The following is a 220,296-nucleotide window of genomic DNA, read 5'->3' as shown; positions in this document are numbered from 1 at the left end:
ATCAGGTAGCCACCCGACTTCAGCGTCACCTGCGGCTGCAGCATCCGGTCGAGCTGGGCTTCGATGCCGGAGCGCGAGTAGATCGGGTGAATGTCGCGGTAAGGCTGGACCACCTTGGCGTGGCTCGGCATCAGCATCTTCATGAAGTCTTTCGCTTCACGATAGCCTTCCTCGCCGGAGACGATGATCTCGCCGATATCCTTGTTGTAGAGGTCGCGGATCGAACGCTTGATGAGCGAACCTTCCTCGTAGACGAGGCAAGGCGCGGTCGATGCGAGCGTCAGCGTACGGACGTTTTCCCAAAGACGCATCAGGTATTCGAAGTCGCGCTTGACCTCGACCTTGGTGCGGTTGGCGCCGGCGGTGCGCAAGATGACGCCCATGCCCTGCGGCACTTCGAGCATCTTGGCAATTTCCTTCAAGCGCTTGCGGTCCTGAGGGCTGGTGATCTTGCGGGAGATGCCACCGCCACGTGCGGTGTTCGGCATCAGAACCGAATAACGGCCGGCAAGCGACAGGTAGGTGGTGAGGGCGGCGCCCTTGTTGCCACGTTCTTCCTTGGCGACCTGAACGAGCAGGATCTGGCGACGCTTGATGACTTCCTGGATGCGATACTGCTTGCGCGGCTTGCGCTGCACACGGTCAGGAACCTCTTCCATGGCGTCTTCGGCGCCGACGTTCTCGATCACTTCTTCTTCGTGATCATGATCGTCGTCGTCCTCGTCGTCACTGCGGCGGCGCGCATCGACGTCTTCGGAAATCGTGTCGGTCTCGACCATGGCGGCCATCTCGCCGCCGGTGGAGCCGTCGTCGTCGGACGATGCCGCCGAGTCAGCTTCAACCGTCGCTTCGTCAGCGGCGGGAACGACCTTCTTGCGGCTCCGGCGGGGCTTGGCTGCCTTCTTTACAGGCGCTTCCTCGACGGCTTCGACAACCTCTGCAGTCTCGACGGTCTCTGCTACCTCTACAGCGGCTTCGACAGGCGCTTCAGGTTCGTCCTTGGCAACGATGCCGACATCGGGTTGCTCCTGGGTCGCGGGGTCGATCCGTGCCGTATCAACATGCTCGACGTCGTCGTCGCGGCGATGCTCTTCGGCTTCGGCGCGCAACAGGGCCTGACGGTCGGCAAGCGGGATCTGGTAATAATCGGGATGGATTTCGGCGAAGGCCAGGAAGCCGTGCCGGTTGCCGCCGTAATCGACGAAAGCAGCCTGCAGCGAAGGCTCGACCCTCGTTACCTTTGCGAGGTAGATGTTGCCGCGAATTTGCTTCTTGTGTTCCGACTCGAAGTCAAATTCTTCTATGCGGTTTCCGCGAACGACAACGACGCGCGTCTCTTCCTCGTGAGACGCGTCGATAAGCATTTTGTCTGCCATGTAAGCTGAGCTCCTCGGCGCGGTCGATCGTCGGCAGTCTCCGCAGTCGATAAGACAAGGGGAGTGCGGACCGTCATAGCAGCGCCGGATAGTGAAAGTCGCGATTGGTTCGGTGTGGAAGGCAGCAGCCAGACAGCAGCGGGGAAACTCTTCTCCCGGGGTCTGTAGACTTTAGATAAAACCTGCTGCGACACCATAAAAGACCAAGCGAGATCGACAAAACAAAGACCTTATTCAGGCCCGATGAGTTTGCTCTCTCTTTAAAGAGCGGTTGGTGGCAATCCACCGATGAAGTTTCCGCATACTCCGGAAAAATCAGGATCCATTGTCGAGTGGAAGCATGTAAGACGGCGGACGATTGCCGGTTGTGGCGCCAGGTCCTTTGCGGTTGGCTGCCTTGTCGGCGACTCTATCCCGTCAGTGCTTCTACCCTAAAATTGCTTGTATGTTTTCTCCGTCACAATAGCAAGGGAAAAGCCAAATGTGCCATAATATTGATGGATTTGCAGCATCATAAAAAATAGCGGTGGACGAGGTGATTCCGGCGCGGCGACAGTGACAATTGTTCTCGGTCGCAATCGCGTGTATCGCGGGATCCGGCATTGATGACAATTGGGGCATGACAGTCGGTTGTATAGCGAGACGCGGCGCGCAACGGTGAAATCCGGCTTGCGGACGAAAAACTTCAGGGCTTGGCTGGTTGCCGCGGTGATGGCCGTGACCGTTCCGTTGGTCGGTCATTCGGTGGCGACCGCGGCGGGCGAAGAGCGTCTGCTGGCCTATGGCGCGCGCATCGTCGGCGACGATGCCAGGACCCGCATCGTCATCGATTTCGATCGCCCCCCGAGCTTCTCCATCCACTACATCGCCAATCCGGAACGCGTCGTCGTCGATCTTCCGGCGACCGCTTTCGGTTTTCCTGCCAAGGATCTCGAGGCGAGGGGCCTTTTCAAGGATATCCGCTACGGCACGATGGATGGCGACAGCGCGCGCATCGTGTTGACGGCGACAAAGCCCGTTCGCATCGGCATGGCGAGGGTTCAAGCCGATGAGAACGGCAAGGGCCAGCGGCTCGTTCTCGAAGCCGAGATGACCGATAAGTCGACCTTCGCCGAACTGGTGAAAGCCCAATCCTGGAACGAGCCCGAGGCCGGGCAAACGACCAGCGCCATACCAGCGCCCGAAAAGGCTGAGCCCGGCGACTTCATCGTCGCTGTCGACGCCGGCCACGGCGGCATCGATACCGGTGCGATCGGCGTCGACACGAAGACCCAGGAGAAGGATGTGACGCTGGCATTCGCCAAGACGCTCGCGGACCGGTTGAACCGCGAGCCCGGCATCAAGGCTTTCCTGACCCGCAAGGATGATTCGTTCCTGTCGCTGTCCGAGCGCGTACAGATCGCGCGGCAGAACCATGCCGCACTCTTCGTCTCCATGCATGCCGACACGTTGCGCCAGAAGGATATTCGTGGCGCCACCGTCTACACCATCTCCGACAAGGCGTCAGACAAGCTCGCCGCCGATCTCGCTGATCGCGAAAACCTGTCCGACCAGATCGCCGGCAAGGCGGCTGCGACCGAACCGCCCGAAGTGGCCGACATCCTGCTCGACCTGACGCGCCGCGAGACGCAGGCGTTTTCGATCTCGATGGCCGAAAGCGTGCTGGCCTCCTTCAAGGATCAGGTCGGCACGATCAACAACCCGCACCGCCACGCCGGTTTCCGCGTTCTGCAAGCGCCCGATGTTCCCTCCATCCTGCTGGAACTCGGTTTTCTTTCGAACAAGGAAGACGAGAAACTGCTGCTCGACGACACCTGGCGCGCGAAGATCGGCGACCTTTTGACTGAGGCGGTGAAACATTATCACGCATCCATGGTCGCCAATGGCGGCTGACGCACCGCCGTTGCTCAGATGTGACACTTGCGTGGGTAAACATGTATGCGTGTGGAATTGCAGGCAAAAGCCCTACTTTCCTCACATTCAGGCCATTACTCACGGCTATGTTTCCGTGTGCAAAACGGAATTGGCTTGTGGCCGCATCCGGCATGGAGTAATTCGCGCAGCGTGCAAAGTGCCGCGGTTCATGCGATTGTTATGCGCGCGCCGATCGACAATTGAGATACCGGTAGCTTAGATATGATCAGACTTCTTGGATATTTCTTCGGAGCGGCTTGCGTCCTGTTCCTGGGCGTAGCGGCGGCCGTTGCCGTTTATTTGGCGACGGTGACGAAGGATCTTCCTGATTACGCGGTGCTGAGCAGCTACGAGCCGCCGGTGACGACGCGCGTGCATGCCGGCAACGGCGCGCTGATGGCCGAGTATGCCAAGGAGCGCCGCCTGTTCCTGCCGATCCAGGCCGTTCCCGATCGCGTCAAGGCCGCGTTCCTCTCCGCCGAAGACAAGAATTTCTACCAGCATCCCGGTATCGACGTCACCGGCTTCGGCCGCGCCGTGGTCGCTTATCTGACCGGCGGCCCCACGCAGGGTGGTTCCACGATCACGCAGCAGGTCGCCAAGAACTTCCTGCTGTCGAGCGAACAGACCATGGAGCGCAAGGCCAAGGAAGCCATTCTCTCCTTCCGCATCGAGCAGGCCTACAGCAAGGACAAGATCCTCGAGCTCTATCTCAACGAGATCTTCTTCGGCCTGAACTCCTACGGTATCGCCAGCGCGGCACTCACCTATTTCAACAAGTCGGTCAACGAACTGACCATCGCCGATGCCGCCTATCTGGCGTCGCTGCCGAAGGGCCCGGCGAACTACCATCCGTTCCGTCATCCTGAGGCCGCGGTCACGCGCCGCAACTGGGTCATCGACCGCATGGTCGAGAATGGCTATGTCAGCCAGTCGGATGGCGCCGAAGCCAAGAAGCAGCCGCTCGGCGTCACCGGCCGCACCAGCGGTCCGTCGCTCTTCGCATCCGGCTACTTCGCCGAAGCCGTCCGCCGCCAGCTGATCGACCAGTATGGCGAGAAGATGCTCTATGAGGGTGGCCTCTCGGTTCGCACCTCGTTCGATCCGCAATTGCAGGTCTTCGCGCGCAAGGCGCTGCAGGATGGCCTAATCAACTACGATGAGCGTCGTGGCTTCCACGGCCCGATCAAGCAGATCGACACGACGTCGGATTGGGGCAAGGCGCTCGCCGATATCCCGGCGCTCTCCGACGTTCCGGAATGGGACCTCGCCGTCGTGCTCGCCGTTGCCAGCGACAGCGTCGACATCGGCCTGCAGCCGCAGAAGGATGGCGCGGGCAAGATCGGCTCTGACCGCCAGCGCGGCACCATTGAAGCCAAGAACATGCAGTGGGCCTTCCGTTCGGCCACCGGCGGCAAGACGTCCAAGTCGCCGCAGGGCGTACTGCAGCCGGGCGACGTCGTCTTCGTCGAACGCCTTGGCGGCGACAGCTCAACTTCCTACCGTCTGCGCCAGCCGCCCAAGGTCGGTGGTGGTTTCGTCGCCATGGATCCGAAGACCGGCCGCGTGCTGGCCATGGTCGGCGGCTTCTCCTATGCGCAGTCGGAATTCAACCGCGCGACGCAGGCGATGCGCCAGCCTGGTTCGTCCTTCAAGCCCTTCGTTTACGCAGCAGCGATGGACAATGGATACACGCCGGCCTCGGTCGTCAGCGACGATCCGCTCGAAATCCAGGTCGGCAACGGCCAGGTATGGGCGCCTGATAACTACGAAGGCGAGGGCGGTGGCGCCAACACGCTGCGCTTCGCGATCGAGCATTCGCGCAACCGCATGACGGTGCGTCTGGCCAACGACCTCGGCATGAACGTCGTTGCCGAATATGCCAACCGCTTCGGCATCTACGACAAGATGATGCCGGTATTGGCCATGTCGCTCGGCTCCGGCGAAACGACCGTGCTGCGCATGGTGTCGGCCTATTCGGTCATCGCCAACGGCGGCAAGCAGATCAAGCCGACGCTCATCGACCGTATCCAGGACCGCTACGGCAAGACCATCTTCAAGCATGAGGAGCGTGTCTGCGAGGCCTGCAACGCCAGCGACTGGCAGAACCAGGAAGAGCCGAACGTGGTCGATAACCGCGAAACCGTTCTCGACCCGATGACCTCCTACCAGATCACCTCGATGATGCAGGGCGTTATCCAGCGCGGCACGGCCGCCGGCAAGGTCCAGCTCGGCGAACGCGACGTCGCCGGCAAGACCGGCACGACCAACGATGAAAAGGACGCCTGGTTCGTTGGCTTCACGCCGGATCTGGTTGCCGGTCTTTATATCGGCTTCGATTCGCCATCGACACTGGGCCGCGGCGGCACCGGCAGCTCGCTGTCCGCACCCGTCTTCAACGAGTTCATGCAGGCGGCCGTGAAGGATACGCCGGTATCGAAGTTCGTCATTCCTGCCGGCATGAACCTGATCCCGATCGACCGCAAGACCGGCATGGCCGCGACGCAGGGCGATCCGAACACCATCATCGAAGCCTTCAAGCCCGGCACCGGCCCGGCTGACAGCTACTCCGTTATCGGCATGGACAACACCATGGCGCCGGAGGAAATCCTGAAGACCTCGCCGCAGGCCAACCAGGCGGTTCAATCCGGCGCCGGCGGTCTATACTGACATTTTCGACTGATAGCGTGGCGGTCGCGGCTCTTTACATCCGCGGCCGCCACAACTATTTGACGGACGACTTTTGAAGACAACGCAAAAGAAGCGGGACAATGCGAGCGGAAATCCAGAACGTAGTCGATGAAACCAAGCAGGCTATCACCCTGCTGAGGAGGCATCTTTGACTGGGACCAGGCGATAAGACGACTGGACTGGTTGAACAACAAGGCAGAGGACCCGAACCTCTGGAACGATGCCACCGAAGCACAGAAGCTGATGCGCGAGCGCCAGCAGCTCGATGACGGCATCAGCGGCGTACGCCGCTTCGAACAGCAGATCAAAGACAACATCGAGCTCATCGAGATGGGCGAGGACGAGGGCGATGAAGCCATCGTCAAGGAAGCCGAAGACGCGCTGAAGGCACTCAAGGCCGAAGCCGCGCGCCAGCAGGTCGAAGCGATGTTGTCTGGCGAAGCCGACAGCAACGACACCTATCTCGAACTGCACTCCGGCGCCGGCGGCACGGAAAGCCAGGACTGGGCGAACATGCTTTTGCGCATGTATACCCGCTGGGCCGAACGCTCGAAGTTCAAGGTTGAACTGCTCGAAGTGCATGACGGCGAAGAAGCCGGCATCAAGTCCGCGACGCTGCTCGTCAAGGGCCACAACGCCTATGGCTGGCTGAAGACCGAATCGGGCGTTCACCGCCTGGTCCGCATCTCGCCCTATGACAGCAACGCGCGTCGCCACACCTCGTTCTCGTCCATCTGGGTCTATCCGGTCGTCGACGACTCGATCCAGATCGACATCAACGAAAGCGATTGCCGCATCGACACCTACCGCTCGTCCGGCGCCGGTGGTCAGCACGTCAACACGACCGACTCCGCTGTCCGCATCACCCACATGCCCTCAGGCATCGTGGTGCAGTGCCAGCAGGAACGCTCGCAGCACAAGAACCGCGCCAAGGCCTGGGACATGCTGCGCGCACGTCTCTACGAAGCGGAACTGAAGAAGCGCGAAGACGCGGCCAACGCCGAAGCGGCCTCCAAGTCCGATATCGGCTGGGGCCACCAGATCCGCTCCTACGTCCTGCAGCCCTACCAGATGGTCAAGGACCTGCGCACCGGCGTTACCAGCACCGCGCCCGACGACGTTCTGGATGGCGAACTCGACGAGTTCATGGAAGCAGCGCTCGCGCACCGCATCAGCGGCAAGGCGGATGCCGTGGTCGACGACGTCGACTGATCGATCTGGTCAAGATGATATCGAAAAGGCCCCATGCGGGGCCTTTTCTGATTCTGGCGGTGCGTCTTTCGAAGCGCGACGGACTTTAATGTCCCGACTTCTCGACGCTGATATCGCCGAACTCGTCGATAATGACGGTCCAGCTGTCGGCATCTCCATCCGGATCCGTCTTCAGATAGACCATGGCGAACAGCCCCGGTTCGTTCAGCCGCCCGGTCGAATTTTCAGGGCGAATATCCGTCACATAGGGATTGAGGTCGTTCAGCTCCTGAACCTCGACCGTCGAGACGATCTCAGGGCCTGCATCGGTCTGCGCGATCTGCTGCAGATAGACCTTCGCGGTGCGATCGGCCTGACGAACCGCAAACAGCTTGTAATAGCCGTGGCGGGGTTGGCTTGGCGCGGCGGGCGTCGCCGTCGCTGAGGCTGGCGCATTCGGCGTGCTCGCGGCTGGCGGACGGGTGACCGCCGGCGCATTGCCGTCGTCGGCCCAGTAACCCGTGCTCGTCGCGAATGTGATGCTCGCAGGCAAGATTGGATCGGTGGCATCCGTCGTCTGCGCGGCAAGCGGAACCGCGGCGATCAGCAGCGCGCAGGCTGTCAGTCCGAAACGCTTCATCGCCTCAATCCTCGAATTGCTCGGATAGAATACGGTCGGACCAGGAGCGGTCGGGGTCTGAGAGAATGCGAGCCGTCATGTGCTCGGATTGAGCGATGCGCACATGCAGCACCGACTTGACCTCGGAGTTATCCGCAACCGCATTCACCGGGCGCTTTTCCGATTCGAGAATATGAATGTCCACCGTCACCTTGTTCGGCAGCAGCGCCCCTCGCCAGCGGCGGGGGCGGAACGCGCTCACCGGCGTCATGGCCAAAAGCGGCGCGTCCAGAGGCAAGATCGGACCGTGCGCAGAGAGATTGTAGGCCGTCGACCCGGCCGGCGTCGCCACCATCAGGCCGTCGCAGATCAGTTCTTCAAGCCGCACGACGCCATCGACTTCGACCTTGAGCTTGGCGGCCTGGTAGGATTGGCGAAACAGCGAGACCTCGTTGATGGCAAGCGCGGTATCGCTCGTTCCATCCGCATTCGTGGTCGTCATTCTCAGCGGCCGAAACGTGTTCTCGACGGCCGCATTGATCCGCTCGCGCAACGCGTCGGTGCGGTACTCGTTCATCAGAAAGCCGACGGAGCCCCGGTTCATTCCATAGACGAGCCTGCCGGAGTTCATCGTGCTGTGCAGCGTCTGCAGCATGAAGCCGTCGCCACCGAGTGCCACAATCACATCGGCGTCCTTGGCGGGCACATCCCCGTAAACGCGAATCAACTCGTCTCGCGCCGCCAGCGCCTCGGCGGTGGGGGAAGCCAGAAAACAGAGGGTTTGAAAGGATACGCTCATGCAATGCCCTTTGATAAAGTCCGCCTAGCTAAATGATAATGGGCTGGCACGACAAGGCATTTTAAGGTCGCAGCTGTTCGCCGGGACTTCTCTCTGCATAGGTGAGGAGAGTGCAGTAGGGCGCCAATTTTATGGCGCCCCCTGTTTGTAATCGGCTTCGAGCGGGTCTTGGTCGACTCGCGTCCGTGGCCCGTCGGGTCAGCGACAGCGCCTTACTTGTTCTGAAGCAGCCAGATCTTTCCGCCCATGGTGATGCCATAGGTATCGGTGGTGCCATCGTCGGTGAGATTGCGGCGCTCCACGAAGCCGTGCTCGCAGAGGTCAACAAGCGTCTTCGCGGTGACCGTCTTGATCTTCTGCGGGCGCTCTTTCCAGCGGTCCGTTTTCGCATAAGTCACGGTTGCGTTCTCATGCGTCCACTTGCCGGCCGCCTGCGGATAGAGATCGCCATCACGGGCGAGTTTAAGTCCCGCGATCTGCGCCGGGGTGAGTTCAGCCATTTCAATAACCTCTTGGCATGTTGCACGGATCAGCCGTGAATGCAGGGGAACCCTGGGAAACCAAGGGCAATAGGAACCAAATGTTGCAACGCGAGCATCTCGTCTACCGAGGCCCGTCGGTGTGGCAACAATCGATTCCTTCGAAGAATTGTGGTGCCCCCGGCAGGGTTCGAACCCGCGACCCCCTGATTACAAATCAGGTGCTCTACCAACTGAGCTACAAGGGCAACGCCCGCCAATTAGCAGATTTTGCTGCTCTGTAAAGGAAAATCGGCCAGGATTTGATTTCGCATAGTGATTTCAACAGGCCGTATTCAGGCACCGGTTTCGCGCGGCTAGTTTGGAGTGGTCTGCCGAACGGTCGATTGCAGGTGGCCGCCATTTTCGCCCATGCCATCGCCGGAAGACGGCATGGCAGCGATGCTGAGAACCGAAACAACCATGAGAGCGATGACAGCGATCATTATTCGCACGCGATTTCTCCTTTTGAACGAGGAAGAAACGCAAATGCGGCAATTGGGTTCCGGAGCGGGCGTGGCGGCTATTGCGCCGGCGGCGGTGCCGTCGTCGTTGGATTGGCGCCAGGGGCAGCCGGGGCGAGCGGGTCGGGTTGATGCACGGGCTGGGTCTTGTCGATCCAGCCGATGCTGAGAATGATGGCGACGAGAATGCCGATGAAGAGAATGCCGATGATGAGGGGACGAACTGCCATGTCGGATGCTTCTCCTTGTTGGTCGGAGCATTGCTGAATGATAACTGCTGCTGACGTCAAAACCGAGGCGGTCGAACGTCAGCAGCGGCATCTTTCGGCATGGTGGCTTGTCCGCGAGCCTGTCAGCCCTTCAGATGAATGCGCGCCGCGTAAAGCGCGATCGCCGCTGCGTTGGACACGTTGAGCGACTTGATCTCACCGGGCATATCGAGCCGCGCCAGCGCATTCACCGTCTCGCGCGTCTTCTGGCGCAATCCCTTGCCCTCGGCGCCAAGCACCAGCGCGACCTTGTCGCCGGAGAAGGTGCCCTCGAGAGGAGCCGGGCCTTCCGAATCGAGGCCGATGGTGACGAAGCCGAGCTTGTGCAGTTCGCCAAGCGCATCGGCGAGATTGGTGATCTGTATATAAGGGATGAGCTCCAGCGCGCCGGAGGCGGATTTGGCAAGCACGCCCGATTCGGTCGGGCTGTGGCGCTGCGTCGTGATCAGCGCGCCGGCATTGAAGGCTACGGCCGAACGCATGATGGCGCCGACATTGTGCGGATCGGTGACCTGGTCGAGCACGAGGATCAGCGGGCTGTCCTTCAGCGCTTCGAGGCGGCGCACGGGCAGGGGACGCGTTTCCAGCATCACGCCCTGGTGGATGGCATCGGGGCCAAGCACCTTGTCGAGATCCTGCGGCGAAACCATCTCGACCGGTATGCCGAGTTTCTCGACATCGATCTCAAGGCGGGCCAGCGCGTTCGGCGTCACCGACAGCTTGATCTTCTTGCGATCTTTATTCTCGAGCGCGGCGCGCACCGTGTGCAGGCCATAGAGATGGACCTGGTCGGGCGCCAGCGCCGGCGGCTTCCAGTCATCGCCGCCACGCTTGCGCTTCTGGAAGCCGGGAGTTGGAATTTCGCCGCGTTCGCGCTTGTTGTCGCGATGCGCACGACGCAGGTTAGCGTAGTGCGTATCCTTGGCGGATTTTTCGTCGGAGGACGTGCCCCCGGATTTGTTGTCTTTGCTCATGCCGCTTTATAGCGGTGGCATTTCTTTCCGCATAGGATTTCTTTGTCCACAGGGGCTTTCCATCGCCGATGACATTTTTCGCATATTTTCCATCGTCATCGTGTTGACATAGGCAACTCGGCCCGTCATATACGCGGCGCAGACCGAGGGGCGGCAACGCTTCGAAAGTCTAGCAGACTTGGTCTAACGATCCGGACGAAAAACTGGAGAGATGCCCGAGTGGTTAAAGGGGACGGACTGTAAATCCGTTGGCTCAGCCTACGTTGGTTCAAATCCAACTCTCTCCACCATTCGTCCTCGGATCGGACCAAACCCCGCGGGTATAGCTCAATGGTAGAGCAGCAGCCTTCCAAGCTGAATACGCGGGTTCGATTCCCGCTACCCGCTCCACTTTCCAGATCGAAGCCCGACATTATCTACAGCGCGCAAGCGCCTGTTCGCGTTTGCGTATCGCACTGACGCGGCGCCCCATCTCAGCCCCAGAGCAAAACGAAGGGGGAGGCGAGCGCGATGATGCCGGCCGCCATCCAGCGCGTACGCCCATCCATCGTGAATTCGTCACGCGACAACCATTTGCGCACGGCGACATAGCCGATGGCGATGACGGCGCTATAGATGAGCGCCCGCAACAGGATCGACCACCCACCGCCGAAGAGCCCGATCGCGATGCCGAATCCTGTCAGCGCGCCGAGGATGCCGTAGCCGACATCGAACATCAGTGTCGTCGTGGTCGATAGCGGCCTGAGCACTCTTGGAAACGCGATGGCGACGGCCGCCGTCAGCAACCAGATGGCGACGATCGCCTGCAGCGTCGACGAACTGACGATGGAGGCTGCCAGCGCCGGCAGCCGCTCGGGCGTCGAGAGCCGCACGACCTGCGCGATCCAGTCGATCGCCGCCGCCAATATCCACAATATGAATGCGCAGCCGGCAAAGATCAGAAAATTGCCGGCCGATCGTTTCGCGATGTCCTTCGGTTCCATGCCATGCTCCCCCCGCGCGATCGCCGGCGTGGCTCCGGCAAGGCAAGTAATATCACAGCATCAATCGCTTGTGGCGGTCTATGGTGAAAACGCGGACGCTTCGTTTTGCACAATTCCGCCGAACGCTTAGCCGCGCTTAGGATCAAGTCTTAGAGCTTCGATCTCCTGCCATGCCTTGTCCACATACGTTGCGGCATCCGCTCCGCGGTAGATGAGTGACACCTCATGGCGCTGGTAGTCGCTTTCGCGGTCTCGAAGAGCGGACAGCCAGTTGAACGACCCTTCCGCGATCCAGCTTTGATCCACGGCGAGCGTTTTGTTGTGAGCCCCGTTGAGGGGCCAAAGTTCGACACCGGCGGTCGTCAGAGCTTGGATAGCCGAAGCCGCACCTGGCTGCAGGCGGCGATCCCGTCCCGTGTTCAGAAATTGATCATAGGCGACGACGACCTTGAGATTGTTGCGCCGCTGGTTGAGCAGCGGAGCGAGGCCGTCGGCCTCGATGGCGTTCCCTGTGAGATAAGGGGAGACGATCAGCAATCGCTCATTTGCGTCCTCGATGGATCTACGCAGTGTTTCCCGATGCCCTTCGAGGCTGCTGATTCTCTCAACATCCGACGGCACCTCCAGGGCGATCCGGCTGATTGGGTCGATGTCGGTGATTTCGTTTTCCGGCTTCGAGAAAAGGTAGACGCCAAGCAGTCCCGACGGCAGTGATGGTTGCTCCGGTCGGAACAAGCCAATGTCGCCAAACACGAGGAAGCTCTCCCGTGCGCGCGATACCGCCACGTTGAGCATGGATACACCCCGGTCGACAAACAGGCCGGTGGATTGCCCTGCGGTATTGACCGACGAGAACATCACGATGGCCTTTTCCGCGCCCTGCAAGGTGTGAACCGTGCCCACCGTTATGTTTTCTCCGGCCAGCCCCGCACTTTGCAGTGCCGCGTTGAGGACCTCGATCTGCGCTCGGAAAGGCGTGACGATTGCCACGATCTCGCCCAACGTTCTGGCGCCATGATGCTCGCTGAGTTGCCGCTTTCTGCGACCCAGCCATTTTGCCATCACGACAGCTTCCTCGGCATTCGTCCAACTTGTTCCCGCGCGAACCGCACGGCCCGGCACGTGAGCATATCCCAAGGGCGGCAAGGGATGTGCACTGTCCGGGCGCATCGGCTTGAGGGCGCCGCGATAGGCCAGTTCGTTGCTATAGGCGATGACCGGCGCACGGCACCGCCAGTGCTCCTAGAGAAACAATCCGCGATGCGGTGGCATGGCAAACGCGGTCGCGGCCTGAGCCATCGCCATCACCGATCCCTCGGATGCCATCATGCCATTGGCTTGAAGCAGCTCCCTTTGGTCGGCCATTTGGAAGTGATCCAGATTTGCGAGATCGGTGCCGGTATCAATTCCCCAAACAGGCTCCAGCTGCTGCGTATCTCCGACGATCAGTGCTTTGCGCCAGCGCAAAGAGCGCGCTGCCGACTTGGGGCGGGACCTGGCCGGCTTCGTCGACGATCAACAGGTCGATGAAATCGGCCAGCAGCTCCGTGGAGCCCTTGTAGTAATCAAACAAGCGAGGGGCGGTATAGGCTGTCGATACCATGCAGGGCGTAAGCTTCGCGAAGCGCCGCCACCGGCGTTCGCACGCGTCACGATCGCGGCCGGTGAACGTCTTATCCCTGCTGCGTGTCGCGGCATCAACCTCGATCAGCCAGCGGCCTTCCCAATACCTCGCGGCGAGATGGAAGAGCTCGGGGCGAACCAGGGTATCCAGCCGCTCGTCCAGAATGTCGGGTTTCGCCGCGATCTCTTTCTGGACGTCCTCAGCCAGAATTGGTTGCAAAGCGTGTAGCCAGTTGCTCCAGTTTGCTACCGCCTCTTTCTTCCGATCAAGCGCGCGCTCATGCTTGGCGATGAGATCATCCAGCCAAGCCCGAAGTGTCGCCGATCCGAGGAAGGTCTTCCACGTCCAGGCGGGATCGGCCAGGTTCTGAGCATCCAGGTAGGAATGCACGCGTGACCAGAGGCGTCGTTTGACCGCGGGTACCCACGAGAAGATGGCTTCGAGCAGCGATCCGTGGGAAAGTTCAAGAGCAGTACGAGCGCATTCGCGCAGTGTTTGCGATCGGCTCTCGTCCTGGTCGATCACTGCGCGCAGACGCGCGATGTCCGAGGCGGTTGGAAAGCGACCGTCGAATAAAAGCGCGGTCGTGTCCTTGAGGGTAAGAGCCGCCTTCATGGCAGAGGCTTTCAACTGCAGCAGTTCCCGCAGTGTTTCGGTCGCTTCCTTGAGGTCGGTCGCGTCTTGCCCCGCCCAGTCTCGAAAACGACTGATCCAAAAGTCCTTCGCGCCTTGAAGGTAGCTGTCGTTCTCCATGCTGCCTGGCAGGCCGCCCCATGGCTGGCCATACTGATGGCACCACGCGGCGGCGTGCTCCGGTCTTATGCCTTTCTCGACCTCTCGTTTCGAGGGAAGATACAATCCGTATTGCGTAACTTCGGGCAGCCAGCGCTCGATCAGTGGAGAGGCTGAAAGCGGGTGCTGCGTCGGTAATGATGCGCGCGCAAAGGTGTCGAGGATATTGGTTATGGCTTTGTTGTTCGTGGAGCTCGCCAGAATAACCGGTGGTTCTCCGCCTTCCACCAATGCGCGTTCAACCCATAGCGACGCGACCACGCTTTGAATGAATGTCGTCTTGCCGGTCCCGGGTGGCCCGTTGACCGCGACGATCTCGCCGTCGGCCACTGCCGTCACGGCATTCAGGGATTGGCGTTGGCTGCGATTGAGTGGAAAGTCGCCGCTCATCTGTCCGAGATGACGACCCTTCAGAGCCGCATTCTCGGCTATTCCAGTCACATCCTTGGCTTCTTGCGGATTGATGAGGCGCTGCAGAAGCGGTGCTGGAACATCATCTTGGTCGATCAAGGTGTCGTACACCTTGCGAATTGCCTTGCTTGCATCGGCGGGACGCGTGCCGCAGGCAATATAAGCACCGAGATTGACATGATGTCGGGGTGCGAACCGGTCAGCAGGCTCTCCAAACAGGCTCGTGAACATTTGGTCGGCGTAGCGCCAAAATGTAGGCCAGTCGGAACCGTCTGCGGGCGGCGGATTGCTTCCGCTGTAGTCATCCACTTCGGTGATCTGCGAAAACGTCTGCACGCCGGAAGCGGGTGCGAGGACTGCACGGTCGACAATGATCTGATCGCCGGGATTGCCGCTGACGAGCAATTTGCCCTCCCGTGTCACCTGAAGGCAGAGCCACATCGGTACTCGCATCCGATCCATGGTCGCGGAGATTGCCGAGTGACGATATTCGGGCTGCAGAAGCTGAAACGCGACGATCAGATTGATGGCGCTCATGCGCTCGCGTTCTCGACGAGAGAGGCCCGTCTCGGCCTCCGCCCACAAGGTTGCGGTTAGTCGACGTTCAAGTTGACCGTTTCTCAAATTGCCAAAGGCGAGCGGGTGAAGTGACAGCGAGTCGGGATCAATATGCCGCTTGCTATCGAGGAGCGCTGCGCGCCAATAGTTGAGCAAGCCAGATAGGGAGAGGGTCATGACCAATTCATCCGGTTAATCAATCGGCTTCATCAGTCGCCGCCGACTTGATACTACTCAGGCGCGCATTAACGAAATGTATCTCCACCCCGCCGCATGCTGGGTGTCCGCAGGTTCTCTAATGCGAACTTCCATTGCAAATTCATGCCCTTGTACTCTGCCGCCGACGATGTAGCTGCGTCATCTGTCGCAACGGAGGTTGCCGATCGAATGCTTCGTTCCCATATGCGGCGGCAGCGCGGAATAGCGTCCGCAATTAAGTCTTGCGCAATTCCGCCGAAAGCCTTAAACGGCGGCACTAAACCGGTTCGCCGGGGTCATCCATTTCGTTCACAGGAAGCATTCAAATGGCAAAGAGTAAGTTTGAGCGCAACAAGCCGCACGTTAACATCGGCACGATCGGCCACGTTGACCACGGCAAGACGTCTCTGACGGCGGCGATCACCAAGTACTTCGGCGAGTTCAAGGCGTACGACCAGATCGACGCTGCACCGGAAGAAAAGGCACGCGGCATCACCATCTCGACGGCACACGTCGAATACGAGACGGCCAACCGTCACTATGCCCACGTTGATTGCCCCGGCCACGCCGACTACGTCAAGAACATGATCACCGGTGCCGCACAGATGGACGGCGCGATCCTGGTTTGCTCTGCTGCTGACGGCCCGATGCCGCAGACCCGCGAGCACATCCTGCTCGCTCGTCAGGTTGGCGTTCCGGCTCTGGTCGTGTTCCTCAACAAGGTCGACCAGGTCGACGACGCGGAACTGCTCGAACTCGTCGAGATGGAAGTTCGCGAACTTCTGTCGTCCTACGACTTCCCGGGCGACGACGTTCCTGTCGTCAAGGGTTCGGCTCTTGCCGCTCTCAACGATTCGGACAAGAAGATCGGCGAAGACGCCGTTCGCGAACTGATGGCCGCTGTCGACGCCTACATTCCGACGCCTGAGCGTCCGATCGACCAGCCGTTCCTGATGCCGATCGAAGACGTGTTCTCGATCTCGGGTCGTGGTACGGTTGTGACCGGTCGCGTCGAGCGCGGCATCGTCAAGGTTGGTGAAGAAGTCGAAATCGTCGGCATCCGCGCCACCTCGAAGACGACGGTTACCGGCGTTGAAATGTTCCGCAAGCTGCTCGATCAGGGCCAGGCTGGCGACAACATCGGCGCTCTGGTTCGCGGCGTTAACCGTGACGGCGTTGAGCGTGGTCAGATCCTGTGCAAGCCGGGCTCTGTCAAGCCGCACAAGAAGTTCATGGCTGAAGCCTACATCCTGACGAAGGAAGAAGGCGGCCGTCATACGCCGTTCTTCACGAACTACCGTCCGCAGTTCTACTTCCGCACGACGGACGTAACCGGCATCGTTTCGCTGCCGGAAGGCACGGAAATGGTTATGCCTGGCGACAACGTCACGGTTGCTGTTGAACTGATCGTTCCGATCGCGATGGAAGAAAAGCTGCGCTTCGCTATCCGCGAAGGCGGCCGTACCGTCGGCGCTGGCATCGTTGCCTCGATCATCGAGTAATCTTAGGATTGCTTTGAGTTAGGAAAGGCCTCGCTGGAAACAGCGGGGCCTTTTCTTTTGGCCGATCGAGGTCTTGTCACCGCAGACGTATCATCATATGATACGCACCACGTCGGAGGCACGCTTGATCAGGTCGTTCAAGGATAAGCTCACGCAGTCAGTGGCCGACGGCTCGGTGCGGAAGGGATTCCCTTCAGAGTTGGTGCGGCGCGCGCAGTTGCTCTTAACGGTCTTGGATGCTGCAGCCAGCATAGGCGATCTCCGCTCACCGCCCGGCAATCGGCTGGAGAGATTGTCCGGCGACCGGAATGGCCAGCATTCGATCCGCATCAACAAGCAATGGCGGATTTGCTTCGTCTGGACGGATGCCGGCCCCGAACAGGTCGAAATCACCGATTATCATTGATTGCAGGCATGGAGTTTCTGATCATGAGCACAAACAAGCTGCCAGCCATCCACCCGGGAGAAGTCCTGCGAGAACTCTATCTCGCGCCGCTTGATTTGAAGCCTTATTCATTGGCCAAGAAGCTGGGCATTCCGAGAACACGGATAGAGCGGATCGTCGCCGAGAAGGTGGGCATCACGACCGACACGGCGCTGCGCCTTGCCAAGTTCTTTAACACCACGCCTGAGTTTTGGATGAACCTGCAGGTCGCTTACGAGATCAAGGTTCAGAGCGCGGCTCTTGAGACTGCGTTGGCGGCCATCCCGGAACTCGACGCGGCGTAGCCGAACCGGCATCGGGCAGCGTGGCCTTGCGTTGCCGACGCGACACTTTATCTATGCCTTCCATGGTGAGGAATGGGAGGACATTTCATGAAGAAGCGCATTCTGTTTACGGGTGGCTCCGGCAAGGCGGGGCGTCATGCCGTGCCGTGGTTGGTCAATGCCGGCTACGAGGTTCACAATATCGATCTCGTGCCGCTCGACAGTCCTGGTGTCACCAATCTGATCGTCGATATCACCGATAGCGGTCAGGTCTATAATGCGCTCTCGATGCACCGCGACTTTCCGGACCTCGAAGCGGGCAGGGGTGTTCTTCCCTATGATGCCGTGGTGCACTTCGCCGCCATCCCGCGCATCCTGATCAAACCCGACAACGAAACCTTCCGCATTAACACGATGGGCACCTATAATGTCATCGAGGCTGCGGTGAAGCTCGGTGTGCGCAAGATCATCGTTGCCTCAAGCGAAACCACCTATGGCGTCTGCTTTGCCGAAGGGCATCGGGATTTCCATCAGTTCCCGCTGGATGAGGACTACGACGTCAACCCGATGGATTCGTATGGCCTGTCGAAGGTACTGAACGAGAAGACGGCGCGCGCGTTCGCCGAGCGCTCCGGCGCCGATATCTATGCGCTACGAATCGGCAACGTCATCGAGCCGCACGAATACGAGAATTTCCCGACCTACTTCGCCAATCCCGAAATGCGCAAGCGAATCGCCTGGAGCTATATCGACGCGCGCGATCTCGGCCAGATCTGCCATCGCTGCATCGAGAAAGATGGCCTCGGTTTCCAGGTGTTCAACGCCGCAAACGATACCGTCTCGGCCAATACGCCGACGCGGGAGCTTGCCGCGCGCTATTATCCGAACGTCAAGTTCACCCGCGAGATCGGCGAATTCGAGGGTCTGCTGTCGAACCGCAAGATCAAGGAAGTGCTGGGCTTTCGCGAGGAGCACGACTGGCGCCGGTACGTTAAGCTCTGAACGTGTTTCGATGCACTCGGGAGGAATGGGAAAAAGTGAAAAACGCACTTGCCAATCTCCTCTCGGCGTCTTAAAGGGTGCGCCATGCTTCTCGACAATGCGTCGCGGCTTTCGCCAACAGGCTGATCGGGAAGCGTAAAGGGGTATAGCTCAGTTGGTAGAGCGGCGGTCTCCAAAACCGCAGGCCGTGGGTTCGAGCCCCTCTGCCCCTGCCATTTCCTTGAACGAACAGCGCGGACAACCTGCAGCATTTCGCAAGAGGCTTGTACATGGCTAATTTCGTTAAACTTTGGTTCCCCTCTTGTCTAATGGGGAATCGGTGTTTATGTAGGGGTTCAACAGACACGCGGTGCGTGGGGCTGATCTGATCAGCTTTACGCGCCGTAATTGCGTGGGCAGTCGATGGCATCCAAATCAAATCCGCTTACGTTTCTGCAGCAGGTTCGCACGGAAACGTTGAAAGTTACTTGGCCGTCGCGCCGTGAAACGATGATCTCGACGATCATGGTACTTGTGATGGTTGTCTTTGCCGCGCTGTTCTTTTTTGCTGCGGACCAGTTGATCGGCTGGTTGCTGGGCTTCGTGCTCAATATCGGCAACTGATCGGGCGGAGATATAAGATGGCGGCACGTTGGTATATCGTCCACGCGTATTCGAATTTTGAAAAGAAGGTCGCGGAAGACATCGAGAACAAGGCTCGTCAGAAGGGTCTTGAGCATCTCTTCGAGAAGATTCTCGTCCCGACTGAAAAGGTGGTTGAAGTGCGTCGCGGCCGTAAGGTCGATAGCGAGCGCAAGTTCTTCCCCGGTTATGTGATGGTTCGCGCCAACCTGACCGATGAAGCCTACCACCTGATCAAGAACACGCCGAAGGTGACCGGCTTCCTGGGTTCCGACAATCGGCCCGTTCCGATTCCTGACTCCGAAGCCGATCGCATTCTCGGTCAGGTTCAGGAAGGTGTCGAGCGTCCGAAGTCTTCGGTCAGCTTCGAGATCGGCGAGCAGGTCCGCGTTTCCGACGGTCCGTTCGCATCGTTCAACGGCACGGTTCAGGATGTGGACGAAGAACGTTCGCGCCTGAAGGTGGAAGTGTCGATCTTCGGCCGCGCAACGCCGGTCGAACTGGAATACGCTCAGGTCGAGAAGGTCTGAGCTCGGATGTAAGTCGGCAACGGCTTATGTCCCTGCGGCGAAAGCCGCAAAGCGCGTGGAAGGTGAGGGCACCTTAGCCGGGTCCTAAAATCCGAACCACGCAACCGCAGCCGCCGGAGCGATCCGGCATTATTGGTCGGGCAACCGGCCGTCAGTGAAAGGCAGAGAGTTATGGCTAAGAAAGTTGCAGGCCAGCTCAAGCTTCAGGTCAAGGCAGGATCGGCTAACCCGTCCCCGCCAATCGGCCCGGCGCTTGGTCAGCGTGGCATTAACATCATGGAATTCTGCAAGGCGTTCAACGCCGCCACGCAGGAAATGGAAAAGGGTATGCCGATCCCGGTCGTCATCACCTATTACCAGGACAAGTCCTTCACCTTCGTCATGAAGCAGCCTCCGGTCAGCTACTGGCTGAAGAAGGAAGCGAAGATCACGTCCGGTTCCAAGACGCCTGGCAAGGGCGCCACCGCAGGCAAGCTCACCAAGGCTCAGATCAAGACGATCGCTGAAGCCAAGATGAAGGACCTGAACGCAGCTGATATCGAAGGTGCAATGGCGATGATTGAGGGCTCTGCCCGCGCCATGGGCCTGGAAGTGGTAGGATAAGACCATGGCAGGCAAGCGCACCAAGAAGATCAACGAAGGTGTTGATCCCACGAAGCTCTACGCTCTCGACCTCGCTATCAGCATGGTCAAGGAACGGGCTGTCGCCAAGTTCGACGAAACCGTCGAAGTATCGATGAACCTCGGTGTTGACCCGCGTCACGCTGACCAGATGGTCCGCGGCGTTGTCAACCTGCCGAACGGCACGGGCCGTGACGTTCGCGTCGCCGTCTTCGCACGTGGCGCCAAGGCTGACGAAGCCAAGGCCGCTGGTGCTGACGTTGTCGGCGCTGAAGATCTCGTCGAGATCGTTCAGGGCGGCAAGATCGACTTCGATCGCTGCATCGCGACCCCGGACATGATGCCGCTCGTCGGTCGCCTCGGTAAGGTTCTCGGCCCGCGTGGCATGATGCCGAACCCGAAGGTTGGCACCGTCACCATGGACGTCGCTGGCGCCGTCAAGGCTTCCAAGGGCGGCGCTGTCGAATTCCGCGTCGAAAAGGCTGGTATCGTCCACGCCGGCATCGGCAAGGCTTCGTTCGACGCCAAGGCTCTTGAAGAAAACATCAAGGCTTTCGCTGACGCCGTCATCAAGGCAAAGCCGGCTGGCGCAAAGGGTAACTACGTCAAGCGCGTAGCGATCTCTTCGACCATGGGCCCGGGCGTCAAGATCGAAGTCGCTTCGGTCACGGCCGCTTAATAAAGTTTCGCCGGGCTTCGGTCCGGCTCATCAGATTCCGGCCTCGCAAGAGGCCGGGATATTCCGGAGAAATCCGGAATCCTGTCCGAGATTGCAGGTGGTTTTCCCTTAATCACTTGGCCTGCATGAGACGGGTAAGGCCCGAATTTTTGAAGCTGTGCTTCATCGATTTGGTTCGAACCTTGGATGCCTTGTGCCTCTTAGCCTTTCTGGCGCGGAGCGCGAGGGGACAGGATCCTCAAGCGTCGCTTGGGATCATTCGTGATCTCAGGAGGCAAAGGCAACCCGATGGGGCCGGTCACGGTCTCATCTACTGGAGATAGGCAGTGGAAAGAGCGGAAAAACGCGAATTCGTCACGGAACTGAACGAAGTCTTCAAGGCTTCGGGCTCGGTTGTCGTGGCCCACTATGCTGGTGCTACAGTCGCGCAGATGAACGACTTCCGTTCCAAGATGCGCGCAGCTGGCGGTACCGTCAAAGTCGCGAAGAACCGCCTGGCCAAAATCGCCCTTCAGGGTACGGAAGCGGAAGGGATCTCTGGTCTCTTCAACGGTCAGACGCTCATTGCATACAGCAATGACCCGATCACCGCTCCGAAAGTCGTCGTGGATTTCGCCAAGACCAACGATAAGATCGTTGTTTTGGGCGGCGCCATGGGGACAACGACGCTCAACGCAGATGCAGTCAAGTCGCTCGCGACCCTGCCTTCGTTGGACGAACTGCGCGCGAAGCTGCTGGGCATGATCCAGACTCCGGCTACCCGCATCGCAGGCGTTGTTCAGGCACCGGCAAGCCAGCTTGCTCGCGTGTTCTCGGCTTACGCCAAGAAGGACGAAGCCGCATAAGGCGGTTTTTTGCTGTTTATAAACAACCGGTTCGAACCGAACATAAGGAATTGATACAATGGCTGATCTCGCAAAGATCGTAGACGACCTCTCCTCGCTGACCGTTCTGGAAGCTGCAGAACTGTCCAAGCTTCTCGAAGAAAAGTGGGGCGTTTCCGCTGCTGCTCCGGTAGCAGTTGCTGCTGCTGGCGGTGGCGCTGCTCCGGCTGCTGCTGAAGAAGAAAAGACCGAGTTCGACGTTATCCTGGCTGACGCCGGCGCTAACAAGATCAACGTCATCAAGGAAGTTCGCGCTATCACGGGCCTCGGCCTGAAGGAAGCTAAGGACCTCGTTGAAGCCGCTCCGAAGGCTGTCAAGGAAGCTGTTTCCAAGGCTGAAGCTGCCGACATCAAGAAGAAGCTTGAAGACGCCGGCGCTAAGGTCGACGTTAAGTAATCTTGAACTGCATCTGGGAGGCTGGATTTCCGGCCTCCCATTTGCCGTTTCCCGGAACGAATTACCCAAAAGCCGCGTGAAAACGGCTTTTGGGTAATGGGTTCTTCAAGAGGATGGTCTCGAACCGAGACGCGCAGGCAATCCGGCCTCGTGATTTCGGGAAGTGAGACGAGTTTGAAGCACACATTGCTTGACGGGGTCGACTGGCCATCGGTTCCCGTCCGTTGCAGGCCCGGATGCAATTTTGAAGGAGCGACGATGGCTCAGACCCTTTCGTTCAATGGTCGTAGGCGCGTACGCAAGTTTTTCGGTAAGATCCCAGAAGTCACGGAAATGCCGAACCTCATCGAGGTTCAGAAGGCGTCCTATGACCAATTTTTGATGGTTGAAGAGCCCGAGGGCGGTCGCCCTGACGAGGGCCTTCAGTCGGTTTTCAAGTCCGTATTCCCGATCACGGATTTCTCCGGCGCTTCCATGCTGGAATTCGTGTCCTACGAGTTCGAACCGCCGAAGTTCGACGTCGATGAATGCCGCCAGCGCGACCTGACCTACGCCGCGCCGCTGAAGGTTACTCTCCGTCTGATCGTGTTCGATATCGATGAAGATACGGGCGCGAAGTCGATCAAGGACATCAAGGAACAGTCGGTTTACATGGGCGATATGCCGCTCATGACCAATAACGGTACGTTCATCGTCAACGGCACCGAGCGCGTCATCGTGTCTCAGATGCACCGTTCGCCGGGCGTGTTCTTCGACCACGACAAGGGCAAGAGCCACTCGTCCGGCAAGCTGCTGTTTGCTGCTCGCGTCATCCCGTATCGCGGTTCCTGGCTCGACATCGAATTCGACGCCAAGGACATCGTCTACGCCCGCATCGACCGTCGCCGCAAGCTGCCGGTAACGTCGCTGCTGATGGCGCTCGGCATGGACGGCGAAGAGATCCTGTCGACCTTCTACACCAAGTCCGACTATGTTCGTGACGGCAAGGGCTGGCGCATTCCGTTTACCCCTGAGACCCTCAAGGGTGCGAAGACGATCAGCGACATGATCGACGCCGACACCGGCGAAGTCGTCGTCGAAGGCGGCAAGAAGCTGACCCCGCGTCTGCTCCGTCAGCTGTCCGAAAAGGGCCTCAAGGCTCTGCAGGCGACCGACGAAGACCTGTACGGCAACTTCCTCGCCGAAGACATCGTCAACTACTCCACGGGTGAAATCTACCTCGAGGCAGGCGACGAAATCGACGAGAAGTCGCTCGCCGTCATCCTGTCGCACGGTTTCGAAGAGATCCCGGTTCTCGGCATCGACCACATCAATGTCGGCGCCTACATCCGCAACACGCTGAACGCCGACAAGAACGAGAACCGTCAGGACGCTCTGTTCGACATCTATCGCGTCATGCGTCCGGGTGAACCGCCGACCATGGAATCGGCCGAAGCGATGTTCAACTCGCTGTTCTTCGACGCCGAGCGCTACGACCTGTCGGCTGTTGGTCGCGTCAAGATGAACATGCGTCTCGACCTCGAAGTCGAAGACACCGTCCGTGTCCTGCGCAAGGACGACATCCTGGCCGTGGTCAAGATGCTCGTCGAACTGCGCGACGGCAAGGGCGAGATCGACGACATCGACAACCTCGGCAACCGTCGCGTTCGCTCCGTCGGCGAACTGATGGAAAACCAGTACCGCCTCGGCCTGCTCCGCATGGAGCGCGCGATCAAGGAACGCATGTCCTCGATCGAAATCGACACGGTCATGCCGCAGGACCTGATCAACGCCAAGCCGGCAGCAGCTGCCGTCCGCGAATTCTTCGGCTCCTCGCAGCTGTCGCAGTTCATGGACCAGGTGAACCCGCTTTCGGAAATCACCCACAAGCGTCGTCTCTCGGCTCTTGGCCCGGGTGGTCTGACCCGCGAGCGCGCAGGCTTCGAAGTCCGCGACGTTCACCCGACCCACTACGGCCGTATTTGCCCGATCGAAACGCCGGAAGGTCCGAACATCGGTCTGATCAACTCGCTGGCTACCTTCGCACGCGTCAACAAGTACGGCTTCATTGAATCGCCGTACCGCCGCATCGTTGACGGCAAGGTCACGAACGACGTTCTTTACCTCTCCGCAATGGAAGAGGCGAAGTACTACGTCGCTCAGGCCAACGCCGAACTCGGTTCCGATGGTTCGTTCGTTGACGAATTCGTTGTTTGCCGTCACGCTGGCGAAGTTATGCTCGCTCCGCGCGATAGCATGAACCTGATGGACGTTTCGCCGAAGCAGGTCGTTTCGGTCGCAGCCGCTCTCATCCCGTTCCTGGAAAACGACGACGCCAACCGCGCTCTCATGGGCTCGAACATGCAGCGTCAGGCCGTGCCTCTGCTGCGCGCCGAAGCTCCGTTCGTCGGCACCGGCATGGAGCCGATCGTTGCCCGCGACTCCGGCGCTGCTATCGGCGCTCGCCGTGGCGGTGTGGTCGACCAGGTCGACGCGACGCGTATCGTTATCCGCGCGACGGAAGACCTCGATGCCGGCAAGTCCGGTGTTGACATCTACCGTCTGCAGAAGTTCCAGCGTTCCAACCAGAACACCTGCGTCAACCAGCGTCCGCTGGTCACCGTTGGTGACGTCATCAACCGCGGCGACATTCTCGCTGACGGCCCGTCGACGGACCTGGGCGACCTGGCACTCGGCCGCAACGCGCTCGTCGCGTTCATGCCGTGGAACGGTTACAACTACGAAGACTCGATCCTGATGTCGGAACGCATCGTCGCTGACGACGTGTTCACCTCCATCCACATCGAAGAATTCGAAGTGATGGCCCGCGACACCAAGCTTGGTCCGGAAGAAATCACGCGCGACATTCCGAACGTTTCGGAAGAAGCGCTGAAGAACCTCGACGAAGCCGGTATCGTCTACATCGGTGCTGAAGTTCAGCCGGGCGACATCCTCGTCGGCAAGATCACGCCGAAGGGCGAAAGCCCGATGACGCCGGAAGAAAAGCTGCTGCGCGCCATCTTCGGTGAAAAGGCGTCCGACGTTCGCGACACCTCCATGCGCATGCCTCCGGGCACCTACGGCACGATCGTCGAAGTTCGCGTTTTCAACCGCCACGGCGTTGAAAAGGACGAGCGCGCGATGGCTATCGAGCGCGAAGAGATCGAGCGTCTTGCAAAGGACCGCGACGACGAGCAGGCGATCCTCGACCGTAACGTCTACGGCCGTCTGATCGACATGCTGCGTGGCCAGGTTGCCATCGCAGGCCCGAAGGGCTTCAAGAAGGGCACCGAGCTGGCAAACGCCGTCGTCTCCGAATATCCCCGCTCGCAGTGGTGGATGTTCGCCGTCGAAGACGAGAAGGTTCAGTCCGAGCTCGAAGCTCTGCGTGGCCAGTACGACGAATCCAAGTCGCGCCTTGAACAGCGCTTCATGGACAAGGTCGAGAAGGTCCAGCGCGGCGATGAAATGCCTCCTGGCGTCATGAAGATGGTCAAGGTCTTCGTTGCTGTGAAGCGCAAGATCCAGCCGGGCGACAAGATGGCCGGCCGTCACGGTAACAAGGGCGTTGTCTCGCGTATCGTGCCTGTCGAAGACATGCCGTTCCTCGAAGACGGCACGCATGTCGACATCTGCTTGAACCCGCTGGGCGTGCCTTCGCGCATGAACGTTGGCCAGATCCTCGAAACCCACCTTGCCTGGGCTTGCGCCGGCATGGGTAAGAAGATCGGCGAGCTGCTCGACGAATACCGCAAGACGATGGACATCACCGACCTGAAGACGGAGCTGACGGATGTCTACGCTTCGCAGGCCAAGGATGAAGTCGCCCACTTCGACGACGACGCGCTGGTCAAGCTGGCCGAACAGTCCCGCCGTGGTGTCTCCATCGCAACGCCGGTCTTCGACGGTGCGCATGAGCCTGACGTTGCCTCGATGCTGAAGAAGGCAGGTCTGCACGAAAGTGGTCAGTCGGTTCTGTACGACGGCCGCACGGGCGAGCCCTTCGACCGCAAGGTCACCGTCGGCTACATGTACATGATCAAGCTCAACCACCTGGTTGACGACAAGATCCACGCTCGTTCGATCGGTCCTTACTCGCTCGTTACCCAGCAGCCGCTGGGCGGCAAGGCGCAGTTCGGCGGTCAGCGCTTCGGGGAAATGGAAGTCTGGGCTCTGGAAGCATACGGTGCGGCTTACACGCTGCAGGAAATGCTCACGGTCAAGTCCGACGACGTCGCCGGCCGTACCAAGGTCTACGAAGCCATCGTCCGTGGCGACGACACGTTCGAAGCGGGTATTCCCGAAAGCTTCAACGTTCTCGTCAAGGAAATGCGCTCTCTGGGTCTTTCCGTCGAGCTCGAGAACTCGAAGGTTGACGAGCAGCAGACCGGCCAGTTGCCGGACGCCGCCGAGTAACCACCTGATAGGGTGCGCGCTGCCATGTAGCGCGCACCGTCCCAGCTCTGGCCCCGTAACGTGTTGGCCGGGAAGGGACGATTTCGCCGCATTCTGCGGTTATTGTCGTTTTTTCGCGATGGCGCGGCGCCCGGGATTTGCCGCTGATCATCGCAGTTTGAGGGCTTTCAGCCCATGAAGGAGACAGGCATGAACCAAGAGGTCATGAATCTTTTCAATCCGCAGGTGCCTGCGCAGAATTTCGATTCCATCCGGATCTCGATTGCGTCTCCGGAGAAGATTCTCTCCTGGTCTTATGGTGAGATCAAGAAGCCGGAAACGATCAACTATCGTACGTTCAAGCCTGAACGCGATGGTCTGTTCTGCGCCCGCATCTTCGGACCGATCAAGGACTACGAATGCTTGTGCGGCAAGTACAAGCGCATGAAGTACAAGGGCATCATCTGCGAAAAGTGCGGCGTCGAAGTCACGCTGTCGCGCGTTCGCCGTGAGCGTATGGGCCACATCGAGCTCGCCGCTCCCGTCGCCCACATCTGGTTCCTGAAGTCGCTTCCTTCGCGCATCTCGACGTTGCTCGACATGACGCTGAAGGATGTGGAGCGCGTTCTCTACTTCGAACACTACATCGTCACCGAGCCGGGCCTCACCGCGCTCAAGGAGCACCAGCTCCTGACGGAAGAAGAATACATGCTTGCCGTCGATGAGTACGGCGAAGATCAGTTCACCGCCATGATCGGCGCTGAAGCCATCTTCGAAATGCTGGCATCGATGAACCTTGAGAAGATCGCGGGCGACCTGCGCTCGGATCTGGCCGACACCACGTCGGATCTCAAGCAGAAGAAGCTGATGAAGCGCCTGAAGATCGTCGAGAACTTCATGGAGTCGGGCAACCGTCCGGAATGGATGATCATGAAGGTCGTCCCGGTTATCCCGCCGGACCTGCGTCCGCTGGTTCCGCTCGATGGCGGCCGTTTCGCGACGTCCGACTTGAACGACCTGTACCGCCGCGTCATCAACCGTAACAACCGTCTGAAGCGCCTGATCGAACTGCGCGCTCCGGGCATCATCATCCGTAACGAAAAGCGCATGCTGCAGGAATCTGTGGACGCGCTGTTCGACAACGGCCGCCGTGGCCGCGTCATCACCGGCGCCAACAAGCGTCCGCTGAAGTCGCTGTCCGACATGCTCAAGGGCAAGCAGGGCCGCTTCCGTCAGAACCTGCTCGGCAAGCGCGTCGACTATTCCGGCCGTTCGGTCATCGTGACCGGTCCGGAACTGAAGCTGCACCAGTGCGGCCTGCCGAAGAAGATGGCGCTCGAGCTGTTCAAGCCGTTCATCTACGCCCGCCTCGACGCCAAGGGTTACTCCTCGACCGTCAAGCAGGCCAAGAAGCTGGTTGAAAAGGAAAAGCCGGAAGTCTGGGATATCCTCGACGAGGTCATCCGCGAGCATCCGGTTCTCCTGAACCGCGCACCGACGCTGCACCGCCTGGGCATCCAGGCCTTCGAACCGATCCTGGTCGAAGGCAAGGCCATCCAGCTGCATCCGCTCGTCTGCACGGCTTTCAACGCCGACTTCGATGGTGACCAGATGGCCGTTCACGTGCCGCTGTCGCTCGAAGCGCAGCTCGAAGCCCGCGTCCTGATGATGTCGACGAACAACATCCTGCACCCTGCAAACGGTGCACCGATCATCGTTCCGTCGCAGGACATGGTTCTCGGCCTGTACTACCTCGCGATCATGAACCAGAACGAGCCGGGCGAAGGCATGGCTTTCTCCGATCTGGGCGAACTGCATCACGCGCTTGAAAACAAGGTCGTGACGCTGCACTCCAAGATCCGCGGCCGCTTCAAGTCGATCGACGAGGATGGCAAGCCCTACTCGAAGATCTATGAAACGACCCCCGGCCGTCTGCTCATCGGCGAACTTCTGCCGAAGAACGGCAAGGTGACCTTCGACATCTGCAACCAGGAAATGACCAAGAAGAACATCTCCAAGATGATCGACACGGTCTATCGTCATTGCGGCCAGAAGGACACGGTCATTTTCTGCGACCGCATCATGCAGCTCGGCTTCACCCACGCCTGCCGCGCCGGCATTTCGTTCGGCAAGGACGACATGGTTATCCCGGACTCGAAGGCGAAGATCGTCGGCGACACCGAAAACCTGGTCAAGGAATACGAGCAGCAGTACAACGACGGCCTGATCACTCAGGGCGAGAAGTACAACAAGGTCGTTGACGCTTGGGGTAAGGCAACCGAAAAGGTCGCCGAGGACATGATGGCCCGCATTAAGGCCGTCGAGTTCGATCCGGAAACGGGTCGCCAGAAGCAGATGAACGCCATCTACATGATGTCGCACTCGGGTGCCCGTGGTTCTCCGAACCAGATGCGCCAGCTGGGCGGCATGCGCGGCCTGATGGCCAAGCCGTCGGGTGAAATCATCGAGACGCCGATCACGTCGAACTTCAAGGAAGGTCTGACCGTTAACGAGTACTTCAACTCGACCCACGGTGCCCGTAAGGGTCTCGCAGACACCGCTCTGAAGACGGCGAACTCCGGTTACCTGACCCGTCGTCTCGTCGACGTCGCGCAGGATTGCATCGTCAACCTCGTGGATTGCGGCACCGACAAGGGCCTCACCATGACCGCCATCGTCGATGCCGGTCAGGTCGTTGCTTCGCTCGGCGTTCGTATCCTCGGCCGTACGGCTCTGGATGATATCGATCATCCGGTCACCGGCGAGCGTCTCGTCGACGCTGGCAAGATGATCCTCGAGCCCGATGTCATCGAGATCGAAAAGGCTGGTATCCAGTCGATCCGTATCCGCTCCGCACTGACCTGCGAAGTCCAGACGGGCGTCTGCTCGGTCTGCTACGGTCGTGACCTTGCCCGCGGTACTCCAGTCAACATGGGTGAAGCGGTCGGCGTCATCGCTGCTCAGTCGATCGGCGAGCCGGGCACGCAGCTCACCATGCGTACGTTCCACCTTGGTGGCACGGCAAACGTGGTCGACCAGTCGTTCCTGGAAGCATCGTATGAAGGTACGATCCAGATCAAGAACCGCAACGTTCTGCGCAACTCGGAGAACGTCCTCGTCGCTATGGGCCGCAACATGGCGGTCACCATTCTCGACGAGCGTGGCGTCGAGCGCTCTTCGCAGCGCGTCGCCTACGGTTCGAAGCTGCACGTCGATGATGGCGACAAGGTCAAGCGCGGTCAGCGTCTGGCCGAGTGGGATCCGTACACCCGTCCGATGATGACGGAAGTCTCGGGTACCGTTCAGTTCGAAGACGTCGTCGATGGTCTCTCCGTTCTCGAAGCGACCGACGAATCCACGGGTATCACCAAGCGTCAGGTTATCGACTGGCGTTCGACCCCGCGCGGTTCTGACCTCAAGCCGTCGATCGTCATCATGGACGCCAGCGGCAACGTCATGAAGCTGCCGCGCGGTGCTGATGCCCGCTTCCAGCTGTCGGTTGACGCGATCCTGTCGGTCGAGCCTGGTCAGAAGGTTTCCCAGGGTGACGTGCTTGCACGTTCGCCGCTGGAAAGCGCCAAGACCAAGGACATCACCGGTGGTCTGCCGCGTGTTGCCGAACTGTTCGAAGCTCGTCGTCCGAAGGACCACGCCATCATCGCTGAGATCGATGGTACGATCCGCCTCGGCCGCGACTACAAGAACAAGCGTCGCGTCATCATCGAGCCGGCGGAAGACGGTGTCGAGCCGGTCGAGTATCTGATCCCGAAGGGCAAGCCGTTCCATCTGATGGAAGGTGACTATATCGAAAAGGGTGACTACATCCTCGACGGTAACCCCGCGCCGCACGACATCCTGGCGATCAAGGGCGTCGAAGCTCTGGCTTCGTACCTGGTCAACGAAATCCAGGAAGTCTATCGTCTGCAGGGCGTTGTCATCAACGACAAGCACATCGAAGTGATTGTCCGTCAGATGCTGCAGAAGGTGGAAATCACCGATGCAGGCGACTCGACCTATATCGTCGGCGACAACGTAGACCGTATCGAGCTCGAAGACGTCAACGACAGCCTGATCGAACAGGGCAAGAAGCCTGCCTATGGCGAGCCGGTTCTGCTCGGCATCACCAAGGCATCGCTGCAGACGCCGTCCTTCATCTCCGCCGCATCCTTCCAGGAAACGACGAAGGTGCTGACGGAAGCTGCGATCGCCGGCAAGACCGACGGCCTGCAGGGTCTGAAGGAAAACGTCATCGTCGGCCGCCTCATCCCGGCTGGTACCGGTGGCACCATGACCCAGATCCGCCGTATCGCGACCTCGCGCGACGAGCTGATCCTCGAAGAACGCCGCAAGGGCACGGGCGCGGATGTCGCGACCCCGATGCTTCAGGATCTGGCTGGCGAAAGCGCACCGGCCGCCGAGTAATCGGCGCCCGGGTCGCAAGACCGGATAACAAGAATTGAAAACCGCCCGGAGCGATCCGGGCGGTTTTTTCGTTTGAGGATATGAAAGTGGGGAGCGGGGAGGGCGCGGCGTCAGCCGATCAGTAAGCCCACGGTGAAGGCCGTCTTGCGATGACGGCCTGCTGACTGCCAGTCCTAGTGGTAACACTAGGAGTAGTCATATGACGAAGCATCCAATTGAGGTGATCACGTCTGTGGAGCGCCGTCGGCGTTGGTCACGCGAAGATAAAGAGCGGCTCGTCGCTGCGTGCTTTGAGCCAGACGCGGTCATCTCCGAGATTGCCCGCGCGGCCGGCATCCATGTCAGCCAGTTGTTCCGTTGGCGCAAAGAGCTTTGTCGGATCGAGGAGCCAAGATCTGACACTGCGGCTTTGGTGCCGGTGATCGTGTCCGAGGCCGCTTCGACAGTCTCCCCCGCTCAGCCGGAACCACCCACCAAATTCCATCCTCGTCGGAAGCGCAGTGATGTAACAATCGAACTTGGTCGGGGCCGACGCGTCCGCGTGGATAGCGACATCGACACGGAAGCGCTTGGCCGGATACTCGATTGCGTGCTGGGGCTGCGATGATCCCGGTTCCGAGTGGAGTGAAGGTCTGGTTGGCGACGGGCCACACCGATATGCGCAAAGGCTTCCCCGGTCTGTCGTTGATGGTGCAGGAGGCGCTAAAGCGCGACCCGATGTGCGGTCACCTGTTCGTATTCCGCGGCCGAGGCGGTGGCTTGATCAAGGTGATCTGGCATGACGGCCAGGGAGCTTGCCTGTTCACGAAGAAGCTCGAGCGAGGACGCTTCATCTGGCCTTCAGCGGCCGATGGTACGGTAGTGATCACGCCTGCGCAGCTCGGTTATCTGCTGGAGGGCATCGACTGGCGGATGCCGCAAAAGACCTGGCGGCCAACGTCGGCCGGATAAGCAAAAACACTGGAATGATGGGGTCGAATATGATTCCATCCTGTCATGAGCAATGCGACCGAAGAGCTTCCGGACGACCTTGCCAGTGCCCTCGCACTGCTGGCCCAGGAACGTGCGCGCCGTGTCGCAGCCGAAGCAGAAGCGGCGGCCGCCAAGGCAGAAGCCGCCAGCGCCAAGGCACTCGTATCGCATTCCGAGGCGCTGATCGCACGGCTGAAGCTGGAGATCGACAAGGTTCGACGTGAACTCTACGGCAGCCGATCCGAGCGTAAGGCGCGGCTCCTTGAGCAGATGGAACTGCAGCTCGAGGAGCTCGAAGCGGATGCCGGTGAAGATGAATTGGTCGCGGAAATCGCCGCCAAAGCTTCAACCGTCAAAGCCTTCGAGCGCAGGCGTCCGTCACGTAAGTCATTCCCCGAACACCTGCCACGCGAACGCGTCGTTATCGCCGCTCCCGCCAATTGCGCCTGCTGCGGATCGGCTAAGTTGTCGAAGCTTGGCGAGGACATCACCGAGACCCTGGAGGTCGTACCGCGTCAGTGGAAGGTCATCCAGACGGTGCGGGAGAAGTTTACCTGCCGCGAGTGTGAGAAGATCACGCAGCCGCCGGCACCATTCCACGTAACGCCCCGCGGTTTTGCAGGGCCGAACCTGCTGGCGATGATCCTGTTCGAGAAGTTCGCCCAGCACCAGCCACTCAATCGCCAGAGCGAACGCTATGCCCGCGAGGGCGTCGACCTCAGCTTGTCGACGCTGGCCGATCAGGTTGGAGCATGTGCAGCGGCGCTGAAGCCCATCCACTCCCTGATCGAGACGCATGTCCTTGCCGCCGAGCGACTGCATGGCGACGACACGACCGTCCCGATCCTCGCAAAGGGAAAGACCGATACGGGCCGCATCTGGACTTATGTCCGGGATGATCGGCCGTTCGGAGGCCTCTCACCGCCGGCAGCCCTTTACTATGCCTCGCGCGATCGGCGGCAGGAACATCCGGAGCGCCACCTGAAGACCTTCACCGGTATTCTGCAGGCGGACGCCTATGGTGGCTACAATCCGCTGTTCAAGGATGATCGCGATCCAAATCCGCTAAGTCAGGCGTTTTGCTGGGCGCACTCGCGGCGCAAGTTCTTCGTGCTCGCCGACATTGCCGCAAACGCCAAGCGTGGAAAGAACGCCACGCCGATCTCGCCTATGGCGCTTGAGGCCGTCAAACGGATCGACAGCCTGTTCGATATCGAGCGCGAGATCAACGGGCTCACCGCCGATCAACGCCTGGAGAGTCGCCACAAGGAAAGCCTGCCGCTCGTCAATGATCTGCAGGCTTGGCTTCAAACCGAGCGGTTAAAGCTGTCACGCAGTTCTCCGGTCGCGGAGGCCATTGATTATATGCTCAAGCGATGGGACGGCTTCACGTCATTCCTGGAGGATGGCCGGATTTGCCTCACGAACAACGCCGCGGAGCGAGCCCTGCGAGGCTTCGCACTCGGTAGGAAGTCCTGGCTCTTCGCCGGATCAGACCGCGGCGCGGATCGTGCAGCCTTCATGGCAACGTTGATCATGACGGCAAAGCTCAACGACATCGATCCGCAGGCGTGGCTGGCCGACGTTCTTGCCCGCATAGCTGACACGCCGATTATCAGGCTGGAGCAGTTGCTTCCGTGGAATTGGACGCCGCCGACCGTCAACGCTCAAGCTGCCTGACCTGTGGTCTTCACCGGAGGCTTACGCCGATCATCGGCAGGCAGTGTTCCATGCCATAGCCCAGCCGGGCTTTCGCTTGCGCAAGATCGATCCAGAAGAAGCGAAACTGGATCGGGTCGCCGCCGCCGAATGGCGTCAGCTCATGGTGCAGCCATGTCTCTGGGTGGCGACCGTCGAGTTCGACATGAAAATAGTGCCGGCGGTGCCAGGCGATACCACCGATCTTCAGCGAAAACCGGTAGTCGTGCATGTCAAGCGGGGTGAGGGGAGCTGATGGCGCTAGGCCGGTTTCCTCGGAGAATTCCCGCAACGCCGCCTCGGCGATTTCTTCGCCGGTCTCGACCGTTCCGCCCGGCACCTGCCAGAGCACGTCGGGAAAGTCCGGCTCGTCGAAAACGAGAAGCCGGTCGCGCCAAGTGGCATAGATCAGCACTTTCAGCGCATCCGGCTCCATCATGTCGGCTCAGCTGAAGCGAATGATCGCGACTTCGCCTTCGACCGCGCCCTTGTAGGCGGACGCGTGCGGCTCTTCTTCCGGAATGTCGGTCAGCATGCCGATCTGGTCGAGGTCGGCCTCGATGAAACCTTCCTCGGACAACGCGTTCAACGCTTCGCGAACCGCGCTGTCGTCGTCGGCCGCCTTCAGCATGATGTGCAGATCGACACCTTCGCTGCCATCGGTCTCATAACCCTTGCCGATGATGATGAAGACCATCGGGCCTTCGTTGTTGTTGTCGTTGTCCGGGCTGGTAATCATTCTTCGTCCTTCGATTCGAGATTTGAATCTCATTTCAGGCACTTGGCCTCTGCAATCTCTGATTCCTTAGCCGCTTTCGCTGCAATGCCCAAGTTTATCTTGGCCACCGCACGCGATTTTGTCTAAAAGGTCCGGACGGCGGCCAAAAGGCCGCGTTTCAAGGCCTTCTCGGGAAGATTATTTGTTAACAGCCTTGACGAGACGACGGGAAACCAGTAGTACCCGCGCCATCGGAACCCATGTGAGGCATGGCCATCTGGGGCGACACGCCCTCGATATCACCTCAAACAAGGTTCGAAACGCACGTTGAAGATATGTTGCCTGCACGCATGACGCATTTCTTTTGCGTCCTCTGCTCTTTGTGGTCCATCTGCGAAAACAGATCGGGCCACGTTTTGCGCATTGAGACAGGCGTGTGATCTTGCCGGAGACGGCGTGAGTTACGCCCGCAAGGGTTTGAGATTTAAACGTAAGGGATGGTTGAATGCCTACCGTAAACCAGCTGATCCGCAAGCCGCGCCAGCCAAACGTAAAGCGTAACAAGGTTCCTGCTCTGCAGGAAAACCCGCAGAAGCGTGGTGTTTGCACCCGCGTCTACACCACGACCCCGAAGAAGCCGAACTCGGCTCTCCGTAAGGTTGCCAAGATCCGTCTGACCAATGGCTTCGAAGTCATCGGCTACATTCCTGGCGAAGGTCACAACCTGCAGGAACACTCTGTCGTCATGATCCGTGGCGGCCGCGTGAAGGACTTGCCGGGTGTTCGTTACCACATCATCCGCGGCGTTCTCGATACCCAGGGTGTCAAGAACCGCAAGCAGCGCCGCTCCAAGTACGGTGCGAAGCGTCCGAAGTAATTCGGACTTTTTGTAAATTCGGCGCTGCGTGAGGTCCTCCGCGTGATAAAGCGCCTTAACGGTTAAGAGACGAGAAGTATGTCCAGACGTCACAGAGCAGAAAAGCGCGAGATCAACCCGGACCCCAAGTTCGGCGATCTCATCGTCACCAAGTTCATGAATGCAATCATGCTTGACGGCAAGAAGTCCGTCGCTGAAAGCATTGTTTACGGCGCATTTGACTCCGTGCAGAACAAGTCGAAGCAGGAGCCGCTGGTTGTTTTCCACGCCGCCCTCGACAACATTGCTCCGCACGTAGAAGTCCGTTCGCGCCGCGTTGGTGGTGCTACGTACCAGGTTCCGGTCGATGTTCGCCCCGAGCGTCGCCAGGCCCTCGCAATTCGCTGGCTGATCACTGCCGCTCGCAAGCGCAATGAGACGACGATGGTCGATCGCCTTTCCGGCGAACTTCTCGATGCATCCAACAACCGTGGTAGCGCCGTCAAGAAGCGCGAAGACACGCACAAGATGGCTGATGCCAACCGTGCGTTCTCGCATTATCGCTGGTAATCCCGAACGGTTCCCGAAAGGCAGTCCATTATGGCTCGCGAATATAAAATCGAAGACTACCGTAATTTCGGTATCATGGCGCACATCGACGCCGGCAAGACGACGACGACCGAGCGTATCCTTTACTACACCGGCAAGTCGCACAAGATCGGCGAAGTGCACGATGGCGCCGCCACGATGGACTGGATGGAGCAGGAGCAGGAGCGTGGCATCACGATCACGTCCGCTGCGACCACGACCTTCTGGAAGGGTCGCGACGGCAAGATGCGTCGCTTCAACATCATCGACACCCCCGGCCACGTCGACTTCACCATCGAAGTCGAACGTTCGCTGCGCGTTCTCGACGGTGCCGTTGCCCTTCTCGATGCCAACGCAGGCGTAGAGCCGCAGACGGAAACCGTCTGGCGTCAGGCTGAGAAGTACAACGTTCCGCGTATGATCTTCTGCAACAAGATGGACAAGACCGGTGCTGACTTCTACCGCTCGGTAGAAATGATCAAGACCCGTCTCGGCGCCACCGCAGTCGTCATGCAGCTCCCGATCGGCGCAGAGTCCGACTTCAAGGGCGTTGTCGACCTGATCGAGATGAACGCTCTCATCTGGCGCGACGAGTCGCTCGGCGCTCAGTGGGACGTTGTCGAAATCCCCGACGACCTGAAGGAAAAGGCTGCTGAATATCGCGAAAAGCTGATCGAGACCGTTGTCGAGATCGACGAAGCCGCGATGGAAGCCTACCTCGAAGGCACCATGCCCGACAACGACCAGATCCGCGCGCTCGTTCGTCGCGGCACGATCGACGTCAAGTTCCACCCGATGTTCTGCGGCACCGCCTTCAAGAACAAGGGCGTTCAGCCGCTGCTCGACGCTGTTGTCGACTACCTGCCGTCGCCGCTCGATATTCCGGCGATCAAGGGCATCGACTTCAAGACCGAAGCCGAAATCGAACGTCATGCTGACGACGCCGAGCCGCTTTCCATGCTCGCGTTCAAGATCATGAACGACCCCTTCGTCGGTTCGCTGACCTTCGCTCGCATCTACTCCGGCAAGCTCGAAAAGGGCGCGTCGGTCATGAACACGGTCAAGGACAAGCGCGAGCGCGTCGGCCGCATGCTGCAGATGCACTCGAACTCGCGTGAAGACATCGAAGAAGCCTTCGCAGGCGACATCGTTGCTCTCGCCGGTCTCAAGGAAACCACCACTGGCGATACGCTCTGCGATCCGCTGAAGCCGGTTATCCTTGAGCGCATGGAATTCCCCGAGCCGGTCATCCAGATCGCGATCGAGCCGAAGACCAAGGGCGACCAGGAAAAGATGGGCCTCGCGCTCAACCGTCTGGCTGCTGAAGACCCGTCCTTCCGCGTGAAGACTGACCAGGAATCCGGTCAGACGATCATCGCCGGCATGGGCGAACTTCACCTCGACATTCTCGTCGACCGCATGCGTCGCGAATTCAAGGTTGAAGCAACCGTCGGTGCTCCGCAGGTTGCCTATCGCGAAACCATCACGCGTCAGCACGAAGAAGACTACACGCACAAGAAGCAGTCCGGTGGTACCGGTCAGTTCGCGCGCGTCAAGATCATCTTCGAACCGAACCCAGAAGGCGACGACTTCAAGTTCGAATCCAAGATCGTCGGCGGTGCTGTTCCGAAGGAATACATCCCGGGCGTTCAGAAGGGTATCGAAAGCGTTCTGTCTTCCGGTCCGCTGGCTGGCTTCCCGATGCTCGGCGTCAAGGCGACGCTCGTTGACGGTGCCTTCCACGACGTTGACTCGTCCGTTCTCGCGTTCGAAATCGCTTCGCGTGCTTGCTTCCGTGAAGCAGCCAAGAAGGCCGGCGCTCAGCTCCTCGAGCCGATGATGAAGGTTGAAGTCGTAACGCCGGAAGATTACGTCGGTGACGTCATCGGTGACCTGAACTCCCGCCGTGGTCAGATCCAGGGTCAGGAACAGCGCGGCATCGCGATCGTCATCAACGCCAACGTTCCGCTGGCGAACATGTTCAAGTACGTCGACAACCTGCGCTCCATGTCGCAGGGCCGCGCACAGTACACGATGACCTTCGATCACTACTCGCCGGTCCCGTCGAACGTCGCAACCGAGATCCAGGCAAAGTATTCCGGTCAGAAGTGACCGGAATACCAATTGACCGATAACAAGAATTAAGTCCCTCGCGGACTTGCAAGAATGGAGAGCCTAAATGGCAAAGAGCAAATTTGAGCGCAACAAGCCGCACGTTAACATCGGCACGATCGGCCACGTTGACCACGGCAAGACGTCTCTGACGGCAGCGATCACGAAGTATTTCGGCGAGTTCAAGGCGTACGACCAGATCGACGCTGCTCCGGAAGAAAAGGCACGCGGCATCACCATCTCGACGGCACACGTCGAGTACGAGACGGCCAACCGTCACTATGCCCACGTTGATTGCCCCGGCCACGCCGACTACGTCAAGAACATGATCACCGGTGCCGCACAGATGGACGGCGCGATCCTGGTTTGCTCTGCTGCTGACGGCCCGATGCCGCAGACCCGCGAGCACATCCTGCTCGCTCGTCAGGTTGGCGTTCCGGCTCTGGTCGTGTTCCTCAACAAGGTCGACCAGGTCGACGACGCGGAACTGCTCGAACTCGTCGAGATGGAAGTTCGCGAACTTCTGTCGTCCTACGACTTCCCGGGCGACGACGTTCCTGTCGTCAAGGGTTCGGCTCTTGCCGCTCTCAACGATTCGGACAAGAAGATCGGCGAAGACGCCGTTCGCGAACTGATGGCCGCTGTCGACGCCTACATTCCGACGCCTGAGCGTCCGATCGACCAGCCGTTCCTGATGCCGATCGAAGACGTGTTCTCGATCTCGGGTCGTGGTACGGTTGTGACCGGTCGCGTCGAGCGCGGCATCGTCAAGGTTGGTGAAGAAGTCGAAATCGTCGGCATCCGCGCCACCTCGAAGACGACGGTTACCGGCGTTGAAATGTTCCGCAAGCTGCTCGATCAGGGCCAGGCTGGCGACAACATCGGCGCTCTGGTTCGCGGCGTTAACCGTGACGGCGTTGAGCGTGGTCAGATCCTGTGCAAGCCGGGCTCTGTCAAGCCGCACAAGAAGTTCATGGCTGAAGCCTACATCCTGACGAAGGAAGAAGGCGGCCGTCATACGCCGTTCTTCACGAACTACCGTCCGCAGTTCTACTTCCGCACGACGGACGTAACCGGCATCGTTTCGCTGCCGGAAGGCACGGAAATGGTTATGCCTGGCGACAACGTCACGGTTGCCGTTGAGCTGATCGTTCCGATCGCGATGGAAGAAAAGCTGCGCTTCGCTATCCGCGAAGGCGGCCGTACCGTCGGCGCAGGCATCGTTGCCTCGATCATCGAGTAATCATTGAGATCGGCCGTCTCGGAAGAGACGGCCGCTTCGATGACATTATTATGAAGCAAGTGGCTTTAGCCGCTTGCTTATTACAAAGAAATACGGCACATGGCGCGCAAGCGCTGTTTGCGCGCTGCTTCGTCGTTTCGAAGCGGCAGACTGAAGCTAACATAAAGGTGGCCGAAAGGCCTGAAGACTGGATAGGGATGCCGGTTTCCGACGTCCCTCTCGATCTTTGAAACCGGTGGTCCGCCTTTAGGGAAGAAAACAACCCGTGCCTTGAACAAGGGCGCGTAAGTAACAAACACAAGGATAACGTCGAATGAACGGCCAAAATATCCGCATTCGCCTGAAGGCGTTCGATCACCGCATTCTCGACGCTTCGACGCGCGAGATCGTGTCGACGGCGAAGCGCACCGGCGCAAGCGTCCGGGGCCCCGTTCCGCTTCCGACTCGCATCGAGAAGTTTACGGTAAACCGGTCCCCACACATCGACAAGAAGAGCCGCGAGCAGTTCGAGATGCGCACGCATAAGCGCCTCCTCGACATCGTTGACCCGACACCGCAGACGGTAGACGCGCTGATGAAGCTCGATCTCGCCGCTGGTGTCGATGTTGAGATCAAGCTCTGAGCCTAGCTCGAGCTGAGTTGGAAGGATTGAACCGATGCGTTCAGGTGTGATTGCACAGAAGATCGGCATGACCCGCGTCTATAACGACGCCGGCGAACATGTTCCGGTAACAGTATTGCGTATGGAAGGCTGCCAGGTCGTAGCCCAGCGCACAGTAGAAAAGAACGGCTACGCCGCAGTTCAGCTTGGTGCTGGCACGGCGAAGGTCAAGAACACGTCCAAGGCGATGCGCGGCAATTTCGCTATTGCCAACGTCGAGCCGAAGGCCAAGCTCGCTGAATTCCGTGTTTCGGAAGACAACCTGCTTGACGTCGGCACCGAGCTCAAGGCTGGCCACTTCGCCACCGGTCAGCTCGTCGATGTCACCGGCACGACGATTGGTAAGGGCTTTGCCGGCGCCATGAAGCGTCACGGCTTCGGCGGTCTGCGCGCCACGCACGGTGTGTCGGTTTCGCACCGCTCGCACGGTTCGACCGGCTCGCGCCAGGACCCGGGCAAGGTTTTCAAGAACAAGAAGATGGCTGGTCACATGGGCCAGACGCGCGTAACGACTCAGAACCTTGAAGTGGTTTCGACCGACGAAGATCGTGGTCTGATCCTGATCAAGGGTGCAGTACCCGGTTCCAAGGGTGCCTGGATCATCGTGCGCGACGCCGTCAAGTCGGCCGCGAAGTAAGGGAGCCAGACCAATGGAATTCAACGTCAAGACCCTCGAGGGAAAAGACGCAGGGAAGGTTTCTCTTTCTGACGCGATTTTCGGTCTCGAGCCCCGCGAAGACATTCTCGCCCGCGTAATCCGCTGGCAGCTTGCCAAGAAGCAGCAGGGCACTCACCAGGCTAAGGGCCGTGCCGACGTATGGCGCACCGGCGCCAAGATGTACAAGCAGAAGGGTACGGGCCGCGCTCGTCACCATTCGGCTCGTGCTCCGCAGTTCCGCGGCGGTGGTAAGGCTCACGGCCCGGTTGCTCGCAGCCACGAACACGACCTTCCGAAGAAGGTTCGCGCTCTCGGCCTGCGTCTGGCTCTGTCGGCAAAGCTGAAGTCCGATGATGTCATCATCATCGACAACCTGGTTGCTGCTGAAGCAAAGACCAAGGCTCTGGCTTCGACCTTCGCAACGCTCGGCCTGACCAACGCTCTCTTCATCGGCGGCGCCGAACTTGATGGCAACTTCAAGCTCGCAGCCAAGAACATCCCGAACATCGATGTTCTGCCGATCCAGGGCATCAACGTTTATGACATCGTGCGCCGTGGCAAGCTCGTGCTTTCCAAGGCTGCCGTTGAAGCTCTAGAGGAGCGTTTCAAGTGACCGATCTTCGCCACTATGATGTGATCGTCTCGCCGTCGATCACCGAAAAGTCCACTCTGGTATCGGAAAACAACCAGGTTGTTTTCAACGTCGCTAAGACGGCGTCGAAGCCGGAAATCAAGGCTGCAGTCGAGGCGCTCTTCGGCGTCAAGGTCACGGCCGTCAACACTCTGCTCCGCAAGGGCAAGACCCGTCGTTTCCGCGGTTTTGTCGGCAAGCAGAAGGACGTGAAGAAGGCAATCGTGACTTTGGCTGAAGGCCAGACGATCGACGTCTCCACCGGTCTCTGAGGAATAAAAACATGGCATTGAAAACATTCAATCCTACGACCCCGAGCCAGCGTCAGCTGGTCATCGTCGACCGCTCTTCGCTCTACAAGGGCAAGCCGGTCAAGGCGCTGACGCAGGGTCTGACCAAGAGCGGCGGTCGTAACAACCTCGGTCGCATCACGGCTCGCTTCATCGGCGGCGGTCACAAGCGTACGTATCGTCTGATCGACTTCAAGCGTCGCAAGTTCGAAGTTGAAGGCACGGTCGAGCGTATCGAATACGACCCGAACCGTACCGCGTTCATCGCGCTCATCTCCTACGCCGACGGCGAACAGGCCTACATCATCGCTCCGCAGCGCCTTGCTGCCGGCGATAAGGTCATCGCCTCTGAAAAGGCTGTGGACGTAAAGCCGGGCAACACCATGCCCCTGCAGTACATCCCGGTTGGCTCCATCATCCACAACGTGGAAATGAAGCCGGGCAAGGGCGGTCAGATCGCTCGCTCCGCTGGTTCCTACGCACAGCTCGTAGGCCGCGATGCGGGTCTCGCGATCCTTCGTCTGAACTCTGGCGAACAGCGCCTCGTGCCGGGCTCCTGCCTTGCTTCGATCGGTGCGGTTTCGAACCCTGACCACGCCAACATCAACGACGGCAAGGCCGGTCGTACCGTATGGCGCGGCAAGCGTCCGCATAACCGCGGTGTTGTCATGAACCCTGTCGACCACCCGCACGGTGGTGGTGAAGGCCGCACTTCCGGTGGTCGTCACCCGGTTACCCCTTGGGGTAAGCCGACCAAGGGCAAGCGCACCCGGTCGAACAAGTCGACCGACAAGATGATCATGCGCTCGCGTCATCAGCGTAAGAAGTAAGAGAGGAAGTCTCCAATGGCTCGTTCAGTATGGAAAGGTCCGTTCGTTGACGGCTATCTTCTCAAGAAGGCTGAGAAGGTTCGTGAAGGCGGACGTGCAGAAGTAATCAAGATCTGGAGCCGTCGCTCCACGATCCTGCCCCAGTTCGTCGGTCTCACCTTCGGCGTCTACAACGGCAGCAAGCATATTCCGGTCAACGTCAATGAAGACATGGTCGGTCACAAATTCGGTGAATTCTCTCCGACCCGGACCTACTACGGTCACGGTGCGGACAAGAAGGCAAAGAGGAAGTAACGATGGGCAAGGCAAAAGCCGAACGCCGGCTGAAGGACAACGAGGCGCAAGCAGTCGCCCGCACGCTCCGCGTCAGCCCACAGAAGCTCAACCTGGTTGCCGCGGCTATCCGCGGCAAGAAGGTCGAGCGCGCACTCGCTGAGCTGGAATTCTCCCGCAAGCGCATCGCAGGCGCCGTCAAGAAGACGCTCGAATCTGCGATCGCAAACGCCGAGAACAACCATGATCTCGACGTTGACTCGCTGGTCGTAGCGGAAGCTTACGTTGGCAAGTCGATCGTCATGAAGCGTTTCCACGCTCGTGGCCGTGGTCGTGCATCGCGCATCGAAAAGCCCTTTGCGCACCTCACGATCGTTGTTCGCGAAGTTGAAGCCGCCACCGAGGAGGCCGCATAATGGGTCAGAAAATCAATCCAATTGGTTTCCGTCTTGGCATCAACCGTACCTGGGATAGCCGCTGGTTCGCGGACAATGCCGAATACGGTCAGCTGCTGCACGAAGACCTGAAGATGCGCAAGTTCGTCATGAGCGAACTGAAGCAGGCTGGTATCTCCAAAGTGGTTATCGAGCGTCCGCACAAGAAGTGCCGCGTCACGATCCACTCGGCTCGTCCGGGCCTGATCATCGGCAAGAAGGGCGCAGACATCGACAAGCTCCGCAAGAAGCTGTCGGACATGACGAACTCCGAAACGCACCTCAACATCGTTGAAGTTCGCAAGCCGGAAGTCGACGCTGTACTGGTCGCTCAGTCGATCGCTCAGCAGCTCGAGCGTCGTGTTGCTTTCCGTCGCGCCATGAAGCGCGCCGTTCAGTCCGCAATGCGTCTTGGCGCCGAAGGCATCAAGATCACCTGCGCGGGCCGTCTCGGCGGTGCTGAAATCGCTCGTACGGAATGGTACCGCGAAGGTCGCGTGCCGCTGCATACGCTGCGCGCTGACATCGACTACGGCACAGCCGAAGCGGAAACCGCTTTCGGTATCTGCGGCATCAAGGTTTGGATCTTCAAGGGCGAAATCCTTGAGCACGATCCGATGGCCTCCGAGCGCCGCGCACTCGAGGGTGATGCTCAGGGTCCGGCTAGCCGTGACCGCGATCGTCGCCGCGACAACGCTTAATAGCGTTGGTGGCAGATAAGTTCGGAGAATAAGAAAATGTTGCAGCCAAAGCGTACCAAGTACCGCAAGCAATTTAAGGGCCGCATCAAGGGCGTCGCCAAGGGTGGTTCCGACCTCGCCTTCGGTGAATTCGGCCTTAAGGCTCAGGAGCCAAACCGCGTAAATGCACGCGAGATCGAAGCGGCCCGCCGCGCGATCACGCGCTACATGAAGCGTGCTGGCCGTGTATGGATCCGCGTGTTCCCGGATGTTCCGGTAACCGCAAAGCCGACCGAAGTCCGTATGGGTAAGGGTAAGGGCTCTGTTGAATATTGGGCATGCAAGGTCAAGCCAGGCCGCATGATGTTCGAGATCGACGGCGTCAGCGAAGAAATCGCTCGCGAAGCGCTTCGCCTCGGCTCTGCCAAGCTCTCGGTCAAGACGCGCTTCGTACAGCGCATTGCAGAGTAAGGAGCAAGGCACATGAAAGCCGAAGAAGTTCGCGGCCTGACGGCCGATCAGCTCAAGGACAAGCTCGCCGACCTGAAGAAGGAGCAGTTCAACCTGCGCTTCCAGAAGGCCACCGGTCAGCTCGAAAAGTCCTCCCGCGTCAACGAAGTTCGCAAGGACATCGCCCGCGTGAAAACCATTGCCCGCCAGAAGGCGGCAGAAGCAAAGGCCTAAGAATATGCCGAAGCGCATCCTGCAGGGCGTCGTCGTTGGCGACAAGAACGAGAAGACTGTAGTTGTCCGCGTTGAGCGTCGTTTCGCTCATCCGCTGATGCAGAAGACCGTTCGTCGTTCCAAGAAGTACAAGGCCCACGACGAAAACAATCAGTACAAGATTGGCGATACCGTATCCATCGAGGAATGCGCGCCGATCTCCAAGGACAAGTGCTGGACGGTCATTTCCGGCCAGGCAAAGTAAGAATTTCTCGCGAGGCCTTGCGTCTCGCGGAAATTTCTGTATGAAGCAGCGTCAGAACGCTCGTTCGTCGAGCGTTCTTTTGCTTTGAGCGCACGGAAGGTCCCGTTTGGGAAACCACCCTGGCACGATCGATCCCGCGCTAGTCAAGCTAATGCCGTGTTTTCGCCTGCTCTCGTGGCAAGCGGCCGGCTGACAATTTTCATATGCCGGGGTAGGGGGCGACAGCCCAACCATTCCGGTAAACACAAGAAGGCGACCTGATATGATTCAGATGCAAACAAACCTCGACGTGGCGGATAATTCCGGCGCACGTCGTGTCATGTGCATCAAGGTGCTGGGCGGTTCTAAGCGCAAGTATGCCTCGATCGGCGACGTTATCGTCGTTTCGATCAAGGAAGCTATTCCGCGCGGCCGCGTGAAGAAGGGTGACGTGATGAAGGCGGTTGTCGTTCGCACCGCCAAGGAAATCCGTCGCGTAGATGGTTCCATCATCCGCTTCGACACCAATGCAGCAGTCCTCATCGACAACAAGAAAGAGCCGATCGGCACCCGTATCTTCGGACCGGTTCCGCGCGAACTTCGCGCCAAGAACCACATGAAGATCATCTCGCTCGCTCCAGAAGTACTGTAAGGAGCACGAACGATGCAAAAGATTCGTAAGGGCGACACGGTCGTCATGCTCGCAGGCAAGGACAAGGGCCGTACCGGCGAAGTCCTTCAGGTTCTGCCCAAGGAAGATCGCGCCGTAGTCCGTGGCGTCAACGTCGTGAAGCGCCACCAGCGCCAGACGCAGACCCAGGAAGCCGGCATCATCAGCAAGGAAGCCTCGGTTCACTTGTCCAACGTCTCGATCATCGACAAGGACGGCAAGCCGACCCGCGTTGGTTTCAAGGTTGTTGACGGCAAGAAGGTCCGTGTGGCCAAGCGTTCCGGTGAGGTGATCTGATGGCTCAGGCAAAGTACGAGCCGCGGCTCAAGAAGGAATATGTCGAGCGCATCCGCGCGGCGATGCAGGAGAAGTTCTCCTACGCCAACGAGATGATGATTCCGAAGCTCGACAAGATCGTAATCAACATGGGTGTTGGTGAAGCAACGGCTGATTCGAAGAAGCCGACTGTTGCTGCAGCTGACCTGGCCGCTATCGCAGGTCAGAAGCCGGTCATCACCCGTGCACGCAACTCCATCGCTGGCTTCAAGGTCCGCGAAGATATGCCGATCGGCGCAAAGGTTACCCTGCGCGGCGCTCGCATGTACGAGTTCCTGGACCGTCTCGTGAACATCGCGCTTCCGCGCGTTCGCGACTTCCGCGGCCTGAACCCGAAGAGCTTTGACGGCCGTGGCAACTTCGCCATGGGCATCAAGGAGCACATTGTGTTCCCTGAGATCAACTACGATAAGGTTGATCAGATGTGGGGCATGGACATCATCGTTTGCACGACGGCCACCAAGGACGACGAAGCACGGGCTCTGCTCACAGAGTTCAACTTCCCGTTCCGTCAGTAACCGTAACGACGAGCGTAGAAAAGGAACCACACATGGCGAAGACCAGCGCAGTTGAAAAGAACAAGCGCCGCCGTATTACGGTCGCCAACCAGGCCGCTAAGCGCGCCGAGTTGAAGGCGATCATCATGAACCAGGCTCTTCCGATCGAAGACCGGTTCAAGGCCTCGATCAAGCTGGCATCCCTGCCGCGCGATGGATCGAAGACCCGTATTCGCAACCGTTGTGAAGTATCGGGCCGTCCGCGCGCATACTACCGCAAACTGCGCATGTCGCGTATCGCGCTGCGTGAACTCGGCAATCTCGGCAAGGTGCCGGGCATCGTCAAGTCCAGCTGGTAAGGAGCAGGTTAGATGACAATGACTGATCCGTTGGGCGATATGCTCACCCGCATCCGTAACGGCGCTTCCCGCCGCAAGTCGTCGGTCTCGACGCCTGCTTCGAAGCTCCGTGCACGTGTTCTCGATGTTCTCCAGGCTGAAGGCTACATCCGTGGCTACGCTCTTGTCGATTTCGGCAATGGCAAGTCTGAAATCAACATCGAGCTGAAGTACTACGAAGGCGCATCGGTGATCCGTGAGATCGGCCGTGTGTCCAAGCCGGGCCGCCGGGTTTATGTCTCGGTCAAGTCCATTCCGCAGGTCGCGAACGGTCTCGGCATCACCATCCTTTCGACTCCGAAGGGTGTGATGGCTGATCACCAGGCTCGCGAACAGAACGTTGGTGGCGAGGTTCTTTGCTCGGTATTCTAATACCGAGCATCGATCTCCATAGCGAACAGACAGGATATAAAAATGTCTCGTATCGGTAAGAAGCCCGTTCAGATTCCTGCTGGGATTACGGCTACGGTCGAAGGCCAGAAGGTTACTGCAAAGGGCCCGAAGGGCGAGCTGTTCTTCGTCGCAAACGACGAAGTCGGCGTTAAGCTCGAAAATAATGCGGTTGTCGTGACGCCGCTCACGCAGTCGAAGGATGCTCGTTCGAAGTGGGGCATGTCCCGCACGATGATCGAGAACATCTTCACGGGTGTTAAGGACGGCTACGAGCGCAAGCTCGAAATCAACGGCGTTGGTTACCGCGCGTCGCTTCAGGGCAAGAACCTGCAGCTCGCTCTCGGTTTCAGCCACGACGTGGTTTATGAGCCGCCGGTCGGCATCACGATCGCTGTGCCGAAGCCTACTGAAATTGTTGTCACTGGCATCAATAAGCAGCAGGTCGGCCAGGTCGCCGCTGAAATCCGCGAATACCGCGGTCCTGAGCCTTACAAGGGCAAGGGCGTCAAGTATGCCGGCGAACGTATCGTTCGCAAAGAAGGCAAGAAGAAGTAAGGATCACGCGAAATGGCTAGCAGGAAAGAAGCACTTGCACGTCGTGCCAACCGCGTGCGCCGTCATCTCAAGTCGGTGGCCAATGGCCGTCCGCGCCTGTCGGTTCATCGCTCCTCGAAGAACATCTACGTTCAGGTTATCGACGATGTTGCCGGCAAGACCCTCGCGGCTGCCTCGACGCTCGATAAGGACCTGCGCGGTTCTCTGAAGACCGGTGCTGACACCGCGGCAGCTGCCGCCGTTGGCAAGCTCGTCGCCGAGCGCGCCTCCAAGGCTGGTGTCAAGGAAGTCGTATTCGACCGTGGCGCCTTCATCTATCACGGCCGTATCAAGGCCCTGGCAGATGCAGCCCGCGAAGGCGGTCTGACCTTCTAATGAATTTCCGGCCGGCGCTCAGCGCTCCGGCCGGATTTTAACCGGACCGCAAACGCTCCTCGATAGGGGAGGCTGCTGCGGTCCTCGTGTTGTCTGCCGTTCCACCCGCAAAAGAAAAAGGAAAAGGACAATGGCACAGGAAAGAAAAGGTTCGCGCGACGATCGCCAGAACCGCGAAGAGCGCGATAGCGAATTCGTCGACAAGCTGGTCGCGATCAACCGCGTCGCCAAGGTCGTCAAGGGCGGCCGTCGTTTCGGTTTCGCAGCCCTCGTCGTCGTCGGTGACCAGAAGGGCCGCGTTGGCTTTGGTCACGGCAAGGCACGTGAAGTGCCGGAAGCAATCCGCAAGGCAACTGAAGCTGCCAAGCGCGAACTGATCTTCGTACCGCTGCGTGACGGCCGTACGCTGCATCACGACGTTCACGGCCGCCACGGCGCCGGCAAGGTTCTGCTTCGTTCGGCCAAGGTCGGTACCGGTATCATCGCCGGTGGTCCGATGCGCGCTGTTTTCGAAACGCTCGGCGTTCACGACGTCGTCGCCAAGTCGACCGGTTCCTCGAACCCATACAACATGGTTCGCGCTACCTTCGACGCTCTGAAGCACCAGGTTCACCCGAAGGACATCGCAGCACAGCGCGGCATCAAGTATGCAACGCTCCAGGCTCGCCGTGCCGCTTCCGGTAACGCTTCTGAAGAATAAGAGGAGCTGATCCATGGCCAAGGCTACAAAGAAGACCGAAGCAAAGACGGTTACCGTCGAGCAGATCGGCAGCCCGATTCGCCGTCCGGATGTCCAGCAGCGCACGCTGATCGGTCTCGGGCTGAACAAGATGCACCGTCGTCGCACGCTGGAAGATACCCCTTCCGTTCGTGGCATGATCCGTGCTGTCCAGCATCTCGTTCGCATCGTCGACGAGAAGTAAGCAGGGAGTATTCGCTATGAAACTCAATGAAATCAAAGACAACGAAGGTTCGACCCATAGCCGCAAGCGCCTCGGCCGCGGTATCGGTTCGGGCTCCGGCAAGACCGGTGGTCGCGGTGTCAAGGGTCAGAAGTCCCGTTCGGGCGTAGCCATCAACGGCTTCGAAGGCGGTCAGATGCCAATCTACCGTCGCCTGCCGAAGCGCGGCTTCAACAACATCTTCAAGGCCGACTTCGTTGTCGTGTCCCTGGAGCGTGTTCAGGCTGCTATCGACGCTGGCAAGCTCGACGCCAAGTCCACGGTTGATGCAGCAGCTCTCAAGGCTGCCGGCGTTATCCGTCGCGTCAAGGACGGCGTTCGCGTTCTCGCCGACGGCGAGCTGAAGGCAAAGGTCAAGTTCGAAGTTGCTGGCGCTTCCAAGCCGGCAGTCGAAAAGATCGAAAAGGCTGGCGGTTCCGTCACGCTTCTTTCTGCCGCAGCTGCAGAGTAATTTAATCTATGATAAACCGCCCGGGGTGCTTCACACCGGGCGGTTTTGCTCCCATATGTGAGCCTCACAAAAACCGGTCGGATGCACGTGCGTCAGGACAGGTTAGACGAACAACAGGGTGAGGCATAGGTTGCGCCCGCAATCCGTCCGAAGCCCGCTTTTGAATAATTCAGAAATGCCGATCCGGCGTTCTGCCTTTCGCTTGGTCAGAGCCCGAAACCGGTAGCGCGGAGATACGCATGGCGTCTGCAGCGGAACAGTTGGCTTCCAACCTCAATTTCTCGACCTTCGCCAAAGCCGAGGATCTCAAGAAGCGCCTGTGGTTTACACTGGCAGCTCTCCTCGTCTATCGGTTGGGAACGCACATTCCGCTTCCCGGCCTCAACCCGCAGGCCTACGCACAGGCCTTCCAGGGTCAGGCAGGCGGCATTCTCGGCCTCTTCAACATGTTCTCGGGCGGCGCCGTACAGCGTATGGCGATCTTCGCCCTCGGCATCATGCCCTACATTTCCGCTTCGATTATCGTGCAGCTGATGACCTCGGTCGTGCCTGCGCTCGAAAACCTGAAGAAGGAAGGCGAGCAGGGTCGCAAGATCATCAACCAGTACACCCGCTACGGCACCGTCCTTCTCGGCACGCTGCAGGCTTATGGCATTGCCATTGGTCTTGAGAGCGGGCAGGGGCTCGTTGTCGATCCGGGCATCTTCTTCCGCGTCTCCACGGTCATCACGCTGCTCGGCGGCACGATGTTCCTGATGTGGCTCGGCGAGCAGATTACCTCGCGCGGTATCGGTAACGGCATCTCGCTCATTATCTTCGCCGGCATCGCCGCTGGCCTGCCTTCGGCTCTTGCCGGTACGCTCGAACTCGGCCGCACAGGCGCGCTGTCGACGAGCCTTATCCTGCTGGTCATCGTCGTTGCGATCGCCGTCATCGCGATCATCGTCTTCGTCGAACGCGCCCAGCGCCGCCTTCTGATCCAGTATCCGAAGCGCCAGGTGGGCAACCGCATGTTCCAGGGCGATACCTCGCACCTGCCGCTGAAGCTCAACACCTCGGGCGTTATCCCGGCGATCTTTTCGTCCTCGCTGCTGCTCCTACCGGCAACGATCGCGGGCTTCGCCAGCACCACCAACATGCCGACCTGGGTGACCTCGATTGTCGCGGCTCTTGGCCATGGCCAGCCGCTCTACATGCTCCTCTACGGTCTGCTGATCGCCTTCTTCGCCTTCTTCTATACGGCCATCGTCTTCAATCCGAAGGACACGGCCGACAATCTGAAGAAGCATGGCGGCTTCATCCCGGGCATCCGTCCCGGCGAGCGCACCGCCGAGTACATCGATTACGTGCTGACCCGCATCACGGTCATCGGCGCGATCTACCTCGTATTCGTCTGCATTCTTCCAGAAATCCTCGTGTCGCAGACAGGGATTCCATTATCCCTTGGTGGCACTTCGCTTTTGATTGTCGTTAGCGTAACTCTTGATACGGTCGCGCAGATTCAGGGTCACCTGATCGCGCAGCAGTACGAAGGCCTGATCAAGAAATCGAAGTTGCGTGGAGGAAAGAGGGGTCGATGAGACTTATACTTTTGGGGCCGCCGGGCGCGGGTAAGGGGACTCAAGCTCAGCGGATCGTGGAAAAGTACGGCATTCCGCAACTTTCCACGGGTGACATGCTTCGCGCCGCCGTTCAGGCCGGTACCGAAGTTGGCAAGCGCGCCAAGGCCGTCATGGATGCTGGCAAGCTGGTCTCTGACGACATCGTCATCGCAATCGTGTCGGAACGTATCGACCAGCCAGATTGCGAGAATGGCTTCATCCTCGACGGTTTCCCGCGTACGCTGGTTCAGGCCGATGCGACGGAAGCCATGCTCAAGGGCAAGGGTCTCGAACTGTCGAAGGTTGTCGAGATCCAGGTGGACGACAAGATTCTGGCGGACCGCGTTTCGGGCCGCTACACCTGCGCGAATTGTGGTGCCGGCTATCACGACACCAATGTCAAGCCGAAGGTGGAAGGGGTCTGCGACCGCTGTGGTTCGACTCACTTCAAGCGTCGTCCCGATGACAACCGTGAAACCGTGGTGACGCGTCTCGGCGCTTACTACAAGGAAACATCGCCGCTGATCGGCTACTACTATGCCAAGGGCAAGTTGCAGTCGGTGGATGGCATGGCAGACATCGATCACCTCACCGGCGAGATCGAGGGCATACTTTCGAAGCTGTAAGGCTTTGGAAATAAAACTTGGCGGGAGCGGTTGCTTTTCAGCACTGATTCCGTTAAACACCGCGCCAACTCGCGATATCTGATGCGATCGGCGCGGACTTCCGATAGGAATTCCGGGTTCGATCGTTTTGACTTGTTGAGAACCTGAATTGTAATTGCGGCCTTTCAAGGCCGTGTAACGAGACACCACTTGCCGGATGGCAACTGGAACGCAAGGAGAATAGGCGTGGCACGTATCGCTGGCGTCAACATCCCGACCGCAAAGCGCGTTGTAATCGCGCTGACGTACATTCACGGGATCGGTCCGAAATTCGCACAGGAAATCATCGAGAAGGTCGGCATTCCTGCTGATCGTCGCGTGAATCAGCTCACCGACGCTGAAGTCCTGCAGATCCGCGAAACCATCGACCGCGATTACCAGGTCGAAGGTGACCTGCGTCGCGAGACCTCGATGAACATCAAGCGTCTGATGGACCTCGGCTGCTACCGCGGCCTGCGTCATCGCCGTGGCCTTCCGGTCCGCGGTCAGCGCACGCACACCAATGCTCGTACCCGCAAGGGCCCGGCAAAGGCTATCGCTGGTAAGAAGAAGTAATTTCCGGGAAACCGGAGGTGAGGGGGCTGGCGGTCTGCGCCGGCCTCTTTTGAGTTTGGGGCAGGGCCGCAAGGTCTCGTTCCGGTGTAGCCGCTGGTATTACGGCGGTGCAGAGATCCAAGAAAGGGATTAAAATGGCCAAGGAAGCCGTACGCGTTCGCCGTCGCGAACGTAAAAACATTTCGTCGGGCGTCGCTCACGTCAACTCGACCTTCAACAACACGATGATCACGATCACCGACGCACAGGGCAACGCCATTGCCTGGTCGTCTGCTGGCGCCAAGGGCTTCAAGGGCTCGCGCAAGTCGACCCCGTTCGCTGCTCAGATCGCTGCTGAAGACTGCGCCAAGAAGGCTCAGGAACACGGCATGAAGTCGCTGGAAGTTGAAGTTTGCGGTCCGGGTTCGGGTCGTGAATCCGCTCTGCGCGCCCTCCAGGCTGCTGGTTTCATGATCACGTCCATCCGCGACGTGACCCCGATCCCGCACAATGGTTGCCGCCCGCGCAAGAAGCGTCGCGTCTGATCATCGCCATTCACAACATCGGTGAGCGGATCCTCGCTCCCGATGCTTCTCAAGCTCGGTTGTCACGATTGGATGGTGGCAACGAACGGAAGGCAAAAATATGATTCAGAAAAACTGGCAGGAATTGATCAAGCCGAACAAGGTCGAGTTCTCTTCGAGCTCGCGCACCAAGGCGACGCTCGTAGCAGAGCCGCTGGAGCGCGGTTTCGGCCTCACCCTCGGCAACGCGCTTCGCCGCGTTCTGCTCTCCTCGCTGCGCGGTGCCGCAGTGACGGCCGTGCAGATCGATGGCGTGCTGCATGAATTCTCGTCGATCCCTGGCGTTCGTGAAGATGTCACCGACATCGTTCTGAACATCAAGGAAATCGCCATCAAGATGGATGGCGACGACGCAAAGCGCATGGTCGTGCGTAAGCAGGGTCCTGGCGTTGTAACGGCTGGCGACATCCAGACGGTCGGCGATATCGAAATCCTCAACCCCGAGCATGTGATCTGCACGCTCGACGAGGGCGCCGAAATCCGCATGGAATTCACCGTCAACAACGGCAAGGGCTATGTTCCGGCCGATCGCAATCGTGCGGAAGATGCTCCGATCGGTCTCATCCCGGTCGACAGCCTCTATTCGCCGGTCAAGAAGGTGTCCTACAAGGTTGAAAATACCCGCGAAGGACAGGTTCTCGACTACGACAAGCTGAACATGACCATCGAAACCGATGGTTCGATCTCCGGCGAAGATGCCGTCGCTTTCGCGGCTCGCATCCTGCAGGATCAGCTTGGCGTGTTCGTCAACTTCGACGAGCCGCAGAAGGAAACCGAAGAAGAAGCAGTCACCGAACTCGCTTTCAACCCGGCTCTCCTCAAGAAGGTGGACGAACTCGAACTGTCTGTTCGCTCGGCAAACTGCCTGAAGAACGACAACATCGTCTACATCGGCGACCTCATTCAGAAGACCGAAGCAGAAATGCTCCGCACGCCGAATTTTGGTCGCAAGTCGCTGAACGAAATCAAGGAAGTTCTCGCTTCCATGGGCCTGCACCTCGGCATGGAAGTGCCGGCATGGCCGCCTGAGAACATCGAAGATCTCGCCAAGCGTTACGAAGACCAATACTAACCATCAAACGGCGGGCGAGATGCCTGCATGTGAAGGAGAATAGCAATGCGCCACGGTAAAGCCGGCCGCAAGCTGAATAGAACCGCTAGCCACCGCAAGGCAATGTTTGCCAACATGGCGGCTTCGCTCATCACCCATGAGCAGATCGTGACCACCCTGCCGAAGGCAAAGGAAATCCGTCCGATCGTTGAAAAGCTCGTAACCCTCGGCAAGCGCGGCGACCTGCACGCTCGTCGTCAGGCGATCTCGCAGATCCGCGACGCCGCTGTTGTTTCGAAGCTCTTCGACACGATCGCTTCGCGCTACGCAACCCGCAACGGCGGTTACCTGCGTATCATGAAGGCTGGCTTCCGCCAGGGCGACAACGCCGCTCTCGCCGTCATCGAATTCGTTGACCGCGACACCTTCGCCAAGGGCGCAGCCGACAAGGCTCGCGTTGAAGCCGAAGCAGCTGCTGCTGAAGCCGCTTAATATTTTCCGGTTCGCCGGAAGCAAAGCAGCCGGGCTGAAAAGCCCGGCTGTTTTCGTTTGAGGCGTTGATTTGTCATCGCGTGCGGTTCGGCCGCTCGCCAGTCTTGCTGAAATGCTGAAGCCGCGCCGGTGGCGGGCCGTCTATGGCCTCGACATCACCCTGCGCCTCTAGCGCCGCCTTGAAACGCGCAGCATTGCGCTTTCCCCATATCCCGAGAAAACGGGCCCCGGTCAGGTCTTCCTTGAAGACGATCGCGCCACCAAAGGCCGCACTTAAGCCAGCCTCGCCAACGAGCCCGCCGCCGCCATAGACGTCTACGACGACGTCGAGCGGCGCCGCGGCAACGACTGTGTCCCCGGCCGGGGCGAAATGCGGGTCACGGTAGGTGTATAGTGGCGACGCTGCTTCCATGAGGGCAGTCTGTCAGCCCTCATGGTTTCTAACAAGAGCTCAGCCGGCAGCCTGGGCTGGACGCGTTCTGCCGCCTTGCCCGTTTCGGCTACGCTTCCTGCTCCGCGCAATTGGCCGCCATGACCGGTAGAGGATCATCAGGATGATCAGGCCGACATAGACATATTGCTCGAGATCCAGAAGCTTCGTAGACAGCGCAAAATGCACCGCGCCACAGGCGGCGATGATGTAGATTAGCTTGTGCAGCCAGATCCATTTCGATCCGAGCTTCCTGATCGACAGGTTGTTGGAGGTGACAGCCAGCGGCACGAGTAGCACAAGGCCGGCCATGCCGAACATGATGAAGGGACGCTTCATCACATCGTCGAGGACGGCGGAGACGTCGAGCGCCTGATCGAGCAGCATATAGACCGCGAAGTGCATGGCCACGTAGTAAAAAGCGAGAAGCCCCAGCGCGCGGCGATAGCGCAGATAGTTCCAGCCGAGGAGATCGCGGGCAGGGGAGACGGCGAGCGTCAGCACCAGGAAGCGGATCGCCCAGAGGCCCAGGAACAGCTCGAAGGTCTTGACCGGATCGGCGCCCAGCTGGTCGGTGGCGCCGAGATAGAAGGTCCAGGCGGCAGGCGCCAACCCGACGACATAGAGCAGCCAGACGGAGGCCGAATGCCATCGCTTCGGCAGGCTGAACGAGAGCGTTGCCATCAAAAGTTCGCCTTCAGGTCCATGCCCGCATAGAGGCTCGCCACCTCATCGCCATAGCCGTTGAACGGCAGCGTCGGATGGCGGCTGGCGCCGAAGAAGCCGCTCTCGCCGATCCGCCGCTCGGTCGCCTGGCTCCAGCGCGGATGATCGACGGCGGGGTTCACATTGGCATAGAAGCCGTATTCCTGCGAATTGGTGACCTGCCAGGTGTTCTTCGGCTCCTTGTCCGTCAGCGTGATCCTCACGATCGACTTGATGCCCTTGAAGCCATATTTCCAGGGAACGACCAGCCGGATCGGCGCGCCGTTCTGGTTCGGCAGCGTCTCGCCATATAGGCCGACGGCAAGCAGCGTCAGGGGGTGGTTGGCCTCGTCGAGCCGCAGCCCCTCCACATAGGGCCAGTTAAGCGACTGGAAGATCCCCTTCTGCCCCGGCATCTCCTCAGGGCGTACCACCGTCTCGAAGGCGACATACTTGGCGCTCCCGAGCGGCTCGACCTTGCTGAGCAGCGAAGCCAGCGGAAAGCCATCCCACGGGATCACCATCGACCAGGCTTCGACGCAGCGCATGCGATAGGTGCGGCTCTCGATCGGAAATTCCTTCATCAGCGCATCGAGATCGAAGGTGCCCGGCTTGTTGACCATGCCGTCGACCTTGATCGTCCAGGGCGCGGGCTTGAAGTCGCCGGACAGCGCCACCGGATCACCCTTGTCGAGACCGAACTCGTAGAAGTTATTGTAGGTCGTCACATCCTTGATCGGCGTCAGCTTCTCATCGACCTTGTACTTGCTATCGACCGCCGAGAGCGCGGCCGCGCTGGCCGTACCGGCACCCAATAGGCCGACGGCGCCGATGGCGGCGGCCCCAAGAAACTGGCGGCGATCGAGATAGGTCTGGCGCGGCGTGATCTCCGAAGAGGCGATCCTGGGTGGACGGTAGACGGGCATGATATCCTCCTGAGCAACCTAGCTCGGCATTGAACCTTCAACGCATTCAAGCTCGCTTCGGATCACTGTTTACGCCTTGAAGCGGCCGGCCGGGAAGCCAACTTATCGTGTAGCGAAAACGTAGCTTCTGCCTGTAACAAACCACGTTCCACCCACGTATATGATCGATGGACGCCTGAGGCGTACCGAGGAGTACCGCTTTTGCCTTTCCCGGTAGTGACAGCATATACTCTTTGGATTAGGACAATTCCAAAAAGCAGCGATAGTAGGAGCGTGTCGTCAAGATCCGCCCGGTATCGCGCAAGACTTCCGATGTTGTGAGGAAACACCAATGCCAGCTTATCGTTCGAGAACCACGACCCACGGCCGCAATATGGCGGGCGCACGCGGCCTTTGGCGCGCCACGGGCATGAAGGATTCGGATTTCGGCAAGCCGATTATCGCGGTGGTCAACTCCTTCACCCAGTTCGTGCCGGGCCACGTCCACCTGAAGGACCTCGGCCAGCTCGTCGCGCGCGAGATCGAAGCGGCCGGCGGTGTCGCCAAGGAGTTCAACACGATCGCTGTCGACGACGGTATCGCGATGGGCCATGACGGCATGCTTTATTCGCTGCCTTCGCGCGAACTGATCGCCGACAGCGTCGAATACATGGTCAACGCCCACTGCGCCGACGCCATGGTCTGCATCTCCAACTGCGACAAGATCACCCCCGGTATGCTGATGGCCTCGCTGCGCCTCAACATCCCGACGGTCTTCGTCTCCGGCGGCCCGATGGAAGCCGGCAAGGTCGTGCTGAACGGCAAGAAGGTCGCGCTCGACCTCGTCGACGCCATGGTCGCAGCCGCCGACGACAAGATCAGCGATGAAGACGTCGCCGTCATCGAGCGCTCTGCTTGCCCGACCTGCGGCTCCTGCTCCGGCATGTTCACGGCGAACTCGATGAACTGTCTGACGGAAGCGCTCGGCCTGTCATTACCCGGAAACGGCTCGACACTCGCCACCCATTCCGACCGCAAGGAACTCTTCCTTGAAGCCGGTCGTCGCGTCGTCGAGCTCGCCCGCCGTTATTACGAACAGGACGATCTGACCGCCCTGCCGCGCACTATCGCCAGCAAGGGCGCGTTCGAAAACGCCATGGCGCTCGATATTGCCATGGGCGGCTCGACCAATACCGTCCTGCACATTCTCGCGGCCGCGCATGAAGGCGAGATCGATTTCACGATGGACGATATCGATCGCCTGTCGCGTCGCGTTCCCTGCCTGTCGAAGGTCGCGCCCGCCAAGGCCGACGTTCACATGGAAGACGTTCACCGCGCTGGCGGCATCATGGCCATTCTCGGCGAACTCGACCGTGCCGGCCTGCTGAATGTCGATCTTCCGACGGTCCACTCTCCGACCATGCGTGAAGCGCTGGCGCAGTGGGATGTCGCGGTCACCGACAACAAGGCCGCCTTCGATCTCTTCAGCGCCGCCCCCGGCGGTGTTCCGACGCAGGTCGCCTTCAGCCAGAGCTCGCGCTGGGAAGAACTCGACCTCGACCGCGAAACCGGCGTCATCCGCGATGCCCAGCATCCCTTCTCCAAGGATGGCGGTCTGGCCGTCCTGAAGGGCAACCTCGCGCTCGACGGCTGCATCGTGAAGACCGCTGGCGTCGACGAATCGATCCTGAAGTTCTCCGGCCCGGCCAAGGTTTATGAAAGCCAGGACGCGGCCGTAAAGGCGATCCTGTCCAACGAAGTCGTCGCCGGCGATGTTGTGGTCATCCGCTACGAAGGTCCGAAGGGTGGTCCGGGCATGCAGGAAATGCTCTATCCGACGAGCTACCTGAAGTCGAAGGGCCTTGGAAAGGCCTGCGCTCTGATCACCGACGGCCGCTTCTCCGGCGGCACCTCGGGTCTGTCCATCGGCCACGCCTCTCCGGAAGCGGCCAATGGCGGCACCATCGGCCTCGTTCGCGAGGGCGACATGATCGATATCGACATCCCGAACCGCACGATCAGCCTGCGTGTCGACGACCAGGAACTGGCAACCCGCCGCGCCGAACAGGATGCCAAGGGCTGGCAGCCGGCCGAAAAGCGCAAGCGCAACGTCACGACCGCGCTGAAGGCTTATGCCGCCTTCGCAACCAGCGCCGACCGTGGCGCCGTTCGCGATCTCGGCGATCGCTGAACCTACTGATTGAAAGTCAGTTGCTCTATTAAACCGGTCGCCTCAAAGCGGCCGGTTTATGTTTTTGTAGGTTTCTGCCAGCTGCTTCAGCCGCTCGTCATAGGCGGCCTGGATGCAGGCGACGTCGGCGACGCAATCCTGGCGCTTCTTCAGCCACGCCGTCTGCTCGTCCTGCATCGTGCCGCGCGAGCCCATGGCAAGCAGGCCCGACAACAGCTCGAAGGTCGTCACCATCTTCACGTCGGCGTCGTTGAGCGAGCGGTTGTCGCAGATCGCTCTCTCGTCCGCCTTCAGCTCCTTTGCCTCGCAATCGAAGCTTGCCGCGCGGCCTGTCCCGGCGCAGCAAAGCAGCAGGGCGGCGGCGGTGAAGAGGAGGAGCTGGCGATATCGCGTCATGCACTGGTTCCTGTCTGTCTATCTGGCTCTCAAGAATGCCATGCCGACGAAGATGATGCAGCAAAGCCAGATGGCAAGGATGACGATCAGCCCGGCGCGACTTGTGGGCCGCTCCAGACGCGCGGCGGCGTCGGCACGCAGCTCCGCCATCACATCGGAAGGGATGAGCCTGACGGCGAGCATGATGCCCAAGGGCACGATGAGGAGATCGTCGAGATAGCCAAGCACGGGAATGAAATCGGGGATCAGGTCGATTGGCGACAACGCGTAGGCGGCAACTCCTCCCGCGGCCGCCTTGGCATACCAGGGCACGCGCGTGTCGCGTGCGGCGAGCCACAGGGCCACGACGTCACGCTTCAGTGACTTTGCCCAGAGTTTGGCCTTTGATATCAGTTGCATGCCTGTCGTTCCTGATTCAGTTTGGCAAGTATGTCGCGCATCGGTTCACCCGCCCTGTTCTTCCATGCTTCCGCCCTCTTTCCTTTCTAGCGTCCGGCACTACAACGTTCTCTCAAGACGATTTCAAGAAGGGATTATTATGCACGACCTGTTGAAGCGCGCCTATCTGCCGCTGCTTGCTCTGGTGCTTGCACTGCCGATCAATGCTCATGCCCAAACGGCCAATAGCGAGACGGGCAAGACCGTGCCGCAGAGCCGGATGGAGATGCAGCTGTCCTTCGCGCCGCTCGTCAAGCAGACGGCGGGCGCGGTGGTGAATGTTTATGCCGAAAAGACCGTGCGCCGCCAGTCGCCGTTTGCCGGCGATCCCTTCTTCGAGCAGTTCTTCGGCCAGCAGATGCCGAACCGTACGCAGAAGCAGTCTTCGCTCGGCTCGGGCGTCATCGTCGAGGCGAACGGCACGATCGTGACCAACAACCACGTCATCGAAGGTGCCGACGAAATCAAGATCGCGCTCTCGGATGGTCGTGAGTTTCCCTGCAAGGTCATTCTGAAGGACGATCGTCTGGACCTCGCCGTGCTCAAGGTCGATACCAAGGCGACGTTCCCGGCGCTTCCGATCGGCAATTCCGACGCCGTTGAGGTTGGCGATCTCGTACTTGCCATCGGCAACCCGTTCGGTGTCGGTCAGACGGTCACGTCAGGCATCGTCTCGGCGCTCGCGCGCAACCAGGTCGTCAAGGACGAGTTCGGCTTCTTCATCCAGACGGACGCCTCGATCAACCCCGGCAATTCCGGTGGCGCGCTGATGAACATGAAGGGCGAGCTGATCGGCATCAACACGGCCATCTTCTCGCGCGGCGGCGGGTCCAACGGCATCGGCTTCGCCATCCCCGCCAACCTCGTGAAAGTCTTCGTCGCTTCCGCTGACGCGGGCGTGAAGACCTTCGAGCGCCCCTATGTCGGCGCGACCTTCGATGCGGTCACCTCAGACGTTGCCGATGCGCTCGGCCTCGAAAAGGCGCGTGGCGCCATCGTCGTCAAGGTCACCGAAGGCGGCCCGGCCGCAAAGGCTGGCCTGAAGGCGGGCGAAGTCATCACCGCCGTCGATGGCATCTCGGTGGAGCATCCCGATGCGCTCTATTACCGCCTGACCACGGCCGGTCTCGGCAAGCCTGTCGATCTCGCCATCATCGACAACGGCAAGGAAGAGCACGTGAGGATGACGCTCGGCCAGGCGCCCGAGACGACGCCGCGCGACCAGCGCACGATCGGCGGCCGCTCGCCGTTTACAGGCACCGTCGTCGAGAACCTGTCGCCGCGCGTGGCCGATGAGCTGCGCATGGCAAGCGAGAGCACGGGCGTCGTCGTTTCGGAAGTGAAGGATGGCTCCGTTGCCCAGCAGCTCGGTTTCGAGCCGAAGGACATCATCGTCTCCGTCAACAGCGCCGATGTGAAGACCACGAAGGATCTTGCTACGTTGGCCGCGCAGAACCCGAGCTTCTGGCGCGTCGAGATCGAGCGCAATGGCCAGCGCATCCGGCAGTTCTTCCGATGAGCAATGATCTCTTCGCGCCGCGCATTCCGCCGGAGGTCGCCAACAGGCGGCCGCTCGCGGATCGGCTTCGCCCGCAGACCATCGCCGACGTTACCGGTCAGGATCACCTGACCGGCGAGGACGGTGTTCTCAGGCGGATGATCGAAAGCGGCTCGTTGGGATCGATGATCTTCTGGGGACCACCCGGAACCGGCAAGACCACCGTCGCGCGCCTGCTGTCGGGCGAGGCGGGTCTTGCCTTCGAACAGATTTCGGCGATCTTCTCAGGCGTCGCCGATCTCAAGAAGGTGTTCGAGGCCGCCCGCCTGCGCCGCATGGACGGGCGCCAGACGCTGCTCTTCGTCGACGAAATCCACCGCTTCAACCGTGCCCAGCAGGATAGCTTCCTGCCAGTGATGGAAGACGGCACCGTCATCCTCGTCGGCGCCACCACCGAGAACCCGTCCTTCGAACTCAACGCCGCTCTTTTGTCACGCGCCCGCGTGCTGACCTTCAAGTCGCATGACGATCAGAGCCTGGCCGAGCTCCTGAACCGCGCCGAGGCGATCGAGGGCAGGGAGCTGCCGCTGACGCCGGAAGCCCGCGTCAGCCTGCTGCGCATGGCCGATGGCGATGGCCGCGCCGTGCTGACGCTCGCTGAGGAAGTCTGGCGCGCTGCCCGCCGCGACGAAATCTTCGATACCGAGGGACTGACCAAGATCGTCCAGCGCCGCGCGCCAGTCTACGACAAGGCCCAGGACGGCCACTACAATCTGATCTCCGCGTTGCACAAGTCCGTGCGCGGCTCCGATCCCGATGCAGCGCTCTATTATCTGGCGCGCATGTTCGACGCCGGCGAGGATCCACTCTATCTCGGCCGCCGGCTGGTGCGCATGGCGGTCGAGGATATCGGCCTTGCCGATCCCCAGGCGCTTGTCATCTGTAACGCCGCCAAGGACGCCTACGATTATCTCGGCTCGCCCGAGGGGGAACTGGCGCTGGCACAGGCCTGCGTCTACCTCGCCACCGCGCCGAAATCCAACGCCGTCTACACCGCCTTCAAGGCCGCCACCATGGCCGCCAAGCAGAACGGCTCGCTATTGCCGCCCAAGCACATCCTGAACGCGCCGACCAAGCTGATGAAGGATGAGGGCTACAACGAAGGCTATCGCTACGACCACGACGAGCCGGACGCCTTTTCGGGCCAGGATTACTTCCCGGAGAAGATGGGTCGCCAGACTTTCTACGATCCGCCCGAGCGCGGCTTCGAGCGCGACATCCGCAAGCGGCTTGAATGGTGGTCGAAACTCAGGAAAGAGCGCAATCAGCGCTGATCAAGACGCACGCTTCTGGCCTGTGGGAGCGGTGATGATCTTGACGGATGATTCCGCAAGGCCGTGATGGCCTTCCATGTCGACCACGAGATGCCAGTGGCCGCTGTCGGGGATCGGCACCCGGATCGGAGATTTGCGCGCAACGCCGCCCACATATTTGAAGTCGAGCACTTCGGTAAAGCGCTGGTAGTTCGGCGATGTCATGAGCCGAACATTGGCGACTGCGTTCAAGGTCACCTCGATCACCGTTCCGGCGCGCTGCTCCTTGAGATCGTAATGAGTGAAGCGGAAATTCGGCTTGTTCGACATCGTGTCTGCTCGGTGTGGGGTAGGGGCCGATGATACGAAACGGCGGTTAAGGAAGCGTTCGCCAACGCCTGCGGGAACGCCGTTGTGCGCTCCCGCGGAGGTGGATCATGTCTCGTCAGTGCACATGTTCGCTGCCGCCGGGCCTATCGAAGGGTAGCAGCGTACGGGTGCGGGTGATCGCGATCTGCGTGGCATCGTGATCGCATTCGTCGGAGGCGAAATGCAATGCGGCGCTCTCGCTGATAAACAGACCACCGACGCGCCCCTCGCGATCCTGAACCACCCATCCGCCGCCCTTGCTCCGACCGATGGTAAAGCGCGGCAGGGGGCTGGGCTGGTTGGTCGCGGCGAGGGCACGCGCGTTGGAGGAGGGCATGATCTTTCCTTTCAGGTTGGATGATCGAGGCTGTGGTGGGAGTTGTCAGCTAAACCGCGCGCGCTTGGCGACGGCTCTCGGCGAGCCCCGTCAGCGCGGCGAAGACCGCCGCCTTCTCGGCGGCATCGAGGCCGGCCATCGGCAGGCGGACGTCATGGGAGGTGCCAAGCAGCACATGCAGTGCGTATTTGACGCGAGCTGGCGAGCCATTTTCGGCAAGCGCCCGAATGAGCGGTTGCAAACGGTCATGCAGCGCAATGGCCGCCGCCACGTTGCCCGCCTTCGCTGAGCGATGAAGCGAAGCAAACAGGCGCGGCTCGACATTCGCGCCCGACGACAGCATGCCGTCTCCGCCGCAAGCGAGAAACGAAAGCGCGCTGCCGTCATCGGATGACAGGGAGACGAAGCGCTGTCGCAGACGTGGCGTAAGGCGGGCCGCTGAACCGGTGGAATGGACGACGCCGAGGATGCTCTCAACGGGCGTCAGCGCCTCGAGGCTTTCAGGTGCCAGGCTGCTGGCGCAGCGCGAGGGGTTGTCATCGATGATGACAGGCAGATCGCTTGCCGCCGCCACCTGTTCGAAATGGTGGACGATACCCTTCAGCCCCGGTTTCGAATAATAGGGCACCGTGACCAGCGCCGCGTCGGCGCCGAGCTCCCGCGCCTCCAAAGTCAGCGCGATCGTGGTCGATGTGGCATTGGTGCCGGTGGCGGCGATGACGGGCGCCCGCTCAGCCGCGACCCTCACGCAGGTATGGATGATGGCCGCTCGCTCGGCGGGCGACAATGTCGGCCCTTCGCCGGTGACTGTGCAGACGGCCAGTCCGTCGATGCCGGAATTGATCTGCCTCTCCGCCAGCCGCTCGAGCATGGCAAGGTCGGGCCGGTCGTTCCTGAATGGCGTGACCAGCGCCGTGATCACAGGTCCCAGTCGTAGTCGTGTATCCATCCGCATGGCCGTGTCAGATACTGCCCCAGATGACCTAGATCTCCACGGCGGCAAGCACGAGGCCGAAGATGATCAGTAAGTGCGCCGTGCGCTTCTCGCGCATCTGCCGCTTGGGCACGGGCGGTCGTGGACGGCCGGTCGGAGGTTGGGCAAATAGGAAGTCTCGCATGACGTCTACCTCTGAATTTCGACCAAGGCTAACGCCGCGCGGCGTATGAAATCCATTCGCGGGTCTTCGACGGGAAATAGAAATCTCATAAAGGCGGGGTCGGCTGGCGGCGGACAGCGATTGCTAAATGGAATCCGAAATCATCGACTTGCGGCGCGTTTCGGACTCGACTTGCGAAGCACTTGAATCAGAATGGCAAGGTGCGGGAAGAGATTGTGCAAGGGCATGTCGGGAGCGTGCCCAACCGTTCGTCCTTGCATCATAAGCGGCACAATCGCGCTGCGGAGCGTTTACGCACAGGGCCGCTATCGGCACAGGGAGAGAGATATGGGCAGGACAATCGCAATTCTGATCGCAAGGCTGATCTTCGCCGGGGTGTTCATCATGGCGCTGAGCTTCAAGTTCATGGATATTTCGGCCACGGCCGGCTACATCGCCGCCGCCGGCTTTCCATTCCCGCTGTTTCTCGCCTGGATCGCTGCCTTCTTCGAACTGGGGCTGGCGCTCGCTTTCCTGACCGGCATCTTCTTTTCGCCGGCAGCCCTGCTGGCGGGGATCTATGTGATCTTCCTCGCGGTGGCATTCCACGGACCCGGACGCTGGGCCGGAAATCAGGCGGAATTCGGCTTCTTCATCGATCACTTCACCTTCCTGGCCGGCCTGCTCTTCGCGGCGGTCCACGGCCCAGGCGAGGCGCTGGTCGTCAAGACCGGCCAAGCCCGCCGGTCGTCTGCCCTAGCGCAGTAGGCCGTCGAGAGCGGGCATGCCGAGGAAGGCAGATGCGCCGATCAGCCCGTAGCAGATGATCCGAAAGGTGCTCTCCTTGGCGAAGCCGAAAAGCTTGGAGCCGAGATACAGGCCGATCGTATAGCTCGGCAGGATGACCAGCGTCAGCGCGAACACCGTGTCGACGAACAGCCCGCCGGCATAATAGCTGGCGACGCTGAAGCAGGTGGAGATCGCGAAGTAGATGATGATGTTGGAGCGCACCTTGGTGAACTCGGTCTTTCCGCCCAGCCAGTAGGCGACGACGGGCGGACCGCCGAGTTGGGCGGCACCGCTGAACAATCCTGCCACCAGCCCCACCGTGGCGCTGAGATAGGAATGCGGTTCCCCATGATAGCGCCAGCCCGAGACCAATAGCGCAAGCAGGAGCAGCGCGATCGCAGTGATCGACCAGCGCAGAAGCAGCGGGTCCATCAGCGTCAGCACCGCGGTTCCGGCGGGAACGCCGAGCATCGCACCGGCGGCCATGGTGAACACCTCGCGCCGGTTCGCACGCTTCCATGCGGGCGGGATCATCCCCAGCGTCGCCAATCCGTCGATGACGAGCAGCACCGGCGAGATCAGCTTCGGTCCGATGATGGCGCCGCCAAGCGGAATGAAGATCAGCGCCGCCCCGAATCCGGAGAATCCGCGGGCGAGCCCGGCAATGCAGGCGATGGCGATCAGCGTATAAAGTCCATGATCCGGCAGCGCGGCGGAAAGCCACGCGCCGATGTCGGCCATGCTACCGGAAAACGACATGAAAGCCCGGCTTCGCTCAGGAGGCCAGCATCAGGTTCATGTTCTGCACGGCAGCGCCAGAGGCACCCTTGCCGAGATTGTCGAGCAGGGCGACAAGATTGACCTGCGAACCACCCGGCGTGCCGAAGACGAAGAGCTTCATCGTGTCCTTGCCGGCGAGCTCGACGGCATCGACGCGTGCCATCTTGCTGCTGTCGGCGAGCGGAACGACCGTGACGATGTCCTGGCCGGCATAATGGGCGGTCAGCGCCGCGTGGATGCTCTCCAGCGTCGTGCCTGCGGCCAGCATGTCGAGATGCAGCGGAACCTGCACGATCATGCCCTGCGCGAACTTGCCGACCGACGGCGCGAAGATCGGCGCGCGGTCGAGCAGGCCGTGGATCTTCATCTCGGGCACATGCTTGTGCGTCAGCGTGAGGCCGTAGAGGAAGTGCGGCGCGCTGATCGCGTCGTCACGGCTCTGGTCTTCCATCTGCGCGATCATCTGCTTGCCGCCGCCGGTATAGCCGGAGACCGCGTTAACGGTGACGGGATAGCCATCTGAAAGAATGCCTGCGGCACGCAACGGCCGCATCAGGCCGATGGCGCCGGTCGGATAGCAGCCGGGATTGGCGACGAAGCGCGCCGAACTGATCTTGGCCGCCTGATCCTTGTCCATCTCGGCAAAGCCATAGGCCCAGGAAGGGTCGACGCGGTAGGCTGTCGAGGTGTCGATGACGCGGACATTGTTGTTGGCCGAGACCATCTGCACGGCTTCCTTCGACGCATCGTCGGGCAGGCAGAGAATGGCTATATCGGCGCTGTTGAGCATGTCCTCGCGGATCGCGGCATTGCGGCGCTCCGCTTCCGGAATGGACAGAAGCTCGACATCGCTGCGGCCGGCCATGCGCGTGCGGATCTGCAGGCCCGTCGTGCCGTGTTCGCCATCGATGAAGATCTTCGGTGCCATTGTCTTGCTCACACTTTCAATAGGTTAGAAAGAAGTCCGGAATCATTTTGGAAGATGGATGAGTCAGCCGTGTGACGCTGTCGCGCGTCGTTCGGCGTGCAGCCCCAGCATATACATCGCGACCGTCGCCCCCGCAATGGCGGTGATGTCGGCATGGTCGTAGGCGGGAGACACCTCGACGACGTCGGCGCCGCGGATATCGAGCTGATGCAGCCGCTGCAGCACGGAGAGGATCTTGGCGCTGGACGGGCCGCCGGAGACCGGCGTGCCGGTGCCGGGTGCATAGGCTGGATCCAGGCAATCGATATCGAAGGTCAGATAGCTGGGCGCACCCTTGGTGTGCGAGATGACCGTCGAGGCGATCTCGGCAGCGCTCATCTCCTCGACCTGATGGCCGTAGAGAATATTGATGCCGAAATCGTCGGGCGCATGCGTGCGGATGCCGATCTGGATCGACCGATCGGGATCGATGATGCCGTCGCGGACCGCGCGCGCCACGAAGGAGCCATGGTCGATCCGCTTGGCGTCGTCGAACCACGTATCCTGATGCGCGTCGAACTGCACCAGCGCCAGCGGGCCATGCTTGGCCGCATGCGCCTTGAGGATCGGCCACGTCACGTAATGGTCGCCGCCCAGCGTCAGCATGAAGGCGCCCGCATCGACGATCGTGTTCGCCTGCCGCTCGATTGCCGCTGGCGTCTCCTGGTGGTTGCCGTAGTCGAGCAGGCAATCGCCATAGTCGATGACGGCCATCTCGGCGAAGAGATCGCGATTGAAGGGGTATTGCGGATCATTGTCGAAGATCGCCGAAGCCCGCCGGATCGCCTGCGGCCCGAAACGCGTGCCCGGCCGGTTGGACGTCGCTGCATCGAACGGAACGCCCCATACCACCACATCGGCGCCGGTCAGATCCTTGGTGAAACGCCGGCGCATGAAGGACAGCGCACCCGCAAACGTCGGGTCAGTTGCCGCCGAGGTGAGGCTCGTTGCCGTGAAAGCATGATCGATCGACTTGTTGGCCAAGTGAATACTCCTTCTCGCCTGTTCGAAGAGGTATGCGATTTGAATATCGATTCAACAATTGCCAAAACGAAAAAAAGGCCGGGTTTGCACCCGACCTTTCCACATTCCGAAGTCTGAAGCGATTAACGCTTGGAGAACTGGAACGAACGGCGGGCCTTGGCCTTACCGTACTTCTTACGCTCGACGACGCGGCTGTCGCGGGTCAGGAAGCCACCCTTCTTCAGGACCGAGCGCAGGCCCGGTTCGAAGTAGGTGAGAGCCTTGGAAACGCCGTGACGAACGGCACCGGCCTGGCCGGAAAGACCGCCGCCGGCAACCGTTGCGATGATGTCGAACTGGCCGTCACGGGCAGCAGCGACGATCGGCTGACGCAGAATCATCTGCAGAACCGGACGCGCGAAGTATTCCGTGAATTCCTTGCCGTTGATGACGATCTTGCCGGAGCCCGGCTTGACCCATACACGAGCAACAGCGTTCTTGCGCTTGCCGGTCGCGTAGGAGCGGCCAAGCGAATCGACCTTACGGACGTGTGCCGGAGCCGAAGCTTCGGTAGCCGTGCCGAGATCCTTCAGGGAGGAGAGGTCAGCCATTCTTAGGCGCTCCTTACGTTCTTCTTGTTCAGCGAGGCGACGTCGAGAGCGACAGGCTGCTGAGCTTCATGAGGATGGTTGGAACCAGCGTAAACGCGCAGGTTCTTCATCTGGCGACGACCGAGCGGGCCACGCGGAACCATGCGCTCGACTGCCTTTTCAAGAACGCGCTCCGGGAAGCGGCCTTCCATGATCTGGCGAGCGGTACGCTCCTTGATGCCGCCGGCGAAACCCGTGTGCCAGTAGTAAACCTTGTCGGAATACTTCTTGCCGGTGAATACGACCTTGTCGGCATTGATGACGATGACATTGTCGCCGTCGTCAACGTGCGGAGTGAAGGTAGCCTTGTGCTTGCCGCGCAGACGCATGGCGATAACAGAAGCGAGACGACCAACGACAAGCCCTTCGGCGTCGATGATGACCCACTTCTTCTCTACCTCTGCAGGCTTCTGGGAGAAGGTTGCCATAGTAGTTACTCTCTTTTGATCCCTTGGCCCGAAGGCGAAAGGGCGTTTCTTGTTGCTTGATTTGGGAGCCCTGGGGCGCACCAAAAAGAAAGCAGCCGGGAAAGGCTGCGTTCTGGCGGTGTGTATAGAGGTTGAGGTCGGCAGCGTCAATATTGTCGCGGGCTGCAGTCGTAAAAACAAGTCAATGAAATCAATGCGTTAAGTATGTGGTATTTTGATACCTCAATTTTCGGCGTCTCGATGTGAGCGCTTTGGCGCCAGCGGCATCGCTTCTCCTCGAAAAGACTGGCCTTTTGTGGCAGGACTGATAGCACCAAATCGACATGCAGGGAGTTTTATCATGGCCGAAGTCCTATCGTTCCGCACCGATGCCAGCAAAGCCAGCGGTTCGCTCGTGCTGCGCCAGCTTTCCGATGGCGTGCTGCGGCTGACCCTGAATAATCCTCCCGCCAATCACCTGTCGCTCGCCATGATGGAGACGTTGATGGGTGAGCTGCAGAATGCGGCTGAGGACGACGACGTGCGCGTGGTGATCATCGCATCGACCGGCGATGTCTTCTCGGCCGGCCATGATCTCAAGGAGTTGACCGAGCATCGCGCCGACGCGGATGACGGCGAAGCCTTCTTCGAGGAGACCTTCGCGCTCGCGGCCGACGTGATGCTGGAAATCACCAAGCTCCCCAAGCCCGTCATCGCCGAGATCGACGGCCTTGCGACCGCCGCCGGATGCCAGCTCGTCGCTTCCTGCGATCTCGCGATCTGCACCGATACCGCGACATTCTGCACGCCGGGCGTCAACATCGGGCTTTTCTGCGCGACGCCGATGGTGGCGCTGACGCGCTCCGCCCATCGCAAGCAGGCGATGGAGATGCTGCTGACGGGCGAAACGATCGACGCGTCGACTGCCAAGGACTTCGGCCTGGTCAACCGCATCGTGCCGAAACAATATCTGCAGCAGGTCGTCACCAAATACGCGTCGGTGATTGCAAGCAAATCGCCCATGGCGCTCCAGATCGGCAAGGAAGCCTTCTATCGTCAGGTAGAAATGCCGATCGAGGAGGCCTATGGCTATGCCGCGGAAGTCATGGTGGACAGTATGATGACGGAAGATGCGGAAGAGGGGATCGGGGCATTCCTGGAGAACAGGATGCCGGATTGGACGAGGGACTGAACCCGGCGGAGCTCGGAGCCTTCTATGCCAGCTTCAGCAACAGCCCGCCGAGCGCGATGATCGCGCCGGCGAGATAGCGCCATGGGCTGGCTTTCTCCTCCAGGAAGACAACGGAGATGATGAGCGCGAAGAGGATAGATGTCTCGCGCAGCGCGGCGACGGTAGCCACCGGCGCCTTGGTCATGGCCCAGAGCGCCAGCCCATAGGATGCGATGGATCCGGTGCCGCCGATCAGGCCGCGCCACCAGTTCACCTTCACATGCATGGCAACCGCATAGGCGCCGCGCCGCGAGATCGCCCAGCTGAGCAGCAACACCGGCGGCAACAGCGACATCCACAGCGTATAGGAGATCGCATTGCCGGATATCCGCGCCCCGATGCCGTCGACATAAGTGTAGGTAGCGATGACCACGGCATTGGCGAGCGCCAGACGAATGGCGTGGCCGCTGCCGCGCTTGGCCTCGAAGGCGAGCGTCAGGATGCCGGCGCAGATGGTGATCGTGCCGATGAGCGCGCCGCCAGACAGGCTCTCTCCAAGTACGAAGCCGCTCGTTGCCGCCACCAAGAGCGGCGCGCAACCGCGCATCAGAGGATAGACGAGGCCGATATCGCCGGCTCGGTAGGCGCCTGCGACCAGCTGGAAATAGGCGAACTGCAAAATCGCCGAGGCGCCGATATAGGGCAGGGCCTCGATAGCGGGAAACGGCAGGAACGGGAGGAACGGCAAAGCCGCGATCGCTCCGCCCGCCGAGATCAGGCTGGCATCGAGCGCCTTGTCCGTCCCGGCCTTGATCAAGGCGTTCCAGGTCGCGTGAAGAAGCGCGCCGAACAGGACCAGCAGGATGACGGTGAGGGACAAAAGAACTACCTGATGGTGTGGCGAAAAGACGGGACAAAGCTTGTTACGCCGTCATCAGGAAAATGCAACAGCGGCCATTGAGACGAAGCTATGCAGCGCCGACCCTGCTTAATCGATTATGCAACCTTCGGACGATCATATCGCCAAGCGGTCGTTGCGATACGTACGCCAGAAGTTTCAAACATTTTTTCCTCATTCAACTATGAGGTGTTTCTAAAATGGCCGTGAACAGATGGGGACATAAACGGGATATACAATGAACATTTGCTAAGGCGAGTGCATTAACCCGACTGGGTGATGCAAATAGATCACAAAAAACCAAGCGAGGGCGAGATCGGCCTGTCAAAATTGGTGGGTTTTATGCCCGTCTGATGGGCAGCCGCTCAACCGGAATTTCAGGTCTCAGAGCGAATTATCCGGAATGAACAGCATCCCGTCCAGGTTGTCGATATTCTGACAGTTCAGAACCCGGCATTTCGCGTTGTCCTTGGTCGGAACCGTGGTCCATTCGGCATATTCGTTGGCGTCGCACATGCGGCTGTTGCGCACATATCTGTCGTAGAGCGTCATGCCGCGAACGCGGGTGGAGGGGTAGCGCAAGATAACCGCTCCCTCGTTATGGATGGCGGCGCGTGCCCGGTCGCAGCTGATCGTCTGCGAATTGTAGCGCGATATGGCGAGCGCCGGCGTGGCGGCGAGCAGCGCGGCGGCGAACACAAGCACTTTTCTCACGGCGATCTCCTCCTTCGGCGTCTGGCGTACCTATTATATATAGGAAACGCTTTAGCGCTGTCATTGAGTTGGAGACAAGGAAAGATGGATCACGATCACTATAGCGACGAATACATCCTCGATATTCTCCGGTCGGTGAAGACGATAGCGCTCACCGGCGCGTCGCCCAATCCCGCAAGGCCGAGCAATGGAGTCATGGGCTATCTTCTGTCGCGCGGCTATGAGGTCGTACCCGTCAATCCCGGCCAGGTCGGCAAGTGCATCCAGGGGCAGGAGGTCTTCGGTCACCTCGCTGAGGTGCCCGTGCCGGTCGACATGGTCGATGTCTTCCGCGCCTCGAATTATCTGTCGGAGGTAGTGGACGAGGCGCTGGCGATGAACCCGCGACCGAAAGTAATCTGGGCGCAGCTCGGCGTGCGCGACGATGCCGCTGCCGCCAAAGCCGAGGCGGCCGGCATCAAGGTTGTCATGGACCGCTGCCCGGCAATCGAGTACCCGCGCCTCATCGGCTGAGAAGGGCAAATTTTTCGCCAAACGCGTTTCGGTTGAAACGGATGGCGATTAACTTTTGCCGATCGTCCGCTATGCTCCGCCCAGCGAAGTTAAAGCAGCAAAGTCAAATCAGAACGGGAGGACTTCATGACCGCGAATGATCCGGGTTTCAATACGTTGGCCGTGCATGCGGGCGCAAAGCCCGATCCGGCGACCGGCGCCCGCGCCACGCCGATCTACCAGACGACGGCTTACGTCTTCAACGATGCCGATCACGCGGCGGCACTCTTCGGCCTGCAGGAATTCGGCAATATTTACACCCGCATCATGAACCCCACCCAGGCTGTGCTCGAAGAGCGTGTCGCAGCGCTTGAGGGCGGCACGGCGGCACTCGCCGTCGCCTCCGGCCATGCCGCTCAGATGATCGTCTTCCACACGCTGCTGCGCCCAGGCGAAAACTTCGTCGCAGCCAAGCGGCTCTATGGCGGCTCCATCAATCAGTTCGGCCATGCTTTCGATAATTTCGGCTGGCAGGTGCGCTGGGGTGATTCCGCCGATCCGGCGAGCTTCGAAAGCCAGATCGACGAGAACACCCGCGCCATCTTCATCGAAAGCCTCGCCAATCCCGGCGGGACCTTCGTCGATATCGCCGCGATCGCCGATGTCGCCCACAAGCACGGCCTGCCGCTGATCGTCGACAACACCATGGCGAGCCCCTATCTGATCCGCCCGATCGAGCACGGCGCCGATATCGTCGTGCATTCGCTGACCAAGTTCCTCGGCGGCCACGGCAATTCCATGGGCGGCATCATCGTCGACGGCGGCACCTTCGACTGGTCGAAGTCGGGCAACTACCCGATGCTCTCGAGCACGCGGCCGGAATATAACGGCGTGGTCCTGCATTCGACCTTCGGCAACTTCGCCTTCGCCATCGCCTGCCGCGTTCTCGGCCTGCGCGATCTCGGCCCGGCCATCTCGCCCTTCAATGCCTTCCTGATCCTAACCGGCATCGAGACGCTGCCGCTGCGCATGCAGCGCCATAGCGAAAACGCCGCGACGGTCGCCAAGTGGCTGAAAGCGCACAGCAAGATCGCTTGGGTCAATTACGCCGGCCTTGAGGACGATCCGAACCACGCGCTGCAGCAGCGCTATTCGCCAAAGGGAGCGGGCTCCGTCTTCACCTTCGGCGTCAAGGGCGGCTACGAGGCCGGCAAGTCGCTGGTCGAAGGCCTTCAGCTCTTCTCGCACCTCGCCAATATCGGCGACACCCGCTCCCTGGTCATCCACCCGGCCTCGACGACCCACCGCCAGCTGACCGACGAGCAAAAAACCGCTGCCGGCGCCGGCCCGGATGTCGTTCGCCTCTCGATCGGCATCGAGGACGTCAAGGACATCATCGCCGATCTCGAACAGTCGCTGGCGAAGGTGTAAGGCGCAATGGCAAAGCAGCTAAAGCTCGATATCGCGGGCGTCGAACCTGAAGTCGGCGCCCCGGCGGAGGATCGGTTGATCGCTGGCGATCCGCAGTTCCGGACATGGAACCTAGAAGAGGCTGATGGCGGTCTCTATGCGGGCATCTGGGAGGCGACGCCGGGCAAGTGGCGCATCGTCTATGACGAATGGGAGTACTTCAACGTTCTCTCTGGCCACTCGATCGTCACCGAAGACGATGGCGAGCCCTTCCACCTGCGCGCCGGCGACCGGATGATCCTGAGACCTGGCTTCAAGGGAACGTGGGAAGTCATTGAAACGACTCGCAAGGATTACGTCATCAGGCTCTGATGACGTAGTCCCCGTGCGGGGACAATGTTGCTGCGCTCTTCAATCCTGATCCTGTCGGGCGCCGGAAAAGGCCGCGGCAAAGCCCGGCGATGCTATGAGATCCATGGTCCGCCGCAGGCTTTCGGAGGCTTCCTTTCCGAAAGCCGCGTCGAAACGTGCCTGTGCCTCGCGCCACAGGTCGTTCGTCTCATTCCACAGCCGGTCGCCCTTCTGTGTCAGCCGCACGCGCTTGACGCGGCGGTCATGCTCGTCGGCAACCAGTTCCACGAGACCATCGCGCTGCAGCGGCTTCAGTGTGTGGCCGAGCGCGGAGAGATCCATCACCATCGCCTCGGCCAGCATTTTCAGCGGCGTTTCGCCGCCAAGCTTGATCTGGGTCAGCAGCGTGTACTGCGTGATCTTCAAGCCGCTCGGCGCCAGCACGTCTTCATAAAGCTGGCCCAATTGCCGTGAGGCGCGCTTGAGCGCGCTGTTGCTGCAATAATTCCATGCCCCGTCAGGGGTGTTGCTCTCTGCCATCGCATGTTCTCCATCGGTGATGTCTTCCGATTGGTGGCGATCCGTCAACCGCTAAACCACACATCTTTTTCATCGCCTCTTGCGCGCACCAATCCATGGCTTAAATATAGTGGCATATACCAGTAAATTCCAACGAGCCCCGCCAAATCGGGCAGGGTGAGTTTAAACAAGGAAGGAATGCCGCAATGTCCACCGCATCTCTGGGAACCGCACTCGTCACCGGCGCCTCGTCCGGCATCGGTGCCACCTACGCCGATCGCCTTGCCAAGCGCGGCCATGATCTCGTTCTCGTCGCCCGCGATGCCGCGCGTCTGCAGGCGCTGGCAGACAGGTTGGCCAAAGAGACCGGTGTGACGGTGAGTGTCCTTCCGGCCGACCTTACCGATCGCGCCGACGTCAGGATTGTCGAGAAGCGCCTGCGGGAAGACGCGGATATCAGCCTGCTCGTCAACAATGCCGGCATCGGCCCCAAGGGCACGCTGGTGGAGGATGACATCGATTATCTCGAAACGATGATCGAGCTGAACGTGGTTGCCGCCAACCGGCTTGCCGTTGCCGCCGCGCAGGCGTTTGCGGCGCGGGGCAGGGGCGCCATCGTCAACATCGCGTCGGTGGTTGCCTATATTCCGGAGCGTTTCAACGGCACCTACAGCGCCACCAAGGCTTTCGTCCTCAACCTCACCCAGGCCATCCATTCGGAAGTCGCGGAAAAGGGCGTCAAGGTTCAGGCGGTCATGCCCGGCCTGACCCGCACGGAAATCTTCGAGCGCGCCGGCCGCTCCTTCGACCAGATGCCGCCCTCGATGGTCATGGACGTGAACGACATGGTGGACGCAGCCCTTGCGGGCTTCGATCAAGGCGAACTGGTCACCATCCCGTCCTTACCCGATAGCGCCGATCTCGATGCCGCAACGGCAGCACGCCTGACGCTTGGGCCCAACCTCTCGCACAACAAGCCGGCAGCGCGCTATGGCGTAACGGCGGGCTAGTTCCGCTCATCGCTCGGCGCGAAGTCGGCACGCACGATGCCGTGGCGCTGCAGCTTGTCGTAGAAGGTCTTTCGCGGGATGCCGAGTTCCGCGATCGTCCTGCGCACATCGCCGTCATTGGCGTCGAGCACGTCGCGGATGATGCTCGCCTCGTAGCGATCCAGCCGATCGGGCAGGGGCAGACCCTCGCCGAGATCAGCGGGCTTCGCCTCGGACGCGCTGCCGGCGAACTGCTCAACGCCAAGCACAAAACGCTCGGCGAAATGGGAGAGTTCGCGCACGTTGCCGGGCCAGTCGTGTCCCTGCAAATGCCGGTGCACGGCGGAAGACGCGACCGGTATGTCCCGCTTGAAGCGCTTTGCCGCGCGCTCGGCGAAATAGCCGAAAAGCAGCGGAATGTCGTCGCGTCGTTCCCTGAGCGGCGGGATCGAGATCGTCACCACGTTCAGCCGGTAATAAAGATCCTCGCGAAAATCACCGCGCTGTCTCGGGTCGCCGAGATCGACCTTGGCGGCCGCGACTACGCGCAGGTCGACCGGTCTCACCTCGTTGGTCCCGAGCGGCGTCACCTCGCGCATTTCAAGCACGCGCAGCATCTGCACCTGTGTCGATGGCGCCATGCTCTCGATTTCGTCGAGAAACAGCGTACCGCCGCTGGCGTGCTCGATGCGCCCGACACGCTTCTTCTGCGCGCCGGTGAAGGCGCCTGGCTCGTGGCCGAACAGCTCGCTCTCGATGACGGTCTCCGGAAGGGCGCCGCAATTGAGCGCGACGAAGTTCCCGGCCTTGCGCCGCCCCCATTGGTGCAGCAGGCTGGCCACGACTTCCTTGCCGCTGCCGGTCTCGCCCGTCACCAGCACGTCGACATCGGTATCGGCGATCTGCCGCAGCGTATGGCGCAGCCGCTCCATCGCCGGGGTCTGGCCGATCAGCGGCAGGTCGTCGCGCACCTGCTCGCTCGCCTTGCGCAGGGCCCGGTTCTCCAGCACCAGACGCCGCTTCTCCACAGCCCGGCGCACGCTCTGCACCAGCCGGTCGGCGGGGAAGGGCTTGCTGATAAAGTCATACACACCCTGCTGGATCGCCTTCACCGCCATCGGAATATCGCCGTGACCGGTGACCAGGATGACGGGAAGATCCTCGTCCTGTCGCTGCACGCGGTCGAACAGTTGCAGGCCGTCGATCTGCGGCATGCGGATATCGGAGACAATGATGCCAGGAAAATCCGGCGTCAGCGCCGCAAGCGCATCGACCGCCGAGGAGAAGGCGGAAACGGAAAAGCCCGCCAGTTCCAGCGTCTGCTTGGTGGCACGCCGAAGGTCCTTGTCGTCGTCGACCAGGAAGATGGATGAGGCGTCTGTCATGGCTTTGCTCTCACGAGATGCACGATGAAACTCGTTCCCTGGTCGCTGCTGGAGACCTCGATGCGTCCGCCGTAATCGGCGACGATGTCCTTCGAGATCACCAGGCCAAGGCCGAGACCTTTCTCCTTGGAGGTGTTGAAGGGCGTAAACAGCGAGGCGAGGATGGCGGCGGGTATCCCCGGGCCGTTATCGGCGACGATCACCTCGACATCCTCATCCGTCGCGACCGCCAAGATTTCCACCCGCGCATCGCTGCGCCCCTCCAGCGCTTCCAGCGCGTTCTGAAACAGGTTGATCAGGATTTGCTCAAGCCGCACGCGATTGCCGAGAACCTGCAGCCCCGGCGGCGGCAGCTTGATGCTGAGCGCCTGCAACTGTCCGGCAAAGCGGCTCTTGAGCAGCACCACGGCACCCTCGATCACGTCGCGCAACTCCACCGGCTCCGGCGCCGTCCGGCCCTTGCGCGCAAAGGCCTTCAGCTCCTCGGTGATCGAGCCGATCCGCTCGGTCAGCGCAGCGATGGCGCCGAGGTTTTCCTTCACCGGCTCGGCCTGTTCGCGGTCGAGGAAGACGCGCGCATTATCAGCATAGGCGCGGATGGTCGCGACCGGTTGGTTGATCTCATGCGCAACACCGGCCGCGACCTGGCCGAGAATGGCAAGCCGGTTTGCCTGGACAAGCTCCTGCTGCACGACCTGCAGTCTGGATTCGGTATTCCTGTGATCGGCGATCTCTTCCTGCAGGCGGTCGCGCGCGCGGCTGAGGTCCTCGGTGCGGGCGGCGACCCGTCGCTCGAGTTCCTCTCGCATCGACAATTCGACCGCAATCCGCATGGCCGCACTCTGCCTGCGCCGGAGCAGGAATGCCGCAACCGCTAGGATCGGCACCAGCACGGCAAGCGACAGCAACCGCATCTCCCGCACAGAGGAGGCGACGGCGGCCTCCGTCGGCACCAGATACTCCAGCCGCCAGGGCGTCGTCGGCACCGTAGCGTAGAGGCGCAGGTATTCCGCGGCACTGCTGCCGGGAAGGATCGCGGAAACCAGCGACGTCTTGGGGTCGATGATATCGGGCCTGACGAGCGGCAGCGGCGTCAGCGGCGCGTCGCCGAATTGTAGGCTCTCGCGGATGGCGGCAAGCTCCTGCTGCGGGACCGGCACCGCCGTCATGAAGCGCCAGGAGGGGATGCTGGTGATCAGCACGACGCCGTGCTCGTCGGTCACGTAGACCGGCCGGCGCGTGTCGCGCCAATCGGTCTCGAGCTGGTCGAATTCCAGCTTCACCACCACGACGCCAAGCGGCGCATCGGCGCTGCCGACCCGGCGCGAGATGTAGAGGCCCGGGCGTTTGCTGACGCTGCCGAGCGCGAAATGCTCCGCCGTTCCCTGCTGCATCGCCCGCTTGAAATAGTCGCGGAATGTGTAGTCGTTGCCGACGAAACTGATCGGTTCACGCCAGTTGCTGGACGCGATGGCAAGACCATCGGTGCCGATGACATAGAGGACCGCGGCCTGCGTGCCCGTCACCAGCCGCTCCAGTTTGCGATTCAATATATCGATATCGGTGACGCTGGTGGAGGAGAGAGCATTCAAGACCTGCTGGTCCTCGGCGAGCAGCAATGGCAGCGCGCGCGGACGCTCAAGCACGGCCGTCAGCAGCGCCACCTTCAGGCTGGCATCGGTCTGGCTCTGGGTCGCGAGCGCGTTGATCGACGAACTGCGCCCGTAAAGCGCCGCACCGATCAGGGCTGCGACAAGCAAGGCGGCGGAGAGGGCGACAAACAGGATCCAGCCGCGCCGCGTCCTGCGATCGACGTCATCAATGGTCTCAAACCCCGGAATGCTCGGCGTATTTGGCATGGTGTTCAATGTGCGGATTTTCGCACATTCGTCAAATGAAATTGTGCGATAATGCGCGCAATCAAGCTCCGGCGACGTTTCAGTTGAAAAGAAAACTGTTTTGAATCATGGCGATATTGCGGCGCGCGGAAACTGGCACGGTCATTGCAAAGTAGCTGCGAATAGCCGGAAGGCTGTTGATTGAAACGCAGTTGCCCCGGGAGGCCGGTCAGGTTTGGGGGCTTTATGGAGGACACTATGGGTGTTGCAATTCCAGCCGCCGAGCCGCGGACAAAGATGCCGTTCTACCGGCATCTCTATTTCCAGGTCGTCGTCGCCATCATCGCCGGCATGCTGATCGGCCATTTCTGGCCGGACTTCGGCGCCAGCCTGAAGCCGCTAGGCGATGCCTTTATCCGCCTCGTCAAGATGATCATCGCACCGGTTATCTTCCTCACGGTCGCCACCGGCATCGCCGGCATGTCCGACCTGAAGAAGGTCGGCCGCGTCGCCGGCAAGGCGATGCTTTATTTCATCGTCTTCTCGACGCTGGCGCTCATCGTCGGCCTCATCGTCGGCAACCTGCTGCATCCGGGCTCCGGCATGAACATCGATCCGGCCACGCTCGATGGCAAGGCTGTCTCGACCTACGCCACCAAGGCGCATGAGACGACCATCACCGGCTTCCTGATGAACATCATCCCGGAAACCATCGTTGGTGCATTTGCCCAGGGCGACATCCTGCAGGTGCTGTTCTTCTCTGTCCTGTTCGGCATCGCGCTCGGCATGGTCGGCGAGAAGGGCAAGCCGGTCACGGATTTCCTGACCGCGCTTACCGCCCCGGTCTTCCGCCTCGTCGCCATCCTGATGAAGGCCGCCCCGATCGGTGCGTTCGGCGCCATGGCGTTCACCATCGGCAAGTACGGTATCGGCTCGGTCGCCAATCTCGCCTACCTCATCCTCACCTTCTACATCACCGCGCTTCTCTTCGTGCTGGTCGTGCTGGGTGCGGTTGCGAAGTATAACGGCTTCTCGATCCTGTCGCTGATCCGCTACATCAAGGAAGAGCTGCTGCTCGTCCTCGGCACGTCCTCGTCGGAAGCGGCTCTGCCGGGTCTGATGCAGAAGATGGAACGCGCCGGCTGCAAGCGCTCGGTCGTCGGCCTGGTCATCCCGACCGGCTATTCGTTCAATCTCGACGGCACCAACATCTACATGACGCTGGCGGCACTCTTCATCGCCCAGGCAACCGGCATCGATCTGTCGCTCGGCGACCAGATCCTGCTGCTCCTCGTTGCGATGCTGTCGTCCAAGGGTGCCGCCGGCATCACCGGCGCTGGCTTCATCACGCTGGCCGCGACCCTTTCGGTCGTGCCCTCGGTGCCGGTCGCCGGCATGGCGCTGATCCTCGGTATCGACCGCTTCATGTCGGAATGCCGCGCTCTGACCAACCTGGTCGGTAACGCTGTCGCCACCGTCGTGGTCGCTCGCTGGGAAAATGAGCTCGACCAGGAAAAGTTCGCCGCCGCCATGGCAGGCCAGCTGCCGGAAGAGCTCGATCAGCCGGTTCCGACGCTGCAGGCCGCCGAGTAAGGCAAACAAACCAAAGAACAGCCTGCCGTTAACCGGCAGCTGTGCCTCCCAAGGCGGATGGCCGCGCTCCCGAAAGGGAGCGCGGTCGTTTTATTTGGTCGTTTCTCAGCGAGAGGGCCAGCTGAGGTCGAGCCGGTCGAGCCCGTGGAAATGGTAGACGTCCTTGACCTCGGGCGTCTTGGCGAGCTTCAGGCCGGGCAGGCGCTCGAACAGGATCGGCAGGACCACGTTGAGCTCCAGCCGCGCCAGCGGCGCGCCGATGCAGAAGTGAATGCCGGCGCCGAAGGAGAGGTTGGCCGCCTCGCGGCGATCTGGCTTGAAGGTCAGCGGATCGGTGAACTTCAGCGGATCGAGATTGGCCGCGGCCAGGATCAGGCTCACCTTGTCGCCGCGTTTGAACGATATGCCGTCGATTTCGGCCGGCTCCAGCGCCCAGCGCTGGAAGATGTGAACCGGCGCGCAGATGCGCAGCGATTCCTCGACGGTCCGCTCCGTTGTTTCCTCGTCCTTGAACAGTTCTGAAGGCGCAAAGCCGCTGTCGAGGATCATCCGCACTGAGTTGCCGATCTGATGCACGGTCGCCTCATGCCCGGCATTGAGAAGCACGATCGTCGTCGAGACGAGTTCGTCCTCGGTCAGATACTGGCCCTTGTGTTCCGTGTGGATCATGTGCGTCAGAAGATCGTCGCGCGGATTGGCACGGCGCTCGGCGATCACGGTCTTCACGTAGTCGGCGAATTCCTTCGCGGCCTTTTCGGCACCGTCCTCGTCGGCGCGGGTGCGGCCGAAGAGATACATGCGGATATAGGCGTGCGACCATTTCAGGAGCTGCGGCCCCATCTCCTCGGGGATGCCGATCATCCGCGCGATCATCGTCACCGGGATGATGTCGGCGAAGGCCGAGAGCAGCTCGACCTCGCCCTTGTGCTCGAACTGGTCGATCAGCCGGTTGGCGAGCTCTTCGAGCTCCGGCTTCATCTTCTCGACATGGCGTGAAACGAAGGCGCGGTTGACGAGCGTGCGCAGGCGCGTGTGTTCCGGCGGCTCGAGCTCTAGCAGGGAATAGCGTTCGGCGAGGTCGAAATTGACGACGTGCTGGTCGGGCTCGGGAAGCCCCAGCTCCTCGCGGCTGGCGATATGCAGGATCTGCCGGCCGAAGCGGCGGTCGCGCAAAAGCGCGTTCACATGGTCATATGAGGTGAAGAACCACTGCTTCTGCTCTTCCCAGTAAAATGTGGGACAGTGGGTATGCAATGCCGCGTATGCGGCATTGGGATTGCTGTAGAACAGGGGGCTGCGCGCATCGATGGAGACGCGGCGCGTAGCTGGGTCAATGGACATGTAAGGCAATGTGATCATGTCCGAGGCTTAGCGGATTTGCCCAACCTCGGGAAGAGAGCACAACCTATTGTCAGCGTCCGAGTGAACCTACGCGACGCAGCGCATGGATCTGGTCGTCCAGCGTCGGCACGAGCTCGCCCGTCGTGTGATCCGGCTTGTCTTCCGGCGGTGGCGGCGCTGCCGCCTCGGCCTCGCCGAAGGTTACGGTGCAGTTGCGGCCCGCGGCCTTGGCGGAATAGAGCGCGCGGTCGGCTGCCGACACCAGCTTGTCCATATTGGCCTCGATGGGCGAGGCAAGGGCTACGCCGATGCTTACGGTGGCCGGAATGATGGCGTCGCCGGTGCTGACGGGAACGCGGCAGAACTCGGTGCGGATCGTCTCGGCGAGCGCCTCGGCTTCCGTCTGGTCGGTGACGCTTGCGAACGCCCCGAATTCCTCGCCACCCATGCGGCCGAACACGCCTGCAGGCGTAAACTGCTGCGCCATGCGGGCAAAGACCGTCAGTACGGCATCGCCACCCTGATGGCCGAAGCGATCGTTGATGCGCTTGAAGTTGTCGAGATCGAACAGGAGAACGGCGACCTGGCGGTTCTCGTCGAACGCTTTCGTCTGGATGCGCGTGAACTGCGCAAACAGGCCGCGGCGATTGAGGACGCCAGTCAGTGTGTCGGTGAGGCTGAGAATACGCAATTTCTGCTCCGAGCGCTCCATGATGAGACGAACCGTCAGCGCGCAGGCCAGCGTCAGCATCAGCGCCGTACCCATGGCCGCGATGCCGGCGATATTGGCTGCTTCCATATCACTCGGCGACAGTACGGCGATCGCGCCGGCGGCGATAAAACAGACGCAGGCCTGCAGGATGAACATGACCGCGAGCTTGGCGCGCGCCGATTCCCGGTTGAGGCCGGGTGAGCTGACGGCCATGGTCAGCGCCGTCGCGCCCGTTGCCGAGGCGAGGTTGTAGAGGGCGACCCGGTTCGGATAGTCGTCGTGCACCCAGGGCAGGAATACGCCGGCCAGCCAAACGACCGGCGGCAAAAGCACCCACCACTCTATCTTGCGTCGGTCGAGAGCCAGATATCCCGCCACCCAGGCGCTCTGGCCGACAAGCGCGATGGTATTGCCCGCCTCGATCGACAGATAGCTCGGAATGTGGCCGCGCAGCGCGACCAGTGCAAATCCGATGCCGCTGAGCATGAAGCCCCAGCCCCAATAAAAATAAGTCTTGTCTCGGACATTATGGCGCCAGGCAATGAACGCGACCAGCGCGAGCGTCATAGCCTCGGAGCACCAAATGGCCAGTCCTGTCGTAACATTGAACACGGCAATACCCCTTGTATGGCCGCATCCTCGCTAAATAAGCTGGCGACTTTCTTAATCGCGGAGCGGCAGCCCGCAGGCCTCGTCCGTTATCTGGCGATAGGCTTTCCACGAGGTAAATGACCGGCGTCCCATACTGGGCGAATTCAGCATTTCTTCATCTTGCTGAAGAGAAAAGCTGTGAGCCGGGAGTATGGCTCTCCGCCGTTAATGACGGTTTTGAAGAATCTCCCTACAGAGGGCCCATGAAAACAGGCATGGTTTCCCACCGTCTTAACGTTATCCCAAGGCGCGTCTTGAAGAGAAGGGTAGGGAAGTTCTATGTAGGGATAAGGCATTTTCTTTGATTCCCGGCGTCGGGCCGGAAAGACGTTGACAAAGGACGCACATGAGAAACCCAGTCGATACCGCTATGGCCCTCGTGCCGATGGTTGTGGAACAGACCAATCGCGGTGAACGCTCCTACGACATTTATTCGCGCCTGCTCAAGGAACGCATCATTTTCCTGACGGGTCCGGTCGAGGATCACATGGCGACGCTCGTCTGCGCCCAGTTGCTTTTCCTCGAAGCCGAGAACCCCAAGAAGGAAATCGCGCTTTACATCAATTCGCCGGGTGGCGTCGTCACCGCCGGCATGGCGATCTACGACACGATGCAGTTCATCAAGCCTGCTGTGTCGACGCTGTGCATCGGCCAGGCCGCATCCATGGGCTCGCTGCTCCTCGCAGCCGGCGACAAGGACATGCGCTTCGCCACGCCGAACTCGCGCATCATGGTTCACCAGCCGTCGGGCGGCTTCTCGGGCCAGGCTTCGGACATCGAACGTCACGCACGCGACATTCTCAAGATGAAGCGCCGCCTGAACGAAGTGTACGTCAAGCACACGGGCCGGACCTACGAGGAAGTTGAAAAGACGCTCGACCGTGACCATTTCATGGATGCGGCGGAAGCCAAGGACTGGGGCGTGATCGACAAGGTCCTGACGTCTCGTGTCGAGATCGAAGGCGCTGCGCCTAGTCAGAACTAGGGATGGTGTTTTCCCCGCCACAGTTCTATCTCATTTGTGATCGAACTAGGGAATAAACCGAGTGGCGGGTGAACCATTCTCAAGTATTAATGCTATGTTGAATTTTTATGACATAGCATTTGGCTTCGAAGGGGAGTTCGTTGCCGCCGGGGCCAAGACGGCCTAGTCTGGACCCGGTTCGTACCCCTTGACGGCCTTGGCCGGCTGTAGCTCCAAGTGGGGCAGGCCAATGAGTTGACCGCACTTTCACCTTGAAATGCGGCGTGCTGGAAGGAAAGTGATATGAGCAAAGTCAGCGGCAGCAACGGCGGCGACTCTAAAAACACCCTGTACTGCTCCTTCTGCGGAAAGAGCCAGCACGAAGTCCGCAAGTTGATTGCCGGACCGACAGTTTTCATCTGCGATGAATGCGTCGAATTGTGCATGGATATCATCCGCGAGGAAAACAAGTCCTCGATGGTCAAGTCCCGTGATGGCGTTCCCACGCCCCAGGACATCATCAAGGTCCTCGACGAATACGTCATCGGCCAGCGTCAGGCGAAGAAGATCCTGTCCGTTGCCGTTCACAACCATTACAAGCGTCTCGCGCACGCCACCAAGAACGGCGAAATCGAGCTTGCGAAGTCGAACATCATGCTGGTCGGCCCGACCGGTTGCGGCAAGACCTATCTTGCCCAGACGCTCGCCCGCATCATCGACGTTCCCTTCACGATGGCCGATGCCACGACGCTGACCGAAGCCGGCTATGTCGGTGAAGACGTCGAAAACATCATCCTGAAGCTTCTGCAGGCTGCCGACTACAACGTCGAGCGCGCGCAGCGCGGCATCGTCTATATCGACGAAGTCGACAAGATCTCGCGCAAGTCCGACAACCCGTCCATCACCCGCGACGTGTCGGGCGAGGGCGTGCAGCAGGCGCTTCTGAAGATCATGGAAGGCACGGTCGCTTCCGTACCGCCGCAGGGTGGCCGCAAGCATCCGCAGCAGGAATTCCTGCAGGTCGACACCACGAACATCCTGTTCATCTGCGGTGGCGCCTTTGCCGGTCTCGACAAGATCATCTCGGCCCGTGGCGAAAAGACCTCGATCGGCTTCGGCGCAAGCGTTGCCGCTCCGGATGACCGTCGCGTCGGCGAAGTGCTGCGCGAACTGGAGCCGGAAGATCTCGTCAAGTTCGGCCTGATCCCTGAGTTCATCGGTCGTCTGCCGGTTCTGGCGACGCTTGAGGACCTCGATGAGGACGCACTGATCCAGATCCTGTCGGAGCCGAAGAACGCGCTCGTCAAGCAGTACCAGCGCCTGTTCGAGATGGAAGACGTCGAGCTGACCTTCCACGAGGACGCCCTTCGCGAAATCGCCCGCAAGGCGATCACCCGCAAGACCGGTGCCCGCGGCCTTCGTTCGATCATGGAAAAAATCCTGCTCGACACGATGTTCGAACTGCCGACGCTCGAAGGCGTGCGCGAAGTCGTCATTTCCGATGAAGTCGTCCGCGGCTCCTCGCGTCCGCTCTACATCTACGCGGATCGCCAGGAAGAAAAGGCCAACGCCTCGGCCTAAGTATCAGCGCGATACGAACCGTGAATTTAAGGGGCTTGCCGTTGGCAGGCCCCTTTCTATTTGAAAAACCGTTCGCGGCACCTCCAAATGCCGATAAAACTTGCTGATGACGCCTGAAACCACGTTCGTTGCCGTTGCGAATTCATCCGCCCTTGGCAATTATGCAATGATTCCGTTGGTGTGTTTCGGCGTTGTATTTTAGCCGGTTCGGAAATGGTCAGCGCCGGTCCAGCTAGGCGCGACATAGTGAGGTGTTCCGTTGTAGCATAGCTGTCATGTCCAAGCGGACACGGGCCATGTGGCAGCTTGAAAAGCATAGTCAGAACCTCCACTTGTTAATCCAAGTGAGAGTGCGGCCGGTCCCAAACGGTCGCGCCAGAAGAGCCCGGCAACGGGACGATGGAAAGGAAATAAAATGACGAAGAAAACGTCAGTTGCGAGCACCGCTTATCCAGTATTGCCCCTGCGCGACATCGTGGTCTTTCCGCACATGATCGTACCTCTCTTCGTAGGCCGCGAGAAATCGATCCGCGCGCTCGAAGAGGTCATGGGCTCGGACAAGCAGATCATGCTCGTCACGCAGATCAATGCCAGCGACGATGATCCCGAGCCGTCCGCCATCCACAATGTCGGCACCGTCGCCAATGTTCTGCAGCTGCTGAAGCTTCCAGACGGAACCGTCAAGGTTCTCGTCGAAGGCCGCGCGCGCGCCGAGATCGATGCCTACACCGACCGCGAGGATTTCTACGAAGCGCTCGGTCACGTGCTCGAAGAGCCGCACGACGATCCGGTCGAACTGGAAGCGCTGAGCCGCTCGGTCGTGTCGGAATTCGAGAGCTACGTGAAGCTCAATAAGAAGATCTCGCCCGAGGTCGTTGGTGCCGCCAGCCAGATCGACGATTACTCGAAGCTGGCCGATACGGTTGCCTCGCACCTGTCGATCAAGATCACCGAGAAGCAGGAGATGCTGGAAACCACCAGCGTCAAGGCACGCCTCGAAAAGGCACTCGGCTTCATGGAAGGTGAGATCTCGGTCCTTCAGGTCGAGAAGCGCATCCGCTCGCGCGTCAAGCGCCAGATGGAGAAGACCCAGCGCGAATACTACCTGAATGAGCAGATGAAGGCGATCCAGAAGGAGCTCGGCGACGGCGAGGAAGGCCGCGACGAGATGGCCGAACTGGAAGAGCGCATCTCCAAGACCAAGCTCTCCAAGGAAGGTCGCGAGAAGGCCGATGCCGAGCTGAAGAAGCTGCGTCAGATGAGCCCGATGTCGGCGGAAGCCACCGTCGTGCGCAACTATCTCGATTGGCTGCTCGGTATTCCGTGGTCGAAGAAGTCGAAGATCAAGACGGATCTCAACAACGCCGAGAAGATCCTCGAAGCCGATCACTTCGGTCTCGACAAGGTCAAGGAGCGCATCGTCGAGTATCTGGCTGTCCAGGCTCGCGCGACCAAGATCAAGGGTCCGATCCTGTGCCTCGTCGGCCCTCCGGGTGTCGGCAAGACCTCGCTCGCCCAGTCGATCGCCAAGGCGACCGGCCGTGAGTATGTCCGTATGGCGCTCGGTGGCGTTCGTGACGAAGCTGAAATCCGCGGTCACCGCCGCACCTACATCGGTTCGATGCCCGGCAAGGTCATCCAGTCGATGAAGAAGGCGAAGAAGTCCAACCCACTCTTCCTGCTCGATGAAATCGACAAGATGGGCCAGGACTTCCGCGGCGATCCGTCTTCGGCTCTGCTCGAAGTGCTGGATCCGGCGCAGAACTCGACCTTCATGGATCACTATCTTGAGGTCGAATACGATCTGTCGGACGTGATGTTCATCACGACGGCGAACACGCTGAACATTCCTGCGCCTCTGATGGACCGCATGGAAGTCATCCGTATCGCCGGCTACACCGAGGACGAAAAGCGCGAGATCGCCAAGCGGCACCTGCTGCCGAAGGCCATCAAGGAACACGCTCTGCAGCCGAACGAATTCTCGGTTTCGGACGATGCCCTGATGGCGATCAGCCAGCAGTACACACGCGAAGCCGGTGTCCGTTCGTTCGAGCGCGAACTGATGAAGCTTGCCCGCAAGGCGGTCACCGAGATCATCAAGGGTAAGACGAAATCGGTCGCGGTTACCGCCGAGAACATTTCGGACTATCTGGGCGTTCCGCGCTTCCGTCACGGCGAAGCCGAGGGCGAGGATCAGGTCGGTGTCGTCACCGGTCTGGCCTGGACCGAGGTTGGTGGTGAACTGCTGACGATCGAAGGCGTCATGATGCCGGGCAAGGGTCGCATGACCGTCACCGGCAACCTGAAGGATGTCATGAAGGAATCGATTTCTGCGGCGGCGTCCTACGTCCGCTCGCGTGCTGTCGATTTCGGCATCGAGCCGCCGCGCTTCGACAAGTCGGACATTCACGTCCACGTGCCTGAAGGCGCAACGCCGAAGGACGGCCCATCGGCCGGCGTCGGCATGGCAACCGCGATCGTCTCGATCATGACCGGCATCCCTGTTCGCAAGGACGTGGCGATGACGGGCGAGATCACGCTTCGTGGTCGCGTCCTGCCGATCGGCGGATTGAAGGAAAAGCTGCTCGCCGCACTGCGCGGCGGCATCAAGACTGTTCTGATCCCGGAAGAGAACGCCAAGGATTTGGCGGAGATCCCTGATAACGTGAAGAACAATATGGAGATCATCCCTGTGTCCCGTATGGGCGAGGTGATCAAGCATGCTCTGGTCCGCAGACCGGAGGCGATCGAGTGGGATGGGACGGTGGAAACGCCTGTTATCGCAACGGTCGAAGGGCACGACGAAAGCGGCACTTCCATCGCTCATTGAGCCTTGTTTGCCACATTCGTGCCCTATTGCTTAAAAACCCTGAAAAGGCTGGCATTTTTGCCAGCCTTTTTTTGTGAAAACCGTACGGAGACGCTTGCTTTTCCTTTATTTGCAGGCTCTTTGGGGTGCGGCGGGCCTGATGCACCAACTTCCGTGCCCGGCTATAGATTTGAGTCGTTTCGAACCATTTGAAAGGGGTGGAAACATGAACAAGAATGAACTCGTGTCCGCAGTTGCCGAAAAGGCAGGACTCTCGAAGACCGATGCCGCTTCGGCCGTCGACGCTGTTTTCGAAGTTGTCCAGGCTGAGCTCAAGGGCAAGGGCGACGTTCGCCTCGCTGGTTTCGGTAGCTTCACCGTTTCCCATCGCGCTGCCACCAAGGGCCGCAATCCGTCGACCGGCGCTGAAGTCGACATTCCGGCTCGTAACGTGCCGAAGTTCACGCCCGGCAAGGGCCTGAAGGAAGCCGTCAACGGCTGATTGGATTTGCTTGGCAGTCGGACAACGAGACCGGCAGCACAAGTATTCGAAGGGTTCGGCGAAAGCCGGACCCTTTTCGCATTTGCGAGACTTGCCGCGATCGCGGCTTTCAACTACGCATGGATCATTCTCAGGGCGGGGCGCAATTCCCCACCGGCGGTAAGAGCGCAAGCTTGAGCCCGCGAGCGCCTTTTCACCTGAGGTGGGAAGGGTCAGCAGATCCGGTTGAATTCCGGAGCCGACGGTCATAGTCCGGATGAAAGAGAATGAGCAGGGTATCGCGGGGCGGCATCGTCCGCCGCGTTGTCACCCGCGTTCATGCGTCCTGATTTATGTTGGTCCTTTTGTTCGGATGAATGACATGAATCAGACTACCCCGATTTCCATATCCGCATCGCGTGCACTCGCGGGCGCAAGCTGGATGGTGCTTGCCGGCATCGCCTTTGCGGTTCTCAACGTCGTCACCCAGTGGCTGACGATGACCCTTGCCTTTCCGTCCGCTTCGGTCGCCTTCTGGCAATACGCCTTCGCGCTCGTCTTCTCGCTGCCCTTCCTGTGGAAGACCGGCTTGGCTGCGATGCGCACCCAATATCCCTGGCGCCACATTGTTCGTGTCGTGCTGGCAGCCCTTGGCGTCCAGACCTGGGTCGCCGGTCTTGCAAGCGTGCCGATCTGGCAGGCGATCGCGCTGGTCATGACCTCGCCCTTCTTCATCATTCTCGGCGCCCGCCTGTTCCTCGGTGAACGGGTAGGGGCAGTGCGCTGGGGCGCCACCGCCTGCGGCTTCGCCGGCGCGATGATCATCCTGCAGCCCTGGTCGGACAGTTTCAGCTGGGCGGCGCTTTTGCCGATCCTCTCGGCACTGCTTTGGGGCGCCTCGTCGCTGATCACAAAGAGCCTGACGGGAATCGAGAAGCCCGAGACGATCACCGTGTGGCTGCTCGTGCTCCTCACGCCCGTCAACGGCGGTCTCGCCTTTGCGGCCGGCTTTGCTATGCCGACAGGCACAGTGCTGATGCTGCTCGTCGCCGCCGGCCTGCTGACGGCGATCGCCCAGTACCTCCTGACGCTCGCCTACAGCGCCGCCGATGCCGCCTATGTCCAGCCCTTCGACGATCTGAAGCTGCCGCTCAACGTTCTCGCGGGCTGGCTGGTCTTCGGTTACGCGCCGGCGGGCTATTTGTGGCTCGGCGCCGCCCTGATTCTCTGCGCCTCGCTGTTCCTCATGCGCCACGAGATGAAGCGCGAGCGCGGAGCCGCATAACAGCGCTGCTCTGGGCGCTCACGCGATTGTCATGTGGATGATCCCGAGCGCCCGGCATATGTCACATCGCTGTAATGCAAACCCCATAGGCGGAGGGCGTTTCTTCGCAATGCCAATTGGGGGTATCTCTTATGAAGACCATTATTTCCGCGGCCGCTGCCGTTCTTCTCACGGCCGGCGTTGCCGCCGCTTCCGACTATGTTTCCTATCTCGACTATCCGCAGCCGAAGGATGACAGCAAGGAGTTCTTCACGGCGATCGAAATTCCGCAGGGAAGCTTCACCAAGTACGAAATCGACGCCAAGACCGGCCACATTGTCGTGGATCGCTTCCAGTCGATGCCGGTGATCTATCCTGCCAACTACGGTTCCATCACCAGCTCGCTCGGCGGTGACGGCGATCCGCTCGACGCGCTCGTCTACACCCGTGAGCCGATCGTTCCGGGCGCCATCATCAAGGTTCGCGCCATCGGCGTTCTGAACATGATCGACGGCGGCGAAAAGGACGACAAGATCGTTGCCGTTCCGGCCAGCGATATCGATCCGAGCTACGACAAGATCAAGGAAATCTCTGATCTTCCCGAGATCGAGCAGCAGCGCCTGCAGGCTTTCTTCCGCGTCTACAAGCAGATTCCGGAAAAGCGCAAGGTTGTCGAGCTGAACGGCTTCGAAAACGCCGAGAAGGCGCAGGCTGAAGTCGCCGCCGCCATCAAGGCTTACGCAGACAAGAAGTAATCCGGGCCAAGCCCAGATAAGGAAATGGCCGGGTCGATGCCCGGCCATTTCTGTTTGATGAAATAGTTGCAGCTGTTACCAGCGCTGGTGCACATGCGGCGCGATCAGCCGGTCGTAGATCTCGTGGCTCGCGGCCATCACCTCATGCGTCAGCGGCGCCAGGCTGGCGGCCGCCGCATTGGCTTTCGCCTGCTCGGCGTTGCGGGCGCCAGGAATGACCACCGTGACGGCATCGCTCATCAGGATCCAGCGCAGCGCAAACGCCGCCATCGTCGCGCCCTCGGGAACCAGCTTGCGAACCTCTTCCACCGCCTGCAGGCCGACCTCGAACGGAACGCCCGCGAAGGTCTCGCCGACATCGAACGCTTCGCCATGGCGGTTGAAGTTGCGATGGTCGTCGCTCGCGAACGTCGTCTCGCGGCTGATCTTGCCGGAGAGCAGGCCGCTTGCCAGCGGCACGCGGGCGATGACGGCGATGTTCTTCTGCCGCGCTTCCTGGAAGAACAGGTGGCTGGGGCGCTGGCGGAAGAGATTGTAGATGATCTGGATGCTGACCACGCCGGGAAACTCGACCGCCTTCAGCGCTTCCTCGACCTTTTCGACACTGACGCCATAGCCGCGAATCTTGCCGGCCTTCTGCAGCTCGTTCAGCCCCTCGAACACCTCAGGGCGATAAAGCACCTCCGTCGGCGGGCAGTGCAGCTGCACGAGGTCGAGGCTGTCGACCTTGAGGTTCTTCAGGCTGCGATCGATGAAACTCTCGAGATTGGCCTTGGTGTAACCATCGGCCACATGCGGGTTCAACCGCCGACCTGCCTTGGTGGCTACCATCGGGCGCTCGCCGCCACGGCTCTCGAGCACATCGGCGATGATCTTTTCCGAGCGGCCGTCGCCATAGACGTCGGCAGTGTCGATGAACGTGATCCCGGCATCGAGCGCCGCATTGAGCGCTGCGCGTCCATCAGCTTCGCTGACATCGCCCCAGGCGCCGCCGATCTGCCATGCGCCGAAACCGATATTGCTCACCGTATGGGGCAGGTGGCCGAAAGAATGCTGCTTCATTGGAATTATCCTCCTCGTTTCGCTGATGGCAGTATCAGTCCGCACAAAGGCCGACAAGCGCAGTAGAGGGAGGAGATAGGGCAGGGCGGCGCGTCCGCCCTACCGTTTTCCCTAGGAGCCTGTGCGACTCAGAGCCGCTTCAGGCAGAAGGAGAAATGCGCATGCGATTCGACCGTCAGGAATTCGAACTGCCAGCCATAATCCTTGCAGAACTTGGTGACGGCCTCGACGACGCCATAGACGATCGGCTTCACCGTATTGCCGGTGCAGAAGTCGTGGCCGGCGATGCGGCCGGTCCGCTTGACCTTGCGGTCGCAGAGCAAAAGCTCCTGCCAGGTCAGTTCGAACGAATGATCGGTGTCGATATAGGCCCAATCGAGGAAATCGTCCTCGAATTCGGCGAGTTTCTCCAGCGACGTGCCCTGCATCAGGTGCAGCTGCCCGCTTTCGATTTGCTTGCCGAACTGCGTGTGGATCTGGTCGAGGCCAGAGCTGTAGCGGTCCATGCTCCAGGGATCGATGAGATAAAGCTGAGCCGGGCGATTCTTTTCGAGAATCTCCGCCGTATACTCACCGAATGCCGCGCCAATCTCCACGCCGACGCCGCCATTGGGAATACGATAGAGCAATTCGCCGCGATCGGGCAGCAGGCGCGCGTTTTCCATGTGGTGGGCGCTGAGCTGCGTGCGCGGCATGGCTGCCCGCTGTGCCTGGCGATCTTCGCGTGTTTTCATGATTCTATCTCCGCCTGAAGCACATGAGGTGCCGTTCGATTTGGCCGGAACCTAATCGCCGGAAACGGGATTAGCAACCGCAGCAAAATCAAAGCTGCGGGCCGATCAATCACATAAAGGGGAGAGAAAATGGTGGGCGATGAGAGACTCGAACTCCCGACATCCTCGGTGTAAACGAGGCGCTCTACCAACTGAGCTAATCGCCCTCCGCGGTGCGGATCATGTCCGCCGCGTCGATGGCCGTGATCTATGCGGATCGCGGACAAACCGCAAGAGCGTTTGTGAAGATTTTTTGATTTTTTTCGATCGGCCTCCGCCAATGCCCCGGTTTCCCGGTAATTCCGTCTGTGGAAAAGAAAAATCGACGAGGGGAGGCCAAGGGGAGCGCAGTGTTAGTTCGTTCGCTGGCGGATATCTGGAGCGGCAGCGCCGCAAGGGCCCTTATATGTGGGCGATTTTTGATCTGATTTCATTCACCCACAAACAAATCGCAGGCTGTCATCGTTTTGTCTCCAAACCTGCTTGACACTCAAATGCGAACCCCGTAGTTAGCCGCTCATCGAAGCGGCAAGCTGCTTTGACACGGACGCGAAAGCATCCGGATTGCTTGAAATGAATGCGGGTGTAGCTCAGTCGGTTAGAGTGCCGGCCTGTCACGCCGGAGGTCGCGGGTTCGAGCCCCGTCACTCGCGCCATTCTTTTCCAGAATGTCTCCAGAACATAGATCACCTAGAAGGTGCGCTTGCGCCTTTCTGTCCTCGGGGCGGGTGCCGTGTGCATCGCTTGTGCGGTCCTGCGCGTTTCGCCGTGCCTTCCGTGTGGCGCCATTGCCGCCAAGAGGGCAGGCGCGGCCTTGTATGGTCTGCCAGGAGCCGCGCCATGCGCGCGACAGGCGCCTGTCCTGTGCATCTCAGTGTCCTGCCGACAAGGCGTGTCCCTGGCGCTCGATAATCCCACACGTCGCTGCCATCGCCCGGCTATCGTTGCCAATACAGAAGTGTCGGAATGCGCCTCCTCAGCGAGGCTATTTTACGCAACTTATGGCTTTAAGTAGCGTTCGCGCATGTCAGGAATCGCGGGTCCTGGGAGTGTGTCCGAAGCGCATGCCGCGCACCCGCCCGATCACCCCGCGCGGCCCGTTCCGGCGCCGGCGCGCGCGTGATATCCACTGGCCGAAATGCCCTTTATTTAGCCGTTGGGCCTGCGACATAGCGACCCGATTGGCGCTGGTTTTTGATCGAATCGCAACCGATCCTCCGACTTGTCGACAATTCACCGGCTTTAGATGAGGAAACATGCATTTAGTCGTCGCAAAGTCACCGATTTTGCCCCGCTGTCGGGTGGCTGGGCGAGGCGCGTCGCACTTGTGGCGCCGCGCTTGCGCGAAAATGATCATTGCATATCAAATACATAGACATGCAGCGGTTCGCAGTTTTTCGCGCGGGTCTGCGCGACGCTCGCAGCGGATATGCCTTAGTTCTCAAGCGCTTCGGTAGCCTGAGTTCGCCACTTGGCTTGTTCAAAACCTGCGTTTTCTACTCATGAAAGCCCTTGAGTTATGCAATATATGCTAGGCTGGCATGCAAGATCGTGTGCTGTGCGTTGATTTGTCGCAAAAACAATGTGCATGGCTAATAATGTCGCACGCGTGCAATTGGAATTGACACGCTAAAACTCTTGCGCATTGGCTGTGGCTGCGCTAACCACGGCTTGTTGCAACGCACGTTCGCTTGCCGGGCAAATGCCCAGGTGCGCCTCCCGGCGCAAATGGCAAGCAGGGATGAACCTGATGACTGGACTTCTCAGTTCCTATATTCCGATCGCCATTTTCATTGCCATCGCCCTTGTAATCGGCTTGTCGCTGCTCATTGCGCCGTTCGCCGTTGCCTACAAGGCGCCTGATGCTGAAAAGCTTTCGGCTTTCGAATGCGGCTTCAACGCGTTCGACGACGCCCGCATGAAATTCGATATCCGCTTCTATCTGGTGTCGATTCTCTTCATCATCTTCGACCTCGAAGTCGCCTTTCTGTTCCCGTGGGCCGTTTCTTTCGGCGCGATCGGCTGGTTCGGCTTCTGGTCCATGATGGTCTTCCTTCTCGTGCTGACCATCGGCTTTATTTATGAGTGGAAAAAGGGAGCCCTGGAATGGGAGTAGCCCCAAGCGACAAGGCGCTCGTCGCGCCACATCCGAAAGGCATCATCGACCCGGCAACGGGCAAGCCTGTTGGCAGCGACAGTGCGTTCTTCGGCGAGATCAATGACGAGCTGGCCGACAAGGGCTTCCTGGTCACCTCCACTCGCGATCTGATCACCTGGGCGCGTACCGGCTCGCTGATGTGGATGCAGTTCGGTCTGGCCTGCTGCGCCGTCGAAGGCCTGATGCAGGTCTCCGGTCCGCGTTACGACATGGAGCGCTTCGGCGTTGCTCCGCGCGCTTCGCCGCGCCAGTCTGATGTCATGATCGTCGCTGGTACGCTGACCAACAAGATGGCGCCGGCGCTCCGCAAGGTCTATGACCAGATGCCGGAGCCGCGTTACGTCATCTCGATGGGCTCCTGCGCAAACGGCGGTGGCTATTATCACTATTCCTACTCGGTCGTGCGTGGCTGCGATCGTGTTGTTCCTGTCGATATCTACGTGCCGGGCTGTCCCCCCACGGCAGAAGCGCTGCTCTACGGGGTCTTGCTTCTGCAGAAGAAGATACGGCGCACCGGAACGATTGAGCGCTAAGGGCGGAGGACTGTCATGAGTGAAGCCTTGAGCGAACTGTCGTCGTATCTCCGCGAGATGCGCGGCGATCTGATTGTCGATGCATCGATCAGCTATGGCGAATTGAACGTAACCACGACGCCGGAAACGATCGTCGCGCTGCTGACGTTCCTGCGCGACGATCCGCGTTGCGGCTTTGTCAGCATGATCGACATTTGCGGCGTCGACTGGCCGCAGCGCGAAAAGCGTTTCGATGTCGTCTACCATCTTCTGTCGCCGAAGCAGAACCTGCGCATCCGCGTCAAACTCGCCGTTGCCGATGGTGTATCGGTTCCGTCGGCGACGTCGGTCTACATGGGGGCCGAGTGGTTCGAGCGCGAAGCCTGGGACATGTACGGCATTCCGTTCTCCGGCCATGCCGACCTGCGCCGTCTGCTGACGGACTACGGCTTCGAAGGCCACCCGCTGCGCAAGGACTTCCCGACCACAGGTTATGTCGAGGTACGTTATGATGATGCGGCCAAGCGCGTTGTCTACGAGCCCGTCGAACTGAAGCAGGAATTCCGCAATTTCGATTTCACGTCCCCGTGGGAAGGCACCGATTACGTACTTCCGGGAGACGAGAAGGCTGCGAATTGAGATGAGGCTCGACTGTCTTGAAGCCTCTCCGTTCGCCGTCTCATGCCAATTGCCAGCGCGGAGCGCGTCGCTATGACTGAACATAACGTTCGCAACTTTACGATCAACTTCGGACCGGAGCATCCGTCCGCGCACGGCGTTCTGCGTCTGGTGCTTGAGCTCGATGGCGAAATCATCGAGCGCGTCGATCCGCATATCGGCCTCTTGCACCGCGGCACCGAAAAGCTGATCGAATCGAAGACCTATCTTCAGGCCGTTCCTTATTTCGATCGTCTCGACTACGTCGCGCCGATGAACCAGGAGCATGCTTTCGCGCTCGCCGTCGAAAAGATGCTGAAGCTGGAAATTCCGATTCGCGGTCAGCTCATCCGTGTTCTCTACTCCGAAATTGGCCGAATCTTGTCGCACATCATGAACGTGACGACGCAGGCCATGGACGTCGGCGCGATGACGCCGCCGGTATGGGGCTTCGAAGAGCGCGAAAAGCTGATGGTGTTTTACGAGCGCGCCTGTGGCGCCCGTATGCACTCGGCCTATTTCCGTCCGGGCGGCGTCCACCAGGACATCCCGCAGGAACTGGTCGAGGATATCGGCAAGTGGTGCGATCCATTCCTGAAGGTTCTCGACGATATCGAAGGCCTCCTGACCGACAACCGTATCTTCAAGCAGCGTAACGTCGATATCGGCGTCGTCTCGCTGGAAGACGCATGGTCCTGGGGCTTCTCGGGCGTCATGGTTCGCGGTTCGGGCGCTGCCTGGGACCTGCGCCGCTCGCAGCCCTACGAGTGCTACAACGATCTCGAATTCGACATCGCCATCGGCAAGAACGGCGACTGCTACGACCGCTATCTGATCCGCATGATCGAAATGCGCCAGTCCGTCCGTATCATGAAGCAGTGCGTCAACCGCCTGCTTGGCGATGCCAAGGCCGGTCCGGTCTCCTCGATCGACGGCAAGGTCGTTCCGCCGAAGCGTGGCGAGATGAAGCGTTCGATGGAAGCGCTGATCCACCACTTCAAGCTCTACACCGAAGGCTACCACGTTCCGGCCGGCGAAGTGTACGCGGCCGTCGAAGCGCCGAAGGGCGAGTTCGGCGTCTACGTCGTCGCCGACGGCAGCAACAAGCCCTATCGTTGCAAGATCCGCGCCCCGGGCTATGCCCACCTGCAGGCGATGGATTTCCTCTGCAAGGGCCACATGCTTGCCGACGTGACCGCCGTTCTCGGTTCGCTCGACATCGTCTTCGGCGAGGTCGACCGCTAATGAAGCTGCCGTCGCTCGTTACCGTCGTTCTCCTCCTGGCTTCTGGCGCTTACGCGCAGGAAGCCGGTGGACTTGGCCCCAAGCTGGGCCAGGAAGACGTAGCGCCGCCGGCAAACAAGGCGTCCATGGGCGAGCTTTTGTCCAGGGGCTATCAAATCAAGGCTGCAGTCCCCAACGGTGGAAAGTTCTTCGTTGTGTTCCTGCAGAAAGACCAGTCGGCCTACGCTTGCGAGATGAAGTCTCTGACCTCGTCGCAGTGTGGCGCCCTAAACTGACAAGGCGTGAGGAAGAATGTCCGTTCGTCGATTAGCCGAAGATCAATTCCAGCCTGCCGCGTTCGCCTTCAATGACGAGAACGCGGCCTGGGCGGATAAGACGATCCAGAAATACCCTGCGGGCCGTCAGCAATCCGCGGTCATTCCGCTGTTGATGCGAGCGCAGGAACAGGACGGCTGGGTCACGCGCGCGGCGATCGAAAAGGTCGCCAACATGCTGGACATGGCCTATATCCGCGTTCTCGAGGTCGCGACCTTCTACACGCAGTTCCAGCTCGGGCCGGTCGGCACGCGCGCCCACATCCAGGTGTGCGGCACGACGCCTTGCATGCTGCGCGGTTCGGAAGGCCTGATGTCGGTCTGCAAGAGCAAGATCCATCACCATCCGTTCGAGCGTAATGCCGAAGGTACGCTGTCCTGGGAAGAAGTCGAATGTCTCGGGGCTTGCGTCAATGCGCCCATGGTCATGATCGGCAAGGACACCTACGAAGACCTGACGCCGGAGCGCCTGGCCGAAATCATCGATACGTTTGACGCCGGCAACGGCGCAAGTGTAACACCCGGCCCGCAGATCGACCGTCACTTCTCCTCTCCGGAAGGCGGCCCGACGTCGCTGACCGACGAAGAGCCGAAGAAGAAGGCCTCCGCCAAGAAGGTCGTTGCAGACGCTACGACCGCAACGGTCGACGCCGCACCGGTTCCCCCGTCGGAAGCAGCCCGCGCCAAGAGCACGGACGCTGAAACCAACGCCGCGCTGAAGACGCCGGTGACGGCGCCGAAGGCCGCTGCAAAAAACGCCAAGGCCGTTGAAGAACAGCCGGGCGTCGCAGCACCGGTTCCGGCAACAGCAAAGCCGTCTCTCACCGACAAGAACCGTCCTGCCGGCATCGAAAAGCCTGCGACCCCTGACGATCTGAAGCTGATCTCGGGCGTTGGTCCGAAGATCGAAGGCACGCTGCACGAACTGGGCATCTTCACCTTCGCGCAGGTGGCGGGTTGGAAGAAGGCCGAGCGCGAGTGGGTTGATGGCTACCTGAATTTCAAGGGCCGCATCGATCGCGACGACTGGGTCAAGCAGGCCAAGGCGCTCGCCAAGGGCGGCGAAGCCGAATACATTAAAGTCTTCGGCAAGAAGCCGCGGTAAGAGGTGAAGCATGTTACAAGATAAAGATCGCATCTTTACCAATATCTACGGCCTCAAGGACAAGTCCCTGAAGGGCGCGATGAGCCGCGGCCACTGGGATGGCACCAAGCAGATCCTCGAAAAGGGTCGCGACTGGATCATCAACGAGATGAAGGCCTCCGGTCTTCGCGGTCGTGGCGGCGCCGGCTTTCCGACGGGTCTTAAGTGGTCCTTCATGCCGAAGGAAAGCGACGGCCGTCCGCACTATCTCGTCGTCAACGCCGACGAATCCGAGCCCGGCACCTGCAAGGACCGTGACATCATGCGTCACGATCCCCACACGCTGATCGAAGGCTGCGTCATCGCCTCGTTCGCCATGGGCGCGAACACCGCCTATATCTACGTCCGCGGCGAATACATCCGCGAACGCGAGGCGCTGCAGGCTGCGATCGACGAGTGCTACGATTTCGGTCTGCTCGGCAAGAACAACAAGCTCGGCTACCCGATGGACATCTTCGTCCACCACGGCGCCGGCGCTTACATCTGCGGTGAAGAAACCGCGCTTCTCGAAAGCCTGGAAGGCAAGAAGGGCCAGCCGCGCCTGAAGCCACCGTTCCCGGCCAACATGGGTCTCTACGGCTGCCCGACCACGGTCAACAATGTCGAGTCGATCGCTGTTGCTCCGACGATTCTCCGTCGTGGCGCCGGCTGGTTCTCGGCACTCGGCCGCCCGAACAACGTTGGCACCAAGCTGTTCATGCTCTCTGGTCACGTCAACAAGCCGTGCACCGTCGAAGAGGAAATGGGTATCACCTTCCGTGAGCTCGTAGACAAGCACGCCGGCGGTATCCGCGGCGGCTGGGACAACCTGCTCGCGGTCATTCCGGGCGGTGCATCGTGCCCGATCGTTCCCGCCAAGGACATGATCGACGTGCCGATGGACTTCGACGGTCTGCGCTCGGTCGGTTCGTCCTTCGGTACGGCCGCCTCGATCGTCATGGACAAGTCCACCGACGTCATCAAGGCGATCGCGCGTATCTCGGCCTTCTTCAAGCACGAGAGCTGCGGCCAGTGCACGCCGTGCCGCGAAGGCACCGGCTGGATGTGGCGCGTCATGGAGCGCATGGCCAAGGGCAACGCCCAGAAGCGCGAAATCGACATGCTCTTCGCCGTTACCAAGCAGATCGAAGGCCACACTATCTGTGCGCTCGGCGATGCTGCCGCATGGCCGGTGCAGGGTCTGATCCGCAACTTCCGTCATGAGATCGAAGCGCGCATCGATCAGTATACGGCAAACGCCATGGATCATGGCGCGGTTCTCGAGGCTGCTGAGTAAGACGATGGCAAATGCATCCGACAGCAAGAACAAGGAAGGGGTCGCCGATTTCTCGGCCGACTTCGGCCGTCTTGCTGCCGAGATGCTGGAAAATGCCCGTGCCTTGCCGATCGCGCCGATGATGGTCAATCCGGCAGCCGCCATGGCTGCCGCGACCGCAATCGGTTTCGGCTTCTCCACGCAGATGGCCGGCGCCTTCTTCGGCGCCCTCCAGGGCGCGATGGAAGCATCGAACAAGCTGGCGGCGGTTCTCGACGAGACGCCGCCGGAAGAGCCGAAGCCCGAGTTCGACGTGAAGCCGGAAAACATTCGCCCGGCCGCGCCGAAAAAGACGACGGCTCGCGTTAAGCTGGCTGTGGTTGCCGACAAGGCCAAGCCGGTGGCGAAGACGAAGACGAAGACTGTTGCAGCCGCTAAGCTGGCGGCGCGTGGCAAGAAGGCCGATGATCTCAAGCAGATCTCCGGCGTCGGCCCGAAGCTCGAGCAGGTGCTGAACGCTAGGGGTGTTCGCACGCTCAGCGAGATCGCTGGCTGGTCGGATGCCGATGTGGCCCGCCTTGACGCGGAGCTTGGTTTCGACGGCCGCATTGCCCGCGATGGCTGGGTGGCGCAGGCAAAGGCGCTGACGGCAAAGGGCCGGAAGCGGACGTGATGATGTCCGGTCGCGGATCGCGATCGGAGGAGAGACAAGACTGAGCGGCGCGGGGAGGGTCCCAATGCCGCGATGTCGCAGGCCGGTTCCCGGGCCTCGGGGGGCGGAGACGAAAATTTGGACGACACCAGTGTCAGCGGGATAAAAATCCGGTCTGGCAGTGGAAACGTTGCAGAATAGGTTTGTTTGCCGGCTTCCGGTGAACGGGAAACAGGACTGAGTGACGATGGCAAAACTGAAGATTGACGGTAACGAGATCGAGGTCCCGGATCATTACACCCTCATTCAGGCGTGTGAGGAAGCCGGTGCTGAAGTTCCGCGCTTCTGCTTCCACGAACGCCTTTCGGTTGCCGGCAACTGCCGCATGTGCCTCGTCGAGGTCAAGGGTGGCCCGCCGAAGCCGCAGGCATCTTGCGCCATGGGCGTGCGCGATATCCGCGGCGGCCCGAACGGCGAACTGCCTGAGGTCTTCACCAACACGCCGATGGTCAAGAAGGCCCGCGAAGGCGTGATGGAATTCCTGCTGATCAACCATCCGCTGGATTGCCCGATCTGCGACCAGGGTGGCGAGTGCGACCTGCAGGACCAGGCCATGGCCTTCGGTATCGCCGGCTCGCGCTATCAGGAAGACAAGCGCGCCGTCGAGGACAAGTACATCGGACCGCTCGTCAAGACGGTCATGAACCGCTGCATTCACTGCACGCGCTGCGTTCGCTTCACCACCGAGGTAGCAGGCATTGCCGAGCTCGGCCTGATCGGTCGTGGCGAAGACGCCGAGATCACCACCTATCTCGAGCAGGCGATGACCTCCGAGCTGCAGGGCAATGTCGTTGACCTTTGCCCGGTAGGCGCGCTGACCTCCAAGCCCTTCGCCTTCACGGCCCGTCCGTGGGAATTGAACAAGACCGAAACGATCGACGTCATGGACGCCCTCGGCTCGGCAATCCGCGTAGACACTCGTGGCCGCGAAGTCATGCGCGTCATGCCGCGCGTCAACGACCAGATCAACGAAGAGTGGATCTCCGACAAGAGCCGCTTCATCTGGGATGGTCTGAAGACGCAGCGCCTCGACAAGCCTTACGTTCGCAAGGACGGCCGCCTGCAGGTCGCAAGCTGGCCGGACGCGTTCGCAGCGATCAAGTCGGCTGTCGCCTCGACATCCGGCGACAAGATCGGCGCCATCGCCGGCGACCTCGCTTCGGTCGAAGAGATGTATGCTCTGTCCGAACTGGTGAAGTCGCTCGGTTCCGAGAACCTCGACTGTCGCCAGGATGGGACGGCACTTGATCCGTCGCTCGGCCGCGCAAGCTACCTCTTCAACCCGACGATCGAAGGCATCGAACAGGCCGACGCGCTGCTCATCATCGGCGCCAACCCGCGCTTCGAAGCAGCCGTTCTCAACGCCCGCATCCGCAAGCGCTGGCGCCGTGGCAACTTCCCGATTGGCGTGATCGGCGAAGCCGGCGAACTGCGCTACGACTACGAATATCTCGGCTCCGGCCCGGACACGCTCAAGGATCTGGTCGACGGCGCGCATAGCTTCGCCAAGGTTCTGACCGACGCCAAGAAGCCGCTGATCATCATCGGCCAGGGCGCTCTCTCGCGCGCTGATGGCGCAGGCGTTCTCGCAAGTGCTGCCAAGCTCGCCGGCACCGTCGGTGCTGTGGTTGACGGCTGGAACGGTTTTGCCGTCCTGCACACGGCTGCTGCCCGCGTCGGTGGTCTCGATCTCGGCTTCGTGCCGGGCGCCAAGGGCGTGAATGCTGCCGAGATGCTGACCTCGATGGACGTTCTCTTCCTGCTCGGCGCCGACGAAATGAACTTCGAAGCCAAGAAGGCGAAGTTCACCGTCTACATCGGTTCGCATGGCGACCAGGGCGCACAGAACGCCGACGTCATCCTGCCGGCCGCAGCCTACACGGAAAAGTCGGGCACCTGGGTCAACACCGAAGGCCGCGTTCAGATCGGCAACCGCGCAGGCTTCGCACCGGGCGATGCCCGCGAGGACTGGGCGATTATCCGCGCGCTCTCCGACGTGCTCGGCAAGAAGCTGCCGTTCGACTCGCTGAGCCAGCTGCGCGCCAAGCTTTACCAGGCGTTCCCGCACTTCGCGGCCGCCGACGAGATTGCCGAAAGCGACAGCGCCAAGATTGCTGCCGTCGCCAAGAAAGCCGGCAAGATGAACAAGGCCGGCTTCGCATCGCCGGTGAAAGACTTCTATTTGACGAACCCAATCGCGCGCGCATCGGCTGTCATGGCTGAGTGCTCGGCATTGGCCCCCAACAACTTCAAAGTCGCGGCAGAGTAAGGGCAGGGGACTATGGAATCGTTTCTTTCAACATATGTCTGGCCAGGCCTCCTCATGGTCGGTCAGTCGCTTCTCGTCCTCGTCTGCTTGCTCGTCTTCATCGCCTACATCCTGTTGGCCGACCGCAAGATCTGGGCAGCCGTACAGCTGCGTCGCGGACCGAATGTGGTGGGTCCTTTCGGCCTTTTCCAGTCCTTCGCCGACCTTTTGAAGTTCGTCTTCAAGGAGCCGATCATTCCGGCCGGCGCCGACAAGGCAGTCTTCCTTCTGGCCCCGCTGGTCACCGTGCTTCTGGCGCTGTCGACCTGGGCCGTGGTTCCCTTCGCGGATGGCTGGGTTATCGCCAACATCAATGTCGGCATCCTCTACATCTTCGCGATTTCGTCGCTTGAAGTGTATGGCGTCATCATGGGCGGCTGGGCTTCGAACTCGAAGTATCCGTTCCTCGGCGCGCTTCGCTCGGCAGCACAGATGGTGTCCTACGAAGTCTCGATCGGCTTCGTCATTGTCACCGTCCTGCTTTGCGTGGGTTCGCTGAACCTCACGGACATCGTTCACGCGCAGCAGAGCGGCATCGGTACGCGTCTCGGCATGCCGTCGTCCTTCCTGGACTGGCATTGGCTGGCCCTGTTCCCGATGTTCATCATCTTCTTCATCTCGGCACTGGCTGAAACCAACCGTCCGCCCTTCGACCTTCCGGAAGCTGAATCCGAACTCGTCGCCGGCTTCATGGTCGAGTATGGTTCGGCCCTCTACATGATGTTCATGCTCGGCGAATACGCGGCCATCGTCCTGATGTGCTCGCTGACGACGATCCTGTTCCTCGGAGGCTGGCTGCCGCCGGTCGACGTCTGGTTCCTCAACTGGGTCCCCGGCATCATCTGGTTCATGCTGAAGTCGTGCCTGGTGTTCTTCATGTTCGCGATGGTCAAGGCATTCGTGCCGCGCTACCGCTACGACCAGCTGATGCGCCTCGGCTGGAAGGTCTTCCTTCCGCTGTCGCTCGCCATGGTCATCATTGTTGCATTCGTGCTGAAGCTGACGGCAGGGGCATGATCATGCCGGCCCTGGTTTCCAGCAATATTGGAGGTTGAAGATGGCAGGCTTGTCCAACGCTGTCAGCTCGTTGTTCCTGAAGGAATTCATCAGCGCTTTCTGGCTGACGTTCCGTTACATTTTCAAGCAGAAGGCAACGGTGAACTATCCGTTCGAAAAGGGACCGGTCAGCCCGCGCTTCCGTGGCGAACATGCGCTCCGTCGTTATCCCAACGGCGAAGAGCGTTGCATCGCCTGCAAGCTGTGTGAGGCTATCTGTCCTGCTCAGGCGATCACCATCGAAGCCGGCCCGCGCCGCAACGATGGCACCCGCCGTACGGTCCGTTACGATATCGACATGGTGAAGTGCATCTATTGCGGCTTCTGCCAGGAGGCTTGCCCGGTCGATGCTATCGTCGAGGGCCCGAATTTCGAATTTGCGACGGAAACGCGCGAAGAGCTCTACTTCGACAAGCAGAAGCTCCTTGAGAACGGCGACCGTTGGGAGCGTGAAATCGCTCGCAACCTCGCACTCGACGCTCCGTACCGTTGATTGAAATTGAAATGCCGGGCGGTGCTTGAAGCGTCGCCCAGTCAACATGCACCAGAGCTTCGCGGCAACCAATGCGAAGCTTCATCGGGCGGGGGGAGTACCCGGCAGCCCGTGGGAAGATGAAGAAGGCACGAACATGGGTCTGCAGGCTCTATTTTTCTATATTTTCGCCTTTATCGCGATAGCGTCGGCGTTCATGGTCATCTGGTCGAAGAACCCGGTTCACTCGGTTCTGTTCCTGATCCTGGTTTTCTTCAACGCGGCCGGTCTCTTCCTGCTGCTCGGGGCTGAATTCCTCGCGATGATCCTGCTCGTCGTTTATGTCGGCGCCGTGGCGGTTCTCTTCCTCTTCGTGGTCATGATGCTCGACATCGACTTCACGGAGCTGCGCGCGGGCGTTCTGGAATACGCGCCGATCGGCGCGCTGATCGGGGTGATCCTCGCGGCCGAGCTGATCGTCGTGGTCGGCGGCAGCGTGATCTCGCCGGAGATCGCCAAGACGGTCGCCATGCCGATCCCCGCGATCACCGAGCGCACCAACACCGCCGCCCTCGGCGACGTGCTCTATACGAATTACGTCTACTTCTTCGAAATCGCCGCTCTCGTCCTGCTGGTCGCGATGATCGGGGCAATCGTGCTCACGCTCAAGCATCGCACGACGGTCAAGCGTCAGAACATCGCAAACCAGGTTGCCCGCAACCCGAAGACCGCCGTCGAGGTGATCTCGGTGAAGCCGGGGCAGGGGCTTTGAGGCAGGCGCGAGCTTAAGGAAACAACACAATGGTCATCGGACTTTCCCATTACCTGACGGTCAGCGCCATCCTCTTCACGCTCGGCGTCTTCGGCATCTTCCTCAACCGGAAGAACATCATCGTCATCCTGATGTCGATCGAGCTCATTTTGCTCGCCGTCAACATCAACATGGTCGCCTTCTCGTCGTTCCTGAACGACATCGTCGGCCAGGTCTTTGCATTGTTCATTCTGACCGTCGCTGCTGCTGAAGCGGCCATCGGTCTCGCAATTCTCGTCGTCTTCTACCGCAACCGCGGCTCCATCGCCGTGGAAGACGTCAATATGATGAAGGGCTGATAAGGCTATGTTTTTATATAAGGCTATCGTCTTTCTTCCCCTGATCGGCGCGATCATCGCCGGCCTTTTCGGCCGCGCGATCGGCGCCAAGGCGTCGGAATTCGTCACCACGGGTCTGATGATCATCGCGGCGGTCCTGTCGTGGTACGTCTTCATCACCGTCGGCATGGGCCATGTCGAAGGCGGCCCGATCAAGGTCGAAGTCCTGCGCTGGATCCAGTCCGGCGGCATCGACGTCTCCTGGTCGCTGCGCATCGACACGCTGACCTCGGTCATGCTGATCGTCGTCAACTCGGTTTCGACGCTCGTCCATCTCTATTCGATCGGGTACATGCACCATGACCCGCATCGCCCGCGCTTCTTCGCCTATCTGTCGCTCTTCACCTTCGCGATGTTGATGCTGATCACGTCGGACAACCTTGCCCAAATGTTCTTCGGCTGGGAAGGCGTGGGTCTGGCGTCCTACCTGCTGATCGGCTTCTGGTTCAAGAAGCCGTCGGCAAACGCCGCCGCCATGAAGGCCTTCATCGTCAACCGCGTTGGCGACTTCGGCTTCATCCTCGGTATCTCAAGCGTTTTCGTTCTCTTCGGCGCCATCAACTTCGACACCATCTTCGCCAATGCCGCGAGCTTCGCGCATGAAGGCGGCGAGGGCGGTGAAGTGGTTCTGAACCTCTTCGGCATGCACCTCGACAAGGCTCACGCGCTGACTGGCGCATGCCTGCTGCTCTTCATGGGCGCGATGGGTAAGTCGGCGCAGTTCCTGCTGCACACCTGGCTGCCTGACGCCATGGAAGGCCCGACGCCTGTGTCGGCGCTCATCCATGCCGCGACCATGGTTACCGCCGGCGTCTTCCTCGTCGCCCGCATGTCGCCGCTGTTCGAACTGTCGCCGGATGCGCTGACCGTCGTCACCATCATCGGTGCGATCACCGCCTTCTTCGCGGCAACCGTCGGCCTCGTTCAGAACGACATCAAGCGTGTCATCGCCTACTCGACCTGCTCGCAGCTCGGCTACATGTTCGTTGCTCTCGGCGTCGGCGCCTATGGCGCGGCGATCTTCCACCTGTTCACGCACGCTTTCTTCAAGGCACTGCTCTTCCTTTGCGCCGGCTCGGTCATCCATGCCGTAGATGGTGAGCAGGACATGAGAAACATGGGTGGCCTGCGTCCGCACATCAAGGTCACGTTCCTGATGATGCTGATCGGCACGCTCGCCATCACCGGCGTCGGCATCCCGTTCACGCCGTTCGGCTTCGCCGGCTTCTTCTCGAAGGACGTGATCATCGAGGCAACCTACGCATCGCATTCGCCGGTCGCTGGCTTCGCCTTCGCCATGCTGGTTATCGCGGCTCTGTTCACGAGCTTCTATTCCTGGCGCCTGATGTTCCTCACCTTCTTCAACAAGCCGCGCGCTTCGCACGAGGTCATGCACCACGTGCACGAATCGCCGCAGGTCATGCTGATCCCGCTCTATCTGCTGGCGATCGGCGCGGTCTTCGCGGGCTGGTTCTTCGAAGGACACTTCTACGGCGAGGAATATGCCGAGTTCTGGAAGGGTGCGCTCTTCACCTCGGAGCACAACGAGCTGGTCCACGAGTTCCACCACGTTCCGGCCCTCGTAGCCCTCAGCCCCTTCATCGCCATGGTGATCGGTTTCGTGACCGCCTGGTATATGTACATCAAGTCGCCGTCGACGCCGGCAGTGCTCGCACGCCAGCATCGAGTGCTCTACCAGTTCCTCTTGAACAAGTGGTACTTCGACGAGCTCTACGACTTCCTCTTCGTCCGTTCGGCAAAGGCCCTTGGCCGGTTCCTGTGGAAGAAGGGTGACGTCGGCGTCATCGACACCTACGGCCCGAACGGCATTGCCGCCCGTGTCGTCGATGTCACCAACCGCGTCGTGCGCCTGCAGAGCGGTTACCTCTATCACTACGCGTTCGCCATGCTGATCGGCGTTGCAGCGCTCGTTACCTGGATGATGCTCGGGAGTGCCCTCTGATGACCGATTGGCCTATTCTTTCCACGGTCACCTTCCTGCCGTTCGTCGGCGTGGTGCTCCTGCTTCTGATGAATGAGAACGGCCCGAACGGCCGCCGCAACGTCCTCAACATTGCCCTGTTGACGACGGTCGTGACCTTCATCCTGTCGCTCTTCATCTGGATCGGTTTCGACAACGCGAACCCGGGCTTCCAGATGATCGAGAAGCACGGCTGGCTCGGCACGGGCATCAGCTATCATCTCGGCGTCGACGGCATTTCGATGCTGTTCGTCATCCTCTCGACCTTCCTCATGCCCTTCTGCGTGCTCGCCAGCTGGTTCTCGGTGGAGAAGCGCCTGAAGGAATACATGATCGCCTTCCTGATGCTGGAAGTGATGATGGTCGGCGTCTTCGTGTCGCTCGATATCGTTCTCTTCTACGTGTTCTTCGAAGCCGGCCTGATCCCGATGTTCCTGATCATCGGTGTCTGGGGTGGCAAGGATCGCGTCTACGCCAGCTACAAGTTCTTCCTCTACACGCTGCTCGGCTCCGTGCTGATGCTGCTCGCCATCATGGCTATGTATTGGCAGGCCGGCACGACCGATATCTCGGCGCTGCTCGCCTACAAGTTCCCGCCGCATATGCAGACCTGGCTATGGCTGGCCTTCTTCGCCTCCTTCGCGGTGAAGATGCCGATGTGGCCGGTTCACACCTGGCTTCCCGACGCCCACGTTCAGGCGCCGACGGCTGGCTCCGTCATCCTGGCGGGCGTCCTCCTGAAGCTCGGCGGCTACGGCCTGATCCGCTTTTCGCTCGGCATGTTCCCTGTTGCCTCCGATTTCTTCGCGCCGATGGTCTTTGCCATGTCCGTCATCGCCATCATCTACACCTCGCTGGTGGCGCTGATGCAGGAAGACATCAAGAAGCTGATCGCCTATTCCTCGGTTGCCCACATGGGTTACGTGACGATGGGTATCTTCGCGGCCAACGCGCAGGGTCTGCAGGGCTCGATCTTCCAGATGCTGTCGCACGGTATCGTCTCGGGCGCGCTCTTCCTCTGCGTCGGCGTGGTCTACGACCGCACCCACACCCGCGAGATCGCGGCCTATGGCGGCCTCGTCAACAACATGCCGAAATATGCTGTTGCGATGATGGTCTTCACCATGGCGAACGTCGGTCTTCCCGGCACCTCGGGCTTCATCGGCGAATTCCTGACGCTGATCGGTGTCTTCCGGGTCAACAGCTGGGTTGCGCTCTTTGCCGCCACCGGCGTCATCCTCTCGGCCGCTTACGCGCTCTGGCTCTATCGCCGGGTGATCTTCGGCACGCTGGACAAGGAAAAGCTCAAGGCTCTCCTCGACCTGTCGCCGCGCGAGCAGCTGATCCTCTACCCGCTGATTGCTCTGACGATCTTCTTCGGCGTCTATCCGGCTCCGGTCTTCGATGTGACCGCTGCCTCCGTCGACCATCTGATCAACAGCTATTCGGCCGCAGTCCAGGCAGCGCATGACTTCGCGCTGTCGATGAAATGATGACGGGACTTTTGTGATATGACCTCTGAAACACTACTCGCAAGCCTGCATCTTTCGATACCGGAACTGATCCTTGCGATCGGCTCTCTGGTCCTGCTGATGATCGGCGTATTCTCAGGCGAGCGCTCCGGCCGCATGGTCAGCGTTCTCGCGATCATCCTTCTGGCAGTTGCAGCCCTCTGGCTGGTCTTCGCTCCGAGCGAAGGCCTCGCCTATGGCGGCGTCTTCCTGGCTGATGGCTTCGGCCGCTTCATGAAGGTGACGGCGCTGGTCGGCTCCATCGTGGCGCTGTTCATGTCGCTCGGCCTTGCCAAGGAAAATCAGCTCGACAAGTTCGAATTCCCGGTTCTGATCGTGCTCTGCACGCTCGGCATCCTGCTGATGATCTCGGCCAACGACCTGATCTCGCTCTACCTCGGCCTCGAGCTGCAGTCGCTGGCGATCTACGTCATTGCCGCGATCAACCGCGACAGTGTGAAGTCGACCGAAGCCGGCCTCAAGTATTTCGTGCTCGGCGCTCTCTCCTCCGGCATGCTGCTCTACGGCATGTCGCTGGTCTACGGCTTCACCGGCCACACCCACTTCGCCGATATCGCCCAGGCGCTGACGGTGGATGGTGCGCGCTCGCTCGGCCTGATCTTCGGCCTGGTCTTCATCCTGGCCGGCATCGCCTTCAAGATCTCGGCCGTTCCGTTCCACATGTGGACGCCTGACGTTTACGAGGGTGCACCGACCCCGGTCACGGCCTTCCTGGCAAGCGCGCCGAAGATCGCCGCCATGGCCATGATGACGCGTATCGTCATCACCGCCTTCCAGCCCGTTATGGCGGACTGGCAGCAGGTCGTGGTCTTCATCTCGATCGCCTCGATGCTGCTCGGCTCGTTCGCCGCGATCGGCCAGAAGAATATCAAGCGACTGATGGCCTATTCGTCGATCGGTCACATGGGCTACGCGCTGGTCGGTCTTGCCGCCGGCTCGCAGACGGGCGTCTCGGGCGTCATGCTCTACATGCTGATCTACATGGTCATGACGCTGGGCTCCTTCGCGATCATCATGTCGATGCGTCGCAAGGATGGCACCGTTGTCGAAAACGTGGCCGATCTCGCGGGCCTTTCGACCACCAATCCGATGATGGCGACGGTACTCACCATCCTGATGTTCTCGCTGGCCGGTATTCCGCCGCTGGCAGGCTTCTTCGGGAAATACTTCGTCTTCGTCGCCGCCATCGAAGCCAAGCTCTATGCGCTTGCCATCATCGGCGTCCTCGCATCGGTTGTCGGCGCTTACTACTACCTGCGCGTCATCAAGCTGATGTGGTTCGATGAAGCCACCGGCGAATTCGCCCGCGTCTCCGGCTCGCTGCGCCTCGTCTTCGGCGTCTCCGGCCTCTTCGTTCTCGCCTATGTCCTCATCGGCGGTCCGATCGGCGGTGCGGCTGAACTCGCAGCCGCGACACTGTTCTGATGAGCTTCGACCCACGGCGCCTGAAGTCGCTCGATGACTTCAGGCACGAGGCTCTGTCGGAGACATTGTCCACCAATAGCGAATGCCTTGCCCGGGCCCGGGCAGGGGATGCGGGTCGCCTCTGGGTGACTGCGGAAAGACAGACCGGCGGCCGCGGCCGCCGTGGTCGTCCCTGGGTGTCTGAACCCGGCAATCTCTACGCCTCCCTGCTTCTGATCGATCCAGCGCCGATGGAGCGCATCTCGTCCCTCCCGCTGGCGATCGCGGTTGCCGTGCACGAGGCGGTGCGGATGGTGCTGCCGCCGAGCGCAGAGCCGCTCGAAGTGAAGTGGCCGAACGACATCCTGATAGGCCGCAAGAAGACATGCGGCATCCTGATGGAAGGCGAGGCCTTGGCCGATGGCCGCTACGCCCTTGTCATCGGCATCGGCATCAACGTCGCCTTCATGCCCGACAATCCGCTCTATCCCGTGACCTGCCTGCGAGAGCAGGGAAGTTCCGCCTCTCCACAGGAACTCTTCGCGCACCTGTTCGCATCCATGGCCGATGTGCTATCAGCGTGGGACCGCGGCCGCGGTATTCGCGATATCACCGCCCGTTGGCGCGATGCCGCCTGCGGTATTGGCGAAAAGATAACCGTGAATCTGCCGGACCGTTCGATTTCCGGCCACTTCAGCGGAATTGATGATAATGGCCTGTTGCTGCTCGATACGGGGGCAGGCAGGATGATGACGATCGCCGCCGGCGACGTCTTCTTTGGATGATTGGAAAAACAAGCAGTATGGCGAAGCAGGACGAACTGGTATTTCTGCCTTTGGGCGGCGTTGGCGAGATCGGTATGAATCTCGCCCTTTACGGCTATGGCCCGTCCGCGCATCGCCAGTGGATCATGGTCGACTGCGGCGTGACCTTCCCGGGTCCAGATCTGCCGGGTGTCGATCTGGTTCTGCCCGATATCCGCTTCCTCGCCAAGGAACGCAAGAACCTGAAAGCGATCTTCATCACCCACGCGCATGAGGATCACTACGGCGCGCTGGCCGATTTGTGGCCGGGTCTCAATGTTCCCGTCTACGCATCGGGCTTCACGGCCGGGCTCCTGGAAGCCAAGCGCAACTACGAGAAGTCGACGATGGTCGAAATCCCGATCACGCCGTTCACGGCGGGAACGGTCGTCAACGTCGGCCCCTTCAGCGTCGAGGGCGTGGCCGTCAACCACTCGATCCCCGAGCCGATGTCGCTGATGATCCGCACGCCCTTGGGCAACGTCATCCACACCGGCGACTGGAAGATCGACCACGAGCCGTCGCTCGGTCCGCTGACCGATGAGGCCCGCTTCCGCCAGCTTGGCGATGAAGGCGTGCTCGCCCTGATGTGCGATTCGACCAACGCGCTGCGCGACGGCGTCTCGCCGTCGGAAAAGGACGTCTCCGAGAGCCTGCGCAAGATCATCGAGAACGCCGAAGGTCGCGTCGCGATCACCACCTTCTCCTCGAATGTCGGCCGTATCCGCACCGTGGCTGAAGCCGCTGAAGCCGCCGGACGCGAAGTCCTGTTGCTCGGCAGCTCGCTGAAGCGGGTCGTCAACGTCTCCCGCGATCTCGGCCTGCTCGATGGCATCAAGCCGTTCATCGCCGAAGAGGAATACGGTTATATTCCGCGCGAAAACGTCGTCGTCATCCTGACGGGCAGCCAGGGCGAGCCGCGCGCAGCCCTCGCCAAGCTCTCGCGTGACGAGATGCGCAACGTGGCGCTGGCTGCGGGCGATACGGTCGTCTTTTCCTCGCGCGCCATTCCGGGCAACGAGAAGGCGATCCAGGACATCAAGAACGGCCTCGTCGAGCAAGGCGTTCACATCATCACCGATAGCGAAGCGCTCGTTCACGTCTCCGGCCACCCGCGCCGCAACGAGTTGCAGAAGATGTACGAACTGACGCGGCCGACCGTTGTCGTTCCCGTGCACGGCGAAGCCACGCATCTGACCGCCCACAAGGAACTCGCCGAGCAATCCGGCATCTCCACCGTTCCGCGCGTGCGCAACGGTGATGTCCTGCGCCTGGCGCCCGGTACGGTGGAAGTGATCGACGAAGCCCCGCATGGCCGCATCTTCAAGGACGGCACGCTGATCGGCGATTTCGACGAGATGGGCATCGGCGACCGCAAGAAGCTGTCCTATGTCGGCCATGTCGCGCTGAATGTCGTGATCGACGCTCGCTTCGACATCATCGGCGAACCCGACATGGTGGCCATCGGCTTGCCTGTCTACGACGATGAAGGCGACGAGTTCGAGGATACGCTCTACGACGCCGCGCTGAGCGCCTTCGAGAGCATTCCGCGCGCCCGCCGCAAGGATCTGGACCTGCTGCAGGAATCGATGCGTCGCGCGGTTCGTTCGACGGCCAACCAGATCTGGGGCAAGAAGCCGCTGGTCACCGTCTTCGTCACCAAGGTCTGATCCTATGCTCGGCCGCGTCAACCATGTCGCCATAGCCGTTCCCGATCTCGCAGCCGCCACGGCCGCATATCGGGATACGCTGGGTGCCACGGTATCGGCGGCCGAGGCATTGCCGGAGCACGGCGTCACCGTCGTCTTCGTCGAACTGCCGAATACCAAGGTCGAACTGCTTGAACCGCTCGGCCCGCAATCCCCGATAACGGCCTTCCTGGAAAAGAACCCATCCGGCGGCATGCATCACATCTGCTATGAGGTGGCCGACATCATCGCAGCCCGCGACCAGATGTTGGGTGCCGGCGCGAGGGTGCTTGGCAATGGCGAGCCGAAGATCGGCGCCCACGGCAAGCCCGTGCTCTTCCTGCACCCCAAGGATTTCTTCGGCACGCTGATCGAGCTCGAGCAGGTCTGATGACTGCGGCAGAGTGACCCAAACGCCGCCAAGAGCGCACAAGCCTCTCAACACCGCTTTGTATCGTCGCTGTTCCGTCTTATAAGGGCGGTGGCCCGATGCGGCCGCTTGGGTGGGAGATCTTATGCTGCAGACATTTCTACAGGGCTTTGCCGTCTATTTCATCGTCTGGTGGATGACGCTCTTCGCCGTCTTGCCGATCGGCTTGCGGACGCAGGCGGAGGACGATGATATCGTGCTTGGCACCGTGCACAGCGCGCCGACACGTTTCCGGCCGCTCTTCACCTTCTCGCTGACGACGCTGGTCTCCGCCGTCATCTACACCCTCTGGTACGTCTCTTCGACCTATTTCGGCTGGGGCTTCGATGCCCTCCCGCAGATCGGCCCGTCATTTTCGAATGTTTGAGAGCGCTTAAGAGCGTTTGCTCAGCAATTGAGCAGATGCGAGAGAAGGCGCGTCATACGCGTGTCATCAAGTTGCGGCAAGGAGGTGCCGTAACGGAATGGGCAGCTTACGTTGCGGAAGATGGGCGTTTCGAGCTAGAAGCGTGGTGTCGAAAAGCCAAAAAAAAACAAGGCTAAAAGCCTTGTTTTAAGTATCGCGTGATCCTTAACCGTTACCGGGGCTGCGACAAGCGCGCCTAAGATCTGATCCTCCCAAGACTTGACCGCGAAAATGGTAGGGATTTGAACTCCCTGCCTGTTTTATGGGCTAAAGCTAGCTCAAAGATTGTGCTTTGTCATCAGATTTTTTTGCATTTTTGCTACACTCGAGTAAATTTTTTCTGTTGATAAGAGTTTCGCGCAAGTCATTATAATTTCGCCGCTTTCTTGGTTTCTTCGGTTTGCGGGCTCCAACTTGCTCTAAGAGAAGCCTGTGGAAATCCCTCGCGGGTTTCCTTCCTGCCGCGAAGCGGTTATGAACGCTGCCAACATTGTGATTGCCTTCGATTCCGCCATTTGGCGGCGTCTCAACAGCTCTGGAATTCGCCATGCGTCTGTCTCGCTACTTCATGCCCATCCTCAAGGAAAACCCCAAGGAGGCAGAAATCGTCTCCCACCGGTTGATGCTGCGCGCCGGCATGATCCGGCAGCAGTCGCAGGGGATCTACTCCTGGCTGCCGCTGGGCAAGCGCGTGCTCGACAAGGTCAACAACATCATCCGCGAGGAGCAGAACCGCTCCGGCGCCATCGAGCTGTCGATGCCGACCCTGCAGTCGGCCGAGCTCTGGCAGGAGAGCGGGCGCTACGACGCCTACGGCAAGGAGATGCTGCGCATCAAGGACCGCCAGGACCGTCCGATGCTGTACGGCCCGACCAACGAAGAAATGGTCACCGATATTTTCCGGTCTTCCGTCAAGTCTTACAAGGACTTGCCGCTGAACCTCTATCACATCCAGCTGAAGTTCCGCGACGAGATCCGTCCGCGCTTCGGCACCATGCGCTCGCGCGAATTCATGATGAAGGACGCCTATTCCTTCGACATGACCCGCGAAGGCGCCGAGCATTCCTACAAGAAGATGTTCGCGGCTTACCTGCGCACCTTCGATCGTCTCGGCCTGCGCGCCATTCCGATGCGCGCCGACACCGGCCCGATCGGCGGCGATCTCAGCCACGAGTTCATCATCCTTGCCGACACCGGTGAATCGGAAGTCTACAGCCACAAGGATTTCGTGAATTTCGATATCCCCTCGGTTGACACCAACTTCGACGACGTCGCCGGTCTCGATGCGATCTTCAAGAAGTGGACCTCGGTCTACGCCGCCACCTCCGAGATGCACGACGAAGCCGCTTTCGACGCCATCCCCGAGAGCGATCGCCTGTCCGCACGAGGAATTGAAGTCGGCCATATCTTCTACTTCGGCACGAAATATTCCGAGCCGATGGGCGCGAAGGTGCAGGGACCTGATGGCAAGGAACACGCCGTCCACATGGGTTCTTACGGTATCGGCCCGACACGCCTTGTTCCCGCCATCATCGAAGCATCGCATGACGAGAACGGAATCATCTGGCCGGCCTCGGTTGCGCCTTTCGATGTCGTCGTGATCAACATGAAGGCCGGCGACGCCGCTTGCGACGCTGCCTGCGAGAAGATCTACGCGGAGCTCTCCAAGGCCGGCGTCGATGTTCTCTATGACGATACCGACGATCGCGCCGGCACCAAGTTCGCGACCGCGGACCTGATCGGTGTGCCCGTACAGATCATCGCCGGCCCGCGCGCGGTCGCGAACGGCGAAGTGGAAGTCAAGGACCGCAAGACCGGTGCCCGCGAAACGATGACCATCGACGCGGCAATCAATAAGCTCTTGGGCTAAGAAGAAGGCGGGAGGCGAAATGGCAGACGCAGCGGTGAGCCAGCAGGGATCCAAATCCGGCTCGGCTGCGGCCAGCAGGCCATTTTCCGCTTTCGAGCGACTTGTGGCGTGGCGCTATCTGCGCGCACGCCGCAAGGAAGCCTTCATCTCGGTGATCGCAGGCTTCTCTTTCATCGGCATCATGCTCGGCGTCGCGACGCTGATCATCGTCATGGCCGTGATGAACGGTTTCCGCACCGAGTTGATCTCGCGCATCCTCGGCATCAACGGCCACATGATCGTGCAGCCGGTCGATGGACCCTTTACAGACTATCCGGCGCTGACCGATCGCCTGGGCGCCGTGCCCGGCATCAAGGTGGCGCTGCCGCTCGTCGAAGGCCAGACGCTGGCCTCGGGTGCCGGCGGCGCTGGCACCGGCGCTCTGGTTCGCGGCATTCGCGCCGAAGACCTGAGCAAGGTGAAAACCGTCTCCGACAACATCAAGTCCGGCGACCTCGTCGGCTTTGCGGCTGGCCAGGGCGTTCTCATCGGCTCGCGCATGGCCGACCAGCTCGGACTGCAGGCAGGTGACACCATTACGCTCATATCACCGGAAGGTGACGTGACGCCGATGGGCATAAATCCTCGCGTCAAATCCTACAAGGTCTCGGGCATCTTCGAGATCGGCATGTCGGAGTATGACGCGACGATCATCTATATGCCGCTCGAGGAAGCACAGCTTTACTTCAACGTCGAAGGGCTGGTGCAGTCGATCGAGCTCTATGTCGACAATCCCGACAATATCGACGAGCTGCGCCCCAAGGTGGAGGCCGCCGCTGGCCGTCAGATCGCGATCACCGACTGGCGCCAGCGCAACCAGACCTTCTTCTCGGCCCTGCAGGTCGAGCGTAACGTTATGTTCATGATCCTGACGCTGATCGTTCTTGTCGCCGCGCTGAATATCATCTCCGGCCTGATCATGCTGGTGAAGGACAAGGGCAGCGATATCGCGATCCTGAGAACCATGGGCGCGAGCTCCGGCGCCATCATGCGGATCTTCTTCATGACGGGCGCCGCGATCGGCCTGGTCGGCACTTTCGCCGGCGTACTGCTCGGCGTTATCGTCTGCATCAATATCGAGAAGATCCGCGCGTTCTTCTCCTGGCTGTCGGGAACGGTGCTGTTTGACCCGCAGCTCTACTTCCTCAGCCAGCTGCCGGCCAAGATGGAGGTCGGCGAAACGGTCTCCGTTGTCGTCATGGCGCTGACGCTGTCTTTCTTCGCGACAATCTTCCCCGCATGGCGCGCTTCCAAGCTCGATCCCGTGCAGGCCCTGCGCTACGAATAAGGAATGCTGATTACATGAAGCGGAATACCGTTCTCAAGCTTTCCGGCGTCGAGCGTCATTATGGCCAGGGGGAGACCCAGCTTTCGATCCTGAAGAAGGCCGATCTGACCATCAACAGCGGCGAGATCGTCGCGCTTGTGGCTCCATCAGGCACCGGCAAGTCGACCCTGCTGCATCTGGCGGGCCTGCTCGAGCATCCCGATGGCGGCGAAGTCACCATCAGCGGCAATGCCTGCAATGGCCTCTCCGACGACAAGCGCACGGCGATCCGCCGCAGCGAGATCGGCTTCGTCTATCAGTTCCACCACCTGCTTCCCGAATTCTCGGCGCTCGAAAACATCATGATGCCGCAGATGATCGCTGGCCTGCCGCGCAACGAAGCCAAGGTGCGGGCAGGGCAACTGCTCGACTACATGCGCATCGGCCACCGTGGCGCCCATCGTCCGGGCGAATTGTCTGGTGGTGAACAGCAGCGCGTGGCGATCGCCCGCGCCGTCGCCAACGCGCCGAGCCTTCTGCTCGCCGACGAACCAACAGGCAATCTCGACCCCGAGACCGCCAGCTACGTCTTCGAAGCCCTGGAGGCTTTGGTGCGCCAGTCCGGCCTCGCGGCGCTGATCGCCACCCACAACCACGAGCTCGCGGCCCGCATGGACCGCCGTGTCACCATCGCCGACGGCAAGGTCGTGGACTTCTGATCATCACCGGGCCAGGACCGATCTAGCCGCCGCAGATCGACTGCCCGGTTTCGTCCTTCCAGTCGGCAATCGTGATCGTGCGTGCCTCGGCCTTCGCATCCTTGCCGTCCCGCTGCAGCTTGCCGGTAAGCGCATTGTAGTCGCACGAGCCGCCGCCATCCGGATTTAGCGTGTCGTAATGGCTGTAGGTGTAGCCGGCGACGACGAACTGGTTGTTGCGGTAGGCAAGCGTCAGCGTCTGCTCCCAGCGGTCGCGGCCGATGGCGCTGTTCTGCGAATGGATGGCGATCGAGCTCTTGCCGGCCGCCTTGATCGACGGTTCCTGGCCGTAAATCCCCTCAGCCACCGTGGTTCCCCAGATCTTGCCGGGCGCGCTGGTCGTAAGCCGCAACAGGTCGTGGTCATCCCGCAGATAGATGTAGACGCCGAGCTGGTCGTCGTCGGCATCATCGGGAGCCTCGGCGAGCAACGCGAGGTCCGGCTTGCCATCGCCGTTCCAGTCGCCGACCGCGACATCGACGATGCGCGCCGGATCAGGATCCGCGCCGAAGGCCGCGTTGGCTGAAAGCAGGACTGCCACAAAGATGAATCGACGCATGCTCGTCTCCCGTTTGCCGTTAACCAAACAGAAAACAATCCTGTTGACAACGGAACAAGAGCGGAACAAAATAAAAACATAAGAGCACAGGAGAGCCAAATGACTGACATGATCCGCGATATCGCAGCATTCACCTCCATCGCAATGTTCATTGCCAGCTTCTCTTTGATCTGCATGGCAATGTAAGAATAACGGGGACCGCATGGCTGTCATGCGGTCCGATGGTACCCGCCTCTCTGGACATCGTCCTCCCCAAATCCGACAATGCATCCGATTCATACGGATGCGCGGAAAGGCATATCATGGCGGGCACTGAAAACGGCGCGAGCGACTTCATCGGCGGTACGCCGGGCTTCGTTCACCTGCGTGTGCATTCCGCCTTCTCGCTGCTTGAGGGGGCGTTGCCGCTCAAGAAGATTCTCTACAAGGCATCGGGCGATAGCCAGCCGGCGATCGCCATCACCGATACCAACAATCTGTTCGTCGCACTGGAATTCGCACAGAAGTCGATGGACGAAGGCCTGCAGCCGATCATCGGCTGCCAGGTCTCCATCGATATGGAAGACGGGCTTGAGACCGAGCGCCGCGGCGGCCAGCAGCAGCTGGCGAAACTGCCGTCGATCGTGCTTCTGTCGGCCACCGACGCAGGCTATGAACGGCTGGTGGATCTCGTCAGCCGTGCCTATCTCAGCGGCGAGGGCGCCGGGCAGGCGGTCCACATCAAGGCGTCGTGGCTGGACGAACTCGGCACCGAGGGCCTGATCGCGCTGTCAGGCGCATCGACTGGCCCGATCGACATGCCGCTGAAAGAGAGCCACATCGCGCCGGCGACCGCGCGCTTGCTGTCGCTGAAGGACAAGTTCGGCGACCGGCTCTACATGGAGCTTCAGCGCCAGGGCACCTATGACAAGCGGCACGAGCAGCGTGTCATCGGCCTTGCCTATGAACACGAGATCCCGCTGGTCGCGACCAACGAGGCCTTCTTCCCGACCCGCGACGATTATGACGCGCACGATGCGCTGATGGCCGTGGCGCACAATGCCATCGTCTCCGACGACACGCGTTTTCGCCTGACACCGGATCACTATCTGAAGAGCCGCGCCGAGATGGTGAAGCTCTTCGCCGATCTGCCCGAGGCGCTCGAAAATACGGTGGAGATCGCCCGCCGCTGCTCCTTCGTTTTGAAGACCCGCAAACCGATCCTCCCGCGCTTCACCGGCGCCACGGCGGATCCGGAGGAGGCGGAGCGCGCCGAATCGCTGGAACTTCGCCGCCAGGCGGTCGAAGGTCTCGACATGCGCCTCGCAACGCTCGGCATGTCGGCGGGCTACGAGGAGAAGGATTACCGCGACCGCCTGGAATTCGAGCTCAGCGTTATTGAGCGTATGAAATTCCCCGGCTACTTCCTGATCGTTGCCGACTTCATCAAGTGGGCGAAGCTGCAGGATATCCCGGTCGGCCCCGGCCGCGGCTCCGGTGCTGGCTCGCTGGTCGCCTACGCGCTGACGATCACCGACGTCGATCCGCTGCGCTTCTCGCTGCTTTTCGAACGCTTCCTCAATCCGGAACGCGTCTCGATGCCCGACTTCGATATCGACTTCTGCCAGGACCGCCGCGAAGAGGTGATACGCTACGTGCAGAAGAAGTACGGCCGCGAGCAGGTGGCGCAGATCATCACCTTCGGTTCGCTGCAGGCGCGAGCCGCCCTTCGCGACGTCGGCCGCGTGCTGGAAATGCCCTACGGCCAGGTCGACAAGATCTGCAAGCTGGTGCCCAACAATCCGGCCAACCCGACGCCGCTGTCGAAGGCGATCGAGGAAGAGCCGAAGCTGCAGGAGGAGGCCGACAAGGAGCCCGTCGTCGCCCGCCTGCTCGATATCGCCCAGAAGATCGAGGGTCTCTACCGCCACGCATCGACCCACGCCGCCGGCATCGTCATCGGCGACCGACCGCTGTCGAAGCTGGTGCCGATGTACCGAGATCCGCGCTCCGACATGCCGGTCACCCAGTTCAACATGAAGTGGGTCGAGCAGGCCGGTCTCGTCAAGTTCGACTTCCTCGGCCTGAAGACACTGACGACGCTGAAGGTCGCTGTCGACTTCGTCGCCAAGCGCGGCATCAAGGTCGATCTCGCGGCGATCCCGCTGGATGACAAGCTGACCTACGAGATGCTGTCGCGCGGCGAAACGGTCGGCGTGTTCCAGGTGGAAAGTGCCGGCATGCGCAAGGCGCTGATCGGCATGCGTCCTGACTGCATCGAGGACATCATCGCGCTCGTAGCGCTGTATCGTCCGGGTCCGATGGAGAACATCCCGACCTACAACGCCCGCAAACATGGCGAGGAAGAGCTCGAATCGATCCATCCGACCATCGATTACCTGCTGAAGGAAACGCAGGGCGTTATCGTCTACCAGGAGCAGGTCATGCAGATCGCTCAGGTGCTCTCGGGCTATTCGCTCGGCGAGGCCGATCTTCTGCGCCGCGCCATGGGTAAGAAGATCAAGGCGGAGATGGACCAGCAGCGCGAGCGCTTCGTCGTCGGTGCCGTCAAGAACGGCGTGTCGAAGCCGCAGGCCGATAACATCTTCGAGCTTCTGGCAAAGTTCGCCAACTACGGCTTCAACAAGTCGCACGCCGCAGCCTACGCCATCGTTTCCTACCAGACCGCCTACATGAAGGCGCATTATCCGGTCGAGTTCCTCGCCGCCTCGATGACGCTCGACATGTCGAACACCGAAAAGGTCAACGACTTCCGCCAGGATGCCAAACGCCTCGGTATCGAGGTGATCGCGCCCTCCGTGCAGACCTCGTTCCGCCACTTCCAGACCGGCGACAACCGCATTTATTACGCGCTGGCGGCGCTGAAGGGTGTCGGCGAATCGGCCGTCGATCATATCGTCGAGGTGCGCGGCGACACGCCCTTCGCCAGCCTCGAGGATTTCTGCCTGCGCATCGATCCCAAGCAGGTGAACCGGCGCGTGCTGGAAAGCCTTATCTTCGCCGGCGCCTTCGATTGCTTCGAGCTCGATCGGGCCCAACTCTCGGGCGGCATCGATCGCATCATGGGCTATGCTCAGCGCGCCCAGGAAAACAAGCTGAGCGGCCAGTCGGATATCTTCGGCGGGGTGTTGTCATCCGGCCCGGAAAAGATCTCGATGCCGCCTTTCTCGCCCTGGCTGCCCTCGGAGCGCCTGCTCAAGGAGTTCCAGGTCCTCGGTTTCTATCTGACGGCCCATCCGCTCGACAGTTACAGTAGCGTACTGGAGAAGATGCGCGTCCAGACCTTCGGTGATTTCGCGGCCGCGGTGAAGCAGGGCGCCAGCAATGCGCGTCTGGCCGGCACCGTCATTTCCAAGCAGGAGCGCAAGACGCGCACCGGCAACAAGATGGGCATCATCGTCTTCTCGGATTCGTCCGGCCAGTTCGAAGCCGTGCTCTTCTCGGAGATGCTGAACCAATATCGCGACATGCTGGAATCGGGAAAATCCTTCGTCATCACCGCGACCGGTGAAGAGCGGCCCGAGGGCATTGGCCTGCGCATCCAGACGATCCAGTCTCTGGAGGAAAAGTCGCTGCAGATGCAGAAGGCGCTGCGCGTCTATGTCCGCGATTCCGGCCCGTTGCGCGCCGTTGCCGCCCATCTCAACGCCCGGGGCGATGGCCTCGTCTCCTTCATCGTCATCAAGGAGGATGGCAAGCGCGAGATCGAGGTGGAGCTGGCGCAGAAGTACCGGATCACGCCCGAAATCGCCGCCGCCATGCGCTCGGCCCCCGGCGTGATCGATGTGGAGCTGGTTTAGAGCCTTTCCTGGTTAGCTTGAAGCATTCTGCCGGAGCAGGTTTTCGTCAGGGCAAAGGCGATTGGCGAAGGGCATACCCCGGGTACGGCCGAGCCGATCGCCTTTGATCCAGGCGGAAAGATGCCCGGCCCTTCGGGTTGGCTGAAACGGGCCGCCTGATCGTCCGGCCGGCTTGGCCGTATGCGTGGGCTACGACGCGCGCCAGCCGGACGACCATCCGACTCCGTTTGAGCCAACAGAATGCTTCAATCTAACCAGGAAGGGCTCTAACCGCGCGTCAGCGTGATGAAATCGGTGCCCTGACCGGTCTCCGGGCCGACGCCGGTGTCGGAGATCGTAAGCGTCGATCCCGACGTCAGCATGGAGTCGATCCGTTGCCTGGTGTCATCGGGAATGGTGATCCGGCCGAGCGCGTTCAGGATCGGCGTGCCGGAGATGATCGAGCTTTCCATCGTGCTGATGCCAAGCCGCTTCATCGTCTGGCTGGTCAAGGTGTTGGGCAGCGTCACGCCCAGCCACTCGGTGGTGCCGTCTTCGAAATTCACCTCGTGCGCGCTGAAGAAATGCGTCCCGAGCGCCAGTTCCGGTTGGGCGATCGTCACCGGCGCCTCGAACACCTGCTGGAATCCCTGCCGCACCATGATCACACCATTCGGCGGCTCGCCCTTGCCGGCAGCGCTATAGACTGCGCGCAGAAGGTCGTCACTGATGAGTGACTTGGCGGCGTCGGGGTTCATCGGATGCTGCTTCTTGAACTCGCCGATCGCCTGCACCGTCGCCGGCCCGAGATATCCATCGGCGTTGCCGACGGCAAATCCAAGCTCGGCGAGATAGGTCTGCAGGTCGATGATCGTCTCGCGCTGCGCCCGGCGGGTGATCAGGATCTTCACCGGCTGGTCGTTGACGGGCGCCACGATCGGCTGCACCTGCAGCCGCGGCATCGCCACCTCGTTCATCGCCACCTGCACCGGCAGTGAGCCGATTGCCGGCCGGAGTTCGACATCGGACAGCAGCGGCGCCGGGGCCGGCGCGTGTGGGCTGAACAGCATCGGGTGATCGACCGGCTCCGGCGCAAGCTGCGCGTCGGTGATGATCACGGGCACGCCCATCTCGGTCATCTTGTAGAGCTGCTTTGCAAACGCGTCCGGCATGCGCACGCAGCCGTGCGAGGCGGGATAGCGCGGCACGGAGTTCGACTGGTGGAGCGCGATGCCCGACCATGTCAGCCGCTGCATGAACGGCATCGGCGCGCCGGAATAGATGTTGGATTCGTGGTAGGTCTGCTTTTCGATCACCGAGAAGATGCCGCTCGGCGTGGTGTGCCCGGACTTGCCGCTCGATATCTTCGACGTGGCGATGACATCGGCGCCGTCATAGACGGCCAGCGACTGCTTGCTCTTGGAAACGAAGATCTGCAGCGCCCGCGCGTCCGTGGCGAACGCGGGGTGCACGAGGGCGGTGGCCGACAGCAAGCCGAGCCCGAAGACGAGACGCGAGAACATTTGAACCCAACCGATACGCAATACTACGGGCCGGAGGGTAAAGCTCGAAACTTAAGGAAGATTTGAAATGAGCGACCCCGATTAGGGCTCACATATTATTGATTGCGCTTGCTTCCGAACGTATAGCCGGTCTCGACCGTGCCCTTGCCGAACTTGTCACGCAGCTTGTCCATCGCGGCTTCGGCGGCCGCACGGCGCCCCGATTGAACGTCGATCAGGTCGGGCGGATCCGCCCGCGTTGGGTCGCAAAGGTCGGTCACGCCGATGCCGATCAGTCGGAACTTGGTTCCGTCAGTCTCCTTCTGCAGCAGTTCGATCCCGGTGCGGAATATCCGGTCGGCAAGTTGCGTCGGGTCCTCCAGCTTGCGGTTGCGCGTGCGCGACTTGAAGTCCGCCGTCTTCATCTTCAAGACGACGGTGTGGCCGGCGATATCGCCCTTCTTCAGGCGCCAGGCGACCTTCTCGGAGAGATTGCGCAGCACCGGCACGAGCTCCTCATATCGCGAAATGTCGTCGAAGAAGGTCGTCTCGGCCGAAACGCTCTTGGCGGGATCGTTGAGATGCACGTCACGATCATCGATCCCGCGCGACAGCCGCGACAGCCGTTGCCCCATGGTGCCGTAGCGGCGCATCAGGTCTGTCTCGTCCATGGTCTGCAACTGGCCGATGGTGCGGATGCCGTCGGCCTCAAGCGTCGCGGCGAAGGCCTTTCCCACGCCCCAGATCGTCGTCACCGGACGCGGCGCGAGGAACGATACCGCCTCGTCGCGGCCGATCACCGAGAATCCGCGCGGCTTCTGCAGGTCGGACGCCACCTTGGCCAGGAACTTGCAGTAGGAGAGCCCGATCGAAACGGTGATGCCGATCTCCTTCTCGACGCGGCGGGCGAACTTCGCCAGCGTGCGGGCCGGCGGGTCGTTGTGTAGCCGCTCGGTACCCCCGAGTTCCAGAAATGCCTCGTCGATCGACAGCGGCTGAACGAGTGGTGTCAGCTCCTGCATCATCGCCCGCACCTCGCGGCCGACCTTGACGTATTTCTCCATGTTGGGCGGGATCACCACGGCCTGCGGGCAGGCCTCCAGCGCCTTGAACATCGGCATGGCCGAGCGCACGCCGTAGATCCGCGCGACATAGCAGGCCGTCGACACCACGCCTCGCTTACCGCCACCGATGATGACGGGCTTGTCGGCAAGTTCGGGATTGTCGCGCTTCTCCACCGAGGCATAGAAGGCATCGCAGTCGATATGCGCGAGCGTCAGCCCGTAGAGCTCGTCGTGGCGCACGAGGCGAGGGCTGCCGCAGGCAGCACAGCGTCGCCCCTCCGCCTTCTGCTCGGCAAGGCAGTCGCGACAGAAGCCGGGTGTCTTGGCAGGATTGGCGGTCATCGACGGGAACAAAGGTTGAACATCGCGACATTACGCTCTAAGTTCCAGAGTCTCAAGAGGATGTCGGCGCTTATGCGCTGGTTTTACCCAGCGTCGTCATGGTCGAGAAATGCCGCCGCATCAGCTCGGCCGCATGTGTCCAATCGGACGCCTGTACGATTGTGCCGGTGGGCGGCGGCGCGAATGGCTTGAAATCGGCATTCGCCATCATGTTGAGCAGCAGGCAATCCGGCACATGGTCGGCAACGGAAAGGAGGTTGCGTTGTATATCGTCGATAAAGGCGACGGGCAGCTCCCGGCGGTCGTGCAGCGCAGCCACGATCGGCCCCTTCGGCTGTTCCGAGGCGATCATGTCGAAGCACAGATCGAACCGGTCGAGAAGCTTGCGGCGCACCTCGTGGTGGCGCGGCGGCATCGCTGTGAGAAAGACGATGTCGGCATCGGCGGCCAGCGCATGCAGCGTCTCGACGGCAAGCTCCGCCGGCTCCTGCCACAGGTCCTGGGTCTCGAAGAATATCTCGTGGAAGCGGTCGAACGCCTCCCGCTCCATCTCTGCGCCGTCAAGACGCGAGACGATATTGCCGTGCAACCGGAAGGAGCGCGGCAGGAGATCGTAATCATGCGAGCGCAGGAAGCGGGTGAGGGGCGAGAGAAATTCCAGCACCACTTCGTCGATGTCGCAGACGATCAGCGGGCGATCACCGAGGCGCACCTGCGAGGGATCGGTGACCACGCTCATGATCAATACTCGCCCGAGCCAAGGCCGGCGGGAGAGAAATGCTGCCAGGCCGCATTCAGCACCTCCGGCGGCGTACCGCTCGCTTGGCAGAACGCCAGCGCCGTCGGCTCATGCTGCATCAGGAAGTCCATCATTCCCGATAGGAACCCCGGATCATTGATCGCATTGCGGACTTGCGCCGGCTCGACGCCGGTCAGCGCCAGGAATCGGCCAAACAGATCAGGTTCGTTTGCGAGCCAGGCGAGAACTGCGATGGCCGTCTCTTGCGGGTCGGTAGCGCGTTGCTTTGAAGTCTTGAAGTTGCTCTGCATTTCTTGCGGTAAATTACCTATTTTTCAACCAAATACCGATAGCGTGCCGCAATCGGTTTCATGGCGGCCGGTGCGCTCGCGGGGTTATTTCCGCACGGCGAAACGGTTTTCATGACGGACTTAGGATCGCGTTCGATGCCCAAACAAGTGATGATTGTAGAGGATAACGAGCTCAACATGAAGCTCTTTCGCGACCTCATAGAGGCGTCCGGCTACAGAACCATCCAGACCCGCAACGGTATGGAAGCGCTGGATCTTGCCCGCAAGCATCGCCCCGATCTGATCCTCATGGACATCCAGCTGCCAGAAGTGTCCGGGCTCGAAGTCACCAAGTGGCTGAAAGAGGACGACGAGCTCCATGTCATTCCCGTCATCGCCGTCACCGCCTTCGCGATGAAGGGCGACGAGGAACGCATTCGCCAGGGTGGCTGCGAGGCATACGTCTCCAAGCCGATCTCCGTTCCGAAGTTCATCGAGACGATCAAGACCTACCTGGGCGACGCCTGATAGATCGGAAAGAAGCTTATGACCGCGCGCATTCTCGTCGTTGATGATATCCCGGCAAACGTGAAGCTGCTCGAAGCGCGGCTGATCGCCGAATATTTCGACGTGCTGACCGCGTCCGACGGTTATCAGGCTCTGGCGATCTGCGAACGCAACCAGGTCGATCTCATCCTGCTCGATATCATGATGCCGGGCATGGACGGCTTCGAAGTTTGCGAGCGGCTGAAGTCCAACCCGAAGACATCGCATATTCCCGTCGTCATGGTGACCGCGCTCGATCAGCCTGCCGACCGCGTGCGTGGCCTGAAGGCCGGCGCCGACGACTTCCTGACCAAGCCGGTCAACGACCTGCAGCTGATCGCACGCGTCAAGAGCCTGCTGCGGCTGAAGACGCTGAGCGACGAACTGCGCATCCGCGCCCAGACGGCGCACACGATGGGCATCGACGAATTGCTGCGCGCCGATCAGCGCGGCGAGGAGGGCGGCCAGATCATGCTGGTCGACGGCCGCGCCAATTCGCAGGAGCGGATCATCAAGGCGCTGAAGCCGATCGGTAACGTGTTTGCCATTTCGGATGCCCAGGCCGCTATCTTCGAAGCATCGGAAAATCCGTTCGACCTCGTGATCGTCAATTCCAATATCGACGATTACGACCCGCTCAGGCTTTGCTCGCAGCTCCGCTCGCTGGAGCGCACCCGTTTCCTGCCGATCCTGATCATCACCGAGCAGGGCGATGACGAGATGGTGGTGCGTGCGCTCGATCTCGGCGTCAACGACTACATCGTCCGCCCGGTCGATCCGAACGAGCTGGTCGCCCGCAGCCTCACGCAGATCCGCCGCAAGAACTACAATGACCGTCTGCGCGCCAATGTGCAGCAGACGATCGAGCTTGCGGTCACCGATCCGCTGACGGGCCTGAGCAATCGCCGCTATCTCGACAATCACATCAGCACACTCTTCAATCGCTCGATGGCGCGCGGTCGCCCGTTGTCGGTGCTGATCGCCGATATCGATCGCTTCAAGCAGATCAACGACACCCACGGCCACGATGCCGGCGACGATATCCTGCGCGAGTTCGCCAATCGCGTCCGCTCCACGGTTCGCGGCGCCGATCTCGCCTGCCGCTATGGCGGCGAGGAATTTGTCGTCGTCATGCCCGACACCTCGCCCGAGATCGCAGCCTCCGTGGCCGAACGCTTGCGTGGCGTTATCGAAAGCGTACCCTTCGTGGTGAGGGGCACGGGGCAGGAATTGCAGGTGACGGCATCCTTCGGCATCGCCTCGCGCACGCCGCAGGTCATCACGCCGGGCCATCTGCTGAAGCAGGCCGACGTTGCGCTTTATGAAGCGAAGAACGGCGGTCGCAACCGAGTCGTCGCCGCTGCCTGATATTGGCATCGGCCGTTTAGCGCCCAGGACCCGCAGCGCATTGATCATCCACAGAAAGTTGAACGGGGGCCGGTTCGCCGCTGTGCGCGGATTAGCCGCAAGTAGTAGTGCCGGGTTTTGACCTCAGCGCTGCCCGAGACAGCCGATCTATGTCAGCACAGACGCTGTCGGCCTCAGAAGAAAATGTGAGGATTCGTCACTTTTCTTGATTTGATTGGCCGATTTTGATGGTTTTCAGGCGGTTTCGTCGGTCTGCAAGCGCGAAGACTACTGGCCTATATTGTCCGTCTATTCTTGATGTCGTATCTTATTCTAGCGCGGCGTGGCCGAAAATTACGCGAAACGGCGTCCCAAATCGGGACTTTTAACCATAAAATCAACCTAATAAATCTCATCATTAAGAATTTGTTGATTTTCTTTCATTTTCGCGCGAATGATCAATACATAGAAATAAGCACTCCCTATGCGGGGTGCGCCGATACCCCATGATGCTCAGGTCCGCCGCATCTCCTGGGTCGTGGGGTCGGTCGGTCGGCAAGCAACACTTGCGGTTCCTCGTGCCGCGTTGCCTGTTGACCGACCCCCTTTCGTAAAACGCCGTCCTCTCCGTTGAAACGGGCAGGGCGGCGTTTTCATTTGTCGGCCCCTCATCGTGCTTGTCGCAAGCCGTATCGCAGACAACAAAAAAGCGCGCAGCCTGATGGCGCGCGCTTTTAAGCGGTCTACAGGATCAAGAAATTACTTGATCTTGGTTTCCTTGAACTCGACATGCTTGCGAGCAATCGGGTCGTACTTCGTCTTCGTCATCTTGTCCGTCATCGTACGGCTGTTCTTCGTCGTGACGTAGAAAGAACCTGTGTCGGCTGTCGACAGCAGCTTGATCTTGATTGTTGTAGCCTTGGCCATGGTCGTCCTGCCTTTAATGAAATGAAAGCCGTTGGAATCCGTTTAGGCGCCTCGGCTAATTCTGGCGCGAAACTACGAATCTAGCTTGAAAAGTCAACCCCGCTTTCGAATGAAAAGCAGTCTGCCCGCCGAAAGCACTGCATAAACGCCGAAGAAGCCCGCAATCGCCCAGGCAAAGCCGTTGTTTCCGGCCACATCGATGGCCGCGCCGATGACTTGCGGGCCTGCAACGGTACCGACGGCGTAACAGAAGACGAAGGCGGCGTTGGCGGCGGCAAGGTCGGAACCGGTCAGGCGCGAGCCCAGATGGCTCAATCCGACCGTATAGAGCCCGGCCACGCAGCCGCCCCAGAAGAGCAGGACGCCGGCCATCAGCACCCAGCTGTGCGAGAGCACGGGCAGCATCAGAGAGCCGATCAGGCCCATGAAGGCCATCCCGGCGAGCAGGGGGCGCTTGTCCTTCATCTTGTCGGAGAGCATGCCCACCGGGATCTGGAAGATCATGTTGCCGATCCCCATGACCGTCAGCAGCAAGGCCGCTTGAGTCTCGGTGAAGGCGGCGCGCACCGCATAGATCGGAAACAGCGCCAGCCCGCCGGCTTCCACCGCGCCGAAAATAAAGACGGCCGCCGTGGCGCTCGGCACCAGGAAGACATAGCGCATAAAATGCAGCTCCGGCTTCTCTTCGAGCACCGGGCTTTCATGGCGTGCGACAAAGATCGGGATGGCCGCCATCAGGATGGCGCAGGCGCCGACGGCGAAGGGCAGGATGCCGTCGCTGCCGAGAACGGAGAAGAGCAGGGGACCCGCCGCGAAGCCAAGCGACAGCACGGTCGCATAGATGCCCAGCACGAAACCGCGTTTCGATGGCGGCGAGGCGGCGTTGATCCAGAACTCGGAGAGAATGAACAGCGTGGTCGTGGCGCCATGAAAGGCAAAGCGCAGCGGGAACCACATCCAGAAGTCCTGCGCATAGTAGAAGCTCACGGCACTGATTGCCGAGACCACCACCGCCCAAAGCATCGTTTGCGCCACGCCATAGGCATGGGCGAGCTTCGTCGTGATCGGAGCGGCCACCATCGCCGCGACACCCGCCATCGCCGTATTGAGGCCGATCAGGGTCGAGGGGATGCCGCGCTTCTCAAGGATGATGCTCAGAAGCGGCAACCCCAGCCCGATCGCGATGCCGACCGCTGAGATCGACGAAACGGCGGCTACCAGAGACGGCCAATGGATCTCTTCGACATCGCCCGGTGTGCCGTTTCGCGGCTGAGACATATATCCACCCCTACAGAACTGCTGCGCGCAAACGCGACCCGAAAGCCACATCTGCCCCCATGGTCATACCAGCCTCAGATGACGGGCCAGACCCAGATGACGTGTGTGCTTTACTAGATGAACAAGGTTGGCTGCAATGATCTGATTGCGGTGGACGAGATTCAGTCAAATAAGCCTACCATCGCGCAAGTTGACATCGTGCCTGAAACAGAATTCACAGCACATCCGGCGCTGCTACACGCCAAATATGTCGTGACAGTGAAGGTTCAAGGAAAGTCTTCAGCCTTGATGCCGGCGGCCGGGGATCTCGTACTGATCCTGCTCGTCGCTATGGCCGCCGAAACCATGCATCTTCAGCGCCCATTGCAGCCCGATGACCCCGCCCTTGATCGGCTGGATGATCAGCAGGGTGGCAAGCAGCGTCAGCGGCGTCCAGATGGCAAAGGTGAGCCAGAGCGGCATCGGCCAGATCAGGTCGGTCATCATGTAGCCGGCGATGATCACGTGGCCGACGATGACGATGGTGATGTAGGGCGGCAGGTCGTCGGCGCGATGGTGATGCATGGCTTCGCCACAGGCAGCGCAATTGTCCACCGGCTTCAAATAAGCGCGAAACAGCTTGCCGCTGCCGCAAGCCGGGCAACGGCCAAGAAGCCCGCGCTTGATCGATTGACCGAGCGGGCGCTTGGTTTCATCGATATCGCCGTATTGGATCGCCTGGCTGTTCGAGGTGGTCGTCATGACTGCACTTCCTTCCCGGCGTCCCAAAACGCCTATCGACGCCCTCTCGGGGGTCTTGTCCCGGCCTGCTTGCGCGCGCGGCTTGCGTCGCGGCGGCCGCCCTTGTGGAATGAACGCACGGCGGTGGGCATCTTGCGCCCCTCGCTCACCATCTCGAACCGAAGCGCGCCGGCCAGCGGAATGGCTTCCACCAGCTTGACCTTGACACTGTCTCCTAGGCGGTAGCCGAGGCCGGTCTTTTCACCGGATAGTGCCTGATGCGCCTCATCATAGATGAAGTAGTCCATTCCCAGTGTAGATATAGGAATGAAGCCGTCCGCTCCATAGTCCGGCAGGGCGACAAATAGTCCCGATTTCGTCACACCTCCCACGCGTCCATCGAATTCCTCGCCGATACGGCCGGCAAGGTGATGGGCGATGAGGCGGTCGACCGTTTCGCGTTCGGCCGCCATGGCGCGACGCTCGAAGGTGGAGATCTCGGCGGCGATATCGTCGAGAGCTGCTTCCTCGTCCGGCGTGATCCCGCCTTCGCCGAAGCCGAGCGAGCCGACGAGCGCACGATGCACGATCAAGTCGGCATAGCGGCGGATCGGCGAGGTGAAGTGCGCGTACTTCATCAGGTTCAGGCCGAAGTGTCCGATATTCTCGGGGCTGTAGATCGCCTGGCTCTGCGAGCGCAGCACCATCTCGTTGACCATCGTCTGGTGCGGCGTGTCCTCGGCCTTGGCGAGAATGCCGTTGAAGTTGTTGGCGCGCATGTTGCCGCCCTTGGCGAGCGAAATGCCGAGCGTCGCCAGGAACTCGCGCAGGATTTCCTGCTTGGAGAGCGAGGGGCCGTCATGCACGCGATAGATCAGCGGCTGCTTCTTCTTTTCCAGCGTCTCGGCGGCCGCGACGTTGGCCTGGATCATCATCTCTTCGATCAGCTTGTGCGCATCGAGACGCGGCGGCACGACGACGCGGTCGACGGTGCCGTCGGGCTTCAGCTGGATCTTGCGCTCGGGCATGTCGAGTTCCAGCGGCTGCCGGCGTTCGCGGCCACGCTTCATCACCTCATAGGCATGCCACAGTGGCTTCAGGATCGGTTCCAGCAGCGGCCCGGCCTTGTCGTCGGGATTGCCGTCGATCGCGGCCTGTGCCTGCTGGTAGGAGAGCTTGGCAGCACTCTTCATCATAACGCGGTGGAAGGTATGCCCCGCCTTGCGGCCCTCCTTCGAGAAGGTCATGCGCACGGCTAGCGCCGGGCGGTCCTGTCCCTCGCGTAGCGAGCAGAGATCGTTGGAAATCCGCTCCGGCAGCATCGGCACGACGCGGTCGGGGAAATAGACCGAGTTGCCGCGTTTTAGCGCCTCGCGGTCGAGCGGCGAGTTCGGGCGCACGTAATAGGAGACATCGGCGATCGCCACGGTGACGATCACGCCGCCTTCATTGTCGGGCGAGGGGTCGTGCTCGGCATAGACGGCGTCGTCATGGTCCTTGGCATCGGCTGGATCGATGGTGATCAGCGGAACGTCGCGCCAGTCCTCGCGGTGCGACATGGTCGCGGGCTTGGCGTCATCTGCCTCGGCAACCACGGCCGGCGGGAAGATATAGGGGATGCCATGGGCATGGATGGCGATCATCGAGATCGCCTTTTCCGAAGCGACCGAGCCGACGATCGAGAGCACCTTGGCGCGCGGCAGCCCGAAGCTGCGCAGGCGCGCGACTTCGACCTCGACCAGGTCGCCGTCCTTGGCGTCGCCCTTGTCATCGGGGTCGATCAGCATTTCCTCGCCGCGCCGCTCGATCGGCAACAGCCGTCCGCCGCCGCCAGGCGCGTCCTTGAAGACGCCGAGCAGCGCGCCGCGGCGCTTGTCGAGGATCTTGATGATGCGCGCCGTGTAGGCCGGGCCGCCGCGATCGGTAGCCGCGAAGATCTTCGCGAGAATGCGGTCGCCCATGCCTGCGACCGGCGCCTTGCCCTTGCCGTTGCGGCCGGCAGGCGAGGAGGACTGCCGGATGGAGACGGCAGGTGCGACGCCCATCTCGTCCGACCATTCCGCCGGACGGCCGATCAGTCCGCCGTCCTTGTCGCGGGTGGTGATGTCGAGCACGGTGACCGGTGGCAAAGCTCCAGGGCGGATCAGCGACTTGCGCGTCTTCTGCAGCATGCCTTCCTGCTCGAGATCGCGTAGCAGGTGCTTGAGCTCAACGCGGCTGTCACCCTTCAGCCCGAAGGCCTTGGCGAGTTCGCGCTTCGAAGCCTTCTGCGGATGATCGGCGATGAAGCGCAGGATCACTTCGCGCGAGGGAAGCGCGCCGTGCTGGATGTTGAGTGGCTCGACGGCGGGCGCCCTGCTGGAGCGTCCCGTCTTGTCGGGACGCTTGCCCATACCCTTTGGTTCCCGCGGAATTCTGGTCACTCTTCGCTCTTTTTCTTCTTTGCGGGCGCTTTGGCTTTGGCTTTTGCTTTCGGCTTGGCGGCTGCCTTTGCCGGCTTCGCGTCATCGCTCGCCGCAGCCTTGGCCTTCGCTTTCGGCTTCGCCTTGCTCTTGGCCGCCGGCGCCTTGCCTGCCTTGGCGGTGATCAGGGCTACGGCTTCCTCGACGGTCAGCGCCTGCGGATCTGTGCCCTTGGGCAGCGTCGCGTTGACCTTGCCCCAATTGACGTAGGGGCCGTATTTGCCGTCGCGCACGGTGATCGCGCCGCCGCCATCGGGATGCTCGCCGAGCTCCTTCAGGGCAGCCGCTGCCGTGCGACCGCGTCCGCCCGGACCCTTTGCGGCCTTCTCGGCGATCACGGTGACCGCGCGGTTGAGGCCGATGCTGAAGACGTCCTCGACGGTCTCGAGATTGGCGTAGCCGCCATCATGCAGCAAGAAAGGTCCATAGCGGCCGATGCCGGCCGAGATCATCTTGCCCGATTCCGGATGCTTGCCGATATCGCGCGGCAGCGAAATCAGCGCCATCGCCTTTTCGTAATCGATATCCTCGGGCTTCCACCCCTTCGGCAGCGAGGAGCGCTTTGCCTCCTTGCCGTCGCCACGCTGGACGTAAGGCCCGAAACGGCCGGAGCGCAGCGTCAGTTCCTCGCCGGTCACAGGATCGGTGCCGAGCGCCTTCGGCTCGTTGAGCGCAGCACCCTCGGCCTCCGCGCCGCCCTCGGAGGAAAGCTGGCGCGTGTAATTGCACTCGGGATAGTTCGAGCAGCCGACGAAGGCGCCGTATTTGCCGAGCTTCAGCGACAGGTTGCCCGTGCCGCAGACCTGGCAGATCCGGGGATCGCTGCCGTCCTCGCGCTTCGGAAACACCAGCGGCGCGAGCGATTCGTTCAGCGAATCGAGCACGTTGGTGACGCGCAGTTCCTTGGTGTCTTCGATCTGCGCGAAGAAATCCTTCCAGAAATCGCGAAGCACCTGCTTCCAGTTCAGCTCGCCGGCGGAAATCCGGTCGAGCTTCTCTTCCAGATCAGCCGTGAAGTCGTATTCGACATACTTGGTGAAGAAGCCTTCGAGGAAGGCCGTCACCAGCCGCCCCTTGGAGTGCGGGATCAGCTTGCGCTTGTCGATGATCACATATTCGCGGTCGCGAAGGGTCGCGAGCGTTGCCGCATAGGTGGACGGGCGGCCGATGCCGAGCTCTTCCATCTTCTTGATCAGCGACGCTTCCGAGTAGCGCGGCGGCGGTTCGGTGAAGTGCTGGCTGGAATTGATCTTCTGCTTGGCGAGGTTTTCGCGCGCATTGATCTCCGGCAGGCGGCCATCCTCGTCGCCGTCGTCGCTCTGCTCGCCGTCTTCCTTCTGGTCCGTATAGGCGGCGATGAAGCCGTCGAAGCGGATGACGGAACCGACAGCGCGCAATCCGGCCTTCTCGCCGTTGTTGTCGGCGATGATCTCGGCGGTCGTACGCTCGATCTCGGCCGATGCCATCTGGCTGGCGATACCGCGCTTCCAGATCAGGTCGTAGAGCTTTATCTGGTCGGCGTCGAGGTACTGGCGAACCTTGTCAGGCGAACGGTTGAAGTCTGTCGGGCGGATGGCTTCGTGCGCTTCCTGGGCGTTCTTCGCCTTGGTCGAATAGAAGCGTGCCTTCTCCGGCAGGTAGCGCTGGCCGAACTGGTCGACGATGGCGCCACGTGCCGCGTCGATCGCCTCGGGCGCCATCTGCACGCCGTCGGTACGCATATAGGTGATCAGACCGACCGTCTCGCCGCCGATGTCGAAGCCTTCATAAAGCTTCTGCGCCACCTGCATGGTGCGCGAAGCCGAGAAGCCAAGCTTCGAGGAAGCGGCCTGCTGCAGCGTGGAGGTTGTGAAGGGTGGTCCCGGGTTGCGCTTGACGGGCTTTGCCTCGACGGTATCGACGACATAGGACGCGCCTTCGAGCAGCGCCTTCAGCTTGCCGGCCTCGTCGCCGTTGCCGATCGCGCGTGCCTGCAACCGCTTGCCATTCGCCGCAACCAGCTTGGCTTCGAATTCGTCACCGCGCGGTGTCTTCAGCAGCGCCGAGATGTTCCAATATTCCTCGGAGACGAAGCGCTCGATCTCGGATTCGCGATCGCAGACCAGTCGCAGCGCCACAGACTGCACGCGTCCCGCCGAGCGGGCGCCGGGCAGCTTGCGCCAGAGCACCGGCGAAAGATTGAAGCCGACGAGATAGTCCAGTGCGCGGCGCGCCAGATAGGCGTCGACCAGCGGCACGTCGATATCGCGCGGCTCGGCCATCGCGTCGAGCACGGCCTTCTTGGTGATCGCGTTGAAGACGACGCGCTTGACGGTCTTGCCGCCGAGCACGCGCTTCTTGTTCAGCATATCGAGCACATGCCAGGAGATCGCTTCGCCTTCGCGATCAGGGTCGGTTGCGAGGAACAGGCCGTCGGAGGACTTCACCGCATCGGCGATGTCCTTCATACGCTTGGCCGAGGCCCCATCGACCTCCCACAGCATTTCGAAATCCTGGTCGGGCAGCACGGAGCCGTCCTTGGCGGGGAGATCGCGGACGTGGCCAAAGGAGGCGAGCACCTTGTATCCGGGTCCCAGATACTTGTTGATCGTCTTGGCCTTCGAGGGCGATTCCACCACTACAACATTCATGATGATTCTCTAAAAATGGATGCCAGCCGGCCTATATCAGGGCAGAGGACCTGCCGTGTCACGGTCGCCGGTTCTCCGACATGGACAGGGAATTCGTTTCGGTCAAGTGTTTTGAATGCATTTTTACGTATTGCAACGTGTTGCAACCAAAAGACGATATTCTGCATATTGCAATTTCTGATTATTGCGATATCGTTTTTCGCGTGTAGTTCAGGCTGCGACGATCAACCCTTCCCAATTGGGGCGCGAGTGCTTTCATGACGGCTAAGTACGCAAAGAAGGATACCGGCCGATCCGGCTCCCGCGAGAACATTGCCTTCATCCGCCAGATGCTCGCCGAGTTGCGTCAGGTGGCTGAAAAGGAAAAGGCCGACATGCTCTGCTATCTGATCGAGATGGCATATGTCGAAGCCGGCGATCTCCAGGCTCGTATGTAATTGGCTGGCCCGGATGTAACTGGCCCATATGTAAGTCGTCACACCTCCATTGCAATGGACACCATGCCGCCGGGGTGCCGGTGCAGCCGCCCGGCGATATCGAGCTCCAACAACACGAGATAGACGGCCGAGGCGCTGAGCCCCGTGTGCCGGATGATGTCGTCGATCTCCACGGGCGTCGGTCCGAGCGCATCGACGATGCGCGCCCTGTCGGTCTCGTCAGGCGGCAGCAGCGACGATCCGCCGCCGCGTTCCGGCTCCTCGGCAAGCGGCGCAGCAAACAGGTCGAGCTGCGATAGCGGCGCAAGCGCACTGATCACGTCATCGGGCGCGGTAACGATCATCGCGCCGTCCTTAAGCAGCCCGTTAGTGCCGTGACATCGCGGATCAAGCGGTGAACCGGGCACCGCGAAGACCAGCCTGCCGAACTCGCCGGCGAGCCGTGCCGTGATCAGCGAACCGGATCGCGTCGCTGCCTCCACCACCACCGTCCCAAGTGAAATGCCGGCGATCAGTCTGTTGCGTCTCGGAAAGTCACGTGCTCGCGGCTCCCAGCCGAACGGCATTTCGCTGACGGCGAGGCCGTTGCCGTTCCAGATTTCCTCAAGCAGTCCAGCATTTTCGGGAGGGTAGGGCTGGTCCAACCCGCCGGCCATGGCCGCGATCGTGCCGGTGTCGAGGCTGGCGCGGTGGGCAGCCGTATCGATGCCACGGGCAAGACCGGAGATAACAGCATAGCCGACGCATCCGCACTCTCTCGCGATCATCGCCGCGAACTTCGCGCCTGAGATCGAGGCATTGCGCGAGCCGACGATGCCGACGGCCGGCTGCGCGGTCGCCGCGAGATTTCCCTTTACCGCCAGCAGAGGCGGCGCCCCGTCGATCTGCTTCAGCGCCTGCGGATATTCCGGCTCGCCGATGCCGACGAAGCGCGCGCCGAACCTGTGCGCCGCATCGAGTTCCTTCAGCGCTTCGCTCTCGGTGGCGATCCGGATCGCGCGCGTCGCGCCGCCGCGTGCCGAAAGGCCGGGCAGAGCGGCGAGTGCTGCTTCCGCAGAACCGAAATGATTGATGAGATCGCGAAAGGTGGCCGGGCCGACATTGTCGGAGCGGATGAGACGCAACCAGGCAATCCTTTGCCTGTCCGTCAGCGCAATTCCTTTTGGCCTTGCGCTGCGTGCGTCCATCTATCCTATCCCTTTGCCCCGATCTTGCTTTCCGTGCCGCTGATGAGGCGGCTGATATTGGCCTTGTGCTTCCAGTAGGAGATCACGGTCATGATCGCCATGATCGCTGCAACCTTCTCTGCACCCAGTATCCACAATGCAACCGGAATGACAAGCATTGCAACCAGTGCGGAAAGAGAAGAATAACGGGTCAGGAAGGCAACGCCGAGCCAGACCGCAGCGAAGCCAAGAACCATCAGCGGCGCGACGCCGAGAAGCGTGCCGATATAGGTGGCGACACCCTTGCCGCCCTTGAAGCCGATCCAGACCGGGAAGAGGTGGCCGATGAAGGCGAAGAAGCCGGCGATGACGGCGGCCTCGGGGCCGAAGAAATAAGAGACGATCCACGCCGCCGCCGATGCCTTCAGCGCATCGAGCAGCAGCGTCGCTGCCGCCAGCTTCTTGTTGCCAGTCCGCAGAACGTTGGTCGCGCCGATATTGCCCGAACCGATGCTGCGCACGTCGCCAAGCCCGGCAGCGCGCGTCAAAATTAGCCCGAACGGAATGGAGCCCAGCAGATAGCCGATGGCGGCGGCCGCCAGCGCGATTTGCCAGGTGATCTGCCACGTCATGAGATCAGCGCCCATGTTCCCCCACTTGTCTTCTTATAATGTATGGACGCACTGGCCGGCGACATAGGTCGCGACCGCACGTCCGCTGAAGCGCGCGTCTTCGAATGGCGTGTTCTTCGAGCGCGAGAGAAGCATGTCCTTGGCGACAATCCAAGGCTCTTCGAGATCGATCAGCACGATATCCGCCTTGGCGCCGGGCTTCAGCGTACCGGCATCGAGGCCAAAGATCTGCGCAGGACGTGTCGACATGGCATCGATCAGGCGCATCAGCGTCACATGCCCGCTATGGTGCAGGCGAAGGGCCGCCGCGAGCATGGTCTCGAGCCCGACGGCACCGTCGGCAGCCTCGCCGAAGGGCAGCCGCTTGGTGTCGACGTCCTGCGGGTCGTGCGAGGACACGATGATATCGATCGCCCCGCGCGCCAGCGCATCCACCATCGCCACGCGATCGTCTTCCGAGCGCAGTGGCGGATAAAGCTTGAAGAAGGTGCGGTACTCGCCGATGTCGTTTTCGTTGAGCGCCAGATTGTTGATCGAGATGCCGCAGGTAGCCGTCGCGCCACGGCTCTTCGCCAGCTCGATCGCCTCGACGGATTCAGGCACCGAGATCATCGCGGCATGGTATTTGCCGCGCGTCAGCTTGGCGATGCGCAGGTCACGCTCCAGCGGGATCAGTTCGGTCTCGCGCGGAATGCCGCTGAGGCCGAGCCAGCTTGCGAACAGCCCCTCGTTCATCACGCCGCCGGCGGCCAGATGCTGGTCGCGCGTTTCGCAGGAAATCACCGCGCCGAATTCCCGCGCATAGGTCATCACCCGGCGCAACACCTGCGCGTCGTGGATGCTGGAGCGGCCATCGGTGAAGGCCACCGCGCCGGCTTCCATCAGCATGCCGATCTCGCTCATCTCCTCGCCGGCGAGACCCTTGGTAATCGCCGCTGCCGGATAGACGTTGACCAGCGCCTTGTCGCGCGCGGTCTTCTTTACGAACTCCACCAGCGCGATGTCGTCGATCACGGGATCGGTATCGGGCATCATGATGATCGAGGTCACGCCGCCCGCGGCCGCAGCCCGGCTGGCCGATTCGATCGTCTCGCGATGCTCGGCTCCAGGTTCGCCGATATGGACGCGCGCATCGACGAGACCGGGCGCCGCGACAAGTCCATTGCAGTCGCGCACCGTGGCACCTGCGGGCACAGCTTCGTTCAGCGCGTCCTTGCCGGAAGCGACGATCACGCCGTCCTTGACGACGATCGCGCCGACCTCGTCGAGATTGCGCGATGGGTCGATGATGCGAACGTTCTTGAGGACGATCGAGTTGCTCATGCGCCGGCTCCTTCGCTGCGGGGACCCTGGTTCTGCGAGATCAGCAGCGTTTCCATGACAGCCATGCGTACGGCGACACCCATCTCGACCTGTTCGGCGATCACGCTCTGCGGCCCGTCCGCGACCTCGGAGGCGATTTCCACCCCGCGGTTCATCGGCCCCGGATGCATGACCAGCGCATCCTCCTTCGCCGCCTTCAGCGTTTCCGCGTCGAGCCCGTAGAAATGGAAGTATTCGCGCACCGACGGCACGAAGGCGCCGGACATCCGCTCGCGCTGCAGTCGAAGCATCATCACGACGTCGGCGTCCTTCAGGCCTTCCTTCATCGAGTGGAAGACCTCGACGCCCATGTCGGCGATTCCAGCCGGAAGCAGTGTGGCCGGCGCCACGACGCGAACCCTGGCACCCATGGCGTTGAGAAGCAGGATGTTGGAGCGTGCCACGCGCGAGTGCAGAACGTCACCGCAGATGGCGACGATGATACGTGACAGCTTGCCCTTGGCGCGGCGGATCGTCAGCGCGTCGAGCAACGCCTGCGTCGGATGCTCATGCTGGCCATCGCCGGCATTGACCACCGAGCAGGAGACCTTCTGAGCCAGAAGTGCCGCGGCACCCGCGCTCGAGTGGCGGATAACCAGCACGTCGGGGCGCATCGCGTTCAGCGTCATCGCCGTGTCGATCAGCGTTTCGCCCTTCTTCACCGAGGAGTTGCCGACCGACATGTTCATCACGTCGGCGCCGAGGCGCTTGCCGGCAAGCTCGAAGGAGGCTTGCGTGCGGGTGGATGCCTCGAAAAACAGATTGATCTGCGTCAAACCTCTAAGGGTCGACGTCTTTTTCTCTCGCTGCCGACTGATCTTGACGGCCTCGTCGGCCTTGTCGAGGAGAAAGGTGATATCCTGCTCTGTGAGCCCTTTGATACCGATGAGGTGGCGGTGGGGAAAGAAGACCATGAACCTGCCTCTATGCTGTCGTCAGCGGCTCTATAAAGAGTGCGTGCGGCGGCGGCAAGCATGCGCTGTGGGCAAACCGCGCTCTCCCCCTGCAATTTTGTCGCAATTGGGCTAAAGCAGGAGAAGGGCCCAACTTCCGGTTTCCCTTTGCCTGCCTCATACTCTAGAAGCGATTCATGACATCCGCTGAAGAAAAACTCGCCGAACTCAACCAGCCGAGCCTTTGGTCCGGCATCAACGCCTACAGGTCCGATCCGCTGATCGTCGACCTCACTGGTGCGTTGCCGCGCGGCATTCGCGATGATCTCGACAATATGGGCCGCTACGTCACCTCGCCGGAAGCGCAGGAACTGGCGCGCATGGCAAACCAGGGCGTGCCGCAGCTGCGCACCCATGGCCCCCGCGGCGAACGGCTCGATGTCGTGGAATTTCACCCGGCCTGGCACGCGCTGATGCGCCGGTCAATGTCTGTCGGCCTTCATTCGTCCGTCTGGGATCCGCAGGCCGATGCCGAGGCGAAGGATCAGGCGCACAAGATCCGCGCCGCTCGCTTCTATCTTTCGTCGCAGCTCGAGACCGGCCATCTCTGCCCGATCACCATGACGAGCGCATCCGTTGCCGCTCTCTCCGCATCGCCCGCCGTCCAGAAGGACTGGGCGCCGAGGATCCTGTCGCGCAAATACGATTCGGCCAACAAGCCGGCCATGCAGAAATCCGCCGTCACCATCGGCATGGGCATGACCGAAAAGCAGGGCGGCACCGATGTCCGCTCCAACACGACGTCTGCCGAAAAGGTCAGCGAGGGCATCTACCGCCTGTCGGGCCACAAGTGGTTCATGTCGGCGCCGATGAGCGACGCCTTCATCATGCTGGCGCAGACCAAGGAAGGCATGGGCTGCTTCCTGGTACCGCGCCTGCTTGAGGACGGCTCGGCCAATGGCCTGCAGTTCCAGCGCCTCAAGGACAAGGTCGGCAACCGCTCGAATGCCTCTTCCGAGGTCGAGTTCAGCGATACCTTCGGCTTCCTGCTCGGCGGCCCGGATGCCGGAGTTCGCACCATCCTCGACATGGTCACGCTGACTCGCCTCGATTGCGCGCTGGCCTCGTCTGGCATCATGCGCGCCTCGCTGGCGGAGGCCGTGCATCACACCCGTGGCCGTAGCGTCTTCGGCAAGATGCTGGTCAGCCAGCCGATCATGACCCGCGTGCTTGCGGACATGGCGCTCGACGTCGCCGCCGCCACGGCGCTCTCCTTCCGTCTCGCCGACGCCTTCGACCGCGCGCGCGGCAGCGCCGAGGAGGCCGCTTACGCCCGCGTCATGACGCCGGTCGCCAAATACTGGTGCTGCAAGATCGCGCCCGCGCTCATCTATGAAGCGATGGAGTGCATCGGCGGTAGCGGCTATATCGAGGAACGCCCGATCGCCCGCCACTACCGCGAAGCGCCCGTGAATGCGATCTGGGAAGGCTCGGGCAACGTCATGGCGCTCGATGTCTTGCGTATCCTGAACCGCGGCAAGGATCTCTTCGAGACCGTCTTCGCAGGCCTTGCAAGGGATCTCGGCCCGGCCGGCAAGAAAACCATCGACGTGCTCCGCGCCGCCATGGCGCTCTGCGAGCGCGACGAGGGCGCCGCCCGTCTGCTCGTCGAGCAGCTGGCACTCGCGGCGGGTGCTGCCGAACTCTATCGTCTGGGGGCAGGGCGCATCGCCGATGCCTTCATCGAAACCCGTCTCGCCGGCGGTTGGCGCTCCACCTACGGCATGCTCGATAGTCGTTTCGACGCCAGCTATATCGTCGATCTCCTCTATCCGCCGGCAAGCTGATGACGACAACGCTGCGCCAAGCCCGGCTCGACGATCTCGATGAGATCTACAACATCTCGCTGGTCACGGGCGATGCGGGCAAGGATGCGACGTCACTGCATGGTGACGGAAAGCTCATCGGCCATATCTACTCCGCGCCTTACGTGACGCTCAGCCCTGAAACGGCCTTCGTGGCAGAGGATGCCGAAGGCGTCGCCGGCTATATCGTTGGCGTCCACGATACGCTTGCGTTTCAGGCGCAGCTTGAGCGCGACTGGTGGCCGGCGCTGCGCAGCGCCTACCCGGACCCTCAGGGCGATCCCGACCTCTGGGATGCCGACGAGAAACGCATCGCCGCGATCCATCATCCCTCGTCGGCGCCATCGGCGATCATCGAGGCGTTCCCGGCGCATATCCATATGAACCTGCTGTCGCGTCTGCGCGGGCAGGGGATGGGAACGAAGCTGCTCGACCTGTGGCTCTCGCAGGCAAGAGGCGCCGGCGTGAAATCCGTGCATCTCGGGGCCAGCGCAACGAATGCCAATGGCATCGGCTTCTGGGGTTCACGTGGCTTCACGCGCCTCGGACCACCGCTCGTGGAGCCATCCGAGCGCACCGTCTGGTTCGGCCAGAAGCTCTGATCGATGTCGCCACGCGGCGACATTCGGCTGCACGCCACGAATGGCCTGAAAACAATCCACAATCTTTCAAGGGGTTCGCCGTTGCCGGTTTGGGGCGGTGTTGTTACTCACCGATGAGTGACACATGAAACCCGAGTCCCTGATGCTGAATGACCCCATGCCTTTGACCCCCATCGCGAGCGCACCGCAGGCCGAACCGGAAAAGCGTGTGCGTGACCGTGGCGCGACTGAAAAGGCGATCCTCAACGCCGCCAAGGCGCTGCTTGCGGAAGAGGGGTTCCAGAACTTCGGCATCAACGCCGTGGCGCGCAAGGCCGGCTGCGACAAGCAGCTGATCTATCGCTACTACGGTGGCCTGAATGGTCTTGTCGACGCGATCGGCGCCGATCTCGGCACCTGGGTGAAGGACCGCATTCCCGAGGATACGGGCGGCATGTTCCTGCTGACCTACGGCGACCTGATGGAGCGCCTGTCGCTGCTCTTCCTCCAGGCGTTGCGCGACGACCCGCTGATGCGCCGCATCGTCGCCTGGGAGGTGTCCGAAAATACCGAGCAGGTCCGCCGCCTCTCCGAAGCGCGCTCCAAGGCACTGGCCACATGGCTGGAGCGCATGCGCGGCTCGCTGACGCCGCCCAAGGGCGTGGACGCCGTCGCCGTCAACGCGATTCTGATCGCCGCCATCCAGCATATCGTCCTTTCGGCGTCGGCCGGCGGGCAGTGCGCCGGCCTGACGTTGAAGGCATCGAAGGACTGGGAGAAGGCGGAGCAGGCCTTGAAACGCATCGTTCGCGGCGTTTACGGCTGATTGGGCCCAAACTTTCCCACAGCCTCCCGCTTCGCTGTTAACCTTAACAAATGGTTTACGTTGCGCCAGAGTGTTTAAGAAGTCAGGTTACCAGACAGTTTCAAAGTTTGAGTTGTCTGGAACCATGCGAACCAAAATCGCGAGAATCATGTTCCTCGTTGCCGCGATGATGTTCTTTGCCGTGCTCGCGCTCGATATCGCGGTGCCGGCCCTGGTGCTGGGTTTGATGGCATTATCGACATGGCTGGTCTCGCTCGATCTGCCATTCGCAAAGCGACAAAGAGGGGCGACCGCATGAAGTGGTTCCTGATCTTCTGGGCCGGTCCGATTGTGTTTCTGGCGGGCTGGTATTGGCTATCCTACTACGACATGAGCTTCGGCATCTTCATGCTCACACGCCAGGCCCATGACCTCACATTCCAGGTCTACGCCAATATCCTCGGCATTCCCGCCGAAACCATTCCGCCGCTGGTCGCCCGCGCCGTCGTGGTCGACAGCTTCGTGGTGTTCGCGATCATGGCCTTCCGCCGACGCAAGAAGATCGCCGCCTGGTGGCGGGGACGTCAGGCGTCCGGTTCTTCGAGCGCCGCCCTTCCAAGCAAGGACAGCCTGTCCAGAGCGCCTTGAAGAATGAAGCTCGCGGCCGCCGAATCGATGCGTTCGGCCCGCTTGGCGCGTGACACGTCCATTTCCAGCAGCGCCCGCTCGGCGGCAACCGTCGACAGCCGTTCATCCCAATAAACGAAGGGCAGGGCCGTCTTCTGCTCCATGTTGCGCACGAAGGCGCGCGTGGCCTGGACGCGCGGACCAGCCGATCCGTCCATATTCATGGGCAGGCCGATGACGAAGGCCGCGACTTTCTCTTTGTCCGCGAAGCTTAGAAGCACCTCCGCATCGATGGTGAATTTCTCGCGCTTGATGACCGGGCGCGGTGTCGAGAATCGCCGGCCGAGGTCCGACATCGAAAGCCCGATCGTCTTGGTGCCGAGGTCGAGACCGGCAATTGCCTGTCCCGGCTGAAGGGCTGCCGCCAGTTCCTCGATCGTCAACACCGTCATCGTCGTTCATCCCGTCAAAAGAAATTGAAGCCTCGACCGCTTTTCTTTGCGGCGGTATCGGTTATCTCCATACCCATCGAAACAGGCTTTTGCATCACTTAATAAAAGGACAGATTTCATGAAGATCACCTGGCTAGGCCATTCCGCCTTTCGCATCGAGACCGCGAAGGCAACCATCCTCCTCGATCCGTTCCTGACGCATAACGGCTCGTTTGCCGGCCAGGACATCAAGGACGTCACCGCTGGCGTCACCCACATCCTGCTCACCCACGGCCATGGAGACCATGTCGGCGATACTGTCGCCATCGCCAAGGAAACCGGCGCCGTCGTTCTCGCCAACGCCGATCTCGCCTCCTGGCTCGGCACCAAGGGCGTTTCGAAGATCGAGATGGGCAATACCGGCGGCACGGTGTCGCTTGGCGGCTTCTCCGCCACCTTCACCAACGCGCTGCACTCCTCCGCCCAGGTCACCGAGGACGGCGTCTCCCACGCACTCGGCAACGCCAACGGCCTGATGCTGCACTTCGACGACGAAGCCTCGATCTTCGCCATGGGCGATACCGACATTTTCTCCGACATGGCGCTGATCAACGAACTGCACCAGCCCGATATCGGCCTCGTCCCAGTCGGCGACCGCTTCACGATGGGTGGTGCGGTGGCCGCACTCGCCTGCCAGCGCTACTTCAACTTCAAGACCGCGATCCCCTGCCACTACGGCACCTTCCCGATCATCGACCAGACGCCCGAAAAGTTCGTCGCCGGCATGGAAGGCGCAAAGACCGAGGTGAAGGCGATCAAGCCGAGCGAGAGCGTCGTTCTCTGATGCAATCGCGCTCCGACCCGACTTGAAAGGGCGGAAATCTGAATGAACGAAAGGCCATGCCCGTTGCACACAGCGGGCATGGCCTTTATAGCGGGTGGGAAAATCCCATCCGGAGAATATGATGTCCGTCGACCTAGCCACCGTTAAGCGCGTTGCGCGCCTTGCCCGTATTGCCGTCTCCGAAGATGAGGCAAACCGCATGGTCGGCGAGTTGAATGGGATCCTCGGCTTCGTCGAGCAGCTCTCCGAAGTCAATGTCGAAGGCGTCGAGGCGATGACCTCGGTCACGCCGATGCTGATGAAGAAGCGCACCGACGACGTCACCGACGGCAATAAGGCCGCCGATATCGTTTCGAACGCGCCCGTTACCGATCAGAATTTCTTCCTGGTGCCCAAAGTCGTCGAATAAGGCCTTTTGCCGCTTTCCGACCTCGTTGCCATTCAAGATTTGAAGCGAACCATCATGAGCGAACTCACCAGCCTGACCATTGCCGAAGCCCGCACCAAGCTGCGCGCCAAGGAAATCAAAGCGACCGAACTCACCGAAGCCTATATCTCGGCGATCGAGGCGGCCAACGACAAGCTCAACGCCTATATCAAGGTGACGCCTGAAAAGGCGCTGCAGATGGCCGAAGCCTCCGACGCCCGTCTTGCCAGCGGCAAGGGCGGCGAGCTCGAGGGCATTCCGCTCGGCATCAAGGATCTCTTCGCCACCGAAGGCATCCACACCCAGGCCTGCAGCCACATCCTCGACGGCTTCAAGCCGCATTACGAATCGACCGTCACGCAGAACCTGTGGGACGACGGCGCCGTCATGCTCGGCAAGCTGAACATGGACGAGTTCGCCATGGGCTCCTCCAACGAGACCTCGCATTACGGCGCGGTCATCAACCCCTGGCGCGCCGAAGGCTCGAACCAGCAGCTGGTTCCCGGCGGTTCCTCGGGCGGCTCGGCCGCTGCCGTTGCAGCCCATCTCTGCGCCGGCGCCACCGCCACCGACACCGGCGGCTCGATCCGCCAGCCCGCCGCCTTCACCGGCACCGTCGGCATCAAGCCGACCTATGGCCGCTGCTCGCGCTGGGGCACGGTTGCCTTCGCCTCGTCGCTCGACCAGGCCGGCCCGATCGCCCGCGACGTCCGCGACGCCGCCATCCTCCTGAAGTCCATGGCCTCGGTCGACGCCAAGGACACCACCTCAGTCGATCTGCCGGTTCCCGACTACGAAGCCGTGCTCGGCCAGTCGCTGAAGGGCATGAAGATCGGCATTCCGAACGAATACCGCGTTGCCGGCATGCCGGAAGAAATCGAAACGCTCTGGCAACAGGGCATTGCCTGGCTGAAGGATGCTGGCGCCGAAATCGTCAACATCTCGCTGCCGCACACCAAATACGCTCTGCCGGCCTATTACATCGTGGCACCGGCTGAAGCCTCTTCGAACCTCGCCCGCTACGACGGCGTGCGCTACGGTCTGCGCGTCGACGGCAAGGACATTGCCGACATGTACGAGAAGACCCGCGCCGCCGGCTTCGGCAAGGAAGTCAAGCGCCGCATCATGATCGGCACCTATGTTCTCTCGGCCGGCTACTACGACGCCTATTACATCCAGGCGCAGAAGGTCCGCACGCTGATCAAGCGCGACTTCGACCTCGCCTTCCACGCCGGCGTCGACGCCATCCTGACGCCCGCCACCCCGTCGTCCGCCTTCGGCATCGCCGACGAGGATCTGGCATCCGATCCGGTCAAGATGTACCTGAACGACATCTTCACCGTCACCGTCAACATGGCCGGCCTTCCCGGCATCGCGGTCCCCGCCGGCCTCGACCATAAGGGCCTGCCGCTCGGCCTGCAGCTGATCGGCAAGCCGTTCGAGGAAGAAACCCTCTTCAAGACGGCCCACGTCATCGAACAAGCCGCCGGCCGCTTCACCCCCGCCAAGTGGTGGTAAGCGGACTGAACATCAGAGACATGACGATCGCCGACCACATGCTGGTCGGCGAAGTCGGTTTTGGGGTAGGGAAGACCCACGCATCTTAGATGCGCCAAGTGGAGGAGAAGCTTATGGCATCGCAGATCACAGCGCTCGTTGACGCTTTCGACCGCCTGGCTGCCGCGGATTTCGTTATGGGAGCCGAGTGGAAGGCCGTACACGACATCTGCCAGGCCCACGAAGGCGAACAGCCTTTCGATTGGGGCCACGCGCTGTGTCACCGCATCGAAGGCGATACGTGGAATGCCGGTTACTGGTATCCGTTGGCTGGCAAGCAGGTTGCCACAGGTTCGTTCGGCGATGAGTGGGCGGCCATGCGCCCGGTGCTGCTGTCCAAGTGAAAACGGCGCCGCACACGCATCCACCGTGTTTCGGGCACTGGTTTTTCATCTCTGATTTATCGGTCCACAAGTATCCAATTTGCTGATGCCGATCACGCATGTATCTCGCTGGATTTTTATTTGGCGACCTGCTACGTGCGATTGAATTCTATTGGTGGATAACGCTTTGCCCGCAGGCCGTATTTCTATTATCGCCCCGACATACAATGAATCGGGAAACGTCATTCCTTTCATCGAACGCACCAAGGCTGCCCTTCATGAAAAGGATTGGGAGATCATCTTCGTCGATGATAATTCCGCCGATGGAACGGCGCAGAAAGTCTTCGACTACGCTGCGCATGATCCACGCATACGCATTATTACGCGTCTGACCGATCGAGGCCTCGCCAAGTCGAGTATCCAGGGCATGCTGTCTGCAAAGGGCGGACTGCTTTGCGTCATGGATGTCGATGGTCAGCACGATCCTGAAGTGGTCAGGGATCTGGTCGATCGATTGAACCAGGATGACCTGCACATCGTCAGCGCCGCCCGCCGGTTGGGCGATGAGCGTCAGGCGGATGCTTTGTCGCCGGTGCGCAATATCTTGTCGAAGGTTGGCAACTGGTTGAGCAGCTTCGTCCTGGGACGCCAGCTGGTCGACCCGCTGACGGGCTTCTTCATTATCAGGCGCGAGGCGTTTCTGGGCGTTGCGCCGCAGCTTGGCGACGCGGGCTTCAAGCTCCTTCTCGATATCCTCTATTCGCGCAAGGACCTGCGGCACGCCGAAGTGCCCTTTGATTTCCAGGCGCGCCTTAGCGGCGAATCGAAGCTCGACAGCTATGTCATCTGGAAATTCGTCACCTTCCTTCTCAGCAAGATGACCCGCGGCATCGTGCCGGCGAACCTGATCTCCTTCCTGTTCGTAGGAGGCTCGGGCCTCTTCGTTCACTTGGCGGTTCTCTACAGCGCACTGGCGCTAACCGTGCCCTTCATGGCGGCACAGACCGTGGCGACGCTGGTCGCGGCCACCAGCAACTTCCTGCTCAACAACCTGCTGACCTTCCAGGATCGCCGGCTGCGCGGCTGGACCAAGTTTTGGGGCTATCTCAAGTTTCTGTTCGTCTCCTCCGTCGGCATCGTCGCCAACGTTTCTGCTGCGACACTTGCCTATGAGCGACTGGTTCACGTGGTCTTCCTTGCTACGCTGGCGGGCATCGCCATCGACACGGTCTGGAAGTTCGTGATCGCCAACAAGTTCATCTGGAAGTAGGCGAGGCGCACCCCATGCAGTCCAAGACCGTGGATGCTGCAAAGCCTCTCTGGATCATCCTTGCAATCGTCGTCTGCCTGCTGGTGCTGCGTCAGCTCATGCATCAGTCGATGTTCTTTGATGGCGCGATCTACGCAAGCATCGCGCGCAATCTGGCTGAAGGCGCTGGATCGCCGTGGCGGCTGCAGTTTTCGGAGACCCTGTTCCCGGTCTTCTCTGAACATCCGCCCTTGATGATGTGGCTTGAGGCGATTGGTTTTCTTCTGTTCGGCGACACGATCGCGGTCGAGAAATGCTTCTCCTTGCTGACGCTCATCGCCAGTGGTTTCGTTTTGCTGAAGATTTGGCAAAGGCTTCACGGCAACGATCCGGAGCTTCGTTTGGCAGGCCCTACGGTTTTGGCCATGGCGCTTGGCGCAGGACGTGTCAGCTGGGGCTTCACCAACGGTATGCTCGAAAACCTGCTGATCGTTTTCACCTCCCTGGCGATCTATTGTGTCATCGTTGCTTATGATGGCGCAGATCGCGGGAAGGTCATGTCGCGTTTGATCCTGATGATCGCGGCAGGAATATTGGTGGCGTTGGCGCTGATGACCAAAGGATTGGTCGGCCTGTTCCCGCTTGCAACACCGGGAATATGGTGGCTGGCATTTCGTCGTCGAAGCCTGGTTTCCGTCATTGTTGACACCTTGGTCATGACAGCGACGGTCGTCATATTTTTCGCAGCTCTCTGGCAGTTGGACGGCGCCCGGGACGCGATCGAGCGCTATCTCTCGATACAGTTGCTGCCGAGCCTCACCGGTCAGCGTGGCAGCGGTGGCGGCAACTGGAACGCAGTGCGTGCTTTCATACGCGTCAATGCGTATCCGGCGATCGTCACGCTGATTATCCTGCTCTGCGATCGCCGTTGGGGAAGCCGCTCCGCAGTGCCGCGTGATTTAAGCCAGGCGCGACGAAGGGCCGCGATCTTCCTCGCGCTCGTTGGCTTCTCCGCCTCGCTTCCCTTGCTCGTCAGCCCGCGCGTCGCCAGCTTCTATTTCAATCCTTCGCTTGCCTATTTCGCATCTGCCTTTGCGATTGCGGGCGCACCAGCCGTTGTCCGAGCGCTTCAGGCGATGAACACGCGCTCATATCGGCGGCTGTCGATCGGCTTGGCTGTCGCACTTGCGCTGAGTGCCATTCTCGTCGGCTTCAACATTGGTCGGCCGGGGGTGGATGCGGATACGATCGCCAATGCCGCGCGCATCGCGGATCATGTCTGCCCGTCATCGGGAACGTGCGAAAGTACGGTGGCCGTCTGCGGCGCCGGGGCCGAGGACTGGGCGCTTTACGGCTATCTGGAGCGTCGACATAAGATCAGCCTTGCAACCATGGACGCCGCTACGAGCAACCATATCGTGGTCGACGATAGCTGCGCTGGCGAAGCGGTCGGCTACAGCGACACAGGTCTTCAGCTTTCGAAATATCGCCTGCTTCAACGCTGAGGCGGCAAAACGGCGCCACCTGAGCGGCGCCGTTTCCCTGTTATCGGTTGTCCAATTGCGAGCGCACCAGCCGCAGCCCGCGTTCGGTGATCAGATACGGCTGTCCGGTCTGCGATCTGATCGCCTTCAGCCGTTTGAGCTTTCGAAAGAGCTCAAGGTCGAAGCCCGGGTAAAGCCAGCCGTCGCGGGTGAGGCAGTTGACGGCCTCGATCTTCTTTCTGCCGTCGCGTTCGATTTCGATGCGGCCGCCTTGGGCCAGCAAGTGCAAGATGCGCTGTTCCGCGCGTGAAATATCCATGGAGATGTTGATCCGGTCTCGCGCCGTTTAAGGCGCACAAAAACGATCTGGCGTCCGGATGGGACGTCAGGGCTTCGTTCTCGTCGGGCCCGTGCGCGCAAGAAAACTTGCGGGCAGGGCCTTTACCGGGTCTCTGATTGCGAGCTCAACATGAGGATTTGATAGGCTTTGGCCCCGTCGGCGTCAAGGTCGGCGCCAAGCGAGCTCCTTCTTTCGCAATGCGGGATAAGCTTCGCCTGACGTTACGGAAGGCTTTGATGTGGCCTGATTCGGTGGTTTACTTTCCTCGGTGTTTCGGAGGTTCTGATTGATCACTATTCGCAATGCCCATGAGGGCGAAGCCGAGTTTTTGAGCGAAATCGGGCTGCGCGCCTGGCAGAAGGCCATGGCGCCGATCGGCGAGGCGGACGCGATGGCGTCGGCTGCTCGCAGCGCCTTCATGAATTTCGCCGAGACGCGTTGGCTCACCATCACCGTCATCGAATGGAACGGCCACACGGCCGGATGGGCCGCCCGTGAAAATCTCGACGAGACGATTTCCGACTTCTGGATCGATCCGTCGTTCACCGGCCATGGCCTTGGCTCGGCTCTGCTGCAGTCGATCGAAAAGGAAGTGGCGGAGCAGGGACTCGACAGCGTGATGATGCAGACGCACGCCGAAAACAACGAGGCGATCACCTTCTTCAAGAAGAACGGCTATTCAATTCACTGGCTGTCGGTCGCCTATAATCCCAAGCTCGACAGGGACGTTCCTTCCGTCGGGCTGTCGAAGCCGGTGTCATCGTCGGGCGATGGTCCCTACGGCGCCTTTTAGATCAGCCCAAGCATCCTTGCCGCGATGCCGGAGATGAGCGCGACCACGGCAAGCAGATGAAAGCCGCAGATCGCCATCAGCTCCGAGCGAAACGGCTCCTTGCGGGTCTTGTGGCGCAGCAGCTGTTGTGCGCTCACGGCGCCGGGGCTTCCGGCAAGGAAGGCAAGCGTCAGAAGTGTCTTTTCGCTGATGCGCCACTGGCCATAGCGCGCCGCCTGCTTGTCGATGAAGTAGATCGCAAACACCAGCCCGTTCCAGGCTGTGAACAGTCCGATGATTTTGGCGATATCGGTGAGAAGCATTGCTGGACTCTAAGGGTGGCCGGTTAACAACCGAAAAATGGCCAGTGCGCGGCCTGCAATGGCTGAGACCGTGCCGAAAGCCTTGCACCGGAAGGTCATTTCCGTTACCTCACCAGTTGAATAAGATAGCCTCAAAAGAGCATTTCCATGACCCTTGTTGACGTTCGCACGCCTGATCCGAAACGCTTCATTCCCGGCGCCACTGGTGATTGGGAAGTCATCATCGGCATGGAAGTCCATGCGCAGGTGCTGTCCAATTCGAAGCTGTTCTCCGGCGCCTCGACCGAGTTCGGCAAGCCGCAGAATTCCAACGTCTCGCTCGTCGATGCCGCCATGCCCGGCATGCTGCCCGTCATCAACGAGGAATGCGTCGCCCAGGCGGTTCGCACCGGACTCGGCCTGAAGGCGCAGATCAACAAGCGCTCGATTTTCGACCGCAAGAACTACTTCTATCCCGACCTGCCGCAGGGCTATCAGATCTCGCAGTTCAAGGATCCGATCGTCGGCGAGGGCCAGATCGTGATCTCGCTCGGTCCGGATCGTCAGGGCCAGTTCGAGGATATCGAGATCGGCATCGAGCGCCTGCACCTGGAACAGGACGCCGGCAAGTCGCTGCACGACCAGCACGCCACCATGTCCTATGTGGATCTCAACCGTTCGGGCGTCGCCCTGATGGAAATCGTCTCCAAGCCGGACATGCGTTCCTCGGATGAGGCCAAGGCCTACATGACCAAGCTGCGCTCGATCGTGCGCTACCTCGGCACCTGCGACGGGAACATGGACGAAGGATCCATGCGCGCCGACGTCAACGTCTCCGTGCGCCGTCCGGGCGAAGGCTTCGGCACGCGTTGCGAGATCAAGAACGTCAACTCCATCCGCTTCATCGGCCAGGCGATCGAATACGAAGCCCGCCGCCAGATCGCCATCCTCGAGGATGGCGGCGTGATCGATCAGGAAACCCGCCTGTTCGACGCCGGCAAGGGCGAGACGCGCTCGATGCGCTCGAAGGAAGACGCGCACGATTATCGCTACTTCCCCGACCCAGACCTGCTGCCGCTCGAATTCGACGACGCCTATGTCGCAGCACTCGCAGCCGACCTGCCGGAACTGCCCGACGACAAGAAGGAGCGCTTCGTGCGCGAACTCGGCCTATCCATCTACGATGCCTCCGTGCTCGTGTCGGAAAAGGCGATCGCCGATTACTTCGAGGCCGTTGCCGAGGGTCGTGATGGCAAGATGGCCGCCAACTGGGTCATCAACGACCTCTTGGGCGCCTTGAACAAACTCGGCAAGGATATTGAATCGACTCCGGTTTCCGCCGCTCAGCTCGGCTCGATCATCGACCTCATCAAGGCCGAGACCATCTCCGGCAAGATCGCCAAGGACGTGTTCGAAATCGTTCTGACCGAAGGCGGCGACCCGGCCGAGATCGTCGAAAGCCGCGGCATGAAGCAGGTCACCGACACCGGCGCCATCGAGAAGGCCGTGGACGAGATCATCGCCGCCAACCCGGATCAGGTCGCCAAGGCGCAGGCCAAGCCCGCTCTCGCCGGCTGGTTCGTCGGCCAGGTGATGAAGTCGACCGGCGGCAAGGCCAACCCGCAGGCCGTGCAGGCGCTGGTCAAGGCCAAGCTCGGCATCGTCGAGGAATAGGTCATCCGGCATCGCCGAAAAGTGTGAAGCGGTTTTCGGATAGCCGATGCCGGAAGGAAGAAAATGGTCTACTTCGTCCGCACCGCCAGCGAGCGCGATCTCGACAAGGTTCGCGCTCTCCTGGTCGAAACTTTCCATGCGACCTACGACGCGCTGCTTGGCGCGCCGAAGGTCGATGAACTAGTCTCCACGCTCTTCTCGCCCGCGGCGTTGAAGACGCGCATGGCAAACAAGAACGCCGAATTCCTGGTCGCCGATGACGGCAAGGAAATCGGCGGCGTCGGCTATGCCGCCATGTCCGGCGAGATGACCAAGACGGTCATGCTGCATCTGCTTTACGTGCGCCCCTCGCTGCAGCGCGAGGGCATCGGCCGCGATATTTTCGCCGAGCTCGAAACCTGCTTTCCGGCAGCCGAGATCATGCGGCTCGAGGTCGAGCCGCGCAACGAGGCGGCGATCACGTTCTACCACCAGCTCGGTTTTGCCGATGTCGGCCAGAGCGAAAACAACGGCCCCGGCCAATCCGGAATACCGGCGCTGATCCTCGAAAAACCGCTCGCCAGCTACTGAGACGTTTCAAATGGCCGTAGAGATCATCATTCGCGAAGCCCGCCGGGACGATCTGAAGGCACTGATCGCCATGTTCGCCGACGATGATATCGGCGGGCACGGCGATACGGTTTCCGAAGACGCGCTGCCGGATTACGAGCGCGCGTTCGAGACCATCGCGGCCTCTCCCGATCAGACACTGTTCGTGGCTGAACTGGCCGGCGAAGTCGTTGGTACCTTCCAGACCGCGATCACCACGACGCTCACCGGGCGCGGAACGTCCTTCATGATCATCGAGGCCGTGCAGACGCGCGGCGACATGCGCGGCCGGGGCATCGGCGCCCGGATGATCGAATTCTGCATCGAAACGGCGAGGGCGCGTGGCTTGCCGCGCGTGCAGCTCATCTCCAATGCCAAGCGCAAGGATGCCCATCGCTTCTATGAGCGGCTCGGTTTCGAAGCCTCGCATCTCGGCTTCAAGATGGCGCTGAAATGAACCCTTTTGCCTTCGGAATCACTGGACAACAGGCGCTGCTGGCGGCATAAGCGAAGGATCGAATTCTGGTCCCGCTTGCTCCCAAGGCAGGCACAAGGAAAAGACATGAAAACTCTCCTCCTGCAAATCTTCACCTGGTGGAACGGTCAGACGATCGGTACCCGCTTCGCGACCTGGCGTTTCGGCAAGCGCGTCGGCGAAGATGAATTGGGCAACGTCTATTACGAAGGCGGCACCACCTCCTTCGGCCTTCCGCGCCGTTGGGTGATCTACAAGGGCTACGCGGACGCTTCGGCGATCCCGCCGGGCTGGCACGGCTGGATGCACTACCGCACCGACGTGCCGCCGTCCAAGGAGACCTATGTCGCCAAGGAATGGCAGAAGGGACACCGCGCCAACCCGACCGGTTCGCCGCAGGCCTACCGTCCGCCGGGCTCGCTCGCCGTTGCCGGCGAACGTCCGCGCGTGACCGGCGACTACGATGCGTGGACGCCCGGTAGCTGATCGCAGCCAGTCCGGCCCGGTTTTTGGCCACAATTGACCTATACCCGCAGAATGGCCGCAGACACTGCGGCCTTCTATTTTTGAAATGCGGTGGAGACGGAAAGATATGAAGCTTCTCACGCGGAACCCCGTCCTGCGTGCCGCCGGCATTGCCCTGGCGCTTGGCTCGTCCTTCCTGCCGCAGACGGTTCTCGCCGCCCGCATCGACAATCCTGTCGCCGTCTTTTCCGGCCTCGACAAGATCACTGGTCGCATCACCACCTTCGACGTCTATGTGAATGAAACGGTGCAGTTCGGCGCCCTGCAGGTGACGCCGAAGGCATGCTATTCGCGTGACCAGAGCGAAGTGCAGAAGATCGACGGCTTTGTCGAAGTCGACGAGATCACGCTGGACCGCAAGATCCGCCGCATCTTCACCGGCTGGATGTTCGCCGACAGCCCCGGCCTCAACGCCGTCGAGCACCCGATCTATGACGTCTGGCTGAAGGACTGCAAGGCGACGTCGGACGTGCCTGCGCCCGACGCCAAGACGAACTAACCTCTGCGATTATGCCGAGGGTTTCTTGCGCGAAAACATTCCCTTGAGGGTCCGCAATAGCGCTGCTCCCGCGACAAGAACAAGCACGCCGGCCTTCTTGAAGAAAACGGCCGCCATTGCGAGCAGCCCGACTTTGGCCGCGACCTTCGCGCCGGCACCGGCCGCGATCATGCCGGCCATGCCGTAGGCCGCCAGCTTGTCTCCGCTTTCATAGTCTTTGTAGGTCTTGCCGCTGTCGAATTTGACCATGGTCAGAACGTCGGGGACGGCGGACTGAATTTCCTTCAGCTGGTCCATTCCCGCGACGAAATTAAACATGAAGACGCCTTCGCGCCCAAAGACGCGCACGGAATAGTTCAGCGTGTGCGGCTGACTCATGTCGTCTCCGAAGATGAGATCACGGGCCCAATGCAGCGCATGCGCGGATTGGTCGTAATGCGGGGGTGAGGCCCAGCCGACGAGCGTGATCTTCTCGAAACCCTGCTTCTCGCGTTCCGGGTTGGTTTCCGCGATCGAGTCCTTGATGCTGCGGAGCAGTTCGTCGTAGTCGGTGGAAGCGGCATCCACGTCGGAGACGTAGCCGTCAGCACTGTATTCGACGACGGAGCCCCATGATCCGCCCTCAACCGGAGCGTATTTGGCGGGGAAGACCATCCCCATCGTTCCTTCGCCCGCTTGTGGCGGATTGCCCCAGATGTCGACGATCACGCGGCGAGCGTCCGCAGGGCTGAGATAGTAGAATTCCTCGGGAATATTGAGGGTGGCGTTCGCGCCGGGAATCTTGATCGCGCCTTGCTGAAAGTCGATCTTTTCCAGGATAGCTTTGTCGGCATCTCCGAAACGATCCGCACCCGGAAACATCTCCTGATATGGTTTCGCCTGAGCCAGCGTTGCTGCCAGGACGAAGAGGGACGTTAGCGCGGCAATTTTCAACTTCATGAACAATACTCCCGTTAAAGGCGCGACAATAGGCGACTGGGGAGTAACGTCAACGTGAACGTGTATTTTATTGTGCAAAAGGCAGATGCGGCGAATCCATCGCCGTGGCGAGCATGTGCTCGTACTCGTCCTTCGGAACGTCGATGGCGCCGAAGGTCTTCAGGTGTTCGGTGGTGAACTGGGTGTCGAGCAACACGAAACCGTTCTCCTTCAGCCGCTCCACCAGATGCACGAGGCAGATCTTCGAGGCGTCCGTGCGCCGCGAGAACATGCTCTCGCCGAAGAAGGCGGCACCAAGCGACACGCCGTAAAGCCCCCCCACAAGCTGGTCGCCATCCCAGGCTTCGACGGTATGGGCGTGTCCCATGCGAAAGAGCGATGAGTAGAGCGACCTGATCGTCTGGTTGATCCAGGTGCTTGGGCGCCCCGACGTTTCCTCTGCGCAGGCCGCGATCACGGCCTCGAAGTCATGGTCGAAGCGGATCTCGAACGGTTTGCGCCGAATGGTTTTGGCGAGGCTTTTGGAAACGTGGAAATCATTGAGCGGCAGAACGCCGCGAAGATCGGGCTCGACCCAGAAGATCTCGGGATCGTCAGCCGATTCTGCCATCGGGAAGAGCCCGATGGAATAGGCGCGCAGGAGAATTTCCGGTGTGATGCCTGGAGATTTCCTGCGCGACCCTGCCATTGCGGTTAAGCCGGCTTGCTGGCCAGATAATTTTCCAGCCAGTGGATGTCGTAATCGCCGTTGGCGATGTCCTGGTTGTCGACCAGATCCTGGAAGAGCGGCAGCGTCGTCTTGATGCCGTCTACCACGAACTCGTCAAGCGCACGACGCAGACGCATCATGCATTCGACGCGGGTGCGGCCGTGCACGATGAGCTTGCCGATCAGGCTGTCGTAGTAGGGCGGGATCTTGTAGCCCTGATAGACGCCCGAATCGATGCGCACGCCGAGACCGCCAGGTGCATGGAAATGCGTGATCGTGCCGGGCGAGGGCACGAAGGTGCGCGCGTCCTCGGCGTTGATACGGCATTCGATGGCATGGCCATGGAAGTGGATCTCATCCTGTGTGACCGACAGGCCGCCGCCGGAAGCGACGCGGATCTGTTCGTGCACCAGGTCGATGCCGGTGATCGCTTCGGTGATCGGATGCTCGACCTGAAGACGGGTGTTCATTTCGATGAAATAGAACTCGCCGTTTTCGTAGAGGAACTCGATCGTGCCGGCGCCGCGATACTTCAGCTTCTTCATGGCGTCGGCGCAGACCTGGCCGATCTTCATGCGCTGTTCGACGTTGAGGGCAGGCGAGTTGGCTTCTTCCCAGACCTTCTGGTGGCGGCGCTGCAGCGAGCAGTCGCGTTCGCCGAGATGGATGGCATTGCCTTCACCGTCACCGAACACCTGGATTTCGATGTGCCGCGGCTTGCCGAGGTACTTTTCCATGTAGACGGCTTCGTTGCCGAATGCGGCAGCCGCTTCGGTCCGGGCCGTCGACCACGCCTCAATCACGTCGTCAGCGCTCTTGGCGACCTTCATCCCGCGTCCGCCACCACCGGCAGTCGCCTTGATCAGCACCGGATAACCGATTTCAGCGGCCGTCTTGATGGCCTCTTCCTCGGTCTTCACTTCGCCGTCGGAACCCGGAACGACGGGGATGCCGAGTTCCTGCGCCGTCGTCTTGGCAGTGATCTTGTCTCCCATGATGCGGATGTGTTCCGCGGTCGGGCCGATGAAGGTGATGCCGTGCGCTTCGAGGATTTCGGCGAACTTGGCGTTCTCCGAAAGGAAGCCGTAGCCGGGGTGTACAGCGTCGGCGCCGGTGATCTCGCAGGCAGCAACGATCTGATGAATGTTCAGATAGCTGTCGCGCGACGGCGGCGGGCCGATGCAGACGCTTTCGTCGGCCAGGCGCACATGCATGGCGTCGGCATCGGCGGTCGAGTGAACGACGACGCAGGGAATACCGAGCTCTTTACACGCGCGAAGCACGCGAAGGGCGATTTCCCCGCGGTTGGCGATGAGGATTTTCGAGACCATGACGTTCGCCTTATTCGACGACCACGAGAGCTTGGCCGTATTCGACGGGCGTGCCGTCCTCGACAAGAATTTCAACGACCTTGCCCGACTTCGGGGCTGGGATCTGGTTCATCGTCTTCATCGCTTCGATGATGAGCAGCGTCTGGCCTTCCTTGACCGTCGCGCCAACTTCGATGAATGCACGCGCGCCCGGAGCCGGTGCCATGTAGGCGGTGCCGACCATCGGAGCGGAAACCGTGTTGGCCGGGTTGCGGGCCGGTGCGGCGGAAGCGGCAGGCGCTGCGCCAGCAGCCGGAGCTGCAATCGCTGCCGGAGCGGCGGCGTAAGCAGGCGCTGCCATTGGCGCCTGGATATACTGGGTGTTGCCGGCGCGCGAAACGCGGATACGCAGATCGTCCTGCTCGACTTCAATCTCGGTCAGATCCGTGTCGTTGAGGATGTTCGCGAGATCGCGGATCAGTGCCTGGTCGATACCGTTCTTTTTTTCAGCCATGAGTTTTGCCCTGTCTTTTTATGCGGTGACGTTCTTTAGCGCGTGGAGCGCCAGAATATAGCTATATGGTCCGAAGCCGGCGATGACACCCTTTGCAGCGGGCGCGATCATCGACTTGTGGCGAAATTCTTCCCGCGCATGCACGTTGGAGATATGGAGCTCTACAACGGGAATGGAAATGGCGCGGATCGCATCATGTAGCGCAACCGAGGTGTGCGTGTAGGCGCCGGCGTTGATCGCAACGCCAATGGCCTTGTCGCTGGCTTCGTGCAGCCAGTCGACGAGCTGACCTTCATGGTTGCTTTGACGGAAATCGACATCGACGCCAAGCTCTCGCCCGGCCGACTTGCAGTCCGCCTCGATGTCCTCAAGCGTCTTGCCGCCGTAAATGCCGGGCTCTCTTTTGCCGAGCATGTTCAGGTTTGGCCCGTTCAGGACGAAAATGGTTTGCGTCATCGAGTGTTCCGTCAAATGTGCGAGGGCAACCTATAGACTCACCAAAGGCTTAATGAAAGCCCTTTGGGCAAGGCATCAGGAATCGCGCCATTTTGTCCACATGGCTGAAGCACCGGGATTTTGGCAATTTGATGGGGGCCGGTTCAGCAGCTGGTCTTGCCGCAGGTCCGCATGTTCTTGACCTTGGTCTCGAGGTCGTCATAGCCGACCGCGCCCTGCACCAGCTCGTTGCCGATCACATAGGACGGCGTGCCCGTTATGCCGAGGTTCTGCGCCAGTGAGTAAGTCTCCTGCACGGAAGCGTCGCTCGGGCTTTTGGCCATCTCCGCCCGGATCTGCTTTTCGCTGACGCCAAGAGACTGGGCCGCTTCGATGGCGCTCGCCTCGTCGGCGCGCCCATCGCTGCCGAGAAGTGCTACGTGGAACTTGCTGTACTTCTCCGGAGCGATCTTGCGGAAGGCATCGGACACCTTGTGGGCGGCAACCGATTCCGGTCCGAGGATCGGGAATTCCTTGAGCACGAAGCGGACGTTCGGGTCCTTCTTCAGCATGGTCTGCATGTCGGTCAGCGCGTGGCGGCAGTAACCGCAATTGTAGTCGAAGAACTCGACGATCGTGACGTCGCCCTTCGGGTTGCCGATCGTCATGTCGTATTTGGAATCGAAGATCGTCGCCTTGTTTTCCGAGATCGTCGCATTGGCCTTCACCAGGCGCGCGGTCTCCTGCTTCTTCTGCAGCGCCTCCTGCACATCAAGCATGATCTCCGGGTTCTCGATCAGATACTGCTTGATGAACTCGCCGAACTCCTTCTTCTGCGCGTCGTCGAGGGCTGCGGCCGGTTGGGCGGAGGCTACGGAGGCGGTCAGCGCGAGCGCCGTGAAGATTTTCGGGAGAATGGCCATGATATCCTCGTCTTTGCAGGTGATGTCGGTCGTTCAATGCTTCGGGTATCACAGTCCGATGATCGAAACGCAATGCGAAGCAGCAAAAATACGGCGCATCCCGGCCTATTGAAACAGGAATTCTCGCGTTCGTAATCTGGTCGCGGGATTGTGAAGATCTCACTAATGCGGCATTTGTCGGGCCGCAAATCGAGCCGAAAGAGAAGAACCCTTGTTTTCCATTTCCAAACGCAGTGCAGTCGAGCCGTTTCACGCAATGGATGTTCTGGCGGAAGCGACGCGGCGGCGCGCAAGTGGCCGGCCGGTGATCTCGATGGCCGTTGGCCAACCCTCGCATCCGGCACCCCGCGCCGCACTCGACGCGGCAAAGGCAGCCCTCGATGATGGCAGGATCGGCTACACCGACGCGCTCGGCATTCTGCGTCTGAAGGACGCTCTCGCAACACATTATCGCGCCCGGCACGGGCTGGACATTGATCCGGCGCGCATCGCGATCACGACAGGCTCGTCTGCCGGCTTCAATCTCGCATTCCTGTCGCTCTTCGACGCCGGTGATGCGGTGGCGATCGCCAGGCCCGGCTATCCCGCATACCGCAACATCCTGGGCGCGCTCGGCCTGCGGGTCATCGAAGTGCCCGTCACCGCCGAAACGCATTTCACGCTGACGCCCGAAAGCATCGAGGCAGCCCAGAAGGAAAGCGGCATCCGGCTGAAGGGCGTTCTCCTTGCAAGCCCGGCAAACCCGACCGGCACCGTAACGGGCCGCAAGGCGCTTGCCGAACTGGCAGACTATTGCTCGGCCAATTCGATCGCCTTCATTTCCGACGAAATCTATCACGGCCTCACCTTCGCCGGCGAGGAGACGAGCGCGCTCGAATTGACCGACGAAGCAATCGTCATCAATTCGTTCTCGAAATATTATTGCATGACCGGCTGGCGCATCGGCTGGATGGTGCTGCCTGATCGCCTCGTGCGCCCGATCGAGCGAGTTGCCCAAAGCCTCTACATCTCGGCACCAGAGCTATCGCAGATCGCCGCCACTGCTGCGCTTGGCGCTTCCGCCGAGCTCGACGTCTACAAGGCAAGCTACGCAGCCAACCGTGACTTCCTGATGCGGCGTCTGCCGGAAATGGGCCTTACGATCGCTTCGCCGATGGATGGCGCTTTCTACGCTTATGTCGATGTGACGCGCTTCACCAACGACAGCATGGAATTCGCCAAACGGATGCTGGCGGAGATCGATGTCGCCGCGACACCGGGCCTCGATTTCGATCCGCTGGAAGGACACCGTGCCATGCGCATGTCCTACGCCGGCTCCGAAGCCGAGATCGCCGAAGCGGTCGAGCGCATGGCTGGCTGGCTCAAGTAAAGCGAGACGATTTCAAGGCGCTGCAAGCGTTTGCGGACTCATTTTCTGAGCGCCTTGAAAGAAGATTGTGACGGGATGCCGGCCATTCAGGCCGGCTTGCAGTTCTCGCGATCGAGCTGCGAAACCATCGCCAGCAAGGTTTCCGAAACCGGCGTCGGCACCGAAGCGAGCCTGCCGAGCGCAACGACCATGCCGACCAGCGGCGTGATCTCAAGCGCCTTTCCAGCAAGCAGGTCCTGCAGCATCGAGGTGCGGACAGGGCCGATCTGGCTGGCCTGCTCAAGGCGTTCTTCCACCGACATGCCGACATTGGCCCCAAGCGCCTCGCCAACCGCCTTGACCTCCTTCATCACCTTGCCGATCTGGTCGCTGACGGCGACGTCGGCCATGAGGTCGGACATGGTGGAACGCGTCAGCGCGCTGATCGGATTGAACGAAGCATTGCCCATCAGCTTGCTCCAGATATCGTTGCGGATCTCCGGTGACAGCGTGATGTTGAGATCGGCCTTCTGCAGCAGAGCCTGGATGGCCTCAAGATCAGCCGTGATCTCGCCCGAGGGCTCGCCCAGGATGAAACGGCCCTTGTTGCTGAGCTTGACATGACCGGGTTCACTCACTTCCGCGCCCTGGTGCGCCACGCAGCCGATGACCCGGTGCGGGCCGACAAGTCTCCAGAGCGCACCGCCTTCATCGAGTTCCTCGAATTGCAGTTCGGCGAATTCGGGATGGTCGTCGCGGTGGAAATACCACCACGGAATGCCGTTGAGGATCATCAAGACGCGCGTATCGGCTTTCAACAGCTTTGCCATGCCCTCGGCGGCGGCGCTGAGCTGATGTCCCTTGAGACCGGTAATGACCAGATCCTGCGGCGGAAGATCGGCCGGATTGTCCGTGGCCATTACCTTCACGTTGATCGGCGTCTCGGCGCCCGCTTCATGCAGCGTCAGACCGTTACGGCGGATGGCATCGAGATGCGCTCCGCGCGCGATGACCGACACCGTGACGTCGCTTCCAAGCAACGCCGCGATCTTGGTGGCGATCATCCCGCCCAGCGCACCGGCGCCAAAAATGCAGATGGTCTTGATGGTCATGAAATCCTATCTCCGCAATCACTTGACCGCGTAGAGATAGGCCATCCGGCCTCGAAGGCGAATGATTTTTCGGTGTTCAGCGATCGCCCGGCAGCAACTCGCTGCGACGCAATTCGTCGATCGCGCTCACCGCGTCCTCTGCGGACCAGCCGGCCTTTAGAGCAGCGGAAATCATCCGCAACTCCGCCTCGGCCTCGATCTGCAGGAAGAGCGGCTCCAGCGCTTCCTGAGCGGTCACGACATGGTCTTTCGGAGGGGCTATCGACTGGCTGGAAGCGAGCATAGGCATCTGCGCGGTACTCCTCTCTTTTTGGGCAGGCGGACTTTCAATTTTGACTGGCTTGAATCGACCTAATGCGCCAACCTCAAAAAAGGTTCCGGATAAATTTTAGAAAAGCCTGCATCTTGTTCTTTCGCCCCGCCTCTGCCTTCTTGCGCCCATAGGCTGATGCGCGATTCGGGTCCCGATAAAGCGGTGGAGCCCACGAAAGAATGCGCACGAAGGAGATTGCGATGACGAACGCCAAGCCCGGGATTTCCGAGATGCGGCCAAGAATTTCGGTGATCGGCGTTGGTGGTGGTGGCGGAAACGCCATCAACAACATGATCGCGGAAAGCCTCGAAGGTGTTGAATTCATTGCCGCAAACACCGATGCGCAGGTGCTTGCCACGTCGAAGGCCTCGCGCCGCATCCAGCTCGGCGCACATGTGACTGAAGGCCTCGGCGCCGGTTCGCTGCCCGAGATCGGCCGCGCTGCCGCTGAAGAATCGATCGACGAGATCATGGATCACCTCGCCGGCTCGCACATGTGCTTCGTCACCGCCGGCATGGGCGGCGGCACCGGTACGGGGGCAGCACCTGTGATCGCGCAGGCGGCCCGCAACGCCGGCATCCTGACCGTCGGCGTCGTCACCAAGCCCTTCACCTTCGAAGGCAACCGCCGCATGAAGACGGCCGAAGCCGGCATCGAGGCGCTGCGCCAGGCTGCCGATACCGTGATCGTCATCCCGAACCAGAACCTGTTCCGCATCGCCGACGCGAAGACCACCTTCGCCGACGCCTTCATGACCGCCGACCGCGTGCTGTTTGCCGGCGTCGGCTGCATTACCGACCTGATCGTCAAGGAAGGCCTCATCAACCTCGATTTCGCCGACGTGAAGTCGGTCATGCGTGGCATGGGCCGCGCCATGATGGGCACCGGCGAAGCATCGGGCGAAGAGCGCGCTATGAAGGCTGCGGAAGCCGCGATCGCGAACCCGCTGCTCGACGACATCTCGATGCGCGGCGCCAAGGGCGTGCTGATCTCGATCTCCGGCGGTTCCGACATGACGCTGTTCGAGGTGGATGAAGCCGCAAGCCGCATCCGCGACGAAGTGCAGGACGATGCCGATATCGTCGTCGGCGCGATCTTCGACCGCAATCTGGATGGCAAGTTCCGCGTCTCGGTCGTCGCCACCGGCCTCGATGGCGCGGGTGCTGGCGTCGCACCGGTCCAGCCTGGCGCGCCCCTGGTTCAGGGCCTGCCGCCGCGGACGCTGCAGTAAGCCGAAAGAAAAACCTGGTTCGATCCGGCCGCGTGCTCCAGCGAGCACGCGGCCTTTTTGCGTCTATTGGCCGCAACGTCCCGCCAATTCTGGAAAAATCAGTCGGACGACCCTAGATCAAAAGGTGCCCCCCAAGACGCCCCGGAATACATCCGAGGGCGCTTTCGATTTCAGACGAACATTTCAGGAAAACACCATGTCTCAAGATAAGAATCCCGTCTGGTTCATCACCGGTTGCTCGACAGGCTTTGGCCGCGAACTGGCGAAACTGACCATAGCCCGCGGCTGGCCGACTGTTGTCAGCGCCCGCGACAAGGCTCGCGTCGCCGATCTCGTGACCGGTCATGAGGACGATGCGCTTGCCGTCGATCTCGACGTGACCGATGCTTCCCAGATCACCGCCGCCGTGAAGGCCGCCGAGGAGCGCTTCGGACGGATTGATGTTCTCGTGAACAATGCCGGCTATGGCTATCAATCGCCGATAGAGGAAGGCAGCGACAGTGAGATCCGCGATCAGTTCGAGGCCAATGTCTTCGGCCTCTTCGCGATGACCCGCGCCGTTCTGCCCGGCATGCGCACGCGCAGACGCGGCCATGTGATCAACATTACCTCGGTGGCCGGCTTCATCGGCTTTCCTGGATCCGGTTACTATGCGGCGAGCAAGCATGCGGTTGAGGGTATGTCGGACGCGCTTGCCGCCGAAGGCGCGCCGCTCGGCATCAAGGTCACCTGCGTCGAGCCCGGTCCGTTCCGCACCGATTGGGCCGGCCGTTCGCTGCGGCAGACCGAGAGCAAGATCGCCGATTACGCGGAAACCGCTGCCGCCCGCATGCGTCAGACGGCCGGTTACAGCGGCCAGCAGCCGGGCGATCCCGTGCGCGCCGGCGAAGCGATCATCAAGATCACCGAGGTCGAAGAAGCGCCACGCCACCTGGTGCTTGGCGAATTCGGCTATGGCGCGGTCACGGCCAAGCTGAGGGAGCGACTGGCGCTGATCGAGGAATGGAAGGATACCAGCCTCGGCGCCGATTTCCCGAAATCGTGAGGCTCGCGCTCTGGCATGAACAGTGCGCCGTGGAGGAAGATGTGATGGTGAAGCTGGTCTACGCTCTTGAAGGCTTGCTGGTCCTGGCCGGTCTGATCTGGATGGGGCAGGGCAGCGGCTATTTTCCGTATCCGGCCGAAAGCTTCATGATCGACCAGACGCCCTGGATTTATTGGGGCGCGCTTGCGGTTGCCGTCGGCCTCATTCTGATCGTGCTGACCAAGAGCCTGCGCGGCAGGCGTTAACACGCGCCCAAAACAAATTCGCCGGCTGGAAGGGCAACAAAACCCCGCCAGCCGGCGATAATCAATCGCGTGGAAGCGTTTAAGCGCGGCGCAGACGCGCCTCGGGCAGTTCGGGCCGGGTGCCGTCAGGCGCGCGAAGGCCGCGATGCTTGCTGACGAAGATCCATTCGACATTGCCGGGCTCGAACGGCCGGCGCGGATTGCGCAGCGCCAGGCGGCGCTCGGACAGGCTGCGGGGCAGGGTGTCGATCATGTCGTTCATGAACGTGTCGAGACACTCTTTCCAGCGGGGAGAAACGGCGACATCGACGCCGCCGTAGCGATGAAAATCGGGGTGTTTGCGGGAGTAGCATGCGCCGATCATCCAGGCATGCTGCTGTTTCAGAAAACGCTCTTTAATGGTCATTCGCAGTCTTTTTCATTCCTTGGCGTCAGCGACTCCCTAGCCGTCGAAGCGAGCGATGTTGATCGGCCGTTCCGCTGTCCAGGTGCCATCCGCACGCTGATATTTTGTTTGCAAACCGGCTGCCGATCAAACGATCGATAAGCGACCTGGGGCCGCCGCCGGTGCCTCTACACGAGTAGGAAAAGGTGGCCGATTGAACGCCGTCGAAGCCTGAGCTGGGACGCCATTACGTTCGGCGACGTGCTACCTAGTCGACATTGATTGTTCCTTCAAGGATTTTCCTGAAACAATTTTGCATGGCTGCCAGTCGCGGCGAAAAAACGGTAGCAGCGCCCTCATCGGCTCGCGTCATGAGCGTGAATTTTGCCCGTGGCTGACTTGAGGCTGTATATGGCTACCGAGGTCAGGGGATGCGGCGCCGAATGCGCTTGCGCAGCGAGGGAACGCTTCATAGGCTCGCTGCGTTGATGGATTCGTTCAACGCTTTTCAGTAGGAATCACATGCGCGCTCAATCGAAGCCGTTCGTTGTTGAAATCAAGACTTCCCGCCGTACCGATCGCAGCAAGGAAAAATCCATCTGGGGCAATCTCGACCTCTCCGCCGTCGCGCAGGAAGTGGCCGATGACGTGCCGTTGTCGGCAGCACCTGCCACGGGTGTCGAGCAAAAGGCCGTCCGCTAACGACAGAAAGGGCGCGCGCCTTAAGACGCAGCCGCGCCCTTCATCGAATTCCGTATAAGCTGAGTACCGTCAGATCGGATTACAGGTCATGCCGTTGCGCTGGGCATTGGCGATGCAGTCGCTTCGATTGTTATAGCCTTCTGTCGACGCGCCAACGATCCGACCGTTTGGCGCCGTGCGCCGCCAGTGCCACTGACCATTCGTTTGGTAGATCTCCCAGGTATCACCATTGCTTGCCTTACAACTCGCCATGTCTCCCTCCCTTGCTTTGACACAATAGGGCTAGGCTATTCCTCCGCGCGTTTCCACGAACTGACCGCAATCAAAGGTGGCGCCTCGCCGCGAGGTAGGTTGTGTCGGCGGTAAGATGCCAGACATAAGTGGCGAACCATCTGGTCCCTTGGGCGTTGTTTGAAAACACGCTGAAGGAGAAGATCGATGCCAATCAACGATGATGGAAAGAAGCCGCTGTCGCGCAGCGAGGACTATCGCGATTTCGAAGAGCGCAATATCGACGACGGCTGGCCCTATGCGGACACAACGGATAACTCGTCGGCAGCGCCTGAAAAGCGAGCCTATGGTGAAACGCCCACCAATTTCGACAGCAGCGACAATCCAGGCTTCCGCATCGACGGCATAGACCGCGATGGCAACGAGAACCGGCTGAAGGATTCGCTGCGCGCCGACACGATCGACCGCGATGACAGCGACGATCTCGAAGCGCGGGTCACCGAAAACATCGAGAACGTTCCCGAAGTCGATATCGACAGCATCGAGGTCCACGCCGACGGCCATGTTGTGACTGTCGAAGGCTCCGTCGAAACCATCGGCATCGCCCGCAAGGTCGAACTCGCCGCCTCCTCGGTCGATGGCGTTCACCATGTGAGGAACAGACTGCACACGACGGGTGTGGATGCGCATTCGTAATTTGCGTTCTATCTCCAACGGAAAAGGCCGCCCGCTTGGATAAGCGGACGGCCTTTTAGTTAGCTGTACGAGGACCAACGTCCGCTCAAAATGGCATAGAAAGCTTCATTCGCATGCGAATAGGAGAAAACGCCGTGGCCATCTATAACTTCAACAAATCAGTGTGATGGTGTCGTCGGCGCTGGCATACGCGTCGGCGACTCCACGATCATGGTCTCGTGGTGGGGCCGTCCAGATCCGGCGAGGTTGGGAGTCCGAGTTCGGCCCTTGCGGTTACGAATTGTATGTCCAGTAACTCCAGGAGACGCTCGCCTAGGTCTCTCGTTTCCCGATCAGCATCAGACCAGCGGTAGAGCATGCGGTTCTTGAGAGAAAGGACAGCGAAGTCGTCCGGTCTGTTGTCGATCGGATACCGCGCGGCCACGGCGCTCAACACTGCTCTTACCAATCGGGCGTCGAGAGGATCCTTCGTGTTCCACAGGTGGACCGCGGTCCGCCGGCCACCGATCTCAAGGAGAAAATCCGGAGTGAACTCCACCTTGTAAAGGCCAGCCGGACTTGGAAAAGTGAAGGGCGCCGCCGTCTCGAATATTCCAGGGTGCTCGTCCTTCCATTTGAAAAACTGCTACAGAGCGTGTCGCGCCGACTTCCGCTCCGGCTCTTGCGAAATCTGATGCGTCGAGGCAAGCACGGCCTCCCTGGAAAGGCCATTAAATGACACTTGCTGGACGCGATGACGCAGGCTCTTGTGGAAGTCGTATCCGCCGGTACTCGGGCCGCAGCGCTTGCGGACGCTCGTTCGCTGGGGACGAGGATTGGCGTTGATGACTTTGAGAAATGCTGAAAAACCAAATTTCGGAACTGACATGCTATGACCTCGTGATGAGACAACTGGGAGAGTTGTCAAACTGATGCAGCGCATCGGGCAGATCGATAACTGAACTCGGATACTCGAAAGTCGTTCTCCTGGGTTATCGCGCTCCTTGCTTAGATCGGATCGCGTAAACCTCTGGCCATTTTGACATCGTGATGTTGCCCTTGCAGATTCGCAGCGGGACGCCGGTCGCGATGGCAAGTGTCTCCGGGTCGCTCCGGTACTCGTAGGCCAGGTGAGGGGGAGCAAGAAAGTGTCGGGCGAACATGTCCGCTTGGTCTTCGATGCTCTCGGTCGCCATCATGTTGCGGATCGGCTGCACCGCTCCAGCTTGATCCTTGTGCATCGGAACGTCCTTCTCGCGATGAAGAAGGAAGTGCCCGAGCTCGTGCGCGAGGACTAGCCTAGCCTCGGCGTTGCCGCTGCAGGCGGCAACGTAGACGGACTCCTTCACAGTGATCCTGTCGTTGTGGGGTTCCGCGAGCGCATCCTCCTTCATCTCGGAATCACGCTCGATCGCTAGCTTAAAATTCGGATACAGTTCGACAAGCTTGAATTCGAGAATGGAGACGATGTCCACGAGTTCGACATGCTGCATGTCGAACTCGTGACGATACTTAATGGCTTGAGCCATCATTTGCGGCGTGGTCAGTCCCTTGGCCGTAAAGTAGTCTCTTGCCATGACTCTCTGTACCTCGTGATGTCGACGACGGTGTCGTGCTGAGCACCTGTGGAGACCGCTGCCTGGTTCGCAGCCTTGATCCGTTCGCTACGGAGGAGTTTGGTGAAGAGGTCCGGGCCTAGACCGAAGTACTCGGAGAGCTGTTCCATCTGTGCCTCGGGGAGTGCAGATTTTCCTTGCTCGAGCGCGCTCAAAGCGTGGATTTCGATGCCCGTTTTTTCGAGCATGTCGAGGAAGGTCCAGCGGCTAGCTTGTCGCTGCCGTTGGACCATGCCCCCAAAAGCAGACAACGCTGCACGGAAGCCGGGATCATCAATGTCATCGGACATAATAAATTACCTCACTATGGATTTGGTCGAGGACGGGGCGCCGCAAGCAACGCCCCGCTTTCCTACTTACGGCGACTGGGCTCGCCCTTCGTATCGCCGTACCCGGACTTCGGAATCCGCTCGACAGTTGTCGATGCGGGGCGGGTCGTCGCTTCCTTGACGGTGATGAACTGACCCGATCGAGAGTCGCGTCCAACGTCGAAGGTTTTCCTGTTGCTCATTTTCCAGACCTTTTCGGTTTGTGGATAATGACTGGCGACCTCGACAGCGGAGACCGAATCCTCCATAGTGCTCTTGCAAAACGGGTAGAGGATTTCGGTTCTGCTGCCCTGCGAATGCCAGTCTGTTGTTCGCAAGATGTCGTAGCCGAGGGCTCAATCTCGGTTGCGACATTGCGGAGATAAGTATCTCCAATTTCCCAATTAAAATCTCCTTTCCCTTGGGGTGATTCGCATCCTGAATATACTATATCTGTGGATGGATTGAAAGTATAAAACGCTAAAATTGCGTTTATTTTCAATGATGCGAAGATTATCTTCTGAGTCAATAAAGTATATAGTGCCTACGCGTATCGCGTGGCCCAGACTATCAAAGTCAATACTGTTTCGATCGACCTTCGTAGTCTTTCGAGGGCTATAAAATCCGCGGCCCAAGCGGTTTTCATTCAGTTCTTACTTGAGAAAGTCCCAGGTGCATCGCGCCTGGGACTTTCTATCTTTTTGCGCCTGCTGTCAGCGGCGGAGGTCGTCGAGAAACTCTTGCTTGGTTGTGCTCCGACGTAAGGTCATCGAGTTGGCAGCCATTGGATGCAGAATGTCCCTTTTCCTTCCTTTTCTGACCGCTCAGTGGTGCGCGTTACAATTAGCGTTCTCTAAAGCCGATCAGCTGCAGCCGCTGGTCGCGCCGCAAGTGTCGCACTTCTCGCAAGTGCCGTTGCGCACCATCGTGAAGTTCTGGCATTCCGAGCAAATGTTGCCGGTGTAGCCCTGCATGATCGACCGGGCGCGGCGCTCGGATTCGATCTTCTTGGCTTCCGTCTTGGCCGATGCGGCGTCAGCCGCTGCCTTGTCGGAGAACAGGGCAGTTGCCTGCTGCTGGTTCTCGGTCGTGACTTCTTCCAGCACTTCCTCGGCGATCTCTTCGGCCAATTCCTTGGCGCGCTCTTCGTAATCGCGCTTGAAGGCGACGATTTCGGAGGTCGAGATGGCGGTCGTCGGCTCGATCTTGCGGGCGGCGGCGCCTGCAAACGACGTCACAGTCGCACCGGACGAGGCGCGGGCAGGGGCAGCCGTTGCCGAGCCCTTCGGCTCGCCGGAAGCCTGGCGTTCGCTGTTCGAAACGATCGTCGGCTTGTAGCCGCGGGTCCAGCCGGTCGAGACGAGGTTCGTCTTGCCTTCCTGGATGCCCTTGCCGAGTGCCGTGTTCGAGAAGTCCGACGTATCGACATGTGCCAGATCGTGGCGGCCGAGGTAGGAGACGGCCAGTTCGCGGAACACGTAGTCGAGGATCGACGTGGCGTTCTTGATAGCGTCGTTGCCGATGACCATGCCGGCCGGCTCGAATTTGGTGAAGGTGAAGGCCTCCACATATTCTTCGAGCGGCACGCCGTACTGCAGACCGAGCGAGATGGCGATGGCGAAGTTGTTCATCATCGCACGGAAGGCAGCACCTTCCTTGTGCATGTCGATGAAGATCTCACCAAGGCGACCGTCACCGAATTCGCCAGTGCGCAGGTACACCTTGTGTCCGCCGACGGCAGCCTTCTGGGTGTAGCCCTGGCGGCGGTTCGGCAGCTTCTCGCGTTCGCGGGTCACGCGCTCGACCACACGCTCGATGATCTTTTCGGTGATGGTGACGGCCTGGGCGGCGACCGGCTGCTGCAGCAGATCGTCCAGTGCGTCCTCATCGCTTTCGTCTTCGATCAGCGAGGCGTTCAGCGGCTGCGACAGCTTGGAGCCGTCGCGATAGAGAGCGTTCGCCTTCAGGCCGAGCTTCCAGGAGAGCATGTAGGCGCTCTTGCAATCCTCGACCGTCGCGTCGTTCGGCATGTTGATCGTCTTGGAGATCGCACCCGAGATGAACGGCTGGGCGGCAGCCATCATGCGGATGTGGCTGTCGACCGAGAGGTAACGCTTGCCGATCTTGCCGCACGGATTGGCGCAATCGAAGACGGCGAGGTGTTCGTTCTTCAGGAACGGTGCGCCTTCCAGCGTCATCGCGCCGCAGACGTGAACGTTGGCAGCCTCGATGTCCTTCTTCGAGAAGCCGATGTGCTCGAGCAGGTTGAAGCTCATGTCGCCGAGCTGTTCGTCGGAAACCTTCAGCGTGCCCTTCAGGAAGTCGGTGCCGAGCGTCCACTGGTTGAAGACGAACTTGATGTCAAAGGCCGACTTCAGCGCGCCGTTCAGCGCTTCGATCTTCTCGTCGGTGAAGCCCTTGGCCTTCAGCGAGCCGGGGTTGATCGCCGGTGCCTGGTTCAGGTTGCCGTGACCGACAGCGTAAGCTTCGATCTCGGCGATCTGGCTCTCGGAGTAGCCAAGCGTGCGGAGCGCTTCCGGAACGGCGCGGTTGATGATCTTGAAGTAGCCGCCGCCGGCGAGCTTCTTGAATTTCACCAGCGCGAAGTCAGGCTCGATGCCGGTCGTGTCGCAATCCATGACGAGGCCGATCGTGCCTGTCGGCGCGATGACGGTTGCCTGGGCGTTGCGGTAGCCGTGCTTTTCGCCGAGCTCGAGAGCCTTGTCCCAGGCGCTCTTGGCGTGAGCCGCCAGATCCTGGTCCGGGTTCTCGGAGTGGATGAGAGCGACCGGGTTGATCGACAGGCCTTCATAGCCCGACGTCTCGCCGTAAGCGGCGCGGCGATGGTTGCGGATGACCCGCAGCATGGCTTCGCGGTTCGGCTTGAACATCGGGAAAGGTCCGAGTTCAGACGAGATCTCGGCCGAAGTGGCGTAGGAGATACCGGTCATGATGGCAGTCAGCGAGCCTGCGATGGCGCGGGCTTCGTCGCTGTCGTAGGGGATGCCCGACGACATCAGCAAGCCGCCGATGTTGGCGTAGCCGAGGCCGATCGTGCGGTACTCGTAGGAGCGCTCGGCAATCTGCTTTGATGGGAACTGCGCCATCATCACGGAGACTTCAAGCACGATCGTCCACAGGCGAACGGCGTGTTCGTAATCAGCGATGTTGATGCGCTTGGTGGCCGCATCCTTGAACTGGATGAGGTTCAGCGAGGCAAGGTTGCAGGCCGTGTCGTCGAGGAACATGTATTCCGAGCACGGGTTCGACGCGCGGATCGGGCCGGCGGCCGGGCTGGTGTGCCAGTCGTTCATCGTCGTGTTGAAGTGCAGGCCCGGATCGGCGGAGGCCCATGCGGCATAGGAGATCGATTCCCACAGGTCGCGTGCCTTCAGAGTCTTCATGACCTTGCCGTCCTTGCGGGCGGTCAGGTTCCAGTCGCCATCGTTTTCGACTGCGCGCAGGAAGTCGTCCTTGATCGAGACCGAGTTGTTCGAGTTCTGGCCCGAAACCGTGAGGTAGGCTTCCGAATCCCAGTCGGTGTCGTAGGTCTTGAACTCGAGGTCCTTGTAGCCCTGGCGAGCGAACTGGATGACGCGGCCGATGTAGTTCTCCGGAACCTGGTCCTTCTTGGCAGCGCGCACTTCGCGCTTCAGGGCAGGGTTCTTGTTCGGGTCATAGCAATCGTCATTGTCGCCGTCGCAATTGACGCAGGCCTTCATGATCGCCTTCAGGTGGCGATTGACGATCTTGGAACCGGTGACGAGGGCAGCAACCTTCTGCTCTTCCTTGACCTTCCAGTTGATGTATTCCTCGATATCCGGATGGTCGATATCGACCACGACCATCTTGGCCGCGCGACGCGTCGTGCCGCCAGACTTGATGGCGCCGGCAGCGCGGTCGCCGATCTTAAGAAAGCTCATCAGGCCGGAGGAACGGCCGCCGCCGGAAAGGCGTTCGCCTTCGCCGCGCAGATAGGAGAAGTTGGAGCCGGTGCCGGAGCCGTACTTGAAGAGGCGGGCTTCGCGAACCCACAGGTCCATGATGCCGCCTTCGTTGACGAGATCGTCTTCGACGGACTGGATGAAGCAGGCGTGCGGCTGCGGATGCTCATAGGCAGACTTCGACTTCGTCAGCTTGCCGGTGAAGGGGTCCACATAGAAGTGGCCCTGGCCGGGGCCGTCGATGCCATAGGCCCAGTGCATGCCGGTGTTGAACCACTGCGGCGAGTTCGGGGCGACGCGCTGCGTCGCGAGCATGTATGCAAGTTCGTCGCGGAAGGCGGCCGCGTCTTCTTCGGAAGAGAAATAGCCACCCTTCCAGCCCCAGTAGGTCCAGGTGCCGGCCAGACGGTCGAAGACCTGGCGCGCATCGGTTTCAGAACCGTACTGCTGATCCTTGGGGAGGTCCTTCAAAGCGGCCTCATCGGCAACCGAGCGCCACAGGAAGGAAGGAACGTCGTTTTCCTCGACCTTCTTGAGGCGGGCAGGGACGCCGGCCTTGCGGAAATACTTCTGCGCCAGAATGTCGGCAGCGACCTGCGAAAACTGCGCGGGAACATCGATGTTCTCGAGGCGGAATACGATCGACCCGTCAGGGTTCTTGATCTCGCTGGTTGCCTTGCGGAATTCGATAGCCGCGTAAGCGCCCTGATCTGCCTTCGTAAATCGGCGTTCTATGCGCATTTGCCTTAACCTCTAGCTCGCGCGCCCCGTCCCCGTTGACCAAGGCGCAAGTTTCCACCTCCGGCGGCGCCGTAAGGAGCGCAGCCAGTTCTCGTTTCCGTATCGTCACAGGAGTGTCATCCGGAGATGGGTCGTCCTGTATCTTGTGGTGATGGTGGCTGCAATCACTAAATATAGTATTAACAGCCTTTTTCCGCCAGCCCCGGATGTCGCTTTTTCAGGTGGCAAAAATCGCGCAGAACATACTCATGGCGGCTCACCCCTCATGGATCAACGCCCTGATTCAATGCTCGATTTCTGTTGAGAACCGGCCTCGTCATGCCCGGTTCAGCTGCCGTCGCAACATCGAAGTTCATTAAGTTGAAAAGAGGCGATTCCGTCAAGGGCTTGTTCTTAACGAAGTGTTCACCACAAGATATTGTGGAGTGGGCTGTGGAGACTGGGGAAAAACCAGTTGGGCAAGAATTTCAATGGCTTGCTGCGGGATGCGCAAGGGAAATGCCAAAGCCGGATAAATTTCGCCATATTTTGTCATTTGGCGGTGGCTTTTCGAGCGCAAATGAGCCTTGTGATTCGCAAGGCCGAACAAGGCGCTAAAGTGCGTCGATGGCGATCGTCACGGTGGCGCTTCCGATCGCCTGTCCACGCTCGTCGCGAACAGTGAAACTTGCCTGCGTTTCCAGCAATTGCGTGGCATCGTCGCGGCTGGCGCGATCGATGAAGACCTCGTCGGAGTCTCTGGCGAAGGTCTTCAGGAACTTGTTTTCGTCGCCTTGCCAGTAGTCGTTGGTGGGGACGCTCTGTGCGACATTCAGTCCGTTCCGGTCGGTCACGAATATTTCCACAATCGTTCCTTGCAAATCATCCTGCTTGGCTTTGAGGTATCGCGAGACCGGATTGTTGAGGAGGCGGGTGACCATCTGCCATTGCCCGCTCTTGATCTCCGAGCGGTAGCTGTTGTCGAGCACCTGGATATCCATCGGGCTGATATCGCCGAACTTCCTGTTCTGCGCCTTGATCGCGGCCAGAACGTTCGGCTTGTTGATCATCGGCTTGACGAGTGTATCCACATATTCGCGCACGACGGAGATATAGGCGGGTTCGGCCGACACCGCGCGCGGATGCACGTTCAAGCACAGCCCGAAGGCCGCGATCAAGCCGATAAACCGCCAACGCTGCATGGTCGTTCCAGTGTCGCGCTAGCGACCGCCCTCTACCCAAACACCCTGCCGCGCCCTGCCGCCTGATGCCATATGATCATACGGCGGACGGCGAGGGGCGGACAGCGAATTTGATTATGTTAGTAAACAAAGATTGGAGCAATTTAAAGTTGCTTCCGTCTTTGTCTGCTAAGAGCCTGGAAAATCAGCCCTTGCTGCCCTTGGAGATTGGCTCCTGATAGCTGAAACCCATATCCCACGGGAAGTAGATCCAGGTATCCTGGCTCACCTCGGTAACGAAAGTATCGATGGTCGGCACACCCTGTGGTTTTGCATAGACGCAGGCGAAGTGTGCCTTCGGAAGCAGGGTGCGGACTTCGGAGGCTGTCTTGCCGGTATCCGTCAGATCATCGACGACAAGCACGCTTTCACCACCATCTTCAAGCAGTTCGGCCGCGATCCCCTTGAGGAGCATCATCTCGCCCTGGTTCACGTAGTCGTGGTAGGACGCGACACAAACCGTCTCGATCAGACGGATGTTCAGCTCGCGCGAAATGATGGCAGCCGGCACGAGGCCGCCGCGGGTGATGCACACGATCGCCTTGAAATCACGGTTGAGACCGGCGAGACGCCAGGCCAGCGCGCGTGCGTCGCGGTGAAATTGATCCCAGGAAACGGGAAAGGCTTTATCGGGAAGGGACATTGGCTCGCTCCGAGGCATGGATGATGACACGCCGTTTGCCGGCGGCCGGACGCTCTTCCGTTCACTCGGGTCAAACGCAAATCGCGCAGCCGAGACTGCGCGATGGAAGGACCGAAGCCGGAGCTCGTCGTCGGTCGTGGCAATTAGCGGAATTTGGCCGCAAAACGCAAGCCCTCGCTGATCGCGGCCGCTAGCGCGAAAGCAGCGTCATCGCCGTCATCGAATGCAGCAGTGTCTTCGTCGTGCCGCCGAAGATCATCTGCCAGAGCCTCGAATGCGTGTAGGCGCCCATCACCAACAGATCGATGCTGCTGTCGGAAAGCCGGTTCTCGATAACGGCCGACGTGCTCTTGTCCGTGGTCGTCGCCGTTGCGAGGGTGACGTTGACGCCGTGGCGGGCGAGCGTTGCGGCGATTTCCGCACCCGCGACCGCCGCCGATTGCAGTGCGTTGTCGACTGGATCGACCGAGAAGATCTCAACCTCGTCGGCGGCCTTCAGGAAGGGCAGGGCGTCGAAGGTCGCGCGCGCGGCTTCCTTCGAGCCGTTCCAGGCGACGAGCACCCGCTTGATCGGCTTCGGCTGGCGGATGATGAAGGGGATCATCAGGACCGGCCGTCCGCTTTCGAGCAGGAAATTGTCGACATCGACGTGACTGTCCGACGGCCGTGCCGGATCGGCCTGCGAGGCGATCAAGAGATCGGCGCTACGGGCGCTTTCGATCAACGGTGCCGAACCATAGCCGGTCGAGGAAGCAAAGCTGCGCCACTCGAAAGAGACGCCTTCCACTTCAGCCTTGCGGCGAACGATCGTCTCGATCTTGACCCTTTCGCTATGCGCCATGTCCTGCAGCGCCTGCACGGCGACAGGATCCGGGATCTCCATCGGCGCCACGAGTGGAACGACGGCGATCGTTTCCGCATGAAGCCCGATCATATGGGCACCGTGTTCCGCAGCCAGCGCGAAGGCGAGATCGGCGACTGCAACGCAATTGTCTGAAGTATCGAGTATCGCAAGAATGGTTTTGTAAGACATGTGTATCTCCTTGCTCGGATGAAAAAGTCCGTAAGAGAAGCAATGCGCTTGCCCGGCATTTGTTTCCTTGACCGAGATCAAGGGTCATAGGCCGGTCTCGAAAGAGATTAGGCCTCTGCCGAATGGTTTTCCAGGATATCCCGCTCGCGGCGAATGCCTTCGATCATCGCCGCGACATCCGCGCCGGCGGCATCGATCACCGCCTGCGAGCGACCACGAACGACGATCTCGGTGGAAAATTTTTGGCCGACATAGCGCGGATAGGAGCCGATGCTGGTTTCCGGATGCGCCTTCTGGATGGCCGCGAGCGGCGTGCCGATATCGCCTTCGCCATAAGGGCACGAGATCGCCAGCGACAGCACCGGCGTTCCGGTTCTGAGCGTCGGGATCACCGCGTCGACCATCGCCTGAAACACCTGCGGCACGCCGGCCATCACATAGACGTTGCCAATGACGAAACCCGGCGCGGTGGAAACGGGGTTGGGAATGTGGGTGGCGCCGACAGGCATGCGTGCCATCCGCTGGCGGGCTTCGGTGAACTCCATCTCGCGGCGCTTGTACATATCGCCGAGTAGCGCCATCGCCTTCTCGTCATGATGGCAGGCAACGCCGAAGGCCTTGGAGACGGCGTCGGCCGTGATGTCGTCATGGGTCGGCCCGATACCGCCCGAGGTGAAGACGTAGTCGTATTTCGTCCTCAGCGCGTTCAGCGCCTCGACGATCGCGTCCTCTTCGTCAGCGACGATGCGGACTTCCTTGAGGTCGATGCCTGCAAGCAGCAGCATATCGGCGAGATGGCCGATGTTCTTGTCCTTGGTGCGGCCGGATAAAAGCTCGTCGCCGATTGCCAGAATGGCTGCGGTCACAATCTGTTGGGTCATGGTAGGTCTCTGTCTTCACTCAGTCTTTGTCGTCGAACTTATACCAAATAGAGCGGACGGGAAGCCCGTGCCCACCAATACGGAAATGTGAACGCAAGCCAAAAACGTGCGATAAGATTGAACAGTCCGTCTCCCGCAGCGCGGCTGGCCGCCACCAAGTGCATGCGCTAGCTATTGGTCATACGCACGATAGCGTTGCGAGGCATTCTTTATGATACGCGAATTCATCAAACGGATTTTGGTCGGTGCGCCAACGCAAGCACCCGCCGCAACCCAGAAAGAGGAAACTTCCAAGATGGCTAAGGTTCTGGTTCTCTACTATTCGTCGTACGGCCACATCGAGACGATGGCATACGCCGTTGCCGAAGGCGCGAAATCCGCGGGCGCCGACGTGACCGTCAAGCGTGTACCGGAACTGGTGCCGGAAGAGGTCGCCAAGGCATCGCATTTCAAGCTGGACCAGCAGGCACCGGTCGCCACCGTGGAGGAACTCGCAGAATACGACGCGATCATCGTTGGCGCAGGCACCCGCTTCGGCACCGTTGCATCGCAGATGCGCAACTTCTGGGACCAGACGGGCGGCCTGTGGTTTGCCGGCAAGCTCGTGGGCAAGATCGGCTCGGTATTCACCTCGTCCGCCACGCAGCACGGCGGCCAGGAATCCACCATCCTCGGCTTCATCCCGACCTTCCTTCACCAGGGCATGGTCGTTGCCGGACTTCCTTATGCCTTCCAGGGACAGATGGGTGTTGACGAGATCAAGGGCGGCTCGCCTTACGGTGCGTCCACGATTACCGATGGCGATGGTTCGCGTCAGCCGTCGGCAATCGAGCTCGACGCCGCCAAGTTCCAGGGCGCGCATGTTGCCAAGCTTGCGGCAAAGCTCGCCTGAGCCAAGGCACCTTGAAACAGTGAAGGGGCGGCCTCGGGCCGCGCCTTTTCATGTGTGGCGTCGAAACGCCGTCATAAAATCGAAGTCGTCGCTGCTGATTTCCGCGATCGTCTAGCCGTAAAATCCGTGGAATTTTGCCGTGTAAACGAACAGCGGTACCCCAAATACCGCCAGTGCAATCAAGAATGCCGTGCCTGTTCTAAACAGTCTCAGGCGCCGTGTTCTGGCGCCATCCCAATCGTAAACCATCGTCTTACTCCCACCACAAGACAAGCTTTACAAATACACGCCCTAAAGCCGTAGCTTTGCTGACGGCGGGCATACAAACACATTCTAACGTTGCAAGAAAGAGATATTACTAATTAATTAAGCGATGTCTCATAAATGCATCGCAGCCGCTCGTTTTGTCTTCGGCTATTCTTCGAGCGGTGCGCAGGTCGGCGTTGCTCCACTCGTCCGCTGCTGGATGCCGATGTGGGCTCGTTGCTGCCTTTGACGGGGTACATGCTTCGATTCTTCGCTGTTCGAGCAACCCATCCTTTACGTCTTTGCTGATACTTATGTCAGCACCTGTTGAATAGCATGGGATTCCAAGGTGTTGCGGCTGATACGAATAAGCGCATTGCTGACGATCTTGCTCGTCTGCATGTTTTTCCTCCCGCCGTTCAATGGATACGTCAATGGGGGCGTGCAATACGTCCGGGATTATTTCGACAAGAGGCCCGAGCAGACCGCCTTGTTCATCGGCAACAGCCGCACCTTCTATAACAATATGCCCCAAATGGTGCGTGCCATCGCCGATTCCGCCGGCTATTCCAAGAGGCTGCGCATCGTGATGGATGCGGAACCGGGCGTCAGCCTCGGCTATCACATCAAGAGCGAAAAAACCCAGGCGCTCCTTTCCCGACGCTGGGATCAAGTCGTGCTGCAGGTGCTGAGCAGCGACCAGTATAGCGCGCGGCAATCCGGCCCGGCATGGGATGATGCCGAGAACCTGATCCGGGAGGTCCAAGCGAAAGGCGACGTGCCGGTCATGTTCGTCACCTGGCGCTATACTGATCAGTGCATCAAGGATGCCGGCATGCCGAAGACGGCCGGCGATTACTCACCAATGGGTTATGCCGACATGCACCTCAACATCCAGCGGCAGCATGCCCGTCTCGCCGCGCTGACCGGCGTCGCGCTCGTCAATGTCGGCATGATCTGGGAAGCGCTTCAAAGCCAGCCGAAGGATTTCAATCTCTACTATGATTGCAACCACCCTTCGATCTACGGCAGCTATCTCTCGGCTCTGATGTTCTACAACTATTTTTCCGGAAACGACGTTCTGAACGTGACGTTCCGGCCGAGTGAAATGTCTTCAGAGGACGCGGCGATGCTGCGGAAGGCTGTATCGGACTATCTGGCGAATTCCGCCAAGGCTTGAAATATTGCGATAAACATATTCAATCAAGCCGGTTAAATTAACGTCTGTTAAATTCCCTTATGGTTGTATGTCCCCGGGGCTGAGGGCGGGATATATGGTGGGCGACAGACCAGATGGACGACGTCACGATCTTGATGCGTTGCGTGTGTTTTGCTTTGGCACGCTCATCATCTACCATTCGAGCCTCGTCTATGGAGCGAAGAGCTGGTGGGTCCACGCTTCGGATACCACGAAGCTGATCGATCTGATCACGATCGGGTCGCATCCATGGCGGATGAGCCTGCTATTCTTCATTTCCGGCGTGGTCACGGCATCGCTGCTCAAGAAGAGATCCGTGGCTGAAATTCGCACGACCCGCACGCGGCAGCTCCTTCTGCCCTTTGTATTCGGCGTTTTCGTGGTTGTGCCGCCGCAGATCTATCTCTCGCCGTACAACTTCACCCCCGATCTCTCTTATTGGGAATTCTGGAAGACCTATGTCGTCTCCGGGATTCAGCTTGAGCATATGTGGTTCCTGGCCTATCTCTGGATCTATGTCATCGCCTGGTCGGTTGCCCAGCCGCAGCTCGCGCGGCGCTGGCCCGGCCTATCGGCGTCCCTGGCGGCGCGGCTGCGGGGCAGGGGCTTGTTCGTGGCGCCGATCGCATTTCTGTCGATCCTGAGGCTCTGTCTCTATCCCGTCTTCGGCGAGACGCTGGTCATCAATTCCGATCTCTATTCGCACACCGTGTATTTCACGATTTTCATGCTGGGCACGCTGCTCGCCAACGAGCAGAGCTTCTGGCAGGAGATCGATCGCCAGCGCTGGATGAGCCTCTGCGTCGCCACGCTGTCGCTGGCGGCGCTTACGGCAGTATTCCTGTTCATCCCACGGGAGGCGAGGCCGGATGCACTCGTGGTCGCGATCAGGGTCGTCCGCTCGGCCTTCCAATGGAGTGCCTTGCTTGCGCTGCTTGCCTTCGCGGGCAGGATCGCCAACCGGCCGAACCGGGTCATCATGTACCTGAACAAGTCGATCATGACCTATTATATCGCGCATCAGACGGTGATCGTCATCGCGGCCTACTACATCGCGCAGGCAGGCCTTCTCGACATCCGTTCCTTCATACCGCTCGTGATCTTCACAGCGCTTGTCTGCGCGCTCATCGCGGAGATGAAGACGCGCTTCAGACACTTCCTCACCAATATGACATCGATGATAAAAGGGTTGCGAAAGCCGCTTCCCTCGGAAACGGCCTGAGTCGTCCTCACATCAATTTATGGGTAAATACCAGGCACCTGGTGCGGGCGGCGGGGATCGAACCCGCACAGCCAAAGGCCGAGAGATTTTAAGTCTCTTGCGTCTACCAGTTTCGCCACGCCCGCGCAGGCTTCTCATTCAACGACTGCGGCGATTCAGTCAAGGGCATGCGTGCGCGGGGCAGGCGTCAAGATGCATTCGCCTTGGCGGCTCGAACCCTGTTGAACAGCGATCCGATAGCGACGCCGGCCGTGGCGCCCACGGCTTTTACTGCGGCGTCGTGAAAGCGTGCGTGGCGAGTGGGCGACAGATATTGCAGATATTCGATAAAGACCGCGCCTGCGATCAGGAGCAAAGCCACTGTCAGCCAGTGCTTGGGATAAGCCACGGCGAAGGCGAGGCCTACGACCATATAGGCAAGCGCCCGGTCGACATTGACTGAAGTCACCGTATGGGGACGAAGGCCGATCGGCGAGACCGTTACGAAAATGATGGCGGCGAGGAGGAGCCAGGCGAGCGGCTTTGAGAATTTGTCTGCTGTCATAAAACTCACAATATTGATGTCACCGGGCGGTTTCACCGCACGATTGCGTTATCTCGGCGGCACGGCCTACGTTACTTCGGTACTTTTCCCAAAACGCGTGGCACTGCGCTCTACCGAACCGTTGTGGTTGAAAATGGGCTTCTTTCGAGGGTCTGCCTATGGCATAGCGTGGGGCGCAATAACAAGGGACTGAGACCGTGACCAGACAGAATGTCGAAGCTGCCGAAGAGGCTCTGCGCAGCCTATTTCCGGCAACGCCGCTGCAACTCAACGAGCATTTGTCCGCTCGCTACGGCGCGGATATCTGGCTGAAACGCGAGGATCTGTCGCCCGTCCGCTCCTACAAGATCCGTGGCGCCTTCAATTTCTTCCGCAAGCGCATCGAGGAAGGCGCGTCCGGCAAGACCTTCGTCTGCGCGTCTGCCGGCAATCATGCGCAGGGCTTTGCATTCGTCTGCCGCCATTTCGGCGTTCCGGGCGTGGTTTTCATGCCGGTGACGACACCGCAGCAGAAGATCGACAAGACCCGCATCTTCGGCGGCGAATTCATCACCATCAAGCTGACCGGTGACTTCTTCGACCAGTGCTACAAGGCAGCCCGCGACCACGTCGAGATGATCGACGGCGTCATGGTACCGCCGTTTGATCATGAGGATATCATCGAGGGCCAGTCGACGGTGGCCTCCGAGATCATGCAGCAGCTGCCCGAGGGCACGGTGCCCGACCTCGTCGTCATGCCTGTCGGCGGCGGCGGTCTGGCGGCCGGCATCAGTGGTTATCTCAAGGACACGGTGCCGAGTGCGGGCTTCTTCTTCGTCGAGCCCCAGGGCGCGCCGAGCCTGAAGCGCAGCATCGAGGCTGGTGAGGTCGTGACGCTCTCCAAGGTGGACAATTTCGTTGATGGCGCGGCGGTTGCCCGCATCGGCGACCTGAATTTCGCGGCGCTGAAAGGCTTCCCCAGCAATCAGGTCATGCTGATGCCTGAGAACGCCATCTGCGTGACGATCAACGAGATGCTGAACGTCGAGGGCGTGGTGCTGGAACCGGCAGGCGCTTTGTCGCTGACGGCAATCGCCACGATGGATCCCGAAACGATCCGCGGCAAGACGGTGGTCGCGATCGTCTCCGGCGGCAATTTCGATTTCGAGCGGCTTCCGGATGTGAAGGAAAGGGCCATGCGTTACGCGGGCCTGAAGAAGTATTTCATCCTGAGATTGCCGCAGCGCCCCGGCGCGCTCCGCGACTTCCTCAACCTGCTCGGCCCTGATGACGATATTGCCCGCTTCGAATATCTGAAGAAGACCGCCCGCAATTTCGGTTCCGTCCTCATCGGCATCGAAACCAAGGCGCCGGAAAACTTCGCGGCACTCTTCGCGAAATTCGAGGCATCGGGTATCAGTTTCGAAGACATCACCGAAAACGAGATCCTCGCGAACCTCATCATTTAACTTTTAGGGCAACGGCCCTATTTAACCCTGATGGCATCCGCCCTCATCACAAAGGCGTATCATGGCTTCGATTTTTTCCAGCATTTTCTCCATGTTCTCGGGCGGCGCCAAGCAGCCGGGTGCGGCGTCTTCGAGTGCAGCCTCCGATCCGCAGCCCTATGCCGATTGCACGATCTATGCCGAACCGATGAAGGAAGGCGGCCAGTATCGTCTGGCCGGCCGTATCGAGAAGACCGTTGGCGACGAGGTGCTGGTGCGCAACTTCATCCGCGCCGACATGTTTTCGTCGACGGACGATGCGATCGAATGCACCGTGCGCAAGGCGCAGCAGATCATCGACCAGAACGGACCATCCCTGTTCAGCGACGGAGCCAAGGTTCGTCAGGTCTGATCACGGAACGCCGGCGCGCCCTTGCATGTTAAGCGGTCGCGCCGCCATTCCCTCATGCTATTTTAAAACATTGCGGCGATCCTGCGCTCAGCAGACATCGCAGGAATATCCAGTGCCTCAGAATGCCCGCCGCACATTCGTTTCCAATGCCGCCGACAAAGTGGTCGAGATGGCATGGCGTGGCGTCATCGGGCCGGCACAGCCGCCGCATCGCCTTGACGGGAGGTCGCGGCGTTGATCGCAAACGTCAATCTCATCCTCTTCGTTGTCGAAGCCATCGGCTACTTCACGCTGATGGTGACTCTGCTGCATTTTCGCGCCCGCATCGGCCTCGGCATATTCCTGACGGCACTCGGCGTCATGCACTTCATGGAGACCTACCTCGCGGCGGTCTTTTATGTCGAATTGCCGTTTGGCATCGTGTCGCCGGGATCATCGGTGTTTTTCACCGGCAAGCTGATGATGATCCTGATGCTCTATCTTCAGGAAGACGCCGCCGTCGTCCGCCAGCCGATCTACGGGCTCTTCATCGGCAACCTTTTGACCGTCGCGATCGCCTGGATCGTGCAATGGCACGCGCCGCTGGAGCTGACATCGGGCGCTCTCCCCAGCGACGAGTTCCTGAAGGAAATGGGCTGGCTGATGCTCGGGGGTACGGCCATCCTCTATCTCGACGCGATCGGCATCATCCTCCTCTACGAGCGGCTCGGCCGCTATCTCCGGCAACGGCCGGTTGTCCGCTTCATGATCTGTGGCTTCGTACTTTTGACCTTCGACCAGATCGCCTTCTTCGGCGCGCTGCACTATTCGGTTGGCGTCCCGCTTGCCGCCTTCTGGGGTGGGTGGAAGGCAAAGATGCTCGCCGTCTGCATCTACACCGTCCTCTTCGCGATCTACGAGAAATGGATCGGCCGCGCCGTGACAACATCGAGCGCGCGTCCCATCGGCGACATCTTCAGCGACCTGACCTTCCGCGAGCGCTACAACGATCTCCTGAGCCGTACCGGTCGCGACGTGCTGACCGGACTTTACGACCGTACGCGGATGGAGCTCGAAGCGCCGGTGATGATCCGCGAATCGCTGCGCCAGGGGCAGTCCGCGACAGTAATGATCCTCGACGCCGACCACTTCAAGAACGTCAACGACGTGTTCGGCCACCTGCAAGGCGACGACGTCCTGCGCGCGATCTCTGCGCGCCTGGGCTCAATCCTGCGCGCCGGCGATCGGGTCTTCCGCTTCGGCGGCGAGGAATTCGTGGCGATCTGCCCGTTGACCGATCACGCCGAGGGGCTGCGTCTCGCCGAGCGGTTGCGCTGGACGATCGAAAACAGCGTCGCCACGCCCGATGGCAAGCCGGTAACGATCAGCATCGGCGTTGCAACGGCCAGCGAAGACGGCGATGCCTTCACCGCAGTCTTGTCGGCAGCGGATGAGCGGCTTTATTGCGCCAAGAAGAACGGCCGAAACTGCGTCTTCGGCCAGACCGGCGTCCATGGCCTTACGGTCGCCGGCTAACAGTAGGTCTCCGCAAACAAAAAGACGGCCGGCAAGCCGACCGTCTTCCTGAACTGACTAGCCTTTGAATTAGGCAGCGAGCGCGAGTTCTTCCGCGCGTGCCTTGGCAGCGCCGACAGCCTTCTCGGCTGCTTCAGGACCAAAGGCCAAGCCTTCGACATAGATTGTTTCGACGTCGGTGATGCCCATGAAGCCGAGAACGGTCTTCAGGTAAGGTACGGCATGGTTCATGCCGGCAGCCGGACCCTGCGAGTAGACGCCGCCGGAAGCGAGAACGACGTAGACCTTCTTGCCGGTGGCAAGGCCAACCGGGCCGTTTTCGGTGTACTTGAAGGTCAGGCCGGCGCGGGCGACGTTGTCGATCCAGCTCTTCAGCGACGAGTAGATGTTGAAGTTGATCAGGCCGGTGCCGATGACGATCGTGTCTGCTGCGAGCAGCTCGTTGACCAGCTCGTCGGAGATCTTCGCGGCTTCGTTTTCTTCGGCCGTGCGGGCGTCCGCCGGCTTGCGGATCGCGCCGGTGAAGAGGTCGTTGATATGGGCTAGCGGGTTCGCGGCGAGGTCACGGCGAACGACGACACTGCCGGCCTTCTGCGACTGGAGCTTGCCAGCGAGGTCTACGGCGATATCGGTCGAAAGCGACTCAGCGCGCGGGCTGGAGGTCAAGAGCAGAATGGACGACATGATTGATAATCCTTTGATCTTTGCGTTTGCGGCGCGATCGGGGGAAGGTCGAACCGCGTCTTCGAGTGAAGAAATAGGTCTAGCGGCCTATCGAAAAAACTGTGATAATGTCGATCAAGACTATCGATCGATTGGATGGATGTAATGTTGCCCAACCCGACACTGGACCAGCTGCAGGTTTTCCTGACCGTTGCCGAGACCGGCAGCTTCTCGGCCGCCTCGCGCGTGCTCAATCGCGCTCAGTCGGTCGTCAGCTACACCATCGCCAATCTCGAGTCACAGCTGGAAATGCAGCTGTTCGAACGCTCCGGCGCCCGTCAGCCGAAGCTTACCGAGGCAGGCAAGGCGATGCTCGAGGATGCGCGCCGGCTGATGACCGACCTGCAGGTGATGCGGGCGAGGGTGAAGAGCCTGAAGGAAGGGCTGGAGGCCGAGGTCGATGTGGCGATCAGCGTCATGGTGCCGTCGCAGGCGGTCGTTGCCGTGCTCCGGGAGTTCCGCGATCGCTTCCCCTCCGTCACGCTCAATCTCAGTGCTGGCGAACTCGGCATGGTCATGGAGGCCGTCCTGTCGGGCAAGGCCACGATCGGCATCGGCGGCGCGCTGCTAAAGCAGGACGATTCCATCGCCGTCGAAAAGATCGGCCATTCCTTCATGATCCCGGTCGCCGCGCGTTCCCATCCGCTGGCCAATATCGACAGGCCGCTGACGCTTAGCGATGTTCGCGAGGAGGTGCAGCTCGTCGTCACCGACGCCTCAGGACTGACCAAGGGCCGCGACTTCAACGTCTTGTCCTACAAGACCTGGCGCGTCAGCGACATCGCCACCAAGCATGCGCTGATCCGCGGCGGCCTGGGGTGGGGCGGCCTGCCGGCGTCGATCATTCGCGAGGATTTGGCCAACGGCACGCTCGTCCACCTCGACCTGCCGGCTTACGAGCAGGGCGAATATCCGATCTATGCGATACGGCGCATTGCCAACCCGCCGGGCCCGGCCGCCACATGGCTGATCGAAGCTTTCCATTCGAAGCTGTCGTTCTGCCCGAACCACGCCGATTTCACTGCGGCGCTGAACGAGATCAAGGCTCCCGATCTGCCGCTCGCGGCGGAGTAGGCGAGACGCTTAGCCCCGCCTATAGTCTGTCTTAGAGAACCAGCCGGAACTTGGCGAAACCATCCGTTCCTTCGCCGGCATCCGCGATCTTCGCGCCCTTGACGTCGGCGATGAACTGCTTCGCCTTCGGCCCGCTTTGGAAAGTCGCAGTCGCGCCCGTCACCGGCTTGAAGGTCCAGTTGCCGTCGGCGGCGGGATTGATCGTTCCCTGCTCGTGCACATAGCGCACGATCACGTCGCGGTTCGTATCGGGCGCCTGGAACACGACCTTGTCGGCCGCGATCTCGGGGAACTTGCCGCCACCGCCGGCGCGGTAATTGTTGGTCACGACCACGAATTTCTGGCTCGGATCGATCGGCTTGCCGTCGAACGCAAGGTTCTGGATGCGGTTTGACCCGGCATTGATCGCGTTGCCGTCATTGTCGTATTTGCGCGGCTGCGCCAGGTCGATCTGGTAGGTGACGCCGTCGATCACGTCGAAATTGTAGGAGGGGAAGTCGGCGTTCAAAAGCTCGGCGTCCTTCGTGCCTTCCTTGATCTCGTTGAACATCCCCGCCGACATTTCCAGCCAGTTCTTCACCTGCTCGCCGGTGATGACGACGGCCTGGACGGTGTTGGGATAGAGATAGAGGTCGGCGATGTTCTTGATGGCGAGATCGCCGGCTGGAACATCCGTATAGTAATCGGCGCCGCCACGACCGCCTGACTTGAAGGGAGCCGCCGCCGAGAGCACCGGCAGGTCCTTGTATTCGGTGTCGGCGAGCATCTGCTTGATGTACCAGGTCTGCGCCTGGCTGACGATCTGCACGGAGGGATCGTCGGCGACCAGTGCGAAATAGGAGTAGAGCGGCGCCGACGTCTTGCCGACGGGGGTGCGGACATAGGCGAGCGTCGCCTCGTGCTCCGCCTTTGCGGCGTCAACGACTTCCTTTTTGTCGGCGACATCGGCCACGACCTTCTTCTTGTCGTCGCGGTGATAGATCGGCCGCGCCTCGGAGGTGAAGTCGACGATCTTCCAGCTCTTGCCGTCCTTTTCGAGCAGCAGATCGATCAGGCCGAGATGCGAGCCCCAGAAGCCGGCCATGACGGCAGGCTTGCCATGCAGCGTTCCCTTGACCGGATCGGCATTCTGAATGCCGTCCCAGGTCTTCGGTCCGGGGAAGACGAGGTGCTGGTGGCCGGTAAAGATCGCGTCGATGCCGTCGACGGCGGCCAGATGTAGCGAGGCGTTCTCCATCTTGTCCGTGGGCGCGCTGCCATCGATGCCTGAATGCGAGAGCGCGATGACGATATCCGCGCCTGCTTCCTTCATGGCCGGAACCCAGGCCTTGGCGGCTTCGACGATATCGCGCGTCTGAGCCTTGCCCTCGAGGTTCTTGATGTCCCAGAGCATGATCTGCGGCGGAACGAAGCCGATGAAACCGATCTTCACCGGGCTCTCGTTGCCCGCCCCGTCCTTGATCATCTTTTCGACGATGATGTAGGGCTTGAAGAAAAGCTCGTCGTTTTTCGGATCGGAGGCGAGCTGGCCCTTGGTCAGGTTGGCGCAGACGAACGGGAAGTTGGCACCACCAAGCACCTTGAACATGAAATCGAGCCCGTAATTGAACTCGTGATTCCCCAGCGTGCCGACGGTGTAGCCGAGCGTGTTCATCGCCTTGATCACGGGGTGAACGTCGCCATCCCTCAAGCCGCGCTGATAGGCCATGTAATCGCCCATCGGATTGCCCTGCAGAACGTCGCCATTGTCGATCAAAAGCGAGTTCGCCGCCTCAGCTCGGATCGTGTCGATGATCGTCGCGGTGCGCGCCAGTCCCATCGTGTCGTTCGGCTTGTCGGCGTAATAGTCGTAAGGGAAAACGTTGACGTGAATATCCGTCGTTTCCATCAGCCTGAGATGCGCCTGGTTGGCGGCGGCACGCGCGGTGAATGGATGCAGCAGAACGAGCGCTGATGTGGCGGCGATGCCGGAGAGAAGAGAACGACGGCTCATGGATGACAGATCAAGATTGGAAGACATGAAAACTCCTTCGAAACATCACGCGACACCCGCCCGGCGGCGAGAGTAGGGTGATTTTCGAAGGAGTAAACCCCGTAAATGACAGGGGAATATCGCTTTTCGCTTTATGCGTGCTGGGCGCGGCCTACCGCGCCAGAACCGGCTTCACTTCCTTGTGGAAGAACCGGAAGTAGGAAGCCACCTGCGCGCGGGCGTTGGAGTTCGGGTCGAACTGGACGCCGACGCGGCCATTGTGGCTCCAGCGGATGACGCCGTGCAGAACGCCGAGATCGTCGGCGAGGATCTGCACGCGGCTGCCGGATGCCGCATGCAGCGGTGAGCGGACTTCAAGCGCAATGCCCGAGATGGACATGTTGAGAATGCGCGCATCGACTTCCTTGGTCAGGTAACGAACCTTGCCGAAGATCCGGCACGACTTGCGTTCGGCCTTGCGGGTAATAATGTTGAGATTGTGCATGACGCGTCTCCCAAATTGAACTGGAGACAGCATACGTCGCGTAGATTGAAATGAATTTATACAATTCGCTAAAATTGCACGGTCGATTTTTACTTCCGCATTGCTTCCCGGCGGGCGACGACATGCTCGCGCCAGATCGTGAAAATGCCGGAGGCGACGACGATGACGGAGCCGATGATCGTGTTTAGGCTCAGCGTCTCTCCGTAAATCGTCACCCCGATAATCGAGGCATAGACGAGCTGCAGATAGGTGAGCGGCTGGACGGCCGCGGCATCGAGCATGTCATAGGCGCGGATCAGGAAATAGTGGCTCGATATGCTGGTCATGCAGACGAGCGCCATCCACACCCAATCCGCCGGCGCCATCCAGGTCCAGTAGAACGGCCCGACCAGCGTCATCGCGATGGCGCCAACGACACCGGTATAGAAAAAGCTCGTCATCGACGAATCGTCGCGGCTGACCAGCCGGGTTGCGATGACGTAGAAAGCGAAGAGGAAACAGGAGAGGACAGCCAGCAGCAGCGTGACATCGAAGAAGCCGCTATCGGGCTTCAGGATCAGAAGCACGCCGACCAACCCCGCCCCGATCGCCGTCCACCGCCGCCAGCCCACCCGCTCGCCGAGCAGCGGCATGGCCAGCAGCGCAATCAGGATCGGCGTCGCCGAGAAGATCGCCTGCGAGTGCGCAAGCCCGATCACCGCGAAGCAGCTGATCACGACAACCACCTGGGCGGCGAGAAGCAGCCCGCGGATCACCTGCAGGACCGGCCGCTTGGTTCGCGCCGTGGCGACGATCCCGCCGCGCATCTTCGCGGCCAGAAGGATGGTGAAGAGGCCAAAGGCCCAATAGCGGATCATCGTCACGAAAACGGGCGGGTAGGCGCCGCCCAGATGCTTCGAGATGCCGTCCTGAATGGAAAAGATGGTGATCGCCAGAAGAACGAAAATATAGCCCCGGGTCTTCGATCTCATAGCGTCTTCTTAACACACCGGCCTCGGCCGTATTCCGGAAACACCCGCGCTGGCAAGTGATTCCGCTCCTCCGTCATAAGCCCACATTGGGCCGGTCCATCACCTCGCGCAAGGCAAAGCTGGAGTTGATCTTGACGACATGGGGCAGGGCCGAAAGCCAGTCGCGATGGATGCGCTCATAGTCCTCCAGGTCGCGGGCGGCCACGCGCAGGATATAGTCGTATTCGCCCGACATCAGGTAGCAGACGAGCACGTTGGGACAGCGCTTCACGGCGGTCTCGAATTCCGACAAGGTCTTCGCGAACTGGCCGGACAACGAGATGTGCACGATGGCGATCATCTTGTAGTCGAGCGCCTTGGGCGAGACATGCGCGTGATAGCCGAGGATGACGCCGCTGCGGTCGAGGATGTCGAGCCGCCTGGAACAGGCCGACGCGGAGAGCCCCACCTTGGCTGCAAGATCGGCATTGGTGATCCGCGCGTTCGATTGCAGCGCTTTCAAAATGGCATGATCGATGGCATCGAGTTCCGACATTCGAAGAACTTTCGACTATTGCGTCCAAAACGCATCTTTCTTCGAAAAATGCCATTCATGCAAATCCTCTTTGCAAGGACATTTCGTGCGCGCGGTGGTTGGATTCCCCTTGTGAACGCCTCGCTCGACGAGGTTGAAAAAAACAAACGAGGAGGAGCGCCCCGATGCGCGTCGGTTGTCCGAAGGAAATCAAGAATCACGAATATCGCGTCGGCCTGACGCCTGCAGCCGTTCGCGAATATATCGCGCATGGCCACGAGGTCTGGATCGAGACGAAGGCGGGTTCCGGCATTGGCGCCGATGACGCGGCCTACGCCGCCGCGGGCGCGAAGATCGCTTCCTCCGCCAAGGACATCTTCGAAAAGTGCGACATGATCGTGAAGGTCAAGGAGCCGCAGCCGTCAGAATGGGCGCAGCTGCGCGACGGCCAGATCCTCTACACCTATTTGCACTTGGCGCCGGATCCCGAGCAGACCAAGGGACTGCTGTCGTCAGGTGTCACGGGCGTGGCTTACGAGACGGTGACCGACGACCGTGGCGGCCTGCCGCTCCTGGCACCGATGTCCGAGGTTGCCGGTCGCCTTTCGATCCAGGCCGGTGCGACGGCGCTGCAGAAGGCCAATGGCGGCCTTGGTATTCTCCTGGGTGGCGTGCCCGGCGTTCTGCCGGCCAAGGTCACCATCATCGGCGGAGGCGTGGTCGGTCTGCATGCGGCGCGCATGGCCGCCGGCCTCGGCGCCGATGTCACCATCCTCGACAAGTCGCTGCCGCGCCTGCGCCAGCTCGACGATCTCTTTTCCGGCCGCATCCACACCCGCTATTCCAGCATCCAGGCTCTCGAAGACGAAGTCTTCTCCGCCGATCTCGTCATCGGCGCGGTGCTGATCCCCGGTGCCGCCGCGCCCAAGCTCGTCACCCGCGAAATGCTCTCGGGCATGAAGAAGGGTTCGGTCATCGTCGACGTCGCCATCGATCAGGGCGGCTGCTTCGAGACATCGCACGCGACGACCCATTCGGACCCGACCTACGAGGTCGACGGCGTCGTGCACTACTGCGTTGCCAACATGCCGGGCGCGGTTCCGGTCACTTCGGCGCATGCGCTGAACAACGCCACGCTGGTGCATGGCCTGGCGCTCGCCGATCGCGGGCTGCGCGCCATCGCTGAAGACAGGCATCTCAGAAACGGTCTCAACGTCCACAAGGGACGTGTCACCAATAAAGCCGTTGCCGAGGCGCTGGGCTACGAGCCTTACACTGCGGAAGCTGTGCTCAACGTAGCGTAAAGTCCATCGCGCTACGTCAACTGAAGCCGGTTGCTCTCTCCGCAACCGGCTTTTTCCGTGAGTTAACCGTCGATCCGGCATTGATAACAATTGTTGCGGGCTGAGCGCACATGCACATAGGAGACCTCGGGCTTCCGCACTAGCTCTGCCGCATAGGCAGGGATATCGGCAACCTCGGTCACCGCGCCGGTGCCGTAGACGATGCGGTTGTTGGGGCCGTAGCCGCGCAGGATGAAGTTGGGGCTTGTTGTCAGGACAGGCGGCAGCACTTCCTCGGCGGCATAGCGTTCGCATCGCTTTTGATGCAGGAACACCGGTCCCGTCTCCGCATAGGGCTGCATCTCCGGGAAGGGGCGGTAGGCAAAGACGTAGAGCGCGTCGCCTGTATCTATGTTCTTCAGGCAGTGGCGGCAGGGGTGTCCCGGACCATCGGAAATCATTGTCTCCGGCAGGTGACCATAGGCATCGTTCCCGCCGTTCCAGATCGTCTCTGCGTCGGCAGTGGGCATCGCGGTGAAAGATAGTGCGGTCATGGCAAGTCTCCTTTTTGAGCTTGCCTTGAATGCGCTCCAAACCAGGTGGAAGCCACCCGATCCTTGCGTCCATATATCGTCGCGTAAGGAAACCGCCGAAACGCGGCGGCTAGCTTCTCTTCGTCAGCTCGAGCAACTCCTTGTCGCTGAGCGGCCGCACGATCGCGGTGCCCGTCGAGACAGGCGAAAAGCCGAACATCTGGTAGAGCTGCAATGCGCGGGGATGGTCGAGATTGTTAGTCGTGGTCGTCACCCGCAAAGGGTTCTGCGTCCAGATCGCATAGAGCGCCTGCAGCAGGAACCACTTGCCGATCCCGAGACCTAGCGCGTGCTCCATCAGCCCGAAATGGCTGAGCTCGATCGTATCCTCGTCAACCGTCAGATACTCGTAGAAGCCGGCAGGCGCACCGTTCACATAGAGCACGCAGATCGTGTTGCGCTTGTCATAGAGCGTGGCGGCCAGTTCCTCGTCGCTCATCCTCAGGCGATCCACCCACTGCCACCGCGCGCCGACCTGGCGATAGAGATAGCGGTAGAAAGGCAGCGGAATTTCCGGCGCGCGCATGATGGCGGTCTGGATATTGACCGGCACGGGCAGGCTCGTCTTCGGCGCCGCCGTCATTTCGAGGCGGGTCACATGGGCCTTCAGCGAAGAGGGAGCTTTTGCCATGGTCAAGCTTTGATCGCTTCTGCGGGGCCGGTAACGATGGGCGTGTCCTCACGGCTGCCCCACTCGCTCCAGGAGCCATCATAAAGCGCGTTGTCGTCATGGCCAACGCTTTCCAGCGCCAGCATGATCACGGCGGCGGTCACGCCCGAGCCGCAGCTCGTCACGACAGGCTTGGAGAGATCGATGCCCGCATCTGATATCATCGTCTTCAGCGTCGCCACATCCTTGAAGCGGCCATTGGCTGAGAGCGAAGTTGCCGGCAGGCTGCGAGCGCCGGGCATGTGGCCCGAGCGCATGCCGGCGCGCGGCTCGGCTTCCTCGCCGGTAAAGCGGCCAGCGCCGCGCGCATCGGCGATCTGCGCCGAACCGTCATCGACGATCTCGCGCATGGTCTCGAAGGGGATAACCTTGTCGGCACGGAACTTCGGCTTGAACTCGGCTGTCACAGGAGCGGTCGTCCCGGTCTCCAACGCGCGTCCTTCGGCCTTCCAGCCATCAAGGCCGCCATCCAGAACGTAGACGTCCTTGGCGCCCATGGTCCGCAGCATCCACCAGACGCGCGGCGCCGAGAAGAAGCCCATGCCGTCATAGACGACGATCGTGTCCGTCTCTGAAATGCCGAGCTTGCCGACTTCGGCAGCGAAGAACTCCGGCGAGGGGAGCGAATGGGGTAGGCCGGTCGAGTGGTCGGCAATCACGTCCTGATCGAAGAACACGGCGCCGGGAAGGTGGCCCGCCACATACTCGTCCTTGGCGGCGCGCTTGTGGGCCGGCAGATACCAGGAGGCGTCCACCACCTTGAAACCTGAAGTCCCCAGCTGCTTTTCGACCCAATCGGCCGAAACGACGAAGCGGCTCGTGGTCTCGCTCATGCTGCTCTCTCCAATCAATGCTTATGCGTCGTCGCCAGGAGCGCCGAAACGGATACGGAAGCGGCGGTTTTCCTTGCCCTTCTTCTCGATCTTGGCGATGTGAATCTGTCCGACTTCTCGTGTTGTCGCAACATGTGTGCCGCCGCAGGGCTGGCTGTCAATCGCCGAGTTCTCGCCGATGCAGACGAGGCTGACGCGGCCGAGCCCCATCGGCGGGCGCACGTTCTTCGATTTGACGATCCCTGGATTGGCCGCCAGTTCCTCGTCGGTAATCCACTGCAGGTAAACCGGATGGTCCTGGTCGACCAGCGCCATCAGCTTGGCCGTCACGTCGTCCTTGTCGATAGTGTCGGTCATGTCGAAATCGACGCGGCTCTCCTCTTCGCCGACGGCCGCTCCTGTGATCGGGTAGGAGCAGACGACGGAAAGCAGGTGGCACGCCGTGTGCATGCGCATCAGCTTGTGGCGGCGCTCCCAGTCGACATGCAGCACCACTTTCTCGCCGACCGCAGGGCTTGACTGCCCCTCGAGAGGAACATGGATGATGATGTCCTTGGCGGCGCCATGCTTGGTCTGCCCCAACGTGATCTTGCTACCGTCGGCGCGCTCGAGAAAGCCGGTATCGCCCGGCTGGCCGCCCGAGGTTGCGTAAAGGCAGGTCTGATCGAGCTCGATGCCCCCGTCTTCGTGAATGGCGGTGACGACGGCCTCGCAGATCGAGAGATAGAAGTCGTCACGATAGAGGGCATTAACGGGCATTGGGCCTCACGCTGCGGGTTCGTATGGGATCTTGATATCGACAGGCGAGGTCAGCCATGCCGGAAGCGGCAGCGACTTCGATGTCAGGAAATCGGGATTGAAGAGCTTCGACTGGTAGCGGTTGCCGTAGTCGCACAGAATGGTCACGACCGTGTGGCCGGGGCCGAGATCCTTGGCAAGCCGAACCGCGCCCGCGATGTTGATCGCCGACGAGCCGCCGAGGCAAAGCCCCTCATGCTCGACGAGATCGAAGACGTAGGGCAGGGCTTCCGCATCCGAGATGTTGTAGGCGAAATCAGGCGTGAAGCCTTCCAGATTGGCAGTGATGCGGCCCTGGCCGATGCCCTCGGTGATCGAGGAGCCCGCGGACTTCAGCTCGCCATTCTTGTAGAATTCGTAGAGGGCCGCGCCATCCGGGTCGGCGATGCCGATCTTGATGTCCTTGTTGAAGCTCTTGAGGCCCATCGCGGTGCCGGCAAGCGTGCCGCCCGAGCCGACGGAGCAAATGAAGCCGTCGACCTTGCCCGAAGTATCCGCCCAGATTTCCTTCGCCGTCGTCTCGATATGCGCCTGCCGGTTGGCGACGTTGTCGAACTGGTTGGCCCAGATGGCGCCATTCGGCTCGGTCTTGGCCAGCTGTTCGGCCAAGCGTCCGGAAACCTTCACGTAGTTGTTCGGGTTCTTGTAGGGCACGGCAGGCACTTCGACGAGTTCGGCGCCCAAGAGCTTCAGCGCGTCCTTCTTTTCCTGGCTCTGCGTCTCGGGAATGACGATCACGGTGCGGTAGCCGAGTGCCTTGGCGACAAGCGTCAGGCCGATGCCGGTGTTGCCGGCGGTCCCTTCGACGATTACGCCGCCCGGCCGCAACAGGCCCTTCTTCTCGGCGTCGCGAATGATGTAGAGCGCCGCGCGATCCTTGACCGACTGTCCCGGGTTGAGGAATTCCGCCTTGCCGAGAATGGTGCAACCGGTCGCGTCCGACGCTCCCTTGAGCTTGATCAGGGGAGTGTTGCCAATGGCTTCTAGGACGGAAGGATGAACGGTCATGGAATCTGCCTCTTTGAAACACTTAGTTTAGGAACGGTCTTTTCCCTTCACAAGGCTGGGTTGGCAAGAAATCCTATTCCTCGCCTCCAACCAACGCGGTAAAATTAGACTTCCCGTCCCAGATTGGCTCGCGACGTGCTGATCCGGGTCGCTATGTGATCTGAACCCGTCTGTGATCTGAACATTGACATTCATCGTATGGATGATGACAAAGCAATCACTGAAAGCGGAAACGACCGAAACCATCATGGTTCACGAGCATATCGACACGGTCGATGCATTGATGGCGTATTATGTTGCGGGTTCCCTTCCGGAGCCGGCGCGCGTTCTTGTCGAATCGCATCTGCAAATGAAGCCGGATCGTCGGCCTTTGGTACGCGACCTGGAATTTCTGGCCGGCCAGGCGCTGGAGCAGACATCCGAAGCAAGTCTTGATGACCGCGATTCCAGATTGGCGAGGATCTTCGCATCCGCTGCGCCCGTCGAGCCCAAGCCATTGATCGCGACTGACAAACCGAGCGTCTTTCCACGCGCGCTGCGCCGCCTCGTGGGCTTCGATGTCGATACGGTGCCGTGGAAGACCAAGCTCCCCGGTTTCAAGGAATATTCGATCGATATCGACGGCTGCGAAGTCAGCGTCATGTGGATTAAGCCCGGCCGCGCCATGCCGGCGCATACTCACAAGGGCATGGAACTGACGCTCATCCTCGATGGCGCCTTCAACGACAATCGCGGCCGTTTCGGCCCCGGCGATATCTCCGTTGCCGACGAGACGATCGATCACCGCCCGGTGGCCGAAAAAGATCGTCCCTGCATTGCATTTTCCGTTCTCGATGCCCCCATCAAACTGACCGGGTCCTTCCGCCAGCTGATTGGCGACCTGATCGGCTGAAAGCAGCCACAATAGCGTGATAGAGCCATTATCCCGGGAGGTTGAGAGGAACTTCCGGGCCCGTTTCGACGTTTTTCGATACAACCGGAGGAATCGCGCCATGAACGATTTTGTAGCCCGCCCCGAACATGGAATTGCCTGGATCTCAGGCGCAAGCTCCGGCATCGGCCGGGCATTGGCGCTGAAATTGGCAAGCGAAGGCTACAAGGTCGCCGTGACCGCCCGCGACCACGAAAAGCTTGCCGAACTGCAATCGGAAGCCAACGGTCTTGCTGGCAGCATCATCGTTCTCGATGGTGACGTCACCAATCCCGAAGACATGGAGCATGTGCTCGCATCGATCGAATACGAGCACGGCGCGCTGGCGCTCGCTGTCTTCAATGCCGGCGTCTATCTGCCTGTTCATGCGGAGGAACTGCGCCGCGAGGATTTCGAGCAGAGCTTCGCCGTCAATCTACAGGGCGTGGTCAATTGCCTGGTGCCTGCCGTGCGTCACATGAAGCACAAGGGGCAGGGGCAGATCGCCATCGTCTCCTCGGTCACAGGTTACGGCGGCCTGCCCACGGGCGCTGCCTATGGCGCCACCAAGGCTGCCTTGATCAACATGGCCGAGAGCCTGAAATTCGATCTCGACAAGATGGGCATCCGCATCCAACTCATCAATCCGGGTTTCGTCGACACGCCCGCCACCCGCAAGAACGAATTCCCCATGCCGTCACTGGTCCCGGTCGACGAGGCCGCGGCCGAGATCTATGCGGGCCTGAAGTCGAAGAATTTCGAGATCACCTTCCCGAAGCGCTTCACCTACACGCTGAAGGCTCTCAACCTCATGCCCTACAGCCTGTATTTCTGGCTGGTGAACCGCGCCACCGGCTGGCAGGAGCGCCCACGCGCCGATGGTCGCCGCCCGGTGACGCCAAGCCCGGCGGAATAGCTCAGGCGCTCACGAGTCATCGCGCCGACAACCGATAAGGATGTTGATGAGGGGATAGACGAGGCGGATGGCGACCGGGACAGGAGGTCGACTGTCTGGTCCCGCCACCCGCTCTCGTCAGCTCCGCGAAAAGACGACCTGGCGGACGTCTATGTTTCGGGCGCGGAAACCTGCTTCACAATAAAATAAATAGAACTCCCAGAGCCGCTTGAAGCGCTCGTCGAAGCCCAGTGGGCGAACTCGTTCCCAAACGGACCAAAAACGCTCTCGCCATTCGGCCAGAGTACGGGCGTAGTCTAACCCAAAACCGAAGTCCCGCACCAGTGACAAATTCACTTTTCGCCCAAGTTCCGCCAAATGCTCGCGGGTCGGTAGCATGCCGCCGGGAAAAACGTACTTCTGGATGAAGTCGGGATTGCTCCGGTACTGTTCGAAGGACTCGGGCCGAATCGTTATGATCTGCAGACCGGCCTTGCCGCCAGGCTTCAGGCACTGCTCGAGCTTGGAGAAATAGGCGGGCCAATATTTCTCGCCGACGGCCTCGAACATCTCGATCGAAACGATCTTGTCGTAGACGCCTGTCTCGTCGCGATAGTCCTGAAAGCGGAAGTCGACCTTGTCGCTGAGACCCGCCTTGCGGATGCGCTCCTCGGCGAAGGCCAGCTGCTCGCGGCTGATCGTCAGGCCCGTGACCCGACAATTCAGCTCGCTGGCGGCGAACTCGGCAAAACCGCCCCATCCGCAGCCGATCTCCAGAACATGGTCACCCGATTTGATCCCGGTCGCCTCGGCGAGAGCCCGATACTTGGCGTTCTGCGCTGACTGCAAATCGTTGGCGCCGGTGGAGTAAAGCGCCGACGAATAGGTCATCGTCGGATCGAGCCACTGCTTGTAGAAGTCGTTGCCGAGATCGTAATGCGCCGAGATGTTCCGCTTCGAGCCCTTTCGGGTGTTCGTATTCATCCAGTGGCGGATGCGCTCGACCAGACGGGGCAGGCCGCGCTTGCCGTTGGCATAATCCTGGATCGCTTCGTCGTTGACGATGAACAGCTCGAGGAACGCCGCGATATCGGGGCTGTCCCAATCGCCATCCATGTAGCTTTCGGCCACGCCGATCGTGCCGTTGGAAAGCGCCCGGTAGCAGATGTTCCAATTCTTGAGATGGATCTCGGCGTGCTGGCCGGGCGTGCTGCCGGTCACCCGCACCACGCGACCATCGGGAAACGCGATCGTCAGCGAGCCATGCTGCATGCGAAGCAATGCCCTCAACGCCAGCTTGGCGCGCAGCGGCAGTCCCTTCGAAACCTGTCCGATATTCTGCTGCGTCAGCTGGATCGCGTTGCGTTGAGAATCGGTCAAGTCGCTAGCATCACTCATGGTTTTCTCCTCCGGCAAGATTTGGCCGGTTCAGGACGACGATGCGCTGAAAATCTCCGCCCCCCGGCGATTGCTTTGAACGCTATCGTAAAAATTGGAAAAGCCAAACAATTTTCCAATCCTGTGTTGCGCACAATCGACGCATGCACGGCAGCGCGCTTGCCTCATTCGGCCGCTTCCGCCGTCTCGCGCGGCGCGACGACATTGACGGGGGCAGGCGGCGCGGGCTTTGCGATGTATTTCGCGCCCTTCAGCCACAATTTCAGCGCCTCCCAATGAATGCCGCCGACAATCTTGATCGGCAAAAACGGAACGGCGGCCGTCAGCCACGCCAGGTTCCTCGTCGTGAGGCTCACCTGTCGTCCCGAGAAGGTCGCCGCAAGCAGCGGGCCATCGGCATCGGTTTCGAGAATACGCCAGCGAATCTCCTTGCCCGGCGGCAGCATGCGGAAATTGTAGCGCATGCCCATCTCGATGAAGGGCGAGACGTGAAAGATCTTGTCGCAACTCTGCCGAATGCCGGTGTCGCTGACCTCGCCTGAGCCGATAGGGCAGACATAGGTATGGCGTTCGCCGAACGTGTTGCGAACCTCGTAGATCATCGCGATCAGCTGATCACGCGCGTCATAGGCATGGTAGACGGAGAGCGGATTGAAGACGTAGCCAAGGATGCGGGGATAGCAAACCAGCACGATGCGCTGGGCACGCAAGCCCGCATGCGCCAGCAGTTCATCGGCATGCGGCCTGGCACCCATCTCGCCGCCATGGTCGCTTTCGTGGAACGACACGGCATTGCGTTTGTTCACGGAAAACAGCGCGGACAGCCTATCCGCCTCATCCAGCCGGTCGAGATCGATCGCCATCGAGAACACGCGGTAGCGAAAGCGGTGGCCGAAGGGCTTCATGCGCTGGTGCATGACGTCGCCGACGTAGAGTGCTGCCGAGGCCTCGGGCGGCGGCCCGTTGTCGCGCATGCTCACGCCTCGTCCTTCGCGCTTCTTCGTCATGCGACGGCGTCCAGCTCCTGTTCGATACTATCAGTCTTGAGCGTGCTCCACGGCAGCGCCGCGCCGAGCGCCTTGGCGGCCGCGAGGCCCGAACTCAGCCCATCCTCGTGGAAGCCGTAGCCCGTCCAGGCGCCGGCAAAGTAGCAGCCGTTGCGTCCCTGTATATCCATGAGCGCGCGCTGCGCCTGAACGCTGTCGGCTGAGAACTGCGGATGCTCGTAGCTGAACTCCGCGAAGACCTTGCGCGGGTCCGGCTCGCGATCGGGGTTGAGCGTCACGAACAACGGGAAGCGATCGTCGATCGCCTGCAGCTTGTTCATCCAGTAGGTGACGGCGACATCGGCGTTACCGTTAGCCGAGCTGGACCGCAGATAGTTCCAGGACGCCCAGACCTTCCGGCGCTGCGGCATCAGCATCGGATCGCGGTGAAGCACCACCCTGTTGGGCTGATAGGGGACGGCCGCCAGCAGCCGCTTTTCCTGCTCGGTCGCATCAACGAGCATGCGCCGCGTTTGATCGCTGTGCGCGGCAAGGATCACCTTGTCGAAGCGGCGCTCCTCGCCGCGTTCGTCGACGATGGTGACGCCACTCTCGGTCCTGATCACGGCGCGCACGCCGAGGCCGAGCTTCAACCGGTCACCCAGAGGCTCAAGCAGTTTTTCGAGATAGTTACGGCTGCCACCGGTCACCGTGCGCCACTGGTGCTGCCTGGAATAGATCAGGCGGTGATTGTCGAAGAAGTTGACGAAATGCTCGGCCGGAAACTGCATCATCTTCGCGGCCGGCGTCGACCAGATCGCCGCTGCCATCGGCACCAGATAATTGTTGGTGAACCCCGGCGAGAAGCCGCGCCAGTCGAGATAGTCGCCGATGGAACGCGCGGCGAGGTGGCCGGCGGCTCGGTCGAGAAGGCAGGTCTTGTTGAAGCGCAAGATCTCGCGGATCATCAACAGGAAGGACGGGCGCACCAGATTGCGCTTCTGCGCGAAGATCGAAGACAGCCCGCTGCCGCTCCATTCCAGTTTGCCGTGGTCGAGCGAGAGCGAAAAGCTCATGTCGCTGGCATGGGTGGCAACGCCGAGCCGCGCAAACAGCGCGGTCAGGTTCGGGTAGTTCGGCTCGTTATAGACGATGAAGCCTGTGTCGACCGAAATGGGCACTCCATCGTAATCGACATCCACGGTGGCCGTGTGGCCGCCGGCGCGCGTTTCCTTCTCATAGAGCGTGACGTCATGCAGCGGATTGAGCGCCCATGCCGCCGATGCCCCGGAGACGCCGGAGCCGATGACAGCGATCTTCAAGCGACTGTGCGGGTGGTGAAAATGCGCGTTCATGCTGCGTCCTTTACGGCGTTGTAGGCTTTCAACGCCCGGTCGCGGGCGGTCGCGTGGTCGACGATCGGCTTGGGGTAGGTTTCGCCAAGCTTGATATCCGCCTTGTCGAGCACGCTTTGAGGTGCCGCGAATGGCTTGTGGATGTATTTGCTGTCGAGCGCGGCAAGCTCGGGAACGAACTCGCGGACATAGGCGCCATCCCGATCGAACTTCTCGCCCTGCAGCACAGGATTGAAGATGCGGAAGAAAGGTGCGGCATCCGCCCCGCAGCCCGCGACCCACTGCCAGCTCGCGGCATTGCTTGCCGGGTCGGCATCGACGAGCGTGTCGCGAAACCAGGCTTCGCCGCGCCGCCAGTCGATCATCAGATCCTTGATCAGGAACGAGGCGACGATCATCCGCACCCGGTTGTGCATGAAGCCGTGCTTCCAGAGCTGGCGCATGCCCGCGTCGACGATCGGATAACCGGTCATCCCCTTGGTCCAGGCGCGAAAATGCGCGGTGCTGTTGCTCCATTCGAACCCGTCGAAGCGGTCGTTCCAGTTGGCGTAAGGCAACTTCGGGAAGTGAAACAGCAGATGGTAGGAGAATTCGCGCCAGGCGAGTTCCTTGCGGAAGTGAACCAGATCGTCCGCCGGTACATCCAACCCTTGGGTCTCCTCCCATATGCGGGCAGGCGATATCACGCCCAGCGCCAGATAGGGCGACATCATCGAGGTTGACTGCTTAGCCGGAAAATCGCGGTCGGCCTTGTAGCCTTCGAGGCTCTGATCGAGAAAATCGGCAAGCCGCTCGCGCGCCGCCTCTTCGCCGGCAGTCCAGACCTCGGCGAAATCCTTGGCCCAGTCCGGCTTGGTCGGCAGAAGCTTCCAGGATTTCAGTGTCTCGCCTGCAGCGAGCTCCGGCGCGAATTTGACCTTCTTCGGCGCATTGACAGGGTGAGGCGGCTCGCCAGCACCCTCAAGCGTCCGCCAGAAGGGCGTGTAGACGCGGTAGGGCGTCCCGCCGCCTGTTTTGAGCCGCGACGGCTCATGCAGCAACTGGCCGGCGAAGCTCTGCGCATCCAGGCCCTGCTGCTCAAGCTCCCGCTTGATGCGCGTATCGATGGCGATGCCGGGCGGATCGTAGCGGCGGTTCCACATGACGGTGTCCGCACCAGTCTTCTTGATCAGGTCGGCGAGCACATCGAGCGCATCGCCGCTCACAAGATTGAGCGAGCCGCCAAGCGCTTCGATCGATGCCGTGAGCGACACCAGCGAATGATGCAGCCACCACTCTTGCGCGCCGCCTAGAGGCCCGGTGCCGGAAGAGGAAGGCTCGCGGATATAGAGGGGAATGATCGGGCGTCCGGTGCGGCAGGCAGCATGCAGCGCATGATTGTCGTCGAGGCGAAGATCCTTGCGAAACCAGAGGATAAGCGGCTTTGCGGCATCGTCGGACAATGAATGTGATCCTCTGTTTCTCTCTTGTCTCTGTTACGAAGCTACGGGGAGTGTGGATCAAAAGTTTCAGCCTGCATAAAGATTTAACACGGCACATCGGCAAATTATCCGACAGGATCGTTGGTCGCGCGCCTCGTGGGTCGATCGTCGCCCTCAGGCGAGATCAGCATGCCGATTTTTCCGCTTGTCCGCGCATGCAGGGATGCTCATTCCTTTAATCTACTAAAAAGATAGAGAATACTGCTCTCATCAGATGGCGGCCCGAAAAAGACGCAGCCGCACAGGAGAGACGACGATGAGTATCATCCGGCATTTCGATCGCCTTTGCACCATCCGCGACCAGCTGGAAGCGAGGCTCGAGCTGCATGAAGCGCGCTATTGTTTCGGCAGCGAAGACGTCGAGGATGGAACCGGCGCCGATCTGCGCGAGCGCATCATGCAGATGACCGACGAGATCTCGGCGCTCATGCACAGCCCGCGCTATTCCGATTTCTAGGAGGGAGCGATGACCCCGACACTGATCATCCCCGGCCTCTATGGCTCCGGCGAGGGCCACTGGCAGCGATACTGGCTCCGAGATCATCCTGACAGCGTTCTGGTGGAGCAGGACGATTGGGACGATCCCTTGGTCGATCGTTGGGCCGACCGGCTTGACGAGATGCTGCTTGAGCACGGCGAGGCCTATATCGTCGCCCATAGTCTCGGCTGCCTGCTGACGGCGAAGTTCGCCGACCGGCCATCGGCGCGCCGCATCAAGGGCGCGCTGTTGGTCGCTCCCTGCGACCTGCGCCCCACGGAACGGCGACACCCGGATGCCGCCATCCGCTTCGGGCCGATGCCGACACGGGCGCTGCCGTTCCCCAGCATCACCGTCGGCAGCCTGAACGACCATTACATGGAGCTCGACCGCCTGACGCTCTACGCGCGTCTGTGGAAGACCGAGCTCAGGAACATCGGTCTGGCGGGCCACATCAACATCGCCAGCGGCTTCGGCCGCTGGACCGGTGGCTATGCGCTCTTCGACAATCTCAGAGAGGAGGCGAAGGCGCCGAGGAGATACGTACCGGAACACGCGTCGCACACCTCGCTTGGCTGATCGCCATTGCCGTTCGATGTAATCCTCGGCGCCCATATCCCCCGAACGGTGAAGCGCGACAGTTGTCGTAATGCTGTAATGTGGTCCCCATCGATAGCATGTGACGGATGGGAGGCCGGATATGTGGTATGAAGTTGCCTTGGCCATGACACTCGTGGCGTTTACGCTCAGCAGTTGCCAGACGGTGGTCACAAATACGCCGACGCAGATGTCGACGGCGAAAATGAACTGCGATCCCGCCACCAACCGCTGCCAGACCCCCGAATTCGGCATCAAGCAGAAAGCCCGCCAGGGCCAGCGGGTGTCGTGGACCATGCAGCCGGCCGAGGGCTGGCGTTTGACGGGCAATCCCAAGACCACCTTCGCCGGCAAGGGCGTCTACGATGTGACTGTTACCGCATGGGATCCCAACTCGCTCACCTGCCAATGGCACGCCGAGGGTGATTCCAAGCTCTTCGCCAGCGACGGCTGGGTCGCCGGATATTGCTACGCCGACGCCGAACTCATCCCGCCGCCGGCACCGGTCAAAGTCCGTTCGACAAAGAAGAAAAGATAACGTCCCTGGTCGGATGGCCGCCGAGGCAGGCGCTGTCGGCGGTCACGATCACGTGTTTTAGCAGAGTCGAACGGAAAGCGGCCCCGCTGCCATTGACAAGCACGACGGTCCGGGCGGAAACGGTTGCAACAACAACCCCCAGAGGCGCGCTGTCGGCAGCGGGCCGGACAGTCTTCTCATGGATGCATCAGCAGTTCACCAGGATAGCGTTCTGCGCCATCCCGGCTATCTCAATTTCGCGGCTTCCCGCGTCTTCTCTTCTCTCTCCTTTCAATGCGTCGCCATCGCCATGGGCTGGATGATCTACGATCAGACCCACAGCGCCTTCGCGCTCGCCATGGTCGGTCTCTGTCAGTTCCTGCCGATGGTAGTGCTGACCTTCGTGGTCGGCCACGTCGCCGATCGGTTCGACCGAAGGCGCATCGGCCTGATCTGCCAACTGATCCTCGCCACGGTGTCGGCAGCACTTGCTGTCGCCACCTGGCAGAACTGGCTCACCCCTGCAGGCATCCTGACGGCGGTGACGATCATGGGCGCGACCGTCGCCTTCGAGCGGCCGACGATGGCAGCTCTTCTTCCCAGCATCATGCCGCCCTCGCTGCTGCAACGCGCGGTGGCGACATCGACCTCGATGATGCAGACGGCGCTGATCGTCGGCCCGTCGCTGGGTGGCCTGCTCTACGGCGTCGATGCCGTCGCCCCCTTCGCGGTGGCCGCCGTCCTGTTTGCCGTTGCAAGCATCAACGTCATCTCGATCCGCATGGAATGGACGCCGAGCAAGCGCGAACCGGTCACGCTGACCTCCGTCTTTGCCGGCGTCTCCTTCATCAAGAGCAAGCCGGTCATGCTCGGCACCATCTCGCTAGACCTCTTCGCCGTTCTGCTGGGCGGCGCCACGGCCCTCCTGCCGATGTTCGCCAGCGATATCCTTCATGCCGGCCCCTGGGGCCTTGGCATGCTGCGGGCGGCCCCGGCTGTCGGTGCGCTTTCCATGTCGATCGTTCTGGCAAGACGCTCGCTGACAAGCAAGGTCGGCGCGAAGATGCTGACTGCCGTGGCTGTGTTCGGCGTCGCGACGATCGTCTTTGCCGTATCGACCAACATCGCGCTGTCCATCGCCGCGCTGCTGGTGGTAGGCGCTGCCGATACGGTGAGCGTCGTGGTGCGCAGTTCTCTCGTTCAGCTCCTGACCCCGGATTCGATGCGTGGCCGTGTGAACGCCGTCAATTCGCTTTTCATCGGCACTTCGAACCAGCTGGGCGAATTTGAATCGGGCATGCTGGCCGGCATGATGGGTCCCGTCGCCGCCGGCGTCATCGGCGGCGTTGGGACAATCGTTGTTGTGCTCATGTGGACGCGGCTGTTCCCGGATCTTCGCAAGGTCGACACGCTGCAAGGGTAGGGTGCCCAGCCGCACCAAGCGTTCGCCAATCGTGACGTAAGAAATTTAGGCCCTAAGATGTTTACATGGCGTTTGGCGGCTGCGTGCTAGCTTAATAGCCAAGACAGTTTCGAGGAGGTCCATATGAAGCGAATTTCAACCGTCCTGGCCGTGATCATGCTGATCGGCCTTTCGGCGCTCACGACAGGATGCGCGGGCTATCCGACCTCCGCGGGGTCGGCATCCGGCTATGTGCCTGGCGATTCGATGAACCGCGCCTGCTCCGATGGCTTCAGGCCAAGCAACGGACGCTCCTGCGGCTATTGATATCGCCGCTTTGTCTTTCATCCCCGTGGCTAGATCGCCCACGGGATCAAACAATCGCGCCGCCGCTGAGGATAACCTCGGGGCGAAACCTATCGCTTTGATTCTGGAAAAGAAAAAGGCCTGCATTTTTCAATGCAGACCTTTTAGAAACTGGCTCCCCGGGCCGGATTCGAACCGGCGACCTGTCGATTAACAGTCGAATGCTCTACCGCTGAGCTACCAGGGATCACCGCTCGCCGCGGTGTGAGTGGGCTAATACAAATGCTTGCTCGATTTGCCAAGCGGTTTTTTCAAAAAAATGACATCTCCTTGCAATCATTCAGGTTATCCCCACATGCTGTGGATGACCGAGACCCCGAAAAACACTGCCAAACGCTTTGGCATCGATCACACCACCGGCCACATCGTCATGGGGCCGACCCGCATTCCGCTGCCGAAGTCGCGCATAGCAAGGCTTTTGATCGGCGGACTGCTGATTTTGGGCGGATGCCTGGGCTTTCTTCCGATTCTCGGCTTCTGGATGATTCCGCTCGGCGTGCTGGTGCTGTCGCACGACCTGCATGTCGCGCGGCGAATGAGACGACGATTTTCGGTTTGGTGGCACAGGAGGCGGAATTCCGCCTCCTGATATCAATCGCTCAGGCGAAGAGGCCAGCGATCCAGTAGAAGGCGGCGGCGATCAATGCGGCGGCCGGCAGCGTCACCACCCAGGCGACGACGATATTGCCCGCAAGGCCCCAGCGCACGGCAGACACCCGCCGCGCCGCGCCGACGCCGATGATCGCGCCGGTGATCGTGTGTGTGGTCGAGACGGGGATCCCGAGCCATGTGGCGCCGAACAGCGTCAGCGCGCCGCCGGTCTCCGCGCAAAAGCCCTGCATCGGATTCAGTCGCGTGATCTTCGATCCCATCGTATGCACGATGCGCCAGCCGCCGAACAGCGTGCCCAGCGCCATCGCCGACTGGCAGGAAAGCACCACCCACAGCGGCACGTGGAAGCTGCCGCCGAGATAGCCCTGCGAATAAAGCAGGATGGCGATGATGCCCATGGTCTTCTGCGCGTCGTTGCCGCCGTGGCCGAGCGAATAGAGCGACGCCGAGACGAACTGCATGATGCGGAAGGTGCGGTCGACCGCGAACGGTGTCTGCCGCACGAAGAGCCACGAAACGATCAGAACCAGGAACAGCGCCAGTAGGAAGCCGATCATTGGCGACATGACGATCGCGCCGGCGGTCTTGAGCAAACCACTCCAGACGATCGAGCTGAAGCCGACCTTGGCAAGCCCGGCGCCAACAAGCCCGCCGACCAGCGCATGCGACGAGCTCGATGGTATGCCGAACACCCAGGTGACGATGTTCCAGATGATCGCGCCCATCAGAGCCGCGAAGATAACCATCGGCGAGACGATGGCCGGATCGATGATGCCGGTCCCCAGTGTCTCGGCGACATGCAGCCCGAAGAACAGGAAGGCGATGAAGTTGAAGAAGGCCGCCCAGGCAACGGCGAACTGCGGCCGGAGCACACGCGTCGAGACGATCGTCGCGATCGAGTTGGCGGCGTCGTGCAGGCCATTCAGAAAGTCGAAGAACAACGCGACCGCGATCAGCCCGGCAAGCAGCGGGAAGGCAAGGGTGGCGTCCATCAGACGTTCTCGATCACGATGCCGCTGATCTCGTTGGCGACGTCCTCGAAGCGGTCGACGACCTTTTCGAGCTCGCCGTAGATCTCGCTGCCGATGATATAGGCCATCGGGTTTGTGGCGCCATGCTTGTGGAAGAGGTCTTTCAGCCCCTGATCATGCAATTCGTCCGACCGTCCCTCGATCCGCGTCACCGCCTCGGCGATCGCTGTCAGGCGAGGGGCGTTGGCATTGATTCGATCTAGGAGCGGAATGGCCTCGGCGATCATATGCGCGGCCTCGACGATCGTCTTGCCCATCTCCTGCATCACGGGATCGAAGCTCTTCTGTTCGAACAGGCGGATGGTCTTAACCGTCTTGTGCATCATGTCGATCGCGTCATCCATCGACTGGATGAGGTCCTTGATGTCGACGCGGTCGAACGGCGTGATGAAGCTGCGGCGAACGGCGAGCAGGACATCGCGGGTGATATCGTCGGCCTCGTTTTCCAGTGTGACGATGCGCGCGCAGTGCTTCTCGGTGTCGTTTCCGGAAAGCAGTTCGTTCAGCGCTTCGGCAGCACCCACGACTGTTTTCGCGTGCTGCGCGAAGAGATCGAAGAACCGGTCTTCGCGTGGCATGAGTTTCCGAAACCAGCTCAGCATAGTATCCATCCATGAAAGGGCATTGTCATAAAAGTGTCATAAAGCAGCGGCCGGACCAAAGAAAGTGCCGGAGGGGCATTCGGGCGCGCAGGGTTAACCCACGCGAAATCGCAGCATTCGCTGGCGAATGCTGAGCAAAACCAATTGATTGGAACGAGTTGCCGAAATGCGCGTTATCTCGTCATGGGACAACGATGAAGCATCTCTGTGGATTGTGAGGTCTGAAATGAAGAAATTGGCCATTATCGCCGTGGCGCTGATGACAGCCCTGGGCGGCATATCTCCGGCCGCCGCCTTTGAGGTCAAGGGTCAGCACTACGACGCCCCTCCGGATGTGAGGCGGCCGAATTGGGATCGATGCGGCCCATACAGGAACTGCTACGGAAACCGGGATCGCTACCGCTACGGCAACCGTGGTCGCGACTACTACGGCCGTTATGATGACCGCTACTATCGTCATCATGACAACACCGGCGCCATCATCGGTGGCTTGGCTGCAGGCGCCATTATCGGCGGTATCATCGCTTCGCAGCCGCGCGTCCGCTCGGGCGGTTCACATGTGGACTATTGCTACAGCCGCTACCGCTCGTACCGCGCATCCGATAACACCTACCAGCCCAACTACGGCCCCCGCCGTCAGTGCGTAGGTCCGTGATAGGCCAAGGCTCGCGTCGAATGACGACAAACCTGATCGCTGGATAGCGGTCAGGTTTTTTAATGAGGGAAGGGGCACGCGTTTCGACGCGCGATCTCGCATCGCCCGCGCACTGCCGGCGCGCCAGGTATCGTCACATCATTTGTCGGTGAGAAGTTTGGAGGCCTCGCCCGGAATTGAACCGGGGTACAAGGATTTGCAGTCCTCTGCGTCACCACTCCGCCACGAGGCCTCACGACGCTTACTTTCGGAAGCGTGGGCGGCATTTAGAATGAATAGAAAACAAGCGCAAGGGGGTTGTTCAAAAACCTGGGGGATTTCAGGCGCCAAAATGCAAACAGGAGATGACCCTTCGAAAGGTCATTGAAGAACGCGAAAGGCAACGCCCATTGCCTAGGCGATTTCGGCCTCTGTCAGTTCCCGCCCCGCAACGAAACAAGCGGCGAAACGCCGTTGGTCGCAACGCCAGGCACACTCGCATGCACAAGCGGTATCATCACGACGATCGCAAATAGGCCTCCGATAAAGAGCCCACCCAAAAGAGCTGATTTCGTCATGGCACCCCGCTGGTCATCGTTCTTACTGGTTAAAGTCATCGCTAATAAAGCTGACGACCACCTGAACGTCGTGGTTGCGGGGAGACGATGTCCGAACCTCAGCCTGTCTCTTTTCCCAGCAACCCGCAGCACATGATCGCGATCAGCGCGGCGACGATGAAAAAGTCGAACAGCGAGAAATATTCAGCTATGACTGACATGATCTTCTCCTCCTTATTCCTCCGGTTGCAATATTATCACAATCTTATGAACGTCACCATGGATTTTTCTGAACGTCCTGGGCGATTGGCCACACCGTCCGAATTCTTGCTGCAGTCGCTCAGGAAGCCTTGAAAGCCGGTTGCCCTGCGATTAAGACACGGGTGAGCAATAAGCGCTTTTCATTGGGCGAGAGGACACTATGAATTTCGAGACGGCACGCGCCAACATGGTCGACAACCAGATCCGCACCACGGATGTCACCTCTCACTCCGTTCAGGCCGCTTTCCTTGCCGTGCCGCGTGAGGCTTTCGTTCCGGAAAAGTCCAAGGCGATCTCCTATATCGACACCGACGTCGAAATCTGTCCGGCGGCCGCAGGCAAGCCGGCGCGTTTCCTGATGCAGCCGTCGCCGCTCGCCAAGCTGCTCCAGCTCGCGGCCGTGACCAAGGATGACGTCGTTCTCGATGTCGGCTGTGGCACGGGTTATGTCTCCGCGCTCTTCTCCAAGCTCGCGGGTTCGGTCGTCGCTCTCGAAGAAAACGAGGCGCTGGCCACCGAGGCGACGGCAAACCTTGCCGATTACGCCAACGTCTCCGTCGTCACGGGATCGCTTGAAGCCGGCAGCGCCAAGGGCGCTCCCTACGACCTGATCTTCGTCAACGGCGCGGTGGAAGAAGTTCCGGCTTCGCTCTTCTCGCAGCTGCGTGAAGGCGGCCGCCTTGTCACCATCAAGGGATATGGCGGCTCGGCGCGTGCGACGGTGTTCGTCAGCGAGCGCGGCGCGGTCTCCGAAAACGTCTTCTTCAACGCTTCCGTCAAGCCGCTGCCGGGCTTCGCCAAGGCACGCGAATTCGTGTTCTAAGCGACGCATCGAGAAGTTTTTGATGATGCGGGCGCCACTGGCGCCCGTGTCTGTTTCAGGCGGGCCTTCGAAGCGGTCATTGACCTTTGAGAAAACTGTGCAAAGCGGCAGTCATTTGATTCGCGATGATTTTTTTCCCCGATCGGCTATCCTACAGTCTGGGTGATTCGGATGCCGACACCTCGCAATCCGGTCGTTGTTTGAGAATAACGGGGATAGATATGGCTCAGCCAAGCGTAGCGCGTGAACCGTCCATGGAAGAAATCCTGGCGTCGATCCGCCAGATCATCGAAAGCAATGAGCCGGGCGCGGGCAGGGCACTCTCCGCATCGCTGCCGCCTGTTTACGGTGATGATGAAGACGATCACGGCTCCGACATTCATCTGACTGTTGATCAGGCCTATGCCGGCGTGGAATTCCCCGATCCCGCACCGCAGCAGACCGATCCACGCTTCGTTGCTGCCAATTCCGCGGGCTCCGCACCCGCGCAGGAAGCGCCGCGCGCCGCCATGTCGCTGGCCGATGTCGCTGCCCGCGTTCGCGCCGCCTCCGAGCGCAACACGCTTCAGCCGCAGCGCGAACCACCCCTCGAGTTCCGCCAGCAGCCGGCGCCTGTCGCACCGGCCCCTGTCATGGAAGCTCAGCCGCAGCAGCAGGTAGTCGAGGAACATCCGATGATGCACCAGGCCGCTCCGGCGGCTCAGCGTGCGCCCGAGCCCGTGCTGGTCGAAGAACCAGCCGCAATGGCGTTCGAAATGCCGCCTCAGCAGCCGGTCGCAGAAGTCGAAACCGTTCAGCCCGCACCGGCACCGGTTCGGGAACATGTCGCCATCGCTCCGCCGATGTCGGCTGCTCCCATCGCAGCACAGCCGGTCTCCGCGCCGCTGTCGGATCGCCTTCTGCCGAGCCTGATGGACGAAACCCAGCAGTCGCTGCTGTCGCAGGATGCCGGCCTGCAGATCGCCCGCTCTTTCGAGGAACTGGCCGCCGCCATCGATGGCGCCGAGCGTCGCTCACTGGACGAGATCGCCGAAGACATGCTGCGCCCGATGCTGCGCGACTGGCTCGACGACAACCTGCCGACCCTGGTCGAGCGCCTCGTGCGCGAAGAGATCGAGCGCGTGGCGCGCGGCCCGCGCCGCTGATCGGATCCGTCGCTTTTTACAAAGAGCCGCTCCGGTCCCCGGGGCGGCTTTTTTATTGACTTGGCTGCGGGCATCCTATTTACAACCCGCATCCAGAAAACCTCCAGATTTGGTCCAAAAATGCTCGAAAAGACCTACGATTCCGCAGCCGTTGAACCGAAGATCGCCGCGAAATGGGACGAGGCGGACGCTTTCCGCGCGGGCGCGAACGCCAAGCCGGGCGCCGAAAGCTTCACCATCGTGATCCCGCCGCCGAATGTGACGGGTTCGCTGCACATGGGCCACGCGCTGAACAACACGCTGCAGGACATCATGGTCCGCTTCGAGCGCATGCGCGGCAAGGACGTGCTGTGGCAGCCGGGCATGGATCATGCCGGCATCGCCACGCAGATGGTCGTCGAGCGCAAGCTGATGGAACAGCAGCTTCCGGGCCGCCGCGACATGGGCCGCGAAGCCTTCATCGAGAAAGTCTGGGAGTGGAAGAACGAGTCGGGTGGCCTGATCTTCAATCAGCTGAAGCGCCTCGGCGCCTCCTGTGATTGGTCGCGCGAGCGCTTCACCATGGACGAGGGTCTCTCGGAGGCCGTCCTCGAAGTCTTCGTCAGCCTCTACAAGGAAGGCCTGATCTACAAGGACAAGCGTCTCGTCAACTGGGACCCGAAGCTGCTGACCGCGATCTCCGACATGGAAGTCGAGCAGCTGGAGGTCAAGGGCAATCTCTGGCACTTCCGCTATCCGCTGGAAGCGGGCGTCACTTACCAGTACCCGATCGCTTTCGACGAGGAAGGCAAGCCGACGGAATTCGAGACGCGCGACTACATCGTCGTCGCAACGACCCGTCCGGAAACGATGCTCGGCGATACCGGCATCGCGGTGAACCCTGAAGACGAGCGCTACAAGTCGATCGTCGGCAAGCATGTCATCTTGCCGATCGTCGGCCGCAAGATCCCGATCGTCGCGGATGATTACGCCGATCCAACCGCCGGCACCGGCGCCGTCAAGATCACGCCTGCGCATGACTTCAACGACTTCGAGGTCGGCAAGCGCGCCGGTTTGCGCGCCATCAACGTCATGAACATCGATGCCTCGATCTCGATCAAGGAGAACGAGGATTTCCTCGAAGGTCTCGATCATCCGGCAGCACTCCATGGTGCCTGGGACCGTCTGGAGGGCCGGGATCGTTTCACCGCCCGCAAGATCATCGTCGAGATTTTCGAAGAGGCAGGCCTGCTCGACAAGATCGAGCCGCACAAGCACGTGGTCCCGCATGGCGACCGCGGCGGCGTGCCGATCGAGCCGCGCCTGACCGATCAATGGTGGGTCGACAACAAAACGCTGGCCCAGCCGGCGATCGCGTCGGTCCGTGAAGGCCGCACCAATTTCGTGCCGAAGAACTGGGAAAACACCTATTTCCAGTGGATGGAAAACATCCAGCCTTGGTGCATTTCCCGTCAGCTGTGGTGGGGTCACCAGATTCCCGCCTGGTACGGTCCCGATGGCCAGGTCTTCGTCGAGAAGACCGAGGAAGAGGCGCTGCAGGCTGCCATCCAGCACTACATCGCTCACGAGGGACCTTGGAAGGCTTGGGTCGAGGAAAAGCTCGAAAACTTCCAGCCGGGCGAAATCCTGACGCGCGACGAAGACGTGCTCGATACATGGTTCTCGTCCGCTCTCTGGCCGTTCTCGACCCTCGGCTGGCCGGAAAAGACGCCCGAGCTTGCTCGCTACTACCCGACCAACGTTCTGGTCACCGGCTTCGATATCATCCCGTTCTGGGTTGTTCGCATGATGCAGATGGGTCTGCATTTCATGAAGGACGAGGACGGCGTTCCGGTCGAGCCGTTCCACACGGTCTATATCCACGCGCTGGTTCGCGACAAGAACGGCCAGAAGATGTCGAAGTCGAAGGGCAACGTCATCGACCCGCTGGAACTGATCGATGAATACGGCGCCGACGCGCTGCGCTTCACGCTTGCGATCATGGCGGCCCAGGGGCGCGACGTGAAGCTCGATCCGGCCCGCATCGCCGGCTATCGCAACTTCGGCACCAAGCTTTGGAATGCGACGCGCTTCGCCGAGATGAACGGCGTCGTTAACGACCCGCATTTCATTCCCGAGGCAGCCGAACTCACGGTCAACCGCTGGATTCTGACGGAACTGTCCCGCACCGAACGCGACCTCACCGAGGCGATCGAAGCCTATCGCTTCAACGATGCCGCCGGCGTGCTCTATCGCTTCGTCTGGAACCAGGTCTGCGATTGGTATCTCGAACTGCTGAAGCCGATCTTCGGCGGCACGGACGAGGGCGCCAAGAAGGAGGCGCAGTCCTGCGTCGCCTACGTGCTCGAAGAGATCTACAAGCTGCTGCACCCGTTCATGCCCTTCATGACCGAAGAGCTTTGGGCGCATACGGCAGGCGAGGGCCGCGAGCGTGATGGCCTGGTCTGCCACGCCGAATGGCCGTCGCCGTCCTACGCCGACGACGCGGCGGCCGACGAGATCAACTGGCTGATCGACCTCGTCTCCGATATCCGCTCGGTTCGCTCCGAAATGAACGTACCGCCGTCCGCCGTAGCCCCGCTCGTCTTCGTCAACGCCAACAGCCTGACGCGTGACCGGCTGTCGCGCCACGATGCGGCGATCAAGCGCCTCGCGCGCGTCGATGGCATTTCGCTGGCTGACCAGGCGCCGAAGGGTGCTGCCCAGATCGTGGCCGGCGAAGCCACCGTCTGCCTGCCGCTCGGCGCGCTGATCGATCTTGGCGCCGAAAAGGCCCGCCTCGAAAAGGCGATCGCCAAGACCGAGGCCGAAATGGCCAGAATCAACGGCAAGCTCTCCAACGAGAAGTTCGTTGCCAACGCCAACCCGGAGGTCGTCGCGGCCGAAAGGGAACGTCTGGAAGAGCTGACGGTCCAGCTCGCGAGCCTCAAGATCGCGCTCTCGCGTGTAGATGAAGCCTCGTAAAATCAACTTTCAATAGTATTTCATTCCAAGGCGTCCGATGAAGAATCGGGCGCCTTTTTTCGAAAAATTAACCGTAATCAGGCACTCCGCCGCCACAACTTGGCCGGAGCGGCACCATTTTTCAGCTTTTCCACGAAGTTTTTCCTAAAAATCGAACTGTTGTCAGAAGGTAACATATCTGTGCTCGTATAGAACGATCGCCCTATCGCCTGATCGATTCCAGGATTTTTTGAGATGCATTTTCTAAAATGAGGAAATTTTGACGTGCTCGTCAATTTTTTACGTAAAGCATCCATTAGCTCACTTTTCAATCGCGCCCGGTCACGAAGTTGCCATTTTAACCTCTCGCCGTCACAGTCCCACCATCGCAATTGCCTCAGTGGGGGAGACACCTTGGCATCTCGTAAGGTTCTGGCGGCAGCCCTGCCGCTTGTTATGATTTCGACGCTCACCCAGCCTGCCCTCGCGGGTGGTCTGGATCGTGGCGGCTATAATATCGATCAGTTGTTCGATGCATCGCAGTTCTCCGTCCAGTCGGGCGTGATCTATGTCATGCCGCAGCGCAAGCTGAAGAACGCCAAGGATACCGATCCAAGCGATGGCTTGGGGAGCAATGGTCGTGGTGGTGGATCGACCACCGCCGACGACACTGAGAATTATGCCATCCCCTATGGTGGCATCAAAGGCGGCATCGGTGATCTCGACTGTTTGGTCGATTACTCGGAGCCCTTCGGCGCTCACACCAATCCGGGTGCGAACTGGGTTGGTGCGCAGAACAATATCGAAACCAAGATCACGACGCACAATTATGGCGCGACGTGCTCCTACAAGTTCGACATGGGTCCGGGGCAGCTCCGCGTGATCGGTGGCACGTTCTATCAGGAAGTCGAAGGCTTTAAGGAACGTTACGTTTTCAATCCGGCGCTGTTGGGCGGCACCGGTACCGGCATTGGCCGGCTTGACCTGGAAGACCAGGCTTGGGGCTGGCGTGCAGGTGTTGCCTATGAGATTCCGGAATACGCGCTTCGCGCGAGCCTGGTTTATAATAGCCGCGTCAAGTACGACAATCTGACGGGTACCGTCGACCTCACGCAGGCGATCGGCGGGATCGCGCCTTATAACCGCGCTCCCTACGGACGCGTAACGCCCGTATTTGGCTCTGCCGAAGCGCCCGATTCGCTTGAGTTTAAGGTGCAGAGTGGTATCGCGCCGGATTGGCTGGCCTTCGGATCGGTGAAGTGGACCAATTGGAGCTTGCTTCAGTCCATATCCCTTTGCCCAACGGCGACCAGAGGGCGTACTTGCAGCGCGACCAGCGGTACGCAGCTTACCTCACTCGATCTGCTTTACCAGGATGGCTGGACGGTGACGGGCGGTATTGGCCACAAGTTCAACGATCAGTGGAGCGGTGCAGTCAGCCTGACGTGGGACCGCGGCACGAGCCATGGTTACGGTGCTCAGACGGATAGCTGGACGCTTGGCGTTGGTGCCGCGTACAGCCCGACCGAAAACATCGAGTGGCGGCTCGCTGGCGCGCTTGGCATTCTGACAAGCGGTTCCTCGGGTGCCATCACGCAGAATGGTGTCACTTATGGTGACGACGTCTCCTACGACTTCGGCAACGATCTCGTGGCGGCCATCTCCACCAGCATCAAGGTCAAGTTCTGACCCGCCAAGATCAGTGCAAGTGAAAGCCCGGCAAACTGTCGGGCTTTTCTTTGTCTGGGCGCCATTAAGCATGCTCTCGTCACGTGTCATTTTGTGACGATTCAGCAACAGTTTTTTTTGAGTGTTGGCGTATGATGGGCTCCATCACGAATTGTCCATTTCCCGCCACAAACTAGGCGCAGCGGTAATCTCGGGCGAGGGAATGACAGGCATAGGGTGCGCGTAAAAGAGTAAGATGGGTCGTTTTTCGGTGAGTGTGAAAGAGACGGACATGAGGTGTGGCGCAGTTGCCGCCGCTTCGCTTGTTTCGCCTGTTTTACAGGGTGTCTCAGCCGCAAAGCGCCGTTCTATCGCAGCGTTCTCAAGCCTTTCAGTTTCCTCACGTTTGACTGTGTTGCCGCTTTCCGAACTGGCTTTCGGTAACGACGTCTCGCGTTTTGTCACAATTGGTGACTACGACATTTCTGAAGGCGAAATGCCGCTCCGCGGGCTCGCCGAAAAGAGGTTGAAGGCATCGCCGTCAGTTCGCGCCGGAAAGCGGGCGGATGCTGTCGGTGCGAAGGGAATGAAGGCTCTCTCAAGAGAGCAAAAGGCTGGATGCGACGCGGGCAAGCGGGTCTTGGAACCCACCGCGGGATCGCTCGCCGAAGGGACTTTATCTGCGGGCCGAACGGGCGGGATGTTCGAGATGGCGCGTATGGGTGGAAACGAAAGAAATCGAGTGAAATGCTGACGTTCGAGTTCAGACCTTTCAGATTGATGCTTATGGGGCTCTCCGTCGCCTGCTGCGCGGCGATGAGTTGTCCGGCAAGCGCGTTCGACATCAAGTCGGGCGTCAACAAGGAATCCGGTCCTTTCGATCTCTTCAAGTTCGGTTTCAAGGCCTACAAGAACGGCCAGAAGGAAGAGGCTGTCGAAGCCTACAAATACGCCGCCGAAAAGGGCCACACCGGATCGCGCTGGGCGCTTGCCAACATGTATGCCGATGGCGACGGCGTCGCGCAGGACGATTTCGAAGCTTTCAAGATCTATAGCGAGATCGCGCAGCAGGGCGTCGAGCCCGGCTCCGAGGATACCGGCTTCTTCGTCAACGCGCTGCTGTCGCTCGCCGGCTATTACAAGCACGGCATTCCGGGCAGCCCCGTGAAGACCGATCTCACCCAGGCGCGCCAGATCTACTTCCAGGTCGCCTCCACCTTCGGCGTTCCCGAAGCGCAGTTCCAGCTGGCGCAGATGATGCTTGCCGGCGATGGCGGCGCCACCAGCACGCAGCAGGCCAAGAAGTGGCTGAACCAGGCCCGCAAGGCCGGTCACCCGGGCGCCATGTCCGTCTTCGGCAATATCCTGTTCCAGGAAGGCCAGTCGGCCAACGGCCTGGCGCTGATGACGGCGGCGCTCGATCGCTGCAAGCCGAAGGATTGCAACTGGATGGAATCGCTGCAGGAGCAGGCCTTCTCGGTTGCCAGCGAAAGCGACCGCCGCAACGCCATCGCCCTCTCGCACAAGATCGCCAGCAGCAACACCGACTGAGCGATGTAAGACCGGATCGCCGAGATCCGGCCTCGATTAGTGCCGCCTAGCCCTTAGGCCGCGAAATCGAAATAGGCGACCACAGGCACGTGGTCGGAAGGCTTCTCCCAAGCACGCACATGTTTTTCGATGGCCGTCGAGGTCATCCGGTCGGCGGCTTCCGGCGACAGCATCAGGTGATCGATGCGAATGCCGTTGTTCTTCGGCCATGCGCCGGCCTGATAATCCCAGAACGTATACGCCGGCACCGCATCCGTCGTCGCGCGCACCGCATCGGTCAGCCCCAGACTCTCCAGCCTGCGAAACGCCTCGCGCGTCTGTGGCAGGAACAGAGCGTCGTTCTCCCACACCTTGGGGTCGAAGCAATCATGCGGCTCTGGGATGACGTTGTAGTCGCCGGCAAGGACGAGGATCTCTTCATAAGCCAACCGCTCGGCCGCGAATGTCCGCAGCCGCTCCATCCAGGCGAGCTTGTAGTTGTATTTCTCGGTGTCGACAGGATTGCCGTTCGGCAGATAGAGGCAGCAGACGCGGGCAACGCGGTTGCCGGGAATGGAGAACACGGCTTCCAGAAAGCGTGCCTGCTCGTCCAGCGGATCGCCCGGCAGTCCGCGCGTCACTTCGTCCGGCTTGGTCTTGGAAAGAATGGCGACGCCGTTGAAGCCCTTCTGCCCATGCGTCTCCACATGATAGCCGAGGGCCTCGATCTCCAGCCGCGGAAAGCCTTCGTCGACGGTCTTGATCTCCTGCAGGCAGGCGATATCGGGGTTCGAATCCTTCAGCCACTGCGTGAGGTTGTCGATGCGCGCCTTGACGCCGTTGATGTTCCAGGTCGCGATCTTCATTCTTTTGTCCCGTTCCGCTTTGACGTCTTCTTCTAGCGTGGTCTTGAGACAAGCGACAAGACGTTAAACCGGCCGGAAGGCAATCTTCGGCCGGTTCGGTGTGGATAGCGGAGGAGGGTGGTCAGATCGAGAAGCTGGTGCCGCAGCCGCAGCTGGCAACCGCGTTCGGGTTCTTGATCTGGAAGGACTGGCCGAGCAGGTTATCGACGAAATCGATCTCCGAGCCCGCCATGTAGATCAGCGAAATGCTGTCGATCAGCACCTTCGCGTCGTTCTTCTCGACGATCACGTCGTCGTCCTGGATGCCGTCGGTGAGGTCGAACTTGTAGGAAAAGCCCGAACAGCCGCCGCCTTCGACGGAGACGCGCAGCGCGCTCTTGCCGGGGTCGCTGCCGACGATGGTGGCGATTCGCTTCGCCGCGGCGTCGGAAAGGGTTACATTTGCTTCGGTCATGTCTGCTCCTGCCGGGGTCAAGATCCGGAGAGAATAGTGGTCAAGCCATCAATATAAACGGCTGTTTTTCAATGCTATCGCGCCTTATATCATGAAAGCGCGGCCCGCGGCAAAGTGGGCGATACGTCGTCTCTTTGCCGTTTATGCTCTCTATAGGTATGAAGAGCATATGGCGGCGTCAATGGGCGTGCGCTTGGACATGGCGAGTGACGGTGAAGAATGACGATCGACAGACGTGCATTAGGCTTCGGTAACAGCGACAGGGCAATCTACGCGGCTGACCCGTGGACGACGCGTGGGCGGCTCTATCCCGAGAACTCCAGCCCGACACGCTCGGACTTCCAGCGCGACCGCGACCGCATCGTTCACACGACCGCCTTCCGGCGCCTCAAGCACAAGACCCAGGTCTTCATCGCACAGGATGGCGATCACTATCGTACGCGGCTCACGCATA

The 220,296-nt window shown here is 60.5% G+C and carries 230 protein-coding genes, 9 tRNA genes and 1 riboswitch (2 of these 240 running past the window's edge); of the genes, 143 read left to right on the top strand and 96 right to left on the bottom strand.

Translation table 11 applies throughout. The annotated features are described in order from the left end of the window. Nucleotides 1-1,376: the 5' end (the start) of an Rne/Rng family ribonuclease gene (locus ACCD05_RS02305; RefSeq protein WP_413390914.1), read on the bottom strand. It extends 1,522 nt beyond the left edge of the window; 1,376 of the gene's 2,898 nt are visible here — the first part of the coding sequence; it begins with the start codon at nt 1,374-1,376; the stop codon falls past the left edge of the window. Nucleotides 1,377-2,087: 711 nt separating this feature from the next. Here ACCD05_RS02305 and ACCD05_RS02300 point away from each other — a divergent pair. From ACCD05_RS02300 to prfB, 3 genes are all read left to right on the top strand, one after another. Further along, the gene (locus tag ACCD05_RS02300) at nt 2,088-3,269 is read left to right on the top strand and encodes an N-acetylmuramoyl-L-alanine amidase (RefSeq protein ID WP_413391068.1); all 1,182 of its coding nucleotides are present in this window, start codon (nt 2,088-2,090) and stop codon (nt 3,267-3,269) included. Between the two features lie 243 nt (nt 3,270-3,512). Then, nucleotides 3,513-5,960, top strand: coding sequence for a penicillin-binding protein 1A (locus ACCD05_RS02295; protein WP_111561176.1), 2,448 nt, complete (start codon nt 3,513-3,515; stop codon nt 5,958-5,960). A 101-nt stretch (nt 5,961-6,061) separates the two neighbouring features. After that, a protein-coding gene (gene prfB, locus ACCD05_RS02290) for a peptide chain release factor 2 (RefSeq protein WP_413390911.1) occupies nt 6,062-7,193 on the top strand; the annotation gives its coding sequence in 2 pieces (ribosomal slippage) (nt 6,062-6,130 and nt 6,132-7,193; 1,131 coding nt in all). Nucleotides 7,194-7,278: 85 nt separating this feature from the next. Here the strand turns inward: prfB and ACCD05_RS02285 are convergent. From ACCD05_RS02285 to rlmB, 7 genes are all read right to left on the bottom strand, one after another. Beyond that, nucleotides 7,279-7,812: a hypothetical protein gene (locus ACCD05_RS02285; RefSeq protein WP_413390909.1), complete on the bottom strand. Its 534-nt coding sequence runs from the start codon at nt 7,810-7,812 to the stop codon at nt 7,279-7,281. 4 nt (nt 7,813-7,816) lie between these two features. Then, complete coding sequence (locus ACCD05_RS02280; RefSeq protein WP_209189824.1) at nt 7,817-8,590, bottom strand: NAD kinase; 774 nt, start codon at nt 8,588-8,590, stop codon at nt 7,817-7,819. A gap of 212 nt (nt 8,591-8,802) precedes the next feature. Continuing rightward, nucleotides 8,803-9,090 (bottom strand): hypothetical protein, encoded by a 288-nt coding sequence (locus ACCD05_RS02275; RefSeq protein ID WP_413390907.1) that lies wholly within the window; start codon nt 9,088-9,090, stop codon nt 8,803-8,805. Between the two features lie 151 nt (nt 9,091-9,241). Continuing rightward, nucleotides 9,242-9,317 (bottom strand) — tRNA-Thr (locus ACCD05_RS02270). A 108-nt stretch (nt 9,318-9,425) separates the two neighbouring features. Continuing rightward, entirely contained in the window at nt 9,426-9,563 is a 138-nt protein-coding gene (locus ACCD05_RS02265; protein WP_181459189.1) for a hypothetical protein, read from the bottom strand. 68 nt (nt 9,564-9,631) lie between these two features. Beyond that, nucleotides 9,632-9,802 (bottom strand): hypothetical protein, encoded by a 171-nt coding sequence (locus ACCD05_RS02260; protein WP_165936948.1) that lies wholly within the window; start codon nt 9,800-9,802, stop codon nt 9,632-9,634. A gap of 122 nt (nt 9,803-9,924) precedes the next feature. Continuing rightward, on the bottom strand, nt 9,925-10,815 hold the full coding sequence (rlmB, locus tag ACCD05_RS02255) for a 23S rRNA (guanosine(2251)-2'-O)-methyltransferase RlmB (RefSeq protein ID WP_413390904.1): 891 nt from the start codon (nt 10,813-10,815) through the stop codon (nt 9,925-9,927). 205 nt (nt 10,816-11,020) lie between these two features. Here rlmB and ACCD05_RS02250 point away from each other — a divergent pair. Then, nucleotides 11,021-11,105 (top strand) — tRNA-Tyr (locus ACCD05_RS02250). 26 nt (nt 11,106-11,131) lie between these two features. Further along, a tRNA-Gly gene (locus ACCD05_RS02245) sits at nt 11,132-11,205 on the top strand. 83 nt (nt 11,206-11,288) lie between these two features. Here ACCD05_RS02245 and ACCD05_RS02240 read toward each other — a convergent pair. The 4 genes from ACCD05_RS02240 to ACCD05_RS02225 all read right to left on the bottom strand — a co-directional run bounded on the left by ACCD05_RS02240 (nt 11,289) and on the right by ACCD05_RS02225 (nt 15,360). Then, the gene (locus ACCD05_RS02240; RefSeq protein ID WP_018898652.1) at nt 11,289-11,798 is read right to left on the bottom strand and encodes a hypothetical protein; all 510 of its coding nucleotides are present in this window, start codon (nt 11,796-11,798) and stop codon (nt 11,289-11,291) included. 126 nt (nt 11,799-11,924) lie between these two features. Beyond that, nucleotides 11,925-13,013 (bottom strand): AAA domain-containing protein, encoded by a 1,089-nt coding sequence (locus tag ACCD05_RS02235; protein WP_413391066.1) that lies wholly within the window; start codon nt 13,011-13,013, stop codon nt 11,925-11,927. Between the two features lie 27 nt (nt 13,014-13,040). Continuing rightward, nucleotides 13,041-13,163 (bottom strand): hypothetical protein, encoded by a 123-nt coding sequence (locus ACCD05_RS02230; protein ID WP_413390902.1) that lies wholly within the window; start codon nt 13,161-13,163, stop codon nt 13,041-13,043. 37 nt (nt 13,164-13,200) lie between these two features. Next, a complete protein-coding gene (locus tag ACCD05_RS02225) occupies nt 13,201-15,360 on the bottom strand; it encodes an AAA domain-containing protein (protein WP_413390900.1) in 2,160 nt (719 codons plus the stop codon). 347 nt (nt 15,361-15,707) lie between these two features. Between ACCD05_RS02225 and tuf (ACCD05_RS02220) the strand changes: the two genes are divergently transcribed. The 16 genes from tuf (ACCD05_RS02220) (at nt 15,708) to tnpC (ending at nt 33,773) form a co-directional block, all read left to right on the top strand. Further along, nucleotides 15,708-16,883 (top strand): elongation factor Tu, encoded by a 1,176-nt coding sequence (gene tuf, locus ACCD05_RS02220; protein WP_111561256.1) that lies wholly within the window; start codon nt 15,708-15,710, stop codon nt 16,881-16,883. 124 nt (nt 16,884-17,007) lie between these two features. Beyond that, on the top strand, nt 17,008-17,289 hold the full coding sequence (locus tag ACCD05_RS02215) for a type II toxin-antitoxin system RelE/ParE family toxin (RefSeq protein ID WP_018902698.1): 282 nt from the start codon (nt 17,008-17,010) through the stop codon (nt 17,287-17,289). A 23-nt stretch (nt 17,290-17,312) separates the two neighbouring features. Then, nucleotides 17,313-17,612 (top strand): HigA family addiction module antitoxin, encoded by a 300-nt coding sequence (locus ACCD05_RS02210; protein WP_413390897.1) that lies wholly within the window; start codon nt 17,313-17,315, stop codon nt 17,610-17,612. Between the two features lie 87 nt (nt 17,613-17,699). Further along, a complete protein-coding gene (locus ACCD05_RS02205) occupies nt 17,700-18,593 on the top strand; it encodes an NAD-dependent epimerase/dehydratase family protein (RefSeq protein ID WP_413390895.1) in 894 nt (297 codons plus the stop codon). 139 nt (nt 18,594-18,732) lie between these two features. Then, nucleotides 18,733-18,808 (top strand) — tRNA-Trp (locus ACCD05_RS02200). 187 nt (nt 18,809-18,995) lie between these two features. Then, entirely contained in the window at nt 18,996-19,196 is a 201-nt protein-coding gene (secE, locus tag ACCD05_RS02195; RefSeq protein ID WP_026283763.1) for a preprotein translocase subunit SecE, read from the top strand. 17 nt (nt 19,197-19,213) lie between these two features. Beyond that, a complete protein-coding gene (nusG, locus tag ACCD05_RS02190) occupies nt 19,214-19,744 on the top strand; it encodes a transcription termination/antitermination protein NusG (protein WP_018902692.1) in 531 nt (176 codons plus the stop codon). Nucleotides 19,745-19,915: 171 nt separating this feature from the next. Further along, a complete protein-coding gene (gene rplK / locus ACCD05_RS02185) occupies nt 19,916-20,347 on the top strand; it encodes a 50S ribosomal protein L11 (protein WP_018902691.1) in 432 nt (143 codons plus the stop codon). 4 nt (nt 20,348-20,351) lie between these two features. Beyond that, nucleotides 20,352-21,044, top strand: coding sequence for a 50S ribosomal protein L1 (rplA, locus tag ACCD05_RS02180; protein ID WP_018902690.1), 693 nt, complete (start codon nt 20,352-20,354; stop codon nt 21,042-21,044). A 326-nt stretch (nt 21,045-21,370) separates the two neighbouring features. Further along, nucleotides 21,371-21,889, top strand: a complete 519-nt coding sequence (gene rplJ, locus ACCD05_RS02175) for a 50S ribosomal protein L10 (RefSeq protein WP_413390891.1) — start codon at nt 21,371-21,373, stop codon at nt 21,887-21,889. 58 nt (nt 21,890-21,947) lie between these two features. Next, the gene (gene rplL / locus ACCD05_RS02170) at nt 21,948-22,325 is read left to right on the top strand and encodes a 50S ribosomal protein L7/L12 (RefSeq protein WP_018902688.1); all 378 of its coding nucleotides are present in this window, start codon (nt 21,948-21,950) and stop codon (nt 22,323-22,325) included. A gap of 258 nt (nt 22,326-22,583) precedes the next feature. After that, nucleotides 22,584-26,720 (top strand): DNA-directed RNA polymerase subunit beta, encoded by a 4,137-nt coding sequence (gene rpoB / locus ACCD05_RS02165; RefSeq protein ID WP_413390889.1) that lies wholly within the window; start codon nt 22,584-22,586, stop codon nt 26,718-26,720. A gap of 189 nt (nt 26,721-26,909) precedes the next feature. Continuing rightward, nucleotides 26,910-31,121: a DNA-directed RNA polymerase subunit beta' gene (gene rpoC, locus ACCD05_RS02160; RefSeq protein WP_413390887.1), complete on the top strand. Its 4,212-nt coding sequence runs from the start codon at nt 26,910-26,912 to the stop codon at nt 31,119-31,121. A 199-nt stretch (nt 31,122-31,320) separates the two neighbouring features. Further along, the gene (gene tnpA, locus ACCD05_RS02155) at nt 31,321-31,728 is read left to right on the top strand and encodes an IS66-like element accessory protein TnpA (RefSeq protein WP_413390885.1); all 408 of its coding nucleotides are present in this window, start codon (nt 31,321-31,323) and stop codon (nt 31,726-31,728) included. After that, nucleotides 31,725-32,072, top strand: a complete 348-nt coding sequence (gene tnpB, locus ACCD05_RS02150) for an IS66 family insertion sequence element accessory protein TnpB (protein WP_008536653.1) — start codon at nt 31,725-31,727, stop codon at nt 32,070-32,072. Before tnpA ends, tnpB begins: the two co-directional genes overlap by 4 nt. 45 nt (nt 32,073-32,117) lie before the next feature. After that, complete coding sequence (gene tnpC, locus ACCD05_RS02145) at nt 32,118-33,773, top strand: IS66 family transposase (RefSeq protein ID WP_413390881.1); 1,656 nt, start codon at nt 32,118-32,120, stop codon at nt 33,771-33,773. 10 nt (nt 33,774-33,783) lie between these two features. On the opposite strand, the gene ACCD05_RS02140 is transcribed toward tnpC, so the two are convergent. Together ACCD05_RS02140 and ACCD05_RS02135 are read right to left on the bottom strand one after the other, a co-directional pair. Beyond that, nucleotides 33,784-34,227 (bottom strand): NUDIX hydrolase, encoded by a 444-nt coding sequence (locus ACCD05_RS02140; protein WP_413391064.1) that lies wholly within the window; start codon nt 34,225-34,227, stop codon nt 33,784-33,786. 9 nt (nt 34,228-34,236) lie between these two features. Next, nucleotides 34,237-34,530 carry a hypothetical protein gene (locus ACCD05_RS02135; RefSeq protein WP_018902684.1) on the bottom strand — a complete coding sequence of 98 codons (294 nt, stop codon included), beginning with the start codon at nt 34,528-34,530 and terminating at the stop codon, nt 34,237-34,239. Nucleotides 34,531-35,014: 484 nt separating this feature from the next. Here ACCD05_RS02135 and rpsL point away from each other — a divergent pair, with 484 nt between their 5' ends. The 31 genes from rpsL to rplQ all read left to right on the top strand — a co-directional run bounded on the left by rpsL (nt 35,015) and on the right by rplQ (nt 54,236). After that, nucleotides 35,015-35,386 carry a 30S ribosomal protein S12 gene (gene rpsL / locus ACCD05_RS02130; RefSeq protein ID WP_018902683.1) on the top strand — a complete coding sequence of 124 codons (372 nt, stop codon included), beginning with the start codon at nt 35,015-35,017 and terminating at the stop codon, nt 35,384-35,386. Nucleotides 35,387-35,464: 78 nt separating this feature from the next. After that, complete coding sequence (rpsG, locus tag ACCD05_RS02125) at nt 35,465-35,935, top strand: 30S ribosomal protein S7 (protein ID WP_018902682.1); 471 nt, start codon at nt 35,465-35,467, stop codon at nt 35,933-35,935. Nucleotides 35,936-35,965: 30 nt separating this feature from the next. Then, complete coding sequence (gene fusA, locus ACCD05_RS02120; protein ID WP_112945139.1) at nt 35,966-38,065, top strand: elongation factor G; 2,100 nt, start codon at nt 35,966-35,968, stop codon at nt 38,063-38,065. Nucleotides 38,066-38,132: 67 nt separating this feature from the next. Next, nucleotides 38,133-39,308, top strand: a complete 1,176-nt coding sequence (tuf, locus tag ACCD05_RS02115; protein ID WP_111561256.1) for an elongation factor Tu — start codon at nt 38,133-38,135, stop codon at nt 39,306-39,308. A 313-nt stretch (nt 39,309-39,621) separates the two neighbouring features. After that, nucleotides 39,622-39,930 carry a 30S ribosomal protein S10 gene (rpsJ, locus tag ACCD05_RS02110; RefSeq protein WP_003547547.1) on the top strand — a complete coding sequence of 103 codons (309 nt, stop codon included), beginning with the start codon at nt 39,622-39,624 and terminating at the stop codon, nt 39,928-39,930. 34 nt (nt 39,931-39,964) lie between these two features. Next, the gene (gene rplC / locus ACCD05_RS02105; protein ID WP_065690142.1) at nt 39,965-40,606 is read left to right on the top strand and encodes a 50S ribosomal protein L3; all 642 of its coding nucleotides are present in this window, start codon (nt 39,965-39,967) and stop codon (nt 40,604-40,606) included. Nucleotides 40,607-40,619: 13 nt separating this feature from the next. Further along, nucleotides 40,620-41,240, top strand: a complete 621-nt coding sequence (rplD, locus tag ACCD05_RS02100) for a 50S ribosomal protein L4 (protein ID WP_018900275.1) — start codon at nt 40,620-40,622, stop codon at nt 41,238-41,240. Further along, nucleotides 41,237-41,530: a 50S ribosomal protein L23 gene (locus ACCD05_RS02095; protein WP_018900274.1), complete on the top strand. Its 294-nt coding sequence runs from the start codon at nt 41,237-41,239 to the stop codon at nt 41,528-41,530. The genes rplD and ACCD05_RS02095 overlap by 4 nt, the downstream gene beginning before the upstream one ends. A gap of 11 nt (nt 41,531-41,541) precedes the next feature. Further along, nucleotides 41,542-42,378, top strand: coding sequence for a 50S ribosomal protein L2 (rplB, locus tag ACCD05_RS02090; RefSeq protein WP_018900273.1), 837 nt, complete (start codon nt 41,542-41,544; stop codon nt 42,376-42,378). 15 nt (nt 42,379-42,393) lie between these two features. Then, the gene (rpsS, locus tag ACCD05_RS02085) at nt 42,394-42,672 is read left to right on the top strand and encodes a 30S ribosomal protein S19 (protein ID WP_018900272.1); all 279 of its coding nucleotides are present in this window, start codon (nt 42,394-42,396) and stop codon (nt 42,670-42,672) included. Nucleotides 42,673-42,674: 2 nt separating this feature from the next. Continuing rightward, entirely contained in the window at nt 42,675-43,067 is a 393-nt protein-coding gene (gene rplV, locus ACCD05_RS02080) for a 50S ribosomal protein L22 (protein ID WP_018900271.1), read from the top strand. After that, on the top strand, nt 43,067-43,786 hold the full coding sequence (rpsC, locus tag ACCD05_RS02075; protein ID WP_018900270.1) for a 30S ribosomal protein S3: 720 nt from the start codon (nt 43,067-43,069) through the stop codon (nt 43,784-43,786). The genes rplV and rpsC overlap by 1 nt, the downstream gene beginning before the upstream one ends. 36 nt (nt 43,787-43,822) lie before the next feature. Then, a complete protein-coding gene (gene rplP, locus ACCD05_RS02070) occupies nt 43,823-44,236 on the top strand; it encodes a 50S ribosomal protein L16 (protein WP_003573792.1) in 414 nt (137 codons plus the stop codon). A gap of 12 nt (nt 44,237-44,248) precedes the next feature. Continuing rightward, a complete protein-coding gene (gene rpmC / locus ACCD05_RS02065) occupies nt 44,249-44,449 on the top strand; it encodes a 50S ribosomal protein L29 (protein WP_016553554.1) in 201 nt (66 codons plus the stop codon). A gap of 4 nt (nt 44,450-44,453) precedes the next feature. Then, nucleotides 44,454-44,693 (top strand): 30S ribosomal protein S17, encoded by a 240-nt coding sequence (gene rpsQ, locus ACCD05_RS02060; protein WP_018900269.1) that lies wholly within the window; start codon nt 44,454-44,456, stop codon nt 44,691-44,693. Between the two features lie 262 nt (nt 44,694-44,955). Then, on the top strand, nt 44,956-45,324 hold the full coding sequence (rplN, locus tag ACCD05_RS02055; RefSeq protein WP_018900268.1) for a 50S ribosomal protein L14: 369 nt from the start codon (nt 44,956-44,958) through the stop codon (nt 45,322-45,324). Between the two features lie 12 nt (nt 45,325-45,336). Then, nucleotides 45,337-45,639 (top strand): 50S ribosomal protein L24, encoded by a 303-nt coding sequence (rplX, locus tag ACCD05_RS02050; RefSeq protein ID WP_018900267.1) that lies wholly within the window; start codon nt 45,337-45,339, stop codon nt 45,637-45,639. Then, on the top strand, nt 45,639-46,196 hold the full coding sequence (gene rplE, locus ACCD05_RS02045; protein ID WP_018900266.1) for a 50S ribosomal protein L5: 558 nt from the start codon (nt 45,639-45,641) through the stop codon (nt 46,194-46,196). Before rplX ends, rplE begins: the two co-directional genes overlap by 1 nt. A 32-nt stretch (nt 46,197-46,228) precedes the next feature. Beyond that, nucleotides 46,229-46,534, top strand: a complete 306-nt coding sequence (gene rpsN, locus ACCD05_RS02040) for a 30S ribosomal protein S14 (RefSeq protein WP_018900265.1) — start codon at nt 46,229-46,231, stop codon at nt 46,532-46,534. Between the two features lie 12 nt (nt 46,535-46,546). Beyond that, entirely contained in the window at nt 46,547-46,945 is a 399-nt protein-coding gene (rpsH, locus tag ACCD05_RS02035; RefSeq protein ID WP_018900264.1) for a 30S ribosomal protein S8, read from the top strand. 42 nt (nt 46,946-46,987) lie between these two features. Then, nucleotides 46,988-47,521: a 50S ribosomal protein L6 gene (rplF, locus tag ACCD05_RS02030; protein WP_018900263.1), complete on the top strand. Its 534-nt coding sequence runs from the start codon at nt 46,988-46,990 to the stop codon at nt 47,519-47,521. Nucleotides 47,522-47,533: 12 nt separating this feature from the next. Then, complete coding sequence (gene rplR, locus ACCD05_RS02025; RefSeq protein ID WP_018900262.1) at nt 47,534-47,896, top strand: 50S ribosomal protein L18; 363 nt, start codon at nt 47,534-47,536, stop codon at nt 47,894-47,896. 130 nt (nt 47,897-48,026) lie between these two features. Beyond that, a complete protein-coding gene (rpsE, locus tag ACCD05_RS02020; RefSeq protein ID WP_018900261.1) occupies nt 48,027-48,596 on the top strand; it encodes a 30S ribosomal protein S5 in 570 nt (189 codons plus the stop codon). Nucleotides 48,597-48,609: 13 nt separating this feature from the next. Beyond that, nucleotides 48,610-48,819 (top strand): 50S ribosomal protein L30, encoded by a 210-nt coding sequence (rpmD, locus tag ACCD05_RS02015; RefSeq protein ID WP_016553562.1) that lies wholly within the window; start codon nt 48,610-48,612, stop codon nt 48,817-48,819. A 16-nt stretch (nt 48,820-48,835) separates the two neighbouring features. Beyond that, entirely contained in the window at nt 48,836-49,309 is a 474-nt protein-coding gene (gene rplO, locus ACCD05_RS02010; protein WP_016553563.1) for a 50S ribosomal protein L15, read from the top strand. Nucleotides 49,310-49,548: 239 nt separating this feature from the next. After that, entirely contained in the window at nt 49,549-50,889 is a 1,341-nt protein-coding gene (gene secY / locus ACCD05_RS02005) for a preprotein translocase subunit SecY (protein WP_018900260.1), read from the top strand. Beyond that, nucleotides 50,886-51,536 carry an adenylate kinase gene (locus ACCD05_RS02000; protein ID WP_413390869.1) on the top strand — a complete coding sequence of 217 codons (651 nt, stop codon included), beginning with the start codon at nt 50,886-50,888 and terminating at the stop codon, nt 51,534-51,536. Before secY ends, ACCD05_RS02000 begins: the two co-directional genes overlap by 4 nt. A 225-nt stretch (nt 51,537-51,761) precedes the next feature. Next, the gene (gene rpsM / locus ACCD05_RS01995) at nt 51,762-52,130 is read left to right on the top strand and encodes a 30S ribosomal protein S13 (RefSeq protein WP_018900258.1); all 369 of its coding nucleotides are present in this window, start codon (nt 51,762-51,764) and stop codon (nt 52,128-52,130) included. 134 nt (nt 52,131-52,264) lie between these two features. Further along, nucleotides 52,265-52,654: a 30S ribosomal protein S11 gene (rpsK, locus tag ACCD05_RS01990; RefSeq protein ID WP_003547577.1), complete on the top strand. Its 390-nt coding sequence runs from the start codon at nt 52,265-52,267 to the stop codon at nt 52,652-52,654. Nucleotides 52,655-52,754: 100 nt separating this feature from the next. Beyond that, complete coding sequence (locus ACCD05_RS01985; RefSeq protein ID WP_007787729.1) at nt 52,755-53,765, top strand: DNA-directed RNA polymerase subunit alpha; 1,011 nt, start codon at nt 52,755-52,757, stop codon at nt 53,763-53,765. A gap of 45 nt (nt 53,766-53,810) precedes the next feature. Further along, nucleotides 53,811-54,236, top strand: coding sequence for a 50S ribosomal protein L17 (gene rplQ, locus ACCD05_RS01980; RefSeq protein ID WP_018900257.1), 426 nt, complete (start codon nt 53,811-53,813; stop codon nt 54,234-54,236). A gap of 73 nt (nt 54,237-54,309) precedes the next feature. Here the strand turns inward: rplQ and ACCD05_RS01975 are convergent, their stop codons facing one another. Genes ACCD05_RS01975 through msrP form a run of 3 tightly spaced genes read right to left on the bottom strand, consistent with a single transcriptional unit; the run spans nt 54,310 to nt 56,297 of the window. Continuing rightward, the gene (locus ACCD05_RS01975) at nt 54,310-54,648 is read right to left on the bottom strand and encodes a hypothetical protein (protein ID WP_413390864.1); all 339 of its coding nucleotides are present in this window, start codon (nt 54,646-54,648) and stop codon (nt 54,310-54,312) included. A gap of 39 nt (nt 54,649-54,687) precedes the next feature. Beyond that, the gene (gene msrQ, locus ACCD05_RS01970; protein ID WP_413390862.1) at nt 54,688-55,350 is read right to left on the bottom strand and encodes a protein-methionine-sulfoxide reductase heme-binding subunit MsrQ; all 663 of its coding nucleotides are present in this window, start codon (nt 55,348-55,350) and stop codon (nt 54,688-54,690) included. Then, nucleotides 55,350-56,297: a protein-methionine-sulfoxide reductase catalytic subunit MsrP gene (gene msrP, locus ACCD05_RS01965; RefSeq protein ID WP_413390860.1), complete on the bottom strand. Its 948-nt coding sequence runs from the start codon at nt 56,295-56,297 to the stop codon at nt 55,350-55,352. The genes msrQ and msrP overlap by 1 nt, the downstream gene beginning before the upstream one ends. A 331-nt stretch (nt 56,298-56,628) precedes the next feature. Here msrP and ilvD point away from each other — a divergent pair, with 331 nt between their 5' ends. Continuing rightward, nucleotides 56,629-58,467, top strand: coding sequence for a dihydroxy-acid dehydratase (ilvD, locus tag ACCD05_RS01960; protein WP_111561262.1), 1,839 nt, complete (start codon nt 56,629-56,631; stop codon nt 58,465-58,467). Between the two features lie 42 nt (nt 58,468-58,509). Here the strand turns inward: ilvD and ACCD05_RS01955 are convergent, their stop codons facing one another. Then, on the bottom strand, nt 58,510-58,863 hold the full coding sequence (locus tag ACCD05_RS01955; RefSeq protein ID WP_413390857.1) for a lysozyme inhibitor LprI family protein: 354 nt from the start codon (nt 58,861-58,863) through the stop codon (nt 58,510-58,512). A gap of 18 nt (nt 58,864-58,881) precedes the next feature. Further along, nucleotides 58,882-59,262 (bottom strand): YkvA family protein, encoded by a 381-nt coding sequence (locus tag ACCD05_RS01950; protein ID WP_413390855.1) that lies wholly within the window; start codon nt 59,260-59,262, stop codon nt 58,882-58,884. A 139-nt stretch (nt 59,263-59,401) separates the two neighbouring features. Here ACCD05_RS01950 and ACCD05_RS01945 point away from each other — a divergent pair, with 139 nt between their 5' ends. Continuing rightward, on the top strand, nt 59,402-60,820 hold the full coding sequence (locus ACCD05_RS01945; RefSeq protein WP_413390853.1) for a DegQ family serine endoprotease: 1,419 nt from the start codon (nt 59,402-59,404) through the stop codon (nt 60,818-60,820). Beyond that, nucleotides 60,817-62,133: a replication-associated recombination protein A gene (locus ACCD05_RS01940; RefSeq protein ID WP_113238539.1), complete on the top strand. Its 1,317-nt coding sequence runs from the start codon at nt 60,817-60,819 to the stop codon at nt 62,131-62,133. The genes ACCD05_RS01945 and ACCD05_RS01940 overlap by 4 nt, the downstream gene beginning before the upstream one ends. Here the strand turns inward: ACCD05_RS01940 and ACCD05_RS01935 are convergent, their stop codons facing one another. The 4 genes from ACCD05_RS01935 to ACCD05_RS01920 all read right to left on the bottom strand — a co-directional run bounded on the left by ACCD05_RS01935 (nt 62,134) and on the right by ACCD05_RS01920 (nt 63,936). Next, nucleotides 62,134-62,442 carry a DUF1883 domain-containing protein gene (locus ACCD05_RS01935; protein ID WP_047509937.1) on the bottom strand — a complete coding sequence of 103 codons (309 nt, stop codon included), beginning with the start codon at nt 62,440-62,442 and terminating at the stop codon, nt 62,134-62,136. It lies immediately after the preceding gene. A gap of 115 nt (nt 62,443-62,557) precedes the next feature. Next, the gene (locus ACCD05_RS01930) at nt 62,558-62,818 is read right to left on the bottom strand and encodes a hypothetical protein (RefSeq protein ID WP_413390850.1); all 261 of its coding nucleotides are present in this window, start codon (nt 62,816-62,818) and stop codon (nt 62,558-62,560) included. 49 nt (nt 62,819-62,867) lie between these two features. Next, on the bottom strand, nt 62,868-63,767 hold the full coding sequence (dapA, locus tag ACCD05_RS01925; RefSeq protein WP_413390848.1) for a 4-hydroxy-tetrahydrodipicolinate synthase: 900 nt from the start codon (nt 63,765-63,767) through the stop codon (nt 62,868-62,870). A gap of 34 nt (nt 63,768-63,801) precedes the next feature. Beyond that, a complete protein-coding gene (locus ACCD05_RS01920) occupies nt 63,802-63,936 on the bottom strand; it encodes a hypothetical protein (RefSeq protein ID WP_413390846.1) in 135 nt (44 codons plus the stop codon). A gap of 327 nt (nt 63,937-64,263) precedes the next feature. Here ACCD05_RS01920 and ACCD05_RS01915 point away from each other — a divergent pair, with 327 nt between their 5' ends. Continuing rightward, nucleotides 64,264-64,683, top strand: a complete 420-nt coding sequence (locus tag ACCD05_RS01915) for a DoxX family protein (protein ID WP_413390844.1) — start codon at nt 64,264-64,266, stop codon at nt 64,681-64,683. On the opposite strand, the gene ACCD05_RS01910 is transcribed toward ACCD05_RS01915, so the two are convergent. From ACCD05_RS01910 to rplM, 5 genes are all read right to left on the bottom strand, one after another. Then, nucleotides 64,672-65,463: a sulfite exporter TauE/SafE family protein gene (locus ACCD05_RS01910; RefSeq protein WP_413390842.1), complete on the bottom strand. Its 792-nt coding sequence runs from the start codon at nt 65,461-65,463 to the stop codon at nt 64,672-64,674. The two genes, ACCD05_RS01915 and ACCD05_RS01910, sit on opposite strands and share 12 nt — an antisense overlap. A gap of 16 nt (nt 65,464-65,479) precedes the next feature. Then, nucleotides 65,480-66,412, bottom strand: a complete 933-nt coding sequence (gene argC / locus ACCD05_RS01905) for an N-acetyl-gamma-glutamyl-phosphate reductase (RefSeq protein ID WP_413390840.1) — start codon at nt 66,410-66,412, stop codon at nt 65,480-65,482. Between the two features lie 63 nt (nt 66,413-66,475). After that, nucleotides 66,476-67,435 (bottom strand): agmatinase, encoded by a 960-nt coding sequence (speB, locus tag ACCD05_RS01900; protein WP_413390838.1) that lies wholly within the window; start codon nt 67,433-67,435, stop codon nt 66,476-66,478. Nucleotides 67,436-67,557: 122 nt separating this feature from the next. Then, on the bottom strand, nt 67,558-68,025 hold the full coding sequence (gene rpsI, locus ACCD05_RS01895) for a 30S ribosomal protein S9 (RefSeq protein ID WP_037177440.1): 468 nt from the start codon (nt 68,023-68,025) through the stop codon (nt 67,558-67,560). A 2-nt stretch (nt 68,026-68,027) separates the two neighbouring features. Beyond that, nucleotides 68,028-68,492: a 50S ribosomal protein L13 gene (rplM, locus tag ACCD05_RS01890; protein WP_018900238.1), complete on the bottom strand. Its 465-nt coding sequence runs from the start codon at nt 68,490-68,492 to the stop codon at nt 68,028-68,030. A gap of 340 nt (nt 68,493-68,832) precedes the next feature. Between rplM and ACCD05_RS01885 the strand changes: the two genes are divergently transcribed. Beyond that, nucleotides 68,833-69,663 (top strand): enoyl-CoA hydratase, encoded by an 831-nt coding sequence (locus ACCD05_RS01885; protein WP_413390835.1) that lies wholly within the window; start codon nt 68,833-68,835, stop codon nt 69,661-69,663. Between the two features lie 22 nt (nt 69,664-69,685). On the opposite strand, the gene ACCD05_RS01880 is transcribed toward ACCD05_RS01885, so the two are convergent. Both ACCD05_RS01880 and ACCD05_RS01875 read right to left on the bottom strand, forming a co-directional pair. Then, a complete protein-coding gene (locus ACCD05_RS01880) occupies nt 69,686-70,522 on the bottom strand; it encodes an EamA family transporter (RefSeq protein WP_413390833.1) in 837 nt (278 codons plus the stop codon). Between the two features lie 402 nt (nt 70,523-70,924). Then, nucleotides 70,925-71,254, bottom strand: coding sequence for a hypothetical protein (locus ACCD05_RS01875; RefSeq protein ID WP_413390831.1), 330 nt, complete (start codon nt 71,252-71,254; stop codon nt 70,925-70,927). Between the two features lie 84 nt (nt 71,255-71,338). Between ACCD05_RS01875 and ACCD05_RS01870 the strand changes: the two genes are divergently transcribed. From ACCD05_RS01870 to ACCD05_RS01860, 3 genes are all read left to right on the top strand, one after another. After that, the gene (locus ACCD05_RS01870; protein WP_413390829.1) at nt 71,339-71,767 is read left to right on the top strand and encodes a CoA-binding protein; all 429 of its coding nucleotides are present in this window, start codon (nt 71,339-71,341) and stop codon (nt 71,765-71,767) included. A 126-nt stretch (nt 71,768-71,893) separates the two neighbouring features. After that, nucleotides 71,894-73,177 carry an O-acetylhomoserine aminocarboxypropyltransferase gene (locus ACCD05_RS01865; RefSeq protein WP_413390827.1) on the top strand — a complete coding sequence of 428 codons (1,284 nt, stop codon included), beginning with the start codon at nt 71,894-71,896 and terminating at the stop codon, nt 73,175-73,177. A gap of 6 nt (nt 73,178-73,183) precedes the next feature. Further along, complete coding sequence (locus ACCD05_RS01860; protein WP_209233204.1) at nt 73,184-73,528, top strand: cupin domain-containing protein; 345 nt, start codon at nt 73,184-73,186, stop codon at nt 73,526-73,528. A 39-nt stretch (nt 73,529-73,567) separates the two neighbouring features. Here ACCD05_RS01860 and ACCD05_RS01855 read toward each other — a convergent pair whose 3' ends face one another. Continuing rightward, a complete protein-coding gene (locus tag ACCD05_RS01855) occupies nt 73,568-74,047 on the bottom strand; it encodes a MarR family winged helix-turn-helix transcriptional regulator (protein ID WP_413390824.1) in 480 nt (159 codons plus the stop codon). 185 nt (nt 74,048-74,232) lie between these two features. Here ACCD05_RS01855 and ACCD05_RS01850 point away from each other — a divergent pair, with 185 nt between their 5' ends. Beyond that, nucleotides 74,233-75,036: an SDR family NAD(P)-dependent oxidoreductase gene (locus tag ACCD05_RS01850; protein WP_413390822.1), complete on the top strand. Its 804-nt coding sequence runs from the start codon at nt 74,233-74,235 to the stop codon at nt 75,034-75,036. On the opposite strand, the gene ACCD05_RS01845 is transcribed toward ACCD05_RS01850, so the two are convergent. After that, nucleotides 75,033-76,400, bottom strand: a complete 1,368-nt coding sequence (locus ACCD05_RS01845; protein WP_413390820.1) for a sigma-54-dependent transcriptional regulator — start codon at nt 76,398-76,400, stop codon at nt 75,033-75,035. The two genes, ACCD05_RS01850 and ACCD05_RS01845, sit on opposite strands and share 4 nt — an antisense overlap. After that, nucleotides 76,397-78,259, bottom strand: a complete 1,863-nt coding sequence (locus ACCD05_RS01840) for a sensor histidine kinase (RefSeq protein ID WP_413391062.1) — start codon at nt 78,257-78,259, stop codon at nt 76,397-76,399. The genes ACCD05_RS01845 and ACCD05_RS01840 overlap by 4 nt, the downstream gene beginning before the upstream one ends. A gap of 237 nt (nt 78,260-78,496) precedes the next feature. Here ACCD05_RS01840 and ACCD05_RS01835 point away from each other — a divergent pair, with 237 nt between their 5' ends. Next, nucleotides 78,497-79,831, top strand: a complete 1,335-nt coding sequence (locus tag ACCD05_RS01835; protein ID WP_047509971.1) for a dicarboxylate/amino acid:cation symporter — start codon at nt 78,497-78,499, stop codon at nt 79,829-79,831. Between the two features lie 105 nt (nt 79,832-79,936). Here the strand turns inward: ACCD05_RS01835 and ACCD05_RS01830 are convergent, their stop codons facing one another. Beyond that, nucleotides 79,937-81,190 (bottom strand): cytochrome P450, encoded by a 1,254-nt coding sequence (locus ACCD05_RS01830; RefSeq protein WP_413390817.1) that lies wholly within the window; start codon nt 81,188-81,190, stop codon nt 79,937-79,939. 52 nt (nt 81,191-81,242) lie between these two features. Further along, nucleotides 81,243-82,451 (bottom strand): GGDEF domain-containing protein, encoded by a 1,209-nt coding sequence (locus ACCD05_RS01825; RefSeq protein WP_413390815.1) that lies wholly within the window; start codon nt 82,449-82,451, stop codon nt 81,243-81,245. A gap of 430 nt (nt 82,452-82,881) precedes the next feature. On the opposite strand from ACCD05_RS01825, the gene clpP reads away from it, so the two are divergent. The 6 genes from clpP to ACCD05_RS01795 all read left to right on the top strand — a co-directional run bounded on the left by clpP (nt 82,882) and on the right by ACCD05_RS01795 (nt 90,389). Beyond that, nucleotides 82,882-83,520 (top strand): ATP-dependent Clp endopeptidase proteolytic subunit ClpP, encoded by a 639-nt coding sequence (gene clpP / locus ACCD05_RS01820; RefSeq protein ID WP_026283311.1) that lies wholly within the window; start codon nt 82,882-82,884, stop codon nt 83,518-83,520. 282 nt (nt 83,521-83,802) lie between these two features. After that, a complete protein-coding gene (gene clpX, locus ACCD05_RS01815; RefSeq protein WP_018900222.1) occupies nt 83,803-85,080 on the top strand; it encodes an ATP-dependent Clp protease ATP-binding subunit ClpX in 1,278 nt (425 codons plus the stop codon). A 415-nt stretch (nt 85,081-85,495) separates the two neighbouring features. Then, a complete protein-coding gene (lon, locus tag ACCD05_RS01810) occupies nt 85,496-87,910 on the top strand; it encodes an endopeptidase La (RefSeq protein ID WP_018900221.1) in 2,415 nt (804 codons plus the stop codon). Between the two features lie 205 nt (nt 87,911-88,115). Continuing rightward, a complete protein-coding gene (gene hupB, locus ACCD05_RS01805) occupies nt 88,116-88,391 on the top strand; it encodes a DNA-binding protein HupB (RefSeq protein ID WP_018900220.1) in 276 nt (91 codons plus the stop codon). A 122-nt stretch (nt 88,392-88,513) separates the two neighbouring features. Next, nucleotides 88,514-88,663, top strand: a riboswitch (FMN riboswitch). 89 nt (nt 88,664-88,752) lie between these two features. Further along, nucleotides 88,753-89,655, top strand: coding sequence for a DMT family transporter (locus ACCD05_RS01800; RefSeq protein ID WP_413390812.1), 903 nt, complete (start codon nt 88,753-88,755; stop codon nt 89,653-89,655). A gap of 131 nt (nt 89,656-89,786) precedes the next feature. Continuing rightward, on the top strand, nt 89,787-90,389 hold the full coding sequence (locus ACCD05_RS01795; protein ID WP_413390810.1) for an inorganic diphosphatase: 603 nt from the start codon (nt 89,787-89,789) through the stop codon (nt 90,387-90,389). A 75-nt stretch (nt 90,390-90,464) separates the two neighbouring features. Here ACCD05_RS01795 and ACCD05_RS01790 read toward each other — a convergent pair whose 3' ends face one another. The 3 genes from ACCD05_RS01790 to ACCD05_RS01780 all read right to left on the bottom strand — a co-directional run bounded on the left by ACCD05_RS01790 (nt 90,465) and on the right by ACCD05_RS01780 (nt 92,391). Next, entirely contained in the window at nt 90,465-91,451 is a 987-nt protein-coding gene (locus ACCD05_RS01790) for an aldo/keto reductase (RefSeq protein ID WP_413390808.1), read from the bottom strand. Between the two features lie 128 nt (nt 91,452-91,579). Further along, the gene (locus ACCD05_RS01785) at nt 91,580-92,185 is read right to left on the bottom strand and encodes a class I SAM-dependent methyltransferase (RefSeq protein WP_018900215.1); all 606 of its coding nucleotides are present in this window, start codon (nt 92,183-92,185) and stop codon (nt 91,580-91,582) included. Nucleotides 92,186-92,315: 130 nt separating this feature from the next. Further along, a tRNA-Val gene (locus ACCD05_RS01780) sits at nt 92,316-92,391 on the bottom strand. Nucleotides 92,392-92,803: 412 nt separating this feature from the next. On the opposite strand from ACCD05_RS01780, the gene ACCD05_RS01775 reads away from it, so the two are divergent. The 21 genes from ACCD05_RS01775 to ACCD05_RS01675 all read left to right on the top strand — a co-directional run bounded on the left by ACCD05_RS01775 (nt 92,804) and on the right by ACCD05_RS01675 (nt 113,411). Next, a tRNA-Asp gene (locus tag ACCD05_RS01775) sits at nt 92,804-92,880 on the top strand. A 1,094-nt stretch (nt 92,881-93,974) separates the two neighbouring features. Further along, the gene (locus ACCD05_RS01770) at nt 93,975-94,340 is read left to right on the top strand and encodes an NADH-quinone oxidoreductase subunit A (protein WP_026283310.1); all 366 of its coding nucleotides are present in this window, start codon (nt 93,975-93,977) and stop codon (nt 94,338-94,340) included. Further along, entirely contained in the window at nt 94,331-94,915 is a 585-nt protein-coding gene (locus tag ACCD05_RS01765) for a NuoB/complex I 20 kDa subunit family protein (protein ID WP_047509985.1), read from the top strand. Before ACCD05_RS01770 ends, ACCD05_RS01765 begins: the two co-directional genes overlap by 10 nt. 15 nt (nt 94,916-94,930) lie before the next feature. Next, entirely contained in the window at nt 94,931-95,533 is a 603-nt protein-coding gene (locus ACCD05_RS01760) for an NADH-quinone oxidoreductase subunit C (protein ID WP_018900212.1), read from the top strand. Between the two features lie 72 nt (nt 95,534-95,605). Beyond that, nucleotides 95,606-96,796, top strand: coding sequence for an NADH-quinone oxidoreductase subunit D (locus tag ACCD05_RS01755; RefSeq protein WP_413390805.1), 1,191 nt, complete (start codon nt 95,606-95,608; stop codon nt 96,794-96,796). Then, entirely contained in the window at nt 96,796-97,071 is a 276-nt protein-coding gene (locus ACCD05_RS01750) for a hypothetical protein (RefSeq protein ID WP_111561288.1), read from the top strand. The genes ACCD05_RS01755 and ACCD05_RS01750 overlap by 1 nt, the downstream gene beginning before the upstream one ends. 16 nt (nt 97,072-97,087) lie before the next feature. Beyond that, nucleotides 97,088-98,215: an NADH-quinone oxidoreductase subunit E gene (locus ACCD05_RS01745; RefSeq protein ID WP_112979516.1), complete on the top strand. Its 1,128-nt coding sequence runs from the start codon at nt 97,088-97,090 to the stop codon at nt 98,213-98,215. Nucleotides 98,216-98,225: 10 nt separating this feature from the next. Beyond that, nucleotides 98,226-99,530, top strand: a complete 1,305-nt coding sequence (gene nuoF, locus ACCD05_RS01740; protein WP_413390802.1) for an NADH-quinone oxidoreductase subunit NuoF — start codon at nt 98,226-98,228, stop codon at nt 99,528-99,530. 4 nt (nt 99,531-99,534) lie between these two features. After that, nucleotides 99,535-100,182 (top strand): 5' DNA nuclease, encoded by a 648-nt coding sequence (locus tag ACCD05_RS01735; protein ID WP_413390800.1) that lies wholly within the window; start codon nt 99,535-99,537, stop codon nt 100,180-100,182. Between the two features lie 226 nt (nt 100,183-100,408). Then, a complete protein-coding gene (nuoG, locus tag ACCD05_RS01730) occupies nt 100,409-102,490 on the top strand; it encodes an NADH-quinone oxidoreductase subunit NuoG (protein ID WP_413390798.1) in 2,082 nt (693 codons plus the stop codon). Nucleotides 102,491-102,502: 12 nt separating this feature from the next. Next, nucleotides 102,503-103,546, top strand: a complete 1,044-nt coding sequence (gene nuoH / locus ACCD05_RS01725) for an NADH-quinone oxidoreductase subunit NuoH (RefSeq protein WP_018900205.1) — start codon at nt 102,503-102,505, stop codon at nt 103,544-103,546. A gap of 40 nt (nt 103,547-103,586) precedes the next feature. Then, on the top strand, nt 103,587-104,078 hold the full coding sequence (gene nuoI / locus ACCD05_RS01720; RefSeq protein WP_018900204.1) for an NADH-quinone oxidoreductase subunit NuoI: 492 nt from the start codon (nt 103,587-103,589) through the stop codon (nt 104,076-104,078). A 136-nt stretch (nt 104,079-104,214) separates the two neighbouring features. Then, complete coding sequence (locus ACCD05_RS01715) at nt 104,215-104,829, top strand: NADH-quinone oxidoreductase subunit J (RefSeq protein WP_018900203.1); 615 nt, start codon at nt 104,215-104,217, stop codon at nt 104,827-104,829. 29 nt (nt 104,830-104,858) lie between these two features. Next, entirely contained in the window at nt 104,859-105,167 is a 309-nt protein-coding gene (gene nuoK, locus ACCD05_RS01710) for an NADH-quinone oxidoreductase subunit NuoK (protein ID WP_018900202.1), read from the top strand. A 7-nt stretch (nt 105,168-105,174) separates the two neighbouring features. Continuing rightward, nucleotides 105,175-107,169, top strand: a complete 1,995-nt coding sequence (gene nuoL, locus ACCD05_RS01705) for an NADH-quinone oxidoreductase subunit L (protein ID WP_047509993.1) — start codon at nt 105,175-105,177, stop codon at nt 107,167-107,169. Beyond that, nucleotides 107,169-108,680 (top strand): NADH-quinone oxidoreductase subunit M, encoded by a 1,512-nt coding sequence (locus tag ACCD05_RS01700; protein WP_413390795.1) that lies wholly within the window; start codon nt 107,169-107,171, stop codon nt 108,678-108,680. The genes nuoL and ACCD05_RS01700 overlap by 1 nt, the downstream gene beginning before the upstream one ends. Nucleotides 108,681-108,698: 18 nt before the next feature. After that, on the top strand, nt 108,699-110,144 hold the full coding sequence (gene nuoN / locus ACCD05_RS01695; protein ID WP_018900199.1) for an NADH-quinone oxidoreductase subunit NuoN: 1,446 nt from the start codon (nt 108,699-108,701) through the stop codon (nt 110,142-110,144). Further along, the gene (locus tag ACCD05_RS01690; protein WP_413390794.1) at nt 110,144-110,908 is read left to right on the top strand and encodes a biotin--[acetyl-CoA-carboxylase] ligase; all 765 of its coding nucleotides are present in this window, start codon (nt 110,144-110,146) and stop codon (nt 110,906-110,908) included. The genes nuoN and ACCD05_RS01690 overlap by 1 nt, the downstream gene beginning before the upstream one ends. A 17-nt stretch (nt 110,909-110,925) precedes the next feature. After that, nucleotides 110,926-112,596 (top strand): ribonuclease J, encoded by a 1,671-nt coding sequence (locus tag ACCD05_RS01685; RefSeq protein WP_018900197.1) that lies wholly within the window; start codon nt 110,926-110,928, stop codon nt 112,594-112,596. 4 nt (nt 112,597-112,600) lie between these two features. Next, the gene (gene mce / locus ACCD05_RS01680; RefSeq protein WP_413390793.1) at nt 112,601-113,005 is read left to right on the top strand and encodes a methylmalonyl-CoA epimerase; all 405 of its coding nucleotides are present in this window, start codon (nt 112,601-112,603) and stop codon (nt 113,003-113,005) included. 124 nt (nt 113,006-113,129) lie between these two features. After that, the gene (locus ACCD05_RS01675) at nt 113,130-113,411 is read left to right on the top strand and encodes a DUF1467 family protein (RefSeq protein WP_018900195.1); all 282 of its coding nucleotides are present in this window, start codon (nt 113,130-113,132) and stop codon (nt 113,409-113,411) included. Nucleotides 113,412-113,723: 312 nt separating this feature from the next. On the opposite strand, the gene ACCD05_RS01670 is transcribed toward ACCD05_RS01675, so the two are convergent. Then, a complete protein-coding gene (locus tag ACCD05_RS01670; RefSeq protein ID WP_413390791.1) occupies nt 113,724-113,999 on the bottom strand; it encodes a hypothetical protein in 276 nt (91 codons plus the stop codon). On the opposite strand from ACCD05_RS01670, the gene proS reads away from it, so the two are divergent. The 3 genes from proS to ACCD05_RS01655 are packed head-to-tail and all read left to right on the top strand — an operon-like array spanning nt 113,998 to nt 117,345. Then, nucleotides 113,998-115,320 carry a proline--tRNA ligase gene (gene proS, locus ACCD05_RS01665; protein ID WP_018900194.1) on the top strand — a complete coding sequence of 441 codons (1,323 nt, stop codon included), beginning with the start codon at nt 113,998-114,000 and terminating at the stop codon, nt 115,318-115,320. The two genes, ACCD05_RS01670 and proS, sit on opposite strands and share 2 nt — an antisense overlap. Nucleotides 115,321-115,339: 19 nt before the next feature. Further along, nucleotides 115,340-116,647 (top strand): lipoprotein-releasing ABC transporter permease subunit, encoded by a 1,308-nt coding sequence (locus ACCD05_RS01660; protein ID WP_413390788.1) that lies wholly within the window; start codon nt 115,340-115,342, stop codon nt 116,645-116,647. Between the two features lie 14 nt (nt 116,648-116,661). Beyond that, nucleotides 116,662-117,345 carry an ABC transporter ATP-binding protein gene (locus ACCD05_RS01655; protein ID WP_111561297.1) on the top strand — a complete coding sequence of 228 codons (684 nt, stop codon included), beginning with the start codon at nt 116,662-116,664 and terminating at the stop codon, nt 117,343-117,345. Nucleotides 117,346-117,367: 22 nt separating this feature from the next. Here the strand turns inward: ACCD05_RS01655 and ACCD05_RS01650 are convergent, their stop codons facing one another. Continuing rightward, nucleotides 117,368-117,943, bottom strand: a complete 576-nt coding sequence (locus tag ACCD05_RS01650; RefSeq protein WP_413390786.1) for a hypothetical protein — start codon at nt 117,941-117,943, stop codon at nt 117,368-117,370. A 302-nt stretch (nt 117,944-118,245) separates the two neighbouring features. Between ACCD05_RS01650 and dnaE the strand changes: the two genes are divergently transcribed. After that, a complete protein-coding gene (dnaE, locus tag ACCD05_RS01645; RefSeq protein WP_413390784.1) occupies nt 118,246-121,743 on the top strand; it encodes a DNA polymerase III subunit alpha in 3,498 nt (1,165 codons plus the stop codon). 266 nt (nt 121,744-122,009) lie between these two features. Here dnaE and ACCD05_RS01640 read toward each other — a convergent pair whose 3' ends face one another. The 4 genes from ACCD05_RS01640 to ACCD05_RS01625 all read right to left on the bottom strand — a co-directional run bounded on the left by ACCD05_RS01640 (nt 122,010) and on the right by ACCD05_RS01625 (nt 125,680). Next, nucleotides 122,010-123,245 carry a L,D-transpeptidase family protein gene (locus ACCD05_RS01640; RefSeq protein ID WP_413390782.1) on the bottom strand — a complete coding sequence of 412 codons (1,236 nt, stop codon included), beginning with the start codon at nt 123,243-123,245 and terminating at the stop codon, nt 122,010-122,012. 95 nt (nt 123,246-123,340) lie between these two features. Then, entirely contained in the window at nt 123,341-124,630 is a 1,290-nt protein-coding gene (locus ACCD05_RS01635) for a DNA polymerase IV (RefSeq protein WP_413390780.1), read from the bottom strand. Nucleotides 124,631-124,700: 70 nt separating this feature from the next. Beyond that, nucleotides 124,701-125,369 (bottom strand): hypothetical protein, encoded by a 669-nt coding sequence (locus ACCD05_RS01630; protein ID WP_413390778.1) that lies wholly within the window; start codon nt 125,367-125,369, stop codon nt 124,701-124,703. Between the two features lie 2 nt (nt 125,370-125,371). Next, nucleotides 125,372-125,680: a DUF3572 domain-containing protein gene (locus ACCD05_RS01625; RefSeq protein WP_112979528.1), complete on the bottom strand. Its 309-nt coding sequence runs from the start codon at nt 125,678-125,680 to the stop codon at nt 125,372-125,374. A 135-nt stretch (nt 125,681-125,815) separates the two neighbouring features. Here ACCD05_RS01625 and ACCD05_RS01620 point away from each other — a divergent pair, with 135 nt between their 5' ends. Together ACCD05_RS01620 and ACCD05_RS01615 are read left to right on the top strand one after the other, a co-directional pair. Continuing rightward, on the top strand, nt 125,816-126,187 hold the full coding sequence (locus ACCD05_RS01620) for a response regulator (RefSeq protein ID WP_018900184.1): 372 nt from the start codon (nt 125,816-125,818) through the stop codon (nt 126,185-126,187). Between the two features lie 18 nt (nt 126,188-126,205). Then, nucleotides 126,206-127,573 (top strand): PleD family two-component system response regulator, encoded by a 1,368-nt coding sequence (locus ACCD05_RS01615; protein WP_209233226.1) that lies wholly within the window; start codon nt 126,206-126,208, stop codon nt 127,571-127,573. A gap of 738 nt (nt 127,574-128,311) precedes the next feature. Here the strand turns inward: ACCD05_RS01615 and rpmG are convergent. From rpmG to topA, 5 genes are all read right to left on the bottom strand, one after another. Beyond that, nucleotides 128,312-128,479, bottom strand: a complete 168-nt coding sequence (gene rpmG, locus ACCD05_RS01610) for a 50S ribosomal protein L33 (RefSeq protein WP_018900182.1) — start codon at nt 128,477-128,479, stop codon at nt 128,312-128,314. A 93-nt stretch (nt 128,480-128,572) separates the two neighbouring features. Continuing rightward, a complete protein-coding gene (locus ACCD05_RS01605; protein ID WP_018900181.1) occupies nt 128,573-129,757 on the bottom strand; it encodes an MFS transporter in 1,185 nt (394 codons plus the stop codon). Nucleotides 129,758-130,036: 279 nt separating this feature from the next. Further along, nucleotides 130,037-130,498 (bottom strand): DUF983 domain-containing protein, encoded by a 462-nt coding sequence (locus tag ACCD05_RS01600; RefSeq protein WP_413390774.1) that lies wholly within the window; start codon nt 130,496-130,498, stop codon nt 130,037-130,039. A gap of 32 nt (nt 130,499-130,530) precedes the next feature. Beyond that, entirely contained in the window at nt 130,531-132,900 is a 2,370-nt protein-coding gene (gene rnr / locus ACCD05_RS01595) for a ribonuclease R (RefSeq protein WP_047510009.1), read from the bottom strand. Then, nucleotides 132,897-135,569 (bottom strand): type I DNA topoisomerase, encoded by a 2,673-nt coding sequence (topA, locus tag ACCD05_RS01590; RefSeq protein ID WP_413390772.1) that lies wholly within the window; start codon nt 135,567-135,569, stop codon nt 132,897-132,899. Before topA ends, rnr begins: the two co-directional genes overlap by 4 nt. A gap of 257 nt (nt 135,570-135,826) precedes the next feature. Here topA and ACCD05_RS01585 point away from each other — a divergent pair, with 257 nt between their 5' ends. Next, nucleotides 135,827-136,006 carry a hypothetical protein gene (locus ACCD05_RS01585; protein WP_018900176.1) on the top strand — a complete coding sequence of 60 codons (180 nt, stop codon included), beginning with the start codon at nt 135,827-135,829 and terminating at the stop codon, nt 136,004-136,006. 38 nt (nt 136,007-136,044) lie between these two features. Here the strand turns inward: ACCD05_RS01585 and dprA are convergent, their stop codons facing one another. From dprA to ACCD05_RS01565, 4 genes are read right to left on the bottom strand one after another with little or no spacing between them, the layout of a single operon-like run. Next, on the bottom strand, nt 136,045-137,193 hold the full coding sequence (dprA, locus tag ACCD05_RS01580) for a DNA-processing protein DprA (RefSeq protein ID WP_413390770.1): 1,149 nt from the start codon (nt 137,191-137,193) through the stop codon (nt 136,045-136,047). Between the two features lie 5 nt (nt 137,194-137,198). Further along, nucleotides 137,199-137,819 (bottom strand): glycerol-3-phosphate 1-O-acyltransferase PlsY, encoded by a 621-nt coding sequence (gene plsY / locus ACCD05_RS01575; RefSeq protein WP_113010761.1) that lies wholly within the window; start codon nt 137,817-137,819, stop codon nt 137,199-137,201. Nucleotides 137,820-137,837: 18 nt separating this feature from the next. After that, complete coding sequence (locus tag ACCD05_RS01570; RefSeq protein WP_413390768.1) at nt 137,838-139,127, bottom strand: dihydroorotase; 1,290 nt, start codon at nt 139,125-139,127, stop codon at nt 137,838-137,840. Further along, a complete protein-coding gene (locus ACCD05_RS01565; RefSeq protein ID WP_018900172.1) occupies nt 139,124-140,080 on the bottom strand; it encodes an aspartate carbamoyltransferase catalytic subunit in 957 nt (318 codons plus the stop codon). Before ACCD05_RS01565 ends, ACCD05_RS01570 begins: the two co-directional genes overlap by 4 nt. Nucleotides 140,081-140,256: 176 nt before the next feature. On the opposite strand from ACCD05_RS01565, the gene ACCD05_RS01560 reads away from it, so the two are divergent. The 5 genes from ACCD05_RS01560 (at nt 140,257) to ACCD05_RS01540 (ending at nt 143,958) form a co-directional block, all read left to right on the top strand. Further along, the gene (locus tag ACCD05_RS01560) at nt 140,257-141,906 is read left to right on the top strand and encodes an acyl-CoA dehydrogenase family protein (RefSeq protein ID WP_112941525.1); all 1,650 of its coding nucleotides are present in this window, start codon (nt 140,257-140,259) and stop codon (nt 141,904-141,906) included. Beyond that, complete coding sequence (locus tag ACCD05_RS01555) at nt 141,906-142,526, top strand: GNAT family N-acetyltransferase (protein ID WP_413390765.1); 621 nt, start codon at nt 141,906-141,908, stop codon at nt 142,524-142,526. Before ACCD05_RS01560 ends, ACCD05_RS01555 begins: the two co-directional genes overlap by 1 nt. Nucleotides 142,527-142,668: 142 nt before the next feature. Continuing rightward, nucleotides 142,669-143,331, top strand: a complete 663-nt coding sequence (locus ACCD05_RS01550; protein WP_413391060.1) for a TetR/AcrR family transcriptional regulator — start codon at nt 142,669-142,671, stop codon at nt 143,329-143,331. 148 nt (nt 143,332-143,479) lie between these two features. Then, nucleotides 143,480-143,629: a hypothetical protein gene (locus ACCD05_RS01545; protein WP_018900168.1), complete on the top strand. Its 150-nt coding sequence runs from the start codon at nt 143,480-143,482 to the stop codon at nt 143,627-143,629. Then, nucleotides 143,626-143,958: a DUF6105 family protein gene (locus ACCD05_RS01540; RefSeq protein ID WP_413390763.1), complete on the top strand. Its 333-nt coding sequence runs from the start codon at nt 143,626-143,628 to the stop codon at nt 143,956-143,958. Before ACCD05_RS01545 ends, ACCD05_RS01540 begins: the two co-directional genes overlap by 4 nt. Here ACCD05_RS01540 and ruvX read toward each other — a convergent pair. Continuing rightward, nucleotides 143,895-144,389, bottom strand: coding sequence for a Holliday junction resolvase RuvX (gene ruvX, locus ACCD05_RS01535; protein ID WP_413390761.1), 495 nt, complete (start codon nt 144,387-144,389; stop codon nt 143,895-143,897). The two genes, ACCD05_RS01540 and ruvX, sit on opposite strands and share 64 nt — an antisense overlap. 118 nt (nt 144,390-144,507) lie before the next feature. Here ruvX and ACCD05_RS01530 point away from each other — a divergent pair, with 118 nt between their 5' ends. From ACCD05_RS01530 to ACCD05_RS01505, 6 genes are all read left to right on the top strand, one after another. After that, complete coding sequence (locus ACCD05_RS01530) at nt 144,508-145,212, top strand: metal-dependent hydrolase (RefSeq protein ID WP_413390759.1); 705 nt, start codon at nt 144,508-144,510, stop codon at nt 145,210-145,212. A 121-nt stretch (nt 145,213-145,333) separates the two neighbouring features. Continuing rightward, complete coding sequence (gene gatC, locus ACCD05_RS01525) at nt 145,334-145,621, top strand: Asp-tRNA(Asn)/Glu-tRNA(Gln) amidotransferase subunit GatC (RefSeq protein WP_018900164.1); 288 nt, start codon at nt 145,334-145,336, stop codon at nt 145,619-145,621. Between the two features lie 54 nt (nt 145,622-145,675). Beyond that, nucleotides 145,676-147,157 (top strand): Asp-tRNA(Asn)/Glu-tRNA(Gln) amidotransferase subunit GatA, encoded by a 1,482-nt coding sequence (gene gatA / locus ACCD05_RS01520; protein WP_113010754.1) that lies wholly within the window; start codon nt 145,676-145,678, stop codon nt 147,155-147,157. 113 nt (nt 147,158-147,270) lie between these two features. Next, nucleotides 147,271-147,540, top strand: a complete 270-nt coding sequence (locus ACCD05_RS01515) for a hypothetical protein (protein ID WP_413390756.1) — start codon at nt 147,271-147,273, stop codon at nt 147,538-147,540. A gap of 166 nt (nt 147,541-147,706) precedes the next feature. Continuing rightward, the gene (locus ACCD05_RS01510) at nt 147,707-148,789 is read left to right on the top strand and encodes a glycosyltransferase (RefSeq protein ID WP_413390754.1); all 1,083 of its coding nucleotides are present in this window, start codon (nt 147,707-147,709) and stop codon (nt 148,787-148,789) included. 98 nt (nt 148,790-148,887) lie between these two features. Next, nucleotides 148,888-150,273: an ArnT family glycosyltransferase gene (locus ACCD05_RS01505; RefSeq protein WP_413390752.1), complete on the top strand. Its 1,386-nt coding sequence runs from the start codon at nt 148,888-148,890 to the stop codon at nt 150,271-150,273. A 40-nt stretch (nt 150,274-150,313) separates the two neighbouring features. Here ACCD05_RS01505 and ACCD05_RS01500 read toward each other — a convergent pair whose 3' ends face one another. Then, on the bottom strand, nt 150,314-150,571 hold the full coding sequence (locus tag ACCD05_RS01500) for a YjhX family toxin (protein ID WP_413390750.1): 258 nt from the start codon (nt 150,569-150,571) through the stop codon (nt 150,314-150,316). 307 nt (nt 150,572-150,878) lie between these two features. Here ACCD05_RS01500 and ACCD05_RS01495 point away from each other — a divergent pair, with 307 nt between their 5' ends. Then, nucleotides 150,879-151,385: an N-acetyltransferase family protein gene (locus ACCD05_RS01495; RefSeq protein ID WP_413390748.1), complete on the top strand. Its 507-nt coding sequence runs from the start codon at nt 150,879-150,881 to the stop codon at nt 151,383-151,385. On the opposite strand, the gene ACCD05_RS01490 is transcribed toward ACCD05_RS01495, so the two are convergent. Then, the gene (locus ACCD05_RS01490; protein WP_413390746.1) at nt 151,382-151,687 is read right to left on the bottom strand and encodes a DUF1294 domain-containing protein; all 306 of its coding nucleotides are present in this window, start codon (nt 151,685-151,687) and stop codon (nt 151,382-151,384) included. The genes ACCD05_RS01495 and ACCD05_RS01490 overlap by 4 nt on opposite strands. A 147-nt stretch (nt 151,688-151,834) precedes the next feature. Here ACCD05_RS01490 and gatB point away from each other — a divergent pair, with 147 nt between their 5' ends. The 5 genes from gatB to ACCD05_RS01465 all read left to right on the top strand — a co-directional run bounded on the left by gatB (nt 151,835) and on the right by ACCD05_RS01465 (nt 155,427). Continuing rightward, entirely contained in the window at nt 151,835-153,340 is a 1,506-nt protein-coding gene (gene gatB, locus ACCD05_RS01485; protein WP_413390744.1) for an Asp-tRNA(Asn)/Glu-tRNA(Gln) amidotransferase subunit GatB, read from the top strand. A 63-nt stretch (nt 153,341-153,403) separates the two neighbouring features. After that, a complete protein-coding gene (locus ACCD05_RS01480) occupies nt 153,404-153,910 on the top strand; it encodes an N-acetyltransferase family protein (protein ID WP_413390742.1) in 507 nt (168 codons plus the stop codon). A gap of 10 nt (nt 153,911-153,920) precedes the next feature. Further along, the gene (locus ACCD05_RS01475; protein ID WP_413390740.1) at nt 153,921-154,385 is read left to right on the top strand and encodes an N-acetyltransferase family protein; all 465 of its coding nucleotides are present in this window, start codon (nt 153,921-153,923) and stop codon (nt 154,383-154,385) included. A 105-nt stretch (nt 154,386-154,490) separates the two neighbouring features. After that, nucleotides 154,491-154,889 (top strand): NADH:ubiquinone oxidoreductase subunit NDUFA12, encoded by a 399-nt coding sequence (locus ACCD05_RS01470; RefSeq protein ID WP_018900154.1) that lies wholly within the window; start codon nt 154,491-154,493, stop codon nt 154,887-154,889. A gap of 106 nt (nt 154,890-154,995) precedes the next feature. After that, on the top strand, nt 154,996-155,427 hold the full coding sequence (locus tag ACCD05_RS01465; protein WP_113010746.1) for a DUF2155 domain-containing protein: 432 nt from the start codon (nt 154,996-154,998) through the stop codon (nt 155,425-155,427). Between the two features lie 9 nt (nt 155,428-155,436). Here the strand turns inward: ACCD05_RS01465 and ACCD05_RS01460 are convergent, their stop codons facing one another. The 6 genes from ACCD05_RS01460 to ACCD05_RS01435 form a co-directional block, all read right to left on the bottom strand. Next, nucleotides 155,437-156,366, bottom strand: a complete 930-nt coding sequence (locus ACCD05_RS01460; RefSeq protein WP_413390738.1) for a DUF2167 domain-containing protein — start codon at nt 156,364-156,366, stop codon at nt 155,437-155,439. 67 nt (nt 156,367-156,433) lie between these two features. Beyond that, a complete protein-coding gene (gene aat / locus ACCD05_RS01455) occupies nt 156,434-157,054 on the bottom strand; it encodes a leucyl/phenylalanyl-tRNA--protein transferase (RefSeq protein WP_413390736.1) in 621 nt (206 codons plus the stop codon). A 5-nt stretch (nt 157,055-157,059) separates the two neighbouring features. Then, the gene (gene accC / locus ACCD05_RS01450; protein ID WP_018900150.1) at nt 157,060-158,406 is read right to left on the bottom strand and encodes an acetyl-CoA carboxylase biotin carboxylase subunit; all 1,347 of its coding nucleotides are present in this window, start codon (nt 158,404-158,406) and stop codon (nt 157,060-157,062) included. Nucleotides 158,407-158,416: 10 nt separating this feature from the next. Then, entirely contained in the window at nt 158,417-158,899 is a 483-nt protein-coding gene (gene accB, locus ACCD05_RS01445; protein WP_111561328.1) for an acetyl-CoA carboxylase biotin carboxyl carrier protein, read from the bottom strand. Nucleotides 158,900-158,917: 18 nt separating this feature from the next. Continuing rightward, on the bottom strand, nt 158,918-159,355 hold the full coding sequence (gene aroQ / locus ACCD05_RS01440; protein WP_413390733.1) for a type II 3-dehydroquinate dehydratase: 438 nt from the start codon (nt 159,353-159,355) through the stop codon (nt 158,918-158,920). Nucleotides 159,356-159,498: 143 nt separating this feature from the next. After that, complete coding sequence (locus ACCD05_RS01435; RefSeq protein WP_047510062.1) at nt 159,499-160,257, bottom strand: DsbA family protein; 759 nt, start codon at nt 160,255-160,257, stop codon at nt 159,499-159,501. A 211-nt stretch (nt 160,258-160,468) separates the two neighbouring features. Here ACCD05_RS01435 and ACCD05_RS01430 point away from each other — a divergent pair, with 211 nt between their 5' ends. After that, nucleotides 160,469-161,626 (top strand): pyridoxal phosphate-dependent aminotransferase, encoded by a 1,158-nt coding sequence (locus ACCD05_RS01430; protein WP_413390731.1) that lies wholly within the window; start codon nt 160,469-160,471, stop codon nt 161,624-161,626. An 86-nt stretch (nt 161,627-161,712) separates the two neighbouring features. On the opposite strand, the gene ACCD05_RS01425 is transcribed toward ACCD05_RS01430, so the two are convergent. Continuing rightward, nucleotides 161,713-162,717, bottom strand: a complete 1,005-nt coding sequence (locus tag ACCD05_RS01425; RefSeq protein ID WP_413390729.1) for a ketopantoate reductase family protein — start codon at nt 162,715-162,717, stop codon at nt 161,713-161,715. A gap of 76 nt (nt 162,718-162,793) precedes the next feature. After that, on the bottom strand, nt 162,794-163,006 hold the full coding sequence (locus tag ACCD05_RS01420) for a hypothetical protein (protein ID WP_026283302.1): 213 nt from the start codon (nt 163,004-163,006) through the stop codon (nt 162,794-162,796). 224 nt (nt 163,007-163,230) lie between these two features. Here ACCD05_RS01420 and ftsZ point away from each other — a divergent pair, with 224 nt between their 5' ends. From ftsZ to ACCD05_RS01405, 3 genes are all read left to right on the top strand, one after another. After that, nucleotides 163,231-164,262, top strand: coding sequence for a cell division protein FtsZ (gene ftsZ, locus ACCD05_RS01415; RefSeq protein ID WP_413390726.1), 1,032 nt, complete (start codon nt 163,231-163,233; stop codon nt 164,260-164,262). Nucleotides 164,263-164,458: 196 nt separating this feature from the next. Then, nucleotides 164,459-165,307: an oxidoreductase gene (locus ACCD05_RS01410; protein ID WP_413390724.1), complete on the top strand. Its 849-nt coding sequence runs from the start codon at nt 164,459-164,461 to the stop codon at nt 165,305-165,307. Nucleotides 165,308-165,351: 44 nt separating this feature from the next. After that, nucleotides 165,352-165,552 carry a hypothetical protein gene (locus tag ACCD05_RS01405; protein WP_413390722.1) on the top strand — a complete coding sequence of 67 codons (201 nt, stop codon included), beginning with the start codon at nt 165,352-165,354 and terminating at the stop codon, nt 165,550-165,552. Between the two features lie 79 nt (nt 165,553-165,631). Here the strand turns inward: ACCD05_RS01405 and ACCD05_RS01400 are convergent, their stop codons facing one another. Beyond that, nucleotides 165,632-165,958 carry a hypothetical protein gene (locus tag ACCD05_RS01400; RefSeq protein ID WP_018900140.1) on the bottom strand — a complete coding sequence of 109 codons (327 nt, stop codon included), beginning with the start codon at nt 165,956-165,958 and terminating at the stop codon, nt 165,632-165,634. 501 nt (nt 165,959-166,459) lie between these two features. Here ACCD05_RS01400 and ACCD05_RS01395 point away from each other — a divergent pair. Further along, nucleotides 166,460-166,639: a hypothetical protein gene (locus ACCD05_RS01395; RefSeq protein ID WP_047510070.1), complete on the top strand. Its 180-nt coding sequence runs from the start codon at nt 166,460-166,462 to the stop codon at nt 166,637-166,639. A 69-nt stretch (nt 166,640-166,708) separates the two neighbouring features. On the opposite strand, the gene ACCD05_RS01390 is transcribed toward ACCD05_RS01395, so the two are convergent. Beyond that, nucleotides 166,709-166,891, bottom strand: coding sequence for a YegP family protein (locus ACCD05_RS01390; protein ID WP_413390720.1), 183 nt, complete (start codon nt 166,889-166,891; stop codon nt 166,709-166,711). 186 nt (nt 166,892-167,077) lie between these two features. Here ACCD05_RS01390 and ACCD05_RS01385 point away from each other — a divergent pair, with 186 nt between their 5' ends. After that, nucleotides 167,078-167,566: a BON domain-containing protein gene (locus ACCD05_RS01385; RefSeq protein ID WP_413390718.1), complete on the top strand. Its 489-nt coding sequence runs from the start codon at nt 167,078-167,080 to the stop codon at nt 167,564-167,566. A 971-nt stretch (nt 167,567-168,537) separates the two neighbouring features. Here ACCD05_RS01385 and ACCD05_RS01380 read toward each other — a convergent pair. The 8 genes from ACCD05_RS01380 to ACCD05_RS01345 all read right to left on the bottom strand — a co-directional run bounded on the left by ACCD05_RS01380 (nt 168,538) and on the right by ACCD05_RS01345 (nt 177,931). Continuing rightward, nucleotides 168,538-169,122, bottom strand: coding sequence for an ImmA/IrrE family metallo-endopeptidase (locus ACCD05_RS01380; RefSeq protein ID WP_413390716.1), 585 nt, complete (start codon nt 169,120-169,122; stop codon nt 168,538-168,540). Continuing rightward, nucleotides 169,089-169,451: a hypothetical protein gene (locus tag ACCD05_RS01375; RefSeq protein WP_413390714.1), complete on the bottom strand. Its 363-nt coding sequence runs from the start codon at nt 169,449-169,451 to the stop codon at nt 169,089-169,091. The genes ACCD05_RS01380 and ACCD05_RS01375 overlap by 34 nt, the downstream gene beginning before the upstream one ends. 62 nt (nt 169,452-169,513) lie before the next feature. After that, nucleotides 169,514-169,672, bottom strand: a complete 159-nt coding sequence (locus ACCD05_RS01370) for a hypothetical protein (protein ID WP_413390712.1) — start codon at nt 169,670-169,672, stop codon at nt 169,514-169,516. Nucleotides 169,673-170,332: 660 nt separating this feature from the next. Beyond that, complete coding sequence (locus tag ACCD05_RS01365; protein ID WP_413390710.1) at nt 170,333-174,154, bottom strand: vitamin B12-dependent ribonucleotide reductase; 3,822 nt, start codon at nt 174,152-174,154, stop codon at nt 170,333-170,335. 593 nt (nt 174,155-174,747) lie between these two features. Then, nucleotides 174,748-175,335 carry a hypothetical protein gene (locus ACCD05_RS01360; protein WP_413390708.1) on the bottom strand — a complete coding sequence of 196 codons (588 nt, stop codon included), beginning with the start codon at nt 175,333-175,335 and terminating at the stop codon, nt 174,748-174,750. A 184-nt stretch (nt 175,336-175,519) separates the two neighbouring features. Further along, nucleotides 175,520-176,017 carry a xanthine phosphoribosyltransferase gene (gene gpt, locus ACCD05_RS01355; protein WP_047510080.1) on the bottom strand — a complete coding sequence of 166 codons (498 nt, stop codon included), beginning with the start codon at nt 176,015-176,017 and terminating at the stop codon, nt 175,520-175,522. A 190-nt stretch (nt 176,018-176,207) separates the two neighbouring features. Further along, nucleotides 176,208-177,050, bottom strand: coding sequence for a universal stress protein (locus ACCD05_RS01350; protein WP_413390706.1), 843 nt, complete (start codon nt 177,048-177,050; stop codon nt 176,208-176,210). Nucleotides 177,051-177,157: 107 nt separating this feature from the next. Beyond that, entirely contained in the window at nt 177,158-177,931 is a 774-nt protein-coding gene (locus ACCD05_RS01345; protein WP_413390704.1) for a competence/damage-inducible protein A, read from the bottom strand. A 295-nt stretch (nt 177,932-178,226) separates the two neighbouring features. On the opposite strand from ACCD05_RS01345, the gene wrbA reads away from it, so the two are divergent. The 3 genes from wrbA (at nt 178,227) to ACCD05_RS01330 (ending at nt 181,489) form a co-directional block, all read left to right on the top strand. Continuing rightward, entirely contained in the window at nt 178,227-178,823 is a 597-nt protein-coding gene (wrbA, locus tag ACCD05_RS01340; RefSeq protein ID WP_413390702.1) for an NAD(P)H:quinone oxidoreductase type IV, read from the top strand. Between the two features lie 622 nt (nt 178,824-179,445). Continuing rightward, nucleotides 179,446-180,249, top strand: a complete 804-nt coding sequence (locus tag ACCD05_RS01335; protein ID WP_209233261.1) for a DUF4886 domain-containing protein — start codon at nt 179,446-179,448, stop codon at nt 180,247-180,249. Between the two features lie 97 nt (nt 180,250-180,346). Further along, nucleotides 180,347-181,489: an acyltransferase family protein gene (locus tag ACCD05_RS01330; RefSeq protein WP_413390699.1), complete on the top strand. Its 1,143-nt coding sequence runs from the start codon at nt 180,347-180,349 to the stop codon at nt 181,487-181,489. 39 nt (nt 181,490-181,528) lie between these two features. Here the strand turns inward: ACCD05_RS01330 and ACCD05_RS01325 are convergent. Both ACCD05_RS01325 and ACCD05_RS01320 read right to left on the bottom strand, forming a co-directional pair. Beyond that, nucleotides 181,529-181,614, bottom strand: a tRNA-Leu gene (locus ACCD05_RS01325). Nucleotides 181,615-181,676: 62 nt separating this feature from the next. Next, entirely contained in the window at nt 181,677-182,033 is a 357-nt protein-coding gene (locus ACCD05_RS01320) for a VanZ family protein (RefSeq protein ID WP_413391058.1), read from the bottom strand. Between the two features lie 197 nt (nt 182,034-182,230). Between ACCD05_RS01320 and ilvA the strand changes: the two genes are divergently transcribed. The 3 genes from ilvA to ACCD05_RS01305 all read left to right on the top strand — a co-directional run bounded on the left by ilvA (nt 182,231) and on the right by ACCD05_RS01305 (nt 185,387). Next, nucleotides 182,231-183,481: a threonine ammonia-lyase gene (gene ilvA / locus ACCD05_RS01315; RefSeq protein ID WP_413390697.1), complete on the top strand. Its 1,251-nt coding sequence runs from the start codon at nt 182,231-182,233 to the stop codon at nt 183,479-183,481. A gap of 61 nt (nt 183,482-183,542) precedes the next feature. Then, the gene (locus ACCD05_RS01310; protein WP_047510094.1) at nt 183,543-183,872 is read left to right on the top strand and encodes an HlyU family transcriptional regulator; all 330 of its coding nucleotides are present in this window, start codon (nt 183,543-183,545) and stop codon (nt 183,870-183,872) included. 294 nt (nt 183,873-184,166) lie between these two features. Continuing rightward, on the top strand, nt 184,167-185,387 hold the full coding sequence (locus ACCD05_RS01305; RefSeq protein ID WP_413391056.1) for a diguanylate cyclase: 1,221 nt from the start codon (nt 184,167-184,169) through the stop codon (nt 185,385-185,387). A gap of 69 nt (nt 185,388-185,456) precedes the next feature. Here ACCD05_RS01305 and ACCD05_RS01300 read toward each other — a convergent pair whose 3' ends face one another. Beyond that, on the bottom strand, nt 185,457-186,071 hold the full coding sequence (locus tag ACCD05_RS01300; protein ID WP_018900127.1) for an FMN-dependent NADH-azoreductase: 615 nt from the start codon (nt 186,069-186,071) through the stop codon (nt 185,457-185,459). Between the two features lie 144 nt (nt 186,072-186,215). On the opposite strand from ACCD05_RS01300, the gene ACCD05_RS01295 reads away from it, so the two are divergent. Next, nucleotides 186,216-187,184, top strand: a complete 969-nt coding sequence (locus tag ACCD05_RS01295; RefSeq protein ID WP_413390694.1) for a LysR family transcriptional regulator — start codon at nt 186,216-186,218, stop codon at nt 187,182-187,184. Nucleotides 187,185-187,215: 31 nt separating this feature from the next. On the opposite strand, the gene ACCD05_RS01290 is transcribed toward ACCD05_RS01295, so the two are convergent. The 4 genes from ACCD05_RS01290 to ACCD05_RS01275 form a co-directional block, all read right to left on the bottom strand. Then, nucleotides 187,216-189,204, bottom strand: a complete 1,989-nt coding sequence (locus ACCD05_RS01290; protein ID WP_413390692.1) for a bifunctional 2',3'-cyclic-nucleotide 2'-phosphodiesterase/3'-nucleotidase — start codon at nt 189,202-189,204, stop codon at nt 187,216-187,218. A 124-nt stretch (nt 189,205-189,328) separates the two neighbouring features. Beyond that, nucleotides 189,329-189,661 carry a PilZ domain-containing protein gene (locus tag ACCD05_RS01285; protein WP_047510102.1) on the bottom strand — a complete coding sequence of 111 codons (333 nt, stop codon included), beginning with the start codon at nt 189,659-189,661 and terminating at the stop codon, nt 189,329-189,331. A gap of 89 nt (nt 189,662-189,750) precedes the next feature. Then, the gene (locus ACCD05_RS01280) at nt 189,751-190,632 is read right to left on the bottom strand and encodes a DMT family transporter (RefSeq protein WP_413390690.1); all 882 of its coding nucleotides are present in this window, start codon (nt 190,630-190,632) and stop codon (nt 189,751-189,753) included. 73 nt (nt 190,633-190,705) lie between these two features. Beyond that, complete coding sequence (locus ACCD05_RS01275) at nt 190,706-191,167, bottom strand: Lrp/AsnC family transcriptional regulator (RefSeq protein ID WP_112425295.1); 462 nt, start codon at nt 191,165-191,167, stop codon at nt 190,706-190,708. Between the two features lie 164 nt (nt 191,168-191,331). Between ACCD05_RS01275 and ald the strand changes: the two genes are divergently transcribed. Continuing rightward, a complete protein-coding gene (ald, locus tag ACCD05_RS01270) occupies nt 191,332-192,450 on the top strand; it encodes an alanine dehydrogenase (RefSeq protein ID WP_413390687.1) in 1,119 nt (372 codons plus the stop codon). A gap of 62 nt (nt 192,451-192,512) precedes the next feature. Here ald and ACCD05_RS01265 read toward each other — a convergent pair whose 3' ends face one another. The 5 genes from ACCD05_RS01265 to ACCD05_RS01245 form a co-directional block, all read right to left on the bottom strand. Beyond that, nucleotides 192,513-192,983: a DUF1203 domain-containing protein gene (locus ACCD05_RS01265; RefSeq protein WP_413390685.1), complete on the bottom strand. Its 471-nt coding sequence runs from the start codon at nt 192,981-192,983 to the stop codon at nt 192,513-192,515. Between the two features lie 109 nt (nt 192,984-193,092). Then, complete coding sequence (locus ACCD05_RS01260; RefSeq protein ID WP_413390683.1) at nt 193,093-193,653, bottom strand: GNAT family N-acetyltransferase; 561 nt, start codon at nt 193,651-193,653, stop codon at nt 193,093-193,095. Nucleotides 193,654-193,655: 2 nt separating this feature from the next. Then, nucleotides 193,656-194,525, bottom strand: coding sequence for a 3-mercaptopyruvate sulfurtransferase (sseA, locus tag ACCD05_RS01255; RefSeq protein WP_413390681.1), 870 nt, complete (start codon nt 194,523-194,525; stop codon nt 193,656-193,658). A gap of 21 nt (nt 194,526-194,546) precedes the next feature. Beyond that, on the bottom strand, nt 194,547-195,284 hold the full coding sequence (locus ACCD05_RS01250; protein WP_413390679.1) for an alanyl-tRNA editing protein: 738 nt from the start codon (nt 195,282-195,284) through the stop codon (nt 194,547-194,549). 6 nt (nt 195,285-195,290) lie between these two features. Further along, a complete protein-coding gene (locus tag ACCD05_RS01245; protein WP_209233274.1) occupies nt 195,291-196,331 on the bottom strand; it encodes a cysteine synthase A in 1,041 nt (346 codons plus the stop codon). 202 nt (nt 196,332-196,533) lie between these two features. On the opposite strand from ACCD05_RS01245, the gene ACCD05_RS01240 reads away from it, so the two are divergent. Further along, the gene (locus ACCD05_RS01240) at nt 196,534-197,223 is read left to right on the top strand and encodes a ChrR family anti-sigma-E factor (RefSeq protein ID WP_413391054.1); all 690 of its coding nucleotides are present in this window, start codon (nt 196,534-196,536) and stop codon (nt 197,221-197,223) included. 100 nt (nt 197,224-197,323) lie between these two features. Next, the gene (locus tag ACCD05_RS01235; RefSeq protein WP_413390677.1) at nt 197,324-198,157 is read left to right on the top strand and encodes an SDR family NAD(P)-dependent oxidoreductase; all 834 of its coding nucleotides are present in this window, start codon (nt 197,324-197,326) and stop codon (nt 198,155-198,157) included. Nucleotides 198,158-198,274: 117 nt separating this feature from the next. Here the strand turns inward: ACCD05_RS01235 and ACCD05_RS01230 are convergent, their stop codons facing one another. From ACCD05_RS01230 to ACCD05_RS01215, 4 genes are all read right to left on the bottom strand, one after another. After that, on the bottom strand, nt 198,275-199,534 hold the full coding sequence (locus ACCD05_RS01230; RefSeq protein ID WP_413390675.1) for a class I SAM-dependent methyltransferase: 1,260 nt from the start codon (nt 199,532-199,534) through the stop codon (nt 198,275-198,277). A 164-nt stretch (nt 199,535-199,698) separates the two neighbouring features. Then, a complete protein-coding gene (locus ACCD05_RS01225; RefSeq protein WP_413390673.1) occupies nt 199,699-200,541 on the bottom strand; it encodes a DUF1365 domain-containing protein in 843 nt (280 codons plus the stop codon). Further along, a complete protein-coding gene (locus ACCD05_RS01220) occupies nt 200,538-201,875 on the bottom strand; it encodes an NAD(P)/FAD-dependent oxidoreductase (protein WP_413390671.1) in 1,338 nt (445 codons plus the stop codon). Before ACCD05_RS01220 ends, ACCD05_RS01225 begins: the two co-directional genes overlap by 4 nt. Beyond that, nucleotides 201,872-203,317 (bottom strand): cryptochrome/photolyase family protein, encoded by a 1,446-nt coding sequence (locus ACCD05_RS01215; RefSeq protein ID WP_413390669.1) that lies wholly within the window; start codon nt 203,315-203,317, stop codon nt 201,872-201,874. Before ACCD05_RS01215 ends, ACCD05_RS01220 begins: the two co-directional genes overlap by 4 nt. A 295-nt stretch (nt 203,318-203,612) precedes the next feature. On the opposite strand from ACCD05_RS01215, the gene ACCD05_RS01210 reads away from it, so the two are divergent. The 5 genes from ACCD05_RS01210 to ACCD05_RS01190 all read left to right on the top strand — a co-directional run bounded on the left by ACCD05_RS01210 (nt 203,613) and on the right by ACCD05_RS01190 (nt 206,677). Next, nucleotides 203,613-203,813, top strand: coding sequence for a hypothetical protein (locus tag ACCD05_RS01210; protein ID WP_018900109.1), 201 nt, complete (start codon nt 203,613-203,615; stop codon nt 203,811-203,813). A gap of 9 nt (nt 203,814-203,822) precedes the next feature. Continuing rightward, nucleotides 203,823-204,413 carry an alpha/beta hydrolase gene (locus ACCD05_RS01205; RefSeq protein ID WP_413390666.1) on the top strand — a complete coding sequence of 197 codons (591 nt, stop codon included), beginning with the start codon at nt 203,823-203,825 and terminating at the stop codon, nt 204,411-204,413. 121 nt (nt 204,414-204,534) lie between these two features. Beyond that, complete coding sequence (locus tag ACCD05_RS01200) at nt 204,535-204,969, top strand: hypothetical protein (RefSeq protein WP_413390664.1); 435 nt, start codon at nt 204,535-204,537, stop codon at nt 204,967-204,969. Between the two features lie 178 nt (nt 204,970-205,147). Continuing rightward, nucleotides 205,148-206,371 carry an MFS transporter gene (locus tag ACCD05_RS01195; protein ID WP_413390662.1) on the top strand — a complete coding sequence of 408 codons (1,224 nt, stop codon included), beginning with the start codon at nt 205,148-205,150 and terminating at the stop codon, nt 206,369-206,371. Between the two features lie 123 nt (nt 206,372-206,494). Further along, a complete protein-coding gene (locus ACCD05_RS01190; RefSeq protein WP_413390660.1) occupies nt 206,495-206,677 on the top strand; it encodes a hypothetical protein in 183 nt (60 codons plus the stop codon). Between the two features lie 151 nt (nt 206,678-206,828). Here the strand turns inward: ACCD05_RS01190 and ACCD05_RS01185 are convergent. After that, a tRNA-Asn gene (locus ACCD05_RS01185) sits at nt 206,829-206,903 on the bottom strand. A gap of 108 nt (nt 206,904-207,011) precedes the next feature. On the opposite strand from ACCD05_RS01185, the gene ACCD05_RS01180 reads away from it, so the two are divergent. After that, nucleotides 207,012-207,305 carry a hypothetical protein gene (locus ACCD05_RS01180; protein WP_413390658.1) on the top strand — a complete coding sequence of 98 codons (294 nt, stop codon included), beginning with the start codon at nt 207,012-207,014 and terminating at the stop codon, nt 207,303-207,305. Between the two features lie 10 nt (nt 207,306-207,315). Here ACCD05_RS01180 and ACCD05_RS01175 read toward each other — a convergent pair whose 3' ends face one another. Together ACCD05_RS01175 and ACCD05_RS01170 are read right to left on the bottom strand one after the other, a co-directional pair. Next, nucleotides 207,316-208,320 carry an inorganic phosphate transporter gene (locus ACCD05_RS01175; RefSeq protein WP_111561368.1) on the bottom strand — a complete coding sequence of 335 codons (1,005 nt, stop codon included), beginning with the start codon at nt 208,318-208,320 and terminating at the stop codon, nt 207,316-207,318. After that, entirely contained in the window at nt 208,320-208,961 is a 642-nt protein-coding gene (locus ACCD05_RS01170) for a DUF47 family protein (protein WP_026283297.1), read from the bottom strand. The genes ACCD05_RS01175 and ACCD05_RS01170 overlap by 1 nt, the downstream gene beginning before the upstream one ends. 226 nt (nt 208,962-209,187) lie before the next feature. On the opposite strand from ACCD05_RS01170, the gene ACCD05_RS01165 reads away from it, so the two are divergent. After that, nucleotides 209,188-209,616, top strand: a complete 429-nt coding sequence (locus tag ACCD05_RS01165; protein ID WP_209233298.1) for a BA14K family protein — start codon at nt 209,188-209,190, stop codon at nt 209,614-209,616. Between the two features lie 158 nt (nt 209,617-209,774). Here the strand turns inward: ACCD05_RS01165 and ACCD05_RS01160 are convergent. After that, nucleotides 209,775-209,848 (bottom strand) — tRNA-Cys (locus tag ACCD05_RS01160). Nucleotides 209,849-210,573: 725 nt separating this feature from the next. Between ACCD05_RS01160 and ACCD05_RS01155 the strand changes: the two genes are divergently transcribed. From ACCD05_RS01155 to exoR, 6 genes are all read left to right on the top strand, one after another. Then, entirely contained in the window at nt 210,574-211,236 is a 663-nt protein-coding gene (locus tag ACCD05_RS01155) for a protein-L-isoaspartate O-methyltransferase family protein (RefSeq protein ID WP_413390655.1), read from the top strand. A gap of 221 nt (nt 211,237-211,457) precedes the next feature. Continuing rightward, nucleotides 211,458-212,381 carry a DUF2497 domain-containing protein gene (locus ACCD05_RS01150; RefSeq protein ID WP_413390653.1) on the top strand — a complete coding sequence of 308 codons (924 nt, stop codon included), beginning with the start codon at nt 211,458-211,460 and terminating at the stop codon, nt 212,379-212,381. A 120-nt stretch (nt 212,382-212,501) separates the two neighbouring features. Beyond that, complete coding sequence (locus ACCD05_RS01145) at nt 212,502-215,345, top strand: valine--tRNA ligase (protein ID WP_413390651.1); 2,844 nt, start codon at nt 212,502-212,504, stop codon at nt 215,343-215,345. A gap of 393 nt (nt 215,346-215,738) precedes the next feature. Then, entirely contained in the window at nt 215,739-217,013 is a 1,275-nt protein-coding gene (locus ACCD05_RS01140; protein WP_413390649.1) for an OmpP1/FadL family transporter, read from the top strand. 235 nt (nt 217,014-217,248) lie between these two features. Next, a complete protein-coding gene (locus ACCD05_RS01135; protein ID WP_413390647.1) occupies nt 217,249-217,746 on the top strand; it encodes a hypothetical protein in 498 nt (165 codons plus the stop codon). Further along, nucleotides 217,740-218,543: an exopolysaccharide production regulator ExoR gene (gene exoR, locus ACCD05_RS01130; protein WP_018900092.1), complete on the top strand. Its 804-nt coding sequence runs from the start codon at nt 217,740-217,742 to the stop codon at nt 218,541-218,543. The genes ACCD05_RS01135 and exoR overlap by 7 nt, the downstream gene beginning before the upstream one ends. Before the next feature lie 53 nt (nt 218,544-218,596). Here exoR and xth read toward each other — a convergent pair whose 3' ends face one another. Further along, entirely contained in the window at nt 218,597-219,388 is a 792-nt protein-coding gene (gene xth, locus ACCD05_RS01125; RefSeq protein ID WP_413390644.1) for an exodeoxyribonuclease III, read from the bottom strand. A gap of 121 nt (nt 219,389-219,509) precedes the next feature. Beyond that, complete coding sequence (gene erpA / locus ACCD05_RS01120) at nt 219,510-219,842, bottom strand: iron-sulfur cluster insertion protein ErpA (protein WP_413390642.1); 333 nt, start codon at nt 219,840-219,842, stop codon at nt 219,510-219,512. Between the two features lie 219 nt (nt 219,843-220,061). On the opposite strand from erpA, the gene ACCD05_RS01115 reads away from it, so the two are divergent. Continuing rightward, nucleotides 220,062-220,296, top strand: the 5' portion of a protein-coding gene (locus ACCD05_RS01115) for a deoxyguanosinetriphosphate triphosphohydrolase (RefSeq protein WP_413390640.1). It continues 983 nt past the right edge of the window; only the first 235 of its 1,218 coding nucleotides appear in the window; it begins with the start codon at nt 220,062-220,064; its stop codon lies off the right edge, out of view.

This window comes from Rhizobium sp. Rhizsp42 (assembly GCF_047304155.1).
Lineage (GTDB): Bacteria > Pseudomonadota > Alphaproteobacteria > Rhizobiales > Rhizobiaceae > Rhizobium.
The sequence above is the reverse complement of the archived record's forward strand: the minus strand, read 5'-3'. Positions and strand labels throughout refer to the sequence as shown.

What these genes read in the sequence shown, in the direction of transcription:
- ACCD05_RS01715 (WP_018900203.1), top strand. Translation starts at nt 104,215, where the DNA reads ATGGGTCTGCAGGCTCTATTTTTCTATATTTTCGCCTTTATCGCGATA.
- ACCD05_RS01750 (WP_111561288.1), top strand. Translation starts at nt 96,796, where the DNA reads ATGAAGCTGCCGTCGCTCGTTACCGTCGTTCTCCTCCTGGCTTCTGGC.
- ACCD05_RS01460 (WP_413390738.1), bottom strand. Translation starts at nt 156,366, where the DNA reads ATGAAGTTGAAAATTGCCGCGCTAACGTCCCTCTTCGTCCTGGCAGCA.
- rplD (WP_018900275.1), top strand. Translation starts at nt 40,620, where the DNA reads ATGGAATTCAACGTCAAGACCCTCGAGGGAAAAGACGCAGGGAAGGTT.
- ACCD05_RS01700 (WP_413390795.1), top strand. Translation starts at nt 107,169, where the DNA reads ATGACCGATTGGCCTATTCTTTCCACGGTCACCTTCCTGCCGTTCGTC.
- plsY (WP_113010761.1), bottom strand. Translation starts at nt 137,819, where the DNA reads ATGGGCGCTGATCTCATGACGTGGCAGATCACCTGGCAAATCGCGCTG.
- rplV (WP_018900271.1), top strand. Translation starts at nt 42,675, where the DNA reads ATGGGCAAGGCAAAAGCCGAACGCCGGCTGAAGGACAACGAGGCGCAA.
- ACCD05_RS01655 (WP_111561297.1), top strand. Translation starts at nt 116,662, where the DNA reads ATGAAGCGGAATACCGTTCTCAAGCTTTCCGGCGTCGAGCGTCATTAT.
- ACCD05_RS01165 (WP_209233298.1), top strand. Translation starts at nt 209,188, where the DNA reads ATGAAGAAATTGGCCATTATCGCCGTGGCGCTGATGACAGCCCTGGGC.
- rlmB (WP_413390904.1), bottom strand. Translation starts at nt 10,815, where the DNA reads ATGAGCAAAGACAACAAATCCGGGGGCACGTCCTCCGACGAAAAATCC.
- ACCD05_RS01220 (WP_413390671.1), bottom strand. Translation starts at nt 201,875, where the DNA reads ATGAACGCGCATTTTCACCACCCGCACAGTCGCTTGAAGATCGCTGTC.
- rpsL (WP_018902683.1), top strand. Translation starts at nt 35,015, where the DNA reads ATGCCTACCGTAAACCAGCTGATCCGCAAGCCGCGCCAGCCAAACGTA.
- ACCD05_RS01755 (WP_413390805.1), top strand. Translation starts at nt 95,606, where the DNA reads ATGACTGAACATAACGTTCGCAACTTTACGATCAACTTCGGACCGGAG.
- ACCD05_RS01290 (WP_413390692.1), bottom strand. Translation starts at nt 189,204, where the DNA reads ATGTCTTCCAATCTTGATCTGTCATCCATGAGCCGTCGTTCTCTTCTC.
- nuoL (WP_047509993.1), top strand. Translation starts at nt 105,175, where the DNA reads ATGTTTTTATATAAGGCTATCGTCTTTCTTCCCCTGATCGGCGCGATC.
- ACCD05_RS01375 (WP_413390714.1), bottom strand. Translation starts at nt 169,451, where the DNA reads ATGTCCGATGACATTGATGATCCCGGCTTCCGTGCAGCGTTGTCTGCT.
- ACCD05_RS01250 (WP_413390679.1), bottom strand. Translation starts at nt 195,284, where the DNA reads ATGCCCGTTAATGCCCTCTATCGTGACGACTTCTATCTCTCGATCTGC.
- ACCD05_RS01280 (WP_413390690.1), bottom strand. Translation starts at nt 190,632, where the DNA reads ATGAGATCGAAGACCCGGGGCTATATTTTCGTTCTTCTGGCGATCACC.
- gpt (WP_047510080.1), bottom strand. Translation starts at nt 176,017, where the DNA reads ATGTCCCTTCCCGATAAAGCCTTTCCCGTTTCCTGGGATCAATTTCAC.
- ACCD05_RS01840 (WP_413391062.1), bottom strand. Translation starts at nt 78,259, where the DNA reads ATGCCAAATACGCCGAGCATTCCGGGGTTTGAGACCATTGATGACGTC.
- ACCD05_RS01940 (WP_113238539.1), top strand. Translation starts at nt 60,817, where the DNA reads ATGAGCAATGATCTCTTCGCGCCGCGCATTCCGCCGGAGGTCGCCAAC.
- ACCD05_RS01620 (WP_018900184.1), top strand. Translation starts at nt 125,816, where the DNA reads ATGCCCAAACAAGTGATGATTGTAGAGGATAACGAGCTCAACATGAAG.
- sseA (WP_413390681.1), bottom strand. Translation starts at nt 194,525, where the DNA reads ATGAGCGAGACCACGAGCCGCTTCGTCGTTTCGGCCGATTGGGTCGAA.
- ACCD05_RS01175 (WP_111561368.1), bottom strand. Translation starts at nt 208,320, where the DNA reads ATGGACGCCACCCTTGCCTTCCCGCTGCTTGCCGGGCTGATCGCGGTC.
- nuoF (WP_413390802.1), top strand. Translation starts at nt 98,226, where the DNA reads ATGTTACAAGATAAAGATCGCATCTTTACCAATATCTACGGCCTCAAG.
- ACCD05_RS01360 (WP_413390708.1), bottom strand. Translation starts at nt 175,335, where the DNA reads ATGCAGCGTTGGCGGTTTATCGGCTTGATCGCGGCCTTCGGGCTGTGC.
- ACCD05_RS01870 (WP_413390829.1), top strand. Translation starts at nt 71,339, where the DNA reads ATGGATCACGATCACTATAGCGACGAATACATCCTCGATATTCTCCGG.
- dprA (WP_413390770.1), bottom strand. Translation starts at nt 137,193, where the DNA reads ATGGACGCACGCAGCGCAAGGCCAAAAGGAATTGCGCTGACGGACAGG.
- ACCD05_RS01615 (WP_209233226.1), top strand. Translation starts at nt 126,206, where the DNA reads ATGACCGCGCGCATTCTCGTCGTTGATGATATCCCGGCAAACGTGAAG.
- rpmC (WP_016553554.1), top strand. Translation starts at nt 44,249, where the DNA reads ATGAAAGCCGAAGAAGTTCGCGGCCTGACGGCCGATCAGCTCAAGGAC.
- ACCD05_RS01320 (WP_413391058.1), bottom strand. Translation starts at nt 182,033, where the DNA reads ATGACAGCAGACAAATTCTCAAAGCCGCTCGCCTGGCTCCTCCTCGCC.
- hupB (WP_018900220.1), top strand. Translation starts at nt 88,116, where the DNA reads ATGAACAAGAATGAACTCGTGTCCGCAGTTGCCGAAAAGGCAGGACTC.
- ACCD05_RS01285 (WP_047510102.1), bottom strand. Translation starts at nt 189,661, where the DNA reads ATGCACAATCTCAACATTATTACCCGCAAGGCCGAACGCAAGTCGTGC.
- ACCD05_RS01395 (WP_047510070.1), top strand. Translation starts at nt 166,460, where the DNA reads ATGCGCGCTCAATCGAAGCCGTTCGTTGTTGAAATCAAGACTTCCCGC.
- ACCD05_RS01865 (WP_413390827.1), top strand. Translation starts at nt 71,894, where the DNA reads ATGACCGCGAATGATCCGGGTTTCAATACGTTGGCCGTGCATGCGGGC.
- rpsQ (WP_018900269.1), top strand. Translation starts at nt 44,454, where the DNA reads ATGCCGAAGCGCATCCTGCAGGGCGTCGTCGTTGGCGACAAGAACGAG.
- xth (WP_413390644.1), bottom strand. Translation starts at nt 219,388, where the DNA reads ATGAAGATCGCGACCTGGAACATCAACGGCGTCAAGGCGCGCATCGAC.
- ACCD05_RS01205 (WP_413390666.1), top strand. Translation starts at nt 203,823, where the DNA reads ATGACCCCGACACTGATCATCCCCGGCCTCTATGGCTCCGGCGAGGGC.
- ACCD05_RS01785 (WP_018900215.1), bottom strand. Translation starts at nt 92,185, where the DNA reads ATGAAAACACGCGAAGATCGCCAGGCACAGCGGGCAGCCATGCCGCGC.
- ACCD05_RS01435 (WP_047510062.1), bottom strand. Translation starts at nt 160,257, where the DNA reads ATGGCCATTCTCCCGAAAATCTTCACGGCGCTCGCGCTGACCGCCTCC.
- ACCD05_RS01955 (WP_413390857.1), bottom strand. Translation starts at nt 58,863, where the DNA reads ATGACGCGATATCGCCAGCTCCTCCTCTTCACCGCCGCCGCCCTGCTG.
- dnaE (WP_413390784.1), top strand. Translation starts at nt 118,246, where the DNA reads ATGGCGGGCACTGAAAACGGCGCGAGCGACTTCATCGGCGGTACGCCG.
- erpA (WP_413390642.1), bottom strand. Translation starts at nt 219,842, where the DNA reads ATGACCGAAGCAAATGTAACCCTTTCCGACGCCGCGGCGAAGCGAATC.
- msrQ (WP_413390862.1), bottom strand. Translation starts at nt 55,350, where the DNA reads ATGGCAACGCTCTCGTTCAGCCTGCCGAAGCGATGGCATTCGGCCTCC.
- ACCD05_RS01860 (WP_209233204.1), top strand. Translation starts at nt 73,184, where the DNA reads ATGGCAAAGCAGCTAAAGCTCGATATCGCGGGCGTCGAACCTGAAGTC.
- nuoN (WP_018900199.1), top strand. Translation starts at nt 108,699, where the DNA reads ATGACCTCTGAAACACTACTCGCAAGCCTGCATCTTTCGATACCGGAA.
- ald (WP_413390687.1), top strand. Translation starts at nt 191,332, where the DNA reads ATGCGCGTCGGTTGTCCGAAGGAAATCAAGAATCACGAATATCGCGTC.
- ACCD05_RS02295 (WP_111561176.1), top strand. Translation starts at nt 3,513, where the DNA reads ATGATCAGACTTCTTGGATATTTCTTCGGAGCGGCTTGCGTCCTGTTC.
- tnpA (WP_413390885.1), top strand. Translation starts at nt 31,321, where the DNA reads ATGACGAAGCATCCAATTGAGGTGATCACGTCTGTGGAGCGCCGTCGG.
- rpmD (WP_016553562.1), top strand. Translation starts at nt 48,610, where the DNA reads ATGGCCAAGGCTACAAAGAAGACCGAAGCAAAGACGGTTACCGTCGAG.
- ACCD05_RS02280 (WP_209189824.1), bottom strand. Translation starts at nt 8,590, where the DNA reads ATGAGCGTATCCTTTCAAACCCTCTGTTTTCTGGCTTCCCCCACCGCC.
- accC (WP_018900150.1), bottom strand. Translation starts at nt 158,406, where the DNA reads ATGGTCTCGAAAATCCTCATCGCCAACCGCGGGGAAATCGCCCTTCGC.
- ACCD05_RS01675 (WP_018900195.1), top strand. Translation starts at nt 113,130, where the DNA reads ATGCTGCAGACATTTCTACAGGGCTTTGCCGTCTATTTCATCGTCTGG.
- ACCD05_RS01425 (WP_413390729.1), bottom strand. Translation starts at nt 162,717, where the DNA reads ATGACCATCAAGACCATCTGCATTTTTGGCGCCGGTGCGCTGGGCGGG.
- rplM (WP_018900238.1), bottom strand. Translation starts at nt 68,492, where the DNA reads ATGGCAACCTTCTCCCAGAAGCCTGCAGAGGTAGAGAAGAAGTGGGTC.
- ACCD05_RS01765 (WP_047509985.1), top strand. Translation starts at nt 94,331, where the DNA reads ATGGGAGTAGCCCCAAGCGACAAGGCGCTCGTCGCGCCACATCCGAAA.
- rplB (WP_018900273.1), top strand. Translation starts at nt 41,542, where the DNA reads ATGGCATTGAAAACATTCAATCCTACGACCCCGAGCCAGCGTCAGCTG.
- ACCD05_RS01605 (WP_018900181.1), bottom strand. Translation starts at nt 129,757, where the DNA reads ATGTCTCAGCCGCGAAACGGCACACCGGGCGATGTCGAAGAGATCCAT.
- ACCD05_RS01310 (WP_047510094.1), top strand. Translation starts at nt 183,543, where the DNA reads ATGGCTTCGATTTTTTCCAGCATTTTCTCCATGTTCTCGGGCGGCGCC.
- gatC (WP_018900164.1), top strand. Translation starts at nt 145,334, where the DNA reads ATGTCCGTCGACCTAGCCACCGTTAAGCGCGTTGCGCGCCTTGCCCGT.
- ACCD05_RS01505 (WP_413390752.1), top strand. Translation starts at nt 148,888, where the DNA reads ATGCATCAGTCGATGTTCTTTGATGGCGCGATCTACGCAAGCATCGCG.
- rpmG (WP_018900182.1), bottom strand. Translation starts at nt 128,479, where the DNA reads ATGGCCAAGGCTACAACAATCAAGATCAAGCTGCTGTCGACAGCCGAC.
- ACCD05_RS01910 (WP_413390842.1), bottom strand. Translation starts at nt 65,463, where the DNA reads ATGTCGTTTTCCGGTAGCATGGCCGACATCGGCGCGTGGCTTTCCGCC.
- tuf (WP_111561256.1), top strand. Translation starts at nt 38,133, where the DNA reads ATGGCAAAGAGCAAATTTGAGCGCAACAAGCCGCACGTTAACATCGGC.
- ACCD05_RS01660 (WP_413390788.1), top strand. Translation starts at nt 115,340, where the DNA reads ATGGCAGACGCAGCGGTGAGCCAGCAGGGATCCAAATCCGGCTCGGCT.
- rpsJ (WP_003547547.1), top strand. Translation starts at nt 39,622, where the DNA reads ATGAACGGCCAAAATATCCGCATTCGCCTGAAGGCGTTCGATCACCGC.
- ACCD05_RS01480 (WP_413390742.1), top strand. Translation starts at nt 153,404, where the DNA reads ATGGTCTACTTCGTCCGCACCGCCAGCGAGCGCGATCTCGACAAGGTT.
- nusG (WP_018902692.1), top strand. Translation starts at nt 19,214, where the DNA reads ATGGCGGCACGTTGGTATATCGTCCACGCGTATTCGAATTTTGAAAAG.
- rplQ (WP_018900257.1), top strand. Translation starts at nt 53,811, where the DNA reads ATGCGCCACGGTAAAGCCGGCCGCAAGCTGAATAGAACCGCTAGCCAC.
- ACCD05_RS01470 (WP_018900154.1), top strand. Translation starts at nt 154,491, where the DNA reads ATGAAAACTCTCCTCCTGCAAATCTTCACCTGGTGGAACGGTCAGACG.
- ACCD05_RS02240 (WP_018898652.1), bottom strand. Translation starts at nt 11,798, where the DNA reads ATGGAACCGAAGGACATCGCGAAACGATCGGCCGGCAATTTTCTGATC.
- ACCD05_RS02275 (WP_413390907.1), bottom strand. Translation starts at nt 9,090, where the DNA reads ATGGCTGAACTCACCCCGGCGCAGATCGCGGGACTTAAACTCGCCCGT.
- ACCD05_RS01475 (WP_413390740.1), top strand. Translation starts at nt 153,921, where the DNA reads ATGGCCGTAGAGATCATCATTCGCGAAGCCCGCCGGGACGATCTGAAG.
- ACCD05_RS01235 (WP_413390677.1), top strand. Translation starts at nt 197,324, where the DNA reads ATGAACGATTTTGTAGCCCGCCCCGAACATGGAATTGCCTGGATCTCA.
- ACCD05_RS01170 (WP_026283297.1), bottom strand. Translation starts at nt 208,961, where the DNA reads ATGCTGAGCTGGTTTCGGAAACTCATGCCACGCGAAGACCGGTTCTTC.
- lon (WP_018900221.1), top strand. Translation starts at nt 85,496, where the DNA reads ATGACGAAGAAAACGTCAGTTGCGAGCACCGCTTATCCAGTATTGCCC.
- ACCD05_RS01195 (WP_413390662.1), top strand. Translation starts at nt 205,148, where the DNA reads ATGGATGCATCAGCAGTTCACCAGGATAGCGTTCTGCGCCATCCCGGC.
- rplX (WP_018900267.1), top strand. Translation starts at nt 45,337, where the DNA reads ATGCAAAAGATTCGTAAGGGCGACACGGTCGTCATGCTCGCAGGCAAG.
- ACCD05_RS01735 (WP_413390800.1), top strand. Translation starts at nt 99,535, where the DNA reads ATGGCAAATGCATCCGACAGCAAGAACAAGGAAGGGGTCGCCGATTTC.
- ACCD05_RS01555 (WP_413390765.1), top strand. Translation starts at nt 141,906, where the DNA reads ATGACGACAACGCTGCGCCAAGCCCGGCTCGACGATCTCGATGAGATC.
- ACCD05_RS01245 (WP_209233274.1), bottom strand. Translation starts at nt 196,331, where the DNA reads ATGACCGTTCATCCTTCCGTCCTAGAAGCCATTGGCAACACTCCCCTG.
- ACCD05_RS02285 (WP_413390909.1), bottom strand. Translation starts at nt 7,812, where the DNA reads ATGAAGCGTTTCGGACTGACAGCCTGCGCGCTGCTGATCGCCGCGGTT.
- ACCD05_RS01935 (WP_047509937.1), bottom strand. Translation starts at nt 62,442, where the DNA reads ATGTCGAACAAGCCGAATTTCCGCTTCACTCATTACGATCTCAAGGAG.
- ACCD05_RS01570 (WP_413390768.1), bottom strand. Translation starts at nt 139,127, where the DNA reads ATGAGCAACTCGATCGTCCTCAAGAACGTTCGCATCATCGACCCATCG.
- ACCD05_RS01550 (WP_413391060.1), top strand. Translation starts at nt 142,669, where the DNA reads ATGCTGAATGACCCCATGCCTTTGACCCCCATCGCGAGCGCACCGCAG.
- ACCD05_RS01945 (WP_413390853.1), top strand. Translation starts at nt 59,402, where the DNA reads ATGCACGACCTGTTGAAGCGCGCCTATCTGCCGCTGCTTGCTCTGGTG.
- ACCD05_RS01855 (WP_413390824.1), bottom strand. Translation starts at nt 74,047, where the DNA reads ATGGCAGAGAGCAACACCCCTGACGGGGCATGGAATTATTGCAGCAAC.
- ACCD05_RS01225 (WP_413390673.1), bottom strand. Translation starts at nt 200,541, where the DNA reads ATGACGAAGAAGCGCGAAGGACGAGGCGTGAGCATGCGCGACAACGGG.
- fusA (WP_112945139.1), top strand. Translation starts at nt 35,966, where the DNA reads ATGGCTCGCGAATATAAAATCGAAGACTACCGTAATTTCGGTATCATG.
- ftsZ (WP_413390726.1), top strand. Translation starts at nt 163,231, where the DNA reads ATGACGAACGCCAAGCCCGGGATTTCCGAGATGCGGCCAAGAATTTCG.
- ACCD05_RS01835 (WP_047509971.1), top strand. Translation starts at nt 78,497, where the DNA reads ATGGGTGTTGCAATTCCAGCCGCCGAGCCGCGGACAAAGATGCCGTTC.
- ACCD05_RS01490 (WP_413390746.1), bottom strand. Translation starts at nt 151,687, where the DNA reads ATGCTTCTCACCGATATCGCCAAAATCATCGGACTGTTCACAGCCTGG.
- mce (WP_413390793.1), top strand. Translation starts at nt 112,601, where the DNA reads ATGCTCGGCCGCGTCAACCATGTCGCCATAGCCGTTCCCGATCTCGCA.
- ACCD05_RS02140 (WP_413391064.1), bottom strand. Translation starts at nt 34,227, where the DNA reads ATGGAGCCGGATGCGCTGAAAGTGCTGATCTATGCCACTTGGCGCGAC.
- ACCD05_RS01950 (WP_413390855.1), bottom strand. Translation starts at nt 59,262, where the DNA reads ATGCAACTGATATCAAAGGCCAAACTCTGGGCAAAGTCACTGAAGCGT.
- ACCD05_RS02205 (WP_413390895.1), top strand. Translation starts at nt 17,700, where the DNA reads ATGAAGAAGCGCATTCTGTTTACGGGTGGCTCCGGCAAGGCGGGGCGT.
- ACCD05_RS01370 (WP_413390712.1), bottom strand. Translation starts at nt 169,672, where the DNA reads ATGAGCAACAGGAAAACCTTCGACGTTGGACGCGACTCTCGATCGGGT.
- tnpC (WP_413390881.1), top strand. Translation starts at nt 32,118, where the DNA reads ATGAGCAATGCGACCGAAGAGCTTCCGGACGACCTTGCCAGTGCCCTC.
- ACCD05_RS01400 (WP_018900140.1), bottom strand. Translation starts at nt 165,958, where the DNA reads ATGACCATTAAAGAGCGTTTTCTGAAACAGCAGCATGCCTGGATGATC.
- ACCD05_RS01795 (WP_413390810.1), top strand. Translation starts at nt 89,787, where the DNA reads ATGAAGACCATTATTTCCGCGGCCGCTGCCGTTCTTCTCACGGCCGGC.
- ACCD05_RS01690 (WP_413390794.1), top strand. Translation starts at nt 110,144, where the DNA reads ATGAGCTTCGACCCACGGCGCCTGAAGTCGCTCGATGACTTCAGGCAC.
- ACCD05_RS01230 (WP_413390675.1), bottom strand. Translation starts at nt 199,534, where the DNA reads ATGAGTGATGCTAGCGACTTGACCGATTCTCAACGCAACGCGATCCAG.
- rplA (WP_018902690.1), top strand. Translation starts at nt 20,352, where the DNA reads ATGGCAGGCAAGCGCACCAAGAAGATCAACGAAGGTGTTGATCCCACG.
- ruvX (WP_413390761.1), bottom strand. Translation starts at nt 144,389, where the DNA reads ATGACGGTGTTGACGATCGAGGAACTGGCGGCAGCCCTTCAGCCGGGA.
- ACCD05_RS01630 (WP_413390778.1), bottom strand. Translation starts at nt 125,369, where the DNA reads ATGAGCGTGGTCACCGATCCCTCGCAGGTGCGCCTCGGTGATCGCCCG.
- topA (WP_413390772.1), bottom strand. Translation starts at nt 135,569, where the DNA reads ATGAATGTTGTAGTGGTGGAATCGCCCTCGAAGGCCAAGACGATCAAC.
- ACCD05_RS01390 (WP_413390720.1), bottom strand. Translation starts at nt 166,891, where the DNA reads ATGGCGAGTTGTAAGGCAAGCAATGGTGATACCTGGGAGATCTACCAA.
- ACCD05_RS01625 (WP_112979528.1), bottom strand. Translation starts at nt 125,680, where the DNA reads ATGCAGAGCAACTTCAAGACTTCAAAGCAACGCGCTACCGACCCGCAA.
- ACCD05_RS02260 (WP_165936948.1), bottom strand. Translation starts at nt 9,802, where the DNA reads ATGGCAGTTCGTCCCCTCATCATCGGCATTCTCTTCATCGGCATTCTC.
- ACCD05_RS01295 (WP_413390694.1), top strand. Translation starts at nt 186,216, where the DNA reads ATGTTGCCCAACCCGACACTGGACCAGCTGCAGGTTTTCCTGACCGTT.
- clpX (WP_018900222.1), top strand. Translation starts at nt 83,803, where the DNA reads ATGAGCAAAGTCAGCGGCAGCAACGGCGGCGACTCTAAAAACACCCTG.
- ACCD05_RS01685 (WP_018900197.1), top strand. Translation starts at nt 110,926, where the DNA reads ATGGCGAAGCAGGACGAACTGGTATTTCTGCCTTTGGGCGGCGTTGGC.
- rpsI (WP_037177440.1), bottom strand. Translation starts at nt 68,025, where the DNA reads ATGGCTGACCTCTCCTCCCTGAAGGATCTCGGCACGGCTACCGAAGCT.
- proS (WP_018900194.1), top strand. Translation starts at nt 113,998, where the DNA reads ATGCGTCTGTCTCGCTACTTCATGCCCATCCTCAAGGAAAACCCCAAG.
- tuf (WP_111561256.1), top strand. Translation starts at nt 15,708, where the DNA reads ATGGCAAAGAGTAAGTTTGAGCGCAACAAGCCGCACGTTAACATCGGC.
- argC (WP_413390840.1), bottom strand. Translation starts at nt 66,412, where the DNA reads ATGGCACCGAAGATCTTCATCGATGGCGAACACGGCACGACGGGCCTG.
- ACCD05_RS01530 (WP_413390759.1), top strand. Translation starts at nt 144,508, where the DNA reads ATGAAGATCACCTGGCTAGGCCATTCCGCCTTTCGCATCGAGACCGCG.
- nuoI (WP_018900204.1), top strand. Translation starts at nt 103,587, where the DNA reads ATGGCAGGCTTGTCCAACGCTGTCAGCTCGTTGTTCCTGAAGGAATTC.
- aat (WP_413390736.1), bottom strand. Translation starts at nt 157,054, where the DNA reads ATGGCAGGGTCGCGCAGGAAATCTCCAGGCATCACACCGGAAATTCTC.
- rplE (WP_018900266.1), top strand. Translation starts at nt 45,639, where the DNA reads ATGGCTCAGGCAAAGTACGAGCCGCGGCTCAAGAAGGAATATGTCGAG.
- rplR (WP_018900262.1), top strand. Translation starts at nt 47,534, where the DNA reads ATGGCTAGCAGGAAAGAAGCACTTGCACGTCGTGCCAACCGCGTGCGC.
- ACCD05_RS01885 (WP_413390835.1), top strand. Translation starts at nt 68,833, where the DNA reads ATGGCCGAAGTCCTATCGTTCCGCACCGATGCCAGCAAAGCCAGCGGT.
- ACCD05_RS01180 (WP_413390658.1), top strand. Translation starts at nt 207,012, where the DNA reads ATGCTGTGGATGACCGAGACCCCGAAAAACACTGCCAAACGCTTTGGC.
- nuoK (WP_018900202.1), top strand. Translation starts at nt 104,859, where the DNA reads ATGGTCATCGGACTTTCCCATTACCTGACGGTCAGCGCCATCCTCTTC.
- rpoC (WP_413390887.1), top strand. Translation starts at nt 26,910, where the DNA reads ATGAACCAAGAGGTCATGAATCTTTTCAATCCGCAGGTGCCTGCGCAG.
- ACCD05_RS01650 (WP_413390786.1), bottom strand. Translation starts at nt 117,943, where the DNA reads ATGCGTCGATTCATCTTTGTGGCAGTCCTGCTTTCAGCCAACGCGGCC.
- gatA (WP_113010754.1), top strand. Translation starts at nt 145,676, where the DNA reads ATGAGCGAACTCACCAGCCTGACCATTGCCGAAGCCCGCACCAAGCTG.
- rpoB (WP_413390889.1), top strand. Translation starts at nt 22,584, where the DNA reads ATGGCTCAGACCCTTTCGTTCAATGGTCGTAGGCGCGTACGCAAGTTT.
- ACCD05_RS01790 (WP_413390808.1), bottom strand. Translation starts at nt 91,451, where the DNA reads ATGAAGCAGCATTCTTTCGGCCACCTGCCCCATACGGTGAGCAATATC.
- ACCD05_RS02300 (WP_413391068.1), top strand. Translation starts at nt 2,088, where the DNA reads ATGGCCGTGACCGTTCCGTTGGTCGGTCATTCGGTGGCGACCGCGGCG.
- ACCD05_RS01635 (WP_413390780.1), bottom strand. Translation starts at nt 124,630, where the DNA reads ATGACCGCCAATCCTGCCAAGACACCCGGCTTCTGTCGCGACTGCCTT.
- ACCD05_RS01385 (WP_413390718.1), top strand. Translation starts at nt 167,078, where the DNA reads ATGCCAATCAACGATGATGGAAAGAAGCCGCTGTCGCGCAGCGAGGAC.
- rpsK (WP_003547577.1), top strand. Translation starts at nt 52,265, where the DNA reads ATGGCCAAGGAAGCCGTACGCGTTCGCCGTCGCGAACGTAAAAACATT.
- rplK (WP_018902691.1), top strand. Translation starts at nt 19,916, where the DNA reads ATGGCTAAGAAAGTTGCAGGCCAGCTCAAGCTTCAGGTCAAGGCAGGA.
- ACCD05_RS01240 (WP_413391054.1), top strand. Translation starts at nt 196,534, where the DNA reads ATGATGACAAAGCAATCACTGAAAGCGGAAACGACCGAAACCATCATG.
- ACCD05_RS01275 (WP_112425295.1), bottom strand. Translation starts at nt 191,167, where the DNA reads ATGTCGGAACTCGATGCCATCGATCATGCCATTTTGAAAGCGCTGCAA.
- ACCD05_RS01985 (WP_007787729.1), top strand. Translation starts at nt 52,755, where the DNA reads ATGATTCAGAAAAACTGGCAGGAATTGATCAAGCCGAACAAGGTCGAG.
- exoR (WP_018900092.1), top strand. Translation starts at nt 217,740, where the DNA reads ATGCTGACGTTCGAGTTCAGACCTTTCAGATTGATGCTTATGGGGCTC.
- tnpB (WP_008536653.1), top strand. Translation starts at nt 31,725, where the DNA reads ATGATCCCGGTTCCGAGTGGAGTGAAGGTCTGGTTGGCGACGGGCCAC.
- ACCD05_RS01260 (WP_413390683.1), bottom strand. Translation starts at nt 193,653, where the DNA reads ATGGCAAAAGCTCCCTCTTCGCTGAAGGCCCATGTGACCCGCCTCGAA.
- ACCD05_RS01145 (WP_413390651.1), top strand. Translation starts at nt 212,502, where the DNA reads ATGCTCGAAAAGACCTACGATTCCGCAGCCGTTGAACCGAAGATCGCC.
- ACCD05_RS01365 (WP_413390710.1), bottom strand. Translation starts at nt 174,154, where the DNA reads ATGCGCATAGAACGCCGATTTACGAAGGCAGATCAGGGCGCTTACGCG.
- ACCD05_RS01210 (WP_018900109.1), top strand. Translation starts at nt 203,613, where the DNA reads ATGAGTATCATCCGGCATTTCGATCGCCTTTGCACCATCCGCGACCAG.
- ACCD05_RS01135 (WP_413390647.1), top strand. Translation starts at nt 217,249, where the DNA reads ATGGGTCGTTTTTCGGTGAGTGTGAAAGAGACGGACATGAGGTGTGGC.
- ACCD05_RS01845 (WP_413390820.1), bottom strand. Translation starts at nt 76,400, where the DNA reads ATGACAGACGCCTCATCCATCTTCCTGGTCGACGACGACAAGGACCTT.
- wrbA (WP_413390702.1), top strand. Translation starts at nt 178,227, where the DNA reads ATGGCTAAGGTTCTGGTTCTCTACTATTCGTCGTACGGCCACATCGAG.
- ACCD05_RS01150 (WP_413390653.1), top strand. Translation starts at nt 211,458, where the DNA reads ATGGCTCAGCCAAGCGTAGCGCGTGAACCGTCCATGGAAGAAATCCTG.
- ACCD05_RS02000 (WP_413390869.1), top strand. Translation starts at nt 50,886, where the DNA reads ATGAGACTTATACTTTTGGGGCCGCCGGGCGCGGGTAAGGGGACTCAA.
- rplO (WP_016553563.1), top strand. Translation starts at nt 48,836, where the DNA reads ATGAAACTCAATGAAATCAAAGACAACGAAGGTTCGACCCATAGCCGC.
- ACCD05_RS02210 (WP_413390897.1), top strand. Translation starts at nt 17,313, where the DNA reads ATGAGCACAAACAAGCTGCCAGCCATCCACCCGGGAGAAGTCCTGCGA.
- secE (WP_026283763.1), top strand. Translation starts at nt 18,996, where the DNA reads ATGGCATCCAAATCAAATCCGCTTACGTTTCTGCAGCAGGTTCGCACG.
- ACCD05_RS01265 (WP_413390685.1), bottom strand. Translation starts at nt 192,983, where the DNA reads ATGACCGCACTATCTTTCACCGCGATGCCCACTGCCGACGCAGAGACG.
- ACCD05_RS01825 (WP_413390815.1), bottom strand. Translation starts at nt 82,451, where the DNA reads ATGACGCTCGCGCTGGTCGCGTTCATTGCCTGGCGCCATAATGTCCGA.
- ACCD05_RS01915 (WP_413390844.1), top strand. Translation starts at nt 64,264, where the DNA reads ATGGGCAGGACAATCGCAATTCTGATCGCAAGGCTGATCTTCGCCGGG.
- ACCD05_RS01500 (WP_413390750.1), bottom strand. Translation starts at nt 150,571, where the DNA reads ATGGATATTTCACGCGCGGAACAGCGCATCTTGCACTTGCTGGCCCAA.
- ACCD05_RS01300 (WP_018900127.1), bottom strand. Translation starts at nt 186,071, where the DNA reads ATGTCGTCCATTCTGCTCTTGACCTCCAGCCCGCGCGCTGAGTCGCTT.
- rplN (WP_018900268.1), top strand. Translation starts at nt 44,956, where the DNA reads ATGATTCAGATGCAAACAAACCTCGACGTGGCGGATAATTCCGGCGCA.
- ACCD05_RS01190 (WP_413390660.1), top strand. Translation starts at nt 206,495, where the DNA reads ATGAAGCGAATTTCAACCGTCCTGGCCGTGATCATGCTGATCGGCCTT.
- rpsS (WP_018900272.1), top strand. Translation starts at nt 42,394, where the DNA reads ATGGCTCGTTCAGTATGGAAAGGTCCGTTCGTTGACGGCTATCTTCTC.
- ACCD05_RS01345 (WP_413390704.1), bottom strand. Translation starts at nt 177,931, where the DNA reads ATGACCCAACAGATTGTGACCGCAGCCATTCTGGCAATCGGCGACGAG.
- rpsN (WP_018900265.1), top strand. Translation starts at nt 46,229, where the DNA reads ATGGCGAAGACCAGCGCAGTTGAAAAGAACAAGCGCCGCCGTATTACG.
- ACCD05_RS02225 (WP_413390900.1), bottom strand. Translation starts at nt 15,360, where the DNA reads ATGACCCTCTCCCTATCTGGCTTGCTCAACTATTGGCGCGCAGCGCTC.
- ACCD05_RS01560 (WP_112941525.1), top strand. Translation starts at nt 140,257, where the DNA reads ATGACATCCGCTGAAGAAAAACTCGCCGAACTCAACCAGCCGAGCCTT.
- rpsE (WP_018900261.1), top strand. Translation starts at nt 48,027, where the DNA reads ATGGCACAGGAAAGAAAAGGTTCGCGCGACGATCGCCAGAACCGCGAA.
- ACCD05_RS01515 (WP_413390756.1), top strand. Translation starts at nt 147,271, where the DNA reads ATGGCATCGCAGATCACAGCGCTCGTTGACGCTTTCGACCGCCTGGCT.
- ACCD05_RS01800 (WP_413390812.1), top strand. Translation starts at nt 88,753, where the DNA reads ATGAATCAGACTACCCCGATTTCCATATCCGCATCGCGTGCACTCGCG.
- gatB (WP_413390744.1), top strand. Translation starts at nt 151,835, where the DNA reads ATGACCCTTGTTGACGTTCGCACGCCTGATCCGAAACGCTTCATTCCC.
- ACCD05_RS01405 (WP_413390722.1), top strand. Translation starts at nt 165,352, where the DNA reads ATGGTGAAGCTGGTCTACGCTCTTGAAGGCTTGCTGGTCCTGGCCGGT.
- secY (WP_018900260.1), top strand. Translation starts at nt 49,549, where the DNA reads ATGGCGTCTGCAGCGGAACAGTTGGCTTCCAACCTCAATTTCTCGACC.
- ACCD05_RS02135 (WP_018902684.1), bottom strand. Translation starts at nt 34,530, where the DNA reads ATGATTACCAGCCCGGACAACGACAACAACAACGAAGGCCCGATGGTC.
- nuoG (WP_413390798.1), top strand. Translation starts at nt 100,409, where the DNA reads ATGGCAAAACTGAAGATTGACGGTAACGAGATCGAGGTCCCGGATCAT.
- ACCD05_RS01670 (WP_413390791.1), bottom strand. Translation starts at nt 113,999, where the DNA reads ATGGCGAATTCCAGAGCTGTTGAGACGCCGCCAAATGGCGGAATCGAA.
- ACCD05_RS01930 (WP_413390850.1), bottom strand. Translation starts at nt 62,818, where the DNA reads ATGCCCTCCTCCAACGCGCGTGCCCTCGCCGCGACCAACCAGCCCAGC.
- ACCD05_RS01350 (WP_413390706.1), bottom strand. Translation starts at nt 177,050, where the DNA reads ATGTCTTACAAAACCATTCTTGCGATACTCGATACTTCAGACAATTGC.
- ACCD05_RS01850 (WP_413390822.1), top strand. Translation starts at nt 74,233, where the DNA reads ATGTCCACCGCATCTCTGGGAACCGCACTCGTCACCGGCGCCTCGTCC.
- ACCD05_RS01770 (WP_026283310.1), top strand. Translation starts at nt 93,975, where the DNA reads ATGACTGGACTTCTCAGTTCCTATATTCCGATCGCCATTTTCATTGCC.
- ACCD05_RS01155 (WP_413390655.1), top strand. Translation starts at nt 210,574, where the DNA reads ATGAATTTCGAGACGGCACGCGCCAACATGGTCGACAACCAGATCCGC.
- ACCD05_RS01380 (WP_413390716.1), bottom strand. Translation starts at nt 169,122, where the DNA reads ATGGCAAGAGACTACTTTACGGCCAAGGGACTGACCACGCCGCAAATG.
- ACCD05_RS01540 (WP_413390763.1), top strand. Translation starts at nt 143,626, where the DNA reads ATGAAGTGGTTCCTGATCTTCTGGGCCGGTCCGATTGTGTTTCTGGCG.
- aroQ (WP_413390733.1), bottom strand. Translation starts at nt 159,355, where the DNA reads ATGACGCAAACCATTTTCGTCCTGAACGGGCCAAACCTGAACATGCTC.
- ACCD05_RS01920 (WP_413390846.1), bottom strand. Translation starts at nt 63,936, where the DNA reads ATGCGAGACTTCCTATTTGCCCAACCTCCGACCGGCCGTCCACGACCG.
- ACCD05_RS01830 (WP_413390817.1), bottom strand. Translation starts at nt 81,190, where the DNA reads ATGATCACATTGCCTTACATGTCCATTGACCCAGCTACGCGCCGCGTC.
- ACCD05_RS01585 (WP_018900176.1), top strand. Translation starts at nt 135,827, where the DNA reads ATGACGGCTAAGTACGCAAAGAAGGATACCGGCCGATCCGGCTCCCGC.
- ACCD05_RS01305 (WP_413391056.1), top strand. Translation starts at nt 184,167, where the DNA reads ATGGTGACTCTGCTGCATTTTCGCGCCCGCATCGGCCTCGGCATATTC.
- ACCD05_RS01200 (WP_413390664.1), top strand. Translation starts at nt 204,535, where the DNA reads ATGTGGTATGAAGTTGCCTTGGCCATGACACTCGTGGCGTTTACGCTC.
- rpsH (WP_018900264.1), top strand. Translation starts at nt 46,547, where the DNA reads ATGACAATGACTGATCCGTTGGGCGATATGCTCACCCGCATCCGTAAC.
- rpsC (WP_018900270.1), top strand. Translation starts at nt 43,067, where the DNA reads ATGGGTCAGAAAATCAATCCAATTGGTTTCCGTCTTGGCATCAACCGT.
- clpP (WP_026283311.1), top strand. Translation starts at nt 82,882, where the DNA reads ATGAGAAACCCAGTCGATACCGCTATGGCCCTCGTGCCGATGGTTGTG.
- msrP (WP_413390860.1), bottom strand. Translation starts at nt 56,297, where the DNA reads ATGCCCGTCTACCGTCCACCCAGGATCGCCTCTTCGGAGATCACGCCG.
- accB (WP_111561328.1), bottom strand. Translation starts at nt 158,899, where the DNA reads ATGGCTGAAAAAAAGAACGGTATCGACCAGGCACTGATCCGCGATCTC.
- ACCD05_RS01565 (WP_018900172.1), bottom strand. Translation starts at nt 140,080, where the DNA reads ATGGTCTTCTTTCCCCACCGCCACCTCATCGGTATCAAAGGGCTCACA.
- nuoH (WP_018900205.1), top strand. Translation starts at nt 102,503, where the DNA reads ATGGAATCGTTTCTTTCAACATATGTCTGGCCAGGCCTCCTCATGGTC.
- ACCD05_RS01465 (WP_113010746.1), top strand. Translation starts at nt 154,996, where the DNA reads ATGAAGCTTCTCACGCGGAACCCCGTCCTGCGTGCCGCCGGCATTGCC.
- rplF (WP_018900263.1), top strand. Translation starts at nt 46,988, where the DNA reads ATGTCTCGTATCGGTAAGAAGCCCGTTCAGATTCCTGCTGGGATTACG.
- rplC (WP_065690142.1), top strand. Translation starts at nt 39,965, where the DNA reads ATGCGTTCAGGTGTGATTGCACAGAAGATCGGCATGACCCGCGTCTAT.
- ACCD05_RS01745 (WP_112979516.1), top strand. Translation starts at nt 97,088, where the DNA reads ATGTCCGTTCGTCGATTAGCCGAAGATCAATTCCAGCCTGCCGCGTTC.
- rplL (WP_018902688.1), top strand. Translation starts at nt 21,948, where the DNA reads ATGGCTGATCTCGCAAAGATCGTAGACGACCTCTCCTCGCTGACCGTT.
- ACCD05_RS01640 (WP_413390782.1), bottom strand. Translation starts at nt 123,245, where the DNA reads ATGTTCTCGCGTCTCGTCTTCGGGCTCGGCTTGCTGTCGGCCACCGCC.
- rpsG (WP_018902682.1), top strand. Translation starts at nt 35,465, where the DNA reads ATGTCCAGACGTCACAGAGCAGAAAAGCGCGAGATCAACCCGGACCCC.
- ACCD05_RS01410 (WP_413390724.1), top strand. Translation starts at nt 164,459, where the DNA reads ATGTCTCAAGATAAGAATCCCGTCTGGTTCATCACCGGTTGCTCGACA.
- ACCD05_RS01600 (WP_413390774.1), bottom strand. Translation starts at nt 130,498, where the DNA reads ATGACGACCACCTCGAACAGCCAGGCGATCCAATACGGCGATATCGAT.
- ACCD05_RS01545 (WP_018900168.1), top strand. Translation starts at nt 143,480, where the DNA reads ATGTTCCTCGTTGCCGCGATGATGTTCTTTGCCGTGCTCGCGCTCGAT.
- ACCD05_RS02230 (WP_413390902.1), bottom strand. Translation starts at nt 13,163, where the DNA reads ATGGCCGACCAAAGGGAGCTGCTTCAAGCCAATGGCATGATGGCATCC.
- dapA (WP_413390848.1), bottom strand. Translation starts at nt 63,767, where the DNA reads ATGGATACACGACTACGACTGGGACCTGTGATCACGGCGCTGGTCACG.
- ACCD05_RS01420 (WP_026283302.1), bottom strand. Translation starts at nt 163,006, where the DNA reads ATGCCTATGCTCGCTTCCAGCCAGTCGATAGCCCCTCCGAAAGACCAT.
- ACCD05_RS01975 (WP_413390864.1), bottom strand. Translation starts at nt 54,648, where the DNA reads ATGGAAGCAGCGTCGCCACTATACACCTACCGTGACCCGCATTTCGCC.
- ACCD05_RS01760 (WP_018900212.1), top strand. Translation starts at nt 94,931, where the DNA reads ATGAGTGAAGCCTTGAGCGAACTGTCGTCGTATCTCCGCGAGATGCGC.
- ilvD (WP_111561262.1), top strand. Translation starts at nt 56,629, where the DNA reads ATGCCAGCTTATCGTTCGAGAACCACGACCCACGGCCGCAATATGGCG.
- rplP (WP_003573792.1), top strand. Translation starts at nt 43,823, where the DNA reads ATGTTGCAGCCAAAGCGTACCAAGTACCGCAAGCAATTTAAGGGCCGC.